Here is a 228,874-nt window from a genome sequence, read left to right on the forward strand (position 1 = left end):
CGGTGAATGGACCGCGTCGCCGAAGGCGATCAGCCGCCGGCCGCCGGCGGTGATGACGTACTCGGCATGCCCTAGCGTGTGCCCGGCGGCGAGGCGGACTTGCACGCCCGGAAACACTTCCTGCCCGTCCTCGACTGTGCGGACCTTCGCGGCCATCGCGTCCGTCTCCTGGGAAGCTTCGCGTTGCGCCCATTCCGGTTCTGGTACGAGGTATTCGGCGGCGAACGCCGACGGATGCGAGGCCCAGCCGACGTGGTCCGAGTGCAAGTGCGTGAACGCCACGGCCTCGATGTCTTCCGGCTTGCGCCCGAGCGCGGCCAGACTGTCGAGCAGCGCGCCGCCGTAGAGCACGCCGTTCGGTGCGCCCGGCTCGGCGGGCAGCGACTTCGGTCCGAACCCGGCGTCGATCAGGAGCGCCCGATCAGCGTGCTCTACGAGGAGTCCGCCGATGCTCGCGACGAGAAAGCCCTCGTCGTCGAGGTATTCGGGGTGCTCGGCCCAGGTTTCGGCGGTGCTGTCGGGGAGCCAGAGGCGCGGATTTCCTTGTACGGCACCGTCCGGCACGAATGAGATCTTCGTGTCGCCCAGGTGCACGGAGTGATCGTCGGGCACGGTTCGTTCCTTCCCTCGGTTGCCCTCGACGATAAGCATCAAGCTAGAAACATTCAAGCTTGAAATATGATGACTTGATGGAGTTGCTAGGATGGCGGCGTGACGGAACCTCAGGCGATCGCCGAGCGGGAACTGTGCGGTCTGGTGAACGGGCTGGCGCAGCAGATCGCCGACCATGTCCGCGAGCGCGCGGTGGCGCTGGGGCTGACTGCCGCGCAGGCGACCGCGCTGCGGGAGCTGACCGGCCCGATGACCATGCGCGAGCTGGCCGAACGGATGAGCTGCGAGCCGTCGAACGCCACCTTCGTCGTCGACAAGCTGGAGAAACAGGGCCTGATCGAGCGGCGCGCGCACCCGACGGATCGGCGCGCGAAGCATCTCGTCCTGACCGGGGACGGCACGGCGCTGCGCGAGCGGCTCCTCGAACTGCTCACCCGCGATTCGCCGCTGGCCGGGCTCGACCAGCGGGAGCAGCGGACCCTGCAGGCGCTGCTGGAGCGGGCGATCGTGCCGGGCGCAGGCCGTCGAGGATGATGCGGAGATTCCGCCGCCACTGGTCGCCGCGCGGGACGAGCCCGATCGTGTGGTCCGGCGGGATCGCGGTGGCGAGCGCGAACGGAACGTCCCGCCAGTCGAGATCGGCGCGGAGCACGCCGGCTTTCTGGGCTCGCTGGACCAGCTGACGCATGGTCCGCTGCAGCCGGTTGATCCGCTGCGCCAAGTCAAGCCGCTCGCCGCGGCCGGAGAGCGCGTCGTGCAGTCCGCAGCTCTGTGCGCGCAGCTGGACGTAGGTCTCGGCGAAGCTGGCGAATCCTTGCCAGGCATCGGGGGAGTCGAGCGCGTGGGCCGCGCGGTCGGTCATCTCGTCGATGGTGTCGGTGAGGATGGCGGCGAGGAGCGCGTCCAGCGACGGCACTCGCCGGTACAGCGTGCCGAGGCCGACGCCCGCCCGCTGGGCGATGTCGCGCGTCGTGACCGCGAGGCCCAGTTCGTCGAGCGCCTGCCGGGTCGCCTCGACGAGCCGTTCGACGTTGCGCTGTGCGTCGGCGCGCGCCTGGTTCTGGGCGAGCAGCGCGGTGACGGCGGAGTCTGGCATTCCCGCAGTCTAACCAACCGGGTCACGTTGTTCCGCTTCTGGTAGCTTGACGGAACCGGAACACATTGACCCGCTTAGTCGGAGGTGGGGGACTTGGCCAAGCCGATCGGCGTCGGAATCCTCGGCGCGAACCCGGAGCGGGGATGGGCCGCGCGGGCGCACATTCCCGCGATCGCCGCGTCGCCCGAGTTCTCGCTGGCGGCGGTCGCGACGACCCGCGCCAGCAGTGCGGAGGAGGCGCGCGTCCGCTTCGGCGCACGGCACGCGTTTACTGACGCGCGAAGTCTTGCGGAGCACCCAGACGTTGACCTCGTGGTGGTCACGGTGAAGGTGCCTGCGCACGTCGAGCTGGTCACCGCTGCGCTCGAAGCGGGCAAGCACGTCTACTGCGAATGGCCGTTGACGACAACTGCCGAGGAGGCGGCCGCGCTGGCTGCGGCGGGGGAGCGGGCCGGGCTGCAGGCGCGGTTCAACCCGGCTGTCGTCCGGGCCCGGGAGCTGCTCGCCGAGGGCCAGATCGGGACTGTGCAGTCCGCGACTGTCTATAGCTCCCGCAGCAAGGGGAACACTCGGGACGTCCCAGGCTGGACCGCGTACACGTACGACCGCAGTGCCGGAGCGGGCTTGGTCGAAGTCCTCGGCGGGCACGCGCTCGACCTGGTGCAGTACCTGCTCGGGCCGATCCGCGAGCTGACCGCCCGGACGGCGATCCGGAACCGCTCGCACCGCGTCGCCGAGACGGGGGAGCGGATCGTGGTCACGGCTCCCGACCATTTTCTGGCCCACGCCGAACTCGACGGCGGCGCTGTCGTGTCCGTCCACCTGCACGACGGGGAAGCGGCCGAGCCCCGGACGCGGATCGAGATCGCGGGCACCGAAGGGAATCTCACGCTGACGTCCGTGCCGGAAGCCGATCCGTGGGCCGCGCAGCTGCAGATCGGCCGGTTCGCTCTCTGCGGACTGCCAGTGGACGGGGTGAGCGAACTGCCCGTTCAAGCAGCGAATGTGGCCCGGGTTTACGAACGACTGGCAGCGGACCTGCGAGAAAACACCCACACCGTGCCCGACTTCCGCACCGCCTGCGACCTCCACCAACTCATCTCAACTGTATAACGACCTATACGGCTGGCGAGCGAAGAAAAACCCGACTTTGCGAGACCAAAGCCAACCTAGCCACTTTTAAAACAACAGCACAGACGCGAAAGCAATGATGGCCGCCCCGGATCCGGGGCGGCCATCATTCAGGGCGAATCTCAGATCAGGCCCAGCTTGCGGACCGCGTCGCGCTCCTCGGCCAGTTCGGCCACGGAGGCGTCGATGCGCGGGCGGGAGAACTCGTCGATCTCCAGGCCCTGCACGATCTCGTACTTGCCGTCCTTCGCGGTGACCGGGAAGGACGAGATGAGGCCCTCCGGGACGCCGTAGGAGCCGTCGGAGACGACGCCGGCCGAGGTCCAGTCGCCTTCGGGGGTGCCGTTGACCCAGGTGTAGACGTGGTCGATGGCGGCCGACGCGGCGGACGCGGCCGAGGAGAGGCCGCGGGCCTCGATGATCGCGGCGCCGCGCTTGGCGACGGTCGGGATGAAGGTGTCGGCGAGCCAGGCCTGGTCGTTGATGGTCTCGGCGACGTTCTTGCCGTTGACCTCGGCGTGCTGCACCGACGGGTACTGCGTGGCGGAGTGGTTGCCCCAGATCGCGACCTTCTTGAGGTCGGTCACGGCCACGCCGAGCTTCTTGGCCAGCTGGGCCAGCGCGCGGTTGTGGTCGAGGCGGGTCATCGCGGTGAAGCGCTCGGCGGGCACGTCGGGGGCGTGCGACTGGGCGATCAGCGCGTTGGTGTTGGCCGGGTTGCCGACCACCAGCACGCGGATGTCGTCGGCCGCGCCGGCGTTGATCGCCTCGCCCTGCGGCTTGAAGATGCCGCCGTTGGCCTCGAGCAGGTCGCCGCGCTCCATGCCCTTGCTGCGCGGGCGGGCGCCGACCAGCAGGCCGATGTTCGCGCCGGAGAAGGCCTGCTTCGGGTCGTCGAAGATGTCGATGCCCGCCAGCAGCGGGAACGCGCCGTCGTCCAGTTCCATCGCGGTGCCCTCAGCCGCCTTGACCGCCTGGGGGATCTCCAGGAGCCGCAGCTTCACCGGGGTGTCGGCGCCGAGCAGCTGACCGGACGCGATGCGGAACAGCAGCGCGTAGCCGATCTGGCCGGCCGCACCGGTGACGGTGACGTTGACAGGGGCTTGGGTCATTGCGCTTCTCCAGCTTGAGACGACTTTGGCTAGTACCGAGGATGCTAGCCCTACCGGCGGGCGCCGTCCGGGTGCGTCCAGTCACGGTTGCCAGGATCACGTTCCCGGGGGTTCGCGGGCGGCCTGGCCGGGAGGCCGCGGGATATCGCGGGAATTGCGGCTCGGTTCGCCGGTGGCGGATGTCGGCGTGTTCGGCGGCAATCCGCGCGGAGATCTGCGTGGTTCCACATCACAATAGAGTTGCGGGCCGGGGGAAGCGGACCCGACTAAAGTCGTATCGGCGGGGTGACTGGTTCGGGGAGTGCCGGCTGCTCGCCGTTTGCGGCGGAAAGCGCGGGCCGGGGCGGGGGCCGCCAGGGCGTGCGAACTGCCCCAATTGCCCTGGTTTTCGGGGGTGTTTTCGCCGGTCGGCCCGGACCAGTGCGGCGGCGTGGTTCGGCTTGGTAGATTTCTGGACCATTTTTGTTGATTCGTCAATTGTCCAAAAGCGCTTTTGTCAACGGCTTGTTAAAACGTTGCTGTGTGCAGCTAAGCAACGACGTTGCTCCATTCAGTGGGCCTGACCGGTCAGTTCCTGCGCTACCCTGTCGAAACCCCCGCCCACATCGGAAGTAATGGGAAGGAAACCCATGCTTACCACGATGGCCGCTGCGCTTCTGGCGCTTTCTTCTACGGTCACACCGCATTCCTGGCCGCAAAACCCGCCGCCGGACAAAATTATCATCGATGTCGCCACGGTGAACGGCACCGGTTGCCCGCCGGACACGGCCGCGGTTTCGGTTTCCACCGACAATACCGCGTTCACGGTCACCTACAGCCAATACACCGCGCAGGTCGGCGTCGGCGCGCAGCCGACGGACTTCCGCAAGAACTGCCAGATCGGCCTCCGCGTCCACGTGCCGCAGGGCTTCACCTACGGGATCGCCGCGGCGGACTACCGCGGATTCGCGCATCTGGAAAACGGCGCGTATGGCGTCGAGCGGGCGAATTACTATTTCCAGGGGAATTCGCCGACGCAGTACGAGAGCCATAAGATCAATGGTTTCTTCGACGGTGACTGGCAGTTCTCTGACCAGACGGACATCGACGCGATCATTTACGAGCCGTGCGGGCAGGAACGCAACCTGCAGATCAACACGGAATTGCGGGCGTATGCCGGCACGTCCGATCCGAAGAAGACGACGAGTTTCGTGACGATGGACTCGACCGACGGCAGTGTCACGACGGTTTACCACTTCGCCTGGAAGACCTGCCCGTAACCGCGGTATCCGGACCCGTGAGTGCCCTTCGGGGTGCTCACGGGTCTGTTTGCGTCACGTTGTCCGCGAGGCGGGTCAGCAGGGCGGCGAGGGTGGCGATCTCGTCGTCGGTGAAACCGCCGCGGATGCGTTTGTCGTGCGCGATGGCGGCGTCGGCGAGGCGATGGAAGGTCCGTTCGCCGTATTCGGTCAGCTCGACCTGGTGCACGCGCCGGTTTTCCGGGTCGCGGCTGCGGGTGAGCAGGCCCGCGGTTTCCATGCCGTTGAGGTGGTGGGTGAGCGTCGCGCCCTGGATGCCGACGGCGTCGGCGAGTTCGCGCTGGCTCGCGTGTTCGCGGGTTTTGAGCGCGATGAGGATCTGCCAGACCGGCTGCGATCCGCCGACCTCGGCGAGCGCGCGGTCGAACGCCTGGCCCGCGGCTTTGGCGGTGCGGGCGAGGAGAACGCCGAGCGGCGGGGTGGCGGGTCGGGGCACGGGAAGACGGTACCGCAGGCGGGTCGAACTCTAAGCCTTTGACATCGAACGATTAGATATCTAACGTTTGTGGTGTCGTACTGACCGGCACTGGAGGGAACCATGGACGCCGCGGAGATCGCTGAACTGGGCAAACGCTGGGCCGCCGCCGAGGTCGCGGGCGATACGGACACCTTGGGCGCCATGGTCGCCGAGGGATTCCGGCTCGTCGGGCCGCTCGGCTTCGTGCTCGACCGGGAGCAGTGGCTGGGCCGCTACCGTTCCGGCGCGCTGGAGACGCTCCGGCTGGACTGGCGCGACGTCGACGTGCGGGTGCACGGCGACACCGCGATCGCGATCGGCGTGCACGACCAGGAGGCGACCCACCAGGGCAACCGGGTGGACGGCACGTTCCGGGCGACGCACGTCCTCGTCCGCGGCGACGACGGCTGGCGGATCGCGGGGATGCACCTCAGCCCGATGGGCGCGCCGCCGTCGTTCGCCCGCTGACCCGCCGGGCCCGACGCGCCCCAATCTGGATGTCCGTGAAGGACTCCTTGGGGGAATCAGATTCCCCCAAGGAGTCCTTCACGGACCTTGGTGGGAGCGGGTGGCCTGGCGGGCGTCGCAGCGGCCGAGAGCCGGTGCTGAGGACCTCTCCGATCGCATGTCCGCGCATCGAAGGCGGCACTGGGGCAGCCAACCCGCCGGTGCGGTCAGGGGGCGTGCCACAGGTGCACGGTGTGATCCACCGTCGCATCGGACGTGGTGGCGACCGTTTTCCGGTCCGGGCTGATCGTGAACGACGAGATGCCGGGCAGGCCGGGGCCGTCCTGTTTGCCGTCGAGGGCGTGGACGGTGAGGGTGCCCGCGGTGAACGCCAGGAGGTGCTGGTCGTCCAGGCCGGGGGCGGCCACGGTGAAGCGGAGGTGGTCGGCTGGTGCGTCGCCGGGCGGTGGGGCCAGTGCGAAGGAGAGGCGGATTTCTTCCTGGGTGGCGGTGTCCCATTGCCGGACCGTCGGCGCCGTGTGGTTCTCGCCGCCGCTGGTGGTGATCAGGGTGCGGCCGTCGGGGGTGAAGGCGAAGGAGGTGAGGCGGTCGCGATCGACCCAGGTGATGGGCTTGCCGATGGGCTTCAGCGAGGTCGCGTCGCGCAGTTCGAGCTGGCTGGGGCGGCTGGAGCGGCCGTCCCATTGGTAGAGGGCGAGGGTGCGTCCGTCCGGGCTGAACTCCGCGTACCGGAAGAGGCCCGGGGTTTCGATGCGGCCGACGCGGGTGTGGTCGGCGATGCGCCACAGTTCGAGTCTGCGCGGAGAGGGCATCGGGACCGTCAGCATGGTGCCGTCGGCGCTGAGGGTGGGCCAGGCGCCGTCGCGGTCGATGTGGTCGATGACGAGCGGTTCGCCGGTCTCGCGGCCGGTTGGCGCGTCCCAGCTTTGGACGGTGAGCTGGCTGTCGCCGTTCAGGCGCGAGGTGACGAGGGTGGTGCCGTGGAAAGCCATGCCGGTGAGCCCGGATCCGGGAATGGGGCCGATGCGCTCGCCGACCGGCTTGCGGGTCGCGACGTCGAGGATGTCGATGGTGGTGTCGGTGCCTGCGGCGGCCAGCAGCTTGCTGTCGGGGCTGAACTTGACGGCCTGCGGGTGTCCCCGGCCGGTGAGGAAGCCGGATTCGACGAGCGGTGGCTGCGGTGCGGGCGGCAGCGCGGCGGGTGGCTCCGGCGGCCACGCGATCCAGGCCGCGAGCCCGGCGATGACCAGGGCGAGCGCGCCGAGCAGGAGTCTCCGGCGTGGGGCGGTGCTTCGCTTCGGCGGCGGTGGCGGGTCGGCGATCTGGTAGATGACCGGGTCGCCGGACGGTAGTTGGTGGTCGTCGAGGAACTGGCCGAGTTCGGCGGTGTAGGCCGCGAGGAGTTGTTCGATCGCGGGCGGCCACGGGGCGGTTGACGGGCCGAGCGCCGCGAGGAGTTCGGCGGCGGTGGGGTTGGCCGCGAGACAGCGGCGGATTGCTTCGGGCGGGTCCGTGGTGCTTGCGGCGAGGATCGAGCCGAGGGCGAGCAGGTCGTCGGCTGGTTCGCGGCCGGCGGCGCGGGCGATCAGCCTTGCCCCGGCGGTGGTGAGCCGGATGGCGGACGGGGTGAGGTTTCCGTGTGCCAGCCCGGCGTGGTGGAGCCGGGCGAGGTCGGCGGCGACTCCGGCGGCGAGCCGGGGGGCCGCCGGTCCGGGCAGGGCGCCGAGGGTGTCGAGCACGTCCTGCAGGGACGGTCCGGGCACGAATTCCGTTGCCAGCCAGGGCGGATCAGCCGCGATCACGCCGGGCAGGACGGCTTCCTCGGCGCGGAATCCGTTGTGGTCGGCGAAAAGCTGGAGGGTGACCAGGCGGTTGTCCGGTCCGCTGCCGAGCAGCGTCCGGCTGGTGTCGCCGCGGGCCAGTTCCGCGAGCACCCGGTACGGGCCGAGCCAGAGCGGATCGTCGAGCGCCGGTCTTCGCATCAGCTGCCTCCCCAGAGAGCTGTTCCGAGGAGGAGGATCTTGCCAGTTCCGGCGCCCGCGGGGGACGAGCGGGCAGAGTTTCCCGTCAGCACGGGCATTCCACCGGCCGGCGGTGATTGAATGCGATCATGGTCGCACTTCGCACTCTTGGCTCATCCGACGTCGCCGTGTCCCCGTTGTGCCTCGGCGGGAACGTGTTCGGCTGGACCGCCGACGAACCGGCGTCGTTCGCGGTGCTGGACGCTTACGTCGAGGCGGGCGGCAACTTCCTCGACACGTCGGATTCGTACATGTACCACTTTCCGGGCAACGAGGCCGGGCAGTCCGAGAAGATCATCGGCAAGTGGCTCGCCGCGCGCGGGAACCGGGCGGACGTGGTCGTCGCGACGAAGGTCGGGGACAGCCCGGAGTTCAAGGGGCTCGCTCCGGCGAACATCAAGGCCGCGGCCGAGGAATCGCTGCGGCGGCTGGGGATCGAGCGGATCGATCTGTACTACACGCATTTCGACGACGAATCCGTCCCGGTCGGGGACATCATCGGCGCGCTCGACGAGCTGGTGAAGGAAGGCAAGGTCCGCGCGATCGGGGCGTCGAACCTCAGCCCGGAACGGCTGGCCGCGTCGCTGGAGTTCTCCGACCGCGAGGGGCTGGCGAAGTACGTCGCGCTGCAGCCGCAGTACAACCTCGTCGCGCGGGACGGGTACGAGAGCGAGCGGCGGGGGATCGTGGAGCGGCACGGGCTGGCCTGCGTTCCGTATTTCGGTCTCGCGTCCGGGTTCCTGACCGGCAAGTACCGGCCGGGCCAGCAGGTGGACAACGTCCGGAACCTGCCCGGTCTCGCGGGCGGCTACGCGGACACCGAGCGCGGCGTGAAGGTGCTGGCGGCGCTGGAGGAGGTCGCGAAGGCGCGCGGCGCGGAGATGGCGACGGTCGCGCTGGCCTGGCTCGCGCAGCAGCCGACGGTGGTCGCGCCGATCGCGTCCGCGCGGACGGTCGAGCAGGTGCCCGCGCTGGTCGCGATGCAGGAGGTGCGGCTGAGCGACGACGAGCTGCGGATCCTGGACGCCGCTTCCGCGTAAGTCAGGCGGCGGGCGCGAAGGCGCTGATCGCGTCGGCGAGTTCGGCCGGGGCTTCCAGCGGGATCAGATGTCCGGTGTTCGGGATGACCGCGAAGTCGGCTTTGGCGAGGTAAGGCATCAGGTTGTCGGCGAGTACGTCGACGGGCTCGACCTGGTCGTTCTCTCCGGCGACGACGAGGGCGGGGACGTCGATCAGGCGGGTGTGCTCGCGGATGTCCTCCGCGATGCCGCGCAGCGGCCACTCCGTGCGGGCGGCGTCGGTGCTGGCCCGCGAGTCGGTCTCGATCTGCGAGCGGAGAGGTTCGGGCAGTTCGGTGGCGGTGAGGATGTGGTCCCGCGCGCCCGCGACGGATTCGTCCGAGTCGTAGGCGTGGGAAAGACTTTCGCGGTACTCGGGCGTGACCGCCGCGGCGGGCTTCGCCGGTGCGGAACCGACGAGGACGATCCCGCGGAGGCCGTCGGGCCGGGTCGCCGCGACGAGCTGCGCGACCTTGCCGCCCATGGAATGCCCGACGAGGACGTAGTCGGCGACGCCCGCGTCGGCGACGACGGCGAGCGTGTCGGCGGCGAGCTGGCGGAGGGTGTAGGGGCCGGCGAGGGCGCGCGAGCGGCTCCAGCCGCGGAAGTCGGCGGTGAGCAGGGCGCGTCCCGCGAGGCGGTCGGCGACGAGGTCCCAGGTGCGGGCGGAGCCGCCCCAGTAGTGCAGGAACGCCAGGGTCGGCCCGGTCCCCGGGCGATAGTCGTAAACGGGCAGCAGCGGCTGGTGCGTCGTGGTCATCGGGGCTCTTTCGCTCAGGTTTTCGTCTGTGTTCATCGAATCTCTTCCTCGGTGCCGGGGCATCGGCAGGACTGGTCGCGTCATGGTGAAAACTGGACACGTGATCCGGCAGATGACCTACCAGCCCGTCGGCGCGGCCGTTGAAACCATGACGTTCGACCGCCTTCGCGAGCTGAACGACGGCGGGACCCAGCGCGGCGACTTCCACGTCCTCGCGATCGTCGACGCCGGGCGCGGATCCGTCACGGTGGACTTCCTCCGGCACCCGCTCCGGGAGCGGTCCGCGGTGTGGGTCGTTCCCGGAGCGGTGCACCGATGGGATGACATCGCCGGTGTGGCCGGGCATGTCGTGCTGTTCGTGCCGACCGCGCCGGTCACCGACGCCACCCGGGAGCTGGTCGCGTCCCCGCTCGCGCACTGGAGCGTTCCCGCCGCCGACTGGCCGTTCGTCGACGCCGCGCGCAACCATCTCGTCCTCGAAACGTCCGCTCGGCCCGCGGATGAGCTGCCCGAGATCCTGCTCTCCGCGCTGATCGCCCGGCTCCGTCCCCGCCGTGCCGACGCGTCGCCGGCCAATCCGGTGTTCCGGCTGTTCCAGTCCAGCGTCGAAACGCATTTCCGGGACCATCACGACGCGGGCTATTATGCCCGGGCGCTGGGATACGCGCCTCGCACTCTCACCCGGGCGGTGCAGCGGGCCACCGGCCGCAGCGCGAAGGCCTACCTCGTCGACCGGATCGTCCTGGAAGCCAAACGGCTCCTCGCGCACGACCGGCTCACTGCGGCCGCCTGCGCCGCGGCGCTCGGTTTCCCCGACGCGTCGAACTTCTCGGTGTTCTTCCGCAAGGCGACCGGCATGCGCCCGGGAGCGTGGCAGGCGAGCCTCAGCTGTGCGGCGGAGGATCCTCCGCGCCGACGCCCAGGACGCGGCCCAGTGCGATGAGGCCCTCGTCGAGGTGGCTCATGCTGGACAGCACGGCGCGGGTCTCGGCCTCGTCGATGCGGTCGGCGACCGGGGTCCCGTCGTCGCGGACGAGTTTGCGCGGCCGCGCGCCGCCCGGGTTGCTGACCGCCTCGTGGACGAGGTCGACGTTCGCGATGATCCGGCCGGCGAACTGGTCCAGCCGTTCCGACACCGGGCCGGCGAGCTGGCCGGGCTGGGCGCGGGCGGCGACGTGCCGGGCGCGGAAGGCGATGCCCTCCAGCGTGGTCAGCACGTGCCAGCCGTAGTCGCGGCGGGCGCTGCGCAGGTTGATCGGGTGGGTGAGCGGTTCGATGGTCAGCCGCACCTGCTCGACCGCCCGGTCGAGGTCGCGGGACATCTCGATGATGTTCACGTTCTCCCGGCCGGACAGCAGCGTCGCGGCGGATTCGACGAACTCGTGCAGCTCGTCGAGCGCGATCGCGATGTCGTCCAGCATCACCGCGCGTGTGCGGACCGGCAGCACCACCACGGCGGCGAGCAGCCCGCACGCGGCGCCGACCGCGGTCTCGGCGACCCGGATCCACAGCACCTCGATGCTGAACGTGCCGAGCAGGCTGTAGAGCAGGCCCAGCATGCTCGTGATGAAGAACGCCATCAGGAACTGCGACACCCGCGCGGTGTAGACCATGCCGAAGACGCAGACCAGCAGCAGCGCGAGGATCGCCGGGGTGTTGCCGCTGACCAGCAGCGCCAGCGCGACGCCGCCGACGATGCCCAGCAGCGTCCCGCCGGTGCGGCGCAGGCCTTTCACGAACCGCGCGCCCGCGCTGGAGGTGCCGATGAACACGACGAACACCGTCAGCACCGCCCAGTACCAGCGCTGCGGCGAGATCAGCTGGCCGGCCAGCACGGCGAGCCCGCCGCCGAGCACGGCCTGGATCGCACCGCGCGTCTGGTTGTCGTAGGCGAACGCTTTGGTGGGCTCGGTTTCTTCGTCGTCCTCGTCGGCCGGGAAGTCCGCGGTGGACTGGCTGGCGATCCGCTGCGCCCGGTCGTCCGCGACGGCGAGTTCGGCGATCGCGCGGCGGACACCGTCGCCGGGGTGCGCGCGTTCGTCGATCCGGCTGCCTTCCACCAGCATCCGGCTGTACTCGCCGGTCTCGCTGATCAGCGGCAGGTCGCGCGGATCGCGTTCCATCAGCGACCGGAACCGGGACAGCCGGGCCACGAGATCGTCGGCGACCCCCTCGGGCAGCGGCTGCGAGCACGTCCGCCGCACGGTGATCACCAGCCACTGCACGGCCAGTTCGACCTCGATCACCCGGCGGCGCAACTGGTCGGCGCGGCGGTCGTCGACCACGTCCGGGGCGTGGTCCTCGATCAGCAGGACCACCTCGTGCAGCCGTTCCACCGAGGTGCGGATCTGCCGTTTGCTGCGCTCGGAACCGCCGGAGGAGATGTAGGCCTCGGTCGCCCGCACCGCCGCGCCGAGCCGCGCCCGGAACGCCTGCCGGTAGCGGATCAGCTCGCTTTCGGCGTTGCGGCGCAAGAGAAGGAACCGCACGACCGCGTTCGCCGCGACGCCGACGGCCAGCGCGATCAGCAGGTGCGGCACCTGCGCGAGGTGCGCCTGCAGGAACATCGGGAAGAAGAACAGGAAGAACGCCATCGACCCGAGCGCGATGCCGCGCGCGCCGAACCGCTGCACGTACACCGCGACGAAGATCAGCAGCACGAACACGATGCTGTCGGCCGGCGCGTACGCGGAGCCGATGCAGGCGGCGGTGATCGACGCGGCCCCGACCACGAGCGCGAGCAGCAGCGTGACGGCCTGGCCGCCGCCGGTGGCGTCGTTGACGGTGAACGCGCTCATCATCGCCGCGATGGCCGCGACGAGCGTGGTGGTGAGCGGGAAGTGCAGCGGCAGCAGCGCGAGCACCGCGATGACGATGCCGAGCACCGCCGACGCGGCGAGCCGAAGCCGGACGAGGCCGGGGTCGGCGGCCGCCAGCCGGTCGAGGAAGGCGTTGCGCAGATCGGTGATCATCGGGCGAGCAGCTCCCACTGGGCGAGGGCGACGCGCCGCCGGGTCGAGGCGCGGACCCGCAGCCGGTAGTGCCGGCACGCGGCGGGATCGGACAGCACGAACGGACGCGTCTGGCGCCGCCAGCGGAACACCTCGCCGGAGCGTTCGTCCAGCGTCCGCCACTGCTGTCCGTCGTCGGAGCCTTCGAGGACCCAGTCGCGCGGATCGCCCGCGCTGGAACCGGAAGTGAGCGTGTAGAGGACGACCTCGCGCGGCTCGCCGTCCGCGGTGAAGGCGATGGTCGGCCTCGGCGTGCGGAAGACGGCCTGGGTGCGGCTGGTGTTGTCCGACAACGCGGGGATCCCGGTGCCGTCGAGATCGCTGAGCGGCGCGGGGACGACCGGGGCGACCGGTTCGGTGCCCCAGCTGCCCGGCGAACTGCGGACGTCGAACTCCAGCACCGCGCCGCGGGCGAGGACCGCGTGCGCGAGGGTGGCGGACGGGTGCGGTTCGCCGTCGACGGTCAGGCCGTGCACGTACGGGGTGTCGGCCTCGTCGTCGGCGGTCGCGGCGCGGGGTGCTCGGATCACCAGGTCCTTTCCGTTGTCGAGATGCACGGTGGCGGAGCGGAACAGCGGCGCGCACGCCGCGTACCGCGGGCTGCCGACGGCCAGCGGGTAGAGACCGAGGGCGGTGAAGACATACCAGGCCGACATCTCGCCGTTGTCCTCGTCCCCGGCGTAGCCCTGGCCCAGCTCGCTGCCGAGGTACAGCCGGCGCAGCACCTCGCGCACGGTCCGCTGCAGCTTCGCCTGCGCCCCGGCGAACGCGTAGACGAACGGGATGTGGTGCGAGGGCTGGTTGGAATGCCCGTACTGGCCCATCCGCACGTCGCGGGCCTCGGTCATCTCGTGGATCCGGCCGCCGTGGCCGGTTTCCGGGGTTTGGAAGAACTCGTCCAGCTTCGCCTCGAGACCTTTCGGGCCGCCGTGGAGCGCGGCGAGGCCGGGACCGTCGTGCGGCACGGAGAACGCGGTGTTCCAGGCGTTGGTCTCGACGAAATCCGGGCCCCACGCCGTCGGGTCGAACCCCGCGGCCGGGCGCCGCCAGCCGCCGTCGAGGGTGCGGCCCTGGAAGAAGCCGGTCCGCGCGTCGAAGTGGTGGACGTAATGCTGGGCGCGCTGGCGGAAGTAGACGGCGTTGTCGGCGAACCGGCGGGCCCGCGCGCCGCTGCTTTCCCGGGCGAGCGCGTCGGACAGGTTGGCGAGGGCGAAGTCGTTCAGGCACCCTTCGAGCGCCCAGGACAGGCCGCCGCGCGTCGAGGTCGGGGTGTAGCCGAGGAATGCGGAGCGGTCGAGGCCCTTGCGGCCGACACCCGCGCGCGGCGGGGCGACGGTGGCGTTCTTCAGCGCGGCGTCGTAGGCGGCTTCGACGTCGAAGTTCGTGACGCCCTTCAGATACGCGTCCGCGAACGCGACATCGGAGCTGGTGCCGGTCATCAGGTCGGCGTAACCGGGGAGGACCACCGGGCGATCCAGCCGCCTTCGCGGTACTGCTGCACGAAACCGTCGATCATCCGGCCGCACTGACGCGGCGCGAGCAGCGCGTACGCGGGCCAGGCGGTGCGGTAGGTGTCCCAGAAGCCGTTGTTGACGTACAGTTCGCCGTCCACGACCTTCGCGCCGGTGCGCCGCCGGGTGCTCGGCCGGAAACTCCGCACCACCGGGCTCGCGTGCCGGATGCCGCGCGGCGTGTTCTCGTGCGCCACGTTCGGGTACAGGAACAGCCGGTAGAGGCTCGAGTAGAACGTGGTCAGCTCGTCCTCGGACGCGCCTTCCAGCTCGACCCGCCCGAGCACCTCCTGCCAGCGTTCCCGGGCCCGCTCCCGGACCTCGTCGAACGTCGTGCCCGCCGGGATCTCCAGCGCCAGGTTCCGTTTCGCCTGCGCGAGGCTGATCAGCGACGTCGCGATCCGCACCGTCACCTCAGGCGACGCGAACTCCAGGCACCCGGTCACCGTCCGCCAGAACGGCCGCCGGATCCGCCCGCCGCCGGACGGCCGCTGGTCCGCTTCGGCGTACACGAACATCCGCCGCGCACCGGCCGACAACCCGCTCCGCACCCACGTGTGCCCGGTGACGACCCCGCGTTCCGCGTCGATCCGCAGCCCGCCGCGGTTGCGCGCGTTGTCGAACAGCACCCAGCCGCTTTCGGCCGGGAACGCGAACCGGAACATCGCGGCGTGCTCGGACGGCGCGACCTCGGCGGTGACTCCGCCGCGGAACCGGACGCGGTAATGGTGCGGCCGGTCGGTCTCGTCGTCGTGGCTGAACGCCAGCGAACGCCGCACGCGGTCCGGCTCGACCTCGCCGGTCCCGGGCATCAGGTGGAAGGTGTGCCGGTCGCCCATCCACGGGCTCGGCTGATGGCTGATCCCGAACGCCTGCAGCCGCGGTTCGTTCCGCTCGTCGTTGTGCCGGTGGTAGGAGTAGAACCAGTTCAGCGCCCGCGCGTCGGTGACCGGGGTCCAGAAGTTGAACCCGTGCGGCACCGCGACGGCCGGGAAGGTGTTGCCGCGCGAGAACTCCCCGCTGGAATGCGTGTCGCGGGTCGTGCGGACCCAGTCGACCGGGTCCCTGCGCTCCGGCGGATGGTCGGCGATCCGGACGTCGTCCAGCCAGCCCGTCGCGTCGCCCGTCAGGTCGGTCGCCAGCAGGATCCGCCGCACCCGCCGCCCCGCGAACGCGCCCAGCGGACGCCGCACCAGATTCCACTGGTCCACGTAGAGCGTTTTCGCGTCGCCCTGCGCGGCGGGGGAGAACCCGGCGCGGCTGCCGTCGTCGAACTCCACGTCGAGCGCCACGTACGTGCTGCGGTAGCTCGAAACCGGGCCGTCCGAGGCCGGGAAGACCACATACGACAGTGCACTGTGGCCGGTGACCGGAATGTCCACCTCGAACAGCGTGACCGTCGGACCGGCTTGGTAGCGAAGGGCTTTCCGCCCGGTGAACCCGACACCGGCCTTCGCGGTCGGCGACCGGCGCGGCCCGCTGTCCACCCGCGCCCCGGGAGCGACCGGCTGCGGATCGCCCGCTTCGAACGAGGAGAAGAACGCAGCCGTGGTCACGCCCCCACGGTAATCGCTCCCGCACCGGCCGTGCCGGATCAGCCCGCGGCGAGCCGGATCAGCCCCGCGTCCGTCGAGACGAACCCGCAGGCGTCGAAGTAGAACGGCTTCAGATGCGGTTCGAAGTCCACGTGCAGCCACTCACAGCCCGCGTCCCGGGCGGCGTCGCGCGCGCGGCGGACGAGTTCGGTGCCGATGCCGCGGTGCTGCCAGCCCGCGTGCACCTTCGGGTCCAGCAGGAACGCGTGGTCCGCGCCGTCCCACGCGAGGTTCGCGAACCCGACGAACTCGTCGCCGTCGTGCGCGCTGACCCAGCCGAGACTGTGCCGCTTCGCCCGGTCCCACCAGCCCGGTTCCGGATTCCCGCCGTGCGCCTCGGTGAGCGCGACGAGTTGCGCGTCGGCCAGCTCCGCCCGCCACCGGTAGTCGATCTTCATCGCCCGACGTTCCCACGCCGCCCGACGCGCGAGCCACCCAATAACGGCAACGCCCGGAACTCTAGGCGGCGCGACGGGTGCCGTTGAGGCTCGTCTGGTCATCCGTGAAGGACTCCTTGAGGGAATCTGATTCCCTCAAGGAGTCCTTCACGGACCGCGAACCCCGCAGCGCCGGCTTGAGTTCCGTGTGGCGCGTGGCATTCGCGGCCGTGCCCGGATCCGCCGTCCGGGCGGCGTCTGCTAGGGATCTCCCCATGAATTCACAAGCCGCCGCACCGGCTGCCGAGGGACTGGCCGCGGGCCTGCGCCAGCGGCACCTCGCCATGCTCGCGATGGGCGGGGTGATCGGCTCGGGGCTGTTCGTCAGCTCCGGCGTCGGGATCAAGCTCGCCGGGCCCGGCATCGTGCTGTCGTTCGTGCTCGCCGGCACGCTCGCGATGCTGGTCATGCGCATGATGGCGGAAATGGCCGCCGCGATCCCGTCCAGCGGGTCCTTCTCCGTGCACGCCGAGCGCGCGTTCGGGCCGTGGGCGGGCTTCGCCATCGGCTGGCTCTACTGGGCGGCGCTGGTCGTCGTGCTCGCCGTCGAATCGACCGCCGCCGCCATCATCGTCAACGGCTGGCTGCCCGGCATCCCGCGCTGGGTCCTCGTGCTGGCGTTCATGGCCGTGCTGACCGCGGTCAATTTCGCGGCGGTGTCCCGGTTCGGCGAGTTCGAGTTCTGGCTGGCGCTGATCAAGGTCGCCGCCATCGTCGGGTTCCTGGTGCTCGGCGTGCTCGCGTTCTTCGGCGTCCTGCCCGGCACGTCCTTCGTCGGCACGACCAACCTCCTCGGCAACGGCGGACTGCTGCCCAACGGCTGGCAAGGCGTCGGGGCCGGGCTGCTCGCGGTCGTGTTCACCTTCGGCGGCCTGGAAGTCGTGACCATCGCGGCCGCCGAATCCGACGACCCCGCGCACGCCGTCGGCAAGGCCGTCCGCCGGGCGGTCGTGCGGATTTCGGTGTTCTACATCGGGTCCATGCTGGTCGTGGTCACCCTCCTGCCGTGGACGAGCGTCCAGGCCGGGGAAAGCCCGTTCGCCGCGGTCCTCGTGCACATCGGGATCCCGGCCACCGGGCAGATCATGAACGTCGTCGTGCTGCTCGCCCTGCTGTCCACCCTGAACACCAACATGTACGCCGCGGCCCGCATGGCCTACTCGCTCGCGCGACGCGGCCACGCGCCCCGCGCACTGACCAAAGTGGACCGCAACGGCGTGCCCTACCTCGCCGTCGCGGCCTCGGTGCTGTTCGGCTTCGTCGCCGTGGCGCTCAACGCGCTCTGGCCGGACACCGTCTTCCAGTACCTGCTCAACGCGGTCGGATCGGTGCTGCTGATCGTGTGGATCCTGGTCGCCTGCACCCAACTGCGCGTCCGCAGGCAGCTCGAACGCACCGCACCGGACAGCCTCACCGTGCGGATGTGGGGATTCCCGTACCTCACCTGGGCGACGCTGGCCGCGATGGTCGCGATCCTGGTCGTGATGACCGGCGACCCCGGCACGCGCGCCCAGCTCGTCAACTCCGCCGTGCTGATCGCCGTCGTCCTCGTCGCCGGACTCTGGTGGCAACGCGCCCACCGACGTCCGTGAGGGGAACCCCCAGGGAATCAGATTCCCTGGGGGTTCCCCTCACGGACAGTCAGGTCAGAGCTTCGCGCACTGCCCGGCGGACGGGCCGCGGACGGTGTTGGCGAGGCTGTGATCGGTCGGCGCGGGGGAGTTGCCCGCGCAGGCCAGCGGCCCGCCCACGGTGCTGCCCGCGATCACCGGCCCCTGGTTGCCGGCGAGGGTGACCGGGCCGGAGATGTCGGTCAGCTCGATCGACACCGGCCCGGTGCTGCCGGTGATCGACACCGGACCGGACACCTTCGTCCGGTTCAGCACCACCTGCGCCGCCCCGGCCGCCGCGACCGGGCCGGTGATCTGCCCGCCGCGCACGATCAGCGAAGCGCCGCGCGCCACGTTCACCGGACCCGACACCGTCGCCCCGTCCAGGCACACCACGCCGCCCGACACGGTCAGCGGACCGTTCTGCACCCCGGTCACCGTCTTCGCGCACGACGCGTCCGGACGGCCCAGCAGCTCGAACTCCGCCAGTGTCGCCGGACCGCCCGTGGTCGCGGTGACCTCCAGCCGGTAGTACGCGTAATGCGCCGGGTTCTTCACCGCGAACGACCGCGTCTGCTGCCGCCACGGGAACGCCTGGTCGGTCTGCTGATCGGCGACCGTCCAGGTCTTCCCGTCATACGACCCCTTCAGCGTCCAGCTCTTGGCGTCGCCCGCGCCGGTGCCGGAGGTGAGCGTGTAGTGCGTGACCGCCTCGTCCGTCGACTTCAGCTGGTACTGCACCGCGCCCGTCACCTTCGCCTGCGTCCGCGAAGTGTTGTCCAGCAACGCCGACGCGTCCGAACCGTCCGAAGTGGACAACGTGCCCCGCCCCGGCCCGGTCTCGTCGTGCAGCGGCGCCGGCACCGCGTCGCCGGTGGTGATCGACTTCGGCGCGTCGTTCGGCCCGGTGCCCCACGCCGACGGGTTCGGGCCCATGTCGAAGTCGAGCGTGGCGCCGTGGGCCAGCACGTCGTGCGGCAGCGACGTCGACGTCCAGGTCTTCCCGTTGACCTTCAGGCCCTGCACGTAGACGTTCTTCGCCGAGTTCTTCGGCGCGTTGACCACCAGGTCCCCGCCGGGCAGGTGCACGGTCGCCTTCGTGAACAGCGGCGACCCGATCGCGTAATCCGGGCTGCCCATCTGCAGCGGATAGAAGCCCAGCGCGCTGAACACGTACCACGCGGACATCTCGCCGTTGTCCTCGTCGCCCGCGTAGCCCTGGCCCAGCTCACTGCCGGTGTACAGCCGCGACACCGCTTCGCGCACCTTCGCCTGCGTCTTCGCCGGCTGGCCCGCGTAGTCGTACATGTAGAGGATGTGGTGCGAAGGCTGGTTGGAGTGGCCGTACTGGCCCATCCGCACGTCCCGCGCCTCCCGCATCTCGTGGATCACGCCGCCGTAGCTGCCCGGGAAGTTCGCGGTCTCCTGATCGGCGAAGAACTGGTCGAGCTTCGCGCCCAGCTTGGCCTTGCCGCCGTAGAGATTCGCCAGCCCCTGCCCGTCCTGCGGCACGGTGAAGGCCATGTTCCAGCCGTCGGTCTCGGTGTAGTCCCCGCCCCACTCGCGCGGATCGTAGGACGCCTTGTCCTTCGTGAACTTCCCGCTCGCGTCCTTGCCCTGGAAGAACCCGGTGCTCGGGTCGAAGAGATTCACGTACTGCTGCGCCCGGCTCGTGAAGTACTGGTAGTTCTCCAGGTACTCCGCCTTGCGCGGATCGTCCGCCTTGGCCTGGTCGTACATCTTCTTCGACAGGTTCGCGACGCCGAAGTCGTTGACGTAGCCCTCGATCGCCCACGAGAAGCCCTCGCCGGTCGAATTCGGCGTGTACCCGAGGAAGATCGACTGGTCCAGACCCTTCCGGCCGACCGCCGAGTTCGGCGGCGTCACCGTCGCGTTCTTCAGCGCCGCGTCATAGGCCGCCTTGACGTCGAAGTTCGTCACGCCCTTCTGGTAGGCGTCGGCGAACGCGACATCCGAGCTGGTGCCGGTCATCAGGTCGGCGTAACCGGGGAGGACCAGCGCGCGATCCAGCCGCCGTCGCGGTACTGCTGCACGAAACCGTCCACCATCTTGCCCGCCATGTCCGGCGTGAGCAGCGAATACGCCGGCCACGTCGTCCGGTAGGTGTCCCAGAACCCGTTGTTGACGTAGATCTGGCCGTCGACGAGCTTCGCGCCCGTCTGCGTCGGAGTGTCCTGGCCCGCCTTCGGCGCGACCGGGCTCGCGTACCGGTACTTCGGCACCTCCTTCGTCCCGACGTTCTCCGCGCCCTCGTTCGGGTACAGGAACAGCCGGTACAGATTGGAGTACAGCGTCTCGACCTGGTCCTTCGACGCGCCCTCCACCTCGATCACACCGAGCTGCTTGTCCCACGCCTGCTGCGCCGCGTCCCGCACCTGGTCGAACCCGGCGTTCGGGGCGATCTCCTGCTCCAGGTTCTTCTTCGCCTGGTCCACGCTGATCAGCGACGTCGCGATCCGCATCGTCACGGTCTTGTCCGCGCCCGCCGCGAACCGCAGATACCCGGTCACGTTGTCCCGGTTCTGCCCGGTCAGCTTCCCGCCGGTCGTGACGGGCTTGTCGAACGTCGCATAGACGAACATCCGCCCGGCGCCCGCGGACAGGCCGCTCTTCGCGTCCGAGTACCCGCTCAACGTGCCGTGCGCCGGGTCGAGCGTGAGCCCGCCGGAGTTGTTGACGTTGTCGAAGATCAGGCTGGAATCGTTGCCCGGGAAGGAGAACCGCATCATCGCCGCGTGGTCCGCGGGCGCGATCTCGGTCTTGATCCCGTTCTGGAACGTGACGCCGTAGTAATGCGCCCGCGCCACCTCGTTGTCGTGCGTGAACGGCAGCGCCCGCTTGTCGCGGTTCGCGTCCGGCACCCCGCTCGCCGCCGACGGCATCACCTGGAAGCTCTGCCGGTCGCCCATCCACGGGCTCGGCTCGTGGCTCACGCTGAACGCCTGCAACTGCGGCAGATTGTCCGCGTTGTTCTGCGAATGGTAGTTGTACAGCCAGCTCGCCGAACCCGCGTCCGTCACCGGAGTCCAGAAGTTGAACCCGTGCGGCACCGCGGTCGCCGGGAAGTTATTGCCCCGCGAGAACGTGCCGTTCGCGAGCGTGCCGCGCGTGGTGAGCACGTTGTCGCTGGGCCGCGCGCTGGCCGGCGGCGTCGGCGTCGCGGAGATCTTCAGATCGTCCAGCCAGCCCGCGAACTGCGCCGGGCCGCTCGGATTGTCGTAGCCCACCACGATCCGGTCGATCGTCTTGCCCGCGGCGACCCGCCCGATCGCCGACCGCACCAGATTCCACTGGTTCGCGTACAGGACCTTGCTCGCGCCCTGCCCCTCCGGCGTCAGCGGGAACCCGTACTGGTCCGTCGCGCCCAGATCGCGCAGATGAGTGCCGTCGGTGAAGTCGAGGTCGACCGCGACGTTCGTGCTCGGGTACTTCAGATCGCCCTCGGCGAACTGCGGCTGCACCTTGTACGACAGCTCGGTCGTCCCGGTCACCGGCAGATCGACGTCGTAGATCTTGTTGTAGGAATAACCGTGCCCGGCCTTGGGCTGGCTGCCGGAATACCGGAACGCCTTCTTCCCGGTGAACCCGACCCGGTTCTTGCTGGTGTAGCCCTGATTCGGACCCGAATCCACGACGCTGCGCATGTTCGGCAACGGCGGCGGAGCCGGATCGTCGTTGGCCAGCAGCAGCTCCGAGAACTGCATGATGTCGTCGCCGTTGTTGCGCGTGACATCCAGCTGGTAGTACCGATACGCGGCGGTCGGCGCGGAGAGCTTGTAGTCGTTCTGCTGGAACCGCTTGCCGAACGACTGGCCCGACTGCTTGTCCAGATCAGTCCACGTCTTGCCGTCGTCCGAACCGCGCAGCGTCCAGTCCCGCGGATCGCGGCCGGGCGCGTCGTTCGCCGAGGAGACCGCGTAGTGCGTGATCTTCGTGGGCTCGGACAGCGTGAACGTGACCGACGCCGTCGGATCCCACGAGAGCCACTTCGTGCCGGTGCTGCCGTCGACCAGATTCGCCGCGACCTCGCCGCCGCCGGTGTTCTCGCTGGTCGCGCTGATGTCGGTGACTTTGCCCCGGATGTCGCCGGGGATCGCGGTCCCGTTCGCGCCGTCGACGCCCGAAGCCCGCGGCTTCCCCGCGGCATCGGTGTCGACCGCGTCCTGGACCGGCTGCGGATCGTTCGGCTCGAACGAAGAAACGAAATCCGGCGGGGCGGCCCCGCCCGGCGCGGCACCGGCCGCGGCGGGCAGGACGACCAGGCCCGCCGCCGCCACCGCCGCGGCGAGCACGGCATGGAGCGGTCTGGCGCTTCGGGGCATCGTTGCTCCCAGTTCGTCAGGGGGATCGGGGCCCGGGAAGCTCAACGCGCGGGTGACATCGATGTCAAGACCGCCCCGCAAACCTGACCGGAAACGGACAACCCGCGGCGGACCCCGCTACGGCAACCGGGTGCCGCCCCGGTCCGGGCCGCCCCAATGCGGCATTGGGTGCATCTGACGCACCGAACGCCACATTGGGTGCGTCCCACGCACCCAATGCCACATTGGGGCGCTTGCCGCAGCGCCCGGCCAGTCGAGCGCACCGCCGCGCACGCCCGGCGGGTATAACGGAGTCCATGCCAGACGACGCCATCGATCCCGACGAGGACGCCCGCCGCCGGGCCGGACTCGCGCTTGCCAGCGGTGACCCCACCGGGTGGTTCGAGCCCCTCTACGCGGCGGCGGAAGCGGGGAGGCCGTCCTGCCGTGGTACCGCGGCGAACCCTCCCCGGAACTCGTCGCGTGGATCGCCGGGCGGCCCGGCAACGGCCGCCGCGCGCTGGTCGTCGGCTGCGGCATGGCCGACGACGCCGAACTCCTCGCCGCGGCCGGATACGAGACGTCCGCCTTCGACGTCTCGCCCAGCGCGATCAAAGCCGTGCTCAACCGCTTCCCGGACACCGTCGTCTCCTACCGCACCGCGGACCTGCTCGCCCCGCCCGCGGAATTCCACTACGCCTTCGACCTGGTCGTGGAGATCATGACCGTCCAGTCGATGCCCAAGGACGTCCACGACCCCGCGATCGCGTCGGTGTCCGGCTTCGTCGCCCCGGGCGGGACCCTCGTTGTCGGCGCGGTCGCCGAGGAAAGCATCGACCTCGACGGCTGGGAAGGCCCGCCGTGGCCGCTCAGCAAAGCCGAGGTCGAGTCCTTCGCTCGCGACGGCGTCACCCTGACCTCCCTGGAACGGGTCCGCGGAGACAGCCTCTGGTGGGCGGAGTTCACCCGCTGATGTCCGAGGACCGTCCCGCGACCAGCCACGAACGCCGCGCCGGCCGTCCGTGGGACGAGTCCTATCAGGACGGACCGGCGCCGTGGGACCTCGGCCGCCCGCAACCGGCGATCGTCGAACTCGCCGCCCAGGACGCGTTCCACGGCACCGTTCTCGACGCCGGATGCGGAACCGGCGAGAACGCACTGCACCTGGCGGCGCACGGACTGTCCATTGTGGGCATCGACGTCGCGGAAACCGCCGTGGCGCAAGCAAACGAGAAAGCCCGGGAACGGGGAATCGCGGCGGAGTTCGCGGTCGGCGACGCGCTCCGGCTGTCCGCTTTGGACCGAACCTTCGACACCGTCCTCGACGTCGGCCTGTTCCACGCCTTCGACGCCGAGGAACGCCTCGCTTATGTCGCCAGCCTCGCGTCCGTCACCGAACCGGGCGCGAGGCTGCACGTCCTGTGTTTCCGCGACACCACCGGAAACTCCGGCCCGCACCCGGTCACCCGCGCCGAACTCGAAGCACCGCTGCGGCCCGAAACCGGCTGGCAGATCGAAACCCTGCGGGACAGCCGGATCGTCGCGCGGTTCGCACCGGACGGGCTCCCGGCCTGGCTGGCGACCGTCCGGCGCGAACCTCAGCAGTCCTGAAGAAACCGCGTCAGCACCCGGGTCCCGAACCGCAGCCCGTCCACTGGCACCCGCTCGTCCACGCCGTGCGCCATCGCCCGGTACGGGAAGCCCTCCGGCAGCGCCAGGGAGCGAAGCCGTAGCACGCCATCCCCAGCTGCGCGAACGCCTTCGCGTCCGTCCCGCCGCCCATGCAGTACGGCACCACGACCGCCTCCGGGTCCTCCGCCCGCAACGCCTGCGCCATCGCGTCGAACCACGGCGAATCGACCGGAGCCTGCACCGGCGGCTGATGCGCCACGAATTCCCGCGTGACACCCTCGCCCAGCAACGAATCCAGCACCGCGAACAGATCGTCCTCGGTCCCCGGCAGCACCCGGACGTCGACCTGCGAGGTCGCGGTCGACGGGATCACGTTCACCTTGTACCCGGCGTCGAGCATCGTCGGCGTGGTGCTGTTGCGCACCGTCGGCACCACCAGCGACCCGGCCGTGCCCAGCCGCGCGACCGTTTCGTCCACCGCGTCGCCCGAGGAAAGATCCACCGGCACACCCAACGCCGCGCCGGTCCGCTCCAGGAACGCCCGCACGGTCGGCGTCAGGGAGACCGGCCAGCGATGGTCCGCGATCCGCTGCAACGCCCCGACCAGCCGCACCACCGCGTTCTCCGAGTTCGGCCGCGACCCGTGCCCGGCCCGGCCGCTCGCGGTGAGCCGCAGGTGGGCGGTGCCGCGCTCGGCCGTGGCCACCGGGTACAGCCGCACTTTCCGGCCGTCGGCGGCGGGCACGTGATAGGTGTACCCGCCGGATTCGCTGATCGCCGCCGCGCAGCCCTCGAACAGGTCCGCGTGCTCCTTCACCAGCCAGTGCGCGCCGTAGTCGCCGCGGTCCTCCTCGTCGGCCACGAACGCCAGCACGAGATCCCGCCGCGGCCGCAGCCCGGACGCGACCGCGGCCAGCACCATCGCGCAGAAATCCTTCATGTCGACCGCGCCCCGGCCCCACACGAACCCGTCGCGCACCTCGCCGGAGAACGGCGGCACCGACCAGTCGTCCGCCCGCGCCGGCACCACGTCCAGATGCCCCTGCACGAGCAGCGCGGGCAGCGACGGATCCGTGCCCGGGATCCGCGCGACGACATTCGACCGCTGGAGCCCGGTCTCCAGAATCCGCGCCGGAACCCCGTGCCGGTCAAGGAATCCGGCGACGTACTCGGCCGCGAGCCGTTCGCCCGCCGCCTCCCCGCCGCCGTAGTTGGTGGTGTCGAACCGGATCAGGTCCGAACACAGCGAAACCACGTCGACCTCAGCCATAAATGCCCTGCACCGCCCCTGCCGCGATGGCCGTGACCACCTTGAACGCCTTCATCGCCTCGGTCATGCTCGGCGCCTCGAACGCGACCCGCCGCGTCCCGATCTGCTCCACCGTCGGGATCACCGCGGTCGCCTGCGCCAGATGGCTCGCGTCGAACTCGACCTCGATCCGGTGCCGCCCCGGCGTCCGCTCGGTCCGCCCGGCCAGCGCCATCGCCTCCCGCGCGCCCGCCTCCAGCAGCCCCGCGGTCCGCGCCGGCGGCAGGCAGATCGCCGCGTACCGGCTCACGCATTCCTTGACCTGCACCAGTTCCGCGTCCGGCGCGTAGTCCCGCGCGTCCTCGCAGGTCTGGTCGTCGCCGCTGACCAGCAGCACCGGCACGCCGTACTCGCCGGCCATCGCCGCGTTCAGCCTGCCCTCGCTCGCCGGCACGTCGTCCAGCCACACGCCGGTGATCTGGTTCTCCAGGTAGGTGTGCGACAGGACGCCGTCGAACCCGGCCCCGGCGTGGTAGCCGAGGAACACCACACCGTCCACACCGGAATCGATGCCCTGCATCATCGACAGCGGCTTGTGCCGCCCGGTCAGCATCCGCGCGCGCTCGTCGAGGTCCTCCAGCAGCAGGTTGCGCTGCGACGAGTGCGCCTCGTTGACGAGCACGTCGGTCGCGCCCGCCGCGTACAGGCCGGCCAGCACCGCGTTGACGTCGCCGGTGAACAGGCCCCGGAACCGCCGCCACTGCGGGCTCCCCGGCACGACGTCGTCGGTCCAGGTGACCCCCGTGGCGCCTTCCATGTCGGCCGAGATCAGGATCCGCATGCCCGGCACTCTAGTGATCCGCGCCGCGACCATAACGATCGGACACGCAGCGGCACCGTCACATATTGCGCGCTTCCCGCCGTATGTGGTTACTTTTCGTCTCTGGGGTCGGGGATTGACGATGGGGTGGTTCTGAAGTGCGGATCAAGCACACACAGCGCGGGTTGCGCCGCGTTTTCGGTGTCCTGATGGCAGGAACGCTGGCGATTCTGCCGTTGGCGGGCACCGCGACTGCGCAACAGCAGGCCCAGCCGAAGGTCCTGCGCGTCGCGCTGACCACTGGTATCGACCATTTGAACCCGTTCACCGCCGGGCTCGCCGCGTCGACCCAGGTCGGCCGGTTCGCCTACGAGTTCCTGACGATCCCGTCGCAGGACAAGGCCGAGCCCGCGCCCGCGCTCGCCGAATCGTGGAGCACCTCGCCGGACAAGCTGACCTGGACCTTCAAGATCCGCAAGGGCGCGAAGTGGTCCGACGGGCAGCCGGTCACCGCGAAGGACGCCGCGTTCACCTTCAACCGGATGCTCACCGACGCCACCGCGCGCACCGCGAACGGCAACTACGTCGCGAGCTTCCAGTCGGTCGCCGCCCCGGACGACACCACGCTGGTGATCAAGACCAAGACCGTCCAGTCGTCCATGGAACTGCTCGACGTCCCGATCGTGCCCGAGCACGTGTGGGCCCCGATCAAGGACCTCAGCGACCCGAAGACCGACACCGTCCCGGTCGTCGGCGTGAACGACGGCCCGTTCCGGATCACCGACTACAAACAGAACGAATACGTCAAGTTCAAGGCCAACAAGGACTACTGGCGCGGCGCGCCCAAGGTCGACGAGCTGCAGCTGCTGGTGTTCAAGGACGTCGAAGCCGCGGTCAACGCCCTCAAACAGGGCGAGGTCGACGTGATCAACCGGCTCACCCCGACCCAGTTCGACGCGCTCAAGGACCAGCCGGACATCGCGCTGAACAAGGCCCCCGGCCGCCGCTACAACGCGCTCAACCTCAACTTCGGCGTCCAGAACTCCGAGAACAAGCCGATCGGCAACGGCAACCCGGTGCTCAAGGACATCCGGGTGCGCCAGGCGATCGCCCAGTCCATCGACGTGAAGACCATTGTGGACAAAGTCGCCGGCGGCTACGCGCAGCCCGGCGGCGGCGTGATCCCGCCGATCTACTCCGCCTACCACTGGGATCCGGCGCCGGGGAGGCGCGCAAGTTCGACCTCGCCGCCGCGAACGCCGCGCTCGACGCGGCCGGCTACCCGAAGGGCCGCGACGGCGTCCGCACCGCGCCCGGCGGCGCGCGCCTCGAACTGCGCCTCACCGGGCACGCGAACCGCGCGCCCGACCAGCGGCTCGCCCAGTACATCACCGGCTGGCTGCACGACATCGGCATCTCGGTCAAACAGGAACTCGTCTCCGACGACGAGCTGAACGACCGCACCAACGCCGGCAACTACGACCTCGCGATCTCCGGCTACGCCAACAACCCCGACCCGGACTACTCGCTGGCCCTGCACACCTGCGCCGCGCGGCCGAACGCCGAGGGCAAGGGCGCCACCACCGACACGTTCTTCTGCGACCCGCAGTACGACGCGCTCTACGCCAAGCAGCTCGCCGAAACCGACCTCGGCGCCCGCGCCGGCTACGTCAAGCAGGCGCAGGCGCGGCTCTACAGCCAGGCCGTGAACGTCGTCTACGACTACGACAATGTGCTCGAGGCCTACCGCTCCGACAAGTTCTCCTCCTTCGGCAAGCAGCCCCAGCCCGAGGGCTCGATCCTCGAGCAGACCGCGTACTGGGGCGTCTACGGCGCGGTCCCGGCCGACGCGTCGGCGGCCTCGTCCGACAGCGGCTCCGGCACGACCGTGTGGATCGTCGTCGGCGCGGTGGTCCTCGTCGTGCTCGTGGGCGGCGGCGTCGCGCTGTCCCGCCGCGGCAAGTCCGCCGACGACCGGGAGTAGGAGAACGTGAGCCAAGCTTTAGCGCCGGACCAGGCCTCGGTGCTCGCCGACCCCGACGAGCACCGAGGCGGGACCGGCACCCTCCGGTTCGTCCTGACGAAGGTCGCCGAGGCGGCCGCCAGCGTGTTCCTGGTGATCGTCCTCGGGTTCTTCCTGTTCCGGCTGCTGCCCGGCGACCCGGTCGCGTTCATGGCCCGCGAACGGCCGACCGACCCGGGCCAGATCGCCGAACTGCGCGACCGGCTCGGCATCGACAAGCCCATCCTCGCGCAGTTCGGGAACTACTTCGCCGGCCTGTTCCAAGGCGACTTCGGCGAGTCCTACATCGAACGCCGCCCGGTGCTGGACATGATCGGCGAACGCCTCTGGCCGACCGTGCTGCTCGTCGGCAGCGCGACCATCCTCGCCGTCGCGCTCGGGCTGTGGCTGGGCATCCGCGCGGCGTGGAAGCGCGACAGCCTCTTCGACCGCACGCAGACCGGGATCGCGCTCACCCTGTGGTCGGTCCCGCAGTTCTGGCTCGGCCTGCTGCTGCTCGTCGCCACCAACGGCCTGTTCCCCAGCCGCGGCATGCACTCGCCCGACGCCGGGCCCGGGTTTTTCGCCCAGGGCCTCGACGTGCTGCACCACCTGATCCTGCCGTGCCTCACGCTGCTCGCGGTGTTCTACGCGCAGTACATGCTGGTGATGCGCTCGTCCCTGCTCGGCGAGATGAACGCCGACTACCTCACCACCGCCCGCGCGAAAGGCCTCCGCGACGACCTCGTCCGGCGGCGGCACGCGGTCCCGAACGCGCTTCTGCCGACCGTGACGCTGGTCTTCATGCAGTTCGGCATGGTCGTCGCCGGTGCGGTCACCGTCGAAGCCGTGTTCAGCTGGCCCGGCCTCGGCCAGCTCACCTACGACGCGCTGCACGGCCCGGACCTGCCGGTGCTGCAAGGGGTTTTCATCGTCCTCGCCAGCGCCGTCGTCCTGATGAACCTGTTCGCGGAGCTGCTCTACCGCGTGCTCGACCCGAGGGTGCGTACCGCATGACAACCCCCGCGGCCACCGCCGCCGAAAGCGCCCGCGCGATCGCCTGGCGCCGCCGCCGCGCCGGCATCGCCCGCACCTGGCACGAGTTCGCCACGCAGAAAGCCGCGCTCGCCGGGCTCGTCCTGCTCGCGCTCACCGTGCTGCTCGCTCTGCTGCTGCCGGTGATCAGCGACCCGAGCGGCCTCGACGTCACCCGCGTCACCGGCACCCCGCTCAGCCCGCCGGACGGCGAATTCTGGCTCGGCACCGACATCGACGGCCGCTCGGTGCTGCTGATGACGTTGTGGGGCACCAGGATCTCGCTGCTCGTCGGATTCTGCGCCACCGTGCTCAGCGTGTTCATCGGCACCCTCATCGGCATCACCGCCGCGCACTTCGGCGGCTGGGTGTCGGCGGTCCTGCTGCGGTTCACCGACTTCTTCCTGGTGCTGCCGTCGCTCGTGCTGGCCATCGCGCTCTCGGCGGTGCTGCCGCGCGGGATCTGGACGATCGTGCTCGCCATCGGCGTCACCGCCTGGCCGAGCACCGCCCGCCTCGTCCGCGCCCAGACGCTCACCATCGAAAGCCGCCCTTACATCGAACGCGCCCGCGCGCTCGGCGGCGGCCACCTGCACGTGATCGCCAAGCACGTGCTGCCCGGCGTCGCGCCGCTCGTGCTCGCCAACACCACCCTCGTCGTCGGCAACGCGGTGATCGCCGACGCGACCCTCTCGTTCCTCGGCGTCGGCGACCCGACCGCGATCTCCTGGGGCGCGATGCTGGAAACGGCGCTCAACAACGGCGCGGTCACCCGCGGCGCGTGGTGGAACCTGCTCCCGCCGGGCGTCGCGATCGTGCTCGTCGTGCTGATGTTCACCCTCGTCGGCCGCGGCCTCGAAACCGTGCTCAACCCGCGGCTCAAAGGACGGCACTCGTGACCGCGCTGCTCGAACTGAAAAACCTCGGCGTCACCTACCGCACCGGCGGCGGCGACGTCCCCGCGGTCCGCGGCGTCGACCTCCGCCTCGACGCGGGCGGCACGCTCGGCGTCGCGGGGGAGTCCGGCTCCGGCAAGTCCACCGTCGCGATGAGCGTGCTCCGGCTCCTGCCGCGCAGCGCGAAGATCACCGGCGAAATCCTGCTCGACGGAGAGAACGTCGGCGACATGCGCTGGGGACGGCTGCGCGCGGTCCGCTGGGCCGAGGCGTCGGTGGTGTTCCAGGGCGCGATGCACGCGCTCAACCCCGTCCGCCGCATCGGCGAGCAGATCGCCGAACCGATCCGGCTGCACGCACCCGAAGGCAAAACCCCGTCCGAGGCACAGGTCCAGGCACGCGTCACCGAACTGCTCGAACAGGTCGACCTCCCGCGCTCGCGGGCCGGCGCGTACCCGCACGAACTGTCCGGCGGCCAGAAACAGCGCGTGATGATCGCGATGGCGCTGGCCTGCGAACCGCGCCTGGTCATCGCCGACGAACCGACCACCGCGCTCGACGTCATCGTGCAGGCCCAGGTCCTGTCCGTGCTGTCGAAACTGGTCGCCGAACGCGGCATCGGGCTCATCATGATCAGCCACGACCTGTCCGTGCTCGCCGCCACCTGCGAACGCATCGCGGTGATGTACGACGGCGAACTCGTCGAAGAACGGCCCAGCGCCGAACTGATGTCCGCGCCGCAGCACGAACACAGCAAGGCGCTCGCCGCGGCGTTCCCGACCGTCGGCGACCCGGCGTCCCGCTTCGCCCCGGCCACCGCGACGCCGCTGCCGCCGGAACCGGAGGAACGCGCCGGCGCGGACGAAGCGCCGCTGCTCGCCGCCGAAGACCTGTACGTCACGTTCCGTGACCGCAAAGGCAAGCGGATCCACGCCGTCAACGGGGTCAACCTCGAGGTCCGGCGGGACGAGATCGTCGCGCTGGTCGGCCAGTCCGGCTCCGGCAAGACCACCCTCGCCCGCACCCTCCTCGGCCTGCAGAAACCCGACTCCGGCACGGTGCGCTACGCGGGCAAGCCGGTGCCCCGCGGCGGAGCCGGGCTGCGCGCGTACCGGAGGGAAGTCCAGCTCGTCCTCCAGGACCCGACGAGCGCGCTCAACCCGGCCCACACGGTGTACGAAGCGGTCGCCGAAGGACCGCGGATCCACGGCCTGCCGGACGAACGCGACATCGTGCTCAAAGCCCTCGAATCCGCCGAACTGCGGCCGCCGGAGAAATTCCTCGACCGGCTCCCGCACGAACTGTCCGGCGGCCAGCGCCAGCGCGTCGTCATCGCCGGAGCGCTCGCCCTCGAACCGTCGCTGCTGCTCGCCGACGAACCAGTGGCCTCCCTCGACGCGTCCGTGCGCGGCGAAATCCTCGCGCTGCTGCTCCGGCTGCGCCGCCGTCTGGGCCTTTCCGCGCTGGTCATCACCCACGACCTCGGCCTCGCCTGGAACATCGCCGACCGGGTCGCGGTGATGTACCGCGGCGAACTCGTCGAGACCGGTACCGTCGAACAGGTCCTGCTCGACCCGCAGCACGAGTACACGAAGTCGCTGCTCGCGGCGCTCCCCGGGGGCACCGCGCAGCGGACCGCGGCCGGCCGCTGACCGCGGGGGCGCCCCGGGCGGCGCACGCCCGAGAGCCCGTGCGGGCCCAGCCGACTGCACCCGGTAATCTCCTGGATCGAAATGGCCACTACTATCGACGACGCGCAGCCGAACTCCGGCACTCTCGACCGGAAGTTCCTGACGCCCGCGCGCTTCCCGTACCGCACGATCGCCATGGGCACCGTCGGAAGCGCCCTCCTCATGCTCGCCGCGCTCGGCGCCGGCGGCATCCTCATCCGCGACCCCGTCATCGGCCACGGCCCCCTGTCCTGGGTCCGCTACGGCCACGGCCGGGCGCTGGCCAACGCGCTGCTCTACACCGGCTTCGCGCTCGTCGTGTGGGCCTGGGTCCGGCTCGGCCGCTACGCGCTCGCCGGCCGCATCGGCAGCAAGCCGATCCTCATCGCCGCGCTGTGCTGGATGGCGCCGCTGCTCGTGTCGCCGCCGCTGTTCACCCGCGACGTCTTCTCCTACCTCGGCCAGGGCGCGCAGCTGCTCTACGGGCTCGACCCGTACGCCAACGGCCCCGCCGAACTGCCCGTGCTGCCGAACGTCGTGCAGAACGTGCACCCGCTGTGGCAGACCACGCCCGCCCCGTACGGGCCGCTGTTCCTGCTGATCTCCAAGGGCATCGTCGCGATCACCCAGGACCACATGATCGCCGGCGTCATCCTCACCCGGCTCGTGCTCCTCGTCGGCCTCGGCATGACCCTGTGGGCGCTGCCCCGGCTCGTCAAGCACCTCGGCGGCAAGCTCCCGGTCGCGCTGTGGGTCGCGGTCGCCAGCCCGATGATGGTCATCCACCTCTTCGGCGGCCCGCACAACGACCTGATGATGCTCGGCTTCCTCACCATCGGGATCCTCGCCGCACTCGAACGCAAGCACGTCATCGCGGTCGTGCTGGTCACCATCGGCATGCTGATCAAGCCGACCGCCGCCGTCGCGCTGCCGTTCATGGTCTGGATGTGGGCCGCGGACATGGCGGGCCCGTCGAAGACGAAGAACTTCTTCAAGGCCGGAGCCGCGTCGGTCGGGCTGTTCCTGCCGGTGTTCGTCGTCGGCACCTGGGTCTCGCTCGGCTCGCTCAACCTCGGCTGGTGGTCCGGCCTCAAAGCCCCGCAGCTCATCACCAACTGGCTGAACTTCCCCAGCGGCATCGGCGAGGCCGTCTACAACCTCGTCCACATCATCGCGCCCGTCCAGCCCTCGCCGTTCGTCACCGTCGCCCGCGCCATCGCGATGGTCGGCCTCGTCGTGTTCGGCATCCGCCAGTGGTGGCTCGCCCGCGGCGGCGGCAAGGAAGCCGTCTACCGCGCCGCGATCACCCTGCTGGCCGTCGCGATCCTCATGCCGCCCACCCTGCCGTGGTACCTCACCTGGGGCTTCGTGCTGATCTCCGCCTTCCCCTGGGAACGCCGGAACCTCTCGGCGATCGTCGCGATCTCGGTGTTCGTGACCCTCGTGTACTACCCGACGGGGGAGCAGGCCCTCTACGACTGGTGGTTCATCGCGATCGTCGTCGTGGTCAGCCTCTACGCCGCCGCCTCGCTGCTGCGCCCCGACCCGCTCGGGCTCGTCGCGGCATGGCGGAAGAAGCCCAAGGACGAGGAGTTCCTGCCGGAGTCGTGAGCGTTGGCAGCACACCTGCTGTGCGCTGCCAACCGTGCCCGGTGTGCATAGGGGCGTAGCCTGCTCAGCCGGTTAGGGGTGCACTCGTCCCGAAGGACTCGATACACACGAAGAATGACCAGTCGTGTACAGAGCGAACCCATCAGCTATCCCTTCGGCTCGGCGGAGGGAGTCGCCCTCGACCCGGCCTACGCGGAGGCGCGCGACGCGCCCGGGATGATCCGGATCAAACTGCCTTACGGCGAACCGGCGTGGCTGGCCACTCGCTACGACGACGTCCGCATGGTGTTCGCCGACCGGCGGTTCAGCCGGGCCATGGCCGCCGAAGCCGACGTGCCGAGGATGACGCCGCACAAGCTGGACGGCGGGATCGTCATGATGGACCCGCCGGAACACAGCCGGCTGCGCAAACTGGTGGCCAAAGCCTTCACCCAGAACAGGGTGCAGCAGTTGCGCGGACGGGTCAGGCAGCTGGCCGAGGACCTCGTGGACGCGATGGCGGCCGGCGGCGGGCCGGCGGACCTCGTGGAGAACTTCTCGTTGCCGCTGCCGGTGTCGGTGATCTGCGAACTGCTCGGCGTGCCCATGGCCGACTGGCCGAAGTTCCGGGTCTGGAGCGACGGGATCCTGTCCACCAGCGGGGCCACCGCCGAGGAGTACGAGGCCAACGAAGCCGAACTCCAGGAGTACATGAGCGGGCTCGTCGCCGCCCGGCGCGCGGAGCCCGCCGACGACCTGATGACCGCGCTGGTCCAGGCCCGCAACGAGCACGACCGGCTCTCCGAGGCGGAGCTGATCGACCTGTGCGACGGGCTTCTCGTGGCCGGCCACGAAACCTCCGCGTCCCTGATCGCCAGCTCCGTCTTCGTCCTCCTCGAACACCCCGAGCGGCTGGCCGAACTGCGGGCCGACCCCAGCCTGATGCCGGCCGCGGCCGAGGAACTCCTGCGGTACATCCCGCTGAGCCACTGGGAGGGCTTTCCTCGCTACGCGACCGAGGACGTCGAGGTGGGCGGTTCGCTGGTGCGCGCGGGGGAGCCCGTGGTGACCGACTTCGCCTCGGCCAACCGGGACCCCCGGCAGTTCGAGAATCCCGACGTGCTGCGCTTCGACCGCAAGGGGAACCCGCAACTGGGTTTCGGGCACGGCGTGCACCACTGCCTCGGCGCGAACCTCGCCAGGGTCGAACTGCAGGAAGGCCTGCGCGCGCTGCTGAGCAAGCTGCCGGGCCTGCGGATCGCCGGGGACATCGAGTGGAAGGTCAGCACACCGGTGCGCGGCCCGCGCCGGATGCCGGTCAGCTGGTGACCGCTGCCCGGTGCCGGTCAGGGCGTGCGGCCGCCCTGACCGGCACCGACGCTCACGGCCGCTACCTGCGGTCCGCCCGGTAATTCCGGAACAGCAGGTACGTGTCGAGCACATCCGACGACGCGCTCTCCACCGAGCGATAGATGCCCCACTTCGGCCGCACGTAGTCGCCCTCGTCCGGCAGCTTCACCCCGGTCTTGCGGCCCTGCGCCGCCACCGGCGCACCCGGACCGGTACCGCCGCGGATCACGCACGCCGCCGCGCCCGCGTCGCCCGGGGTGAGCGTCCACTCGATCGTGATCCACTTGTCCCGCAACGGAGCCAGCTTCGCCGCCGCGATCGACGGCGAACCCGGATTCGCGTACGCGCGCGCGGAAATCATCTCCGTGCCGCCGTCCCGCACGAGATCCAGCGTCACCCACGGGCCGTCGTTCGTCGCCGGGGTCTTGGTCTGGAAGATGTGCGTGAACTTGCTCGTCCCGTGCAGGCTCGCCGGAATGAACATCTCGTAGGACAGCGTCCACGTCTCGCCGTCGCGCATCTTCAGCGCGGAACCGTTCTGCACCATGCCTTTCGTCTCGGTCCGCTGCCGGTCACCGCCGCCGGTGGTGTCCCGGTCGTCGCGCCAGATGTTGAACCGGTAGTGATTCCCCTCGACCACCACGTACTTCCGATCCGGGTGCAGCCCGCCGCGATCGGCCTCGACGCCCTCGAACGCCTTCAGCCCGTCCTTCACCGGATCGGGATGCCACAACGGGCTCGCCGCCGAAGCGAAACCGGCCAGCGGACCCGCCAGCGCCGGGAGGGCGAGCGCCGCACCGGCCATCGTGCGCAGCGCCGTCCGGCGCGGGAACTCAAGGGAATCCGGCATAACAGCGTGTCCTTTCCGAACAGGAACGAAAAAGGCACATCGGCCGGCGGCGCAGTACATCCGATGTCTGGGAGGTCAAAGGTAAGAGTCTTTCCGAACCCGGTCAAGCCCTAGCCGTAAGCGCGCACGACTGTTCCGGTGATGTCGCTTTCGACGCAATTCAGGTAGTGCCGCACCAATTCGTCCATCCGCACCGGGCGCATCCCCGGGAAATGCTCGCCGAACTCGGCCGCGGAATCGCCGACCAGCGTCGGGCTGACCGCGTTCACCCGCATCCCGCGCGGCAGTTCGATCGCCGCCGACAGCACGAAACTGTGCAGCGCCCCGCTGATCACCCCGCCGCCGGTGACGTGCGGCCACGCCTCGTCGGCGAAAATCCCGGACGTCAGCGTGAACGACGCACCGTCCGCGGCGTGGTGCTGTCCCTGAAGAACCAGCTCGGCCTGCCCGTAGAACTTGGCCCGCAGGTTCTCGTGCAGCCGCGCCGACGTCAGCGTCGAGAACTCGTCCAGCGCACCGTGCGCGGCGATGCTCACCACCCCGTCGACCGCCCCGACCTCGCGATACATCGCCGCGATCGTCTCCGGCTCGGCCAGATCGACGCGCACCTCGCCCGAAGCCCGCCCGGCCACGACGACCGCGTGCCCGCGCGAACGCAGCTCCGGCACCAGCCGCCGTCCGATGGTCCCGGCTCCGCCGACAACGACAATCCTCACCGCAGTCCCTCCCGGGCGGTCTGGGCCAGCAAAGCGAGCGCGTCGGCATCCGAGGTGCCGGGAAGCGCGTAGAACAACCCGAGCTGCTGATCGTCGTCGGGCAGCGTCACTGTCTCGTTCGCCAGAGTCAGAGATCCGACCACTGGATGGTCGAGTTCGCGCACGTAGTACGAACAGGTCCGCACCGGCCGCTTCGCCCACATGCGTGCGAACTCCGGGCTCTCCACCGACAGCCGGCCGACGAGCCGTTCCAGCACCGGATCGTCCCGATGCCGCGCGGCCGCCTGATGCAGCGCCGCGACCGTCACCGACGCCTTGTCCGCCCAATCCCGGTACAGCGCGCGATGATGCGGGTCCAGGAACAGCATCCGCGCGATGTTCGGCCGGACCCGCTCGTCCGGCGCGCCGAACGCGACGTGCCCGGCCAGCAGCGCGTGCCCGAGCCGGTTCCAGGCCAGCACGTCGGCCCGGTGATCGACCACCACCGCGGGCATCGACAGCGCCGCGAGCAGATCCCGCACCGCCGGCCGGAGTTTCGTCCGCCGGGACCGCGGCCGAGCGGGCCGCCGGGGCGCGGCCAGGTTCCGCAGGTGCTCGTGCTCGGCCGGATCCAGCCGCAACGCCGTCGCCAGCGCGTCGATCACCGAGTCCGAGGCGCTGCCGCTGGCCCCCTGTTCGAGCCGGGTGTAGTAGCTGGCGCTGACCCCGGCCAGCTCGGCCAGTTCCTCCCGGCGCAGCCCGGGAACCGCGCGCCGGGTCCCGCCCGGCGCGATCCCCGCCGCCTCCGGCGTCACCCGCGCGCGGCGGCTGCGCAGAAAACCGCCGAGTTCGTTGCTTCCGTTGCTCACCAGGCCATCCTGGCGCGCGCCGCAGCCGGTCGCCTGCCCCAGACCGGGATACCCCGGCGTCAGAACATCTTGCTCAGCACGTCGTGCCAGGCGGTGACGGCTTGCGCGAGCTGCGCGCCGCCCTTGGCCGCTTCGGTCACCGCGCTCAGCGCCAGTTTCGCGCGTCCGCGCTTCTGTTTCTCGCCGGGCTCGGCGGCGGCCTCGGCGATGTCCTTGACGTGGTACAGCAATTCCTCGCGCTCGCCGTCCGGCAGCTCGGGATCGTCCCGGACCGCCGCGGAGAGCGCCTCGATCGCCTCGGCGAGCCGGTCGTCCCGGCCGGCGACCGGAGCCAGCACCGTCGTGATGTCCCGGACGGTGCTGTTGAGGATGAAGTTGCTGTGCGTCACGTCGCCGCCGATTTCGATGCGGTGGCCGGACTGCGGCGCGGAATCCCGTTTGTAGTCGGCCATGTTGCCGAGCACCTCCGTCAGATAGTCGAGCGCGATCGTCACGTACGCCAGATAGCCGCGGGCGAAGCTTCCGGCGTCGAGCCGGTCGGTGCTCCACCGGGCCGCGAACTCGAACCCCTCGGTTCCCCTGGCCAGCCGGCGGCGGATCTCCTCGGTCACGAACCCGTCGAGCACCCCGCCGTCCAGCCGCCACTCCGGACCGAACCGCGACGGCCACTCCCCGGTGAGCGCCGCCTCCTTCAGCTTCGCGGTCTCGGCGAGGAAATCCCGCAGATCCTGCTCCATCGCCTCGCCCGACACGTGCTCCTTGAACCTGGCCTCCTTCGGCCGGTGCATGAGCGGCAGCAGCTTGGGCCGGGGGAGCGCGGCCAGCCCGTCCGCGACCTCGGCGAGCGCGCGGTGCAGGTCGCCGAGGAACGCCTCCCACTCTCCGGGCGGGAGCACCGCGATCCCGGCCCCGTCGTCGGCCCGCCCGTAGCGGGTGCTCAGCAGTTCCCGGAACCGCTCCGCCAGCGGACCGGCGACCGGATCCAGCAGGCGCTCCGCGTCCGGATGGATGCCGGAGAACAGAAGCCGCCGAGCGGAAGCCCACAGGAGCAGGTCCTTGATCTGGCCGACCGCCTCGCGCGTCGGGCGGGTGCCTTTGCGCTCCGGACCCCACCAGACGTTGTAGCGGCCGTGGTCTTCCTCCTCCTGAAGGAAACGCCCCGCTTCGCACAGCCGCTCGACCGGCGGCCGGAACACCTCCGCGTGCGCCCGCGCCTCGTCGGCGACGCCGGTCGTGAGCGCGGCGAGCACCTCCCGGATCGTGCGCCGCGCCCGGTCCGCGTCGGACACCGCCTCCCGCACCGAGCCGCTCAACGACAGCTGAACCGGCCCCGGATGCCGCGGCGACGGGAGCTTCGCCTCCCTCGTCTGCCGCTGCCAGCCATACGCCCGGGACGACCGTTCAGCACGCTTCTTGTCCTTCGCGGCGTTCTTGTCCGCCGCGATCTTCGCCTTGTTCTTCTCGTTGGCCTTCGAGGCGAGCCAGAGCACGCCGCCGATCAGCGCGATCCAGATCGCCAGGTTCAACCCGCCGGTCAACGCGGAATCGACGTCCCGGTTGACGGCCGCGGCGAACAGCACCACGACGATCACCACCGCGATCGCACATCCCAAGACGCCTCCCCCCGATCCACAGCATGATGCCACGCCGCCCGGACGCGGGACGATGAACGAAGACAGCCCGAGGGGAGAAGCCGATGCGGGATACGGATCAGCACGAACTCGACGCCTTGCTCGCCACAGCCCGGATCGTCCGCACGTTCAACAGCTACTACCGCGCGGTCGACGAGCAGCAGTTCGACGCACCGCGGTTCCAGCGGATCTTCGCACCGGACGGGAGGATCGTGCGCACCAACGGCGGGGAAACCGCCGGACCGGCGAACATCGCCGAGAGCCACGCCCGCAGCTTCGCTCGCTTCGAAGCGAGCCAGCACCTGCTCACCGGCCACGACGTCGACGTCAACGGAACCACGGCCGTCGTGCGCGCGAACCTCGTCGCCATCCACCTGTGGAAGGACCGGCCGGTCACCGTGCGCATGGAAGACCGCGCGTTCACCGCCGGCGGCGTCGTCACCGCGGAGCTGCGGCAGACCGGGAACGGCTGGCGCATCACCGAAGTCCGCACCAGGATCCTGTGGCGGACCGGCTACTTCGGAGACCTCGCGCAGACCCGCTGAGTCACCGTTTGAGGGCCCGGTACCGGTTGATCAACGCGGTCACCGTCGCGTGGTCCGCGCCGCGATTGAGCGCGGCGACCAGATCGTCCGGACAGAGCTGGTATGCCTCGCCCCACCACCGGCGGGCGCGGTTGTCCCAGATCTGGTAACCGCCGGGCACGCCCCTGGCGACGTAGCGTCGTTTCGCCATGGCCTCAATCCTGGTCGAATACGGCGGCGAAGGCGGGGGCGAGGCGTTTCAGCTCGGCTTGCTGTTCCATCCAGGTCGCGCGCCAGCCCGCGGCCGTGAGTGCGAGGACGCGGTTGCCGTGCGCGAGCACCAGCGCGCAAGCGGCGATCCGGGTCCCCCGGAACTGACCGCAGAACCCGAGCTGCGGGTCGCCGCCCGGGACCGAAAACCGCGTTTTCACCGCGAGTTCCTCGTCTTCCACCACCGCGGTTCCGCAGTCCAGCGCCTTGCCGAGGCCGGAAACCACCTGCTCGCCGGAATACCCCTGGTACTCGGCGAGCAGCTCCCGGATCTGCACCGTGTCCGTCACCGAACCCGCCTGCGCCCCGTTCTTCGCGGCGGAATCCCACGGCTGGTCCGCGCCGCACACCCGCAGGATGCGCAGGGGAGTGGTGGCGCCGACCACGTACGGCAGCGGCTCCCGCTGGCTGCGGACCCCGACCGCGGACAGCTGTGCTTCGTTCGGCAGGTACTTCGTGAGATCTTTCGGGACCGGCACCGCAGAGGACGAAGCTGGCGCCGACGACGGCACCGGGCTCGACGCAACCGGCGCGGCGGGCGTGTCGGCGGGTGCGGCGCAGCCGGAAAGAAACAGGACGAGCCCGGCGGCGATGACGACTTTGCGCATGATCCCCCTCCGCACGCGAGGAAGATCGCCGCCGCCCGGCCCGCCGTTACGACCCCGCCCAGCCCCGCCACACCCGGACCTCCGTCACCACCACCGCGTGCTCCGGCGGCCGCTCCGCGTACTGCGGGTACTTCTCCGCCAGCCACCCGGCGTACGGGTCCCGCTCCTCGGCCACCCGCGCCGTCCCGTCCGCACGGGCCCACCACAGCCGCGACCAGTCCTCGTCGTATTCGTCGGCCAGGAACGACACCGCCGGGTTCTCCGCGATGTTCGCCAGCCGCCGCAACGACGTCGTGCTCTTCGGCTTGTGGTCGACCGCGAAGACGACCGTGTCGCCGCGCACCGCGAACGTCACCGGCACCAGATGCGGGACCCCGCGACCGTCCGCCGTGGCGAGCCGGGCCACCCGCGCGGCCGCGAACCGCGCCCGGGTCTCCACAGTGGACAGTCGCACGGTCAGTCCAGCGCGGGGGAGTCGAGGGTCAGCGTGCCCAGTTCGGTGTCGAGCGAGGCGGACACCCCGAGCGGCAGCGTCGGCGACCCGGGCACGTGCCCGAAGCCGAACCCGCTCAGCACCGGAACCCCCAGCGGCGACAACCGTTCCGCCATCAGCTCGCGGATCTCCGCCTGGTCGCCGCACGCGGCCCACGAGCCCAGCACGATCCCGCGCACACCGTCGAACCAGCCCGACCGCAGCAGCTGCGTCACCATCCGGTCGATCCGGTACGGGCTCTCGGTCACGTCCTCCAGCAGCACGACCCCGCCCCGCGCGGAACCCTGTTCGGCGGTGCCGACACCGGACGCGAGCAGCGTCAGGTTCCCGCCCACCAGCACGCCCAGCGCCCGGCCGGGCACGAGCACGTCCGGCTCCCGCGCCCGCAGCACCCGCGTGTGGTCCGGCTCGAACAACGTCCGCCGCAAGTGTTCCGACGCCGGTTCGTCGAACAGCACGCTCGCGGGCATCGGCGAAAGCAGCGTGGCGAGGTCCAGATGCGTGTGCACGGCCCGGTGCAGCGCGGTCACGTCGCTCGACCCGGCCAGCACCTTCGGCCCGGCGGCTTTCAGCGCGGTCCAGTCCACCAGGTCGATCATCCGCTGCGTGCCGTAGCCGCCGCGCGCCGCGAGCACGCACCGGACCTCCGGATCCAGCCACGCTTCGGCGAACTCCGCCGCCCGCGCCTTGTCCGGCGCGGACAGATACGACTGCCCCGGAGCCCGCACCCCGGCGCCGACCCGCACCTTCACGCCCCAGCCGCGCAGCACCGGCAGCGCGGCGTCCAGCAGGTCCTGCGGCACCGGACCGGACGGCGCGACGAGCGCCACGGTGTCCCCGGCGGAAAGTCTGGCGGGCCTCACCGGCGCAGCTCCAGCCGCGGCACGTCCGGCGTCTCGAAGCCGAACACCTGGCCGTAGAAGGAAAGCTCCGCCTCCAGCGCGGCGACGATCGTCTCCGCCTTCCGGAACCCGTGCTGCTCGCCCTCGAACCGCAGGTACGCGTGCGGGATCCCGCTGCCGTCGATCCCGGCGACGAACCGGTCCGCCTGGTCCGGCGGGCAGATCTCGTCCTCCAGGCCCTGCAGGAACAGCACCGGCCCGGCCAGCGAGCCCACGTGCGTCATCGGCGAGCGCTCCCGGTACCGATCGGCCGCCTCCGGATACGGGCCGACCATGCTGACCAGGTACTGCGACTCGAAATCGTGCGTTTCGCCGCCCTCGCCGGTCCAGCCGGCGAAGTCGAGGATCGGGAACTTCACCGTCGCCGCCGCGTACGTGCGGGTCATCGTGATCGACGCCGCCGAGGTGAACCCGCCCGCGCTGCCGCCCCGGATGCCCAGCCGCGCGCGGTCGGCGGTCCCTTCCGCGACAAGCGCCTCCGCGACCGCCGCGCAGTCGCGGACGTCCACCACGCCCCACTGCTCCCGCAGCCGCTCCCGGAACGCCCGCCCGTAGCCGGTGGAGCCGCCGTAGTTCACCGCGACGACGCCGATGCCGCGGCTGGTGAAGTACGCGAAGTCCAGGTCGAGCGATTCGTCGCTGTGCCCGGTCGGCCCGCCGTGCACGTGGACCACGTACGGCGGCAGTTCGCCTTCCGGCGCAACGAAGTCCGGGTTCGTCGGCGGGAACACGTACGCCGGGATCTCCGCCCCGTCCGCCCCGGTGAACACCCGCTCCTGCGGCACCGGCAGATACTCCGCGGGCGGCAGCGAAGCCGGCTGCGGCGTGAGTTCGCGCCACTTCCCGGTGTCCGGGTCGAGCACCACGACCGCGCTCTCGTGCCGCGGCCCGCACGCGATCCCGGCGATCCCGTCCGCCGTCGCGACCAGTCCGCTCGCCGACCACACGGTCAGCTCGGTGTCGACGCGCGTCACCGAACCGTCGCTCTCGTCGAGAATCGCCAGCTTGCCCGAGTCGAGGACGGCGTGCTTCCCGCCGCCCAGCGGAGCGAACCAGCTGGTGCCGAGCTTCCACATCGGCCCGCCCAGCTCGCGCTCCACCGGCGCGAGATTCACCGCCGACCCGTCGAGCCCGACCCGGTGCAGATTCCACCAGCCGTCCGGATCGGCGAGCACGAGCAGCCGATCCGGCGTCTCCCACGCCACCTGGCACACCGCGACCTCCGGCCCGCCCGCCAGCACCCGCGCGTCCCCGAACGAACCGTCGGCCGCCACCGGCGCGACGAACAGCTCGGTCCCGTCCCACGGCATCGCCGGGTGGTCCCACGCGATCCACGCGGCGTGCGCGCCGTCCGGCGACAGCTGCGGCGCGGTGAAGAACCGGTGCCCTTCGACGAGCACCCGTTCGGCCGAACCGTCCAGCGGGATCGCGACCAGCTCGCGCGAGATGTCCGTGCGCCGCGGCCCGGTGCTGCGCTCCCGGACCGCCCACACCTCGCCCTCGCGGCCGGGCCGCAGGTCGCCGTAGCGGACGCCCTGCGGCGTGGCCGGTTCCGGGGTCAGCGCGGAGACTTCGCCGTCCTTCAGCGCGTACACCCGCTGATCGGCCCAATGCGTGAACACCACGACGCCGCCGACTGCGAGCCACGGCCGCCCGCCGTACTCGTGCACCCGGTTCCGGACGTTCCACGGCGCGGGCAGCACGTCTTCGGAGCCGCCGCCGGGCAGCGCGCGCACGAGCGCGACGCGGCCGCCTTCGGCAGGCCGCGCCTCCGCCCACCAGAGCGCGCCGTCGACCGCGGCGAGCCATTGCGCGCCGCCGCCGGCGGCCGCGGCGTCGGCCGCTGTGACGGGAGAGGTCCAGGTTCCATGAGGAGAGATGCGAGGCACCCGGAAAGCGTAACGAGGATCCGCTGCGTGTCCGGATCCGCACGCACCGCGCAGGAATCGCGCGCGAACTCCCCTGAACCCGGGGCGGCGGATGCCGATCATGCGTCCGTGGCCTAGGGTCGAAGACGCTATGTCACGCGTAATCCACGTCTTCCGCAAGCCCGACCGGTTCGTGGCCGGCACGGTCGGCGAGCCCGGCGACCGCACCTTCTACCTCCAGGCGACGGAGGACGTGCGGACGATCAGCGTCACGATCGAAAAACAGCAGGTCGTCGTCCTCGCCGAGCGGCTCGGCTCGCTCCTGGAGGAGGTCGCCAGCCGGTTCGGGGCCGACGTGCCCGCCGAGGCCCCCGACGACCAGGTCGACGTGGACCCGCTCGCGGTGCCCGTCGAGGAGGAGTTCCGGGTCGGCACGATGGGGCTCGGCTGGGACGCCGACTCCGGCGCGGTCGTCGTGGAACTGCTCGCGATCACCGAGGGCGAAATCGACGAGACCGTCGTGCTCGACGACACCGAGGAGGGCCCGGACGCGGTCCGCGTGTTCCTCACCCCGGTCGCCGCCCGCGCCTTCGCCGAACGCGCCGACCGCGTCGTCAACGCCGGCCGCAAGCCGTGCCCGCTGTGCGGCGAACCGCTCGACCCGGCCGGGCACATCTGCCCCCGGCAGAACGGGTACCGGCGCGACATCGACGTGACCGAGGACTGAGGGCGCCCGTGGCGAGCACCGCGCCAGGGCCGGCCGACCCGGCCGCCCGCGATTTCGTCTCCCGCGGCCGCATCGACGTCGAGGGCAGGCTGGTCGACGCGTCCAACGTGACGCTGTTCTGCGCCATCGAACTCGACGGCGTCACCGGCCGCGTCGTGTACAAGCCGGTGTCGGGGGAGCGGCCGCTGTGGGACTTCCCGGACGGCACCCTCGCCGGCCGCGAGGTCGCCACCGCGATGATCTCCGACGCCTGCGGACTCGGCGCGATCCCGCCCACCGTGCTGCGCGACGGCCCGTTCGGGCCCGGCATGGTGCAGCTGTGGGTCGAAACCGACGAGGACGCCGAAGTCGTCGACGTCTGCGCGCCGGAGGAGGTCCCCGAAGGCTGGCGCACCGTGCTGCACGCGCACGACCGGCTCGGCGAACCGGCGGTCCTGGTCCACGCCGACCATCCGGACCTGCGCGAACTCGCGGTCCTCGACATCGTCGTCAACAACACCGACCGCAAGGGCGGGCACCTGCTCGCCGGCACCGACGGCCACGTCTACGGCGTCGACCACGGCATCTGCCTGCACACCGACCCGAAACTGCGCACCGTGCTGTGGGGCTGGATCGGGGAAGACCTGCCCGCCGACGCCGTCGAGAAACTCCGGAAACTCCGCGCGGACCTCGACGGCCGGCTCGGCGCGGAACTCGGCGAACACCTCACCGCTTTCGAGATCCGGGCGCTTTCGCAGCGCACCGACTATCTGCTCGCCGAGGCGGTGTTCCCCGAGCCCGGCGACGACTGGCGCGCGATCCCCTGGCCGCTGTTCTGATGGCGGACTCGATGGACACCGCCCTGATGGACACCGCCGCCCGCGCCCGCCTCGTCGACCGGTTCGGCCCGGCCGCCGAAGCCTGGTGCGACGCGCTGCCCGCCCTCGTCGACCGGCTCTGCGGCCGATGGGGCCTCACCGTCGCCGAGGCCCGCTCCGGCAACACCGGCCGCACCCTGCTGTGCCGCGACGGCGAAAACCGGCTGAAAGTGCTCAAACTCTGCCCGGACCGCGCCATCGCCACCGCCGAGGCGACCGCGCTCGGCTCGTGGGCCGGACTGTCGCGGGTCGTGCAGATCCTCGACGCCGACCTCGACCACGGCGCGGTGCTGCTCGAAGGACTCGAACCCGGCACCACGCTCACCGGACTCGGCGCCGACGTCCCGTGGGACCAGATCGGCGAACTCCTCGCCGACGTCCACGGCGTCCCCGCCGCCGGCCCGTTCCCGACCCAGCTCGAACGCGTCCGCTTCATGTTCGGCCTCGCCGAGCAACGGCTCGCCGGGTCCCCGGCCGAAGCGCACCTGCCGCTGGAAACGCTGCGCACCGGCCTCGCGCGGTCGGAGAAACTCGCCGCCAGCGGCCCGATCGCCCTCGTGCACGGCGACCTGCACCCCGGCAACGTCCTCGACGCCGGGCCCGAGCGCGGAGCCGTCGCGATCGACCCGCGCCCATGCGTCGGCGACCCGGCCTTCGACGCGGTCGACTGGGCGGTACTGCCGCTGGCCGACGGCGGCGCGCTGGACGACGGGATCGCCCAGCTGCCGCACCTCGACGGCGACCGGGTACGCGCGTGGTGCGTCGCGCTGGCCCCGCTGGTGGCGATGGGCCCGCTCCGCCGCGGCGGCCCGACTCCGTTCACCGACGCGGTCCTGCGGATGGCGAGCTGAGCCGGGCAGTCGCGCGGCTAGCCTCGGGCGACCTCCGCGGTGTGCGCGGAGGTGTAGCGCTCGCCCGTCACCTGGTCGCTCAGCGGGTCCAGCGCGGCAAGCGCCTCGGCGTCGAGCACGAGGTCCAGCGCGGCGGCGTTCTGCTCCAGCCGGGCCGGGCTGCGGGTACCCGGAATGGCCGCCACCGCCACCCCGAGCCGCTCGGCCTGCGCGTACACCCAGGCCAGCGCCACCTGCGCCGGGGCAGCGCCCAGCCGATCGGCCACCTCGCGCACGGTCTGCGCGATCTTCTCGTTGGCGTCGCCCGCCTCGCCGGCGAAACGGGGGTTGGTGCGCCGGAAGTCCTTCTCGCCCAACGCGGAGCGGTCCAGTGCGCCGGTCAGGAACCCCCGTCCCAGCGGCGAGTACGGCACCAGCCCGACCCCCAGCTCGGCCATCACCGGGACGACCGCCTCGACGTCGCGGGTCCACAGCGAGTACTCGCTCTGCACCGCGGCGATCGGGTGCACCGCGTGCGCCCGGCGCAGCAGCCCGCCGTCGACCTCGGATAGGCCGAGATGACGGACCTTGCCCGCCTCGACCAGCTCGGCCATCGCCCCCACGGTTTCCTCGATCTCCACGTCCTGGGGCGGGCGGTGGGCGTAGTACAGGTCGATCACGTCGACGCCCAGCCGCAGCAGCGAGGCGTCGCAGGAGCGCAGCACGTAGTCCCGGGCGCCGCGGATGCGACGGGCCCGGTCGCCGGCGCTGCGGTCGATGCCGAACTTCGTGGCCACCTGCACCTGCTCCCGGCGGCCATGGACAGCCCGGCCCACCAGCACCTCGTTGTGCCCGGAGCCGTAGGCGTCCGCGGTGTCCAGGAACGTGACGCCCAGCTCAAGTGCCCGGTCGATGGTGGCCAGGCCGCCGTCCCAGTCGGCGGCGCCGTAGCTCTCGCTCATTCCCATGCACCCCAGGCCCATCGCACTGACGGAAAGACCGGGCGAGCCGAGCGTGGTTCGGGTGATCATGCGCGGATGCTCCTCCTGCCCGGCGGACCGGGCGGTTGCTCGACAACGGGTGAACGCCGCCGACGCTAGGAGCTGGAGCGCGCTCCACGTCAAGCCGCAGGACCGGCCCCGGCGTGGCGGCGGGACGGCCCCCGCCCCGGGCGATAGCGTGCCCGACCGTGCGCTCCCGTTCCTATGACGACGTGCTGTCCGGCCCGCGCAAGCGGAAGGTGCCGGAGGTCCCCGCCGAACCCGGGCTCGTGGTCGAAGACCCGGCCAGCGGCTACTGCGGCGCGGTGGTGAAGATCGAATACGGCAACGTCGTCCTCGAGGACGCCAAGGGCCGCCACCGCGTGTTCCCGCTCGCGCCCGCCGCGTTCCTGCTGGAAGGCAAACCGGTCACGCTCGTGCCGGTCAAGAAGACCGCCGCCCCCGCGCGGCAGGTGTCGGCGTCCGGCTCGGTCCGCGTGCAGGGCCTGCAGGCGCGGGTCGCGCGCGACTCCCGGATCTGGGTCGAGGGCAAGCACGACGCCGAACTGGTCGAACGCGTCTGGGGACACGACCTGCGCGTCGAGGGCGTCGTCGTGGAACCGCTCGACGGCGTCGACGTGCTGGCCGACCGGATCGCCGAATTCGGCACCGGACCCGGCCGCAGGCTCGGCGTCCTCGTCGACCACCTCGTGCCGGGCAGCAAGGAATCCCGGCTGGTCGGCCAGATCCGCGACGAGCAGGTGCTCGTCACCGGCCACCCGTACATCGACGTCTGGCAGGCGGTGAAACCGGCCTCGGTCGGCATCCGCGCCTGGCCGGAGATCCCGCGCGGCACCGAATGGAAGGCCGGCATCTGCGACGCGCTCGGCTGGGGCGAGCCGTACGAGGGGTGGCAGCGCGTGCTCGCCGGGGTGCGCAGCTTCCGCGACCTCGAAACGCCGCTGATCGGCGCGGTCGAACGGCTCATCGACTTCGTGACCGATCCGGGCGATGACACTCCGTAGTGTCCGTTATGTCGGGAAAATCCAAGGTCACGCGTCGGTCACGTCGGTTAGCTTGCCCGGTGCGAACCGACGCGATCTGAGAGCATGAGGGCATGGCAGCGGCTCTGATCTGGCTGATCATCGGCATCGTCCTGATGATCGCGGAGGTGATCTCCGGCGACTTCGTGCTGATCATGCTCGGGATCGGGGCGCTGCTCGGCGCGGGCTCGGAAGCGCTGACCGGCAACATCTACATCGACGTCGCCGTGTTCGCGGTCAGCTCGGTCGGCCTCCTCGCGCTGGTCCGCCCGACGCTCAAGCGCCGCTTTCTCGCCGGGTCTGCCATCCCCACCGGCATCGACGCGCTCGTCGGAGCCAGGGCCGTCGTGGTGTCCACTGTGGACTACGATGCCGGCCAGGTGAAAATCGGCGGCGAGGTGTGGTCGGCGCGCGCCGTGCACGAATCGCAGCCGCCGATCGCTCCGGGAACCAGCGTCACGGTCGTCGAGATCTCCGGCGCCACGGCCGTGGTCGACATCGTCTCGTGAGGCGCCGTCCGAGGAAAAACGGTACTAGGTAAGGGGAAACGCTCTTGTCGACAATAGCGATCGTCGTGGTCGCGCTGCTGGCCCTGTTCGTCATCATCACAGTGGTCAAGGCGATCATGGTGGTGCCACAGGCCCAGTCGGCGGTGATCGAGCGGCTCGGCCGGTTCCGCACGGTCGCTTCGCCCGGCCTGACCTTCCTCGTCCCGTTCCTGGACAAGGTGCGCGCGCGGATCGACCTGCGCGAGCAGGTCGTCTCGTTCCCGCCGCAGCCGGTGATCACCGAGGACAACCTGACGGTGAACATCGACACCGTCGTGTACTTCCAGGTCACCGACTCGCGCGCGGCGGTCTACGAGATCTCGAACTACATCATCGGCGTCGAGCAGCTCACCACCACCACGCTCCGCAACGTGGTCGGCGGCATGAGCCTGGAAGAGACGCTGACCTCCCGCGATTCGATCAACACCCAGCTGCGCGGCGTCCTCGACGAGGCCACCGGCCGCTGGGGCATCCGCGTCGCCCGCGTCGAGCTGAAGGCGATCGAGCCGCCCGCCTCCATCCAGGACTCGATGGAGAAGCAGATGCGCGCCGACCGGGAGAAGCGCGCGATGATCCTCACCGCCGAAGGCCAGCGGGAATCGTCGATCAAGACGGCCGAAGGCCAGAAGCAGAGCCAGATCCTCGCCGCGGAAGGCCAGAAGCAGGCCGCGATCCTCGCCGCCGAGGCGGAACGGCAGTCGCGGATCCTGCGCGCACAGGGTGAACGAGCCGCCCGCTACCTGCAGGCACAGGGCCAGGCGAAGGCGATCGAGAAGGTGTTCGCGGCGATCAAGGCCGGCCGCCCGACGCCGGAAGTCCTTGCCTACCAGTACCTGCAGACCCTGCCGCAGATGGCGCAGGGCGACGCGAACAAGGTCTGGATGATCCCGAGCGACTACGGCAAGGCCCTCGAAGGCTTCGCCCGCGCGCTCGGCGCCCCCGGCGACGACGGCGTGTTCCGCTACGAGCCGCCGAAGGACGACACTCCGGCCCGCCCGGACCTCGACGACGACGAGGTCGCCGGCTGGTTCGACACGAGCAGCGACCCGAAGGTCGCCGAAGCCGTCGCGGCGGCGGAAGCCGTGGCGCGCAAGGAGGTCGACGGACCGCTGGGCGCGTCGGCGGAACGCCGCGCGATCGGCGGAACCCCGCAGGCCAAGCCCGAGGCCCCCGCGCCCGCTCGGGAAGAGGAGCCGCCCCCGCCGCCGGAGCGGCCGCAGCCCACCACGCCGCCGCCCGCCCAGCAGCTCCCGCAGCCGCAGCCCCCGGCCACGCCGCCGGGCGGCCCGTACCAGGGCCCGCCGCCGCAGCAGTTCGGCGGACCGCAGCAGGGACCGGGCAGCGGGCCGTTCCCGCAGCAGGGCCCGTTCGGCGGACCGCAGGGCGGACCCCCGCCGCAGCGCTGATCACTTCGGGAAGGGGGCTGCCGCACCGGAAATCGGTGCGGCAGCCCCCTTTTTGTGCGATCAGCGGGCGTAGACGCGGACGTCGTCGATGTCGGCCTTAGACCGGTCCGGCAGCGCGATCACGCACAACACGGTCACCACCACCGAGGCCACGATGTAGATCGAGATCGAATACGGCGTCCCGGTGGTGTGCAGCAGCCAGGTCGCCAGCAGCGGAGCCGGACCGCCCGCGAACACCGAAGCCAGCTGGTATCCCAATCCCGCGCCGCCGTACCGCAAATGCGTCGGGAAGCTCTCGCCGATCAGCGCCGCCTGCGGGCCGTACTGCATCGAGTGCGCGACCAGCGACACGATGATCGCGAGGAAGATCATCGCGTGCCCGCTGTGGGTCAGCACCGTGAAGTACGGGAACGCGATCACCCCGGTCAGCACCGCGCCGGTCAGATACACCTGTTTCCGCCCGATCCGGTCGGAGAACTGGGAGAACAGCGGGATCAGCAGCAGTTCCGCGGCCGCGCCCACCAGCACCGCGTTGAGCACGAACGTCTTGCTGAACTCCGGCCGCTGCACCACATACACGAGCACGTAGCTGGTGAACAGGTAGAACGGCATCTGCTCGCTGAACCGCAAACCGGCCGACAGCAGGATTTCCCGCCAGTGGTGCCGGACCACGTCCTTCACCGGAGCCTTCGAGGTGCGCTTCGCGGCGACCGCGGCGGCGAACATCGGCGTCTCCAGGATCCGCAACCGGATCACCAGCCCGATCGCGACCAGCACCAGGCTCAGCAGGAACGGGATCCGCCAGCCCCACGACGAGAACGCCTCCGGCGACAGCGTCGCGGACAGCAGCGTCATCCCGCCGGTGCCGAGCACGAGCCCGACCGGGACGCCGACCTGCGCGAAACTCGCCAGCAGCCCGCGCCGCCGCTGGTTGCCCCATTCCATCGCCAGCAGCACCGACCCGCTCCACTCGCCGCCGATCGCGATGCCCTGCACCAGCCGCAGCAGCACGAGGATCAGCGGGGCCGCGATGCCGATCGTCGCCGCGCCCGGCAGCAGGCCGACGATCGCCGAGGACAGCCCCATCAGCAGCAGCGTCACGATGAGCGTCGCCTTGCGGCCCAGCCGGTCACCCCAATGGCCGAAGATCGCCGCGCCGACCGGACGGGCCGCGAACCCGACCGCGTAGGTGGCGAACGACTGCATCACCCCGGCATAGGAGGACGAGGCGGGGAAGAACAGATGGGGAAAAACCAGCGCCGCGGCCGTGTTGTAGAGAAAGAAGTCGTACCACTCGATGGTGGTTCCGATCGATCCGGCCAGGGCTGCCCGGCGTACCTGCACCCGGCGGGCGCCGGAGGAAGCTTGGACTGACTGGGTGACCTCGTTGTCGCCTAGCGTCATGGTCGTGCACCTCTCGTGACGGTCGTCACACTATAGTGTGGATGACCCGCGATGGTTTGACGATTCCCGCCCTCTGCTCCGGACGGGTTGTTTCCGCCCTTCCGGCACACCGCCCGGACCCGGATCCGGGGGACCGCGCGACTACCATCACAGCCGTGACCGAGGACAAACCGCTGCGCGCGGACGCGCGGCGAAACCGCGCCAAGGTGCTCGAAGCCGCCGAGACGGTGTTCGCGGCGAAGGGCACCGGAGCGCCGACCGAGGAGGTCGCGCGCGAGGCCGGAGTCGGCATCGGCACCGTGTTCCGGCACTTCCCCACGAAAGAAGCGCTGCTGGAGGCCGTGCTCTACGCGCGGCTGCACCGGTTCGTTGACGAGGCGGACGCGGTCGTCGCGCAGAACGCCCCCGACGCCGGAGCCGCGTTCTTCACTTTCCTCACCAGCTGGGTCGAGATGTCCAGCGCCAAAAACGCCTACTTCGAAGCGCTGAGCGCCGCGGGCGTGTGCGTGCCCAGCACGGGATCGGAGATCGGGGAGCGGCTGCGCGAATCCCTCGGCGTGCTGCTGCGGCGCGCGCAGGACAGCGGCGCGGTGCGGCGCGACGTCACCACCACGGAGCTGATCCCGGTGATCATCGGCACCGCGAAGGCGGCGGAGCACGTCGGCGCCGACCGTGAACTGCGCGACCGCACCATCGCGATCCTGTTCGACGGCCTCCGCGCCTGAGTCAGCGAAGCACGGCAGCGAGCAAATCGGTGCCGAGCGAAGACAACTGCGGCAGATCGAGCGAGTAGCGGACGTACCGGCCTTGCCGTTGCGTCGTCAACAGACCCGCCCGCCGCAGGACCGCAAGGTGCCGGGAAACCTCCGGCGCCGACAGATCCCAGCTGTGCGCCAGCTCGCCCGTCGTGTGCGGACTGCGGGCCAGCATCCGCAGCAACCGCAGCCGAACGGGATGGGCCAGCGCGTCGAGCCGCTGCACGACCGTGTCCAGCGGCACCGGCGCGGCCGCCTCGGCGACCGGGTACTGCACCACCGGCCGCCACCCCTCCGCGTGGACCACGACCAGGTGCGGAGTGCCGAAAACGCTGGGAATGAACGTAACTCCGCCATCGTGGGCCGAGGTCGCCTTGTCCTGCAGCTTGTCGATGACGATGCGGGCGCCGTCCTCGGACAGTGCCACCGCGCCGGAAACCGCGTCGAGTGCGGCCCGGATTCCCTTGTGCCGCAGCAGATCCTGCTTGTGCCGCAGGTCCGCAGCGAGCTGCGGCTGGAGACCCGCCCACGCGCTGTCGAAGAACGTTTCGGCGCACTGTTCGAGGGTGTCGCGAACGCGGGCGCGCGTGGCGGAGGGGTTCGTCAGCAGGCTTTCCGCGAATGCTTCCTGCCGAGGACCGCGTGCCTGTGCGAGGTCCAGCGCACGCTCGCGCGAAGCCGGGTCGGCGAGCGGAGACCGTGCGGCGATGCGGGTGCTGCCGCAGGTCGAGACCAGCGCGGCGGTCGCGTACGTCTCGTCGTCGATCAGGTCGACATCGGCTAGCTCTTCGGCGAGCGTCGGACGCGGATGCGCGGGCAACAGGAAGTCGGCCTGGGCCGAACGCCACAGGGAGTCCGCTTCCCGCACGCGTTCGGCCAGCTCGGGCCGCATCCCGGCGCAGACCTCGCGCGCCCACCCGGCGAAGTGCGGATGATGCGCCGGCTCGGCGAGCACGTGCAGCATCGCGGTCAGCTCCGCGAGCGGCGACGCGGCGAACCGCAACTGCTCGGCAGGCAGCCCGGCGATGTCGATCCTCAACGTCACCGCCCCAGCATCGCCGATCGGCCGCCCCGGTTCTTCGCCGGTTGACGGAAATTGCGAATCGGCGTGCTCCGCACCAGGTCAGCGCCGCACTGTCGGCGGCATGACCACCAAGATCCGGCCGACCGCGCTGATCCGCGTCTCCGGCGGACCGCGCTACGCGGCCGCCATGGCCGTCGACGCGATCGGCACCGGCCTGCTGCGCCCGTTCCTCCTGATCTACGGCGTAACCGTGCTCGGCCTGTCCGCACCCGCCACCGGGGCCGCGATGACGGCCGGCGTCCTGGCCGGCCTCGGCTGCATGCCCGCCGTGGGCCGATGGCTGGACCGGGGCGCGCGCAGCACCGTGGTGGCCGCTTCGATGCTCGTACGTGCGCTGGGCGTCGCGATGTTGCTGGCGACCCCGACGGGGCAGCTGTGGCCGTTCGTCGCGGCGGCAGTTCTGTTCTCCGCAGGCAACCAAGCCTGGCCAGCCGCGCACGCAGCCCTCGTCGCGACACTCGCCGTCGGCCGGGAACGCGACGCGGCACTCGCCGCCAGCCGTTCCCTCCGCAACGCAGCGCTCGGCATCGGAGCCTTGCTCGCCACCGCGTGCCTGGCCGGCGGCTCGGACGCGTTGCGCGCCATGGCCGTCGGCACCGGGCTCGCGTATCTGGCCGCCGCCGGTTTGGCGTGGTCGGTCCACCTGCGCGCCCCGGCCACCGTCGCGGCCCCGACGGAGGAGGGCGCGCCGCGGATGGGCGCACTGCTGGCCGCGAACGTCATCTACGCGTTCTGCCTCAACGTGCCGGAGATCGCGCTGCCCTTGGTGCTGACCGCGTATCTGCACGCGTCCCCGGTGTGGTCGGCGGTGGTCTTCGTGGCCAACACGGTGCTCGTGGTCGCCCTGCAAGTGCCGGTCACCGTCGCGCTGGCGCGGGTTTCCCGGCGGATCGCGTTGTCGGCCGGGGGAGTAGTGCTGGCTGTGTCGTATCTCGGCTTCTGCGCGGCGACCTCGCTCGGACCAGGCTGGGCCGCACCCGCGATCGCGGCGGTTTCGGTGGTCTGCACCATCGGCGAGATCATCTACGCAGGCAGCGCCACCGCGCTCGTCATCGCAGTGGCTCCCTCCCGCCTCCTCGGCCGGGCGATCGCGCGCTTCGAACTGTCGACCGGCATCGGGCTCGCCGTGTCCCCGGCGGCGATCACCGCGCTCGCTCCGCTCGGTGCGGGCGCGCTCTGGGGTAGCCTCGCCGGGGCGACGCTGCTGTCCGCGGGCGCCGTGGCCGGACAGGGAAAGCGCGGCCTAGACTGAGGCAATGACCAACCGCTTAGTCTGTATTGGCGATTCGTTCACCGAAGGCGTCGGGGACGACGACCCGTCCGCGCGCAACGGTGTCCGCGGCTGGGCCGACCGGGTCGCCGAGGTGCTGGCGCGCGAGCCCGGGTTCCGGTACGCCAATCTGGCGGTGCGCGGGAAACTCCTGCCGCAGGTGCTGAACGAGCAGGTCGAACCGGCACTGGCGATGAAGCCGGACCTGGTCACCGTCTACGCGGGCGGCAACGACCTGATGCGGCCGCGCGTCGACATCGACAGCCTCGCCGACTCCTACGAACGCGCCGTGGCCCGGTTCCGCGCGGCCGGCGCGCAGGTGCTGCTGTTCACCGGCGTCGACGGCGTGGAAGACGCGCTGTTCCGGCAGATCCGCGGCCGGGTCGCGATCTACAACGAGCACGTGCGCGGCATCGCCGCCCGGCACGAGACGCTGCTGGTGGACATGTGGTCGATGCGCCAGCTGCGCGACCGGCGCATGTGGTCCCCGGACCGGCTGCACCTCAACGCCGCCGGGCACACCGAAATCGCCATCGCCGTGCTCGACGCGCTGGGCGTGCAGCACAGCCTCACGCACGTCGCGCTGGGACCGCGCCCTCGCCTGTCGACGCGGGAACAGCGCGCGGCGAACCTCCGCTGGGGCCGGGAACACGCGCTGCCGTGGATCGGCCGCCGTCTGCGCGGCGAGTCCTCCGGCGACACGATCGCCCCGAAATACCCGGAACTGCAGTCCTTCGACGAGACAGTCGCCGGATAGTTCAGCCCGCGAGCTGCCGCGCGCGATGGTCGGCGACATTGACCCGCGTGCCGCAGCGAGTGGAGCAAAACCGCCGGCGGCCGTTACGCGACGTGTCCACGAACGCGACGCCGCACCCCTCGCGCGCACAAACGCCGAGCCGGTGCGGCTCCTCGCACACGAGATGCGCGAGCCCGCCGGCGGTGTAGGCGTAGAACCTTTCGACCACGCTCGCGCCCTCGCTGGAGTAGTGCAGATGCGGCGCTTTCCCGTCGTGACTGGCGATATTGGGCCGGCACGCGGCGACCGCGAGCAGCCCGTTGACGAGATCGACCCGTTCCGCCGTCGTCTCCGCGACGAACACCCGGTGCAAGCGCCGCCCCCACGCGAGAATCCGCTCCGCCTCGTCCGCGGAGATGCGCGGCAGCACCATCTCGTGCGCTCGCCCGGCGGTCCGCACCTCGGCGGCCGTGACGTCGTCGCGCTGGGAAAGGGTGGCCAGGTCGGCGGCTACTTGCGCGCCCGCGCCGCCGTAAGGGTTGAAGTGCACTCGACCATTACAGCACGATCCGCGCGGCGCGGAAAAGTCCGGCCGGAAAATACGTTTGACCCGCCGCTTGCGGGCAGGCGAAGATGAATGCACGAGAACGGATCAAGGAGCGCTCATGACGGACATGCGAGGCCGGTATCCGGCCGCCGCCCGGTGTTCGTCGGGCGATCAGCGCCGCACCTGCCGAAAAGGCGGCCTCCTCGGACGTGCGGGTTTCCCGTCGTGACGTAGCCATCGTCATGACGAGAGCCGCCCGTCGGGGAAACCGACCCGGGCGGCTTCTCTTTTTCGGACGCAATTGTCTCCCGGCGCGGGAGCGTATTTCCTGCTGCCCATTTCGCGATGGCCAGCGAGGTTCTTTGACAACTGCACAGCGGAGCAAGACTTTTTCCCAGGCTCGTCCCCGTCGCCTCACCCGCGGCCAGGACGAGCGCCGGGTCCGGCAGCCGAGCGCGGCCGGACCCGCACGGTGAAGACGGGCGGCGGCGCCCCACCCGGCGGTAAACCGGACGCCCTTTCGCGGCACTGAGGGTTCGACTCCCTCCTTCACCATCACCCCTGTAGCTCAGCGGGAGAGAGCGCCGCACTACGAATGCGGAGGTGCCAGGTTCGAGTCCTGGCAGGGGTACCGGCCCGGCGCCGGGGGAGCGCCGGAGCCTTTGCTCACGTGGCCCAGCGGCAAGGGCGCCGCACTGTCGATGCGGAGAATCGCGGGTTCGAGTCCCGTCGTGAGCGGGGGTCGTTAGCTCAACAGCGCAGAGCAGCCGGCTTTTACCCGGCGGGTTCAGGGTTCGAGTCCCTGGCGGCCCACTTTCGCCCTCGAGACCGCGGCCGAGCGGCTCAGAACACGACCGCCCGCCGTCGACCTCGCGGACCGTGGTGCCGAGCGGCACAGGACACGTACGTGGCGGGCACGCGGCGCGGCGGCGAGTCAGTACCGTGGCCTCCCATGACCGACACCGAGATCGAGATCACCGCGGACCTGGTCCGGGACCTGCTGCGGGACCAGCATCCGGACCTCGCCGGCCTGGCGGTCCGCGAGGTGCCGGGCGGGTGGGGCAACCAGATGTGGCGGCTCGGGGACGAACTGGTCGTGCGGATGCAGCGGATGGACCGCACGCCGGAATTCCAACTGAAGGAGCGCCGGTGGCTGCCCGTGCTGGCCCCGCGCCTGCCGCTGCCGGTCCCAGCCCCGGTGCGGTCCGGCGAACCGTCGGAGCGGTTCCCCAAGCACTGGACCGTGATGACCTGGGTGCCCGGCGAACCGCTGGACCACAGCACGATCAGCCGAGGCGCCCACGCGGCCGACACCCTCGCGGACTTCCTCCGCGCGCTCCACGTGCCAGCACCCGCCGACGCGCCGATCGCCGCCGACCGCGGTGCCCATCCTCGCGACTGCACCGAGGGCTTCCAGCAGTTCTTCGAAGCGGTTGCCCTGGACGATGTCGCCGCCGAGGTCCGGGCGGTCTGGGACGACGCCGTCGCGGCCGAAGCGTGGGACGGCCCGCCGGTGTGGGTGCACGGCGATCTCCATCCCGCGAACGTCGTCGTCACGGACGGGACGCTCTCGGGCATCGTCGATTTCGGCGACCTGTTCGCCGGAGATCCGGCCTGGGACCTCGCCGCCGCGTGGGTGCTGCTGCCCGCGGGGATGGCCGCGCGGTTCTTCGACACCTACGCGCGGGCGGACGAGGCGACGATCCGGCGCGCCCGCGGGCTGGCCGCACTGAAGAGCCTCTTCCTGCTGCTCATGGGACAGAACGGAGACCGCGGACTTCCCGGCGGCAAGCCGCACTGGGGACCGGCGGGGCGGGCGGCGCTCGATCGCGTTCTGCGCGACGGGCTCGCTGCCTGATCGCGCCGACGCGTTATCGAGGTGTTCCGCCCAAAGCCGCGCTGGCCTCTCGCGGGCAGCGCCGCCGACGGAACAGCTGTCCCCACCATTTTCCGCTGTGGAACCCCCGCAGCGGCACCGCGCGCGGTTCGGCAACCAGCGGAGCCTCATAAGCCCCGCCAACGTGGATCGACACCACGGCGCGCGACTCACCCAAATCCGTAAGGGTTGAACTGCACTGAACCATTACCGCACGATGGCGGGCATGGAAGAAAACCGCTGTCCTCGCTGTGGCTGGCCGCTGGCCGAGCTGCCCGCCTCCGCTGTCGTGCCCGCGTCGGCGGGCAGCCGCGCCGACTATCTCCGCTGTGTGTGCGGCGCCTGGATCGCCCGGCTCGGCGGGGTGGTCGTCGGGTCCACCCGGCCGCGCTGACTACCAGTGCCCGGGCCGGGCCAGCCGCGGCGGCAGCTTGGTCGAGCGGTCGCCGCGGGCGGCGTTGACCTGGGACTGGGTAAGGAAAATGCTGCCGGTGAAGTCGGCTCCGCGGACGTCGGCGTCGCGCAGATCCGCGCCGATCAGGTCCGCGCGACGCAGGTCCGCGCCCCGGAGATTGGCCGCGATCAGGTACGCGCCGCGCAGGTTCGCACCCCGCAGATCCGCCCCGGCGAGCTTCGCGCCCATGAGGTCGGCACCGCGACGGTCCTTCTTCCGGCCAGCACCGGCGCGCACGAGTTCGCTCGTGCGCGCCAGCAACGGGTTCACCTGGGCCCGGCGGGCGTCGACGTCGATCGCCAGCACCGCGTCCGCGTCTCCCGCCGTCGCCTGCTCGAGGTCGGCGATCGCGGCGTCCAGATCCGCGTGGATCTCGCGGGTCACGTCCAGGGAGCGCGCCTCAGTCAGGTACCAGAGCAGCTCGTGCAGGTGCCGCATCACCGGCAGCGCGGCGAACATCCGGTCGCGGGTTTCCGGGGCGTCGCGCCAGCTGCGGCCGCCGAAGGTCACCTGCGACACCTGCTGTCCGGCACCGAAGCAGTCGTACCCGGTGCAGCCCGCGAAACCCTTGGGCCGCAACCGATCGTGGATGCCGCAGCGATAGTCGGCCAGCAGGTTCGGGCACGGGTCGCCAGCGCGCTTGTCGATGGCGAAATCAGCGGATTTGGTGAAGGTGAGCGCGACGCAGCAGAGTGCGAAACAGCTCGTGCAGTCGGCGGTCAGGGTGCGGCGGTCGGGCAAGGTCTCTCCAGCGAAGGCGGACGAACCCGCCAAGGGTAGTCCCCGCTCAACTCCCGGCGACGACCACGACGCGTCGGCGGCGCGCCCGCATCACCAGCAGCGCGAGCACGAACACCTGCAGCTCCGGTTCAACGCCGGGCAAGTCGGCGGCGCGGGCGCTGACGGTGCCGATCGTGTTCCCGGCCTCGTCGATCCGCGCGTGGTCGCGGCGGCCGGTCCGCCGGAAGCGAAGCACCTCGCCGCCGCTCTCGACGCTCCACTCCCGCCGTCCCGGCCGGGTCGCACGAGCGAGCACCGACCCGTCGGCGGCCAGCAGCTGGCGCGTGCCGAGCCGATACCCGGTGCCACCCAGCTGGAACTGCCCGCCGGACCGGGCTTCGACCACGGTGAGCGGCTGTCCGTCGCGGGTGATCTCGTAGCGCTTGCTCGCCAGTCCGGTTTTCTTCGCGTGCAACATGCGGCCACTCCAGCATCGCCCTGCCGGAACCGCCCGTGCCGTTTGTCATGGGTGATCATGCGCGAGGCGGTCGTACCATGATCGACGTGCGCGAAACCGATCCGGACCGCTTCTCGATCCGGCAGTGGCCGGACTGGAGCTTTTGGACGGACCCGCTGCGCGGCGCCTCCGAACTGCACCGGGGCCGCGTCCGGTCCGTGGCGGTCAACGGCCTGATGATGGGCTTCCTGGCCGTCTGGGTCGTCGAGCTGTGGGACGGCCGCAACGGCCCGGTGCGCACGGCGCTCGCCGTCGGCTTCCTCTGCTGCTACGCCCTCGCGTACCTGCTGGTGCTGTGGTTCGGCCCGGTCGCGCTGCGCCGGCAGCGGATCGCGATGGTGGCGGTGATGTTCACGCTCGGCACGCTGCCCGCGCTGATCCTGGGCTCGCCGGTGTACCTGACCTGCCTCACCTACGCCATCGCGATCGGGCTCATGCTGTTGCCGCTGCGGTTTTCCCTGCCGCTCGGCTTCGGCACGGCGGCCGCGCAGATCGCGTGGATGGCGGTCAAGGACGGCCGGGTCGGCTGGGGCGAGGTGCTCACGCTCGTCGCCGTCACCGCGATCCTCGGCATCGTCTACGCGCTGACGTTCACCGTCGGCCACCTCAAACTGGCCCGCGAGCAGGTCCGGCGGCTGGCGGTCGACCAGGAACGGCAGCGCGTCGCCCGGGATCTGCACGACGTCCTCGGCCACAGCCTCTCCACTATGACGCTGAAACTCGGCCTGGCGCGCCGGATCCTGGAGTCCTCGGACAACCCCGCCCCGGCGCTCGCCGAGATCCGCGACCTGGAAGGCCTGTGCCGGGAGGCCCTTTCCGACGTCCGCGCCACCGTCTCCGACTACCGCACGGTGTCGCTCGCGACCGAGGTCGCCGGTGCGAAAGTGGCCCTGCGCGCCGCCGGGGTCCAGGCCGAACTGCCTGCCGCGGCCGATGCGGTCGCTCCCGAACTGCAGGGCGTTTTCGGTTACGTAGTAAGGGAAGCCGTGACCAACGTGCTCCGCCATTCCGACGCCCAGCGCTGCAGCATCCGCGTCGGCCGCGACTGGCTCGAGATCGCCGACGACGGCACCGTGCCGGCCGACGTCGTCCCCGGGCACGGCCTCACCGGCCTGGCCGAGCGGATGGCCGTCGTGTCCGGCTCGCTCGAACACGGCCGCGGCCCGCGAGGCGGGTTCCGGGTGCTCGCCCGCGGGCCGGCGACTGGAGGCGCGGCGTGATCCGGGTCCTGCTGGCCGACGACCAGGCGCTGGTGCGCGGCGCACTGGCCTCCCTGCTGCGGATGGAATCCGACCTCGAAGTGGTCGCCGAGGTCGGCTCCGGCACCGAGGTGGTGCCCGCCGCGCAACGGACGACGCCGGACATCGCGCTCGTCGACGTCCAGATGCCCGGCCGCGACGGGCTCTCCGTGACCGCCGAACTGCGGCACGCGCTGCCGGACTGCCGCGTGCTGATCTGCACTACCTTCAGCCGCCCCGGCTACCTATCACGCGCGATGTCCGCCGGCGCGGCGGGATTCGTGGTGAAGGATTCCCGCCCGGAACAGCTGATCAACGCGATCCGCCGAGTGCATGCCGGGCTGCGGTTCGTCGACCCGGCGCTCGCTGCGGAATCGCTGGCCAGCGGGGCGAGCCCGCTCACCGACCGCGAGGCGGACGTCCTGCGCGCCGCCGCGGAAGGCGGGACGGTCGCGGACCTGGCGACGACCCTCGGCCTGTCGGCGGGGACCGTGCGGAACCACCTGTCGTCAGCGATCGGGAAAACGCAGGCCCGCACCCGCGCGGAGGCGGTCCGGGTCGCCGAGACGAGCGGGTGGCTGTAGCCGCTTACGCGGCCAGGCCGTGAAAGATCAGATCGAGCAACCCGGCCGCCTGCCCACCCGCGTCCGGCTCCGTCTCGGTGACCAGCGCGACGGCGTTGACCAGCTTCAACACCTGCCCGACCGAGACTTCCGAGCGGACCTCGCCAGCGTCCTGCGCCCGCGTCAACAACCCTTGCGCCGCCTCGAATACCGCCGCCCGGCAAGACGAACCGTCCTCGCCCAGCGCCGCCAGCAACGACGCCGCCAGCCCCCGCTTCGCGCTCCCGTGCGCGATGACCTCGCCCAGCCACTCCCGCAACGCGGCGCCCGGAGACGGCGCGGCCCTCAGCTCCTCAGCCCGGCGGCACAACGCGTCGATGTGCTCGCGGAAGACCGCCTCCAGCAACGCCTGACGAGTGGGGAAGTGGCGGTACAGCGTGGCGTTTCCGACTCCCGCGCGCTGCGCGATGTCGTCCAGCGAAGCGTCGGCCCCCTGCTCCGCGAAGGCGTTTCGCGCAGCCGCCACCAGCCGGTCGTAGTTGCGCTGCGCGTCGGCCCGCATCGCCGCCTCCTGGTTGCCTAATCGGGGACTGTCCCCGTATCGTAGCCGACAGGAAACGGGGACAGTCCCCGATTAGGAGGTCCGATGCGCTCCCGCGCGAGGACAACCTGGCCATCGGCCGCGCACACCAGCTGAAAACCCAGCAACAGGAGAAAAAATGACCACCATCCTGGTCACCGGAGCCACCGGCACTCAAGGCGGCGCGACCGCCCGCAGCCTGCTGGCCGCCGGACAGCGAGTCCGCGCCCTCGTCCGCGACCCGGAAACCCCCGCCGCGCAAGCACTCGCCGCCGCCGGTGCCGAACTCGTCCGCGGCGACCTAGGCGACCGCAGCTCGCTCGACGTGGCCGCGAAAGGGGTCGACGGCGTCTTCAGCGTCCAGCCGACCCTCGGCTATCCCGGCACCCCGCCCGATTTCACGCTCGACGACGAACTCCGCTACGGCCGCAATGTCGCCGACGCCGCCGCCGAAGCCGGTGTCCGCACCTTCGTGTACGCCTCCGTCGGTTCCGCGGACGCCCCGCACGGCATCACGCGCTGGCAGACCAAGTCCACTTTGGAGCGTTACGCCCGCGACCTCGGCCTGCCGGTGACCGCGCTGCGTCCGGTCCGGTTCATGGAGAACCAGCTCCACCCGCGGCTGGGCGTCCGGGACGGCGTGCTGACCGACGTTTTCCTCCCGGAAACCCCGGTCCAGCTCGTCGCGGCGGCCGACATCGGCGCGTTCGCCACGCTGGCCTTCACCCGCCCGGCCGAGTACGCCGGACGGACCATCGAACTCGCCGGCGACGAGCTGACCATGCCGCAGATCGCCCAGGCGATGGCGCGGGCGCTGAGCCGCCCGGTCACCTACCGGCAGATCCCGCGCGAAGCGCTGACCGACCCCGACGCCCTGGCCGGCTACGACTTCGCCAACACCGTCGGCTGGCACGCGGACATCCCGGCCCTGCGGAAGGAACACCCGGGCCTGCTGGACTTCGCCGCCTGGCTCGGGTAGCGGGGCCGCCGAACCCCGGCGGCCCCGGCCTCACGCGACGGTCACTCCGCCCTCGGTGGAGTCGGTGGAGAGGGTCAGCTTCTCCCACGCGTCGAAGTCGGCCTGGACGCGCTGGCGTCCGGCGGTGACCAGGCGCAGCGCGTCCGAACCGAGCAGGAGATGCACCGGCGGGTTGTCCACGTCGAGCAGGCTCAGGATCGCGTCGCCCGCGCGGTCGGGGTCCCCGATGCCCTGGCCCGCGAGCTTCTGGCGGCGGGTCCGGATCGGGTCGAACAGCTCGTCGTAGTCGGCGATGCTGCGCGGCGCGCGGACGAGCGACCGGCCCGCCCAGTCGGTTTTGAACGCGCCCGGAGCCACCGCGGTGACCCGCACGCCGAACTGGCCGACCTCCTGGGCGAGCGTGTCGGTGATGCCTTCGAGCGCGTGTTTGCTGCCCTCGTAGAACGCCAGCCCGGGGAAGGTGGTGTGCCCGCCCATCGAGGTGATGACGAAGATCTGGCCGTCGCGCCGCTCCCGCATGCCGGGCAGGACCGCCTTGACGGTCGCGACCGTGCCGAAGACGTTGACCTCGAACTGACGGCGCAGATCGGCCATCGGCGACTCTTCGAAGGTGCCTTCGAGCCCGTAGCCGGCGTTGGCGACGAGCACCTCGACCGGGCCCAGTTCCGCTTCAATCGCCCGCACCGTGGGGTCGATCCGGTCCGCGTCGGTGAGGTCGAGGAGGTAGGCGTGGGCGCGCTCCGGGTCCAGCGCCCGGAAGGCGGCCGCGTGCTCTTCGGTGCGCACGGTGCCCGCGACCCGGTGCCCGGCCGCCAGGGCTCGCCGGGCGATCGCGAGACCGAGGCCGGTGCTGACGCCGGTGATCAGGAAGGTCTTGCTCACTGCGATGGTCCTTTCGTGGAAGAGGCCGCGTGCGCGGGCACGACGGCATGGCCCCGCGACACGACGGGGCCGGTTCGGGCAAGAAGGTCAGGACCGGGCGGGTTCGCTGCCCCAGCTGGCCAGCAGCCGCAGGCGTTCTTCGGACGGCGACCCGGCCTGGGCGGTGTAGACCACGAGCGACTGTCCCGGGTCGGCGACCGAGGTGAAGATCTCGTACTGCAGTTCCAGATCGCCCGCCACCGGATGACGAAGCCGTTTGAGACCGGTGCTGCGTTCCTGGACGCGGTGTTCCGACCACCACGCCGGGAACTCGGGCGAACGCATCATCAGCTCGCCGATCAGGTTGGCGATCCGCTGATTGCGCGGCTGGGCGGCCGCGGCCAGCCGCAACCCGTGCACGTAGTCACGGGCGACGCGCTCCCAGTCGCACCACACCAGACGCGCCCGCGGATCCAGCAGCGTCCAGCGCGCCATGCTGCGTTCCTGGCGCGGCAGCTCGGCCACCCCGGGAAACAGCAACGCCCACAACGCATTCCCGCCGACGACCGTGAGATTCCGGTCGCTGACGAACGCGGACGCCAGCTCCATCGAGTCCAGCACCTGCCGCAGCGCGGGCCGCAGCCGTGCCGAGTGGTCCGTCCGGTCCTGGTGCCCGGCGGTGGCGCCCGCGAGGGCGAACAGATGCCGCCGTTCGATGTCGTCGAACCGCAGCGCGTCGCAGAGGGCGTGCAGCACCTGTTCCGACGGCTGCCGGGCCCGGCCTTGTTCCAGCCGGGTGTAGTACTCGGTGCTCACCCCGGCCAGCTGCGCGACCTCGCCGCGCCGCAGACCGGCGACCCGGCGGCCGCCGCCGAACTCGGCCGGAAGACCGATCTCGTCCGGCGTGAGCCCCGCGCGGCGGGCCCGCAGGAACTCGCCCAAGTCGTTCTTGCCCATGCCTCGAGTCTGCCTTCCGCCCCCAAGATCACCAAGGGCGTAGCTGGCCCTGCCAGTACTACCCTCTTTCTTGAACGCACGATCCAGAAAGAGGTACAGTGCGGTCATGGTCAGGACACGCGAGTTCGACACCGAAGCGGCCGTGAGCCAGGCGATGGAGCTGTTCTGGACGCGCGGCTACGAAGCGACCTCGGTGCGCGAACTGACCCAGCACCTCAGGATCGGCCAGGGTTCCCTGTACGCCGCGTTCGGCGACAAAGACGGCCTCTACCGGGCCGCACTGGAGCACTACCGCACCACGCTCGCGGCAACTGCCGTGGAGGGCTTGAAGAACGGCGCCGACGCCCGCTCGGCGATCCGGACGCTGCTGGTCGAGCGAATCCGGATCGCCGCAGCGGACGACGGCCGGGGCTGCCTGGCGGTCAACGCCGTCTGCGAACGCCTGCCCGGGGACCCGGCGACCCGCCGCACAGTTCAGGACATGCAGGACGCGAGCCGCGACGCACTCGCCGAGGTGCTGCGCGTCGCGGCGGAGCGAGGCGAGATCGCGGCACGGCACGATCCTCAGACGCTGGCCGCCTTCCTGGTCACCTTCCTCAATGGACTGCTGGTCACCGCGAAGATCACCCCGGACGTCCGCGCCCTCGAATCCCTCGCGGAGGTGGCCCTGGCCGTCCTCGGCTGAGTTTTTCTGCCGTCAATCTGGATCGCACGTTCAAGAAAGAAGGATTCCATGCACGACCACGACGGAACGCCAGTGCGCACCGGCCGCGCCACGGTCAACGGAACGAGCCTGCACTACCGGACGGCGGGTTCCGGCCCCGCGGTGGTGCTGCTGCACGGCGTGCCCAAAACCGGTTACCACTGGCGGTACCTCGTCCCGAAGCTGACGCCGCAGTACACCGTCGTCGTCCCGGACCTGCGCGGCCTCGGCGATTCCGCCCGCCCCGCCGGCGGATACGACTCCGCGACGATGAGCGACGACGTCGCCGCCCTGATGACGAGCCTCGGCCACGAGAACTACGCCGTCGTGGGGGAGGACTGGGGCGCGGTGATCGGCTACCAGCTCGCGGCCCGCCACCGCGACCGCGTGACCGCGCTGGTGTTCGCCGAAGCGCTGTTCCCCGGCTTCGGCTTCGAGGACCACACCGCGCTCACCCCCGAAAACGTCGCCAGCGGGATGCACCTGTGGCATCTGGGCTTCTACTTCCAGCCGGACGTCCCCGAAATGCTGATCGCCGGCCATGAACGCGAGCTGATCACGTACATGATCAAGTTCGAACGCAGCCGTCCGGACAGCGCCACGCCCGACGCGATCGAGGAGTACGTCCGCTGCTACTCCATGCCCGGCGGCATCCGCGCGATGCTCGCGATCTACCGGTCGATGCTCGTCGACGCGGAGCAGAACCGGCTAGCCGCGCAACGGAAACTCGACATCCCCGCCCTGGCGCTCGGCGGGTCGGCCTTCATCGGCGAACGCGCGGAAGCGCAGATGCGGATCATGGCCGACGACGTCACCGGACACGTTTTCGACGCCGGGCACGACCTCGCCGAGGAGGTCCCCGACGAGATGGCCGACGCCCTGCTGCCGTTCCTGGCCAAACACCAGTAGCCCGGCGGCGCCGCACGACCCCCAGGGGTTCCGCGCGGCACCGCCGAAGCCCCGGGTCAGGACAGCGGCTGGTCGATCTGCTCGCGCAGGATGTCGCCGTGCCCCGCGTGCCGGGCGAATTCCTGGATCATCGCGAGCAGCGTCCAGCGCATGCTGACGGTGCCCTCGCCGGGGAATTCCTTGGTGTCGTCAAGGCTGAAACGCGCCGCGATCTCCCGCGACCGCTGACTGGCGCGCTCGTACTCGGCGATCACGTCTTCGACGGTCTCCTCGTCCGTGACGGTGAAGGTCCCGACGTCCCGCTTCGAGTACCCGTCGCATTCGGACTCCTCAAGCCCGGCCCAAAACCGCTGGAACCAAATGCGTTCCGCCGCGGCGGCGTGCTTGACCACGGAGATCGGCGTCGACAGCGACGCGACGAGCCGCCGTCGAGCGTCCTCTTCGGACAGACCGCGCAGGGTCTCGACCAGCGCTTCGCGGTTGCGGTCGAGCGTGTTCTCCAGCAGCGCGCGCTCGCTGCCGTCGGTGATGCGTTCGGTGGGCATGGTTCTACTCCGTTTCTTGGGCAGGACGGGGACTCGCGGACAACGCCCGCGTGATTTCGGGGGACGACCTGACGAGGCCGGGATCGTTCGAATGCTCACCAGAGGGAGCGCGCCGATGCGGGCCGGGACAGGCACCGCAGGCGGTTCGGAAGTTATTCAACCACAACCCGGCCGGGCGTGGCGGCCGCTGCACGACCCGCTTGTGTCGTGCAGCGGCACCCAGCTATTCAGCGTCTTCCGCTGGTTCCTCCTGCTTCTCCGCCTCGCGAAGCTGGTGCAGCTCGTCCAACTCCGCCTGTTGCGCCGCGACGCGAGCACGCAGTTCTCCCAGCTCAGCGTGCAACGGCGCGAGCGTCTCGGCGTACCCCTTCGTCGCCTCACTCAACTGCGCCGCGGATTCGGCGACCCGCTGATCAGCCGCCGCCTGGACGCCCCGCACCCGCTCATCCGCCTCGGCCGCCTGCTCGCGCAACCGTCGTTCCTGGTCGCGCATCCGGCTCTCGTGTTCCGCGGTCAGCGACGTCCGGAGTTCCTGCTGCGCTTCCGCCGCGGCGCGGCGAGCCTGTTCCAAGTCCTCCACAGCCGTCGCCCGCAACGCCGAGATCTCGCGCTGCAACGCGGTGACCCGGTCGTGTGCCGCGGCTGCTTGCTCGAGCGCCCGCTGCCGGTTGTTCTCCGCCTCATCGCGCACGGCCAACGCGGCTGCCTGCGCTTTCCTTGCCGCAGCAGCGTCCGCGAGCGCCGCGTCGCGTTCCTTCCGGTCCGCCTCGGACTGCTGGCGCGCCTCAGCCTCAGCTGCACGCGCCTCCTCTGCGGCGTTCACCGCCTGCGCGCGCTCCGCGTTCGCCGCCCGGGCCTGCTCCACCGCCTCGTCACGCGCGGACTCGGCCTCCTCCCGAGCCGCGATGGCCGCCGCGGTCTGGTCGGTGACGTGCGTGCGCAACGCGGACAGCTCAGCGTGCAGCGGATCCAGCGCCGACAGCGCCGAGCCGAGCTGCTCGTCGAGCGCCTGGGTGTCGAGCAGGGTCATCGGCTGGTCCGGGCCGTAGACGGTCACCCAGATCTCGCGCTGCTCGTCGAGCATCGCGCACGTGACGACCTTCGCGCCCCACTTCCCGTACCGCTCCGGATCGGCCGGGCAGTACGGCGTCGGCCGCCCGCCTTGCCGGGGGATGGGCGGCAGCGGACGCCCGCAGTAAGCACACCCCGCCTCGTCCCCGGCGGCCAGCGCGCGCACGGTCGCCTCCCGCCGCTCCTCCCGGCTCCCACGCCGGATCGGCGGCCCCTCGGTCTCCATCAATGCCCCTTTCCGCAGGTGAAAGACACTCTACAGTTAGGGTTTCAATACTCAAACCTGAGGTATCAGATACAAAACACAAACTGATGACTGGACGGAGAGGTGAAGGAGTATATGGATAACTGAGATTATTCATACAGTCATTGCCGAGGGGCGCGGCGGAGCGAGATAGGGCATGCCGGTCGCCGCGAACACGCCGCAAGCCCCCGCGCCGTCCGGGGCGCCGAGGCGAGGGGAGCACGCGCGAAATCGCTCGCGCCCGACTTTCGGGCCTACAAGCCGTCGTAGCGGGGCACCTACCGTGGTGTGGTCTAGACCTCTCGTGAGAGGAACCGCGCGATGAAGTTTTCCCGCTCCGCCGTCAAAGTCGCGATACTGACCGCCGTGCTCGGCACGGCCTCGGCGTTCACCGCCGTCCCCGCCCTCGCGCACGGCTCGATGGGCAACCCGGTCAGCCGGATCATGCAGTGTTTCCAGGAGGGTCCGGAGGACCCGCAGTCCGCCGCGTGCAAGGCCGCCGTCGCGGCGGGCGACAGCTGGCCGATCTACGACTGGGACGAGGTCAACATCGGCGACGCCAGCGGCCACAGCCGCGAGATCATCCCGGACGGCAAGCTGTGCAGCGCCGGCCGGGACAAGTACAAGGGGCTCGACCTCGCCCGCGCCGACTGGCCGGCGACCACGCTGCCGAGCAGCGGCCCGTACACCTTCCAGTACCAGCTGACCGCCGCGCACGAGGGCACCTTCGAGCTGTACGTCACCAAGCCGGGCTACGACCCGACGAAACCGCTCAAGTGGTCCGACCTGGAGGACACCCCGTTCTACAAGCAGGACAACCCGCCGATCGCCGGCAACGCCTACCAGCTCAAGGCGAACATTCCCGGCGGGCGCACCGGAAGGCACCTGATCTACTCGATCTGGCAACGCCACTGGCCCGACTCCGGCGAAGCCTTCTACTCCTGCTCGGACGTGATCTTCCGCTGATCTCCGGCAGGCACAGCCAGGCCACGGCCGAGCTGAATGCTTTCGGGCTGGCGGCGGCCACGCTCACCACGCTGCCTCCGCCTCTGCGTGATCACCGGCTTCGCTGGCCCCGGCAAGTGCTGCCGGGGCCAGCGAAGCCGTTCCTTGTCCAAGCAAGCCGTCACAGCTCCCGGTTGACCACGCTCCCCGTCCGCACGGTCGCGAACCCCAGCCGGTGGTTCACCTCGATCATGTGCGTGTTGCCCGCCCCGGTCGCGGTCCAGACCTGTTCCGCGTCAGGGCGGTCCGCGGTGAACCACCGCAGCATCGCGGACTTCATCGCCAGCCCCAGTCCTCGCCCGCGGTGTGCGGCGAGCACCGCGGTGTCGCCCTGCTGCAGCCGGTGCGGCATCAGCGGCCGCGACTCCATCACCGTCAGGCCCGCGACCTCGCCCTCGGAATCGACCGCCACGACGGCCCGGTGCTCGATGTCCCGCGAGCGGCAAGCGGCTTCGATCCGGCGGATCCGGTCGGCCGACCATTCCTGCGCGGCCAGCCCGGACCCGCCGAGCGGTGCGTCGGCGATCGCGCCGCGGGCTTTCGCGTACTCCTCGACGAGGTCGTCCGGAGCGGAGCCGATCCAGCGCACCAGCCGGTACCCGCCGGGCACGGCGACCTCCCACCGGCGACGGTCGACCTCGCTCAGCTCCATGATCTGCAGGACCGCGGTGTGCACGATCCGGAACCCGAGCCCCTGCGCCCAGCTTTCGCCGGGGCCGCCGAGCGTGAGGTTCCATCCCTCCACGAGGGTCCGGCCGCGTTCCCGCAGCATCGGTTCCAGCGCGTGCAGCAGCTCCGTGCCGATGCCCTGCCGGCGCACGTCCGGGTGCACGTGGATCCGCACGGCGGCGACGTGCTCGGTCCCGCCGTCGGGCAGGTTCACGATCGCCCTGGCGACGAGGCGGCCGTCCCGGTGCGCCGTCCACACGAGCTGCTCGCCGGACTGGACCTGCGGTGCGCGCAGCGTGGAGATCGTCTCCTGGCGGGTGAAGGCCGGGCGTTCCGGGGAATCCGCCTGGTAGGCCGAAAACTGCAGTTGGTGCAGCTCGTCCCATTCCGCGTCGCTCGCCCGGTCGACGTCGAACAGCCGCACGTCCAGCATGTCCGCCAAGTTACCGCCAGCGCGGCGACGCTGTCCGGCGAACTGACACCTGGACCGGCAGCGACGTCAGCCCGCGCAGGGTCGCGGTGTCCTCCCAGACCGGGGCGCCGGCGAGGGTGAGCGTGATTCCGTTGTCCCGCAGGCAGCAGAAGAGCGTGCGCAGTTGCAGGCCGACCAGCGCGGCGCCGAGACACGAGTGGGCGCCACGGCCGAATCCGAGGTGAAGGCCGCGTTGGGGACGCGGATTCACCTCGTCCGGGCAGGGAAACACCGCGGGATCCCGGTTCGCGGCGGCCAGCAGCACGATCACCGTGTCGCCGCGGCGGATGCGCTGGCCGCCCAGTTCCCCGTCGGCGACGCACATCCGGCCGTCGGCCTGGACCGAACCGTCGAGGCGGACCAGCTCGTCGGCGAGTTCTTCGGCACCGTCCACTCCGGACAGCAGATCCAGCAGCCCCGGCCGGCGCGCCAGCCGCAGCAGGACCGCGCCGAGCAGGCGGCTGGACGACTCGTAGCCCGCGTGCAGGACCGCCCGCAGCGAATTCGCCAGCAGGTCTGAGGAAATGCCCGTTCGCGCGCACCGCGCCCGGTTCGCGGCGGCGACGAAACCGGTCTGGTTCTCGTCGGCGAGCCAGCCGGAGACGAGTTCGCTCAGTTCGGCGCGGGCCCGGTTTCCGGCCTCGGCGCGCGACGGGTCGAGGCCGGCGTCCATGCTGCGCACGATGGCGTTGGAGCGAAGCTCGAAATCGGCGCCGTCCGGCGGTTGCACGCCGAGGTAGCGGCTGATCGTGTCGAGTGCGATCGGGCGGGCGAAGCCCCAGACGAGGTCGGCCGGGCGGGAATCGGCCAGCGCGAGCAGCCGGGCGGTCATGGCGGCGCGCAGGTGCTCGGCCATGGCGCGCTGCGGCAGCTGGTGCAGCGCGGAGACCAGCAGGCGGCGGATCCCGGTGTGCTCCGGCGGGTCGAGCCGCTGCAGGCTCGCCGACGCGGCGGGTACCTCGATCCCGGCGCGGCGGAAATCCGAGGCGTAGCGGGAGGAATCGGCGATCACCTGGCGTCCGGCGGCGTGCTCGGTGACCACCCAGGAGCCCAGCATCCCGTGCCAGTACACCGGATGTTCCTCGCGCAGCCTGCGGTAGTACGGATGCGGATCGGCGAGCACGCGCGGGTCGAGCGGCTCGTAGTACGGGTCGTGCTGCGGTGCCAAGTCGTCCTCCGGTTCCGGCGGGTCGGAGCGGGCGCGTCGCGGCCGGCCCCGGTCACGACGCGCCCGCGGATGCGGCCCGGCCGGGTCAGTGGAGGTACAGCATGGGCATTCACCTCCCGATTCCCGTTCGAGGGGGCGGGATTCCGTTCTGGCGCACCGGGCGCGTTCTCGGCGTGGAGCGTCGCTGCCCGGGCCGTCGCCCATCGTGGCCGGGGCGCCTTGTCGAAACCTTGCAGCGACCTTGAAACGACCGCGGCGGGGCTGGTATCCCGGAAGCAACCCAGGGAGGTTCCGTGTGCGCCACCGAGGTGAGGGTTCTCGGCGAGGTCGAAATCCGGGTCGGCGGAAGGACTCTCGCATTGGGCCCGCCGCGCCAGCGCCGGCTCCTCTCGGCGCTTCTGGTCGAGCCGAACGTGCAGATCTCGACCGGCGAGCTGATCAGCCGGGTCTGGAACGGGGCGCCGCCGCCGCGCGTGCACAACGCGCTCTACAGCTACGTTTCCCGGCTCCGCGCGGTGTTCCAGTGCAGCGATCGGCTGATCCTGACGCGCGGGCACCGCGGATACGTGCTGATCGTCGACGATGACGACGTCGACCTGTGCCGGTTCCGCGCCCTGGTGTCGCGCGCCCGGCAGCCCGGCGGCGACCGGCGGCGCGCGAAACTGGCGTACGAAACGGCCTTGTCATTGTGCCGCGGCGCCCCGTTCGTCGATGTCGACGCCGCGTGGCTGGCGGATCTGCGCGGCCGGTTCGCCGCCGAACGGCTCGGCGCGGAGCTGGATCTGTTCGACATCTGCCTGCGGGAAGGGCAGTCCTCGGAGCTGCTCGGGCCGCTGAACCATTACGCCGCCGAGCATCCGCTGGACGAGCGCATCGCGGCGCAGCTGATGACGGTCCTGTGCCGCCACGGCCGCCAGGCGGACGCGCTGCGCCGCTACGCGGGGCTGAGCCGCCGCCTCCGCAACGAACTGGGCGTCGATCCCGGCGCGCGGCTGGCGGAACTGCACGGCCGGATCCTGTCCGGCGCGTGTCCCTAGGACGTCTGCAGCAGCAGGTCCCGGAGCGCGAGCGCGACCTTCGACGGCTTTTCGGGCAGGAGGACGACCTGGTCGGCGGTCGTCGAAGGACCGGCCAGCGGGATGATCCGCAGGCCCGGCGGCTGGTGGTCCAGCGCCGACTCGACGGTGATCCCGATGCCGGTTCCGGCCGCGACGTGGGCGGCGATCGCCTGCACGCTGTCGGCGGTCCGGATGATCCGCAGGTCGGCGCCGCTGATCCGGAAGGCGGACAGCAGCCGGTCGCAGAGGCCGCTGTTGATCTGGTGCGGCCAGGTCAACAGCGCGGTCGAGGACAGCTCGGCCGCGGTCAGTTCGGCATGTGCGGCAAGGGAATGCGCCTCAGGCACGAGCGCGACGAACCGTTCGGCGGACAGCACTCTCGCCCGCACGCCGCTGATCCCGCCGGTCGCCCAGCCGATGCCGAGCCCGACGGTTTCCGCGCGGATAGCGGCCAGCTGAGCGGTGGTCGGCATCGGCTCCGGCACGATCGCGACGTCCGGGAACTGCTCGCGCAGCGGCGGCAGGCAGCGCATCAGCACTTGGTGCGCGGTGTATTCGGCGTGCGCGACGACGAGAGTGGCGTTCGTCCGGTCGCCGGCGGCCAGTGAGCGGCCACGCTGGTGGAAGCGGCGCAGCTGGGCGAGGGTGGCGTGAGCGTCGGGCAGAAGCGCTTCGCCGAGATCGGTCAGCGAAACCCGGCGGCTGGTGCGGAGGAACAGCTTGCCGCCCAACGAGTTCTCGAGGCGGCGGACGGCGTCGCTGACCGTCGGCTGGCCGCGGTGCAGCCGTTCGGCGGCGCGGCCGAAGTGCAGTTCCTCCGCGACCGTGACGAAGGCTTCCAGCTCGATCCGGTCCACCGCACCAGGCTAGCCTGATCGATCGGTCTGCCCGATCGCTGGATGCCGGAGATCGGCGTTGATGGCGCGCCGGGTCCGGGATGAGATGGAGGGCAAGCAGGGGATTTCCCCACGACTGGAAGAAGTTTTCGCATGACAGCCAATGCCGTTGACCGCGTCCCCGAAGCTGCCGTGACGGTGGTCTGCCATTCGGTGCACGGGCACACCCGCCTCCTGGCCGAGCACCTCGCCGACGGAGCGCGGCAGGTGCCGGGCGTGCGGGTGCACCTCGTCGAGATCCGGGCCGAGGACGTCGTCGCGGGCCGCTGGCACGACGCCGAGGTCATGGCGCTGCTCGACCGTTCCGACGCGATCGTGCTCGGCTGCCCGACGCTGATGGGCAGCGTGTCGGCGGTGTTCAAGGCGTTCATGGAGGCCGCGTTCACGCCGTTCACGACGCAGGCGTGGAAGGACAAGCTGGCCGGCGGGTTCACCATGTCCGCGTCGCAGAGCGGCGACAAGCTGGCCGTGCTGGAGCAACTGTCGGTCTTCGCGGCGCAACTGGGCATGCAGTGGATCGGCGTAGGCGACATGCCGGGCAACAACTGGAGCGGCGGCACCCGCGACGACATCAACCGGCTCGGCTCGTGGCTCGGGCTGATGAGCCAGAGCCACGCCGACCTCGGCCCGGAGGACGCCGGATCGAGCGGCGACCGCATCACCGCGCAGCGCTACGGCGAGCGGATCGCCCGGCTGACCCAGCGGTGGGTCAACGGCGTGCCGTACGAGACCGACCGGATGACCGAGCACGAGGCCCGCGCGCTGTCGGCGTCGCTCCGGGAGACGGCAGCCTGACCCGGCGTCCTCTCCCGCAGGTCCGTGAGGGGCACCTTCACAGACCCTGATTCCCTCAGGGTTCCCCTCACGGACCTTTAAAGCGGGCATTGCGGGCCTGCTCGCAATCCAGGACCTTAGGTCCCGGCGACGAAGTCGGCGAGCAGGCCGTGCGGTGCGTCGGGACCGAACATCTGCTGTTGCAGATGAGCGCCCTCGGCCGCGGTTTCCGCACCGCGCGGGAACATCGCCTGCTCGTACTCCGCGAGCGCGGTCTCCACGTCGCCGGGATGCGCGGCGAGCGCGTTGCCGAGTTCGGCGCCGTCGAGCATGGCCAGGTTCGCGCCCTCGCCGTTGGGCGGGGCGAGGTGCGCGGCGTCGCCGATCAGGGTCACGCCGGGCACGCGCTCCCACCGGTGCCCGATCGGCAGGCCGTAGTGCGGCCGGAAGGCCGGCGCGGTGTCGCTTTCGGTGATCAGCGCGGTCAACGCCGTCGACCAGCCGTCGAACTCCGCCGCGATCCGGGCGGTCGTGGCGGCGGCGTCGGAGAAATCGATGCTGTCGAACCATTCCAGCGGCCGGGCCAGCCCGACGTAGGCGTGCAGGATCCCGTCGCGCTCGCGGTGGGCCGTGATGCCGTGGTCCGGCGCGAGCGCCAGCAGCATCCCGCCGCCGACCGCCTCGGCGGTGGCGGGGAACCGGCGGTCGGAGTCGTGGAGGAAGGTCTCGACGGACGCCGTGCCGTGGTACTCCGGCTTGGCCTGCGACAGCAGCGGCCGGACCTTCGACCAGGCTCCGTCCGCGCCGACCAGCAGGTTCGTGGTGACCGTGCTCCCGTCGGCAAAGGCGACCTCGTAGCCCTCGGCCACGGCGCGCACGCCGGCGACCTTGTGTCCCCAGTGGACAGTGCCCTCCGGAAGCGAGTCGATCAGCAGCTGCCGCAGCTCGCCGCGGTGGACTTCGGGACGGCCGCCGGTGCCGTCGTCCGGCTGTTTGAACAGCACTGTCCCGTCCCGGCTCAACAGCCGGATCTCTTGTCTCCCTTCGAGGATCAGCTTCTGGAATTCGGCGGTCAGGCCGGCGGCTTCGACGGCGAGCTGACCGTTGTAGTCGTGGATGTCGAGCAGGCCGCCCTGCGCGCGTGGCGTCGGGGACGGTTCGGCTTCGTAGACCGCCGCCGGGATTCCGTGGACGTGCAGGACGCGGGCGAGGGTGAGACCGCCGAGCCCGGCTCCGACGATCGTGACAGGCGTGTTCATGGCAAGACTCCTTCGCTAGAGAGTTCTGGTACGCCATTCCATAGTGGAACGGCACTCCAGATGTGTCAAGATGGGCGCATGGCAACGCGGACGCGCCGGGCACAGCGGCGCACGGAGGCGCTTTCCCGGGAACGCATCGTCGAGGCGGCGGTGGAACTGCTGGACGCGGCTGGCGAGAGCGGCCTGACGTTCCGGGTGCTCACCGAACGCCTCGCCACCGGGCCGGGCGCGATCTACTGGCACGTCGCGAACAAGGGCGAGCTGCTCGTCGCCGCGACCGACGCGGTGGTGGCGGACGCGCTGGCGGCGGAGCCGGCCGGGTCGCCGCGGGAGGAGGTGCACGCGGTCGCGCTCGGGCTGTTTTCCGCGATCGACGCGCATCCGTGGCTCGCCGCGCAGCTGCTGCTCCAGCTGTCGCGCAGCCCCGGCGGGCCGGTGACGCCGCGGATCCTCGAAAGCCTCGGCCGCCGGGTCCGCGCGCTCGGCGTGCCGGAAGAGCACTGGTTCACCGCGACGTCGGTGCTGATGCACTACGTCCTGGGCGCGGCCGGGCAGAACGCGGCGAACAGCCAGGTGACCGAACCGGACGCGGACCGGGCCGAATTCCTCGCCGCCACGGCGGAGGCGTGGGAGGCGCTGGATCCCGTCGAGTACGAGACGACGCGGGCGATGGCGAGCCAGATGAGCGAGCACGACGACCGCGAGCAGTTCCTCGCCGGGATCGACCTCGTGCTCGCCGGCGTCGCCGCGCTGTATCCGGGCGGGCGCGCATGACCCTCGCGCTCACCGATGCCGGGGAAGCGGGCAAGGACGCGCGGGAGCGGTTCGGGGAGTTCCTGCGCGTCTACGCGTCGCTCAACACCCGCGTCGCGTACGCGACCGATCTCGGCATCCCGCTCGACTGGGTGCCCGGCTACCAGCCGCCGGACCCGGGACGCCGGCGCGGCCGCGCCCGGCGCGCCGATCCGGACGCGCTCGCGTGGCTGCCCTGGTGCCTGCGCAACGGGTTCACGTCGTTCGCCGACGTCCGGGTGGAGCACGTCGAGCAGTGGCTGGACGAGCTGGCGCGGGCCGGATACCGCGATTCGACGCGCGGCCGGATGCTGTCGGCGGTGTCCGCGTTCTACCGCAAGTACCTGCTGCGGGAAGGCCTGGCCGGGCACAATCCCGCCGCGTTGGTGGACCGGCGGGCGCAGCATCTCAACCGTCCGTCCGGCGTCCCGTCGCAGACCGCGCGCTGGTCGTTCGACGCGTGCCGGGCGTTGCTGCTCGCGGCGTGGCTGCTGGTCGAGCACAGCCGCAACGGCCTGCGCGACCGGGCGATGGTCGAGATCCTGATCGGCACCGGCGTGCGCGCGGAGGAACTCGTCGGCGTCGATCTGGGGGACTACCGGCGTCCGACGGCGGGCGGCATCGGCGTGCTTCGCGTGCACGGCAAGGGATCCAAGGACCGCGAGGTCGCGCTCGCCGCTCCGGTGGCGGACGCGCTCGACGCCTATCTGGCGGACCGGGTCACGCCGCAGGTCCCGGCGCTGCGCGGGCAGGTCGGCGCGAACCGGGCGGAGCCGCTGTTCGTCACCGGCACCGGCGCGCGCGTGCACGTTTCGCATGTGACCGCGTTGCTGCGCCGGCTGTGCGCGACGTTCTGCCAGGAACCCAAGACCGCGCGGCTGCGGGAAGTCCTCGACACCGCCGAGGGCAGGTTCGTCGCGACACACCTGCAGCCGTTGTGCGACACCATCCACCCGCATTCGGCGCGCCATTCCTACGCGACGCACGCGATCGAGCGAGGGGTCCCGCCGCGTCAGGTGCAGCGCGACCTCGGGCACTCGGCGCTGTCGACCACGGAGGGCTACCTCCACGACGAGAACGCCATCCGGGACTCGGCCGCGCACGAACTCGCTCCGGCGCTGCATCGCGGCTGGCTCGGGTAACCGCTTCAGCGGTCAGGCCTCGATGAACGGTTCGGCGCACAACGTGCAGGTGATCGGCCCCAGCTCCAGGATCGACCGGGCCGCGCGGATCCGGCGCGGCGGTTCGCACCGGCAGATCGCCGCGACGTAGTTGGGCCCGCCGCGGTGCGCGCCGCGGCCGTCGACCGGGGCGATCACCACCGGCGGCGCGGCCGGTTCGCCCAGCTCGTCCGGTGCTTCGGGGTCGTCCGGATCGCCCGGCGGAGCGGCGACGGCGCGGCGCGCGACCTCCTGTTCGGTGTGCCGCCACACGGTCAGCGCGGCTTCAAGCCGAGCGAGTTCCTCTTGGTACGCCTCGAGAGTCCGGGGGAGCGCGGTGGTGGCGGACCAGCCGATCCGGTCGGCCTGTTCGGCGCGCAGGCCGAGTTCGGCGGCGAGCGCGGCGAACCGTTTGTTGTGGTAGCGGCCGTCGCTGACGTCGACGATGTCGCGCGTGGCGGCGAGCCCGTGCGCGGCCTCGTGCAGCGTGGTGGAGAGGATTTCGGCCGCGCCGCGCCGGAGGCCTTCCGCGCCGAGAAAGAACTCGGCGCGCGGTTCGACGCCTTCGCCGACGTGCCAGCGGGACCGCGCGAAGTGGCCGTGGATTTCGGTGGTGGTGCCCATCGTCCCGGAGGCCAGCACGAGGATCGCTTCGGGAACGTCCGCGTGCCGCCGCCGGATCTCGGCCCAGAGCCGTTCCATCGCGTGCATGACGCGGGTCGTCGGGCCCAGTGCGGCGGTGTCCATGCGCCTATCTTGCCGCTTAAGCGGTAACTAGCCGAGGGAGAGCCCGGAGAGCACCCGGTCGAGGCCGGCGGAGAAGACCGCGTCGGAGTCCGGGTGGACGGCGTCGCGGGCGGTGCGCAGCAGGGTGGGGTAGCGGCCGGTGTCGAACATCCGCTGCAGGTACGGCCCGGCGGCGCGCTGCCAGGTCTTCTCGTCGACGCCGGTGTCGTTGATGAGCCGCCGCTCGCGGATCTCGCTGCGCACGGCGCCGGTCACGTAGGCGTGCACGGTGAACACGGTGATCATGGCGTCCTCGATCGGACCGGGGCCGGCCGTGGCGGCGAGCGATGCCTCCAGGTACGCGAGCGCGTTCGGGCCGAGCCCGGGGCGTCCGCCGATCAGGTCCGCGAACCATTCGTGCCGCTGGACGGCCGCGCGGCAGCCGTGGGCGAGCGCGCGAAGGGCCGCCAGTCCCTCGGTTTCCGGATCCGGCAAGGGAATCTCGCCGTAGACGGCGTCGGTCATCAGGTCGAGCAGTTCCTCTTTGGTGTCGAGGTAGCCGTACAGCCGCATCGGCCCGGCACCGAGCGCGGCCGCGACTTTGCGCAGCGAGACCGCTTCGAGCCCGCCCTCGTCGGCGAGGGCACAGGCGGTCTCAACGATGCGGGCGCGGCTCAGCGGCGTCGGCGTCGCGCGCGCCGGCGGCTCGGGCCGCTCCCACACCAGTTCGTCCATGCTCGCCCCTTTCCCGGGTGACAGTACCGGGACGCTTCCGATACAGTGTATTTCATTAATACAGTGTATCGAGGGGGTGCCATCATGCGAATCGTCATTGCCGGGGGCGGGCTCGGCGGGCTCACTTGCGCGCGGGTGCTGCGGGTGCACGGCATCGACGCCGTGGTCTGCGAACGCGACGCCGGGCCGGGCGCGCGGGTGCAGGGCGGCACGCTGGACCTGGCGGTGGACGAAGGGCAATGGGCGCTGCGCGAGGCCGGTCTGGAAGCCGGTTACTGCGCGATCGCCCGTCCGGAGGGGCAGGACATGGTCCTGTACGACTCCGCGGGAACCTTGCTGCGCCAAGAAATCACGCCGGAAGACGGCGAGGCGCGCTGGGGCCGTCCCGAGGCCGACCGGCCGGCGCTGCGGAAGCTGCTGCTCGACGCGCTGCCCGAGGGCACTGTCCACTGGGGACACGCGGTGACCGGTGCCGAGACGCTCGGCGACGGACGGCATCGTGTCCACCTGTCCGGCGGCGAAACTCTGGAGTGCGATTTCCTGATCGGCGCGGACGGCGCGCGGTCGAGAATCCGTCCCCTGCTCACCGACGCGGAGCCGGAGCACTGCGGCGCGTACGGGATGGAGCTGGTCATCCACGACGCGGACCGGGCGCACCCGGCGGAGTCGGCTCTCGTCGGGCGAGGCAGCTTCTCCTCGATCGGGGACCGGCAGACGCTTTCCGCGCAGCGCAACGGGGACGGCACGATCCGGGTCCACCTGAGCCTGCGCGGCGACGAGAACTGGGTCGAGACGTCGGGGATCCCGTTCGACGACCCGGACCGCGCCCGCGTCGCGCTGAAGGAGCTGTTCGCCGCGTGGCCGGCGGAGTTCCTGGCGTTGCTGGACGCCACGTCCGGGCCGGTGCAGGTGTATCCGCTGACCGCGCTGCCGGTCGGGCTGCGGTGGGACCCGGCACCGGGCGTGACGCTGATCGGCGACGCGGCGCACCTGATGTCGCCGTTCGCCGGGCAGGGCGCGAACCTCGCGATGCGCGACGGCGCCGAACTCGCCCTGAACCTGGCCGAAGGCGGCGACGTGCGGAAGTTCGAGGAGGCGATGTTCGACCGCGCCGAGCCGGCCGCGCGGATGTCTGCGGACAACATGGAGCTGTTCCTGTCCGACGGCGCGGCGGAAAAGGTGCGGCACCTGTTCGCGACGATGTTCGGCGAGGAGGACTGAACTGCCCGGGGTTTGCTTGGGGCGGAAGGGTTCCCGCGCCCGGCTAGGAGATCCGACGCGTGCGGCGTGACTCCGTCCCTGGGCTGCTTCTGGCCGGATTCGGGCGGGCGCTCAGGCGGGTTCGCGCAGGCGGTAGTGCTGCGGGCTGCGCCCGTACTCCCGTTTGAACGCGGCGCTGAGCGTGAAGGGGCTGCGGTAGCCGACCTGCCGGGCGATCGCGGTGAGCGTCGCGTCCGGCTGCTGCCGCAGGAGATCGGCGGCGAGAGCGAGCCGCCAGGCGGAGAGGTAGGTCATCGGCGGCTCTCCGACCGCGTCGGTGAACCGCCGGGCCAGCGCGGCGCGGGACACGCCGGTCGCGCTCGCGAGACCGGCGACGGTCCACGGGTGTTCGGGCTGGTCCTGCAGCAGGCGCAGGGCGTGTCCGGCCACTGGGTCGCTGTGCGCGCGGTACCAGGAGGGCGCAGCCGGGCGGTCGAGCCATTCCCGCAGGACGCGGACGAGCAGCAGGTCCAGCAGCCGGTCGAGGACCGCTTCCTGTCCGGGGGTGTCGCGGTCGATCTCGGCGGCGAGCAGGGCGACCAGCGGGTCGTCCGCGGTCTCGGCGGTGACGACCGGGGGCAGCGCGGCGAGCAGCCGGCGCGAGACCTCGCCGACGGTCGGGTAGGTGCCGGTGAGCAGCACGGTCGGACCGTCGAGGCCGGATCCCCAGGTGCGGACGCCGAGGTCGGTCAGGTCGGCGAGGTGCCCGCCGTCCGGGGTGACGCAGACCTGGCCGGGCTGGATCACCGCCTGCGGCGGGGTGGCCGGGTCGTCGGCGACCAGGTACGGGTCGGGCCCGCGGAGAACGGCGACGTCGCCGGCGCCGAGCCGCACCGGCGCGTCCGCCGCCGGTCCGAGCCAGGCGTCGCCGCGGACGACCGCGAGGACGGTCAGCGGCGCCTCGTCCTCGATCCGCAGCGACCACGGCGGGCGCAGCACTGACCGGAGCAGGAACGCGCCGTGCGCGCGGGGTCCTTCGAGCAACGCGGTGAGCGGGTCCACCAGGCGAGGCTAGCGCCGGCCTCGATGAGACGACAACGCATGCCTTCGAGCGGATAGCCGATGGATCGTCCAGGCCGGAGTGAGTTCACTGAGTTCCGTTCCCGACGGACGGAAGGCAGGACGACGATGGCGGCAGCGAAGGCGGTTCTGGTGGCGGCGGTGGTCGCTGCGGGACTGATCGCGGGCCTGTTCTACGCGTACGCGGTATCGGTGATGCCGGGCCTCGCCCACGCTGACGACCACACCTTCGTGACCGCGATGCGCGAGATCAACGTCGCGATCCTCAACGGCTGGTTCCTCCTGTCGTTCCTGGGCGCGCCGTTGCTCGCGGTGGTTCTCTGCTTCATCAGCCGGGCGCGCGGCGAGCTGCCGTGGCTGATCGCGGGCGCGGTGCTCCTGGTGGCGATGCTGGTGATCACCGGCGCGGTCAACGTGCCGATGAACGACGCGCTCGCCGCGGCGGGAGCCGATTTCGCCGCCCTGCGCGCGCGGTTCGAGCAGCCGTGGGTGCTGTGGAACACGGCGCGAACCGTGCTGTCGGTGGCCGGATTCGGTTGTCTCGTGGGTGCCTTGGTGACCCGGAAGGCATGACTCCGGCTCAGACCGCCAGCATCGCCGCAGCGATCTCCTCGGCCGCGGCGTCCGGAATCGCGCTCGCGGCATCTTCCAGGACGAGCAGCCGCGCGCCGGGGATCTCACGGGCGAGGGCTTCTCCGTTGCCGACCGGGAAGAACACGTCGCGGCGTCCGTGCACCACGACGGCGGGAATCGCGATCTCCGGCAGCCGTTCGCGCCAGCGCGGCGTGCAGTCGAGCTTCGAGAACACCATGCCCAAGTGGTTCGCCATCTGCACTGACGGCTCGGTGCTGGCCGCCCGATCGAAAACACGGGAGGCGACGGCCCGCGCCTGGTCGGGATCATTGCCGAGGATCGCGGCACTGGCGGCGACGTGGTCGGCGACCGCGGCCCGGTCCGACCAGTCCGGCATCGGCCGGGAGAACAGCTTCTGCAGTGAATTCGCGTCGTGGTCGGGAAGATCGGGATCGACCGGGCCCGGCGCGACAGGCCGCGTTCCGTACAGGGTCAGGGCGGAGAACGCGTCCGGATAGTCGAGCGCGGCGACTTGGGCCACCATTCCGCTGACCCCGATTCCGGCCAGGTGCGCGGGCCGGTCGTCGAGTTCGCGGGCGAGCGCGGCGGCGTCGGCGGCGAGGTCGCGCAAGGTGTAGGCCGGGGCGTCCGGATCGACGGTGGTCGAGGTGCCGACGTCGCGGAGGTCGTAGCGGACGACGTGCCGTCCGCCGCGGGCGAGGGCCTCGCACAGCGCGTCCGGCCAGGACAGCATCGTGGTGCCGCCGGCCAGCAGGACGAGCGGCGCGGACGGGTCGCCGAAGTGCTCGGTGCCGAGCGTGACTCCGTGGGGAAGAGCGTGCTGCATGAGGTCTCCTGGTTGAGACGATCGCGCATGGTTCCGAGCGGATAACCGATGGATCGTCTCGCGGTATGCGGGTTGACTGGTCTGTGCTGGGGGACGAAACGGAAGGCAGGACGATGGTGATCGTTTCCGAGGTGGTGCTCGTGGCGGCAGTGGTCGCGGCGGGGTTGATCGCCGGGTTGTTCTACGCGTGGACGGTGTCGGTGATGCCGGGCCTCGCCCGCGCCGACGATCACACGTTCGTGACCGCGATGCGCGGGATGAACGTCGCCATCGTCAACGGCTGGTTCATGCTGTCCTTCCTGGGCGCACCGCTGCTCGCGATCGCGGCGGTCGTCCTGCACGCGACGAGCGGCGCGGAGGGCGGATTGCCGTGGCTCATCGCGGGCGCGGCGCTGCTGGTGGCGACGCTGGTGATCACCGGCGCGGTCAACGTGCCGATGAACAACGCCCTCGACAAGGACACGGCCGACTTCGCCACGCTGCGCGCCCGGTTCGAGAAGCCGTGGGTGCGGTGGAACACGGCGCGAACCGTGCTGTCGGTAGCCGGATTCGGTTGTCTCGTAGGTGCTTTGGTGACCCGGGGCGCGTGACCCCGGACCGCTGACGGTTGCTCGGCGGGCTAGCGCATCGGTGGCCGGGCGGTTCCGGTCGCATGGGATCGCCCGGCGCGTTGATGGCCGCGGTTGATTCCGGCCGCACGTGGATCGGTCGCCGCGCCCGGCCCCCGTCCCGTCGGTCGGTGACCTTGATGCTTTGGCCGTCAGGGCGCGCCTGATCCCTGGCACGGCTGGCGGATCGGCTGCCCTCTGACCGTGGCGGTCCTCAGCCAGGGGCACTTGATCCCGAGCCGCGAGCGGTCGGCGATCCGGGCTGCCATGGCACTCCGGCTCGCCTCGCCCCAGGATCACCGGCGGATCACTCGACGAACCTGGGCCGTTGGTGCCCCACGGCGTGTGGCGCGGAACCACCGGCGGATCCGTCGGCGAGCCTGGTCCGCTGGCGGCCCACGATGTGCGGCCCGGGTCCATCGGCGGATCGGTCGACGAGCCCGAGTCTGTCGGCGGCCCACGAAGCACGGCCACGAACCATCGGCGGACCAATCGGCAAGCCCCGGCCCGTCGTCAGCCCACGGCGGTCCCCGGCCAGTCGGCAGTCCGCGGCGCGTCCCAGGACGACCGCCGGATCCGTCGGCGAGCCCGAGACCGTCGGCGTCCTCCGGCGTGTGGCCCCCGGAACCATCGGCGGATCAGTCAGCGAGTCCTCAAGCCCGTCGTCAGGCCACGGCGCGCCCTCGCTGGCGGGTCAGTCGGCGAGCCGGAAGCAGAGGTCGGTGTCCCAGTTCGCCGGGTCCGGCTCCGCTCGCGGGTCGGTGCGGTAGATCTCGAGCCGGGCGGCCCAGTGTTCTCCGTCGGCCTCGATGGTGCGGTCCCAGCGCACCTCTTCCTTTTCGCCCCAGGCGAGCAGGTCGGCGGTCGCGGCGAAGAGGCCGTCGGGTGAGCCGTGGTGGGTGGCCTGCGCGTATTTCCCGGCGGGGAGTGCGTCGTTGAAGTACTCGTCGCCGAGGTCGACGGGTTCGGCGACGGGCACTCCGGCCTCGACGGTGACGGTCTGCATGTCCGTGCCGAGCACGCGGTAGCGCAGGAACGGCGCGCAGGCGGGCTGGAGGCCGCGTTCGGCGAGCGCGCCGATGATCGCGGCGATCCGGTGTGCGACGTCGGCCATTCCGTCGAAGGCGACCGTCGCGCGGTAGCCGACGTAGCGTTGCTCGTTTCTGTCCACAATGGAGGGCATCGGGTTCCTTTCCGGAATACGGCTCAGCCGAGGAGCGGGCGGACTTCTGATGGTGCCGTACGAGGCGGCCGGGTGGCGGGACGCGTGGTCGACGGCCTCGTCGAGGTCGGCGCATTCGAGCACGGCGTAGCCGCCGATCTGGTCCTTGGTTTCGGCGAACGGCCCGTCGCTGAGCAGGACCTCCCCGTCCCGCACGCGCACCGTGGTGGCGGTCGCGGGCGGGTGCAGGCCTCCGCCGCCGACGAGGATGCCGCGTTCCAGCAGGTCGTCGGACCAGCCGCCGCAGCCGATCGCGAGCTGTTCCTCGGTCGGCTCCTCGGATCCGGCGATCATCAGCAGGTAGCGCATCAGTTCTCCTGGTTCAGGGTTTCGGCGAGGCGGGCGGCGAACGCCTCGGGCTCGGAGGAGAAGCCGCCGTGGTCGCCCGGGAACCGGACGGGCTCGCCGCCGAGTGCGCGGGCCAAGCCGACGCCTGCCTCGTACGCCGGGGTTCCGGCCGCGTCGCCCACCGCCACGACGATCCGGGTGCCGGCGGCGGAGAGCGCTTCGAGGTCGGGTTCCCAGGCTCCGATCGCGGGCATCAGCCTGCCGAAGAACACCTCGAAGTTGCCGCGCATCCGTTGGCCCTGCTCGATTTCCTCGGGGGTGGGGTGCTCCGGGGGCGGCGGGATCTCGAATCCGCTGGCGGCCATGAACGCTCCCATCGCCGCGTCGACACCTTGTTCCCGGTAGATCGCCGGGATGTCCGGGAAGTCGGCCAGCAGCGCGCCGAGATAACGGCTGACCGGCGGTTCGTGCGCGACGAGCGTTCGCACCGCGCCGGGATAGCGGGTGGTGTGTTCGAGCATGGTGATCGCGCCGCCGCTGTTGGCCAGCACCGAAACCGGGCCGCCGCCCAGTTCGGCGAGCAGCTGCTGCACGTCCTCGGCGTGCTGCCCGACCAGGTCGTCCGCGAGTTCGGCCGGCTGGCTGCGCGAGAGGCCGCGTGGGTCGAAGGTGACCACGGTGTAGCGGTCGGCGAGGTACGGACGCAGGGCGGCGAACGCGGTGGCGTCGGCGGGTCCGCCGGGCACGAGGAACAGCAGCGGCCCGGAGCCCGCGACGTCGTATCGGATCTCCGCGCCGGGCACGCGAAGGGTCTTGGTGATCATGGCTGTCCTTCCGGGGTTCGGGCGGGTTTGCCCTCCCGACGAACGGCCGCGACCGAGACAGACACCTCCGGCGAAGAAATTTCCGAAAGTCTTCTGCGGAGGTAGCCGCGTTCGGCTCCGGTGCGGGCCAGCGCGAGCGCTTCGGTGTACGCGACCTGCGCTTCTTCGGTGCGGCCGAGCCTGCGGAGAAAGTCCGCGCGGGTGGCGGGCAGCAGGTGGTACCCGGCCAGTTCGCCGGTGAGCCGGTCGGCCAGGGCGAGCCCGGCTTCGGGGCTGAAGGCCATTCCGACCGCGACCGCGCGGTTCAGCTCGACCACCGGGTCCGGCCGGAAGCGCAGCAGTTCGAGGTAGAGCCCGGCGATCTGCGCCCAGTCGGTGTCCTCGGCGCGCGCGGCGGTGGCGTGGCACGCGGCGATCGCGGCCTGCACTTGGTACGGCCCGGGGCTGCGGCGGCGCAGCGCTCCCTCCAGCAGCGCGGTGCCTTCGGCGATCGCCGCGGCGTCCCACCGGCTCCGGTCTTGTTCGTCGAGCGGGATCAGTTCGCCGCCGGGCGCGTTTCGGGTGCTGCGGCGGGCGTGTTGCAGCAGGAGGAGCGCGAGCAGACCGGTGGCCTCGGGTTCGTCCGGCATCAGCGCGCACAGCAGCCTGGCCAGCCGGATGGCCTCGGCGGCCAGGTCGGGGCGCTGGAGGTCGTCGCCTTCGCTGGCCGAGTAGCCCTCGTTGAACAGCAGGTACAGCACGCCGAGGACGGCGGCGGTGCGTTCGGGCAGCAGGTGCGCGGGCGGCACCCGGTACGGGATCCCGGCGGCGCGGATCTTGCGTTTCACCCGGACGAGACGCTGCGACATCGTGGATTCGGACACCAGGAACGCGCGGGCGATCTCCGCGGTGCTGAGCCCGACGAGCGTGCGCAGCGCGAGCGCGACCTGCGCTTCGAAGGCGAGCGCGGGATGGCAGCAGGTGAAGATGAGCCGGAGCCGGTCGTCCTCCACCCCGCTGGTTCCACTGTGGACAGTGTCCTCCGGGGCGACGAGGCGCGCGGCCTCCCGGAGTTTGTCCGCTCCCGTCGCCGCGCGCCGGAGCCGGTCGACGGCGCGGTTGCGGGCGGCGGTGGTGAGCCACGCGCCGGGGCGGTCGGGAACGCCGTCGCGCGGCCAGGTGCGGACGGCGAGCGCGAACGCGTCCTGGGCGCATTCCTCGGCGAGGTCCCAGTCTCCGGTGACGCGGATGAGCGTGGCCACGACGGAGCCCCACTCGTCGCGGAACGCCTGCGCGACCGCGGCGTCGTGCTCCCCAGCCACTGCGTGCTCCCTCCTCGTTCTTCGGCGGCGAACGGGTTCCGCCGGCACTCTCCGCACGGTAAACCCCGGCACCGACAATTTCCCGCGATCAGGCTCCGGCCAGCTGAGCGATCCCGTCGAGGATGCGGTCGAGCCCGAACCGGAAGTGGTGCTCGGGATCCGAGGACCCGCCGTAGGTCTGCCCCGCGGTGGTGCCGACCCGGCTCGCGCGCGGGAAGTGCACCGGATCGGCTGCGGGGATCTCGGCCAGCACGGGCGCGGACCGGTTCCACCAGACCAGGTCGGTCATCCCGCTGCGGCGTGCGGCGCGGGACGCGTCCACCGAACCGCGCGCGGCTCCGGCGACCAGTCCGTTGACCAGGCTGACGATCGCGTCGAGCTGCACGTCGTCGAGGCTGAGTTCGTCCATCGCGGCCAGTTCGCGCTCGTATTTGGCGAAGGTGTGCGGGCCCAGCGTCGGGCGGCCGACGCGGATCTCCAGCAGCCACGGATGCCGGTGGTAGAGCCGCCACAGGTCTTCGGCGACCGCGGCGAGCCCGGCCCGCCAGCCTTCCGGCAGCTCGCCGGGGAGTTCGCCGTGCGCGTGGTCGAGCATCAGCTCCAGCAGCTCGTCGCGGCCGGGCACGTAGGTGTAGAGCGACATCGTCGCGACGCCCAGCTCGTCGGCGATCCGGCGCATGGTGACCGCGTCCAGCCCGTCCGCGTCGGCGACCCGGATCCCGGCCCGCACGACGTGCTCGACCGAAAGCTTGGGCTTCGGGCCGCGGCGCGGGGGACCGGGCACGCCCCACAGCAGTTCGATGGTGCGCCGCGGATCGCCCGGTTCGTCGGTGTCCATCTCGCTCCTCGTACACAGTACAGAGTTTTCGGGTAGACTATCCCGGAGAGTCCAGCCAGGGGAGGGCGGAACGCTGAATTCAGTCGTGGTGGAACCGGGCCGGGTCGTGTTCTGGAGACCGGACGGCGCGGAGCCGGACGGTCCCGGGGCGCCCGGCACGGTCGAGGTCGTGCTGCCGGACGGGCCGCGCACGGTGCCCGCGCTGCGGTTGCCGACCGCGGAGGCGGTGCCGGTGCTGCGGTCGCTCGCGGATCCGTCGGCGCGGTTCTGGGCGCTGGCGGCCGAGGCCGCGCAACGGCTCGCCGACGCGGGCTGGACCGGGCCGCTCGATCCGGACGAGGAAGCGTGGCTGCGCCGGCTCGCCGACGCGATGCCGCCGCACGCCCACGCGACGCCGATTCCGGGCGACCCGGCAAGGCTGCCGGAGCCGTATCCGCTGCTGATGCGGTTCCTCGGCGACGTCGCCGGAGTGGAGCCCGCGCTGCGCGTGTCGCTGCGGATCGAATCGGACGATCTGGCGGGCGGCCGGTTCCGCGCGGTCGTCCAGGTGCACGGCGGGACCGAGCCGCTGGTCGACGCCGAGGAACTGTGGCGCACCGGCACGCAGGAGGCCCGGCACGAGGTCCTGCTGGCGCTGCGGCACGGGGCGGAGGTGTGGCCGGCGCTGGCTCCGCTGCTGTCGGCGGCGGTTCCGTCGTCGGTCGCGCTGGGAGACCGCGAGATCGCCGAACTGCTCGCGGGCGCGCTCGACGCCGCGGAGCTGGCGGTGCATTGGCCCGCCGAGCTGACCGGGCTGGCCGCGCGAGCGGTGATCCGGCCGGGCGACGCGCCGTCGGACGCGCGCTCGTTCTTCGGCGGCGACCGGGTGCTGCAGTTCGACTGGCAGCTCGCGCTCGGAGACGCCGAGCTGACTGTCACGGAACTCGACGCGCTCGTCGAGGCCCAGCGTCCGGTCGTGCGCCTGCGGGACAGGTGGGTGCTGCTGGACCGCAAGACCGCGGACCGGGCCAGGGACCGCACGCTCAAACCGCTCACCGCGATCGAGGCGCTCGGCGTCGCGCTCACCGGCCGCACCGAGGTCGACGGCGACCAGGTCGAGGTCCGTACCGACGGCTGGCTCGAAGACCTGCGCGCGCGGCTGTCCGCCGATCCCGAACCGGTGCCGCAGCCGGCCGGGCTGGCCGCGACCCTGCGCGATTACCAGCTGCGCGGCCTGCAGTGGCTCGACACCGTCACCGGACTGGGTCTCGGCGGCTGTCTCGCCGACGACATGGGTCTCGGCAAAACCGTCACGCTCATCGCGCTGCACCTGCACCGCGGCACCGGCCCGACGCTGGTCGTGTGCCCGGCTTCGCTGCTGGGCACGTGGGAAACGGAGATCCGCAGGTTCGCGCCCGGCGTGCCGGTGCGGAGGTTCCACGGCACCGCGCGGTCGCTGGACGATCTCGGCGGCGGCTTCGTCCTCACCACCTACGGCACCCTGCGGACCGACCCGGCTCCGCTGGCCGGGGTGAACTGGGACCTGCTGGTCGCCGACGAGGCGCAGCACGTGAAGAACCACCGCTCCGACACGGCGAAAGCGTTGCGGCTGCTGCCTTCCACGGCGAAGGTCGCGCTCACCGGCACGCCGGTGGAGAACACGCTCACCGAACTGTGGGCGATCCTCGACTGGACCACGCCCGGACTGCTGGGCCCGCTCGCCGACTTCCGCGGCCGCTGGGGCAAGCCGGTCGAGTCCGGGACCGACCCGGCGGCCGCCGAGCAGCTGTCCCGGCTGCTGCGGCCGTTCCTGTTGCGCCGCCGCAAATCCGACCCGGGCATCGCGCCCGAGCTGCCCGCCAAGACCGAGACCGACCGTCCGGTGTCGCTCACCGCGGAGCAGGCGTCGCTGTACGAGGCGACCGTGCGCGAGCTGATGGCCGACATCTCCGCGAGCGACGGCATGGCCCGCCGCGGCCGCGTGGTCAAGCTGCTCACCGCGCTGAAGCAGATCTGCAACCATCCCGCGCACTACCTCGGCGAGGCCGGCGACAGCCCGCTCGCCGGCCGGTCCGGGAAGCTCGAGCTGCTCGACGAACTGCTCGACACGATCCTCGCCGAGGACGGCGCGGTGCTCGTGTTCACCCAGTACGTGGCGATGGCGCGGCTGCTCGAACGGCACCTCGCCGCGCGCGGCGTCCCGGCGCAGCTGTTGCACGGCGGCACCCCGGTCGCCCGGCGCGAGGAGCTGGTCCGCGGGTTCCAGAACGGCGACGTGCCGGTGTTCCTGTTGTCGCTGAAGGCGGCGGGCACCGGTCTCACGCTCACCCGTGCCGATCACGTCGTGCACTACGACCGGTGGTGGAACCCGGCGGTCGAGGACCAGGCGACCGACCGGGCCTACCGGATCGGGCAGACGCGGCCGGTGCAGGTGCACCGGCTGGTCGCGGAAGGCACGGTCGAGGACCGGATCGCGGTGATGCTGCGCGAAAAACGGGCGCTGGCCGACGCGGTGCTCGCCTCGGGCGAGGCCGCGCTCACCGAACTCACCGACGCCGAACTGGCCGAACTCGTCACCCTCCGGAGGCAGCGATGACCGACCGGGTCCGCGGATTCCCCGCGTTCCCCGCCCGCACCGGCCGCGGTCCGTTCGCACGCACCTGGTGGGGCCGCGCGTGGCTGCAGGCGATGGAGGACACCGCGCTCGATCTGCGGCAGCTGAAGAAGGGCCGCAGCTACGCCGCGGCGGGCCTGGTCGGGCCGATCACGGTCAGCCCGGGCCGGATCACCGCCACCACCGAGGACGCCGACGACGGCCCGTACCGCACTAACGTGCACCTGGCCGAACTGTCCACATCGGACTGGGAGCTGCTGCTCGACCGCGCCGCCGACCACTCCGGGCACCTCGCCGCGCTGCTCGACCGGCATCTGCCGCCGGAGCTGGCCGAGGTCGTCCCGCTGCTGCCGGGCATCGGCGACCTCGACCCGGACTGCGACTGCCCCGGCTGGGAACTCCCGTGCCGGCACGCCGCCGCGCTGTCGTTCCAGGTCGCGTGGCTGCTCGACGCCGACCCGTTCCTGCTGCTGCTCGCCCGGGGCCGGACTGAGCAGGAAATCCTCGACGAACTCGGCCACCGCACGGCCACGCGGGTCACGACCGGAGTGCTGGCTGCGGACGTGTACGCCAGGGAGGTGCCGCCGCTGCCGGATCTCGCGGAATTCACGCCGCGCGCCCGCTGACCCGCGCACGGTCGGAGGCCCTGCGGCGCCTGGGAAAGACCGGGCGGGACGGCTTCGCCCGACCAGTCACGCGGGCGACGGGTGCGTTGCTGGTCGTCGCCGGGCTCGGGAAAGACGGGGCGGCGTGGTTCGCCGACCGGTCTCACGGCTGGCGGCGCGTTGCTGGCCGTCGCGGGGCTCGGGAGGGACGGCGCGGTGCGGCCTTGCTGACCAACCTTGTGGCTGGCAGTGCGGCACCGGTCGTCGCGGGCCTTGGGAGAGACGGGCCGGTGTGGCTTTTGCTGACCCGTCCCGCGGACGACGGGTGCGTTGTCGCGGGCTCGGGAGGGACGGACCGTTGTTGCCTTGCTGACCGGTCTCGCGACTGGCGGTGCGTTGTCAGTCGTCGCCGGGCTTGGGAGAGTCGGGGGCGGCGGCGCTTCGCCCGACCAAGTCCCACGGGCGACGGATGTGTCGCCGGTCGTCGCAGGGCTCGGGAAAGGCCGGGCGGCGTCGCTTCGCCGACCAGCCTTGTGGGTGACAGCGCGTTGTCCATCCGTGGCGGTGGGCGCGGTGCCTACTTGCCCGACTTCGAGACGGCACCGACCGCCTGCCGTTCGTGCCTGCCACGGCGCTACAGACCGCCGCCCGCCGCACCTGGTGCGGGCGGTCCAGCATCCCCGGGAAGCCGAGCCCGTGGAGGAGGGTGTCGACGATCCGGGCAGGCAGGTCCGGTTCGAGCGGCTCGCGGGTGAGCACGATCCGGAAGTGCAGCGGGGCGACGAGCATCTGCAGCACGAAGCGGGGATCGGTGGCCTCGGGCAGCTCTCCGCGCTCGACCGCCCGCGCGGCGATCTGGCCGGACTGGGCGTAGCGGGCGTCCCAGTACTGGTCGCGCAGCTGCTGGGTGGCCGGGTCGTCGCCGGCCGAGGCCAGTGTTCGCTCGAGGGCGTTGCCGGCGGGGGAGGTCAGGTAGCTCGCGAGCGAGGTGGCGTAGGCGAGCAGGTCCTCGCGCAAAGACCCGCTGTCGGGCACCGGGAGCTGTTCGGCGGCGTCGGCGAGCAGGGCGTCGATGATGAGGTTCTCGCGGGTGCCCCACCGGCGGAAGACCGTCGTCTCGTTCACCTGCGCGCGCTGCGCCACCTCGGACACCTTCAGGCCCGCCAGGCCCTGCTCCTGCAGGACCTGCGTGGTGGCGTCGAGAACAGCCGCGCGCACCCGGGCCGCTCGTCCGCCAGGTCGTCGCCGGACCTCCGCATCGCTCACGGGACGCCACTCTAATACAAGTCCGCTTGCTTTAGCGCGGGACAGCGCCCATACTCCAGACGCCAGTCGACTTGCTTTAACAGCGAAGACTCCAGGAGTACTGAGATGCGCATCGAACGGGACATCGAGGTCCCCACCCGCACCGGCTCGCCGATCCTGGCCGACGTGTTCCTTCCCGACGACCCCGACGACCCCGGCGCGTTTCCGGTGCTGGCGTCGATCAGCCCGTACGGCAAGGACGTGCACTGGCCGGACCGCTATCCGCTCTACGACCTGGTCCCGCACCACGAGCACATGGTCTGGGAGACCCCGGATCCGGAGTGGTGGACGGCGCGGGGCTACGCGGTGCTGCGCGCCGACACCCGGGGCACCGGCAAGTCGCCCGGCCGGATGGACCTGATGAGCCCGGGCGATTCCGAGGATTTCTACGACGTCGTCGAGTGGGCGGCCGAGCAGCCGTGGTCCACCGGAAAGGTGGCCTCCAGCGGCATCTCGTGGCTGGCGATGATGGGCTGGCGGGTGGCGGAGCTTCAGCCGCCGCACCTCGCCGCGATCGTGGCCTGGGAAGGCGCGACCGACTTCTACCGTGACTTCGTCTACCAGGGCGGCCTGTACGCCCACGGGTTCGTCGAGTTCTGGTGGGATCGCCAGATCACGCCCCAGCGCAACAGCGAGGACGGCGACGACTGGCGCGAGGTGCTCCCGCGGCATCCCGTGCTCGACGACTACCACCAAGCGCACCTGGTCGATCTCGACCGGGTCACGGTGCCGGTGCTGTCGGCCGGAAACTGGGGCGCCCTGCACGTCCACCTGCGCGGCAACCTCGAAGGCTGGGCCCGCGCGGCTTCGCGGGAGAAGTGGCTCGTCGTGCACACCGGCACCCACATCGATCCCTACTACGCCGACTGGGCCTTGGACCTGCAGCTGCGCTTCCTCGACCGCTTCCTCAAAGACCAGCCCGACCGGATGGACGGCGTGGCCCCGGTGCGGCTGGCGATCCGGCACGGGCGCGAGGTCGAGTGGCGAGACGCCGCGGACTTCCCGCTCCCGCAGACGCAGTGGCGCGAGCTTCACCTCGGCGACGGCGTCCTCGACTGGGACCCGCCCGCAGACGCCGCGACAGTGGCCTATCCCGCCAGCTTCGACACGGCCCCGGTGTCCGAACCGCTCGAGCTGACCGGTCCGGTCGCGCTGCGCCTGTGGCTCAGCGCCGAGCAGGACGACCTCGACGTCTTCGCGCGGGTGCAGCACATCGGCACCGACGGCGAGCCGATCCCGGCCGTCGGCCCGCAAGGCGGCCCGGTCCCGATGACCATGGGCTGGCTCAGGGCTTCTCACCGCGAGACCGATCCCGAGCGGTCGCTGCCGCACCGGCCGTGGCACCCCCACGACCGCGAGATCCCGCTCGTGCCCGGCGAGCCGACCCTGCTCGAGGTCGAGATCTGGCCCACCAGCATCACCCTCGCCCCGGGCGAGCGGCTGCGCCTCGAACTGGTCACCGGGGACAGCGACCTCGGCTTCATGACCCACGACCACCCCGGTCTCCGCCGCCCGGCGACCTCCGCCGTCGTCCACCTCGGCGGCGACCACGCCTCCCACCTGCTCGTTCCCGTCATCCCCCGATAAAAGGACCAGCATGCGACAGTTCGTGGACATCTCGGTCCCGCTGCGGGACGGGATCGCCTCCGACCCGCCCGGCCACCGGCCCTCGATCACCTACGTAGACCATCAGCAGTCGGTCCCGGACCTGCTCCGCTTCTTCCCCGGCGCGACGGCCGCGGACCTGCCCGACGGCGAAGGCTGGGCGATCGAGCGGATCGAGGCCACCACCCACAACGGCACCCATCTCGACGCGCCCTACCACTATGCGTCCACTATGGACGGTGGCCGCCGGGCCATGACGATCGACGAGGTGCCCCTGCACTGGTGCTTCCAGGAGGGCGTCAAGCTGGACTTCCGGCACCTGCCCGACGGCCACGTCGTCACGCCCGCCGACATCGACGCCGAACTCGACCGGATCGGCCACCGGCTGCGCCCGCTCGACATCGTGGTGGTCAACACCCGGGCCGGCACCCGCTACGGCGAGGACGACTACGTCAGCTCCGGCTGCGGAGTCGGCCGCGCCGCCACCCTGCACCTGCTCGAACAAGGGGTGCGGGTGACCGGCACCGACGCCTGGAGCTGGGACGCCCCGTTCCTGTTCACCGCCGAGCGCTACGCCCGCGACCACGACGCCTCGATCATCTGGGAGGGCCACCGGGCCGGCCGCGAGATCGGCTACTGCCACCTCGAGAAGCTGCACAACCTGGAGCACCTCCCGGCCACCGGATTCCAGATCGCCTGCTTCCCGGTCAAGATCCACGCGGCGTCGGCCGGATGGACCCGTGCGGTGGCGATCTTCGACGAGGAGGCGGCATGAGAATCGGTTCCCTGCTCGTCGACGGGGTGCCGCGCTACGGCGTCGTCGACGGCGACCGCATCGATCTGCTCCCCGAGACCGCGGACGTCTTCGAGGTGCTCGCCGCCGGCGACGCCGCCACGACGGGCCAGCAGGCGGCCTGGGACGAAACCGCGCCGATCGCCGTCCCGGCGCCGGTCGCCAGCATCCGCGACTTCATCACCTTCGAGCAGCACACGGCAGGCTCGCTCCGCGCGATCACCGGGAGCAGCGAGGTCCCGGACGCCTGGTACGAAGCGCCCGCCTTCTACTTCACCAATCCGCACGCCGCGATCGGCTCCGGAGTCCCGGTCCCGATGCCGCCCGGGTGCGAAGTCCTGGACTTCGAACTCGAAGTCGCGGTCGTGATCGGCAAAGCGGGCTTCAACCTGTCCCCGGCCGAGGCCGTGGACCACATCGCCGGGTTCACCATCCTCAACGACTGGTCGGCCCGCGACCTGCAGAGCCGCGAGATGCGCGTCGGGCTCGGACCGGCCAAGGGCAAGGACACCGCCACCACCCTCGGTCCGGTGCTGGTCACCCCGGACGAACTGGCCGGCTTCGAGAGCGGCGGCCGGTACGACCTCGCCATGGAGGTCTTCGTCAACGACACCCGCATCGGCGGCGACACGCTCGCGAACATGGCCTGGACCTTCGCCGAGCTGATCGCCTACGCCAGCCGCGGCACCTGGGTCCGTCCCGGCGACGTCCTCGGCTCCGGAACCTGCGGCAGCGGCTGCCTCGCCGAACTGTGGGGATGGCACGGCGACCGGCAACCGCCGCCGCTGCGCATCGGCGACACCGTCCGCATGAGCGTGCAGGGGATCGGCACCATCCAGAACACCGTGGTCGGCGGTCCGCCCCTGCACGACATTCCCGCTGCTCGCCGCGCTTGACCGCCGCGCCGGTCACCCGATCCGGTGGACTCGGAGCGGGCGCTCATGCCGCCCGACCAGCGGCATCAGCGCCCGCCGCAGTCCGGCGGCGATCATGCTTTCAGCAGGATTTCATTGCTTCTCCGTAGCTTTCCGAACGCGTTCAGTAAACGTGCTGACCATTCGACGCGGAGGGGATCCCATTGTGAAGAAAGTCAGGAGGCTCGCGCTGATCGGCGCGGCCGTCGCCACGCTCGGCGCCGGATTCGCCAGCGCGACACCGGCGTTCGCCGACGACGCGCACTACTACATCCTGATCGGCGGCACCTGCGACGGGAAGGCGTCGGTCTACCGTCCGGAGTGGCTGCAGGGCGGCATCGCGCGGGTCGTGGACTATCCCGCCGGAGCCGCCGGCGCGCCCGACTGCGACCAGACCCCGATGGACCAGAGCGTCGCGATCGGACACGACCGGGGCCGCCAGGTCGTCCAGGACGCCTACCGCGAGAACCCGAACGCCGAGTTCACCGTCGTCGGCTACTCCCAGGGCGCGATCGTGGCGAACATGGTGCTGAACGACATCGCCGACGACCAGCTCGGCGTGGACAAGGCGAAGTTCAGCGCGAAACTCTTCGCCGACCCGATGCAGCCGCCCGGCCCGGCCGGAACCGGGATCAGCGCGACGCTTCCGCCGGGCACCGGCCTGCCGTCGCCGTTCGGCGGGTACGTCTCGTTCGGCGCGGGCCGCCCGGACTTCGCCGGGGTCCGCTCCATCCGCTACTGCATCCAGACCGACGGCATCTGCGATTTCGACCCGATCCAGGCGGCGGGCGGCTACTTCGCCCAGCACTGGTGCTACCAGTGGCCGCGCCCGGCCGACCAGCGGTCGATCATGGGGGACACGATCGCCGACGGCGTGTACACCAACACGTCCGTGCGGCTCGGCAAACAGGACTGCTGGGGCGGTCCGGTGCATCCCTGACCGCGGGCGGGTTTCCCGGCACCCCCAGCCAAGCCGGGAAACCCGCCCCACCCGTTACGTCCGCGCAGCGCCGAACCAGCGCGCCAGGTGCTCGTCCAGTTCCCGCTGGTCCTCGCCGGCCCAGACCACGTGCCCGTCCGGCCGCAGCAACGCCGCCGGGACGTCGAGGTCCTCGCTCACGTCCACGACATGGTCGACCCGGTCCGCCCAGCCTTCCGCCGACAGCCGCCCGTTCTGGTCCACCAGCAGCCCGCGGCCCTGGTGCATCAGCTCGTACAGCCGCCCGCCCTTGAGCGCCACGTCCCGCATCCGCCGCCCGAGCAGCGGATGCCCGTCGCCGAAGTCGTACCGGATGTCGAGCGCCAGCACCTTCTCCAGCAGCAGCTTGTTGACCTCCTCGAACGCCATCAGCTCGGTCAGCAGCCGCCGCATCGCGCGCCCGTCCGGATCGGGCGACATCACCACGGCCTGCGCGCGCACGTTGTCCAGCACGGCGTCCGCGACCGGATGCCGTTCGGCCTCGTAGGTGTCCAGCAACCCTTCCGGAGCCCAGCCGTTGACCTCGGCGGCGAGCTTCCAGCCGAGGTTGAACGCGTCCTGGATCCCGAGGTTGAGCCCCTGCCCGCCCAGCGGCGGATGGACGTGCGCCGCGTCGCCGGCCAGCAGCACCCGGCCGACGCGGTAGTGCTCGGCCTGCCGGGTCGCGTCCCCGAACCGCGAGAGCCAGACAGGGGAGTGGACCCCGAAATCCGTCCCGGCGTACTCGCGCAGCTGGTGCTTGACCTCCTCCAGCGTCGGCGTCCGCGCCTCCCGGTCCTCGACGACGCCGGCGGCCGGCACGACGACGCGGAACCTCCCGTTCCCGGCCGGCCCGACCCCGAACCACAGCTGCGTCTTGCGGATTTCCATGACCAGAGCGGCGATTTCGGCGGGATCCGCCGTCGCTTCCATCTCGCCCAGCAGCACCTCGCGCCGCGCGGGCTCTCCCGGGAACGCGACGCCGAGCGCCTTGCGCACCGTGCTCCGTCCGCCGTCGCAGCCGACCAGATACCGCGCCCGCAGCTCCCCGCCGTCGGCGAGCGAGACGGTCACCCCTTCGTCGTCCTGGCTCAGCCCGACGACCTCGCACCCGCGCCGGATCTCCGCGCCCGCCTGCACCGCGTGCTCGGCCAGCAGCCGGTCCGTGATCGGCTGCGGCAGCCCCAGCACGTACGGATGCGAGGTGTCCAGCCGCTCCGGCGCGGGCCGCGCGATCCCCGCGAAGAAACCCCCGACCGGATGCGTCGACCCCTCGGCGAGGAACGGCTCCAGCATTCCCCGCTGGTCCAGCACCTCCATGGTGCGCGAGTGCATCCCCAGCGCCCGCACGAACTTCGGCGGCTCCGCCTCCTTCTCCAGCACGACCACACGCACCCCGTGCAGCCGCAGCTCCGCGGCCAGCATGACGCCCGCCGGCCCGGCCCCCACCACGATCACGTCCACCATGTACTTCTCGTCCCCGGTCCCGGAGCCGGTCCCGCCCGCGGTCTTTCCGCAGGCAGCGGCTCCGGCGGACGATTGTGGAGCACCACCCGGGCCTTGCCGCAAGCCCCGGGGTGCGCTATATGTTGAAGGGGACAGGGAGAAGTCCCCGTCCCCTTCTGTCCCCAGTGGACGTTCCTCACTCCTTCTTGCGGGCCATCAAGTACGCCTGCTGCGTCGCCTCGTAGCTGGGCCCGGGTTCGCGCACCACGCGCGCGTCCACCACGAATCCGGCGTCGGCGAGCAGCTGCGCCATGAAGTCCGGGTCCAGCCGGTACGCGTCGGCCCCGATGTCGTGACCGTAGGCGTTTTCGATGCGCTTGCGCTGGTTCTCGCCGACCTGGAACGCGGTCAGCAGCCAGCCGCCCGGCCGCAGCACCCGGCAGAGTTCCTTCGCCAGCACCGGAAGCTCCTCCGGCGGCGTGTGGATGAGCGAGTACCAGGCGAGCGCGCCCGCGAGGGAATCGCCGTCGAGGTCGAGCGCGGCCAGCGTGCCCACGTCGAACCGGAGATCCGGATGCGTCCGGCGGGCGACCGCGACCATCTCCGGGGACAGGTCGACCCCGAACACGTCCAGCCCGAGCGACTTCAGATACCCGGTCAGCCGTCCTGGGCCGCAGCCCAGGTCGCCGACCGGCCCTTCGCCGACGAGTTCGGCGAAGGCGGCGAGCACCGCGCGGTCCCAGGTGGCGTCCTGAAGGAAGTCCTTCAGCATCTCGGCGTAATTCTCGGCAACGGTGTCGTACGCGGTCCGCGTTTCGGTCACATAAACAGGTTCGGTCACGGGCAGGGACAGTAGCCCGCCCCGCCGCACCCTGTCCGGGGAAACACGCGGACTAGACGCGAGCGCGGGCGATGATCGCGGAAGTGTCGGTTCCAGCGGGCAAAGTGCCGAAAGCCAGGCCCCAGTCGCCGCCGAACCGCGTGCCGCAGAACGCGTCCGCGACCGCGCGCGGCGCGTGCCGCACGAGCAGCGAACCCTGCAGCACCAACGCCATCGACTCGACCACCCGGCGCGCCCTGAACTCCAGATCGTCCACATCGGACAGATCCTTCTTGAGCCGGTCGACCGCGTCGTCGAGGCGCGCGTCCCCGCCCGCCGCCTGCTCCACCTCGGCGAAAAACGCCGCCACGGACTCCGGCTGCCGCCCCATCGCGCGCAACGCGTCGAGCGCCGCGACGTTGCCCGACCCCTCCCAGATCGACATCAGCGGCGCTTCCCGGTACAGCCGCGGCATGCCCGACTCCTCGACATACCCGTTGCCGCCAAAGCATTCCAGCGCCTCGGCCGCGTGCATCGGAGCGCGCTTGCACACCCAGTACTTGGTCACGGCGAGCCCGAGACGGCGGAACGCCTGCTCCTGCTCGTCGTCGCGCCGGTCGCCCGCCGCGGCGAGCCGCATCGACGCCGCCACCGCCGCTTCCGCCTCGATCACCAGGTCCGCCAGCACATTCGCCATCAGCGGCTGGTCCACCAGCGCCTTGCCGAACGCGTACCGGTGCGTCGCGTGATGCACCGCGCGCACCGCGCCCAGCCGCATCCCCGACGAACTCCCGAGCGCGCAGTCGAGCCGGGTGTTGTTGACCATCTCGATGATCGTGCGGACGCCCCGCCCCTCCTCGCCGACGAGCCAGCCCACCGCGTCGTCGTACTCGATCTCCGATGACGCGTTCGACCGGTTGCCGAGCTTGTCCTTCAAGCGCTGCAACCGGATGGGGTTCCGGCTGCCGTCCGGGAGCACGCGGGGGAGCAGGAAACAGGACAGCCCGCCGGGAGCCTGCGCAAGCGTGAGGAACATGTCCGACATCGGAGCGCTGGTGAACCACTTGTGCCCGACCAGCCGGTAAGTCCCGTCGCCGGCGGGCCGCGCGGCAGTGGTGTTGGCGCGGACGTCCGACCCGCCCTGCTTCTCGGTCATCGACATGCCCGCGATCAAGCCCCGCTTCGTGCCCGGCTCGCGCAACCCGAAGTCGTACTCGGTCGAGGCCAGCAGCGGTTCGTACTTCTCGGCCAGCTCCGGATTCGCGCGCAACGCCGGAACCGCCGCGTACGTCATGGAAATCGGGCAGGTGTGCCCGGCCTCGGACTGGCTCCAGACGTAGAACTTCGCCGCCCGCGCCGCGTGCGCGCCCGGCCGCTCGTCACGCCACGGCGCGGCCTGCAACCCGTGCGACACCGCGACATTCATCAGATCGTGCCAATGCGGATGGAACTCGACCTCGTCGATCCGATGCCCGTAACGGTCGTGCGTGCGCAGCACCGGCTCGTTCTCGTTGACCAGCCGGCTCCACTCCTGCACCCGCTCGCTGCCGGCCAGCCTGCCCAGCTCGTGCAGCTCGTCGACGACCCACGACGCGTCCGTCCGCCCGACCGCCTCCGCCAACCCCGGATCGGCGGCCACATCGTGCTCCAGCGGCGGAACCTGATTGACGACCTCATGCGTTGCGGGCATCCGAACCTCCCAGTGACCGCACGACGAACGTGCTCAACTCGCTGACCTCCGCCGACCCGCCGCTGGTCAGCGGGCCGATCAACACCTCCGCCGCGGCACCGACCAGCGCCGCCGCGCTCACCGCCGCGTCCTGCGCGGGCAACCGGCCCGTGCGCACCCCTTCGGCGACATGCTCGGCCACGACGTCCCGGAACACCCGCCGGAACTCCAGCCGCTCCGCGTCGATCACCGCGTCCACCGGCTCGGCCAGCAGCGCGTACGCCAGCCGCGGCGCCTTCAACGCCCGTACCGCGAACGTCTCGAACACCGCCACCACCCGCGCCACCGGATCAGCCGGCCCGGCCGCCGCCGACCGCACCGCCTCCACCTCGCGCGACACGACCTGCCGGAACACGCGCACGACCAGATCGGCCTTGGTGGGGAAGTGCCGGTACACCGTGCCCACCGCGACGCCCGCCCGCTCGGCGACCGCGGCTACCGAGCAGCCGGAGTACCCGTGTTCGGCCAGCTGACGCACGGTGGCGTCGAGGATCGTGTCCCGGAGCGCGTCAAGCCGCTCCTGGACCTTCGGCGTTCTGCGGTAGGCCACGGCAAGAAGTGAACCACTGATTCACAACTTGCGTCAACGGATGGCGGCAGATCCGGTCACAGGTCCCCGGCAGGCGGGAGACCTGCGGGATCACGACCTGGCCGGGCCGATTGTCCAGCTCGGACCACGACGCCATGTCGGGACTTCGGCCAGTTCCACTCGCAGGAAGTGCACCAGCGTCCTCTTACAGTGCGAGACACTCAACTCCCGCCTCGCGCGGGTCGCAGGAAGCATCGCGGAGGATGACCAGAAACCTGCTGAATGCGCGAACAAGCCGCGGCAATCAGGGAACCGTTCGTCTCCCACCACATGAGGTCTCGGCTTAGCACGCACAGCGCCGCTCTCTCGCCAAAGACTGTCTGCCGCACCAACCTGTTCACAACCCACCGCACCCCCCTTAAATAGCTTGCCGCACCACACCTTCCGCCGGGACCATGCCCGTCATGCGCTTCTCGATCAACATCCCGAACTTCGGCGACTTCGCCGACGCCAGGACCGTGGCGAGAGTGGCGGCAGCGGCCGAACAAGACGGCTGGGACGCGCTGTTCGTCTGGGACCACGTGGTCCACGACAAAGACATCCGCCGAAACCAGCCATTCGGCGACCCCTGGATCCTGCTCACCGCAGCCGCGCTCGCGACCTCCAGGCTCAAACTCGGCACCCTGGTCACCGCCGTGCCCCGCCGCCGCCCTGAACACCTCGCCCGCCAGGTCGCCACCCTCGACGCCCTCAGCGGCGGACGCGTCATCTTCGGCGCCGGACTCGGCGGCCCGATCCAGGACGAATTCGGCAGCTTCGGCGAACCCACCGACCCGGTCGTCCTCGCCGAACACCTCGACGAAAGCCTCGGCCTGCTCGACCGATACTGGTCCGGAAACCCCGTCGACCACAACGGCAAGCACTACCAGGTCCGCGACGTCACCCTCCGGCCCGCCACCGTCCAGCAACCGCGCCCGCCCGTCTGGCTCGCCGCCGTCTGGCCCAACCGCAAGCCAGTCCGCCGCGCCGCCCGCTGGGACGGCGTGGCCCCGCTGTTCAAAAACGCCACCCACGGCGTCGTCCCGGCCGCCGAAGACGTCCGCGACGTCGTCTCCTACGCCCGAAAACACGGCGCGGGGGAGAAGTTCGAGTTCGTCGTCGGCGGCCGCACCCCCGGCGACCCGGCCCGCGCCCACGACCTGATCGCCCCGCTCGCCGAGGCCGGCGCGACCTGGTGGGACGAACGACAGCTCATCACCACCGACGACATCGACCGCCTCGAACCCACCCTGCGCCGCATCAGCCAAGGCCCGCCAAGGGGAGTGGGCTAGACCTCGACCACCAGTACTCCGCTGAGCCTCGCCGCCAAAGGCCGCAGCGACTCAGCGGACACCTCGCCACGCAGTCCGGCGGTTGGAAGGAACCGGACCGTCGTCCCGGTAGACCAGTCCGACGGCACCGCGACCAACTCGTCGGCCGGGACGCCGTGGCGATACCGCTGTGTCCACGCGGCCTCGGCACGGCGATTGGTGTGCACCAGCCATTCGCTCAACGCCGCGACCACCGACATCCCGTACCGCGGATGCCCGTCGGGGAGGGGAGTGGCGGGCGGAGAATCGAAGTACCGCAAGTCCTTCGTCGCCATCACCGGCTTCCGCACCGGCCGGCCGGCCGTCCTCGCCGACCGCCATCTGCGTCCCGCGACCGTCGTCCGAAACGGAAACCGAACCATCCGGGTGAAATTCGACCACCGCGCGGCCGGAACCTAGATCCTCCGCCTCGTCCGCGGCGTAGGCGAGCACCTCGAGAATCAGGTGACACAGTCCAGTGGGGGCGTAGCGGCTCCGGATGCTCCCGGATCAACCGCAGATGCTCCGGATCGTGATCACGGGACCAGTCGTGCGTCGACGGCGCAGGCAACGGCATCCACCCATCCTGCCACCGGCATTTGACCTGGTCCGCGCTCCAGCACTTAGCGTCGCGGACATGACCACAACACTCATTACCGGTGCCACCAAAGGCCTCGGCTACGAAACCGCCCGTCGCCTCGTCGCCGCCGGGCACACCGTGTACATCGGTGCCCGGGACGCCACCCGAGGCCAGCGAGCCGCGGAAGAACTCGGCGCACGAACCGTCCAGCTTGACGTCACCGACGAGGCATCAGTGCGCGCCGCGGCGAAAACCGTCGAGGCCGACGGGGGACTGGACGTCCTCGTCAACAACGCGGGCATCGCCGTCGAACTGCAAAGCGATGGGGAATCGGTCGGCGCAGCGGAAACCACCGCGGATCTGATGCAGGAAACGTTCGAGACCAACGTCTTCGGCGTCGTGCGAGTGCTGCACGCGTTTCTGCCGCTCCTCGAGCGCTCGTCCGCGCCAGTGGTGGTGAACGTCAGCAGCGCGCTGGGATCGCTGGGCAGGATGGCGGACCCGGCGACACATCAGCACGCGTATCCCGGCGTGGCTTACCCGGCATCGAAGGCCGCGGTGAACATGGTGACGGTCCAGTACGCGAAGGCATTCCCGGGCATCCGCATCAACGCGGTCGAGCCCGGATACACGCGCACGGACATCAACGGACAACGCGGCGGGCAGCCAGTCGAACAGGGCGCGGAGATCATCGTCCGGATGGCGCAGATCGGCACGGACGGACCGACTGGCACTTATTCGGACATCGACGGCCCGCTGGTGTGGTGAGATCGCGCGGTGCTGGACGATTACCAAGCCATCGCGGATCGGGCCCGCCAAGCGTGGGCGGCAACGACTGAGGCATTGCCGCCCGGGAAGTCGATCACTGGCGTAGTGATCGGGCGGCAGCCGTTCGGAGTATTCGTGCGGATCGACGGCGCACCCGACGCGCTCGGACTGGTCGAGGTGACGACCTTGCCGGGCGACGCGTGGCTGCCAGCAGTCGGAGACACGGTTGCCGGTGAGGTGATCGGGCATGCCGACCACAACCACCAGATCAGGATCCGGCTGTCCCGGGCGAGCGGCCGCCAACCGCTTACTTGACATAATGTACATTATCGGCGTTTTGCTGACCTGCTGATCAGCAGTCCGAGGAGGGGTTCTCCAGGGGTTTCGAACGGTGTCGTGCGGACTGTCTCTGCTCATGCAGAACGCTCTGACGACACGCGGCTTCGTGTGGCGTCACACGAAGCCGCGTCGTGCGCCGATCTGAGGCCAAGCTTCCGGCTGGGTCCTGAGGTGCGGCCGGGATCCCCGACGGGAACCCGCAGTGCAGTCGTGCTTAATTCGTCACCGTGACGAATTAAGCACGACTGGCTGGACGTTGAGGTTGGAGCACAACAACTTTCTCTCTCGCACCGAAGCCGACTCAGCCGGTCCGAAGACCCACCCGACCAGTTGAACCCGCCGCGGATCCAGCCCGGCCCGCTGTGCCGAAGCGGGCCGGGACACGGATTTTCACGCCGCACAGGGAGTTTCAGGACCCTGGCGGAATGATCGAAAAGTGCTGTCCCCCAAGGGGATCCAGCCCCTTCCGGAGCCATGTTTCATGCATAATCGCTATTATGCATCATATATCAGACAACGGGTAGCGTCGAAATTGTCGGTGCTGTGCGGTACAAGATCACTATGCTCGTTTCCGAGGCACAGCAAGCGTTCTTCGCGGCACGGCGGCCGCGCAAGGACTCGCCGCACACCACTGCCGCCTATCGGCGCGATCTCGCCGGGATCACCGCTCTCCTGCTGGCGGAGCTGGGTCGTGACGACGTGGACGTCGAAGAGCTGACCGCGCCGGTGCTGCGGGCCGCTTTCGGCGCGTTTGCCGACAACCACGCGAAAAGCTCGGTGTTGCGGGCATGGTCTACGTGGAACCAGTTCCTCACCTTCTGCGTGTCCGACGGACTGCTGGCGGGCAATCCGATGGGAGCGGTCGCCCGGCCCAAGACTCCCCCGCTGACGCCGAAACCCTTGCGGGGCGAGGAAACTCCCGAGCAACTGCTCACCGCGGCGGCCGACGGTGCCCGGCGTGCGCGCGATCCGTGGCCGGAGCGGGATGTGCTGGTGCTGGCACTCGGGCTGGTCGCAGGCTTGCGGGCGGCGGAAATGCGCGCGCTCACGCCGCGTTCGGTGGTCGGGCGCGACGGTGAGCTGCGGTTGCACGTCCACGGCAAGGGCAGCCGGGACCGGTCGATTCCGGTGCAGCCGGCGATGGCGAAGCTGATCGAGGACTATCAAGCTTCGTGCCGTCGGCGGTTCCCCCGGCAGCGCTTCCCGCCGAGCGAACCGCTGCTGCGGGACCGGGCGGGCAATCCGATCGGACGCGGTGCGCTGGAGTACCTGGTGAAGTCGTGTTACCGGTGGGCGGGTCTGCACGATCGCGTGCCGACCGGGGCGAATCTCCATGCGTTGCGGCATACCTTCGCCACGCGGCTGGCCGAGGACGGTGCCACGGCGTCGGAGATCATGTCTCTGCTGGGGCACGCGAGCCTGGCGACGAGCCAGAACTACATCGAGGCGACCGGCCGGGAGCAGCGGGCGGCCGCGGCGAGCAACCGGACTTATCGCGCGCTCAACGGGTTGGCTCGAACGGATACTCCACGGGAGGCCGATGTGATTGCATGAGCGGGTGACTGACGAACCCTCGCGCGTCCTGCGCGCCAGCCGTGAGATCGAGGCCCCCGCGGAGCGGATTTTCGAGCTGATCGCGGATCCGTCGAAGCAGCCGAGCTGGGACGGCAACAACAACATCGCCGAGTCCGAGCCGGGCCATCGGGTGCACGCGGTCGGCGACGCCTTCGTGACGATCCTGATCAACGGCAAGGTCCGGGAGAACCGGGTCGTGGAGTTCGAGGAAGGGCGCCGGATCGCGTGGCTTCCGGCGGAGGTAGGCAAGGAGGCGCCGGGGCATTTGTGGCGCTGGGAGCTGAAGCCGCTCGGCGCGACGCGTACGGAGGTGACGCACACCTACGACTGGTCCGACCTGAGCCTCGACGACACGAGGCGAGTCACCCGCGCGCGGTCCACAACGGAGGACAGTTTGCGGGCGTCGCTGGACAATCTGGCCAAGGAGGCGGAACTTCCGCAGCCGTAAGCAGGTTCTGGGCGAGCGCGAAGTCGAGGCGAGGGATCGCCGTGCTCGGACGCGGTAGCCGGATGGGTGCCTGCTGAGAACGCACGCTTGCGGTCTCCCGGAGACGACGCCGCGCGCTGAGATCGACTGCCGCGCTGGTCAGCCCGGGCGGCAGAACGGCGCTCGCCGCGGCCCGGCCGTCGATGCGCGCCGGGACGCGCTGTTGTGGCCTGACAGCGTGAGCAGGAGTCAGCGTGTCTCGATGCGATCAGCGTGGCGGTCATTGGCCGAGCGCCACGCCTTCACCATGAGTTCGCCGCCGTGGCCTTCGCTCTCTTCGATGATCAGTTCGCTGCCGGGCCAGGCGCGGTGCAGCAGCCAGGGGAAGAGCGCCGGGCCGCTGACGTCGCGCCGGCCGTGGATGAGGGTGGCCGGGATGTCGTGCAGGCGATCCATTCGCCGCAGGATCGGCGGATTCAGGAACGCGTCGTTGGCCCAGTAGTGCGTCACGAGCGTGGCGAAAACCTGCCGGAAATCGTCGCTCCGGCCGGTACTCGGCTGGACCTGGCCCGAGCCGATCGAGATGTGGTGGTCTTCCCAGTCCATCCACGCGAGGGAGGCGGCGTCGCGAACCTTGGGGTCGGGGTCGGTCATCAACCGGGCGTATGCCTCGATGAGGCGGCCCTCGTGCCGGCGATAACCGATGCCTGCCTGCTCGGCGTGCGTCGCGAGGCGGTCCCACGCTTCGGGGTACACAGCGCCGACTGTCTCGGTGATCCAGTCCACCTGGGACCGGTCGGTCGTGGTGACCGCCACGAGAACCATGCCTAGCACCCTCGCCGGATGGTCCTGGGCGTAGGCAAGGGCGAGCGTCGAGCCCCACGACACGCCGTTGAGCAGCCATTCGCCGACGTGCAGGTGCTCCCTGACCCGTTCGAGGTCAGCAATGAGCGCGGGCGTGGTGTTGTCTTCCAGCCGGTAGCCCGGTGCCGTGGCGAGCGGCGTTGACCGTCCGCAGCCTCGCTGGTCCAGACCGATGATGCGGAATCGCTGCGGATCGAGTTTGTTCCGGTATTTGCCGCTGCCGAGCCCGCCGCCCGGTCCCCCGTGCACATACACCGCGGGGATTCCGTCGGGGTTCCCCGACTCCTCCCAGTAGATCTCGTGCCCGCCGCCGACCGGAAGAAGCCCGGAGGACCGCACCTCCACGTTATCGATCACGAGCAACGACAGTAGCCGAACCGAGGCGTCAGCGAAGCTGTTCGAGGTCCTTGGCCGCGGCCGCGATCTCCTCGGCGAGCTGCCGCAACTCCCCGTCGACGCACCGTCCTGCGCGGCGGTCACGATGTCTTCCGCGGCGCAGCGGAGCTGGAAGAGCCGGTCCTGCAGGGCGGCGATCTCGGTGTCCGACAGGACGACCGCGTCCTCGGGCAGGCCGCTGCGCTGCAGGGCGGTGCGGCGTTCGTAGGCGCGCTGGCGGCAGGATTGCCCGCAGTAGCGGCGGCGGCGTCCGACGTTGCCCGCTTCGGGCAGGCGGCGGCCGCACCAGCCGCAGTGTTTCGGGGCGTTGGTGCGACGCGGCACGACGCGTTCGTCGCCGGTCAGAGCGTGTTCGGCCAGTTCCCTCACCCGCCGGACTCTAGCTGTCCATCACGTTCTCACGACGGGGCCACACCGATGGCGCAGACTGGAGACATGCGTCCACCGTTTCCGTACCTCGCCGACTCGCTCCCCCGAGCCTTCGCCCACCGCGGCTGGCATCTCGGCGATCTGGAAGGGCTGGAGAATTCGCTGCCGGCGTTCCAGCGCGCGGCCGCCGAGGGGTACCGCTATCTCGAAACCGACGTGCACGCCACGTCGGACGGGGTGGTCGTGGTGCATCACGACGCGACGCTCGACCGGACCACGGACGGGCGCGGGGCGATCGCGACCCAGACGTGGGAGCAGCTGAAGAACGTCAAGATCGACGGGCGGGTGCCGTTGTCCCGGCTGGAGGATCTGCTCGAGGAGCTGCCGGACGCGTTTTTCAACATCGACGTGAAGGCCGACAGCGCGGTGGTGCCGTTCGTGCGGGCGCTGCGGCGGACCGGTGCGGTGGAGCGGGTCGCGGCGGCGTCCTTTTCGGACTCGCGGCTGGCGCGGCTGCGGAAGCTGGCGGGGCCGAAGCTGCTGACCGCGATGGGGCCGCGGTCGGCGTTCCTGGTGTGGGCGAACGGCTGGGCTCCGCTGCTGCCGGTGAGCCGGTTCGCGTCGGGCTGGCTCGCGCAGGTTCCGGTGCGGCAGGGGCCGCTGACCGTGGTGGACCGTTCGTTCGTGAAGTCGGCGGTGCGGCGCGGGTTCGAGGTGCACACGTGGACGATCGACGACGCCGACCAGATGCGGACGCTGCTGGACCTCGGGGTGCACGGGATCGTCACCGATCGGCCGGATCTGCTGCGTGAGGTGCTGCGGGAGCGGGGTGCGTGGGCGGTAGCGGACTGAACCTGACCGCTACTCAAGGCAGGATCGACGGCGTGCCGAAGACTTCCGCGCGGTTGTTGTCGCTGCTTTCGCTGCTGCAGGCTCGCCGGGATTGGCCGGGGGCGTTGCTGGCCGAGCGGCTTGGCGTCAGTCCGCGCACGGTGCGCCGCGACGTGGATCGGCTGCGGGAACTCGGCTATCCGATTGTCACCACGAAGGGTCCGGACGGCGGTTATCGGCTCGATGCCGGTGCGCAGCTTCCTCCCCTGTTGTTCGACGACGACCAGGCCGTCGCGCTGGCCATCGCGTTGCAGGCCGCGACCGGGGCCGGGATCGAAGAGGCGGCGAAGCGGGCGTTGCAGACCGTGCGGCAGGTGATGCCCGCGCGGCTGCGACATCGGGTGGACGCGTTGAGCTTCACCGCCGTCGAACGCCCGGCGCCCAGTGCGGATCCGCAGACTCTGGTCGCGTTGAGCGCCGCGGTGCGGGCTCGCGAGGTGCTTCGGTTCGATTACGCCCCGGCGGACACGCCGCCTCGGCGCGTGGAGCCGCACCATCTCGTGACCTGGGGCCAGCGGTGGTATCTGGTCGCCTGGGATCTCGATCGCGACGACTGGCGCATCTTCCGGGCGGACCGGATCTCGCCGCGCACGCCGACCGGGCCACGGTTCGCCGAGCGCGAGCTGTCCGACGTCGCCGCGTTCGTGGCCGCGCGGTTCCGCGGGACGGATCTGTCCGGGGAATGGCCGTGCCGGGGCGAGGTGATCCTGCGTCTGCCGGCCAGCGAGGCAGCGAGCTACCTGGCCGACGGGGTGATCGAAGCGCTCGGGCCGGACCGGTGCCGGGTGAGCCTCGGCGCTTGGTCGTGGCGTGGGCTGGCCGCCTCGTTCGGCCGGGTCGACGCCGACATCGAGGTCGTCGGCCCGGCCGAACTGGAGGAAGCGTTCCGGCAGCTCGCCCGCCGCTACGCCGAGGCGGCGCGGGTCAGCGCGGAGCCTTGCCTTCCCACGCGGCCTTCCACGTCTTCGGACCCAGCCGGCCCGAATCGTTGATGCCGTTGGCGCGCTGCAGGTCCAGGACCGCCGTGCGGGTCTTGTCGTAGTAGCAGCCGGTGCCGCTGAAGCCGTAGCCGAAGGCGTTCATCCGCAGCTGGAAGGTGCGCAGCGCGGGCGCGCAGTCGCCGTAGGCGTAGACGAGGCCGGGCCACGCGGGCGTCGCGCCGGGCGGTCCGGGCGGCGGAGTGGGCTTCGGTTTCGGCGCGGGCGGGGCCGGGAGTCCCCCGCCGCCGATGTAGGCGGCCTCTTCCCAGGACGGGACGCGCTTGCTGCGGGCGTCGCCGTCGTTGGAGAGGCCGAGCATGCCGCCGCATTCCCACGGCTGCCAGCCGCGCATCCGGTACAGGTACAGCGCGCGGTAGTCCTGTTCGCGGGGGCTGGCCTGGTCGGGGCGGCCCTGGCCGCCGACGCTGCGCCAGGTGGGGAGGTCGAACTGATAGGCGCCGTAGTAGCCGTTGCCGGAGTTCATCGTGTAGCGGCCGCTCGCCTCGCACATGCGGAGCTTGGCCCAGGTGCCGGAGTGCGGGTCCGCGGAGGCGGCGCCGGTGACGACGAGTTCCATGCCGAGTACGGCGACCACGAGCAGCAAGGCTCGAGCAGCGGCCCGTCTGGCAGTGCGAACGCGAGAGGTCATGCCACGCACACTAAGCACGTGACTCATGGACCACAAGAGTCACACCACGCTCAGCAGTCTCACATGACACGCCCGGAGATCCCGGCAGCGACACGCCCGGCGCGGCGTGTCGCGCAATCCGCCGCACGGCGTGGCGGAAACCGGAAGCGACGAACCGGACACGGTTTGCCCCCTTCGGCGGTACCGGCCGGCCTCGCGGCAGTAATGTCCGGCGCGACCTGGAGATTCGCGACCGAACGAGGAGCCGTGGATGACGCTGGCCGAGACCCGGGACAGCAAGCGGGAACGGTGGGGCTGGTACTTCTACGACTGGGCCAACTCGCCGTTCTACTCGTCGGTCACGACGGTGTTCGGGGCGCTCTATATGAGCACCGTCGCGGCGGCGGACGCGAAGCAGAACATCACCCTTAACGGGGACAGGGCTTGTCTCAACGCGTCCGGAGTGGACGACAAGCTCAACCACTGCGACGTGTCGCTGTTCGGCCTCCACTTCCCCGCCGGTTCGCTGTGGGGCTACCTGCTGTCGGTGGCGACCGTGGTGCAGGTTCTGGTGCTGCCGATCGCGGGCGCGGTGGCCGACCGCAGCCGCAACAAGCGCAAGATCCTCGGCGGGTTCGCCGCTCTCGGCGCGGCGGCGTCGGCGCTGATGTTCTTCATGGCCGGTTCGGACTGGCAGCTGGGCGCGGCGCTGTTCATCCTCGCGAACATCGGGTACGGCGGTTCGCTGGTCGTCTACTACTCGTTCCTGGTGGACATCGCGACGCCGGACGAGCGCGACGACGTCTCGGCGAAGGGCTGGGCGTTCGGCTATCTCGGCGGCGGGCTCGCGCTCGCGCTGCAGCTCGCCTTCTATCTGAGCCGCGAGTCCCTCGGCGTCGACACCGGTCTGGCGGTGCGGATCTGCTTCCTCACCTCGGGCATCTGGTGGGCGCTCTTCACGATCCCGACCCTGCGCCGGCTCCCCCGCGTCCACGTGCCGACCGCGACCGACCGCGGCGTTTCGGTGCTGCGGTCGGGGTTCCGCGAACTGCGCCAGACGCTCGGCGAGGCGAAGGCTTATCCGCTGACGCTCGCCTTCCTCGGCAGCTACCTGCTTTTCGCAGACGGGATCAACACCGTCGTCACGGTCTCGGCGCAGTACGGGAAGGACGAACTTCGCTTCACCGACGAAGTGTTGATCATCACGGTGCTGGTGATCCAGTTCCTCGCCTACGCGGGCGGCGTCCTGCACGGCCTGCTCGCGCGGCGGCTCGGCGCGAAGCGGACGATCCTGGTCAGCCTCGTGCTGTGGGTGGTCGTGCTCGGCGGGGCGTACTTCGTGCAGCCGAAGCAGCCGTTGCAGTTCTTCGCGGTGGCGGTCGGCATCGGGCTGGTGCTGGGCGGGACGAACGCGCTGGCCAGGTCGTTGTTCAGCCAGATGATCCCGGCCGGGAAGGACGCGCAGTACTACTCGCTCTACGTCGTGGGCGAGAAGGGCACGTCGTGGCTCGGGCCGCTGGTGTTCGCCGGCGTCGGGCAGGCGACCGGGTCGTTCCGGCTGGCGATCGTCGCGCTCGTGGCGTTCTTCGTGCTCGGGTTCGTGTTCGTCGCGCTCGTGCCGGTGCGGCGCGCGATCGCCGCCGCCGGGAACCGTCCGCCGGAGGTGCTGTGAGGCCCAGATAGGGTCGGGCGTCGTGACCGCTGCAGACGACGTTGTTCTCGACGACCCCACCGACGCGCTTTCCGCGGCCCCGCCGGCCGGGGCCCGGCGCAACGGTCCCGCCCGGGGACGGCTGAAGTTCTGCTACGGCCCGATGGACTGCGGGAAATCGACGCTCGCGCTGCAGATCGACCACAACCACGCGCGCCAAGGCCGCCGCGGTCTCGTGCTGGTCCGGCACGACCGGTCCGGCGCGCCGCAGATCACCAGCCGGATCGGCATCGCCCGGCGCGCGACCGAGGTCGCGACCGGCACCGACATCCGCGACCTGGTGCGCGAGCAGTGGGCGCGCGGGCAGCACGTGGACTACGTGATCGTGGACGAGGCCCAGTTCCTCTCCCCCGCGCAGGTCGACCAGCTCGCCGAACTCGCCGACGAGGCCGGCATCGACGTGTACTGCTTCGGCATCGCGACCGACTTCCGCAGCCGGCTGTTCCCCGGGGCCGCGCGGCTGTTCGAACTCGCCGACGAACTCCAGCCGGTCCAGGTCGAGGTGCTGTGCTGGTGCGGGCTGCCCGGCCGGTTCAACGCGCGGGTCCGCGGCGACGTGATTCTCCGTGACGGAGACACCGTTGTGGTGGCAGATACCGAACACTCCGTAGTTGAACCTTCAGCATTAGCACGGTCTGATGCCGAAATGGTCACGGTCCGTTATCAGGTACTGTGCCGTCGGCACTTCCGCTCGGGGGATCTCGGACCGGCTGCCGCCCAGCACGGTCAGTTACGGTTGTCCTAGAGCTAACCTAACTAGCCCGACTGGGGGATATCCGCACTAAGAAGGCGGTATCCGCGTCACGTCAGAGGGCGAAACGACTCCCTCTGGAGGAAGCTGAAGACCACGGGTGACGCAGCTCATCGTGAGCAGCGACATGGCGTGCCGGGAATCCCTCGGATGCCTCGTTCGTTGCATAGGGTGAGCATCACCCTGGCTCCACCCGGAGCTGACTGAAAGGAATCCCACTATGGCCGACCGTGTTCTCCGTGGAAGCCGGCTGGGAGCGGTCAGCTACGAGACCGACCGCAATCACGACCTCGCTCCTCGCCGTACCGTGCGCTATTCCTGCCCCAAGAACCACGAGTTCGAGGTGCCGTTCTCCGACGACGCCGAGATCCCGACGGTGTGGGAGTGCCGCCTGCACGGCAGCGAGTCCGAGATCGTCGACGGCGGGCAGCCCGAGCAAAAAAGGTCAAGCCCCCCAGGACCCACTGGGACATGCTGCTGGAGCGCCGCTCCATCCCCGAGCTCGAGGACCTGCTGAACGAACGTCTCGCCGAGCTTAAAGGACGCCGGACCAGCCGGTCCGCTTGAGCCTCGGCCAGTAGCTGGCTCCCACCCGAACAGGAACGGCCCCCGCGACCTCCCCCGCGGGGGCCGTTCCGCGTCTTCGGCACGTCGCCGACCTCCGCGAGCGTCGGGCCGCTGAGCAGGTGCGGTGCCCGCAGTTGTTCGCCGAACCTGTGGGGATCAGGCGGTCGTGCCGCCGGACCGGCGGCGGGTGACCTCGGCGATGGCGGCCCAGTCGAGGTCCGCGCCGATCTGTTCGACCGCGGTGGTGAACACGTCGTGCAGGACCGGTCCGGTGGGCAGGTCGACGCCGAGGGTGCCCGCGGTGCGCAGCGCGAGGTCCAGGTCCTTCAAGCCGAGCGTCGTGGTGAATCCCGGCGGGGTGTAGGAGCGGGCGGCGATGGAGTCGCCGTAGCCGCGGTACACCGGGCCGGGGAACACCGAATCGGTGATCATCTCGACGAACCGCCCGGCGTCCAGGCCGGCGTGCTGCAGCAGGGTGATCGACTCGGACAGTGCCTGCAGCGCGTGGATGATCAGGTAGTTGACCGAGATTTTCGCCGTCGGGGCGGCGTCCGCGGCGTCGCCGAAGTCCCAGACCCGCCTGCCGATCGCGGCGAGCATCGGCTCCGCCTCGGCGCGGACGGCCGCGTCGCCGGAGACCAGCACGGCGAGGTTCCCGGCCGTCACGGCTTCCGGGCGGCCGATCACCGGGGCGCTGAGGTAGCGCCCGCCGAGCGCGGCGAATTCGCGGGCGGCCTCCGGGCTGATGGTCGCGTGGTTGACGTGGAGGAAGCCTTCCGGCGCGGAGCGGATCCGCTCGGCGGTGAACACCTGGCGCACCGCGTCTTCGTTGCTGAGCATGGAAAAGACGGTTCCGGTGGCGATCGCGTCCTCGGGTGTCTCGCCTACGGTCGCGCCTCGGGCGGCCAGGTCGTCCGCCTTGCCCGCGCTGCGGCTCCACACCGTGACGTCGTAGCCCGCGTCGAGCAGGCGGCCGGCCATGGCGGTGCCCATCCTCCCGAGCCCGATGAAGCCGATCCGGCGTGAGGTTGCTGGCATGGTTGGTTCTCCGTTTCTCGGTCAGCCGAGTGCTTCGGCCATCTCTTGGTCGATCGTGCGCAGCAGTGCGCGGTTCGGGCGCAGCGTGCGGTCGAGGTCGCGCAGCTGCCCGTTCTCGTCCACGTCCTGGTCGGTGATGACGGCTTCGACGTGGGTGTCGAGCACGCGCATGTGCAGCCCGTGCAGGACGCCGATGAACTGTTCGGCGGCCTTGCCGCCGCCGCGGGTGCCGTAGGTGAGCAGGCTCGCCGGGCGATCGCGCCATTCCCGGTAGAGGTAGTCCAGCGCGTTCTTGAGCACCCCCGGGTAGCCCCAGTTGTACTGCGGGAACACGAAAACGAAGCCGTCATAGCCCTGCACGAGCTTGCTCCACGCCCGCGTGTGCTCGTGCTCGTACTGCTGCAGCGCGGCTTTGACGGGTTCGTCGAGGAACGGCAGCGCGAGGTCGGCGAGATCGACCAGGTCGTAGGCGAGGTCGCTGCCTTCTCCCAGCGCGTCGCGCGCCCAGGCGGCGATCCCGCCGCAGATGCGGGCGGGGCGGGTGCTGCCGATGACGACGGCGACGCGTTTACGGTCCGCCATGCGCCCCTCCAGGTTCGTTTCAAGTACTGTTCGTGTCACGAACTAAAATAGTTGGTGCCGCGAACTCGGTCAAGCTAACCTGACCGCCGTGACCGATTCCTCCCGCGAAGACGCCCCGGCCCCGGACCTGGTCGACGGGCTCATGCAGCTGTCGTTCATCGTGCAGGCGATCCTGGGCCGACTCGCCGGAGAGCACGGGCTGTCGGTCACCCAGCTGCGGATGCTCGCCGTGCTCGACGACCGCGAGATCGGCATGCGGCAGCTGGCCGGGATCCTGGAACTGGAGAAGTCCAGCGTCACCGGGCTCGTCGACCGCGCCGAGCGGCGCGGGCTGGTGCGGCGGAACGCGGTCCCCGGCAACCGGCGCGCCGTCCACGTCACCGACACCGAGGAGGGCCGCGCGGTCGTGCGGCTGGTGCGCGAGGCGATCCGGACCGAGATCGGCCAGCTGGCCGGCACCCTCAGCGACAGCAGGCAGGATTCGTTCCGCCGCTCGATGGCAGCGCTGATCCGGCACTACGTCGCCGAGCACGACATTCCGCTGTGAACCACACCGCGAACGCACACCCGGCGAACGCCGCGCCCAGGATGCTGGAGCCGATCCAGCCGCCCGCCGCGAACGCCGTGGTCGTCGCAGCCGCACCCAGGGCGGAACCGAGCGAGTAGAAGATCATGTAGCCGCCGATGACGCTGCTGGTGCGGTTCGGATGCGCGGCGGTCAGCAGGTGCTGATTGCTGACGTGCACCGCTTGCACGGCGAAGTCGAGCACCAGAATTCCCAGGGCCAGCAGCCACAACGACGGCTGCCCGACCGCCAGCCACGACACCGCCAGCAAGACCAGCGCGCCGCCGGTGACGAGGCTCGCGTGTCCCCGGTCGGCCCAGCGTCCGGCTCGGGCTGCGCCCAGCGCGCCTGCCAGGCCGACCAGCCCGAACAGGCCGATCTGCGCTGTGCTCAGGTGCCACGGAGCGGCGGCCAGCGGCAGCGAAAGACCGCTCCACAGCGCGCCGAACGACGCGAACAGGAAGAAGGCGATCAGCCCGCGCGAGAGGAACAGCGGTTCACGGAACAGGCCGCCGAGCGAGGTCAGGACTTGCCCGTACGTGGCGCGGTCGGTGCGCGGGTCCGGCGGCATTGTCTTCAGGACGAGACCGGCGAGCACCACCAGCAGCACCGCGAGCGCGAGGTAGACGCTGCGCCAGCCCCACAGTTCGGCCAGCGCGCCAGCCGCGACTCGTGCGCCGAGGATGCCGATGACGACGCCGGACGTCACCGCGCCGAGGGTGCGGCCGCGTTCCTCCGGAGTGGACAGAGCGGCGGCGTAGGCGACCGTCGTCTGCACGACCACCGCGAACAGGCCTGCGAGCACCAACCCGGCCAGCAGCAGCCAGGTTTCGGTGGCGGCCGCTGCCAGCGCGGCGCCGACGGCGGTCAGGAGCAGGTGCGCGGCGATGAGCTTCCGCCGGTCGACGAGGTCGCCGAGCGGGACCAGCGCGGCGAGCCCGGCCAGGTAGCCGAGCTGGCCGGCGGCGACGATCCAGCCCAGCCCGGCGTCCGGCACGCGCAGGTCCTCGCCGATCCGGGCGAGAACGGGCTGAGCAGCGTAAATGCTCGCGACGGCGACCGCGCACACCGCGGCGAACACCGTCCGGCGGCCCGTGGTGAGGCCCATGGATCCCCCAATCAGTAGCGAATTGCAACTGATCGCACCGTACGGCAGAATGGTTTCAAAGAGCAACTCATCGAGGAGGCATCCGTGGGCGAAACCCCGGCCTGGACCGATCCGACATGCCCGGTGGCCCGCACCCTTGACCTCGTCGGCGACCGGTGGAGCCTGCTGATCGTGCGCGACGCGATGGACGGCGCGCGGGCGTTCACCGACTTCCAGCAGCGCACCGGCATCGCCCGCAACATCCTCACCGACCGCCTGCGCCGCCTGGTCGAGCGCGGCGTCCTCGACCGGCGGACCGCGGAGTCCGGCAAACGGCAGGTCTACACGCTCACGCCGGCCGGACGCGACCTGTTCGCCGTCGTCGTCGCCCTCCGGCAGTGGGGCGAACGGCACGCCTTCTCCCCCGGCGAAGACCACTCCGTGCTCGTGGACGAGGCCGGGCAGCCGATCCCGCCGCTTCGGCCGGTATCGGCCAGCGGTGCGGTGGCCGACGTCGACACGACCTCGGTGCGCAAGGTCCGCTGAGGTCCGCCCCTTGCCTCCGGGGACGCGTCGGGCTTATTGTCAACGGACTGCTTGATAAAGAGATCGGTTGATAAAGATGCCCGTTGACAATCGCGACGACCGGCTGGACCGGGCGTTCACCGCGCTCGGCGACCCGATCCGGCGCGCCCTGATCGCCCGGCTGTCGCGCGGCGAAGCGACAGTGAACGAACTCGCCGAGCCGTTCCCGGTCACCAAGCAGGCGGTGTCGCGGCACGTCCAGGTGCTGGAGGCGGCCGGGCTCATCACCCGCAGCCGCGACGGCCAGCGCCGCCCGTGCCACCTCAACGCGGCCGCGCTCGAAGAACTGACGAGCTGGATCGACACCTACCGGCTCAACCGCGAACGCGAGTACCGCCGCCTTGACGCCGTCCTCGAAGAGACCAAGGAGCAGGACCGATGAACCCCACCGCCATCACCGCCCAGCCCGGCAGCCCGTTCATCGAGATCGTCCGCGATTTCGACGCGACGCCGGCGCAGTTGTTCCGCGCCTACACCGACCCCGACCTCATCGTCCGCTGGCTCGGCCCGCGCGACGTCGAGATGCGCGTCGTCGAGTTCGACCCGCATCCCGGCGGGACGTATCGCTACGTGCACCTCGACCCCGACGGCGGCGAGCATGTGTTCCACGGCGTCTACCACGCGGTCGACAGCGGCGAGCGGATCGTCCAGACCTTCGAGTACGAGGGCGCGCCGGGCAACGTCAGCCTGGAAACCCTGGCCTTCGAGGATCTCGGCGGCCAGACGCGAGTGCGGACCCGGTCGGTCTTCCCGAGTGTCGAGGCGCGCGACGCCATGATCGCGAGCGGGATGGAGCACGGCATCCGCGATTCGATGGACCGGCTCGACGAGCTGGTCAGCGAAGCGGACCGGCCGGAGGCGAGCAGGGTGATCGTGGACATCTCGATGTCGCTGGACGGCTACGTCACCGGACCGGGCGCCGATCCCGAACACGGGCTGGGGATCGGCGGCGAACCGCTGCACTCCTGGGTGGCCGATCAGCGCACGCCGCGCGACGCGGAGATCCTGCACCGTTCGTTCACCGAAACCGGCGCGGTGGTCATGGGCCGCAACACCTTCGACGTCGTGGACGGCCCGCAGGGCTGGGACGACGAAATCGGCTACGGCTACGACGAGGACCAGACCGCCGCCCCGCCGGTGTTCGTCGTCACCCACACGCGGCCCGCCACCGTGCGGCTCGGCGAGCGGTTCCGGTTCGTCCACGACGTCGCAACCGCTGTCGAACAGGCCCGCGCGGCCTCGGGCGGCAAGGACGTCGTCGTGATGGGCGGCGGGTCGATCGCCTCGCAGGTCCTCTACGCCGGGCTGGCGGACGTGCTGCGGATCCACCTCGCGCCGATCGTCCTCGGCGACGGGACCCCGTTGTTCCCCCAGGGAAATCCCGAGCCGATCCGGCTGGAGCCGCTCGGTGCGGTGTCGGCGCCGGGCGCCGAACACCTCACCTACCGCGTCCTCGCCTGACCGGTCAGCCCCGGCCCAGCAGCTTCTTCACCTGCGCCAGCCTGCGCTGCACGCCCCACTCCGCGACCCGGAAGAACGCCTCGGACATGATGCCGCCGCTCATCTTCGACACGCCGATCTCCCGGTCGGTGAAGGTGATCGGCACCTCGACGATGTCGAACCCGGCGTCCGCGGTGCGGCGCGTGAGGTCGATCTGGAAGCAGTAGCCGTGCGAGGCGACCTCGTTCAGCGCCAGCTTCTCCAGTACCGGACGGCGGTACGCGCGGAACCCGGCGGTCATGTCCGCCACCTTGATCCCCAGCGCGATCCGCGAGTACAGGTTCGCCCCGCGCGAGAGCAGCGTCCGGCGCAGCGGCCAGTTCACCGTGCTGCCGCCCGGCACGTACCGCGACCCGATGGACAGGTCCGCGTCGCCGACCGCGTCCAGCAGCCGCGGCAGGTCCTCCGGCGCGTGCGAGCCGTCGGCGTCCATCTCCACGAACGTCGCGTAGCCGCGCTCCATCCCCCAATGGAACCCGGCGATGTAGGCCTTGCCGAGGCCCTCCTTCGCGGTGCGGTGCAGCACGTGCACCCGCTTGTCCGCGGCCGCGCGCTCGTCGGCCAGCTCGCCGGTGCCGTCCGGGCTCCCGTCGTCGACGACGAGCACGTCGACGTCCGGGAGTGCCTTGTGGAGCCGGTCCAGCACCGGGCCGAGGTTGTCCCGCTCGTTGTAGGTCGGGATCACCACCAGCACCGGCTCGATCGTTTCGGCCCCCCGCGGCGCCTGCGCCATCCGTCTCCTCCGCATCCGGCGGGTCAGCCCGCCGCTTCCCCTGCTGTGGTCCCCTTCGGCGCGGCGTTCCCTGCGGTGCCGCGCCGGGTGCGAAAACGGAGCACGAACCCGCCGGCGACACCCGCGATCGCCAACGCCAGCAGTCCGTACTCCGTCCACGCACCGATTCGATCCGACAGCGTAGTCTGCGTGCGCAGCGGCACTCGCCCGACCAGGGCATCCGCCGTGAAAAGCCCGGTGGAGCTGGTGATCGTCCCGTCCGGGGCGACGAACGCGCTCACCCCGGACACCGCCGACACCACCACCGCGCGGCCGTGCTCGACCGCCCGCAGCCGCGCCATCGCCAGCTGCTGGTAGCTCATCTCCCCCGGCCCGTACCACGCGTTGTTGGTCGGCACGACGAGCAGTTCGCCGCCCGCGTTCGTCGCGTCCCGGGCCGGGGCGTCGAAGGCCGACTCGTAGCAGATGAACACGCCGATCTTGGTGCCGGCGACCGACAGGGCGGCGTTGGAGCCGTCGCCGGGGCGCATGTCGCGGGTGTCGTCGATGAACGGCGTCACCAGCCGCGCCACGGCGCGGGCGGGCACGTATTCGCCGAAGGGCACCAGGTCCTGCTTCGCGTAGCGCTGTCCCGGGCCGGTGCGCGGATCCCAGACGACGGCGGAGTTTTCCGCGGCCCCGTCCGGCGTCCGCACGAGGGCGCCGATGATCGCCGGGACCCCGTAGGCCGCCACCATCTGGTCGACTCCTGGGTCGTCGCCGTCCAAGGGGGTCGAGGTTTCCGGCCACAGCAGCAGATCCGGCTTCGGCAGCTGTCCTGATTGGACCTTCTGCAGCAGGCGGGCGCTCTCGGCGAGGGCGTTGGCGCGCAGCACCCCGCGCTGCCCCTGCAAGGCGAGGCCGATGTCCGGCGCGTTGCCCTGCACGGAGCCAACGGTGAGCGAACCGTTCTGCGCCTCGGTGCCGATCGTCGGCCACACCGCGAGCCCGGCCGCGGCGGGAAGCACGGTGAACACGGCCGGCCACACCAGCGCGCGGTCCCAGGCCTTGCGCGTCCGCCAGAGCCGGGCGAGGAGCGCGGCGAGGCCGAAACCGGTGAGCACGACGGCGAAACCGACCAGCGGCGCGCCGCCGACCGACGCCAGCGACAGGAACGCGCCCTCGGGCTGGCTGAACGCGACGCGGCCCCACGGGAACCCGCCGAACGGGAACCACGTGCGCGGCGTTTCCAGCGCGATGAACACCAGCGCGCCCCAGAACGGCGCCAGCGGCAGCCGCGCCACGACCCGGATCAGCCATCCGGCGAGTCCAAAATAGAGCGACAGCGCGAACGACAGCGCCAGCCACGGCAGCGGGCCGAAGTCGCGGCCGAGGAAGTCCTGCAGCCACACCAGCAGCGGCACGAAGAACGCCATGCCGAACACGAAGCCGTACCCGAACGCGCCGCGGAACGACCGTCCACGAAGGATCAGCGCGAACGCCGCGAACGCCAGCGGGGCCAGCCACCACAGCGGGCGCGGCGCGAAGCTGAGGTAGTAGCCGTAGCCCGTCGCGGCCGTCACCAGGACGCGCGCGAGCCAGGGCTTCCACGCCCGCTTTCGCTTGGTCTTGTGCGGAACGCCCGAATCGGCGTCCGCCACGCTCACTGCCACACCCGGAACTCTAAGCGGCCGGTGTGAACTCGTCGTAGATGACCGTGCCGCCGCGGACGGTGCGCAGGCAGCGCGGCAGCGGCGCGCCCGGCTCCAGCCTCGGCAGCGGCGGCACGCCCGAACGCGGATCGGTGGACCAGCGCTGCACGCGGCTGTCGGCCGTGGCGACGACGAGGTCGGACGCGTCCCAGATCGCGTAGTGCGCGGGCGCGCCGGGGACGAGGCTGCCGGTGACGCCGTCGTTGACGCCGGCCGCGCGATGTCCGGCCCGCGTGTGCGCGGTGAACGCGGCGCGGGCGGAAAGCCGCGCTTCGGGAGTGTGGTGGTGCACGGCCGCGCGGACGGCTGCCCACGGGTCGACCGCACACACCGGGGCGTCGCTGCCGAAGGCGAGCACGACCCCCTCGGCGGCGAGCTGCGCGAAGGGGTTCAACGCTGCCACCCGGTCGCCGAGGCGCTCGGAGTACATCCCGGAATCGCCGCCCCAGGCTTCGTCGAACAGCGGCTGCACGGACGCGACGACGCCCCATCCGGCGAGAGCGCGCGCCTGGTCTTGAGTGACCATCTCCAGGTGCTCCAGCCGGTGGTGGCGCGCGGCGAGGGCGCGCTGGCCGACCTGTTTCTCGGCGAGCCGGAACCCTTCGACCACTTCGCCGACCGCGGCGTCGCCGATGACGTGGAAGCCCGCCTGCGGGCCCGCTTCGGTGCAGGCGACGAGATGGTCGGCGATCACGGCGGCGTCAGCGTAGAGCGAGCCGGACGTGCCGGGGTCGTCGGAGTACGGCGCGGTGAGCGCGGCGGTGCGGGAGCCGAGGGCGCCGTCCACGAACAGGTCGCCGGCGACGCCGTGCGCACCGAGGCGGCGTGCGGTCTCGATGCCGTTCAGCTCGCCCCAGTAGCCGACGATCTCAGGCAGCTTCGGGTCGGCGAGCGCCATGAGGTCGGCGAAGTCTTCCTCGCCGGAGATGTCCGGACCTGCGCATTCGTGCACCGACACGATCCCGCGCGCGGCGGCCGTGGCGAGGAACGCCCGCTGGGCCGCTTGGCGCTGCGGCCGCGTGACCGCGTCGCGGGCGGCTCCACGGACACGGTGGTGAGCGTCGCGGGTGAGCGGTCCGTCGTCCGACCATCCGGCGGCCGACTCGACGCCGGGGGCGAGTTTCGCGAGCGCGCTCGAGACCAGAGCGGAGTGGACGTCGACCCGGCTCAGGTAGACCGGCGTGTCCCCGGCGGCTGCGTCCAGCTCGGCGCGGCTCGGCAGCCGCTGGTCGGTCCAGGACGACTCGTCCCAGCCGTGCGCGAGCAGCACCTGCCCAGGCACGACGGCCCCGCGCACGGCGGCGAGCAGCTCGGCCGCACTGCGGACGGCAGTCAGGTCGAGACCGGTCAGGTGCAGGCCGGTGGAGGTGGCGTGCACGTGCGCGTCCACGAAGGCCGGCGCGACGAACGCCCCGCCGAGGTCGACCACCTCGGCGTCCGGGTGCAGCGCGCGGGCCGGAGCGTCCTGGCCGACCCACACCACGGTGCCGCCGGAAACCGCCATCGCCGTCGCGTCGGGCGAGGACGGGGTGTAGATCCGGCCGCCGAGCAGGAGCGTCGTGCTGTCGTTCACTCCCCGAGTCTCCCGCCTGGCCCTCCGAGCAGGGCCGACCGGGTCAGCGTGCAGAAAGATTTGCGGTCGACTAACGTTATGGCAGGATATTTTTACGCGTTCCCGACGACTAGGAGTACAGATGACTGCGACCCAGGAACCTGTGCCGACTGCCGCCGCCTTCGACCAGCCGTACGAGTACGTCCGCGCCGAGTTGGCAGAACCCGACTGGCGGCGCTTCCCCGGCTGGCACGACGTGACCGAAGCAGAGTGGCGGGACGCCCAGTGGCAGCGCGTGCACTGCGTGCGCAACGTCAAGCAGCTGCGGGCCCTGATGGGCGATCTGCTGGAGGACCGGTTCTACGAGGACCTGATCGCCGACCAGCGCGAGATGGCCACGATGTCGATGCTGCTGCCGCCGCAGATGATCAACACGATGGCCCCGCACGCGGGCACCGACCCGGCGAAGGTCACCGAGGCGTTCTACGCCGACCCGATCCGCCGGTACATGCTCCCGGTGCGCAGCGACCGGCACCCGGTGTGGCCCAGCCACCCGCACGCCGAACGCGATTCGCTGCACGAGGCCGAGATGTGGGTGGTCGAGGGGCTCACTCACCGCTATCCGACGAAGGTGCTGGCCGAGATGATCTCGACCTGCCCCCAGTACTGCGGGCACTGCACCCGGATGGACCTCGTCGGCAACTCGACCGAACAGGTGGAAAAGCACAAGCTCGCGCTCAAGCCGGTCGACCGCCAGGACGCGATGATCGACTACCTGAAGCGCACCCCCGGCGTCCGCGACGTAGTGGTCTCCGGCGGCGACGTGGCGAACGTGCCGTGGCCGCAACTGGAGTCGTTCCTGATGCGGCTGATGGACATCGAGACGGTGCGCGACATCCGCCTCGCCACGAAGGCCCTCGCGGCGCTGCCCCAGCACTGGCTCCAGCCGAAGGTGACTGAGGGTCTGCAGCGAGTCGCGCTGACGGCCCAGGCGCGCGGGGTGAACCTGGCCATCCACACGCACGTGAACCACGCGCAGTCGGTGACCCCGCTGGTAGCGGAAGCGGCGCGGACGGCATTGCAGGTGGGCGTGCGGGACGTGCGGAATCAAGGCGTGCTGATGCGCGGGGTGAATGCGACTCCGGCAGCTTTGCTCGATTTGTGTTTCGCTTTGCAGGGCGAGGCTAATATCCTGCCTTATTACTTTTACATGTGCGACATGATTCCGAATGCGGAGCATTGGCGGGTCGCCGTTTGGGAAGCGCAGGAATTGCAGCATTCGATCATGGGGTACTTGCCTGGGTATGCGACGCCGCGGATCGTGTGCGATGTTCCTTATGTGGGGAAGCGGTGGGTGCACCAGCTTGCCGAGTATGACCGGGAGCTGGGGATTTCGTACTGGACGAAGAACTACCGGACCGGGATCGAGCACGAGGATCCGGAGGCGTTGCAGCGGAAGTACCCGTATTACGACCCGATCCAGACTTTGCCGGAGGCCGGGCAGACGTGGTGGGCTGACCAGAATACCCGCTGATCCCGAGCCGGCCGCTGCGGGACGGGGCCGTCCGAGCCCCTCCCGCGGCATTTCACGTTTCTCTCGGTGCTGCCTGACTTTCCACGGCTCAGACCCTGACTGACCCCGGATGAAACCGATCCCCACCCGGACCAAGGGCGCAGTGATCGCGGCCCGCGTCTCCTGCACGACAGCCAATTGCTCGCGATCCTCAGGTGTCCCCGGATCGCGCAGCCCCGCAACCCACATCGCCCTCCGATGGGCACCCAACGCCGCTGCAAGCTCGCTGACCGCATTCAGCAGTTCTTTGCTTCGCCCTCCAGTACCACCTCGCGCCGCTGAACCCGGCCCACCCGCGCCTCCAGCAGATTGGTGGTCAGCGCACCAGCAAGCGTGCCCGCTACCGCCATAAGACTCGCCCACCAACTCGTCATCCCGCGATCCTTCCACTCGCCGATTCAGCTTCAGCGATCGCTGGGAAACCGCCTGAACTGTTATCTCGCTCGGTTTCGGGGTCCTGCCCAGCCGCAGCTGAACTTAGTCCGGGCCCAGCACGAAGGGCGACCGAGCCGTCGATGCCCGTCTGGATCAGCGTGTGCAAACTGGCCTCCGGCATCCCGGCGAAGCTGGCAAAGGCGCGCCTTCTGCGCCATCCAACTGTTCGTTGAAGACGACGCGGTGGATCACCACACCGTGCCATCACGTGGGACCGCACGGTTCCGCGCCACCGGACATCAAGTCACGCGAGCAGCGGGTCTGCATGCTCGCTTGGAAGACGCCTGATCAAGAGAAGGTTACCGTTCGGCACAATCGGCAGTCGCTTGTAACGGCGGGCGGCTTCTCCGCGACGGATGACGTAATCCTTCGGAGTCGAGCTGTTGTCGCGACTCACGATTTTAAGTCGTGATTCGCGTTCGGCACCGCTTATTTAGTTAACAGGTAACCGAGGCGTCTGCCAGTGAGAAAGAGGATGCCAGTGCCGAGCGGGACGATTACGGGAACAGCGGCAGAAGCTCATGCGACAGCCCGAATCAGCAAGATGCGCCGCGGCGACTACGCGGCGTACGTCCGCTGCGAGTCAGGTGACTTTTGGTTGCCCGAGGCAGAGGCGCAGGCATCCGCGTGGCTCCGAAGCCGGAAAGATTACGACGTTCCGCTGAACGTCTCCGCAGACTACGCACAGCACAATTCGACTCTCTCAGTCCGTCGTCTCGCGGACAATGGCCGCCACGACCTTCGCGTCCGCCTGGTCGAAGACCAGGGAGCGAGCGGCACGTGGACGACTGACCTCATCGCGCACGACGAGCCCGGCGACCGCGACTGGATCAGCCTGACTGTCCGCAACGACCAGGGACGTTTCGTCAATGTACCCGGGCTGGCCAAGTTCTTGGTCGAGGCGCTGCCTCTCCGGGACGGCAGCATCGAATTCTCTGGGAGACCCGAGGTATTTCGCGAACAAGACATCGACCGACTCGTGTCGTTGCTCGCCGACGAACGTCGGCACGGCCTGGTGCTCGTCGCGGGGAGCGAGTCCGCCGACGGACTGCCATTCGACCCATACGTCCGGAAAGTCGGTGAATGGTCGCAAGAAGTCTGCGGGCTTGCCGAGGTGGCGGTCCTCGATCCCGCTGCGACGAGAGCTTTCGCTCTCATGGCCGGAGACCGGTACCGTGTACCGGCCTGGACAATCCGAACCTATCGGCCGGGCGTGGTCTTCGAGGACGAGAAAGATCATCGGCGGCACCGCATTCTCGGAACACAGCGACTTGCCCAACACCCCGACTCCTCGATCCGTCGGCTGCTCGGCGAAATCGTCCGAGAGCAAGCCGCGGCCCGACCAGCCAACCCCGAGGTACTGCGAGTGCAGCGCCGGTTCGACCGGCACGAGAACCGCCGACTGGTCGAGGCAGTGGAAACTGCCGAGTTCGCCCCTGCGGTTGGCAGCTCGGCGCCAACCAAAGCTTCCGCCGCCATCGACGTCCGGCCGGCCGTCGAACCGTCGTCCGCGGAGATGTCTTCGGAGTCCGCGCTCAAGGCTGAGATTGCCGAGCGCAGAGAGCAGCTAGCGCTCGTGAGGCGCGTACTCGGCATAGCTTCCGTCACCGAGCACGAACTGGCTGAAGCGATGACTCGGATCACGGTCCGCCATGCGGATCGTGAGGCCATCCGAGCACTGGAGCTGCGCGTCGACAACATCATGCTCGCCAACTTCGGACTCGAGGACCAGAACGAAAAGCTGCGCAACGCACTCGACGAGGCCCAGACCGAAACCGAGATCGTTCAGCTGGAGCTGGACGATAGCAAGGCACGGATTCAGTGGCTCGAAACCCGGCTCAAAGAACGCGGAGATTACGAGTCCCCTTATGTCGACGTGCCGGAAGATTTCGGCGAATCCGTCCCGGAGGACTTCGAAGACCTACTGCAACGACTGGAGCAGATCCACTGCGTAGTATTCACCGGAGACCCGGCGGAAGTCGCCAAGCTCAACCAGATCGACACTAATAACGCCGCCCTGCGGACCGCATGGGAATCCGTGCTATGCCTCAAAGATTACGTCGCCGCGCGGAAATGCGGCGACTGGAACGGCGGGCTTGACCAGTACCTCACGAACCCGCCTTCCGGCTACCGCTCGGTCGGCAAGAAAAAGTGGGGCCGTTCGGAAAACAGGTCCACTATGAACGCATGGGGCGAGGAACGGGTCTTCCCGGTGCCAGAGGACGTCGATCCGTCCAGGCGCATGGCGATGACCTCGCATTTTAAGCTCGCGAAGATCGGCATGCGCAGCCCCAGAATGTACGTCTACGACGCTCACCCAAGGACGCCGTGTGTCTACATCGGTTACATCGGTGTGCACCTGACCAACACGCAGACCAACTGACGAGGCCGTGCCCAGCCACCACGAGCCACCAGGTCGACGACCCCCCACTACCCTCAGGCAGAGGCATCAACACCCCGCTCGTTCGCAGCGGGGGCGAGCAGGTGAACCTCGTGGCAGGTCTCTACTGCGCCCGTCAACCATCCGAAGCGCTCTGAGTCGCTCCGATCCGGGCGGCCGGACACGATCCCAACTAGAAACACAAGTCCGGCCTTATCCGTCTCGCCCGACGGCGCTCCTCTACGCCATTTCCGCGGCGTTCGCGCACGGCACAGCGCTCCTCATCTGCATCAGAATCCGGCAACATTTCGCTGCTGGCATTGCTGGGCGAACAGTAGCTTCTGATCAATTGCCTGAAGAATTCAACGTGTCTTGGACGACATGCTGGACAATTCTCCAAGGAATGCACTCTTGCCCGACCAAAGACCAGTGTAATACTTCTAGTCTAGCCCTAAGGAATTGGTGCAGCTCTCGCTCGACGGCGGCCAAAACCGCGCCAGCGGAATTACGGCGCGGCCCGGAGGTGAGGACAGAAGGAACGAGACGAGCGCCCACTTTCGATGGCAAGTCCGAACAGCTCGCAGGTCGGATTGTCAAAGTTCGCGACGGAGAACGGCAGGAGCAGGGTTTCGCGGCGGCATCGCATTCACCAGTGGCCTGCGCCCGCGCGCAGGCGACGACACCGGGACCTCGACCGCACCGAGGCGGGCGTTCTTGCGCAGGATCTCCTCCTGCGCGTGGTGCGCATCAACCGGCACAGCGTAGTCAGTGACGAGCTTTGTCACCGCGATCGGCACGATCATCGCCGACATCAGGCCGGCGCTCCGTGTCTCGTGAAGATGGCAAGATCGCCGCTGAGCGGCTTTCCTTGCATTGGATCGATCGTCGATCGCGCGTACATTACGCACCAGCATGAGGCGATCGCGCTGCAGTGGCAACTCGATCGTGGCACCACCCAATCATTACGCTGATGCCGACACTGGTGGCCGATAGGGAAAGCGAGCAGAATGGGTATGACCGGGCTAGAGTCACAGGTTGCGAAGATTCTCGGCCGGGCAACCGTTAAGCTCTACGGAAAATCCCGCGAACGGAGCACTTTGCTGCGAATTCGGGACACCGTCCGCGCTGCGACACCCATTCGGGTGGCGGAGGAGTTCTTTCCCGAACTGCGGGATGCCGAAGCCGCAGGGCTGAGGGCGTACCTCGCCTCACCTGAATTCGAGGAGATCGCACTCCAGCTGATCCTCGGTGTGGCGCTGAAGGACGAAGAGCGGGACAGGTTGCAGGTCGACCTCCGCGAAGAAATCCGCCAGGGCATACGCCATACCGCGAGTCTGCGATCCGAACTTCTCACCACCGCAGCAGATCTCGTGTTCGATGCGCTCACCACCACTGTGAAGGTGGAACTGCATGGCCCGCTGACCCCGCACGACACCACCCGTCTAGTGGCAGCAGGGCATCTCGCCGCTACTGCCGCGCAGAACAGTCGGCTGCTGGCCGGGCTCTCAGCGACGACAGCAATCCACGAATTCGCCGACCAGTTGCGGCGGCAGGTAGGGGTGATCCACGCGGAGATGCGCCTGCCGCACCTGGGCACCAGGCGGTCCGCCACGTACGAGCAGCTTTATGTTCCACCGGTCGTGCGCTTCTCCGACAATGACGACGGTGCCCAACCGAGCGAGCTTGCGCTGCCCGCGCACCGGACGGTAATACTCGGAAACCCCGGGGCAGGGAAGTCGACGCTGGCAGCGAAACTCGCCCACGACGTAGCCCGAGACCTCGTCCCGGGAGCAGAGGGGAGAGTGCCGTTCTTGCTCACTCTGCGTAATTTCGGCGAATCTTTCGCTGGCGGCGGGCTCAGGTTGGCGCACTACCTCGAACGGGCGTGCGAGGCACCGTACAACGTGCGTCCGCCAGAGCAAGCTGTCGAGTACCTGCTCGGCAACGGCCGAGCTGTGGTGATCCTCGACGGTTTGGACGAACTGGTCGAACCAGGGCTCCGCCGCCAGGTCGTCCAACTAGTGGAGGGTTTCGCACACTGCCATCCGCTTGTTCCCATGCTGATCACCGCGCGGAAGATCGGCTACGGCGACGCGCCGCTCGATCCTGTGTTGTTCCGGACTGGCATCCTCACCGATTTGAGAGACCACCAGGTGGTCGAGTATGCGAGGCGCTGGTTCGCCCTGGATGAAGGAACGCCCTCCGCTGAACGGGAGCAGATCACACAACAGTTCCTGGCGGACGGGAAGTCGGTCCACGAGCTGCGACGAAATCCTTTGCTGCTCTCTCTCCTGTGCGCGATGTATGCCGGCGAACGCTATATTCCACGAAACCTCAGCCAAGTTTACGAGCGATGCGCGATCATGATGTTCGAGCGCTGGGACCGGATGCGCGGCATCACCGTGTCCTTGCCGTTCCAAGGAAGATTGCGCGGAGCTGTGCAGCACCTCGCGTGGCACCAGCTCACTGCCGCAGAATCCGGTCAGCCCCAACCACGCACGAGCATCGTACTGGTGCTTTCCCGGTATCTGGCAGGAAAGGGATTCGACGGGGACGAGGCACTGGCCACAGCCGAGCAGTTCATGGACTTCTGCGCTGGCCGCGCGTGGATCCTCACTGACATGGGATCGACCGAGTTCGAATCGCTCTATGGCTTCACCCATCGGACCTTTCTGGAATACTTCGCCGCAGAACACCTTGTACGCACCCATTCGACACCGGAAGCGCTATGGCAGGCTCTTCAGCACCGGATCGGCCAGTGGGACGTCGTGGTTCAGCTGGCTCTTCAGCACCGGATCGGCCAGTGGGACGTCGTGGTTCAGCTGGCTCTTCAGCTTTTGGACCGCAATACCGAAGGCGGCGCCGACGACTTCCTCCGCATCGCGCTCACCGAATCCCCGAGCCACGACGTCACCAGCATGGCGGCGAGGTCACTCGCCTACGTCCATCCGGGCACCGATGTCATCCGGCGGGTGGTCGAGGCAACCCTCGACCTGGGCTTGCAAGCTCCCCTCCACACCCGGATCAACTTTGACACGAGGGGCGAGTTCCGAGCCGATGCCATGGCTGCGGACTCGATTATGGTCGCGCTGATCCACCAGTCCTCCCCGAGCAATGCCTCGATCATCCGTCGTAGTCTCGGGGAGTCAATCGTGAAAGCACTCAACGACTACAGCGACGAGGTGTACTTCGTCGCCCACGGCCTCGGCGAACTGTTCCTGCTCCCCGAAGACGTACGGAATGAGATCTTCGTCCGAACCGGTGACTGGGCGTACGCGTCGCTGTACACGTCTGCCCTGCGAGGGATTGGTGACACTGTCAATCGCTGTGGTCCGGTCGTGCTCTACGCCCGAAGGATGTTCCTCCGCGAGATCCGCAATCCAATAGCCTTCTGATCTGCTGCGAGGCAAGCGGTACACGGTCGACGGTGGCGATCAGGTACGACTCGTCTCGTCTCTGATGAACGCGTCGCAGCCGTGGATCGACAAGGACCAGTGGAGGCTAACGCCGCTAGCCCAGCGCTTCACCCCTATCACTTGGCGCGATTCCCCGTATAGCCGGCAGAATTCCATTCCGGTCAGCCAATACGCTGGACTATCCCTGAATCTTATCTGCCTGCTCGCCCTTCCGTACCTCGAGTCCAATGGGGTGCATGGGATAGTCGTTGACGTCGGCTACGATCTAGCCTGGTTACGAGTCGTGTCGGATGCACGACAGGGCAACGTCGCCCAGGAATACGCTCAAGCTGCACTGTTTGAGTCGGAGATCACGTCGGAAGTCCGCAACTTCCTCGGCCAGTGGATGGCCCGAGAGTTCTCGACCATCGGCCAGGATTCCGACTGCGGAGCATTGGCAGGTTTCCGTGCATGAGGCGCAGGAGCGGAAGCTCCGGTGAACCCGCCGCCGCTGCAGCTGCGCTCAAGGAGCTGGTCGCCGACTAGCAGCGAATTCTCCGCACCGACCACCCTCGCCGCCGCGTGCTCGTCGCCGCCCGAGATTGCGCCGCCGGTGATCGGCGGATCGTTGGTCGTGGCCGGCAAGGACAAGGCCGGGCAGGCCGCGGTTTGGCAGGTGACCGAAGGCGCCGCGACGCCGTTGCTGAGCGGGAATACGGCACCGACGCTGCCCGCTGTGGCGCTGTCGCCGGACGGTCGGACGCTCGCCTACGTCAACGGCGCCGGGCGGATCGTGCTGCATGATGTCGCCGCCGGCACCGAGATCGTCGCCCAAGCCACGGTGACCGATCCGCTGTGCGCGACCTGGGCACCCGACAGCGCGCACGTCGCGATCACCTCCGAACAAGGGGTCACCACAGCAGACCGCAAGGGCGCTGTGGCCGGACTCGTCACCCGGCCCAGCGGCGCTTACCACGAGACCGGGCCTGGCTCCTCGGGCGAGTCTCGGGACGTCGTGTCCGGGATGACGTGCGCCCGCTGGGTCGACCCGGACACGGTGATCCTCAGCCGCTACAACGGCGATCTGCCCTCGACGATCCCGGCCAGCGGCGCGCTCGCGCCGAACACGACAGTCGTCGGCCACGTCGCCGCGGGCACTGTCCAGGACCTGCCCGAGAAGGAAGACCTCCTGCACGCTTGCCAGGGACACGCGCTGCTGCACCGGGCACCCGATCCGGCCGTGACCGGACCGACGCTCCTCGCCGACGCCTCCGATCTGTCGCGCACTACCGAAGTGGCGCTGGGTGCCGGTGACACCGCGTGGTTCTTCCAGCCCGGAACCTGCGCGCTTGTGGTCGTTTCGCACACCGGCGACGAGGACAGCTACGACTACACCGTCAAGCTGTTCGACCCGGCCACCGGACAGCAGCGCAGCTCCCGGACCCTGCCGATCGCGCTGGGCGGCGACAGCGGCATCCGCGAACCCGTCGGCAGCACCACGTTCGTCCCGTCACCGGCGCCAGGTGCGCTCGCCGCGGCGTACGCGGACGCCAACACCCACCAGCTGATCGTGGCGGACCTGACCACCGGCGGCACCCGCCGCCTGGACGGGCCGTGGAACGAGGCCACGCAGGTGCTCGGCTGGACCGCGAGCACGAGGTAGGACCCGGCGACCGGCAGCCGTTTCCACTGCGACCGCAGCCTGCCGTGCGGGAAGACGAGCACGAGGTGTGCGCCTACCGGGAGTGAATTCAGCTGGGTGTTCGATCAACCGCGTCGAGCATTTTCGAGGCGGTTGCGATAGCAGTCGCCTCGACAGACCGGAGGCCATCGCGGCGGGACCGAGCTATCGAAGCCGCGACAGCACGCTCCGCGTGGACAGTCCTGACCCGCACCGGATTCACCATCACCGCGAAGATGGACGCCATGCCCTGCCCGGCCTCGACCCCGACAGCGGGCTCCGATCAGCGTGGAACACCAGGCACCCGGGACTGCGCCAGATGCAGTCAGCCGTCCGTTCCGCCGCCAGTAGCATGATCGATGATGAACGTCATGGATCTGGTGTGGTCCGACGCGACCGAACTGGCACGTCTGATCGCTTCCGGCGAAGTCACCGCAGCCGAGGTCGTGCAGGCTCATCTGGACCGTATCGAGGCGATAGCCAGCCGGGTCAACGCGTTCGTCACCGTGCTCGGCGAGCAGGCCCTCGCCGCGGCCGCGCGGCCGCGTACCGGACCGCTGGCCGGCGTGCCGTTCACGATCAAGGATTCGTTCGACACCGAGGGCGTGCGAACCACCCGGGGATCGTCGCTGTTCGCCGGCCACGTGCCGGCCGCCGACGCCACCGCGGTCGCCCGGTTGCGGGCCGCCGGCGGGATTCCGCTCGCGAAGACCAATCTGCCGGAGATGTCGTACTGGACCGAGACCGACAATCTGGTCGTCGGCCGGTCGCTCAACCCCTACGACCGCGACCGCACGCCGGGCGGGTCCAGCGGCGGCGAGTCCGCGGCGATCGCGGCGGGGCTCTCGCCACTCGGCCTGGGCAGCGACGTCGCGATCTCCGTACGCGGGCCGGCGCACGACACTGGCATCGCCTCGATCAAACCCACCCACGGACGGGTGCCGTCCACCGGGCATTTCCCCCACGCGCTGCGCCGATGGTGGCACACCGGCCCGATGGCGCGCAGCGTGCGCGACCTGCGCCTGGCGCTGTCACTGCTGGAAGGACCCGACGGACTGGACCCCTACGCGGTCGCCATCCCCGCCACCGCCCGGCCCGGCGCGCCCGCCCGGATCGGCTGGACCGCCGAAGCGTTCGGCCCGATCGACCCCGAGGTGGCCGACACGGTGGCAGCGGCGGCGACGGCACTGGCCGACCTCGGCTTCCCGGTCGAGCAGGTCGACCTGCCATGGCTTGCCGAACGCGATTGCACCCAGATTTCGGCGACGCTGTTCACCGCCGAGATGTTGCCGCACCTGCGCGACATCACGGCCGGCCGGGAGACCCAGCTGCACCCGGTGATCGCGCGGACGCTCCAAGCTCCCGACGTCGCGCTCGCCGACTACCTCGCCGCTGAGAACGAGGTGGAACAGCTGAGGTCCGGGTTCGCGCACTGGTTCCGGTCCTACGACATGCTCATCTGCCCGGTCGTGACGATCCCGGCACCGCCCCACGCCCGGTCCAGCTACGTCGTCGACGGGCAGAAAGTCCCCGCCCGCGCCGTCATGCGGGCCACGGTGCCCTTCAATCTCACCGGCCTGCCCGCCGTCTCGCTGCCGTTCGGCACGACCGCCGGCGGCCTGCCGATCGGTGTCCAGCTCGTCGGAAACTGGTGGGCTGACAACGACCTTCTCGCGCTGGCCGAACGGCTCGAGTCGGTCAGCCCGGTCCGCGGCCGTCGCCCTCCGCTAGAGCCGTAGCGCTGGCTACCGCAGCGCTGCCGTCCGCGTCGCGCGGGGAAGGCCGGGCACGCACCTGGCTGCGCGCGCGGGACCGGTCCCGGGCACCGGACCTACGCTCTCGGACGCCCCGGATTCGAGCGAGGAGACGTGGTAGCCGTGCGATGGTTCTCCCAGCAGAAACGCTGCGCTTCGTGCGGCGGGAAACCGGACCGGGAGAACCCGGTCCTGATCTGTCCCGGCTGTGCCGCGCCGTCGGCCATCATCTCGACCTCGGTCGCCTGGGGAGCCCTGCGCAAGGGGACGCAGCACAGAGCATGCGCAGCCTGCGAACAGGTCACGATCGTCGTCGAGCCGGAGATGGCCTGCGAGGACTGCGAACAACTGCGTCCGGACATCAACGAGCAGCTGCGGGCACGGTACCGCCGGCTCGGCCCGGGCGACCCGGCGGACGCGCCGTGCGTCGGCTGCGGTCACACGCCGCAGGGACCGCCGCCGTCTCCGTGGATTCACCACGTTTTCGGCTGCCCGCATTGCGGGACGGAGATCAGCATTCCCGAGGAAAGCTTCGTCCGCGGGCAAGCCATGCACATCAGGTGCGGTCGCTGCGCCAAACATATCGAGATTCCCCGCACGATCTGGTGCCCCAAATGCGGTCAGCGCATTCGCAAGGAAGGAATCGACGCGCACCTGCGGGAGATTTCCAGGAGAAGCTGAGCCGGTCTAGCGGTGTTCCTGCCAAAACCACCAGAGGATGCGAACTGCGGCGAGGAGGACCTGGGCCACCCGCCAGGGGTCCGGGGCCTGGGGAGTGCGATGCGGCTTTCGTCGGTCCGGATGGTTGGTCATGGGAGAGCACCTCGTATTCCTGCGTTCGAAAGCCCGCTCGGCGGGCCCGGATGACGGTGCGCCCAACCTTAAAAAGCTGCGGATACCGAGTGCTTGACCTGGGGTTTCTGCTTGCCGCAAGCCGGTGACCAGCGCCGGAAGACAGTCCGGCCTGATGCAGGAGCCATTGCCGAAGACGAGGTCCGACACTCGCGCCGCTGCACCAGCGGCTGAGCTGCGCATTTCCTATCGAGGGAAGGCTCAGGCCGCCGGAAACGGCATATCGCCGGTGACCATCTGCATCACCGTGGCGAACGGTGCCCAACGGACCTGACAGAATCCGACCATGACCAACCTGCCAGCCGATGTCGACGAGCGTTACCGGCTCCTGGCAGCCCGCCGAGGATGGCCCGCTGAGACCGAGACCGCGTTCCGGGCCGCCGTCACCTGGTATCGGACGCTGGACGAGGCACCCGGCCCGCGGTCCTACTTCGAGTATGTCGACGACGGGCTCGTCGATGAGGGCGCCCGCTGGCTCTGGGAAACCGTCGACGTCGACGAAGAAACAGTCGCCGTCAAACAGATCGACATCAGCTCCACCGGCATCGCCCACCGCCACTGGTGGCAGAACCTCGACGACGACTACGGCTCGCTCACCGACCAGCCCCTCGACCTCGACCAGCCCGGCCTCGCCAGCATCACCGACTCCGCCTTCTTCGCGCTCTGGCACGCCATCCGCGACCCGAAGGAATAACGCCCGGGGAAACGCGCCGTGGCCGGTTGGTACGAGGGCCCGGGCGGGATGGTCAGGGCAGGGTCGGCACGACGTCGCGCCACCGCGCGAGTTCTCCGCGCAGCTCTTCGTCCTCGACCTGCTCCGCCAGCTCCAGCGCGGGGACGACCAGGATGCGGACCCGGCGCAGCTTCCGCATCACCGGGACGTCCTCGGCCCGCAACGACCAGGGCGTCGCGGCGACCTCGGCGGGGAAACCCCGACCAGATCCAGACAGCGACGGGCGGCCCGGTCCGGCAGCAGGGTCTGCGGCCGGTCGCCGGGGGCCAGGGCGAGACACAGCCTCGCCTCCCGGGTCGCCACCTCACGGTCGTCCAGGCCGCCGGTCTCGAGCGCGGTCTCCAAGGCGGCCACGGCCAGCTCCGCCCACGCCCGCCGCTCCGTCTCGGGCGTTCCGGGGCCGGTCGCGCCCAGCGTGACGTGCTGGACCACGCCGAGCCACCAGTTCGTCCCGCCGTTCGGAGGCCGCAGGGCCAGCAATCCGGCACGCTGGTCCGCCGGATCCGCGAACCTCAGCGCGTCGAGTTCGTCAGCCTCCACCGACCGGGCTCCTCTCCCAGGTGTCCGGGACACCGTAGCGGCCGAACGCGTCGACGCCCTCCTGGATCACCGCGTCCCCGTCGTGCGCCACCCCGTGGAAGTAGTGGCCGCTGTGGTTGTCGATCTCGAGACCGAAGTAGCCGGCGTCCGAGCCGCCCGCGACGTTCGCCTGACCGGCCGCTCGGACGCGGCTGCCGTCCGCGATGGCGGCGTGGCTGATTTCGTCGCCGTTCACGGTGTGCGGCGCGACGCGCAGTTCTCCGCTCTCGGTGACCACCCACTTCAGCTGCCCGTCCCCCGAGTTGATCATCGCGTCGAATTCGGGCGTGCCGGGGGTCGTCGGCGTGACCCCGTTGCGGCGCATCACTTCCCGCTCGGCGTCGAGGCTTTCCGGCTGCTGGTTCTCAAAAGTGCAGCCCTCCAGGCCGAACGGGTCGATCCAGCCGGTGGGGTTGGCGACGTAGCCCTGGGTGTTCGGGGACGGCGCGAGCCCGAGGGGATCGTGCGACACGTACTGCCCGGCCGCCGGGTCGTAGTAGCGGTGGTAGTTGTAGTGCAGGCCGGTCTCGGCGTCGAAGTACTGGCCGGGGAAACGCAGCGGCGTGCTCGCCCGGTCGGTCCGGTTCCCGAGCACCTCGCCCCACAGCGAGTCCCGCCGGCGCCAGGCCACGTTTCCCTGCTCGTCGACGAGTTCGGCCGCGGTGCCGACGAGGTCGGTGACGAGCGAGTAGAACTGCCGGTCGACCCACCCCTGCCCGCGGTCGCGCTGGGTCTGGCTCACCGGCTGCCGTCCGCCGGGAGCCCAGTCCCAGGTGGTCGCGGCGGAACCGTTGTGCACTTGCTCCGCGAGCGTGCTGCCGTCCCAGACGAAATCGACCTGCTCGGCCACCTGGACGCCGTCCGGGCCGAGCCGCTGCTTGGCGATGCGGCGGCCGAGCGGGTCGTACCGGTAGCGCCACCGGGTCCCGTCCGGAGTGGTCACGCCGACCAGGCGGTCCTCGCTGTCCCAGCGGTAGTGCCAGGTCGCGGGTTTGGCGGACAGCCGCTTGCGCTGCCGCAGGACGACCCGGCCCTGTGCGTCGTGCCGGTACCGCAGGCCGCCCGACGAGCGCAGCAGGGTGCCCTCGAACTCCCGCGGCGCGAGCGTCTCCCCGGCAGCGCCGACGCGGCAAGGACGCCCGTCGGCGCGTACGCGTACTGCTCCACGCCGTCCGCTGCCGCTACGCCGGTGACCCGTCCCGCCTGGTCGAGTTCGAACCGGGTGGGCCCGGCAAGTTCGTCGTCGATCCCGGTGAGCAAGCCGTCGGGCCGGTAGTGGTAGGCCCGCCGCTGCACCAGGCGCGACTGCGCCGAGCCGCCGGCCGCGGCGGACACGGTCTGGGAAAGGAGCCGGTGATCGGCGTCCCACGCCTGCGCCAGTACGGTGCCGGTGTCGAGCAGCCGTTCGATCTCGTGGCCCGCTTGGTCGTAGCCGAAGCTCATCACGTGCCCGCCGGTGCGCAGGGCCGTCGGCCGGTGGCTCGCGTCGTACTCCCAGACACTGCGCTGCCCGGTCGGCGTAGTGCGGGCGATCCGCTGACCGGCGACGTCGAATTCCGACCGCAGCGTGCGGCCGTTGACCGTCTCGGCCAGCACCCGGCCGAGTGCGTCCCGTTCGAAGACCACCTCCGCGTCGCCGTTGACCGCCCGGCTCAGCCGTCCCATCTCGTCGTAGCCGAATGTCGTGACGGCATCGGCCGACCTGCGCTCCACCACCGCGCCGAGTGCGTCGCGGACGAAGACCGTGGATTCGCCGGCACCGTTCGTGCGTCGTTCCACGCGCCCGGCGCCGTCCCGCTCGTAGCGGAGCACCCGGCCGTTGAAGTCCGTCTCGCTGACCAGCCGCCCGGCAGCGTCGTACTCGTAGCGCCAGGTCAGGCCGAGCGCGTTGCGGACCGCGACGATGCGCAGCTCAGTGTCGTACTGGTATTCGAGCCAGGACCCGTCCGCCTCGGTCCGGACCTTCGGCAGCCCGAAATGGGTCAGCTCGACGCGGGTGCGGTTGCCCAGTGCGTCCACCCGCTCGGTCTGGCCGCCTTCCGCGTCGTAGCGCCAGCGCTCGCAGGCACCGCCCGGCAACGTCCGCGACAGCAGCCTGCCCTCCACCGTCCAGGTCAGCCGCGTGGTGTTCCCGGCCGCGTCGGTGAAGCTCGCGATCCGGCCGAACTGGTCCCGGGTGCACGTGCTCAGCTCGCCGCGAGGTCCGGTCACCCGCATCGGCAGCCCCGCCGCATTGGTCTCGATCCGCTTGCGGCTGCCGGCCGGATCGGTGATGGCGGCGAGGAAACCCCTCGCGTCGTAGGAATACCGGGTCGTCGCGCCCGCCGGATCGGTCACGCTGGCGAGGTCGCCGGCGGCGGTGTAGGTCCGCCGCCAGACCCCGCCGTCCGGCTGCACCACCGTCACCGGCTGCCGGAACTCGTTGTACTCGGCCAGGCTCTGGCTGCCGTCCGGGCGCGTGACGGCGACGAGATTGCCGTCGTCGTCGTAGGTGCGCCGCGTCGTGCGGCCGGTCGGGTCGGTGCGGGAAGCCAGTCTGCGGAGCCCGTCCCACTCGTACCTGGTCTCGTTGCCGAGCGGGTCCACCTCTCGCGTCAACTGGTGCAGTTCGTCGAAGTGGTAGGTGCTGACATTGCCGAGCGAGTCGGTCTCGCGGGTGATCCGGTTCGCGGTGTCGTACTCGAAGGCGCCGGTCAGCATGTCGCCCGCGCCGTCGGTCCGCACGCACCGGCCTTCGTGGTCGTAGGTGTAGGCGTACCACTCGCCGATCCGGTCGTCCCAGCGGACGACGCGCCCGGCGTGGTCGTAGCTGAACCGCATTGCCTGGCCGGACGAGTTCGTGATCGAAGTCAGCCGAGCGCCGGTGTACTCGAACCCGGTCAGCGCGATCTCGTCGCCGGGCCCGCTCACGAGACGGAGCCCGGTCACCCGGCCGTGCTCGCTGTCCACGGCGATGCGGTAGCCGCCCGAGTGGCGCACGGCGGTGGGCACGCCGTCGGCGTCGCGGTCGAATTCGATCCGGTTGCCGCGGCGATCGGCGACGACCGCGAGCGGGGCCACGCCGCCCTCCGGCGGCGGAAAGTGCAGCGTCCGTCCGGTTTCCGGCTGGCTGAGCACGTACCCGCCGTCCGCGGACCGCCCCAACGGCCACCGCGAGCCCACGACGGGCAGCACCGCGGCACCGGCCGCCGGAGGGAGCGGATAGACCAGGATCACCCCGTCGGGCCCGGCGAAACACACGCCCCGCTCGTCGAACTCCAGCCGCTGGTCCAAAGTGGACGACCAGGACGGGCCGAACAGCCTCCCCGAACGGTAGGAGGACACGTGCGTCCGGCGCAGCACCAGCGGCAGGACGCCCGGCAGTTCGACATCGGTCTGCACCAGGAACATTTCGCCGGTGGCCGCGTCGACGGGTTCCTTCCGCCCGCAGCGGCCTGCGGGTTCCTGCGCCCGGTCCGCGGGGTTGGCCGCGTCGTCGCGCAAAGAGCTGGGGCCTGTGTCCGCACTGCCCTCCGGCCCGGTGGCGTGCGTGCCTTCGGCAGAGGACGGGTGGGGGCCCTCGGCGGAGGACGCGTGCGTGCCCTCGCCGCCGAGGTGCGGCTCTTCGCCGCCCGCGCGGCCGTGCAGAGCGGCCATCGCTTTCTTGACCGCCGCGAAGATCTCCTCGAGCTTGCTCATCAGCGGCCGCAGCTTTTCGACCGAGTTGATCAGCTTCTTGATGGCCGCGCCGATCTTTTCGATCCACGCCGACACCTGTTCGACGACCTGTGCGACCACCACGGGAGTGCCGAGGCCGAGCGAGCAGACCTCCTCCAGCGCGTCCTGGATGAAGTCCCCGACCGCCTGGGTGACCATGTCGCGGACGAGCATCCGCACCGCGCCGGTGATCACCCCGACGATCTCGACCACCGTGCCGATCGCCGCCGCACACGTCGACGCGGCACCGAGGTGGTCGGTCTTCTCCTTGAGGTTCGCGCGGTAGGCGTCCGCGCCGGCGCCGGTCCAGTGCGCGGTCTCCTTCGCGACGCTCGCGGCCAGGTCCTTCGCGGCCTTGTCGACGGCGGTGGCGACGTTCTTCCAGGTCTGCGCGTACACCGCGATCTGGTCCGCGTCCCCGGCGAGCTGGTTGAGCGCGTCCTGCAACGGCTTGACGTGCTCGATCAGCCAGTTCAGCCCGTAGGAGATCAAGGTCCCCACCGGGTTCATCGCCATCGTCAGGACGTCGAGGCCCGCGCCGAGCGCGCCGATCCCGCCCTCGATCCACGAACCCGAGGAGATCCCTTCGTACGCGCTCGCCGCGTCGTCGATGACGTTGATCCCGGAATGCCACGTCGTCGAGTCCTGTTTGGCGGCGACCAGCGGGTTGCTCATGCCGCCGGCCCCGGCCCGGACTTGCCGGACTCCAGCTGGCTCATCAGCGGTTTGAGCGTCGTTACGTGCGCGTCCTCCGTCCGCCGGTAAGTGTCGGCGACCTTCGAGACGGTGTCCGACACCGACGTCATCGCGTCCTGCGCCATCTTCAGCGTGATCAGTCCCGGCGCGGAGACCGCGAGCACCATCGGGACGAACAGCGGCCCGCAGATCATGCCGTACGCCTGCACCCCCATCGTGACTTGTTCGGCCGCCGCCAGCGCCTGCCCCAGCTCAGCTCCGACCCGCTGCACGGTCTTCGAGTGCGTCGCCAACTGCTCCGGGTCGACGGTGTATCCGCCGTCCGCTTCACCCACTTCGATCCCCCGTTCGTCAGCCTCGCCTCAGGAACGACCGATCCTCGAAACCCTCGTCTCCGTCGTCGCCGCGGCTGTCCTCCTTCGGACGGCTCGGCGGCTTGGACTTCGGCGGCTTCGGTGCTGAAGGGGCGGGCGGCGGCTCCTCCTCCAGTTGCCCGAGGGACCGCTGCGCGCCCGGGTCCGCCGGTGCCTCGGGCTCTTCGGGCTCGGGGAACTTCTCCCGGTACCGGCCCACTACGGTGTCGATCGTGTCCTGGTCGTCCCCGATGGTCTCGGCCATCACCTCGCCGAGCCGCTCCGGCAGCCGGGCCTGCGCACGCCGCAGCGTGGTCAGCACCGCGGCCGCCACCTGCTCGCCCGACAACTCCCGGACCTTGTCGGTGATCCGCAGGTCGGTCGCGTTCCCGGCGGAATCCACGGTCACGGTCACCAGCCCGTCCCGGGACGACTCGGTGACCGATACCCGGCCGACCGCCGACTGCATCTCCTGGTAGCGCTGAGCCTTCTCCTTCGCCCGCGCCACCCACTGGTCCACCTGTGCGGCTCGGTCCCCGTTCGACAACGGATCGCTCATCTCCACCGCCTCCGCGCATCGGACCCGCGACCACCCCGAGGAAACCATCGGACGTCCGGCCGCCGGTCCAGCGCGGCGCAAATTACCCGAATGGACCAGGCTATTTGCCGGAGTTTTGCCGAATATCCGTTTAGCGAGGCTGTCCGCAGCGGCATCCCGCGCGCCGGGCCGGAGCCGCTCGCTGATGTGTCCTCTGTGGACAGTTGAGTGGTCAGCAGATAGTCCACAGTGGACGTTCGGCGGGGCGGGCCGTCTTCCGGGGGACGGTGGTTCAGTGCGGTCCGACGTCCCGTGCGCCGACGGTGGCCCTGACCGGAATGTCAGCGCGAACGCACGTGTCCTTCGCCGGTCAGCGAGTCGGTGGTGCCGACCAGATGCCGCAGCATCTCGTCCGCGGCCTTCGCCGGTTCGCGGTTCTTGATCGCGTCGAGGATCGACTGGTGGTCGGCAAGGGACACCGCGGGCTGACCGGCGCGGGTCAGCGACGTCTCCGAGGTCCGGTCGAGCGCGGTGCGCATGCTTTCCAGCAGCCGGATGAGGATGGGGTTGTGCGAGGCGGCCGCGACGCCGGTGTGGAACCGGCGGTCGCCGTCGAGGCCGGGTTCGCCCGCCTTGACCTCGCGTGTCATCTCTTCGACCGCTGCCGTCAGTTCGGCGAGGTCGTGCTCGGTGGCGCGCAGCGCGGCGAGGCGGGCGCACTGGGTTTCCAGCGCCTGCCGGGTTTCCCAGATCGCGGGGTGGTCGAGATGGGTTTCGATCAGCTCCGCGGCCAGGGTCGGGATCAGCTCCTCCGGCCGCTGGAGCAGGTAGATGCCCTCGCCGTGGCGGACCTCGACCATCCCGCGGGCCCGCAGCGCCGTGATCGCCTCGCGGATGGAGGACCGGCCGACCGACAGCTGCTGCGCCAGCTCCCGCTCGCTCATCAGCCGGTCGCCCGGCTGCAGGTGGTTGACGTCGATGAACTCGCGCAGCCGGTCGCTGACCTGCTCGTACAGCGGTTTGCGGTCGACCGGCCGGATCGGCGCGATCCGCTGCTCTGCCATCTGGGCCACCCCCGGGTAAACCATCACTGTCCTGATGGTCTGACCATACCGAAGAACGCGTCGTACAGACCGGCGGCAGCCTCCCCGGCCCGCGCGTCGCACGCTTCGGTGGCCAGCAGGAGATCCTCGGGCTCGCCACCCGCCTCGCGCAGCTGCCGTCGCCGGCGGTCGTTCGCCATCCACGCCCGGATCTGGTCCGCGGTGATCTCGGGATGGAACTGCACGCCGAGATGCGGACCGTGGACGAACGCCTGGACGCAGCGGTCCGCGCTGAGCACCGCGGCGCCCGGCGGCGCGGCGATTTCGTCGCCGTGCCATTCGAACCAGCGGCCCTCGATCGCGTCCGTCAGCGCGCCGCCCGCGCTCGTTTTGACCTCCGCCCAGCCGCGTTCGGGCGCCTCCGCCGGGCGCACCTCGCCGCCGAGAACCTCGGCCAGCAACTGGGCGCCGAAGCAGATCCCGAAGACCGGGGTGCCCAGTGCGAGCTGCTCGCGGACGAACGCCCGCTCGTCCGGGACCCAGGGCACCGCCGGGTCGTAGACGGACTCGCGGCTGCCGAGCACCACGAGCGCGCGGCACGGCCGCGGCGCGGGCAGCCCGTCCGCGACGTCGACGAGCCGCCAGGGAATCCGGCGCGCGTCGAGCCAGGTCGCGAGGTTGCCGGGGCCGGCGTCCTCCTGGTGCCGCAGGACGAGCACGGTTTCCTTGTCAGTCATGGGAAAACTCCTCCGGCGAGTCGGTGAAGACGCCGGCGCGGCGGCGACGGCGGTCGATGGTCACCGCGAAGACGTCCGGGCGGCTGTAGTGCCCGGTCGGGTCGAAGGTGAGGCGTTCGCGGGCGACGTGCCGCAGATCGAGATCGGCGACGATCAGCCCCTCGGCGCCGCGGACCGGGGGCACCAGCCAGGTCCCGTCGGGAGCGGCGATGCCGGATCCGCCGTCGAACGGCAGGTCGTCCGATCCCGCCCGGACCTCGGCCGCCAGCGGGAAGTCGTCGGCGACGTCGCCCGGACGCAGGATGCCCGACACCGCCATCGCGAACACCCTGCCTTCCTGCGCGGTGAACCGCGTGATGTCCGCGACGATCCCGCTGGCGCCGGGCCACGAACTCAGGTGCACCTGCTCGCCGTCGAGGTAGAGCGCGTGCCGCGCCTGCGGCATCCAGTTCTCCCAGCAGTTCAGCGCGCCGACCCGCGCGGGACCCGCCGCGTGCGTCCGGAGCCCCGCACCGTCGCCGTGGGCCCAGACGAGCCGCTCGTCGTAGGTGGGCACGAGTTTCCGGTGGTGTCCCACCAATCCGTCGCCCGGGTCGAAGGTGAGCGTCGTGCAGAACGTCGACCCGCTGGCCGCCCGCCCTCCGCGTTCCGTGACGCCGACGAAGAGAGTGAGCGCGAGGTCCGACGACAGTTGTTCCAGTTCGCGCTGCTCGGGGCCGCCTATCTCGACAGCGCTGTCGAGATAGGCGGCGTAGCAGGCTTTCTGGCCGGCGTCGTCGAACCGCGCGCCGTGCGTGCGGGTGAGCCAGAACGGATAGCCGGACAGGTACGTCTCGGGGAACGCGAGGACGTGCGCGCCCTGCGACGCGGCGAGTTCGGCGGCTTCGACCAGCCGTTTCATCCGCGCGCCGAGATCGAGCCACGGTCCGCCGAGCTGGGCGCCGGCCACGGTCAGCGTCGTGCGGGGATCGGGGTCTTCGGCGCGGGCGGCCGCCAGCACCGTCAGTCCGCCCGGGTCAGTAGATTTCGAAGTACTCACGCTGCTCCCAGTCGGTGACCGCCGCGTTGAACCGGGTGACCTCGTGCTGTTTGACCAGCGCGAGATAGTCGACGAACGGATCGCCGAATTCCTTGCGCAGCAACGCGCTTTCGCGGAACGCCTCGACGGCGCGTTCGAGGCTCGCCGGCAGGCGCGGCGCTTCGGCGAGGTACGGCTCGTCGGCCGACGGACCGGGGTCGAGCTTGTTCGCCATGCCGTCGCGGCCGCTGACGATCTGGGACGCCAAGTACAGGTAGGGATTCGCGGCGGGCTCGCCGACGCGGTTCTCCAGATGGGTGTTCGCGTCGCCGCGGCCGCCCGCGACGCGGACGAGTGCGCCGCGGTTCTCCTCGGCCCAGGTCACCCGGTCCGGCGCGAAGGAATCGGGACGGTAGCGCTTGTACCCGTTGATCGTCGGCGTCGTGAGGACCGAGCAGGCGCGGGCGTGTTCGAGCAGGCCGGCCATGAACCGGGTGCCGACCTCGGACAGCGCGTCGGTTTCATCCCCGGCGAAGGCGTTCGCACCGTCCGAAGCAGACAATGACTGATGCAGGTGCCAGCCGCTGGAGAACGCGTTGGGCAGCGCGGGACGGGACATGAACGTCGCGTGGTAGCCGTGCCTGCGGCTCAGCTGCTTGATCAGGCTGCGCAGCAGGACCACGGTGTCGGCCGCCCGCAGCCCCGGCATCGGGTCGAAGGTGACCTCGCACTGGCCGGGTCCCCATTCGTCCTCCACCGTGGCGAGCGGCATCCCCAGCGCGACGATGGCGTCCCGCAGCACGTCCAGGATCGCGCCAATCTCGTCGCCGCGGTTTTCGGTCAGGTACTGGAACCCGTGGGAGACGGCGCTGACCTTCGGCGGGGTCGGCGGATGCCCGGAGTCCGCGAACGACAGGCAGGGGTCCTCGAGGCGGGTCAGGTAGAACTCCAGCTCCACCCCCGCGACGTAGGAGAAGCCGTCGCCGGCGAGCCTGCCGAGCTGCTCGCGCAGGATGCCGCGGGTGTCGAACGGGACGATCTCGCTGGAGCGGTAGTGCAGATCGGCGAGGATCCAGCCGGTGCGGTTCAGCCAGGGCAGCACCTTGAACGTCGTCGGGTCCGGCACCAGGACGCCGTCGGGCAGCCCGGTCATCCTCGGGTCGCCGAGCGCGTTGGCCCCGAACGGCGGGACGACCGGGTTGTTCGTGGTGTCGAAGATCAGGGTCGCGGTCTGGAAGTCCTTGCCGCCCCGCAGCACCGACCGGAAATGGTTCGCCTCCAGCGTCTTGCCGCGCAGGATGCCGTGCTGGTCGGCCCAGCTGATCCGGATCTGGCGCAGGTCCTGCTCGGCGACCTGTGCGGCGACGCGCTCGGCCGCGTCGTGCTGTTCGGCCGTCCACAGCGCGTGGCGGTCGATGAAAGATGGGCTCATGGGTGCTCCTCGAAGCATCGGTCTGGTGGTCTGACCACTGAAGGGAAAAGTCTCAGGAGGCGGCGGGTTCGATGCCCGCGCCACGGGCGGTGGCGCGGACGAGAGCGTCGGCCGACCATTCGGACGCGAGCCCGAGGACGACGCCGATGACCAGCACCGCGACGGTGGCCGGTACGTCGACGCCGGTGCCGAACAGCGTTGCGGCGCCGAGGAATGTTCCGGGAATGAAGGACAGCGCACGCCAGAGAGCCTGCGCGCACATCGCGAACGCCGCCACGCCGACGGCGACCGCTAGCGCGCCGGACCAGCCGGTCAGCGCGCCGGCCGCCAGCGCTGCCAGCCAGCCCCAGAGCACGCCGGACAAGGCCGCGGGAAGCGTCTTCGCCAGACCGGCGCGTTTGCCGCCCGCCGCGAAGAAAGCCGCCCAGGACACGACGGCGCCCCAGGCGGGGAGCCCGAACCGCTGACTGGCCCAGATCCACAGGCCGGCGAGAACGCCGACGGTGATGCCGACGGCGATCGTGGAACGCACGTCATCAACTCCTCTGCTCGTCGCGCACGGCGTTGTGCGCACAGGAAGGGGGTGAGGCAGATCAGGTTTACCGGTGACCTGGTGGTCAGACCAGTGTGGGTGACCTGCGAGGACGTGTCAACCCGGAATCGAATCAGCTCTTGGTGGCCTGCGGGAACCGGTCGGCGGCCGAGTCGCTCGATCAGGAAGGCGATTGCGAGGTGCGTAGGCGGCCTGCACTCGGCGGGGCGGGGGCGTGCCGCTCCCCCGCCCCGCGTCTGAACGGCGGCAGCTCTGGCTCCGAGTGCACCACCGATGCCTGCATGGCCGAGTCTGCAAGTCTCTGGCGAGACCTCACCGCCTCGCCAGGTCCAGGTTCTTCGTTTCCCGGAAGGCGAATCCGACGACCAGGGACGACACCACCGCGATCGCCATCAAATAGACCCCGGGCGCCAATGAGTTGCCGGTGAGCGAGACGAGACCGGTGGCGACGAACGGCGCGGTCCCGCCGAAGAGCACATACGCCGCCGTGTAGCCGATCGCCGAGCCGCTGGCGCGGACTGGGCCCGGGAACATCTCCACCATCGCGGGCACGTTCGACGTGCCGATGACCGCGACCAGCACGGCGAGCACCGCGGTGCCGACGAGTGCCCCGGCGAATCCGGCGTGCATGAGCGCGAACGCGGGCAGCGTGCACACGACGAACCCGACGCACGACACCAGCAGCATCCGCTTGCGCCCGTACCGGTCGCTCGCCGACGCCATGAACGGGCAGGCCGCGCTGTAGCACAGCATCGACACCACGCTCGCGATCAGCGACTGGGTGCGCGAATAGCCCAGCTCGTCGGCCATGTACGTGATCATGTAGCTGCTCATCAGGTAATACGCGATCGCGTTGGTGATGCTGTAGCCGAAGAGCGTGAAAATCTGTCGTTTGTGCGAGCGGAGCGCGTCGCGCAGCGGCTTGCGCTGCACGGAGTCCTCGTTTTGCAGCTGCCGGAACACCGGGCTGTCCTCCACCCGGCGGCGCAGATAGAGCCCGATCAGCCCGAGCGGGCCGGCCAGCAGGAACGGCACCCGCCAGCCCCAGGTGTGCAGCGCGCCCGAGGACAAGGTGGAGGTCAGGAGCACCCCGACCGCCGATCCGGCCACGCTGGCCAAACCGACGGTGGCGGGCACCGCGCTGGCGAAGCGGGCGCGCCGTCCGTCCGGCGCGTGCTCCATGATGAACGCCGAAGCGCCGGTGTACTCGCCGCCGGTGGAGAAACCCTGCAGGGTCCGCAGGACGAAGAGCAGAATCGGCGCGGCCACGCCGATCGCGGTGTACGTCGGCAGCACGCCCATCAGGAACGTGGCCCCGCTCATCAGCAGCACGCTCAGCGCGAGCGTCCGGTTGCGGCCGATCCGGTCCCCGAAGTGCCCGAAGAACGCCGCGCCCAGCGGCCGTGCGACGAACCCGCCGGCGAAGATCGCCCACGTGGCCAGCAGCGCCGCGGACGGGTCGTTCTTGGGGAAGAACTCGGCGGCGATCGTGGAAGACATCGTCGCGTGGGCGGCGGAGTCGAACCATTCGGTGAAGTTGCCGATGCCCGAGGCGAGCGCGATCTTCCGCCTGCCGCGGGAAACGCGCGCGGGGTGTTCCGTCCGGACGGTCATTGGCCGGCTCCTTCTCAGTGCTTGTCAGTGAGTGCCGGGAGCGCGATCGCGGTCCCGGAGATCGGCCCGCCGGATCTTTCCGGTGGCGGAGCGGGGAAGCGCCGACACGAACTCGATGTGCCGCGGGTAGGCGAAGCGCGAATAGGTCTCCTTGGCGAACGCGCGCAGCTCTTCGGCGAGCGCGTCGCCGCCGTCGTAGCCGGGCGCGGTCTGCACCCAGGCTTTGACCGCCTGGCCGCGCACCGGATCCGGCACGCCGACCACCCCGGCGTCGGCCACCGCCGGATGGGCCCGCAGGGCGTGTTCCACCTCGAACGGGCTGACCCGGTATCCGGACGTCTTGATCACGTCGTCGGTGCGGCCGAGGAACCAGAAGTAGCCGTCCTCGTCGGCGAAAGCCTGGTCCTTCGTGTGGTACCAGCCGCCGCCGAACACCGCCGCGGACTCCTCCGGCCGGTTCCAGTAGCCCAGCGGGTACTGCGGGTTCGACCGGGCGCGCAGGCAGATCTCGCCCGGTTCGCCCTGGGGCACCGGCCGCTCGTGCGCGTCCAGCAACGCGACGTCCCAGCCCGGCAGCGGACGGCCCATCGAGCCCGGTTTCACCGGCACGCCAGGGAAATTGCCGACCAGCGGGTAGGACTCGGTCGAGCCGTAGTAGTCCAGCAACGGCACGCCGAACTGCTCGGTGAACCAGTCGATGAGGTCCGCGGACAACGGTTCGTTCGAGGAGCACACCACCCGCAGCTTGTGCGGGAAACGCAGGCCCGCGTCCGGCACGTCGGCGGCCATCTTGCGCAGGAACGTCGGGTTCACCAGCGCGGTGGTGACCGCGTTGCGGGACAGGGAATCCAGCAGCCCTTCGGGGTCGAACCCGCCCGCCGGACGGTAGACCAGCTGCGTCGCGCCGGCGCGCAGCGGGCCCATCAGCTTCGCCATCGACCACGCCCAGTCCCCGGCACCGTAGAAGACGTCGCCGGGACGGAGGTCGTGGCAATAGCGGAACTCGTTGTGCCCCAACAGTGTCCGGTGCGCGTGCACGATGCCCTTGGCCTTGCCGGTGGTGCCCGACGTGTAGAAGATCAGCGCTGGATCGTCCGCCGCGGTGTCCACGGTCGAGAAACGCGGCGGCAGTTCGCCGATCGCCGGGTCGTCGACGTCGACGAGGTGCCCGGCGAAGCCGCTGACCCGGTCCAGCGCGTCGGATTCGGTCACCAGCACCGTGGCACCGGAGTCGGCCAGCCGGTATTGGATCGGCTCGTCGGCCCACAACAGGGACATGGTCACCAGGATCGCGCCGGTGCGCAGCACGCCGAGGTAGACGGCCGGGGTGTCGGGCCGCTGCGGAAGGAGCACCGCCACCCGGTCGCCCGGCCGCACGCCCAGATTCCACAGGTGCGCGGCCACCTGGCAAGAGCGGTCCTGCACCTCGCCCCACGCGATCTCGCGGTGCGTGCCGAGATGGTCCTCGAAGATCAGCGCGATGGCGGCCCGGTCGTGGCGGTCGGCCACGTCCGCGGCCATGTTGTAGCGCTCCGGGACCTCCCAGTCGTGTCCGGCGCGCAGTTCGTCGTAATCCACCCGATGCCCCTTCAGTTCTGCTTGCCGGCCAGGAAGCGGGCCATCTCCCGCTGCGGCTCCCCGGTGGCGTACGCGGCGGCGTGGATCTTCTTGGCCGCGGTCACCGCCTGCGCCAGCGCCTCGTCGTCCAGTTCGCGGAGCCGGGTCTTGGTGAGCGCGACGGCTCCCGGCGGCAGCGCGGCGACCGCGCGAGCCTGTTCGATGGCCGCGTCGAGCACTTCGTCTTCGCGGACCAGCCGCGTGAGCAGGCCGAGCCGCTGCGCCTCGACGCCGTCGACGAGCTGAGCGGTGAGGGCGAACTCGGCGGTCTTGGCGCGGCCGAGGATGTCCCACATCGCCCAGATCCCGGTGATGCTGGGGATGCCGGAGGCCACCTCGGGCTGGCCCATGGCGACCCCGGCGTGCCCGATCCGCAGGTCGGCGAGGAGCGCGTACTGGAACCCGGAACCGGCGACGACACCGTTGACCGCGGCGACGGTCGGCTTCCGCATCTCGCGGACGGCGCGGTACAGGCGGTCGAAGTCGTCGATCCAAGCCTCCGCGGCGGCGTGGTCGTCCGGGCGGATCGCGGCCGTCTCCGCCAGGTCCTGCCCGGCGCAGAACGCCCGCCCGGCTCCGGTCAGCACCACGCCGCGGCAGGTCGGATCCTCGTCGAGTGCGCGCAGGTGCTCGATCAGCCGCTCCCGCATCGCGTGGGTCCACGCGTTGAGCTTCTCCGGCCGGTTCAACGTCAGCACGGCGATCTCGTCCCGGCGGTCGAGCAGCACTGTTTCGCTCATGGAGGTCGTTCCTTCGTTCGTCGTTCGCGTCGCGGACAAGAAAAACAGCGGAAGTCCGCCGCTGGCCAACACCAAGTTCGACCTCCCGCGATATCGAGTTGGTATGGTCCCGGCGATGGAGCTGCGGCATCTGCGGTACTTCGTCGTCCTGAGCGAGGAGCTGCACTTCGGCCGGGCGGCGAAACGGCTGCACATGGCGCAGCCGCCGCTCTCGCAGCGGATCCGGGACCTGGAGCGCGAACTCGGCGTCGACCTGTTCCACCGCGGCCGGGGCGGCGTGCGGCTCACCGAGGCGGGCGCGCTGCTGCTCGAACACACGCGTCCGGTGCTCGAAGGCGTGGACAGCGCACGGGAAGCGATGCGCCGGATCCTGCCCGGCACGTCGGGAACGCTGCGCGCGGGAATTCCACCGGACACGACTCCCGCCGTACTGCGCACGATCGCCGCCGAGTTCGCCGCGGCGGTGCCGGACGTGCTGCTGGAACTGCACGAGGTGAGCACGGACGAACAGATCGCCCGCCTGCGGGAAGGCAAGCTCGACGTCGGAATCGTGCGCCACCCGTCCGACACCGTCGGCCTGGAGTCAGGACCGGTGCTGTCCCGGCCGCTCGGAGTCGTGCTGCCCGCGACGCACCGGCTCGCGGACTCGGCCGTCGTGCGGCTGCGCGACCTCAACGGCTCCCCGCTGATCGTCTTCCAGCGCGAGATGGCGCCGCGGCTGTACGACCACATCCTCGCCATCTGCCGCGACAACGGCTTCCTGCCGGGAGCGATCCGGCACGCCCGCAACCCGAACTTCACCCACGGGCTCGTGCTGGCCGGAATGGGCGTGCACTTCAACGAGGAACACCCGTTGCCCGACGGCCTGACGTGGCGCCCGCTCGACGAAAGCAGGCTGCGGTGGTCGAGTTCGGTCGTGTGGGTGCCGACGCGCGCCAACGACGTCATCGCCGGATTCGCCGCGGTGGCCGAGGACGCGCTTCGCGCCGCCGGACACGGAATGTCCGCTGGGGACTGACCCGAACGCCCTTACCGGGCGAGCAACGCGTACGCGGCGGAAGCTGCCTGCTTCAGCAGCCGCGCGTCGGCTCGGGCGCGGGCCAGCACGTAGCCGCCTTGGACTACCGAGATCACCATGGCCGCCAGTTCCGCCGCGGAAAGGTCCGCGCGGACGGCATCGGCCCGCTGGGCGTCCCGGATCGCGGACTCGAGCAGTTCGGCGATCCGCTCGAACGCGTCGCTGATCGGCTGGAGCAGGCTCGGGTCGTCGAGGACGGCACGGTCGTAGGCGAGCCCGCCGATCTTGCAGCCGGCCAGCGCGTCCCGCTCGCCCAGCAGGTAGCGGCGCAGCCGGACGAGGCCGGGTTCCGTCCCGGCGAGCACCGCCTCCGCACCGGCGACGATGGCCTCGGCGTTCGCGGCGATAGCTGCCGCACCGAGGGCGGTCTTCGTGGGAAAGTGGTGGTAGAAGCTGCCCTGGCCGACCTCGCTGGCAGCCATCACCTGGCGAGGGCTCGTCGCCGTGTAGCCGAACTGCCAGATCAGGTCCGCGCCCGTCTCGATCAGCTTCGCGCGGTTGTCGCTCATGGCGTCACCATACCTAGAGGTAGGTATGGTGGCCTCATGAGCGATGACCTCGACGCCGCGATCGGCTCGGAGCGGCACCGTTTCGCGATCGGCACTCTCGGCGGGCCGACCGCGGTGCTCGACTACGGCGGCCTGCGGTTCGTGACCGACCCGACGTTCGACCCGCCCGGCGACTACGGCGCCTACCGCAAAACCGAGGGCCCGGCCGTCTCGCCCGGCACGCTCGGGGCCGTCGACGCGGTCCTGCTCAGCCACGACCTCCACTGGGACAACTTCGACCGGGCCGGCCGGGTTTTCGCCCAGCAGTGCCCGCTGATCGTCACGGGCAGGCGAGGCGCGGGCCGGCTTGGTCCTCCGGCGATCGGTCTCGACGACTTCGACGTCCATCGGATGGGCCAGGTGCGCGTGCACGCGGTTCCGGCGCAGCACGGACCCCTCGACGGCGACCGCGACGACGCTGGCGACATCAACACCGAAGTCCACGGGTTCGTCCTGGAAGCCCACGGCCTGCCCACCGTGTATGTCAGCGGGGACAACGCAGGCATCGGGCCGGTCAAGGCGATCGCCCGCGCGTTCCCTCACATCGACGTCGCCGTTCTGCATTGCGGCGCCGCGCGGGTGGCGAGCAAGAACGGGGGCCGGCCGCTCACTCTCACTTCCGCGCGGGCCGCCGACGTGGCCGCGCTGCTCGAGGTCAGCCACGTGGTCGCCGTCCATCACGAGGGCTGGTCGATCTACAGCGAGAACTTCGGCGATCTGGACCGCGAGTTCGCCGAGGCAGGCCTCCGATCTCGGCTGATCGACACCGAACCCGGCCAATGGGCGCTCCGGCAACCGGATCCGCTCTGACTGAGCCACCGCGGACCGTGTCATCTCGGCGCGCCAAGTGCTAAACAGGACCTCCCTGGTTTCACCGCCTCCGGGTGCGCCGCCGAGAAAGGGTTGCCATGCCGCTGAAGCGCATCTTCACCTCCACGATGGCCACCGGGCTCGCCGCCGTCTGCGTGCTGGCTTCGGCACCCGCGGCCGCGGCGAGGCCCGCGCCGCCGCGGACGCCCGTCGCGGAGGGCTCCGGAGGCGCGGTCGTCTCCGACACCGTCGAGTCCACCCAGGCGGGGATCGACGTGCTGCGCCGTGGCGGCACCGCCGCCGACGCTGCGGTCGCTGTCGCCGCGACGCTCGGCGTGACCGACCCGTACGTCGCCGGACTCGGCGGCGGCGGGTATTTCGTCTACTACGACGCCCGCACCAAGACCGTCTCCACCATCGACGGACGCGAAACCACCCCGGCCGGCGACTCGTCCACGATGTTCGTCGACCCCGCCACCGGCAAGCCGTACGACTTCGAGACCGCCGTCGAGAGCGGCCGGTCCGTCGGCGTGCCGGGGATGCTCGCCACCTGGCAGCGGGCGTTGCAGCGCTGGGGCAAGTTCAGCCTCGCGGACAACCTCAAACCCGCCGAGAAGGTCGCGCGGCACGGGTTCATCGTCACGCCCGAGTTCGAGCGGCAGACCCAGTCGGTGGCCGCGAAACTGGGCCGCTTCTCCCCCAGCGCCGAACTGTTCCTCCCGGGCGGTGCCGCTCCGAAGGCCGGTTCCGTCCTGCGCAACCCCGATCTCGCCGCGACCTACCGGCAGATCCAACGCGAGGGCGTCGGCGCGTTCTACGGCGGCCCGGTCGGCCGCGACCTCGTGCGGGCGGTGCAGAAGCCGCCGGTCGTACCCAGCGCCGCGACCCCGCTGACCGGCCCGATGCAGCTGTCCGACCTCCGCGCGTACCGCGCGCTCGACGGCGCCCCGACGCACATCAACTACCGCGGCTACGACGTCTACGGCATGGCTCCGTCCTCCAGCGGCGGGATCACCGTCGGCGAAGCGCTGAACATTCTCGGCAATTTCCCGCTGTCCACAATGGACCAGACCCAGGCGCTGCACCACTACCTGGAGGCGAGCCGGCTCGCTTTCGCCGACCGCAACCGCTACATCGGCGACGCGCGCTACGTGAACGTGCCGCAGCAGCAGTTGCTCTCGAAGCGTTTCGCGGCGTCCCGGGCGTGCCTGATCGACCCGCACCAGGCCGGGTCGAGCCCCGTCGCGCCGGGCGACCCGTACTCGCCCGCCCCCTGCGCCACCGCTCCCGCCGCGTCCTCGGACAGCAATGAACAGCACACGAACCACTTCGTCGTCGCCGACAAGCAGGGCAACATCGTGTCCTACACCAACACGATCGAACAGCTGGCCGGAAGCGGCATCACCGTGCCAGGCCGCGGTTTCCTGCTGAACAACGAGCTGACCGACTTCAACTTCGCCCCGACGCAGGGTTCGGCGCCCGACCCGAACCTGCCCGCTCCCGGCAAGCGGCCGCGTTCGAGCATGTCGCCGACGATCGTCCTGCACGACGGCAAACCGCTGCTCGCGGTCGGTTCGCCGGGCGGCGCGACGATCATCACGACCGTCCTGCAGATCCTGCTCAACCGGTTCGACCTCGGCATGACCCTGCCGGACGCGATCGCCGCCCCGCGCGCGTCTCAGCGGAACTCGGCGACCACCGACGCCGAAAAGGGATTCCTCGCCTTGCCCGCGGCGAAGGGCCTGGAAGCGCTGGGACAGAAGTTCAAGAGCGGCAGCGACATCGGCGTGGCAGCGGGGATCGAATTCCTGCCGCACGGACGGCTGCTGGCCGCCGGGGAACCTTCTCGGCGCGGCGGCACTTCGGCGGCGGTGGTGAACGGAAGGAACTGACGCCGGGAGCGGCCCGCCGCCTGTTCGCGGGAATAACGGACCGGCGGAAGCGTTGCGCAGCGGCATGATCAACGTGCTCTGCTACGGCGATTCCAACACCTACGGCCAGCGTTCCGAGGACGTCGCCCGCGGGCGGTGGCCGGCGGGCATCCGGTGGACCAGCCGGCTGGCGGGCCTGCTCGGCGGCGGATTCCACGTGATCGAAGAGGGGCTCGGCGGCCGCACCACCGACCTCGACTACCCGGACTCGATGAACCGGCCGGGCCGCAACGGACGCACCTACCTGCTGCCCGCTTTGCTGAGCCACAACCCGCTCGATGTCGTCGTGCTGATGCTCGGCACCAACGACCTGAAGATCCAGTTCGGGCGAACGGCCGCGGAGGTCACCGCCGCGATCGCCCGGCTGCTGGACGACGTGACCGCACACGGGAGGACGGAGGGCGGGCACCCGCCGAAGGTCGTGCTGGTCGCACCGGCGCGCATCGACGTGACCGCACCGGACTTCGCGGAGGTCAACGGAGCCTTCTACGACCGGACATCGGCCGAGAAGGCAGCGCGGCTGGCCGGGCTGCTGGCGGAACTCGCTGCGGCACGTGGCGCGACGTTCGTCGACGCGGCTGCGGTGGTCGAGCCGGGGGCCGACGGGATCCACTTCAGTCTGGCTTCGCACGAACGCTTCGCGGGCGTGCTTGCCGGTCGGTTGCTAAGAAGTGATCACTTAGGCTTTTCGGCGAGCACGTCGGTCGCGCGAGAGTCGTAGTACTCCTCGAGCCGCGCCACGAGCCCGTCGGAGTCGACCTCCACCCGCATCATCACCGGCAGCCGCAACTGGCGCCCGGAACGGAGCATCGCAGTCAGCGTGTGCTGCCGGAACAGCTGCGAGCCAACGGCAGTGACGCGCTGGTCCTCGAACGTCCGAACGGTCGAGAGTGCACAGAGGCGGCCCAGGATCGCGATCACCCTGTCGACGGTCAGGTCTTTCTCGTTGTAGTTCTGCCACGCGCGCGCACCCGGTGCGAAACAGGTGCGCAGCTCGTCCATGTCGCCTTTCTCGATCGCCCCGAACATCCTGTCCACGACGCTGAAATCCGTCGCGGTGAGCGCATCTGCCATCGCGGCCTCCTGTTCCCGTTGCTTCACCACGGCATGTCGTATACCTGGATCCGGTCGTTGGTCGGGATGGCGACGAGAATCCGCTTTCCGTCGTCGTCGATGGCGACGCAGCCGGCCGTTTGGCCCTCGACGGTGTGCACCTGTTGCAGCTTCCCGTTGGGATCGAAGATCTGCACCCGGTCGTTCCCGGGATCGGTCACGACGATGTGCTGGCCGCTGCGGTCCGCGGCCACCGCCTGCGGCGCCCGGAAGTTTCCTTCTTCGGTTCCCTCGGTGCCGATCCGGAACTCGAACTGTCCGCTGGAGTCGAAGACCTGGACGTGATGGTGCCTGCCGTCGACGGCCGCGATCCGGTCGTCGGCCAGCACGGCGACGCTGATCTGGAAGCCGTTGAACTGGCCGTCCCCGTCGCCGGTTTCCCCGAACTGGAACAGGAACCGCCCGGCCGGGTCGAAGACCTGGATCAGGCTGCTTCCGCCGTCGCCCACGATGATGCGGCCCTGGGAGTCGACCGCGATCCCCGACGGGGTGCTGAACTTGCCCTCGCCCGAACCGAGACCGCCGAACCCGAACAGGTACTCCCCCTCGCGGGAGAACACCTGCACCCGCCGGTTTCCCTGGTCGACGGCGTAGATCGCGTCGTTCGGGCCGACCGCCACCTCGTACGGGAAGTGGAACTGGCCCGGCCCGGTGCCCAGCGAACCGATGGCACGGACCAGGACGCCGTCGGCGTCGAGGACCACGATGCGGCTGCTGCGGGTGTCGGACACGACGATGTTCCGCTGTGAATCGACATCGATGCCCATCGGGAAGTTGAGCGGACTCTCCCCGAGCGCGCGCACGGACGGCCGCCGCGTGCGCCCGAAGCCGGCGATGAACCGTCCGTCAGGGCTGAACATCTGCACGCGATCGTTGCCCGAGTCGGCGACCACGATGTTGTCGTTGACGTCCACCGCCACATGGAACGGCTGGTTCAGGTCGCCGTCTCCCACGCCCAGTCCGCCGAACTGGCGCAGGTACCGGCCAGCCGAGTCGAAAACCTGCACCCGGTTGTTCCCGCAGTCGGCGACGATGATCTCGTCGCGGCTGTTGACCGCTATGCCGAACACGAAGTTCAGCTCACCGTCGCCGGAGCCGAGCTGCCCGAAATCGAAGATGTGCTCGCCGGCGGAGCTGAAGACCGCGATCCGGTGGTTTGCTTGGTCGGCGACGACGATGCGGCCCTTGCTATCGGACGCCACGCCCAGAGGGGAACTCAACTCTCCCGGACCCGACCCCAGAGGGCCGAACCCGAACAGGAACGCGCCGGTCGAGTCGTAGATCTTCACCTGGTTGCGGGGAACCCGGGTGTCCAGATGCGGATTGGCGCTGGCGTTGTCGGTGATGATGACGCGGTTCTGGTTGTCGACCGTGATGCCGCATTCGCTGATGAGGTCTTCCTCGGCCCAGCCCACCCCGCCGAACAGGCCCAGATAACGTCCGTCGATGTCGTAGATCTTGACCCGGTGGGCGTCGAGGACCACGACCCGGCCGTCGCGGTCGATCGCGGAATCCAGGGGGAAAAGCCAGTCCTCGTCCGCCCCGCCGCCGCGGAACTCGCCTTCCGGCAGCTGCTGGCGGACATCGGTGCCCTGCTGGGGATCCGCCCCGGGGGTGCCGAGGAAGTTCCGGAACAGGAACGGCTCCTCCGCGGCCTCCGCCGGGTCGCCGTTCGGACGGAACACCTGGACGTCCGGGGGCCGGGCGCCGCCGTCGATCACGACGATGTTGCCCTCGCGGTCGACCGAGACTCCCTGTGGATTGAGGAATTCGCCTGGTAGAACGCGTCTGCGCATCTCGGTCCCCTCGAACGTCGTAGCCCGGAGCAGCCTCAGCTCCCTGAGACTACTTAATTAATAGATAGTGTCAACGTCGGCGAGATCGAGTTGGTTCACCCTCCGGCTTGATGCCGATGAAGAGGCCCCGCGGCGTCTCCGGCGCCGGCACGTACTCCGTCCCCAGCCCCGCGGCCGCGAGCGCGTCGGCGTATTGATCCTTGCGAAACAGCGACAACACGTCCGAGGCGGCGAACTCCCGGATCCCCGTGGAGTCGCCGACCAGGTACTTCGCCGTGATGCACATCGACGACTCGCTCGTCCGCACGGAGTGCGACATCCGGGCGACGGAACGGCTGTCGTCCCGCGCCGCCTCGGCCATGACGTAGCCGTCGACGAAGGTCTCGGGGAACCACCACGGGTCCAGCACGAGCACGCCTCCCGGCATCAGGTGCTCCGCCATGCGGCGGACCGCACCCCGAAGCTGCGCCTCGTCAGTCATGTAGCCGATCGGGCCGTGCATGCAGCACACGGCGTCGAACGAGCGGCCGAGCCGGAACTCGCGCATGTCGGCGGCGTGGATGGGCACGGACGGGAGCTTCCGCTGGGCCACCCGGCGCATCGCCGGGGCCGGCTCGACTCCCTCGACGCGGTCGAAAGCCGCACAGAGCCTCTCGAGATGCGTGCCGGTCCCGCATCCCACGTCCAGCAGCGACCTCGCCCCAGGGAACCTCGCCCTGACCTGCCGCACCACTTCGGCCGCCTCGCCGTCGTAGTTCTTCCTCCCGCAGTTGAAGACCAGGTCGTAGATGTCGGCGAGTTCGTCGCTGTACGACGTCACAAGGCCTCCTACCTCTGACACTTGCTACCAAAGTATATAGCGTCTAGCGTGGATCGCGGATGATCAGCGCTGTTCGCTACCGGAGTATTGGTGGGCCAACCATGACCATCGTCGATCCGAAGAACGCATGGCGGACGGCCACGCCCGGCCACGCCGGGTGGGAGCGAACGGCCGCCCCGGACGACCCGGACAAGTACTTCATCGTCTCGACCGACACTCACCACACCGAGCCGCCCGGGTTCCTCGACGCCATCGAACCGGAGTTCGCGCACCGATGCCCGCGCATCGAGACCGACGAGCACGGCGCGGAGTTTCTGATCAGCGAGGGCAGCAAACCGTACTTGGTGAAGCCCGGACGCCGGGCGCCCGGCCGCCAGAACCGGATGGGCGAAGACGACCGGCTCCGGTTCGACCGGTACCAGTCCGGAATCTCCGTCGAGCAGCGGCTCGCCGACGCCGCACTCGACGGGATCAGTGCCGAGATCATCTTCCCCAACTACGGGCTCCTGTGCTGGGCAACCCCGGATTCGACGTTCCAGATGGCCATGTGCCGCGCCTACAACCGCTGGTCCTTCGACTACTTCGGACCGCACTTCGGAAGGCTCAACCCGGCCGCGTTGCTCGGCGGCGCCGCCGTGGAGGAGTCCGTCGCCGAAGCGACGTGGGCGGCCGAGCGCGGCTACCGCAGCGTCGCGATGCCCGCCCAGCCGATCTTCGGGCTCGCGAACGCGGACCGGCTGAGCTACAACGATCCGAGCTACGAGCCGCTGTGGGCCGCGCTCGCGGAACTCGGCCTGCCGATCGTGTTCCACGTCGCCACCGGACGCGACGCCCAGGCCGTGCGCGGCAACGGCGGAGCGGTGATCAACTACGTCTGCCACGCGATGCCGACGACACTCGAACCGATCGTCACCCTGATCGCGTCGGGCGTGTTCGAACGCCACCCCGACCTCCGGTGCGGCACCGTCGAAGCCGGCGTGGGATGGGTGCCCTGGGTGCTCGAGACCATGGACTACGCGGCTGCGGCACACCACTTCTGGGTGAGGCCGACCCTCGCCGAACGGCCGAGCGAGTACTACCGGAGGAACTGCTTCTCGACCTTTGTGGAAGACCACATTGGACTCCGGCTCGTGGAGGAGCTGGATCTCGCCGACAACTTCATGTGGTCGAACGACTATCCGCACCACGAGGGAACCTGGCCCCACTCGGCCGAGGCCATCGAACGCGGAATGGCGTCCCTCAGCGAGACGACCCGGGCGAAGGTGCTCGGGCTGAACGCCGCACGGATCTTCAAGCTCGAGGTTCCCGAGCCGATCCGCCTCGCGGAAACTGTCAGAGAGTAAATGACCAGATCCCGATGGCCGAGCCTCCTGGAGACTCCATCGGCCGACAACCGGTTGCGGCGTAAGCAGATCCCTTGGGCACCCAAGGGATCTGCTTACGCTTCAGCGCGAAAGTCGTTGGTAGGCGCGCGCCGACAGCGGAACGAAGATCGCCAGCAGCACCGCGGGCCACAGGAGCGCGAGCAGCAGCGGGTAGTCCGCGAGCGGGCCGGACGTGATGCCGGTCGGGTTCCCGAACAGATCGCGGCAAGCGGCCGCCGTCGCCGACACCGGGTTCCACTGTGCGAGGAACCCCAGCCAGCTGGGCATCGACTCGGGCGAGACGAACACCCCGGACAGGAACCCGATGGGCCAGACCAGGATCTGCACGGACATCAACGCTCCCTCGCCGCGGAGCGTCAGGCCCAGAAAGATTCCCAGCCAGAGCATCGCGAACCGCAGCCACAGCAGCAAAGCCGCGGCGACCAGCACAGCGCCGAACGATCCGCTGACCCGCCAGCCGATCAGCAGCCCGCCGCCCATGAGCACCGCCAGCTCGACGGCCGACTTGAGCAGGTCGGCCGCTGATCGTCCGAGCGGAACGGCGACGCCGGACATCGGCAGCGACCGGAAGCGGTCCGTGATCCCCTTCTTGGTCTCGTTCGTGATCGCGCCCATCGTCGCCTCGACCCCGAAGAGCATCGAGAGCGCGAGCATCCCGGGCAGCAGGTACGCCAGGTAACCGCCACCGCCGGGAAGGCCGATCGCGCCGCCGAGCAGGAACCCGAACATCAGCAGCAGCATGATCGAGAACAGGATGCCCACGATCAGCGGCGACGGGTCGCGCTGCCAGAGCTTCAGCTCGCGGAGGGTGATTATCCAGCCGTGCCTCAATACGGTCATCACCGGATGGCTCCTTCGAGGACTGCGGGCGTGCGAAGAGCTGGCGCAAAGGGGCGGCACCGGGTGCCGCGACCGGCGGTCATCGCTTCGCCCCAGCCGACTCCGCCGACTCCGCCGATGATTCCGCCGACGGTTCGGTGAGGTGGAGGAACACCTCGTCGAGCGTCGGGCGGCGCACGAGGATGTCGTCGACCTCGATGCCGGCCGCGTCCAGCTCGCGCACCGCGGAGATCAGATCCGCGGCGCGGTCCGCCGTCCCGCCTTCGACGACGAGCTGGAGCTGCTCGGAATCCGCTTGCCCGCCAAGGACTTCCGCCATCCGGGCAAGGTCCGCGGGCGTCCGCGCGGTGACGATCACCCGGTCGCCGCCGATGGTGCCCTTGAGCTGAGCGGACGTCCCCTCGGCGATCACCCGGCCCGCGCCGAGGATGGTGATGCGGTCGGCGAGCTGGTCGGCCTCGTCGAGGTACTGCGTGGTGAGCAGCACGGTCGTGCCCGCGGCGGCAGCCCGGCGCACCATCTCCCACACCTCGTTGCGCCCGCGCGGATCGAGGCCGGTCGTCGGTTCGTCGAGGAACAGCAGGCTCGGCCGGGTCATGAGGCTCGCCGCGATGTCGAGACGCCGGCGCATCCCGCCCGAGTACGTCGACACCTTGCGGTCGGCGGCATCGGCCAGCCCGAACGCGTCGAGCTGCTCGCCGGCGCGCTGCTGGGCGGCCGACTTCGAGAGGCCGTGCAACCTCCCGAACAGCACGAGGTTCTCGCGGCCGAAAAGCTTCTCGTCGACCGCCGTCGCCTGCCCGACGAGGCCGATCGCCGCCCGGACCCGCCGCGGCGACCGGCGGACGTCGTGGCCCGCGACCGTGACCTCTCCCTCGTCGTGGCGCGTGAGCGTCGCGAAGACGTTCACCGCCGTGGTTTTGCCCGCGCCGTTCGGGCCGAGCAGGGCGTGGATGGCGCCGGGCGCGATCTCGAGGTCGAGTCCGTCAAGGGCTTGGGTATCGCCGTATCGCTTGCGGACTCCGCGAGCGACGAGTGTTGGCGCCGTCATCCCACTCCGATCCGGTACCGGCTGTTCGTTGATCACGATCGGACCCTTGCGTCGATACTTTAAACGAAGATAGCAACTCGCGATTCAGCGTTGTCGCGAGGGAAGCGGTCCTCAGCTGCCCGTCGGTGCCTGCACGACCGAAAACGCGCCGCCCCAAGGGTCCTCGAGCACCGCGAGGCTCCCGACATGGGTGTCCCACCGGCCCGTCGTCACCTTGCCGCCGGCTGCCTCGGCCTTGGCGACGGTGTCCTCGACGGATTCCACCGCGAAGCAGACGAGCCATCCCCGGGGCAGGCCGGACTCGCGCGCGCCCACGCCGCCGGCCGGGCTGCCGTCGACGGCGAAGGTCGCGTGGGCTTCGGCGTCGAGAGCCTTGTCGAAGGTGTACCCGAAGACCGCCGAGTAGAACTTCTGCGCGGCCGCGGGGTCGTCGAGGATCGCCTCGTTCCAGACCAGCGTGCCGGGCTCGTTGTAGACCCGGACACCGGTGCGCTCCCCTGCCTGCCACACGCCGAGGCCGCTGCCGTCGGAGTCCAGGGCGATCAGCATCTTGCCGATCGGGCCGAGGTCCATGGGCTCCACCACCACCGAGCCGCCGGCCTGCCGGATCCGTTCGGCCACGGCCTCGACGTCGTCCGTGGCCAGATAAGTCGTCCACGCCGGCGAGTCCTCCGGGGTCGACAGCGGGGCGAAACCGCACACCTGCTCGCCGTTCTTCGCCGCCAGGTGGTACGTGGCGAACTCGGCTCCGCTGTCTTCGAACTCCCAGCCGAACAATCGCCCGTAGAAGTCCTCGGCAGCGGCGACGTCGGAAGCGCCGTAGTCGATCCAGCACGGGGTGCCGTTCGGCCACGGGGTGCTTCGTGTGGGCATCGTTCCTCCTTTTTGTGCGCCATGCGCCGGGCACGCAGTGCCCAGCCACCTTAGGGAGGGGCTACCCATTCTGGCAACTTGAGAAATATCTAGAATATTCTCGGCGCGGGACGCGGATGCCGCCGGATCCGAACTGCCCGGAAGGAGCACCGAGGGACGCCTCGAATCCCGGGATCGACGTCGGCGCGACCACGGTGAAAAGCGTTCACTGAGCGCGCCCTCGGTCCGGCACTGCAAGGAGGAACGCGGTGGACGAAATGGTCTCGATTCCGGCCGGAAGTTTCCGCCAGGGCAGCCCGCCGTGGGTCCTGCGCTGGCTGGACGAGTCCGATCAGCCGCTGCCGCCGGAGTGGTTCGGCGACGAGACGCCGCAGGTCTCCCGCCGCCTTCCGGCTTACCGGATCGACCGCCATCCGGTCACGGTCGCCGAATTCGCCGAGTTCGTCCGTGCCACCGGATACCGCACGGATGCCGAGTCCCGCGGGTACGGCATGCTGTACGACCGCGGCTGGGCGGAACGCGAGGGGGTCAGCTGGCGCGCGCCTGCCGGTCCCGGATCCGGAACGGACGGGCGCGAGAACCACCCAGTGGTGAACGTTTCCTGGAACGACGCTTCAGCGTACGCGGCGTGGACGGGCAAACGGCTGCCCACGGAGCCGGAATGGGAGTACGCGGCGCGCGGTGCCGTGTTCCGGATCTGGCCGTGGGGGAACCGCTGGAATCCCAGTCTGGCCAACACAGCCGAGTACTACGGCGAGAAGATGACCACGTTGGACGAGTGGCGGAAGTGGTGGGCGACGGTCGGCAAGGGCCAAGCCGACCTGCCGCTGACGACTCCGGTCGGAGCTTTCTCGCCTGCCGGCGACAGCGTGTTCGGGTGCGCCGACATGGCCGGCAACGTGTACGAGTGGACGGCCACGGTGTCGCAGCCGTACGCCGACACGGCCCGTTTCGATCCGGCTATCCGCCCTGCGATGGGAAATTACCGCGTTATCCGCGGTGGTTCCTGGATGAACTTCCGTTATCAGGTGCGTTGTTGCGAACGACTGCACGGCGATCCGCTCGGATGGTCGAACTTCGCGCTCGGTTTTCGGTGCGCGCACAGCGCCTGAAAGCACCCGCTGGAAATGCCGGGGAACGGGCGCGTGGCCCGCTCCCCGACGCCCTCACACGCCGAAGTCTTTCCGGGACGCCTGGGCAAGCCGTCCGACGAGATCGTCCGGAATGGGCCGGCGCACCGAGAAGGTGACGCCGTTCTTGGTCGCCTTGAGGCCGGCGGCGGCGATGTCGTCGGCGAGCGCCGCGATGGCACCGGGTGCCACGTAGAGGCCGCACTGTTTGCTGAACGCCCCGTATCCCGCGACGATGGAGCCGCCCACCTCGAACCCGGGCATGTTGTACTTCATGACTTCCTGCGCATCCGGAAGGGTTTTCGCAAGCTGCGCGCGCACCTGCTCCAGAAGCGGGCGGAGGTCTTCTGGAGACTTGGCGATGTACGCGTCATGATCTGCCATCGTGCACGATTCCTCTCGGGCGACAGGTCGGCCAACAGCGCCGGCCGACAGTGCTATTTCAGTGCCATTTTCGCGAATTTCAGCAAGGCGAGTGCCCTCCACTCTGGCGTGAACCCGCGTGTCGCACAAGCCAGCGGGGCCGTCAGCGCCGGTGTCCTACCCGACCGTGGCTCCCGGAGCACCCTCGCCTTTACAAGATCATCCTGAAGTCACTTAATAATCATATGGTATTCTCGTCGTCGTCTTGCGGCTGGCGGCCGGGCGGGCCGCGCCGGGGTCAGCCGCGTCGAACCGCTCAACAGGATCCTGTGGTGACGAGCTTGAAACGGTCTCAGGTCGGCAGTTCCCAGCTGCCCGGCAGCGGTGCGCACGCTGACCGGCCGGAGTTCGGCGATTCCTCGGCGATCCGTAAGGTCGCCTGCGAGAGCTTGCTCATCCTCGGCTGCGGACGCGCCACCATCCTGCAGAACGCCCACCCCGGGATCGCGCAGGGCACCGCGGCGCACAGCGGTTTCGCCAGGAACCCGCTCCGCCGCCTCCACCACACGATGATCTACCTCTACGGCGTGGTCTTCGGCACCCGCGAGGAGGCGGCCGGCGTAAGCCGCACCGTGGTCGCCCTGCACCGGAAAGTCGCCGGTCCGGGCTACTCGGCCGACGACCCGGCCTTGCAGGTCTGGGTCGCCGCGACCATGTACGACACTGCCATCACGCTCTACGAAGGCGCTTTCGGTCCTCTCCCGCCCGCCGAGGCCGACGAGTGCTACCAGCAGTACAGCGTGCTCGCCACGGCAATCGGCTGCCCACGCGAGGCTTGGCCGGCGTCGCGGCGGGATTTCGCCTCGTACTGGCAGAGCATGATCGCCACCATGCGCATCGACGACACCTCCCGCGAGATCGCCGAGGCACTGCTCTGCCCCTCCCGTTTGCCGGTCGCCTGGCGGATCGCCCTCCCCTGCACCGTTTCGTCACCATCGGGCTGCTGCCGGAACCGATCAGGGACGGCCTCGGCTATTCGTGGACGCCAAGAAAGGCCAGGATCCTCCGGTACGGGCTCCGGCTCGTCGCGGTGTGCTACCCGCGGCTGCCCCGGACGCTCCGGCACGCGCCGATGAAGGTCTACGTCGGCATCATCCGCCGCCGCGTCGGCGATCGCCGGAAACTTCGAGCATGAGCGACGGCGGGGCCCGTTGCGCGAGTTCGGCGAGCCGCGACCCGCCCGTCTGGAGGCGAGGCGATTCTCGTTGTCCGGCAGGCGGTTTCGCGCCGGATCAGCTCATCATGCCGGTCAGCCGCGCCGCGACGGTCGCCGGTGTCGGGAGGGCGGCCACCTCCGCCTGTACCTCGGCCGTCGCCTGCTTGAAGGTGTCGTCGGTCAGCAGGCGGTTCAGCTGCTCCGCGGTGACCTCCGCCGGAGTCGTCGAGATCCCGAGGCCCCGGTCCTGCACGGCATCGCCCATGATCTTGCCGCCAGGGTCGCCTTCGCTGCGGACGACCATCTGCGGGACGCCGGCGTCGATCGCGGTCATGATCGAGCCGCCGCCGCCGTGGTGCACGACCGCGGCGCAGGTGCGGAACAGTTCGGTGTACGGGAACCACCGGTCCAGCGAGCGCACGTTGGGCGGAACCGAGCCCAGCCGGTCGGTGACGTCCACGCCCAGTGCGATCAGGAAGTCGGCGTCGACCTCCGCCGCCGCTTCGATGACCGGCTCGAGCGCGCCCAGTCCATAGAACTCGGCCGAGAACCCCGATCCGAGCGTGACCGCCACCTGCGCCCGCGCGGGTTTGCCGGGCAGTTCGCTGCCCAGCACCCCGCCGCCGTTGTACGGTCGCCCGCCCAGGCACCATCCCTCGGCCGGCACGCTCAGCATGCTCGGCGGGATCACCTCGAGCGTCATCAGCGGCGGGCGCAGCTCCGGGATCTCGTACTTGTCGCACAGGTCGCCGAGCAGTGCCGCGGTGGCCGGATGCGTGTCACCTGTACTCAGGATCGCTATGTTTTGCTGTACCGAAGGAATGCCGAGCCGGGCGGCGACCATCGGCCCCACCGTGGCGGTCTGCTCGTAGACCACGAGATCGGGGCGCCACCGGTCGGCCAGTTCGACCGTGCCGGGAACCAGCGGGCGGTTGATCGCGGCGAACATCGGGGCGCGCGGCGCGATCGTCATCCCGGGGGTGACCGTGACGTTCCAGACGTTCGCGTGGAACGCGGGATCGTCCCGCAGGACCCCGCTGGTGACGGCGACCGAGTCGTAGCCAGGAGCCACGTCGACCACCGGAAACCCCGCGGTCGCGGCGACCTGGCCGTGCTCGGCCAGCGCGACGAGCACCTCGTGGCCCGCCGCCCGGAACGCTTGGGCGAGCGGCACGACGGGCAGGAAATGGCCGATAGCGGGGACGGAAGTGACCAGGATCCGCATGCGGCCAACCTAGCTCATCACTTGACTAACGTATAGTGTGCGGCTAACTTTTTGCGAATGACTGGGGCGACGACGTGATGCGGCCTGACCTCTCGGACCGGCCGTTCGAGGCTACTGTCGTCCATGACACCGACGCCTCGCCCGAGGTCGTCTTCCGCGCCTGGGCCCACCGGTTCGACGAGTGGTTCGCCGAACCGGGCGCTATCTGGATGAAGCCCGAACCAGGCGTCCCGTACTTCTTCGAGACCTTCCACATGGGAACGCGGCACCCGCACTACGGGCGGATCCTCGCGTACGAGGCGGACCAGCTGCTTGAGATGACCTGGCTCAACGAGGCCGGCACGCGCGGGGTGGAGACCGTGCTGCGGGTCGAGATCGAACCCCGCGGCGACGGTTCCCGCCTGCGCCTGACCCACGCCGGTTTCCGTGACGAGAAGACGAGTGCCGAGCACGGCGAGGCATGGGAGTTCCTGCTCCGCGACCGGCTCGACCCGTTGCTGGCCCGATCCCCCAAGGGAGAGACGATGACCACCTCGGTACGGCAGCAAGAGTACGAGATGCTCTTCGACGCCTTCGATGTCGACCACGACGGGCAGATCGGGCAGCTCGACCTCGACGTTCTCGTCCAGCGCTGGTGCGTGGCCCTGCAGGTGCCGCCCGGCCACCCGGCGTGGAACCAGATCACGCACAAGGCGAACCGGCTGTGGCAGGACCTCATCGGCCACTTCGACGAGGACGGCGACAAGCGGGTCAGCAAACAGGAATGGGTGGATTCGCACGAGCAGCCCGGCTTCGTCGAAAAGGCAGCCGCGCCATGGGCGATCGGCGTGTTCGACATCGGCGACCCGGACGGCGAAGGCCGCGTCTCGCTGCAGCGGTGGATGACCTGCCAGACGGTGACCGGCTGGGACCAGGCGGAAAGCCTCAAGATGTTCCAGCAGCTCGACGACGACCAGGACGGCTACGTGCAGCGCGACAAGTTCGTCGCGTACATCGAGGAGTTCTACAGCACCACCGAGAACCGGTGGTGGTCACAGCAGCAGGCCTGATGAACTCCGCCGATCAGTCCGCGCTGTTCCTCGTCTCCGAGGCGATGAGCTACACCTACGCGGCCGCCCTGCGCGCCGCCGCGGCTCTCGGAGTCGCCGACCACATGGCGGACGAGGCTTGCGACGTGGCCACCCTCGCCAAGGCGACCGAGAGCGATGCCGCCGGGCTGCGCCGCGTCCTGCGCTTGCTCGCGGCCCGGGGCATCGTCTCGACGGAGGGCCCGGACCGCTTCCGGCTCACCGCCGCGGGCTCCGCGCTGCGCAGCGACGCCCCGAAGTCGGTCCGGGAGGCGATCCTGATGCTCACCGACGACATGTTCTGGCGGACGAGCCACGTCGTAGGCGACACGCTCCGGACGCAGTCGCCGTCGTTCGCGGCGATCTTCGGCAGCACCATCGACGACTACTTCGGCTCCGACCCCGCGAAGGCGGATCTGTTCTACGCCGGGATGGAAGCCGTCTCCGCCGCCGAGAACCAGCTGACCGCCCGCGCCTGCGAACTGCCCGGCTCCGGCACTGTCGCGGACATCGGCGGCCGATACGGCGGATTTCTGCATGCCGTGCTGGAGGCCAATCCTTCGCTGCGGGGCATCCTGTTCGACCGGCCGGACGAGGTGGTCAAACACCAGCCGGCGGTCGAGGGGCTTGCGGGGCGGGTGGAGGTCGTCGCGGGTGACTTCTTCGAGTCGGTTCCGCCGGCCGACGCGTACCTGTTGAAGCGGATCATCCACAACTGGGACGACGACCAGAGCGTGCAGATCCTGTCCAACTGCCGTCGGTCCCTCCGGCCGGGCGGGCGGGTGCTCGTCATCGACGCGTTCGTGCCGCCGGGCGACGAGCCGCACGACAGCAAGGCGATGGACTTCATGATGCTAGGCGCGCTCTCCGGGCGGGAGCGCACCGCGGGCGAACTCGAACCGCTGATCACCCGGGCGGGACTGCGGCTGTGCCGCGTGGTGCCCACTGGGACGCCGCTGTCCGTCGCGGTGGCCGAGGCGGCCGAGCGTCCTATGCGGAACTAGCCTCCGGCCATCGGCGCGAGCAGGATGACGGTGCTGCCCGCAGGCACGACGGTCGCGGCACGCTGCTTTCGGGGCACCAGGTGGTCGTTCACCGACACGTTGACGAACAGCAAAGGCTGACCGTCCGGCCCCAGCACGCGCTCCCGGCAGTCGGGGCGTTGCGCGACAAATCGCTGCAGGACCTCGAACAGCGAGCCCTCCTCGACCTCGAACTGCGAGCGCCGATCCGCCGTCCACACCGACGGAACCACTATCGTCACCACTGTGGACCTCCTCAGCCGACCCCGCACAATACTATAATTTTCCTTAGTGACTTGCACGGACGTCCCGCGCGCCTGGACCTCGTCGGCAGCTGTCGCGGCGTGCGGCGGTTCGCCAACGGAGTTAGGGTGTCTCCAGAAGAGGAGCGAACTTCGATTCCGTCGGCAAGTCACTACGCATTGATTGGGTGGAGCCTTCTGCACCGCTATTCGGGACAGCAGTCGCCCGGTTGGTCGGCGTCCCCGAAATCAGGCGGCTTTCCTGCTGTTCAGAAGTTGCGGCGACTACCGGTTAAACTAGTGGTCGCAGGTGGCCTGAGTGCGGTTATAGGTAGCGGAGGTGCGGCGTGACGAGCCGGCGGAGTTATCACCAGTACTGCGGCCTCGCATCCGGGCTTGACGTCATCGGCGAGCGCTGGACCCTGCTCATCGTCCGCGAACTGCTCATGGGGCCGGCGCGCTACAGCGACATCCTGGCCAACCTGCCGGGGATCGGCACGAACCTGCTGGCGGAACGCTTGAAGTTCCTGGTCGCCAAGGGCGTCGCCCGCCAGGTCGACGTGCGCGGCACCGGCGCGCAGCTGGCCTACGGGCTGACCGAGGCCGGAGAGGAACTCCGGCCGCTGATTCTGGGGCTGGCGCGATGGGGCATGGAGTTCGTCGGCGATCTCAGCCCCGAGGACACGGTGCGGCCGCACTGGGGTTTCCTCGCGGTCGAGGCCATGCTCGACCAGGAGCGGGTGGCTCCGGACCTCGCGGAAAGCTACGAGTTCCAGGTCGACGACCAGGTGTTTCACATCGAGACGGCGGAGGGTCAGGCGCGTGCGGTGAAGGGCGAAGCGACCGAGCCTGCCATGCATGCCAAGACTGACGCCGCCACCTTCGTGGAGATCGGCGCGAGCCGGCTGACACCGCTCATGGCGATGGTGACCGGTCGGCTGACCTTGGAAGGCGACATGGACGCGGTCGTCCGATGCTGCGATCTGCTGGGTCTGGACGCCGGGACAGACGCCGCTGGCATCGCGGGAGCCCGATAGCGGTCTCGTCCCGCGCTGCCGCCGAGATATTCGACGTCGCAGCGCGGTTTCAGCATCTGCACCGCGCCGGAACCGCGCTTTCCGCCGTTTTCTCTCTGCCTGTCGATGGAATGATCCGCGACCCTGCCGTAATTTGCGCGGGGACCATTCGACGCCAACCAAGGCTGAGTCCTCGCGCTACAGCTGTGCCGCTGACGAGCATGAAGAGCTTTGCGGCAGATTAAGAAACAGTTCCCGCGGCAGCGCGATCGCGAGGCGAATAATACCAACGGCGAGCGTAACGGAATTAGCACGAAGCCTCGGTCACCGAAATTGGCGAGGTTCGGATTAATGGTTCCTTTCCGATCAGTGGATAGCCCGCTCCTGCCTTTCCCAGTACGGTCGGCGCAACTCGCGTTTGAGCACTTTGCCCGCCGCCGAGAGCGGGAGCGTGTCGACGACGTCCAGCGAGCGGGGCGCCTTGTACGCGGCGATCCGCCGAGCGCAGAAGGCACGCAGATCCTCCAGTGATACGGCGGCGCCGTCGACCGGGACGACGACCGCGTGCACTCGCTCGCCCCACGTGTCGTCCGGCACCCCGATGACCGCGCACGTCGCCACGCCCGGGTGCGCGGCGAGGCAGTTCTCCACCTCGACGGAGTACACGTTCTCGCCGCCGGAGATGATCAAGTCCTTGAGGCGGTCGGTGAGAAAGAGGTAGCCCTCGTCGTCCATCCAGCCGACGTCGCCAGTGTGCATCCAGCCGTTGCGCAGCGCCTCGGCGGTCTCGTCGGAACGGTTCCAGTAGCCGAGCATGAGGTTGCCGCCGCGCACGACGATCTCGCCCACCTTGCCCCGCGGCAGCTCGGCGTCGGCCGCATCGACGATCCGCACCTCGCAGTGCGGCGCGGCGCGGCCCACGGACTTGCGGCGCGCCGAGTCCTCGTGATCGGCGGGCCGCAGGATGGTGGCCGCGGGGGCCAGCTCGGTCATGCCGTACCCCTGGATGAACCGGGCGTTCGGCAGCGCCGTCATCGCGCGGGCGATCAGGGCGTCCGACATCGGCGAGGCGCCGTACATGACCCGGCGCACGCTGCTCAGGTCGTACTCCCCGATCCTCGGGTGGTCGACGATCATCTGGATCATCGTGGTCACCAGCGTCAGATCGGTCACTTCATATTCCTGTACGGCCGTCGCCACGGTCAGCGGGTCGTACGTCGCGGTCATCACCTGCGTCCAGCCGAGCACGCCGCTGAAGACCCAGGTGGTGAACGCGGCGAGGTGGAACATCGGCGAGGCGTACAGCAGGACCCCGCCGGGCTCGAAGCCGTCGGTGGCCAGCCAGCCCATGGCCGAGGTCAGCAGGTTGTCGTGGCTCAGCATGACGCCCTTGGACCGGCCGGTCGTGCCGCCGGTGTAGAAAACGCCCGCGAGCTGGTCGCCGCCGCGGCGGGCGTCCTCGATCGGTTCGTGGCCCGCGACGAGTTCCTCGAAGGCGTGCAGGCCCTCGGGCGTGGGACCGTCGCCGGAGTGGACGACGTGCGCGAGCCGGCCGTGCCCAGCCCGGATCTCCTCGGCGAGCCCGGCGAAGGCGTCGTCGGCCACCAGGATCCGGGCGTCGACCTCGGCCAGCGAATCGGCGATCTCCGCGACGCTCCACCGGTAGTTGACCGGGACGACGACCCCGCCCGCCCGCAGCGTCGCGGCGGCGGACTCGTGGAAGCGGTCGGAGTTGACGGACAGAATCGCGGCCCGGTCGCCGTCGCGGAGACCGAGCCCGCGGAAGGCGGCGGCGAGGCGGGCGACCCGGTCGGCGGACTCGGCGTGCGTGCGCACGCGACCGGCGCACACGGTGCCGATCCCGGCCGGCCGCTGCTGGACGACGCGGTGCAGACCCTGGGTGAGATACATGGCGCCTCTCCGATCCGTCGGCACGTGCCGGACTCGAGGGTCACGATGTCTGTACTGCCATCCTGATCGGAAAAACGCTATCATAATCTTTAGTTACCGTCGGTCGGCGAAGGGCGCGGATGAGCCGGATAGTGGTGTGCGGCGGCAGTGTGATCGGGCTGGCGACCGCCATGATGCTGGCGGCCGACGGGCACGAGGTGACCGTGCTGGAGGCCGACTCCGAGAGCACCCCGCCCGAGGGGCCGGGGACGTGGGAGACGTGGCGGCGGCGCGGAGTCGCCCAGTTCCGCCAGCCGCACAGCCTGCTGAGCCGGTTTCGCTTGGTGTGCGACGAGGAGCTGCCCGGGCTGACCGATCGGCTGCGGGCCGCCGGATGCCTCCCCGTCGACTACGTGCGCCACGCGCCGCCGTCGATCGCCGACCGTGGTCCGCGCCCGGGAGACGAGCGCCTGATGGCGGTCACCGGGCGGAGGCCGGTCGTGGAATCCGTGGTGGCCGCCGCCGCGGCCGAGCATCGAGGCGTCGAGGTCCGCCGCGGCGTGCGGGTGGCGGAACTGTGTCTCGGCACCGACGTCGTGCCCGGCGTGCCCCATCTCACCGGAGTGCGCACAGTGGACGGTGCGGAATTCCCGGCCGATCTGGTCGTCGACGCGATGGGCCGGCGCACCCCGTCGGCCCGTTGGCTGTCCGCGGCCGGCGCCCCGAATCCCCCTGTCGCGGAAGGGGATCGCGGATTCGTCTACTACACGCGCTATTTCACCGCGGCGCAGCGCCCGGAACGCCGCGGCCCTCCCCTGCAGCCGATGGGCAGCGTCTCGTTGCTCACGATCGACAGCGACAACGACACCTGGTCGGTCACGGTGTTCGGGCTCAGCGACGACGCGCCGCTGAAGAGCCTCCGGGATCCGGACGTCTTCACCAGGGTCGCGTCGCTCAACCCCAAGATCGCGCCTTTCCTGGACGGCAAGCCGATTTCCGACGTGGTGGCGATGGCCGGGATCATGGACCGGCACCGGCGCTTCGCGGTCGACGGCCTGCCGGTGGCCACCGGGTTCGCCGCCGTCGGCGACGCGTGGGCGTGCACCAACCCTTCCGCGGGCAGGGGGCTGGCGGTGGGGCTGCTGCACGCGCAGACGTTGCGTCGCGTCGTTCGCGACCACTTGGACGATCCGGCAACGTTCGCGCTCGAGTGGGACGCTCGCACCGAGCAAGACGTCGCGCCGTTCGTGCACGACCAGTTCGAAGTGGACGCGGTGCGGGTCGCCGAGATGGACGCCATCCGCCATGGAAAGCCGCCGCTGCGCGTGGATTCGCCGACCGCGAGGCTGGCCACCGTCGCCCGCTCCGACCCGGAGGCATTCCGCGGTCTGCTCGAGATCTTCCTGTGCACAGCCCTGCCCGCGGAGGTGTTCGCCCGTCCCGGAATCGCCGAACTCCTCGAGAAGGCCGACGCGGAGGCAAGGCCGCACCGAGCGGCCGGGCCGGAGGACCGGGCGCGGCTCCTGGCCGCGCTGGAGCCCTGACCTCCGGGCCCGGCCTCGGGTCAGCTTTCCGTCACGTTCATATTGAAGACCTGGATGCGGTCGTTGGCCGGAATCGCCACCAGGATCCGTGCCGCCTGCGCGTCGAGCAGGAGGTCGCCGCAGGTCTGGCCGGTGACCGCCATCGTGCCCTCCAGGTCTCCGCTGGCCGCGTTGAAGACCTGCACCCGGTCGTTGCCGGGATCCGTCACCGCGAAGCTGGTGCCGGCCCGATCGGCGCTCACCGATCCCGGCATCCGGAAGTTGCCCTCCTCGACGCCCTCGGTGCCGATGCTGCGCTCGAAGACGCCCCGCGAGTCGAAGATCTGGACGCGGTGGTTCCTGCCGTCGACAGCGGCGATGCGGTCGCCCTCTAGCGCGGCGACGCTGATCTGGAAGCCGTTGAACTGGCCCTCGCCGTCGCCGTTCTCGCCGAACTGGAACTGGAACTTGCCTGCGGAGTCGAAGACCTGCACCACGCTGTTCCCGCCGTCGCCGACGAAGATCCGGCCCGCGGAGTCCACGGCGATGCCGGACGGGGTGTTGAAGGTGCCCTCGCCCCGGCCAAGGCCGCCGAACTCGAGCTGGAACTCTCCGTCGGGCGAGAACACCTGTACCCGCTGGTTCCCGGGATCCACGACGTGAATGCGGTCCTGTGCGTCGACTGCCAGCGAGGTGGGAATCGTGAGGAAGTGGAACTGGCCGCGGCCCGAACCCAGCTCCCCGAACGAACGGACGAGATCGCCGTCGGGGGTGAGGACCAGGATGCGGTGGTTCCGCGTGTCGGAGACGATGATGTTGCCCTTCGAGTCCTGGCCAAGACCGATCGGGAAGTTGAAATCGCTCTCGCCGAAGGCGTGCACCGTGCGCTTCCGGACGACCCCGAACTTCGCCGTGTACTGCCCGTCCGGCCGGAACACCTGCACCCGGTCGTTGCCCGAGTCCGCGACCACGACGTTGTTCTCGCGGTCCACCGCGACGTGGAACGGGTAGTTCATCTCGCCGTCGCCGAGACCGAGCGAGCCGAACTGGCGCAGATACCGGCCCGAGGAGTCGAAGACCTGCACGCGGTTGTTCCCGGCGTCGGCCACGATGATCTCGTCGTCGGCGTTGACCGCCACTCCGAAGGGCCAGTTCAGCTCGCCGTCGCCGGTGCCGAGCGTCCCGAAGTGGGCGACGTGCGCGCCGGAGGAGTCGAAGATCTGGACGCGGTTGTTCCCCTGGTCGGCGACGATGATGCGGTCCTGGCTGTCGGTGGCCACGCCGATCGGCGACTTCAGCTGCCCGGCGTCCGCGCCCAAGGGGCCGAAGCTGAACTGGAACTTTCCGTTCTTGTCGAAGACTTTGACCTGTCCGCGCGGGCGCTCCTGCTTCACGTGCGGGTTGGCGCCGGCGTTGTCCGTGACGATGATGCGGTTCCGGCGGTCGGCCGCGATGCCGCACGGGCTGATGAAGTCCTGCTCTTCCCAGCCCGAGCCGCCGAACGTGGACAGGTGGTGGCCGTCGATGCCGAAAATCTTGACCACGTGCCCGTCGAGGATGAGCACCCGGCCGTCGGCGTCGATGGCGGAGTCGATGGGATAACGCCACTCCGTATCGCCGTGGCCGTCGCCCCGGAAGCGGCCGCCCTCGGTCCGCTGGCGGGTGTCGAGCCACAGCGGCGCCTGCGTCGGGCCGGGGTTGGCGATGTTGTTGCGGAACGTGTACGGCGCCGCCTGCGACAACGCCGCGCCGCTCGGTTTGAACACCTGGACGTGGGGCGGTCGGGTGCACCCCACGATCACCACGAGATTGCCGGCTTGATCGATCGAAAGTCCTTGCGGGTTGCGGAACTCTCCCGGAGCGCTGCGCCTTCTGCATCTCGATCCCCTGACTTTCGTAGTCGGGGCCATGCCGGGCGGGGTTGCCACGGCTGGCTTCCCGCCTGGGTATCTTACTTAAGTTTCCTATGGCGTCAAGGCTGGTCACCGCTTCGGCGGACCGAGGTCCTCGGCTGCCTCAGCACCCCGTGAATATCACTTGACTGATGTATAGTGACCCGGGTGGCTGAAGCGGTGTGCCGGATGTGCAGCGGGCCGGTCGAGGAGTTTCTCGACCTGGGGCTCCAGCCGATCTCGCAGCAGTACCGGGCCCCGGACGACACCTCCGGCGAGTTCCGCTTCCGGCTCGCGGCCGGGCAGTGCGGCACGTGCACGCTGGTGCAGCAGCTCGACGCGGTTCCGGCGGAGCTGATGTTCCGGGAGGACTATCCGTTTCTCTCGTCGAGTTCGAGCCGGATGAGCCGGCATTTCCTCGGCGTGGCCGACGACCTGATCCGCACCGCGCTCGCCGGGCCCGACCCGTTCCTCGTCGAGATCGGCAGCAACGACGGCATCATCCTGCGGGCGGCACAGCGGGCCGGGGTGCGGCACCTGGGCTTCGAACCGTCCGGCGACGTGGCGGAAATCGCCGCCGCACACGGCGTACGGGTCAGGAAGGAGTTTTTCGGCGAGGAGTCCGCCCGGGAGGTCGCGGCCGTCGACGGGACGGCCGACGTCATCTTCGCTGCGAACACGATGAGCCACATCCCGGACCTCGGCGAGGTCCTGCGCGGGGTGCACGCGCTGCTCGCTCCGGACGGCGTGTTCGTTTTCGAGGACCCGTACGTGGGAGACGTCCTGGAGAAGACGGCCTTCGACCAGATTTACGACGAGCACTTCTACCTGTTCTCGGCGCGGTCGGTGCGGGAAGTAGCGCGGCGGTTCGGTTTTGAATTGGTCGACGTGCGGCGGGTGCCCGTGCACGGTGGCGAGGTTCGGTACACCCTGGCTCGGCGCGGTCGCCGGCAGCCCTCGCCGGCGGTCGGCGCGCTTCTCGCCGACGAGGAGGCACGGAAGCTGACGGCGCCCGCGACGCTGGCCGGTTTCGCCGAGAGAGTTTCGGGGGTGCGGGAAAGACTTGGCGGGGAACTGTTGGCGCTGCGGCAATCCGGCGCTCGGGTAGTCGGCTACGGCGCGACAGCGAAGAGCGCCACTCTGCTCAACTACTGCGGGATCGGCCCGGAGCTGCTGCCGTTCATCTGCGACTCGACGGCGAGCAAACAGGGTTTGGTGACGCCGGGGACGCACATCCCGGTGCGGCCGCCCGAGGAGTTCGCCCGGCCCTATCCGGACTACGCCCTGCTGCTCGCTTGGAACCACGCGGAGGAAATAGTGGCGAAGGAGCCGGGATTCCGGGAGAGCGGCGGCCGGTGGCTGGTCCATGTTCCCGAGGTGCACCTCCTATGACCGGGCCGTTGGTCGTGGTGCTCGGGGCGACGGGCACGATCGGTTCCGTGGTGGCCGCATCGCTTGCGGAACGACCGGTGCGGGTGCGCGCGGTGAGCCGCCGGTCCGGGGACCTCCGAAAGCCGGAAGAGCTTCGCAAGGCCGTGGACGGCGCAGATGCCGTCGTCTATCTCCTCGCCGACCGTCGTGCGCCGTCGCTCGATTCCGGGGTGATGACCGAACTTCTCGACGCCAAGCCGCCGGTCGTGATCTACGCGGGTACGGTCACGCAGGTCGGTGTGCCGCCGCGGAGTCTTCTCGACGGCACCGAGGAGGACAGGCCGGCCACCGCGTTCGAAAAGGACAAACACGCGGCCGAGCGCGCCCTCCTGCAGGCGACCGCGGAAGGCACCGTGCGCGGAGTATCGATCAGGCTTCCGACGGTTTACGGGCTCAGCGCCGCGAACGGCCGGTTCGACAGCGGAGCGCTCACCTTCGTGCTCCGCCGGGCGATCGCGGGCGAGCCAGTGACCATGTGGCACGACGGAACCGTGCGGCGCGATCTGCTCCACGTGCGGGATGCCGCGACGGCGGTGCTGGCGGCGCTGGACCATGCCGACGAACTCGCCGGCCGGCACTGGCTCGCCGGCACCTGCGTGGGAACCCCGCTCGGCGACGCGTTCCGGATGATCGCCGAGATCGTCGCCCGCCGGACGGGCACCGCGCCGGTTCCGGTGGTCACCGCGCCGCCGCCGCGGCCGTTGAGCGCCACCGATCTGGCGAGCATGGTCGTCGATCCCTCGGCGTTCCAGGAGCGGACCGGATGGGCGGCGCGGGTGTCCGTCCGAACCGGCCTGGAGGACACCGTCGCGGCGGCACTGGCGTGAGCGAGTCAGAGCAACGAGGAGGGCCTGTGCTGCAACGAGTCTGGGGGTACCTGAACGAGTACGCCGCCGAACGGGACGACCTTCTCGACGCGGTGGACACGGTTTTCCGTTCGGGGCAGCTCGTGCTGGGCGAAAGTGTCCGGGGATTCGAGCGGGAGTTCGCGGAGTATCACGGGGTCCGGCATTGCGTCGGCGTCGACAACGGGACGAACGCGATCGCACTCGCGCTGCGGGCCTGCGACGTCGGTCCGGGCGACGAGGTCATCACGGTGTCCAATACGGCCGCGCCGACAGTGGTCGCGATCGACGCGACCGGCGCGACTCCGGTGCTGGTGGACATCCGTGCCGACGGCACCTATCTGATGGACACCGACCAGGTCGAGGCGTCAGTTACGCCGCGGACCCGGGCCATTGTCGTGGTGCACCTCTACGGGCAGTGCGCCGATCTGACGGCCCTGCGCGGGATCGCGGACCGGCACGGGCTGTGGCTGATCGAGGACTGCGCGCAGGCCCACGGCGCGCGCCGGGACGGGGTCACGGCGGGCACCGTCGGCGATCTCGCGGCGTTTTCCTTCTACCCCACCAAAGTGCTCGGTGCCTACGGAGACGGCGGCGCGGTCCTCACCGACGCCGACGATCTGGCGGGCGCGCTGCGCAGGCTGCGCTACTACGGGATGGCCGATACCTATCACGTGGTGCAGACACCGGGGTTCAACTCGCGACTCGACGAGGTCCAAGCGGAGATCCTGCGCCGCAAGCTGCGCAGGCTCGACGGCTACCTCGCCGCCCGGCGCGCGGTCGCCGAGCGCTACGACGCGGCGCTGGCCGGGGTCGAGGCGGTCCGCACGCCGGTCGTCGCGCCGGGCAACACGCACGTGTACTACCTGTACGTGGTCCGGCATCCCGAACGGGACCGGATCATCGAGCGGATGCGCGCCGAGGGAATCGCCTTGACCGTCAGCTATCCCTGGCCAGTGCACCGGCAGACCGGGTTTCTCCGGCTGGGGTACAAGAAGGGCGATCTGCCGGTGACCGAGCAGGCGGCGGAGGAGATCTTCTCGCTGCCGATGTACCCGTCGCTGCCGCCGGCCGACCAGGACCGCGTGCTCGACGCCCTGCTGCGCGCGATCGGCTGACCGGACATGACGAGCGGAACGAGGGCGCTCGCGGCGCCGCATCCGGACGACGTCGTCGATTCGCTGCCCGCCTTCCGCGCGTGGTGGGCAGGGCGGTGCGCGGCGAACCGGATCGACGTCGCCGAAGCGGCGCTCGATGACCTGGACGGCTGGGAGTTCCAGCCGGACACCGGGAACCTCTCGCACGTCAGCGGCCAGTTCTTCTCCGTCGCCGGGCTGGAAGGCGTCCGCGGCGGCCAGGTCGTCACCCGGCAGCCGGTCATCTGCCAGCCCGAGATCGGCATACTGGGCATCCTGGTCGCCGAGCACCGCGGTGTCACCTACTGTCTCCTGCAGGCCAAGGCGGAACCGGGCAACTGCAACGGGGTGCAGCTCTCCCCTACCGTGCAGGCCACCCGCAGCAACTACACCCGGGTCCACGGCGGGCGCAGGCCACCGTATCTGGAGCACTTCGCCGGGGTGGCGACGCGGCGCGTCCGCACCGACGTGATCCAATCCGAACAAGGCTGCTGGTTCTGGCACAAGAGCAACCGGAACATGATCGTGCGCGCCGAGGAACCGGTCGCCGTCGAACCGAATTTCGCCTGGCTGCCGCTGCGCCTCGTGTGGGATCTGCTGACCGTGCCGAATCTGGTCAACATGGACACTCGCACGGTGCTGTCCGGCATGCCCGCCGACGTCCCCGAGATCCGCGCCGAGACGGCCGCCGATCCCTTCCGCGCCGCACTGCTGCGGTCCTGGCGCGGCACGCGGGCGCTGCACCCCGAACGGGCCGTGCTGAGCTGGTTCGCCTCGGCGAAGGCGGAATGCGACGAGCAGGCCCGGACGATCCCGCTGAACGAGGTCGACGGGTGGCTGTGCGGCAGGCACGAAATCGTCGACCGGGACCGGTCGCGGTTCCGCGTCGTCGGGGTGCGCGTGCGGGCCGCCGACCGGGAAGTCGCCCGGTGGACCCAGCCGCTGCTGGAACCGTTCGGGACTGGGGTGGCCACCCTTTTCGTCCGCGTGCTCGACGGGGTGGCGCACCTGCTGTTCCAGGCGAAGCCGGAGTTCGGGCTGCTCGACCGGGTCGAGCTGGCGCCGACCGTCCAGGCGCTGGCGACCGAGCCGATCCCGGACGCCGAACGGTCATGGTGGCCCGGCCGCGGCACGGTCCGGTTCGACACCGTGCTGTCCGAGGAGGGCGGCCGGTTCCGCAACGCGCTGACCCGGTACCGGATCGTCGAGGTCGGCCCGGAGGTGTCGCTGACGCCGTCGCCGCGGCATCGCTGGCTGACCATGCACCAGGTGAGCGAGCTGATCCGGCACGGGCACTACTTCAACGTCGAGGCGCGCACGCTGGTGTCGTGCCTCGGCACGCTGCTCGGCCAGGGCAGGCCCGTTGCGGGCGGGGGTGGCGGCTTCAGCCGCGGCTGACCGCGAGGTAGCCGTGATCGACGATTTTCCTCGCCTGGTTCGCATACGCGGCCGGATCAGGCGGTGCGAACGTCGCAAGGCCGTCGACGTAGCGGTTGAACATGCAGAAGGCCGCGGCGATCAGCACCGTGTCGTGGATCTCCAGGTCTGTCGCACCGGCGGTCTTCGCGGCGAGGACGGCAGCCTCGTCGGCCGAGCGACCGTCCTCTCGCACCAGCAACGCGATCTTGAGCAACGCCTTCAGCTTCTCCGAGATCGGCGCCTGATCGGCGTCCCGCGCCGCCGACTCGACCGCTTCCGCACCGCCCGCGAGCTGCGCGGCGGCCACCGCACCGTGCGCCGAGGCGCAGAAGAAGCACTCGTTGCCCCGCGAAACCACGGTGGCGATCAGCTCGCGCTCGCCGCGGCTCAGCGTGCTCGGCCCGCGCAGCAGCACCTCGGCGAGTTCGGAGAGCGGCTTGGCCGTCTCCGGACGGAAGGCGAACAGTCCCAGTATTCCGGGCTGTCCTGGCTCGAGTTCGATGTGCGCCATCCGCCCCTCCGGTCGCTTGGATTGACGAATACGCCAACGTCACTTCTATAATCAATAGTGACCGGCGACGGTGGAGTCAAGGCCGAAGGGTGCCCGGCGATGATCGATCAGGAGGACCCGTTGTTGTTCCTGTTCTCCCCCGAACACCCGGCCGAAGCGGTGCGGCCCGGCGACGCCCGCTACCTCGGCGACCCCGTGCCGCACAGCGCCGAGCACGCCTGGTGGGCGGAATCCGACGCACCGTTCGTCCCGGACCGCGCCCGTTGACGTCCGCGGGGATCGACGAAGCCTTTCTCGCGCTGCCGCTTTCCGGACTCGCCGACGCCGCGTTGAGCCGGGCTCGGGAACTCGGCGCGGCACAGTCGTCGTTCCGGTTCGAACGCGTCCGGAAGGCGCATTCCGTCGTGCATGACCGAGCGGTGCGCGGCAGTGTCGATGAGACCGTGACTGGCTTGTCGGTGCGCGTGCGGAGACGCGACGTCACCGGGTTCTGCGCCATCGCCGAAGCCACGCCCGACGCGGCGGCGCGAGCTTCCGAAGAAGCTGTCGCGGTGGCCGAGGCCGCTTCCGCGCTCGGCGAACGGACCGCCGAGCCGGTGCAAGAACCCGTGTACCGCAACAAAACCTGGGTCTCCCCCGTGGCCGTCGACCCGTTCTCGGCACCGGAGGCGGAGCGCACCGGCACCCTGCTCGACTGGAGCGCCCGGCTGCTGGCAGGGAACCCGGTCAAACAGGTCGTCGCCCACCTGTTCGCCGTCAAAGAGAACAAGTTCTACGCGGACTCCGCGGGCACTGTCACCACCCAGCAACGCATCCGGCTGCATCCGCTGGTGTTCGTCACCGGGGCCGCGGCCGCGCTGCGCACACTGGGCCCGCCCACATGCCGGGGACTCGAATACCTCGACGGCGACGGCTGGGACTGGGACGCCGAACTCGCTGCCCTGCCCGGGCACCTGGCGGAGAAAGAGCGCGCGACGCCGGTCGAACCGGGAGTGCACGACCTCGTCCTCGACCCGTCGAACCTGTGGCTGACCCTGCACGAATCGGTCGGTCACGCGACCGAACTGGATCGCGTGCTCGGGCACGAAGCGTCCTATGCCGGCACGAGCTTCGCCGCGCCGGACAGCCTCGGCTCGCTCCGCTTCGGCTCGTCGCTGATGAATGTGACCGCGGATCGCACGGCCGCGCATGGTCTGGCCACCATCGGGTTCGACGACGAGGGCGTTGCCGCGCAATCGTGGCCGCTCGTGGAAAACGGCGTGCTGACCGGATTCCAGTCCGACCGGGGCACCGCGCGGGCGATCGGGGCCGAGCGCTCCACCGGATGCTCTTTCGCCGAATCGGCCCGGCATGTTCCGCTGCCGCGGATGCCCAACGTGTCGCTGCGGCCCGCCTCGGGCGGCCCCGGCCTGGAAGACCTTATTTCCGGCGTTGGCGAAGGCATTTACCTCGCCGGCTCGGACAGTTTTTCCATCGACACCCGTCGCGAGCACTTCCAGTTCTCGGCGCAGCGTGCCTACCGCATCCGCGACGGGAGGCTGGCCGGGCAACTGTCCGGAGTCGCCTACCAGGCCCGGACCACCGCGTTCTGGCGCGCGCTCGCCGCGCTCGGCGGGCCGTCGAGCTACCAGGTGTTCGGCGCCGACATGTGCGGCAAAGGCCAGCCGATGCAGACCTCCGCGACGAGCCACGGCTGTCCCGCCGCGGTGTTCGCCGGAATCCGGGTAGTCAGGGCCGGGTGAGCGGGCCGTGCAGTGGGCGGCGGAACGCGCCGTGGCGGCGAGCCGGGACTGCGATTCGTGCCTCGCCATCGCCGAGGAGACTTCTGGTCGCGCACCTCCGCTGGTCGCGGAACTCCTTGACTACCAACGGCTTCACGCAAGCCCAGCGGCTCACGGTCGTCGCGGTGGCCGGGGACCGCGCTGGCGTGGTCGCGCGAGAAGGGGACCTCACTCCCGAGGCGATCACCGGAATGGTCCGGGCCGCGGAGCGCACCGCGCGCCGGGCCGAGCCCGCGCCGGACGCCCAGCCGCTGCCCTCCGGCGAGTCGCCGGACTGGGCGGAGCCGCCGGTGCGGACGTCCTTCGGCGACTTCGGCGGGTTGATCCCCGCACTCGCGGACGTGTTCGAGCGCGATGCCCGCTTCTCCGGCTACGCCGAGCGCCAGGTGCGCACGACTTATGCCGCGTCGTCCACCGGGTTGCGGCGGCGCCATGTCCAGCCTTCCGCGATCCTCGACCTCACGGCGGAGAACCGGTGGTCGTCCAGCTGGGCCGGGGCGAGCGCGGCGGATTTCGCGGCCATCGACGCGGCGGCGATGGCGGACCAGGCGACGACGAGGCTGTACCGGACGCCGCGGCGGATCCCGCTTCCCGCGGGCGACTACGAGGTGCTGCTGGCACCGTCGGCCGCCGCCGACTTCATGCTCCGCTTCCACCAGTCGGCGAACGCGCTGGAGGCGCTCGGCGGCGGTTCGGCGTTCAGCGCGCCCGACGGCGGGACCCGCGTCGGCGAGCGGCTGACCGGCGTTCCGGTGACGCTCTACAGCGATCCCGCCGAGCCGGGCCTGGAGTGCGCGCCGTTCGTCCTCGCGCTCGCGTCCACCGCGGCGGAGTCGGTCTTCGACAACGGAATGCCACTGGCGCGCACGGACTGGATCGACGGCGGGGTGCTCAGCGCAATGACCCAGACCCGGTACTCCGCGCGGGAAAGCGGCCTCCGGTACACGCCGAAGATCGACAACCTGGTGCTGGACGGGGGCAGCGGCACGCTGGCGGACCTGATCGCGAACACCCGCCGCGGCCTGCTGGTCTCGTCCGTCTGGTATCTGCGCGAAGTGGATCCGCGGTCGTTGCTGCTCGCCGGGCACACCCGCGACGGCGTCCAGCTCGTCGAGAACGGCGAGATCGCCGGCCCGGTGCGCGACTTCCGGTTCAACGAAAGCCCGCTGTCCCTGCTCGAACGGCTCGCCGAAGCCGGCCGGACCGAACGGACCCTGCCGCGGGAGTGGCACGGCTACTGCACCCGGACCGCCATGCCTCCGCTGCGCGTCTCGGACTTCGGCGTCTGCCCATGACCCCGGACGAATTCGTGGCCGCGCTGCCGAAAGCCGAACTGCACGTCCACCTCCTGGGCTCGGCGAGCCCCAGCACCGTCGCGGAGCTGGCCCGCCGCCATCCCGGACGCGGTGTGCCCACCGAATCCGCCGAAGTCGCGAAGTACTGCGAGTTCACCGATTTCGCCCATTTCCTCGCGGTCTACACCGCCGTCAACCGGCTGGTCACGACCGGAGCCGACATCGAAGCACTGGTCGCCGGGCTCGCCGCCGACCTGGCCCGCGACAACGTGCGCTACGCCGAAGTGACCGTCACTCCGCTCTCCCACCGCAAATCGGGGATCGCGCCGCGCGAACTCGCCGAGGCGCTCGACTCCGGCCGCCGGATCGCGGGCGGTCTCGGGGTCGAGCTGAGCTGGGTGTTCGACGTCTCCGGCGACGACGGCCTGCCGGGCGCCGAGGCGACACTGGAGTGGGTGCTGCGCGAAAGCCCTTCCGGCACCGTGGGATTCGGGCTCGGCGGGCCGGAAGCCGGTGTCCCGCGGCGGCTGTTCCGCGACGTGTTCGCCCGGGCGAAGGCAGCCGGGCTGCACAGCGTGCCGCACGCGGGCGAAACCACCGGACCGGACGAGGTCTGGTCCGCGATCCGGGACCTCGGCGCCGAGCGCGTCGGGCACGGAATCGCCAGCGCACGGGATCCCCGGCTGCTGCGGCACCTCGCCGACCACGGCATCACCCTCGAGATCTGCCCGACCTCCAACCTCCGCACCCGTGCCGTCCCTTCGCTCGCCGAACACCCGCTGCGGCGGATACTGGATGCGGGTGTCCCGGTCGCGCTCGGCACCGACGACCCAGGGCTGTTCGGCACGTCGCCGAACGCGGAATTCCGGACGTGCCGCGACCGGCTCGGCCTTTCCGAGGCCGAACTCGCCACGCTCGTCCGGCACAGTGTCGCCGCCGCGTTCTGCACCCCGGCGGTCGCCGCCGGGCTGCTCAGCGACCTGGATCGGCTAAGCCTTGCTCGGTCAGTTTAATTTCTTATACACTTTTTGAGTGACCGGGCTGATCACCGAAAGCAGCTGGCAGGCGGTGCGCGATTCGCTCGTCCGAACCACGGAAAGATTCGCCCGGCTCGTCGAGACGGCGGCTCCGGAGGCCACGGCGATCGGCCGCTGGACGGTGGCCGAGACAGCCGCGCACGTCGCGACCGTGGCGGAGCTTTACGGCACGGTGCTGCCGGGCGCGTTGCCGCCCCACCCGATCCCTGGGGTGGTGGCGCGAGTCGAAGCTACCGCGCTGGACGAACTCGGCGACCTCAACGCCCTCACCCTCGGACAGCTGACCGAACGCGCTCCCGCGGCGCTGGCCGAGCGGATCGTCGAGGACGTCGACCGGCTCCTCGACGCGGCCCGGACCGCCGAACCGGACCAGCTGGTGAGCTGGCTGGGCGGCGCGCGCCTGCCGCTGGCCGGCTGCTATGCCCACCTGCTCAACGAACTGCACCTGCACGGCCGCGACATCGCATCGGCCGTCGGCGCACGATGGCCGATCCCGCAACCCGACGCCGCGATGGCTTTCGAACTCTTCCTCGTGCAACTGCTGTCCCGCGACACCGGACGGTTGCTGGCCCACGAACCGTTCTCCGACCGGCCGGTGTCGGTGCGGTTTCGCTCCCGCTACACCGCCCCCGTCGTGCTCGAGGCGCGGCGCGACCGGATCGCGGTCCTGCCGGGCGACCACCCCGCTGACGCACAGCTGCACTTCCAGCCTGCGGCGCTGATGCAGGTGCTGTTCGGCCGGTTGAGCGTGGTGCGTGCGGCGTGTACCGGGAAGGCGTTCGTCTGGGGTCGGAAACCTTGGTCGCTGGCCAGATTCCTCGGTGCGGTGCGGTTTCCGTAGCTCGGTCAGTCGACCAGCTGCGGTGCGGCCAGCACCTCCCGCGCAGCCGCGATATGCGCGGGCGTCGTCCCGCAACACCCGCCGAAAATGTCCAGACCGTAGTCGGCACGCCAGCGAGCCAGCAGTTCGGCGAACTGCTCCGGCTCCAGTGTCGAGGGCAGGGCGCGGTCGACGTGCTCGCCCGCAGCCAGGCCAGTCCGGTCCTCGAGATTCGGACACGCTCCGATCAGCCCGTACCGGCCCCGGCACAGCGCGCGGAGGGCGACCTCCGTGGCCTCCGGACCGGTGCAGTTGACCAGCACCGCTTCCGCGCCGTCCCGCTGCACCGCGTGCACCGCCCCGGTTACCGGCTCCCCCGACAGCAGAGTCCCGTCGTCGTTGCAGGCGAAGGAAACCCACGCACGTCCGCCGACGGCGAGCACCTCGCGTACGGCGATACGGGCCTCGCGGATCGTGTTCATGGTCTCGATCAGGAACAGGTCCGCCCCGGCCCGGGACAGCTGGAGTGCAAGCCAGCCGTGTTCGGCGCGCAGTTCGTCGTCCGAGGGCACCAGGTCCGGGCGGTAGCAGTCCTCGACCGGGCCGATCGAGCCGGCGATGAGGGCGTCCGGCACTCGCGCCGCGTTCCGCGCGGCGGCCGCCACCCCGACCGCCGCGTGCACCATCCACGCCTGACCCGCGCCGTCCAGCGTCGTCTTCCTCAGTGCGCGCAGGTTGGTGCGGAAGGTATTCGCCGTGATCACCCGCGCTCCGGCCGCCAGGTACGCCTCGTGCACCGACTGGAGCAGCCGGCGGTTCTGGTCGGTGAGCAGCGCCCGCGTGGTCCACCACGGGTCGCGCACGGACAGGCCGCCGCGCTGGAGTTCGGTCGCGACACCGCCGTCGAGCAGGATGGGATCCGTCATTGTCGTCCTTCCAGCGCGTGGTGCAGGTCCTCCAGAAGATCGGCGGCGTCCTCGATCCCCGCCGACAGCCGGATCAGGTCGTCGGTGATCCCGGCGGCCAGCCGGACCGGGCGGGGAACCGGCCGGTGCGTCATCAGCGCCGGGCATTCGATCAGCGACCGGACGCCGCCGAGACTCACCGCGCAGGCGAACAACCGCGTGCTCGCGAGCAGCTTCTCCGGGTCGCCGCGGTACCGGAAGCTGATCACCGACCCGGGCCCGGACATCTGCGCGGCGGCGAGCGCGTGCCCAGGATGCGATTCCAGGCCGGGGTACCGCACGTCCGCCGCCATCGGCGAGGCGACGAGCGCTGCGGCCAGTGCCCGTGCGTTCTCGACCTGCCGCGCCACTCGCAGGGACAGCGTCTTGACGCCCCGGTGGACGAGATAACAGTCCAGGCCGCCCGGTGCCGCGCCGGTCACCGTGCGATGGGTCGCGAATCGGCGGTGCAGCTCCTCTTCGCGGCAGATCAGGGCCCCGCCGAGCACGTCGGCGTGGCCCGCGACGAACTTCGTCGTGCTGTGCAGGCTCACGTCGGCGCCGAGGTCGAGCGGCTGCTGGAGGGCCGGACCGGCGAAAGTGTTGTCCACGACCACTTTCGCACCGCAGTCGTGGGCCTGTGCGGCGACGCCGGCCAGATCCGTGATCTTCAGCAGCGGGTTGCTCGGGCTCTCCACCCACACCAGAGCCGCGCCCGGCACCGCCCGGCGGACCTCGGCCGGGTCGGCGAGGTCCGCGTACTCCACGCGGATCCCGTACCGCTCCGTCTCGGCGAACAACGAGTAGGTGCCGCCGTACACGTCGTCCGAGGACACCAGCCGATCCCCTGGCGACAGCAGCGAAAGCGCCGCGGCGGCCGCCGCCTGCCCAGAGGAGAACACGGTGCAAAACGGCGCGTCCTCCAGCGAGGCGAGGCATTCTTCCAGGGCTTCCCGCGTCGGGTTCTCGCCCCGTCCGTAGAACCATCGCGGCGGATCCTGCGAGAACCGGTCATAGGTCGTCGCGACGTGGATCGGCGGCACGAGGTCGCCGGTGCCCGGCTCCGGTCGCTGGCCGCTGTGCACCAGCTTGGTGTCGAAGCGCATCAGGCCGCCGGTGAGACGGCTCGCGCCAGCAACGTCTTGCTGGGCAAGAAAACCCGGCCGTCGCCCCGGCGGAACGCGGCCGCGGCGTCCGCGACTTCGGCCCACGTGTCCGGGTCGTCCTCGCTGCCGAACCGCTCGCGCAGCAGCGCCTTGAGCCCCGGCGGGGTCACCGCTTTGGCGTACTCCGCATAGCGCTCCGGCGAGCTGAGCACGAAAGGCGCCTCGAACGAACTGACCTCGATCTGCCCGAACCCGGCCTCTGCCAGCTCCTCGCCGAGCACGTCCGGATCGCCCATGCTGAACGGGCTCGGCGCGCCCTCCCGCGGCGGGGGCAGCTCCAGCCGCCTGGCGAGCACTCCGAAGCCGAGCGAGGTCATCGGAGCCAGCGACCCCGGCGCCGCCCACGTCGCCGCGGCCAGCACCCCGCCCGGCACCAGCATCCGCGCGAGCGACCGCAGCGTCGCCACGCGGTCCACCACGAACATCAGGCCCCACCGGCTCAGCACGACGTCGAACGACGCGGCCGGGCGGTCCAGCGATTCCGCGTCGCCGACCTCGAATCCGACGCTGTCGCCCGGCCGGACCCTGGCGCGGGCGCGTTCGATCATGTCCGGCGCGAGGTCGATGCCGGTCACCCGGCCCCGCGGCCCCACCGCCGAAGCGGCCGCCAGCGCGGGATCGCCGGTGCCGGTCCCGACGTCGAGCACCCGGTGCCCCGGCCGCACGCCGCCGAGTTCGAGCAGGAGCGCGGACACCGAGGCGCCGCCGGTCTCGAACTCCTCGCGACAGACCTCCCAGCCCTCGCTGACCGCGTTCCAGTTCTCCCGCTGGTCCCGCTTGTAGCCGGCGGCGTCGAACCCGGTGGCTGTCACTCGCCCGCCTCCAGGAACCGTTCTTCCGGATGCTCGGTGGTCCAGAACCCGGGTTCGACCGTCGCCACCGCGCGCCGCACGAGGTCGATCTCGGCTTCGGTGTTGTACACCGCGAACGAGAGCCGGACCGTGCCCACGACGCCGAAGCTGTCGACGAAGACGTTCGCGCAGTGCACCCCGCTGCGCACCGCGACGCCGTGCCGGTCGAGGTGCCCGCCCACGTCGTACGGATGGATCCCGTCGACCGCGAAGGACACGATCCCGCTCGGCTCCGCCGTCGGGTCTCCGATGATCCGGACCCGGGACAGGCTGCCCAGCATCTCGGCCGCGGTGCGCACCAGCGTCTCGTCGTGCCGCCGGACCTCGTCCCAGCCCAGTTCGTCCACATAGGACAGCGCGGCGGCCAGCCCGACCGCGCCGGCGACGTTCGGCGTTCCCGCCTCAAGCCGCGCGGGGGCGGGCACGTACGCGACCGGTTCCTCGAAGGTCACGCCTTTCACCGTGCCGCCGCCGACCTGGTAAGGCTCCAGGCGCGAAAGCAGTTCTCGTTTCCCGTACAGCACCCCGGTGCCCATCGGGCCGTAGACCTTGTGCGCGGAGAAGCAGTAGAAGTCCGCGTCGAGGTCCTGCACGTCGACCCGCCGGTGCGGGACCGCCTGCGCACCGTCTACCAGCACCGGGATCCGCAGGCGATGCGCGTCGGCGATCATCCGCCGGACCGGGTTCACCGTGCCGACCACATTGGACACGTGCGCGACGGCCGCGATGCGCACGCGCGGGCCCAGCGCCTCGGCGAACCGCGCCGGGTCCACCCGTCCGGTGCCCTCCGCGGGCACTACGACCAGCTCCGCGCCGGTCGTCTCGCAGAGCCTGCGCCACGGCAGCAGGTTTGAATTGTGCTCCATGCCGGTGACGACCACCTGATCGCCCTCGTGCACCGTCGCTCGGCCGAACGTGTCGACGACCAGGTTGACCGACGCGGTCGTGCCCGCGGTGAAGACGATCTCGTCCGGATGTGCCGCGTTCAGCGCCCGCTGCACGGCCGCGCGCGCCCCTTCGTACACGTCGGTGGCCGCCATGCTCAGCTGGTAGTAGCCGCGCCCCACGTTGCTGTTCGCCTCGGTGTAGTAGCCCAGGATCGCGTCGAGCACCGGCCGCGGTTTCTGCGAGGTCGCGGCGTTGTCGAGGTAAACCAGCGGATCGGGGCCGAATCGCCTGGCCAGAATGGGAAAATCGGCGTGGACGGCCGCCCCGAGCCGCCTGGCGTCCATAAGCTCGGTCACCGGGTGAGCATATCTTCTTTAAGTAACTTTTTCCAGGGTGAACAAAGCCCGGAACTCCTCGACGTAGGCCTCCGGGAAGGCGAACACCTTTTGCTCCGGGTACCTGCGCCGCGCGGCGTGCGGCCCGTAGAAATACCAGCAGATCTGGGCGATCTGCTCGGTGAACAAGACCGGATGCACCGGCTCGGAGTACATGCTCAAGTGGCAGAACGACGCCCGGAACTCGCCGCGCGGCGAAAACCCGGAGCCGGACAGCACATGTCCGAACACGTCGTGCACCGCACGGAAAATATCGTTGTGGCACAGCCGCACCCCGTCCGCGACGACCCCGGACGGCTCGGCCATCGGATGCCCCGCGCGGCCCGTTCCCGGACCGTGTGCCGCGCTGGTCAGGTACACATACAGCACGCCGGTGGTGCGGACGGCGGCTCGCAACTCGGCCGAAGTGCGGTACGGCTGCCCCGGCCCTCGCCACGGCCGCACCTCGATGCCCGCCTCGGCAACGAGCTGAAAGTGCTCCCACGTCTCCCGCTGAAACCGGCGGTACCGGTCCGCGAGGGCCGCGTCGAGGTCGAACAGCGGACCCTGGTCGTAGTACGCGGCCACCCGGCGGCAGTACGCGTCGTCCCACTTCAGCGGCGCCGCGGCCGCGTCCGCGACTCGCGGGCCGGCGCGCGAGTGTCCGTCCACATGCGCCTGCGCGAGATCCGCCAGCGCGGAATCCATTCCAGTACCCCCTTGCCTAGCAATATATTATTATAGTGACATCGCGGAGCGGCGGAAGGACAGCACATGGCGACCACGGAATCGGCGTCAGCCGCGCCGATCGTGCGGACACTGCCCGCTCCCGGCTCCTATTTGTGCGGACTCACCTGGGACGGCACGCTGCTGTGGCATTCGGACCAGGAGGCCGGGACCGTCTTCGCCATCGACCCCGCCGACGGTTCCGTGCGGCGCGAACTGGCCTGTCCGCGCGCCCGGGCCGACCTCGCCTACGACGGCGTCTCCCTGCTCCAGGTTGGCGGGCGGCCAAAGCGGATCCTGCAGCTCGACCCGGACACCGGTCAGGTGCGCGGCGAGAAAGAGGTGCTGCCCGCCAGCGGCAGGCTGACCGGCATCGAGTTCGGAACGGACGGCTTGTGGATGTGCCTGCGCGGCCCAACGGTCGTTCAGCGTCGAAACTACGAGACCATGCTGGTCGAACGCGAGTTCCCGGTGGCGGGCGATTCGCCGTCCGGGCTGACCCTCCTGCCGGGCATGGTGTGCTACGGCGACTTCGAAGACGCCCTCGTCCGCGCGATCGACCCGGAGTCCGGCGAGCCGCTCGGCGCGCTGCGGGCTCCCGGCAGGCCGACCGGAATGACCTGGGACGGCCAGCACCTGTGGTACTGCGACTTCCCGGCCCGCGCGCTGGCCGCGCTCGACGTCAGCGCGCTGCTCCCCGGCCGGTCCCGAACAGACCGCGCATGAGCTGCGGCCGGGCCGCCTCCTGGAAGTCGAGATCCGGATCGAGCGCCCGGATGGTGCCCTCGATGACGAGCAGGGACAGCAAGGGAAAGATCAGCTCGGTCGCCGCGTGAATGCCGAAGCGGCGCTGCAGGTCGAACATCTCGGCGGCGAACGCGATCAGACTGAACTCCTTGGCGGGCAGGCCGTGGCTGCGCTCGACGAGGTCGGCCATCCGCTCGGTGAACCCCTGCACGTCGGCGTTTTCGCTGATCCCGGCGGCGCTTTCCAGCACGATCTTGGCCGCCTGCTCGCCGCGGCCGATCGCCATGTTCAGGAAGAACTCGGCGAACAGCCGCCGCAGCCGGTCGCTCAACTGCACGCTGAACCCGGCGTCGAGCACCACCACCTGGGAGCCGCGGGTGAAGTAGAGATTGCCCGGATGCATGTCGCAGTGCACGAATCCGTCCACGAACAGCATTTGGTACATCGCGGCCATGCCCGACGCCGCGAACCGCCTGCGCGCGGCGGCGCCGCACCCGTCCGCGGCATCCAGCACGAGCCCGGGGATGAACTCCATGACGATGCAGCGCGGACGGCACGCCTCCGGGTAGACCTTCGGCACCCACACCCGCGGCACCTCCGACAGGTTCTTGCGCAGCCGCCGCAGGCTGTCGGCCTCCCGCTCGAAATCGAGCTGGCCCAGCACCGCGTCAGCCAGGCTGCCGACCACCTCGCGCACCGGAACATTCCGGAAAACCGGGAGCCGCGCCACGATCGCCGCACCGCGCCGGATCAGCGTGAGGTCGTCGGTCATCACGCGCTCGATGCCGGGACGGCGGAGCTTGACCGCCACGTCCTGCCCGGTTCGCAGCCGCGCCCGGTAGACCGAAGCCACGCTGCCGCTCGCGACCGGCCGCGGGTCCAGTTCCGCGAAGACCTCGTCGGCCTCGCTCCCATACGCCTCCGTTAACGCGCGCGCGGTCTCGGCCTCGTCCAGCGGCGCGACCGAATCCTGCAGGACCGACAGCGCGTCGCACAGCGCGACGGGCACCACGTCCCTGCGCGTGCCGAGCACCTGGCCGGCTTTGACGAACGTTGGCCCCAGCTTGGTCAGCAACACCGTGACGCGGGCGCAGAAGTATTCGAGCGCCGCTTCCCGTCCGCGCACCGCGGCCCGGAACAGCGTCTGCACCGCCGCCGGACCGAGTACGACGGCGGTCGTCCCGAGCACCCGCACCGCACGCACCACGAGGCCAGCCCGCACCGCCATCTCAGCTCACCCCGCCAACTCAGTAGTTTCCCGGCCGCCCCTCAGTCCGGCGGATCGAGCCAGAGGTTCGCCGCGTCGAGCCAGCGGTCGATCTGCGGCATGGGCAGCGCGTTGCGCACGCGCGCGCTCGTCATGTGCGGGATCGTCGGCTCGCACGCCATCACCGGGACGATCGCGACGTCCTCCAGCACCTGGCGGTCCACCTCGTGCCACAGGCTTTCCGCGCGCGCCGGATCCGGTTCCGACAGCGCCTCCTCGATCAGCCGGTCGACCGCCGGGTTGCGGTAGTCGCCGTAGTTCGTGGTGCCCGCGGCGAAATTCGACTGGAACATCGGCTGCACGTAGGCGCGGCCGTTGTTGCCGAACCAGTCCGGGGTCCACGCCGCCGCGGCGAGGTCCCACTCCCCCGCTTCGGCCTTGGCCGGGTCCTGGAGGATCCGGTAGAAGTCGTCCGACTGGCCCACCAGCACCAGGTCCACCGTGATGCCCGCGGCCGCCAGGTCCTCCGCGTAGGACTCGGCGATCTCGGCGTGCACGGCGTCGTCGCGGTACACGGCTCTGAGCCGGAGGCCGTCCGGATAACCGGCTTCGGCGAGCAAGCGACGACTCCGCTCGGGGTCGCCCCGGTCGCCCGGCGTGGGATAGCGGTTGTAGGGGCGGTACCCGGTGTTCCCGCGCGGAATGGCCGTGTGCGCGGGCTCGGTGACGGTGCCGACGTTCATCTCGTCGAAGAACTTCACCTTGGCGGCCTTGTCGACCGCGTAGGCGATCGCCCGCCGCACGCCCAGCTTCCGCACCGCACCACCGGAGTTGGGGCTGCGCAGATTGAACACCAGGTACGGGTTCAGCGCGTAGCCGAGGTGCCGGTCCGCGTCCAGCACCCGCCGGTCCTTGCTGATCACCGGGGAACCCCACGACAGGTCGACCTCGCCCGCCTCGATCCGCCGGCGCACCTCGCGGTCGTCGACCTGCGCCATCTCGACCTCGATGCGGTCCACGTACTGGTGGCGCAACGAGTCGGTTTCCTGGCTCCAGGCGGGATTGCGGGCCATCGACAGGCACCGGCCCGGCTCGTACGCCGTGACCCGGTACGGTCCGTTCGAGCGCAGCGCGCCGGCCAGCTCCGGGCTGCCGGGCACGAACCGGTCGTACTCCGCCGGCGCGGCCGAGGCGAACATCATCGACAGGATGTTCAGCATGTCGTTGGCCGGGCGGATCAATTCGATCCGCAGGACCCGCGGGCCTTCCGCGGTGAGCCCGGAGATCTCGTGGGAGTTCTGGTACTCGGCCAGCTGCGCCGCGGCGGGGCGAGGGACGTCCGCGAACGCCGCGCGGTAGCCCTCGGCGAACTCGGCCATTCCCTTGATCGTGCTGGTGTAGTACGCGACCGCGCCGGCCCCCGCGACCGGATTGCACATCCGCTTGAACCCGCGCACGAAATCGGCGGCGGTGACCTCGCGCACCGGATCGGTGTCCCAGCACACGCCGGGGCGCAGCCGGATCACGTACGTGCGCCCGTCCTCGCTCACGCCGCCGTTGGCGGTCGTCGGCATCTCCGCCGCGACGTCCGGCACCGGCCGCAGCGCCGTCTCGTCGAGCGTGGTGGGATAGCTGAACAATTGACGGGCGAACAGCCGGATGATCTGGTGGTCGAAAGCGTAGTAGGCGCACGCCGGATCGATGTGGTCCATTCCGCCGGACCCGAAGTACCGCAGCGTGCCGCCGCGGACCGGCCTCGCGCTCTCCATACCGGACTCCCGTCAGCCGTCGACCCGACCTCTTACATTACCATCTCTTTTTAAAGTATTATTGGCGTCTCCGCATCCGACCGAGGGAGTACTCGTGAGCCAGCTCCTGGAATCCGGCCACCCGGTCACGGCGGCCCAGCTCCCGCCGCTGCGGACCGCTTCCTGGGAGGACATCCGGAAGCTCTTCGCGCTCGATCCCGCCACCATCCACCTCAACACCGGCACGGTGGGCGCGATGCCCTACGAGGTGCTCGACACCGTCGACCGGGTCACCCGGGAATGGACCGGCGGGCTGGCGGACGTCTACAAGCCCTCCGGCTACTTCGAGCACCGCGCCGCCATCGCCCGCGCGTTCGGCGTGGACATGGACGAGATGGTCATCTGCCACAACGCGACCGAGGGCGTCGCGCGCATCATCCAGGGTCTCGACCTGCGCGAGGGCGACGAGGTCGTCACCACCAGCCACGAGTGCTATTCCGTGCTGTCCAACTTCAACCTGCTCCGCAACCGCTTCGGCGTGCGGGTCAAGGTGATCACCCCGCCGACCGGGTACGACGTGCGCGCCGAAGAGATCGTCGAGCTGTTCGCGGACGCGATCACGCCGAGGACGAAGGTGCTGTCGTTCGCGGCGATCACCCTGTTCACCGGAACCCTGATGCCGATGCGCGCGCTGTGCGAACTCGCGCAGCAGCACGGATTGACCACCGTGGTCGACGGCGCGTTGCTGCCGGGCATGCTCGACTGCAACCTGCGCGAACTCGGCGTCGACTTCATGGCCTGCTCCGGTTCGAAATTCCAGTGCGGCCCGCTCGGCACCGGCCTGCTGTACCTGCGCAACAAGGTCTTCCCGGAGTACAACCCGCTCCCGCTGCCGACGTTCTGGCCGGTGATCTCGACCTGGTACCCCATCGTCGGCAGCCCTCCGCCGCGCACCACGACCTCGGTCGCCAGCGACGACACGGCGCTCTACGTCCAGGCCGCGGGCAGCGCGAGCATCGCCAGGGGCGCGGCGCTCGCCAAGGCGTGCGAGCTGTTCGACGACATCGGCCGGGCCCGGATCGAACGCCACATCATGGATCTCGCCGACTACGCACGCGGCCGGCTCGCGGAGACGTTCGGCCAGGACGCCCTGTACTCGCCGGGAGCGGACGAGCGCCTGCGGTCGCCGCTGATCGCCTTCCACCCCTTCCGCGACCGCGAATCCGCTTGGAACATCAAGAAGTTCGCGGCTTTCACCGACCGGCTGGAACAGGAGCACCGGATCTGGACCCGGTGGACCGAGTTCGACGTGCCCGGTTCCCCGCACCAGCATTACGCCGCCCGGATCACGACCCATCTGTTCAACACCCGCGCCGAGATCGACCGGGCGATCGCGGTGATGGCCCGGCTCGCGGACGAACTCTCGTGACCGGCCCCGCGACGTTGCGCCTCGTCGGACCGTCCGTTGTGGACGACCTCGATCCGGCGACCGCCCACCACGACAGCACCCGCCAGCTCACCCGGCTGTTCGCCCGCTGCCTGTTCGGCTACCGCGCCGAACCGAACCTCCGGAACTGGCAGGCGATCGCGCCGCTGCCGGACCTGGCCGTGGACATCCCGTCCACGTACAACACCGGGATGGGGGCGCGGCACGTCAACAACGTCGTCCACCTGCGTCCCGGAGTCTTCTGGGACACCACGCCGCCCCGCCCGGTCACCGCGCACGACGTGGTCCGCGGGCTGAAGAGACTCGGCAACCCCGTGCACCGGCCGGCCGCGCTGCCCTGCTTCACGAGCACGATCCGCGGTATGGCGGAGTTCTGCGCCGGGTACCGCGACGCGTTCGGCTCGGGCGAACCCACCGCGCGGGATCTCGCCGACTATCAGAACAGCCACGAGATCCCCGGCGTGTTCGTGCTGGACGACGAGAGCCTCGTGATCGAGCTGACCAGACCGGCGCTCGACTTCGCGCACATAATGGCGCTGCCGTGTGCCGCACCGGCTCCCGTGGAGTACGACGCTTACGTCCCGGGCAGCCCCGAACTGCAACGCCACCTCCGCTCCAACGGCCCGTACCGGCCGGTGGAGTTCCGGCCTGGCGAGCGCATCCGCCTCGGCCGGAATGCCTGCTGGGACCCGGAAACCGACCCGATCCGCGGCCAGGGCGTCGACACGATCGAGGTCGTGTCCGAGCCCGCCGCCCCAGCCGAGATCGAGGCCAGCATCCGGTCCGGGACCGCGGATCTGGCGTGGGACGGCGCGGCCGCCGACCCGTCGAGGACGATCGACGCCGAGCCGGGCTACGCGCTGGACCCGTACCTGGTTTTCAACCTGCGCAGCCCAAACTCCGGCGGCGCGATCCGCGAGCTGGGCGTGCGGTCCGCCATCGCGTGCGCCATCGACAAGACCGCTGTGCTGGCGATTCACGACGAGTACAGCCCCGGCACCACCGCGCTCATCGCGGACCGGGTCCTGCCTCCTGCCGAGGGCGCTCACCAGGACACGCCGGGGATGCCAGGTGCCGACGCCGAAAAGGGCCGCGCCGAGCGCCTGACCCTGCGCGGCGTCCACTCCGACGATCCGCTGTCGAAGGCGATCGCCCGCTCTTGCGCACACGATCTCGCCACCGTGGGCATCACCGTCGAGTGGGCTGCCTTGCCGAACCACGATTATCACCGCCTGCTCGGCGACCCGGAGCAGGCCCGCGCCGGCCGCTGGGACCTCGCGCTCGCGTCTCGCGCTCCCGCGTGGCCCGGTGCCGACGGTCGCGTCTTCTTGCAGACCATGTTCGAGACCAACGACTCGCCCGGCACCGGGAACCACGGTCTGTACAGCCAACCCGCCTTCGACCGCCTTGTGGACCAGGCGCTCAGCGCGGTCGCGGAACCGGCGCGCGCACGGGAGTACTGGGAGGCCGCCGAGCGCCGGGTGCTCGCGGACGTCGCGGTCGTCCCGCTGCTGTTCCGGAAGCCGCGTTCGCCGCAACTGCACGCGGCCAGGGTGCAGCCGGACGGCGTCCTGCCCGCCGCCGGCTACACCCTCGACCTTTCGCTGGTACGCCTCGCACCTTCCCAGTGACCCGAGGGATCACGACTGCTGGGCGGTTTCCGGTGCTTCCTCGACGGTCTTCGGCGCTGTCGGCCGACCCGGCAGCCCGAGGCTGCACACCGCACCGACCGCGGCGAGGCCGCACATCCACCAGAACGCGGTGCCGAACGTGTCCGAGACGCCCGTCTCGCTGCCCGTCACCTTCCCGTGCTGCACCACCAACGCCACGACCGCGACCGTCAGCGAGGCGCCGATCTGGTTGATCACGAACAGCGAGCCGGTCGCGCTCGACACCGATTTCGGCGGCACCGAACGGAAAATCGAGGCCACCGTGGGCGCCCCGACCAGACCGAACCCGATCCCGAAGACGAACAGGCACGCGGCCAGCCACGCCTCGTTCGTCGTCGTTCCCGCCTGGGTGTAGACGGCGATGCAGGCGACCACCAGCACCCCGCCGAGCGGGACCAGCCTGTTCGCGCCCACCTTTTCGGACAGTTTCGCCGCGACCGGCATGCACAGCAGCGTGCCCAGCCCGAGCGGGACCAGCAGCAGCCCGGTCTCGACCAGACCGTGCTGGCGCACCTGCTGGTAGTACAGCGGGATCAGGAACAACGCGCCGAACAACGCGCCGCCGGCCAGGAAGATCACCACGACGCTGGCGGCGAACCCGCGGCTGGCGAACAGCCGGACGTCGATCAACGGATTCTCGGCGCGCAGCGCATGCACCACGTACCCGCCGATGAGCAGAACGCCGAGGACCAGACCGACCACGACCGGCGCCGCGCCGAACCCGCCGCCCGCGGCTTGCGCCAGGCCGTACTCGACCGCCGCGAACCCCGGGCACAGCAACGCGATGCCCACGACGTCGACCGGACGCCGGTCCGCCTCCGGATGCCCGGCCGGCACCAGCGGCAGCGCCAGCAGGAACGCGGCGAGCCCGAGCGGCAGGTTGACCAGGAACAGCCACTGCCAGCTGAGATACTGCAGGAGCAGGCCGCCGACGATCGGCCCGAGCACCGGACCCAGGTTCATCACCAGCGCGAGCAGCCCGACCAGCTTGCCCGCCCGCTGCTGTCCCGCCTCCCGGCCGAGCACCGTCATCATGACCGGCTCCAGCATCCCGCCGCCGAACCCTTGCAGCACCCGGAAACCGATCAGGGCACCGGGCGACCACGCGAACGCGCACAGCGCGGATCCGCCCAGGAACAGCCCGAGCGCCAGCAGCCACACCGCCTTCCCGCCGAAGCGGTCCACGGCCCAGCCCGCGACCGGCGCCGCCACCGACACGGCGAGCAGATAGCCGGTGGTGACCCATTCGATCGTGGTGAGCGCGACCTCGAAGTGACCGGCGAGGCTGTTCATGCCGACGTTGACGATGGTCGCGTCGACCATCGGCATGAACCCGCCGAGCAGCATGACCAGGGCGAGCCGGATCAGCGGGCCGCCGAGGCGCGTACCGTCCGCCTCCGTCCGCGCCACGCCTGTCCCGTCGCTCACGCGACCGGGTGCTCCGCGCGCTCGCGCAGCGCGTTGAGCTGGTAGTTCCACCCTTCGATGTTGCCCTGCAGCGACTCGAGGCGGCGGGCCTCCTCGCTGTCCAGCGTGGCGAACCCGCTCTCCACGACGCGAACGCGGGTGTGCTCGCGTTCGGGCAGCACGGTGAACTCGATCAGCGTGGAGTTCCCGTCGCGCGGCTCCTCGCCGGGAAAGGTGCTGGCCCACCGGTACGAGACCTCGGTTTCCGGCTGTACGCGCTCGACGCGCACGGGGAACGGCCCCCGCTCCTCGTGCTTCGGCACGGCCAGTGCGCCCGGTTTCAGCTCGAACTCCGCGTCCGGCAGGTCCGCAACCCAGAAACCCGGCCGCGCCACCAGCGACCAGACCCGCTCCGGCGGAGCCTCGACCACGATTTCGCGTTCGATCCGGTTGTTGTCCATTGTGGATGCCTTCCGTGTGTCGGGACTCCAGCGTGGCACACGTCCGGCAATTCACGCAACCTCCAGGTTGCCTATTCCCTGATGACTGCGTCTTGCCTGCGGGCGGTCATCTCCCTATATTTATTTGAAGCCTTTCGTCGGCATGCTTCACCGGGATGGGGGACCCTGTGTTCACACCAGGTCGACGTTTTCGTCCTTTCGCGGCGGCCGTTTGCGCCATCGCCACCACCGCTGCCTTCCTGACCGGCCCCGGCACTTCGGACGCGGGTGCGGTCACCGTTTCCTCGTCGAGCGTCAAGGCGAGCGACGGCCGGGTCTTCAGCGTCACGAACCACCGACGAACCACCGCGGCGGGCCATCGCCGCCACGAGTACCTGCTGGCGTGGGCGGGAGACGAGGCATCGCAGGCCGGGCCCGCCGATCCGGATTTCGTCGCGGTCATCGACGTCACCGCGGGTACGCCGTCCTACGGCAAGGTCGTGAACACCGCGACCTTCAGTCCGCAGAGCGCGAACGAGCCGCACCACATGCAGTACCTCTGGCACAAAGGACAGCGCGTGTACGCCGGGGGCCTGGTGTCGGACACCGTCTTCGTGCTCGACGTGAGCCGCCTTCCCGAACTGAGGCTCACCGGGGTGGCACTGCCCTCGGACACCCCGTGCGGGTCGGCACCGGACGCGTTCGCCGTCCTCGCCGACGGCACCGCGTACGGCTCCTTCCTCGGCGGCCCCAACACGGCCGGGCCGTGCACCTACACCGACGGCGAAGTCCGGTACGGCAACGGTTTTGCCGGCTCGCCGGGAGAAATCGCCCGCATCTCCCCCGACGGCGCGGTGCTGGCTGAGGCCCCGTCGGCGACCGCGACTGCCGAGGATCCGCAGGTGTGCCACAACGTTCCGGCCTTGCCGCAGCCCACCTGCGCCAACCCGCACGGCATCGGCGTCCGGCAGGATCTCGGGACCTTGGTGAGCAGCGACTTCGTCGAGGTCCGGAACATCATCCTGCCCGCGAACACCGCCGATCCCTACGTCACCCGCGACACCGTGCGCACCTACGACATCCGCGATCCGCAGCGGCCGAAGCTCAAAACGGTTTCTCATCTGCCTGCCGGACCGCGCGGCGATCAACCGCCCTACGACGAGCCGCGCGGCGTGATGGAAGCGGCGGTCACGAACGAGCCGGCGCACCGGGGAGCGTTCGCCTCGACGCTCAACGGCGGCGTCTACTACACCCCCGACATCACAGCAGCGAACCCGGTGTGGCGCTTGGTCTTCGACGACGAAACCGCGTTCAAAACCATTTACCCCACCGCGACGCCGACGAGCACATTCGACGCGGGCGGCTGGCTCGCGACCAGCCCGGACGACCGCTATCTGTTCCACACCGTCATGTTCGGCGGGGTCAACTCCCCCGCCGCCACCGCGAAGTCCGGCATGCTCTACGTACTGGACATTCGCCGTTTGGTGGAAGGCAGGCATCCGGGCTGCTCGGTCGACACCCTGGCCGAGATCTCCGCGGGCGGGGCCGAGCCGGACTGCCCGGCAGTGGCCGGGGCGATGCCGATCGTGGACGACACCAGCGGCGGCCCGCATTGGGGGACGCTGGACCACTTCGCGCCGGGGCGCGACGGGTGGTATCGGGAGACCCCGCGGATCAGCAGGGTCGCCACCTCGAACTACTTCGTGGCGGCGACCGGTTTCGACGGGAACCACCGGGTGTGCCTGGCGAACGTGGCTCCGTCCGGCGCCGTGTCGCCGGACAGTTCGTTCCGCGACGAGGTCACGCACCAGCCGTGCGTCGACTTCAACCGTGCGGTCTGGCCGCACGGCGCGACCGGTGCGGCCAGACCGCACGGGGTGCTGTTCGCGATCGCGGACGCGGACCTCCGCTGAGACCGGGCTGAGCTTGCTCCCTTTCGCCGCACAGGCCCATGACCACCCCGGGGTTCCCGCGTCCGCCGGAGCGGCACCGGTGGCGGCCGGAGTCCTGCTCTTCGTCTGCGCCCCCGCCCTGATCGGCTTCGCACTGCTGAGGCCGTTCCTGCCGATGTCCGAGCGCTGGGTTGGCCCGGGCCTCGCCGCCGCGGCGCTCGGCGTTGCGGCGGGCGAGTTCTGGATCCAGCCGCCGGACCCGCTCCTGCTCGCTGCCGACGTCGTGCTCGCTGCCACGGCACTGGTGGCCGGGCACCGGGCAGCCGCGAGGCGCGCGGCGGCGCCGGTGACCGTGGCCGCCGCGATCGTTGCCGCGGGTTTGCTGTTCACCGCACTGGTTTCCGGCGCGGCTTTCCCGCTCGGTGCCGGACTCGCGACCGGCGCGGTTTCTCTCGCCTGGTTCGCGCGCTGGCACCCAACGCGCCCGCGTGCCAGTTGGGTCTTGCAGGCCCAAGCGGTGCTGCTGGCGCTTGTCATGCTCGCCGGGCTCGCGCGGGCAGTCATCGGGCCAGCCGGTCCTACACCCGGCGTCCCGGCCGTCATCGCCTCCGGGACAGAGCGCGTTCTAGTAGTCCCGCAACGACCTGGCTGGAATCTGGTCCAGGCCACCGACGGCGTCGCCATGATCGGAGCCGACCCGCGTTCGCTGCGCCCCGCCGAACCGCGGCCGGGCACCGGTGGCGTCTGGGCCGAGATCCAGCTGCCTGCTGGAGCGAGCACCCTGTGGCTGCAGCGCGACGGGCGGCTGGTCGCGATGCCGGTCGACACCGGCCGAGCTGTCTCGGATCCCCCGCCCGAGGGGCTCGCCGGACCGGACGGGCCCGAATGCGCGCTCGGCATCGCCGGTGCCGTCCTGGCCGGCCGGTCGAGCTGGCCGTGTCCCTCGGTTTCGCTCGCCGGTCCGGACGCCGCGGCGCTGCGCGCGACCATCGCGTTCGTGGCCAGGCGCGGCGACAAACAGCTCCTGCTCGACTCGGACGACTCGCCACGTTCGGCCGCGGCGGCCCGGGTGGTACGGGAAAGCGCCGCCGCAGCGGGCATCGCCGTCTCCGTCGCCGCGGATGCGGGCTCCGCGCGGTTGCCCGTCGCCGCGGTCGGAGGCTGGGCCGGTTCGCGGACTCTTCTCGAGAAAGTCGCGCGCGGCCGGGTCCCCGCACAGGGCGTCTATCTCGCGCCCTGGCTGGTTTCCCGGCCCTTGCTGGCGATTCCGGCCGGTCAGTTGTTCGTGCTCCCCTACGACCCCGGTGGCGCCGAGCCGCGCCGCTACGCCGCCGCGGTGGCCGACGCCATGCCCTCGGCCACGCCGTGCGCCACCGGGTACGCGGCATGGCTCGGCCGCCAGCCCAGCGCATCCGCGTTCCGGGTGTATGCCGCGTCGACTGTCGACCTGGCGGCGGCCAGCGGCTGGGCGCACACCCATGCCGACGCCGGCGGCTGGTTCCCCGGCGGCGCCGTCGTCGCCATTTCCTCGGCACCCGGGTGACTTCATTAAAGTATGGTGTACTCCGCTCCTCGACCCGAAGGGAACGCGTCATGGCCGCACCGGGGTTCGACATCGTGAAGTTCAAAAACGCTCAGCGATCGCTCTGGGACACGGTCACGGACAAGTGGAGCGCGCTGCCGCCCGAATTCGCCAAGGGCGCGGAGGAGCTGAGCGACAAGCTGTTCGGATTCGGCGACGTCCGGGCCGGGCACCGGGTGCTCGATCTCGCGTGCGGGGCCGGGGATCTCGCGCTGGCCGCCGCCGACCGCGCCGGGCCGGACGGGCGGGTGCTCGGCATCGACCTCGCTCCCGGCATGGTCGCCGCCGCGCGGAAGCGGGCAGGCGATCGCACCGGGATCGAGTTCGCCGAGGCCGACCTCGACGCACTCGACCTGCCGCCAGCCTCGTTCGACGTGGCCTTGAGCCGCTGGGGTCTGATGTTCTCGGCGGAACCGGAGAAGCTGTTTCGTTCGCTGCACGAACTCCTCTCCCCTGGCGGTGTGCTGGCCGCCGCGGTCTGGGGGCCGGAGGAGTCCGCGCCGATGATGGCGCTCGGCGCCGCCGTGTTCACCACGAAGCTCGGCCTGGTCGCCCCGCCGCCCGGCGCGCCGGGTCCGTTCGCGATGTCGGATGCCGGCCAGGTGCGCGAGCAGCTCGCCGCGGCCGGGTTCGGCTCCGTTTCCGTGTCCGAAATCGTCGTGCGATTCCAGCTCTCCTCAGCACGCCGTTACGCCGAGTTCACCCGCGACATCACGCCGCCGCCGATGCTCGGCATGATTCGCGAGACGTTCGGCGACGAGAACGCGCCGGAGATCTGGGACGCCGTGGCCGAAGCCGCGGAGCCTTACGCGGACGCGGACGGCACCGTCACCATGCCGAGCACCAACCTGCTCATCCGCGCCACGCGATAAGACCGCCGCACGCCCTCACCCCTCGCGCACCGCGGCCTCGATCGTCCGGCTGTCGGCGGGCAGCGACAGCGTGTCGCCGGTCTCCAGCAGGGTCTTGAGGTTCGAGACGATCTCCGGCCAGCCCTTGCTGACCCCTTCGTACATCGCGGTCCGGCCTTCGAAGCCGTCGTGCGTCACGGTCAGCCGCACGGCGGAGCCGACCGGTTCGAGGTCGAAGGTGACCTGCGTGATCGCTTCGCGCCGCCGTTCCGCGAGCGTCGCTTCGGACCAGCCGAACGCTTCGGCCGACTCCGGCGGATAGTTGTGCCAGGTGTAGGCGAGCCTGCGGCACGGCTCGGCCACGAGCACCCGCTGCCCGAGGTCCACCGGCTCCCCGCCCGGCGCGGTCCGCCACCGCACCGGCGCGCCCTCGGTCCACGACGATTCGGGACCGCCCTGGAAGTACCGGGCGATGAAGGCGGGAGTCGTCAACGCCTGCCACAGCTGTTCCGGAGTGGTCTCGATGTAGGTGACGTAGACGAACGGGTCCTGCGGCATGCGGTTTCCTTCCAGCGCGCGTTTGAGGTCGGACAGCAGACCGGCCCGCTCCCGGTCGTACCGGTCGATCCAGCGCTCGGCGATGTCGTTGATCGGGGCGACGTTGAGGTAGTGCAGCTTCTCGCGGCCCCGGCGCGCGGTCGTCACGAGGTTCGTTTCCTGCAGCACCAGCAGGTGCTTGGTGACCGCCTGCCTGCTCATCCCGAGGCCGTCGCACAGTTCGCGGAGGTTCTGCCCGTTCCGGTGGTTCAGGCGGTCGAGCAGGCGCCGCCTGCTCGGATCCGCGAGCGCCCTGAAGACGTCGTCCATCTCGTTACCCGCCGGGCAAGGGTGCAGTCACGCATCCGACATTAGGCAGCCCGCAGGGTGCCAGTCAAGGCGGCGCGGCCGGGCACCCGCTTGACACTCCCCCTGATCACTATATGATTTTTAAGTCTTATTCCTGTGGTCGAGCCTCCGGGGGTGAGCCAACTGTGGCGGACGGCGGTCTCCTCTCCGTCCAGATCGTGCAGCAAGGGATCTGGGACCTGCCGCTGGAATCCATGCCGCTGGCGGCGGGGTACCTGAAAGCCGCGGCGCTGGCCGACCCCCGCGTCCGCGAGCACGCCGAGATCCGGATCCGGAACTTCCGCGGCGGGGACAACCTGATCAGGATGGCCGAGGAGCTGTTCTCCGGGCAGCCGCCGGACGTTCTCGCGTTTTCGGTGCTGGGCTGGAACTTCCGCGAGTTCGGCGCGCTCGCCGAAACCTTCAAGCAGGTCAACCCGGAGGGCTGGGTCGTTTTCGGCGGCACGCACGTCGCCAACCAGGCCGCGCGGGTCTTCCGCCGGTGTCCCGAGGTCGACGTCGTGGTCAATGGCGAGGGCGAGTTCGTGTTCCGCGATCTGGTGAACGCCGTGCTCGACGGGGCCTCCCGGCACGACCTCGCCGGCATCCCCGGGATCAGCTACGTCCGGCCCGACGGAACGCACCACACCACCGAGCCCCGGGACCGCATCGACGACCTCGACGTCATCCCTTCCCCCGTCCTCACCGGGGCGATCGACCTGCTGGACGCGGACGGCAAGTTCCGCTACGACGTCGCGCTGATGGAGACCAACCGCGGCTGCCCCTACAAATGCTCGTTCTGCTACTGGGGCGGCGCCGTCGGCCAGCGCGTCCGCGCGTTCTCCCGCGAGCGGCTCCGGGCCGAACTCGAGGTCTTCGCCCGGCACCAGGTGCACACGATCGTCCTGTGCGACGCCAACTTCGGCATGCTCCCGATCGACCGTGAGTTCGTCGACGACGTCATCGACGTCCGCAACCGGTACGGCTATCCGCAGGCGCTCGACACGTCGTGGGCGAAGAACAAGTCCGCGGTGTTCTACGACATCGTGCGGAAGATGAAGGCGGCCGGGCTGCGCAGCTCGTTCACCCTCGCGCTGCAGAGCCTCAACGACGACGCGCTGCGCACCATGGAGCGGCGCAACATGAAGGTCAACGACTGGGAGGACTTGACCGTCTGGCTGGACCAGGAAGGACTCGACTGTTACGCCGAGCTGATCTGGGGCGCGCCGGGCGAGACCGTCCAGTCCTTCATGGAGGGTTACGACCGGCTCTCCCGGCACGTCTCGCGGATCGCGGTCTACCCGCTGCACCTGCTGCCGAACACCGGCTATCTGGAGAAGAAGAGCGAGTACGGGATCGTCACGATCCGCGGCGACCACGACGACTTCGAGTACATCCTGTCGCACCAGACCATGACGCTGGAGGAGAACCGGACGGTCAAACGGTTCCTCTTCTGGACCCGGGTGATGGCCGAGAACGCGGTGTTCCGGCAGGTGTGGGTCGGGCTGCGGGAACTCACGTCGCTCACCCAGTCCCAGGTCCTGCGCCGGCTCGACTCGTGGATCGCCGAGACCGACGACCCCGCCGCCGCGCCGCTGCGCGCGTGCGTCGACAAGGCCTCGACCGACGACACCGGCTACGGCGACGCGACCGGCTACCTGTGCGGGGACAACGCGGCCGCGCGGCTGCTCGTCCGGTGGTGGCGGGAGTCGATCGAACCGCTGCTGCCCGCCGACCGCGCACACCTGCTGAGCGAGATCCTCCGCTACGACCTGGCGACCCTGCCGTTCTACCGGCACCCGGGCGCGCTGGAGGAGCCGGAGCGGCTGCCTCGCAGGAGCTTGCCCAGCGGCGAGTACTACGTGCGCGAGCACGTCGCGTTCGACTACGACATCCCGGCGCTCGTCGCGGGGCTGCGCGCCGGCGAGCCCGTGGACACCCGGCCGCGCCCCGCCGTCTTCGACCTCTGCTACCGGGCCGGAGCGGAGAATTTCGTCGGTTCGACGAACCACGAGCAGTTCCTGTACTTCGTCGGCGTGCCGGAAAGCGAGATCGTCCAGGCCGTGCCCTTGTCCGGTGACGGCGCGGCTACCACGTGACCGGCAGCTCGTAGACTCCGAACAGCGTCGAATCGTGTTTCAACGGCAGCTCCGCCAGCGGTTTCGCGAGTTTCAGCGACGGCATCCGGCGCAGCAGCGTGCCCAGCGCGATCTCCAGCTCGGCTCTCGCCAGCCCTTGCCCGATGCACTGGTGCGTCCCGTAGCCGAAGGCGAGGTGGCTGGGCTTGGTCCGTTCGATGTCCAGTTTCGCCGGGCAGTCGAACGCGTCCGGATCGTGGTTGGCGGCCTGGCACAATCCGATCACACCCTCCCCCGCCGGGATGCGGACGCCGCCGATCTCGACGTCCGCGGTCGTGGCGCGGATGGTCGCCAGCTCGGCGACGGTGAACAGGCGCAGCAGTTCTTCGATCGCCCCGGGCAGGAGCCTCGGGTCGCGGCGGAGCTTCTCCAGTTCCGCCGGGTGCTCCAGAAGCGCGGCGGTGCCGAGCGCGATCATGTTCGCGGTGGTCTCGAACCCGCCGAGCAGCAGCACGAACGCCAGCGAGACCAGCCCGTCGTGGTCGGCCTCCCCCTCCGCGCGCTGTCGCAGCACCTGCCTGCCGAGCAGATCGTTGCCGGGCTCCCGTTCCTTCGCCGCGACCAGATCGTCCAAATAGGACCGAAGCGCGTCGAAGACGGCCTGGCGGTCCGGGCCCGGAGTGAGCCGTCCGGTCCACTTCGCCGAATGCGACTGGAAGAATTCATGGTCGCGGTAGGGCACGCCGAGCACCTCGCAGATCACCAGCGACGGCACCGGAAGGGCGAACCCGCGGACCAGATCCGCCGGTCGCGGGCCTTCGGCCAGCGCGTCGAGGCAGGTGTCGGCGAACTCCTGGATCTTCGGCCGCAGCCGCCGCACCCGCCCGGTGGAAAACTCCCCCAGCACCGCCCGGCGGGCCCGGCTGTGCGCGGCGCCCTCCATGCCCACCAGCGAGGGGTTGAGGTTGATGGTCAGCCCGGAATAGTCGACCAGCACCGGGAATCCCGGCGTGGCGGGGTCGGAGCTGAAGCGCGCGTCGCCCAGCATGGCGCGGACGTCCTGATAGCGGGTGAGCACCCAGGCGGAAGCGCCCGACCACAGCTCGACCCGGGAAACCGGGGCACGCTCGCGCAGCCCGGCGTACTCGGGCGGCGGCGCGAACGGGTCCGGCCGCCGCATCGGGAACGCGGGAAGCCGGTCCGCGCTCATCGGGCCACCCCCTCGGCGATCGACATCACCGAAGCGGTCGGCACGACCCGGTTCAGCCGCAGCCCCGCGGCGTCGAACAGGGCCGCCAGTTCGGCCGCGGTCCGTTCGCCGCCGACCCGGTTGGCCAGCATCATGAAGTCCATCGCCTTGCTCAGGTGGGGCTCGTTTCCTTCCGGGATGATCGCGTCGATCACCAGCACCCGGCCTTCCGGCCGCAGCGAACGCCGGCACGTGCTGAGCAGCCGGACGCTGTCCTCGTCGCCCAGGGCGTGCAGATTCCGTTTGACCACGTACACGTCGGCGGCGGGCACCTCGACGAAGAAGTCTCCGGACACCGTCTCCCAGCGGCCCGCGACGTCCGCTTCGTCCAGCCGATGCCTCGCCAGCATGTCGTCCCGGTCGAAAAGCACCCCGCGCACTCCGGGATGCGCGCGCAGCACCGCGAGCAGGAAGCCGCCGAACCGGCCGCCGACGTCGACCACGACCGCGTCCGGCGGGAACTCGTAACTCCGCGCCACCACGGGATTCTCCGCGTCGGAGACCGCTTCGATGCCGTCGTAGAACAGCGCTTCGGTCGCCGGGTGGGCAGCGAAGTACTCGTCGAGCCCGATGCCGAAGATCTGGTCGAACGACGTCCGCGGATCCCGCACCGCGGCACCCACTCCATGCGTCACTTTCCAGAACATCGGATCGGTGAACATCAGGATTCCGGCCGTGGCCGGGAATTCCGCGTCCGAGCGCAGGGCCTCGCCCAGTTCGGTCAGTGCGAACTGGCGCTCGCCCGCTTCGCGGACGACACCGCGGCCGGCCAGCAGCCGCAGCACCCGGTACAGGCCGCCGGGATCGGTTCCGGTCTCCTTCGCCAATTCGCCGACCGGGCGCGGGCCCGTCCCCATCCGGTCGGCCACGCCGACCGACGCGACCACCCGGAGCGCGGCGGCGTAGGTGAAGCTCATCGCTTCTTCGAAGAGCGGGATTGCGGATCGTTCAGCGCTCATCGGCACTCCAGTGCGAAAACCTCGGCCCGAGCCCGTCCATTTCGGACGGAATACCAGCACTAAATGCTATAGTATCATATAGTGAGTTTACACCGTTTCGGACGCGAAGGGATCGCCGTGCCCGCACCGTACGTTCCCGCCAAAGAGGAAGTCGCGCAGTTCTACGACCAGGCCATCCCGATGATCACCCGGCTGGTCGGGGTCAACGTCCACGTCGGCTACTGGGATTCGCCCGAGGACACCAGTTCGGTGCAGGAGGCCACCGACCGGCTCACCGACCTGATGACGGCACGGCTGCGGCTCTCGCCCGGCCAGCGCGTGCTGGACGTCGGCTGCGGGCTGGGCGCTCCCGCGCTCCGGCTCGCAGCCGCGACCGGCGCGCACGTCGTCGGCATCGCCACCAGCCCGAACCTGGTCAAAGCGGCCACCGCGGCCGCCGAGGACGCCGGGCTCGACGGCCAGGTGCGCTTCGAGGTCGCGGACGCGGCGGAACTGCCTTACCCGCCTTCGGCGTTCGACGCGGTGCTGGCGATCGAATCGCTGGTGCACATGAGCGACCGGCCCAAGGTGTTCTCCGAGATCGCGCGAGTCCTGCGGCCTGGCGGGCGGCTCTCGCTGACCGATTGCGTCGAGAAGGTCGCCCCGACCGAAAGCGAGCGGGCGATCGTCGAGTCCTACCGCAGGTTCGCGCTCAACAGCCCGCTTCTGCGGCTCGGCGAGTATCTCGACCTGCTGAGCGAATCCGGCCTGTTGCCGTTGGAATACCTCGACATCACCGCCGAGACGGCCCGGCATCAAGTGCACATGATGGCGCAGGTAGAACGGCAGAGCGCGGAGCTGACCGAGCTGTACGGCCCGGAGATGGTGGCGGCCTACAAAGCGGTGTTCGAGGGAGTGCTCGAGGCCGGTGTGCCGGTCTACATGCTGGTCACCGCCGAGCGGGCGAAGGACTGACCGGAGCGCGCTCGGCCGCTTCCGCGGTCAGCCGGGACGGCGGCACCGCCTCGTCGAGCAGGACCTGGAACCGTTCGGCCAGCGTGACTTCCGGCGGCCGGGCGGCCAGCCACGCCGCGACCAGCCGCGCGCCCTCCGGGTACGTGACGGAGTAGGCGCGCCAGAGCGGATCCGCCACGAACCGGGCCAGCCGCGCCGCACGATCCGCGGGCAGCAGCAGCCAGCGTTCGAGATAGCCGGTCACCTGGTCCGGATCGGCGCCGCGGTCGTGCAGCAGGACGGCGGCGTCCTGGCGCACTGGCATCAACTGCCGGACCAGGTCCACCACCGCCTCGACGAGCGCGCCGTCGGTCGTGATCCGTTCCGCCGCGAGGAGTTCCGCGGTCCACTCTCCCCATCCGGTCCCGAGCAGCACGCGCGCTCCGAGTTCGGCGGTTCCTTCCGCCACCAGGCACTGCGGAGTGTTCACCACCGCGACGGTGTGTTCGTCGTGGCCGAGCTGGTCCACCAGCACCGCTTCCTTGCGGCAGTGTTCGGTGTGGTGCCCTGGATACGACTCGTGCGCGGGAATCAGCGGCAGCGCCGCGATCGTGCCGCCCGCTTCGGCGTCGAGCGCGACCGTGGACCGGAAGCCGCCCAGGTACCGGTTGAACGCGTTCCACGGCTTGTCGTGGACGATCTCGTACTCGACCCGTTCCCCGGCGGGCAGGCCGAACATCGGCGCCGCCCGCGCGCGAAGCTGGTCCGAAACCGCTCGCACGGCGCGGCCGAACCGGTCCGGCGGCACGAGATTGCGCGCGTAGAACTCCTCGATCCGCTGGCGGAGTCCGCCGGAGCCGGGCAGCAGCCGCGAAATCGCCCGGTGCACGTCGGCGTACCGGTCCGGGTCGCCGGGTTCCGGGTCCACCCCGAAACAGGTCCGCACCTCGTCCCGGAACGGGATCGGCTCGCCGGCCAGCCGCCGCGCCGTGCACGCCATCGCCGCGAGTTGCGCGTCGAGAAAGCCTTGCCGGGACTGCGGAAGGTCGGTGTCCGGCAGCCTTGACCGCAGCCGGTCCGCCCGCGCGGCGAGGTCGGCCGGATTCACCGGGCCCTCCGCTGTTGCCTGGTCGGACAGGCGCGGATCGCCGTACCAGCAATCGACGAACCCGTCGGCCAGTTCGCCGAGGCTCAGCGCGATGAGCAGGTATTCGCGGACGGCCTCGTGGTACTGCGCGGCTTCACGCATTGCTGATGCCCGGCAGTTCGATCGCCCGCAGCTGCAGCGTCGTGTGGTCGCAGTACCAGATCCGGCTGCCGTCCCAGGTCAGTCCGGTCGGGTTGCCCGGCGCGTCGTACCGGCCGACCTCGCGGCGGGTGGCGAGATCTACCAGGTTGATGGTGCCGCCCCGGTAGTCGGCGTAGGCGAGGAAGTCGTCCGTCACGGTGACGCCGGCCGGCGGGTGGCGGACCGGGATGGTGTCGATCAGCGACAGATCCTCCGCGTTGCGCAGATCGATGATCCGGCGGTCCTCGTAGCCGAACCAGACTCCGTGCTGGGTCGCTTCCAGCCCGCACAGCAGGCCGCCCGGACGCGGGTTCCGCAGCTCGGTCACCACCGAGCCGTCGGCAGGGTCGAGCACCCGCAGCGCCCGCGCTTCCCCGGCCACCTGGACCAGGTGGCCGGACATGGTGGTCAGGTCGGTGCGCACGCCGGGACAGGCGAGGTGCTGCCCGGCCTCGCCGGTGACCGGGTCCACCGAGGTGATCCGGTTCAGCACGCCTTCGGAGAACCAGAGCACCTCGCCGGACCAGGTGAGCCCGCACAGTTTCAGCGCCCGCACCGGAAGGTCGCGGACCGTGCCGACGGCGAACGGCATCTCACTCCCCCTTTCCGCGGGAAATCGCGCAGTCCAGCCGCCATTCCGTGGCCAGCCGCGCGTGCGCGCGGCCGGCCGGGCGGCACACCCGCACGCGGACCGCATCGCCCGCGGCGACCGGCGAATGGCGCAGCGGCCAGATCCAAACCGCCCAGTTGCAGCCGGGGTAGGACGGGAAGTTCGACAGGGAAACGCCTTCGGCGAGGTCCGCGGTGAAACAGCCGAGCACCGCGTGCAGTTCGCCGGGCCGGACGATGTCGAGGCGCAGTTCGTCCGCGATCGGGACGGCTTCGGACAGCAGCCGCGGTTCCCGCTGGAAGAAATGCAGCTGCGCGCGCTGCTCGGCGAACTCGCGGACGGAGTCGAGGCGGTAACCGTGGAATCCGGAATTCCAGATCCCCCAGCCCTCGTCGTCGAATTCGAGCGCGGCGAGCGTGGTGGTGAGGCGGCGCGGAACGATTTTCCCGCCGGGGCGCAGGTTTTTCCGTGCGAAGACCTCGAGCACCCGGCTCATGTCTTCTTCCGGCCCGAGGTTGCCCATCATCTCCGAGACGACGACGTCGGCCTTCCTCGGCAGTTTCACGACCCGGGCGTCGCCCTGGATCAGCGTGACCTTTTCCTTGAGGTCGTTGTCGGCGACGATCCGTTCGGCGAGCGCGGCCGTTTCCGGATCGGCCTCGACGGCGTACACGTGCCCCGCCCCGTGTTCCAAGGCCAGCAGCGACAACGCCAGGGTGCCCGCACCGACGTCGGCCACCACCGCGCCGGGTTCGACGGTCTGTGCCAGCGCCCGCTCGTACGCGCGCATCCGCGGCCGATCGGCCAGCATCGCCTGGTGCATGAGCAGCAATCGCTGATCCACAGCCGCCTCCCGGCACCGGTGCCCGTCCCGTTCTCCGGAGAAAGGGACGAGCACCGATCACTATCGATATCACAAGTTACCTCACCCGGGCGGGCGGCGGCGAGCTTCACCCGCCCGGGGAAGTGCGCGTTCAGACGTTGACGGCCGCGTGCTCGCCGACGAACGCGTCCCGCATGACCAGCTTGAGGCCGGTCAGCCTCGCCCTGGCCTCGTCGGCCACGGTGACCAGCGCCGCGTCGGTGCCGTTCATCTGCAGTTCGGTGCCGGTCGCCTCCATCGTGGCCATCTTGCCGAACACGTGCACCGGGTTCGACGCGTACAGCGCGCCGTCCGCGGTGACCAGTTCGAACTCGGTGTCGACGTGCAGTTCGCTCGGGTAGCGCACCCGGCTCAGGCTGTCCTCGCTGCCTTCGCCGAGCGTGCCGCCGGACGGCTTCGGCCAGCTCACCCGCAGCATCACGCGGCCGCCGAGTTCGGCGCAGTGGCCGGTCACCGCGATGCGGGAGATCTGCGCCAGCACGCCGGCGCCCTGGTCGTGCTTTTCCGGCCCGAACAGCAGGATCTCGCTGCCCGCCGCCTTCTTGTAGTCGCCGGCCAGGTCGATCTTGACCTCCTTGCCGCCGACCTCGAGCGTGGCCTGGCCCTCGAGCGAGACCTGCATGATCATCGAGGGGTCGACCAGCATCGACATGCACGGTCCCGCGCTGGGCAGGAAGAACATGCTCGGCGTGTCGCCGACCGGCTCGTTCTCGTCGTTGGCCGGGTACCAGGCCTCAGGCAGCGTGGTGCCGCGCGCGACGTTCGGCGAGGGCACGACGTCGAACGGGCCGTCGCCGCGCGGCGTGCCGAGGTACGGGCTCTGCAGCGGCTTGATGAACGGCGGCACGCGGTCCACGACGCCGTGGATGTCGATCACGTCGCGGTGCGCCAGGCGCAGCGTGCTCGACTCCAGGATGCCGAAGCGCCGGATGTAGAACTCCGCGGGGAAGTTCTTGCCGGGAACGATCTGCCGCACGTGCCCGGTGTTGGGCAGGAACGGGTTGGACAGCACCTGGATCCGGTCGTCCAGCTCGTAGCTGAACCCCTTGATGCCGACCTCGGGGGCGGAGATCAGCTCGGTCTCGAACTCGGCGTAGCCCTTCTCGTCCACGCGGTGCTCGAAGCCGGGCATCGGCCACTTGTTCAACTGGACGAAGCCGGAAAGGTTGATCGTTTCCTTGCGCCCGTTGTAGTAGTCGTCCCCGAACGCCACGGTCGCGGCGGCGAGGATGTGCGGGCGGATGGGCTTCGGCTCCAGGTTCAGCGACTCGTAGTTCTCCTTGAGAGCACTCAATCCAGACACCTCCAGCGTCTGTGCGGTAGTTGAGTCGACGACCTCACTATATATTTCTAAAGCATTGAGTCAATGGGTTTCGGCGCGTTTCCTCGGGCGGTGGAAGAAGCGCGAATTCCGCCGGGCACGACAATTCCGCGCGACCCGCCCCGGCGTCGCGCGGAATGCGTTCTCCCGCTGTTTCAGGTCAGCGAGACGACCCGGCCGCCCGCCCGGAAGACCAGGTTCGCCTCGTCGTCGCGGTCCTCGGGGTTGCCGCTCCAGCCTTCGACGTCGACCACGATGATCTGGCCGGCTTCGACCTCGCCGAACAGGATCTTCTCCGAGAGCTGGTCCTCGATCTCGCGCTGGATCGTGCGGCGCAGCGGCCGGGCGCCGAGGACCGGGTCGAAGCCGCGCTTGGCCAGCAGCGCCTTCGCCTTCTCGGTCAGCTCGATCTCCATGTCCTTGGCCTTGAGCTGCGTCTCGACCCGGCCGATCATCAAATCCACCATCTCGATGATCTGTTCCTGGTTGAGCTGGTGGAACACGATGATGTCGTCGATCCGGTTCAGGAACTCCGGGCGGAAATGCTTCTTCATTTCCTCGTTGACCTTCTGCTTCATCTTCTCGTAGCGGTTCGTCGAATCCGCCCCCGACGAGAAGCCCAGGCTGACGGACTTCGAGATGTCCGACGTCCCCAGGTTCGAGGTGAAGATCAGCACGGTGTTCTTGAAATCGACCGTCCGGCCCTGCCCGTCGGTCAGCCGCCCGTCCTCCAGCACCTGCAGGAGGGTGTTGTAGATCTCCTGGTGCGCCTTCTCGATCTCGTCGAACAGCACCACCGAGAACGGCTTGCGCCGCACCTTCTCGGTCAGCTGCCCGCCCTCCTCGTAGCCGACATAGCCCGGAGGCGCCCCGAACAGCCGCGAGGCGGTGTAGCGGTCGTGGAACTCGCCCATGTCGATCTGGATCAGCGCGTCGTCCTCGCCGAACAGGAACGACGCCAGCGCCTTCGACAGCTCCGTCTTACCCACACCCGAGGGGCCGGCGAAGATGAACGACCCGGACGGGCGCTTCGGGTCCTTCAACCCCGCCCGCGTGCGGCGGATCGCCTGCGAGACCGCCTTGACCGCGTCCTCCTGGCCGATGATCCGCTTGTGGAGTTCCTCCTCCATGCGCAGCAGCCGGGTGGTCTCCTCCTCGGTCAGCTTGAACACCGGGATGCCGGTCCAGTTCGCCAGCACCTCCGCGATCTGCTCGTCGTCGACCTCGGCGACCACGTCCAGGTCGCCGTCCTTCCACTGCTTCTCCCGCTCGCCCTTCTGCCCCAGCAGCTGCTTCTCCTCGTCGCGCAGCCGCGCGGCCCGCTCGAAGTCCTGCGCGTCGATCGCGGACTCCTTGTCCCGGCGCACGTCGGCGATCTTCTCGTCGAACTCCCGCAGGTCCGGCGGCGCGGTCATCCGCCGGATCCGCATCCGCGCCCCGGCCTCGTCGATCAAATCGATCGCCTTGTCCGGCAGGAACCGGTCGTTGATGTAGCGATCCGCCAGCGTCGCGGCCGCGACCAGCGCCGAATCGGTGATCGAGACCCGGTGGTGCGCCTCGTACCGGTCGCGCAGGCCCTTCAGGATCTCGATCGTGTGCTCCAGCGACGGCTCGCCCACCTGGATCGGCTGGAACCGCCGCTCCAAAGCCGCGTCCTTCTCGATGTACTTGCGGTACTCCTCCAGCGTGGTCGCGCCGATCGTCTGCAGCTCCCCGCGCGCCAGCATCGGCTTCAGGATCGACGCCGCGTCGATCGCGCCCTCCGCCGCGCCCGCCCCGACCAGCGTGTGCAGCTCGTCGATGAACAGGATGATGTCCCCGCGGGTCTTGATCTCCTTGAGCACCTTCTTCAAACGCTCTTCGAAATCGCCGCGGTAACGCGAACCGGCGACCAGCGAACCCAGGTCGAGGGTGTAGAGCTGCTTGTCCTTGAGCGTCTCGGGCACCTCGCCCTTCACGATGCTCTGCGCCAGCCCCTCCACCACCGCGGTCTTGCCGACGCCCGGCTCGCCGATCAGCACCGGGTTGTTCTTCGTCCGGCGCGACAGCACCTGCATGACCCGCTCGATCTCCTTGCCGCGCCCGATCACCGGGTCCAGCTTGCCCTCCCGGGCGAGCACGGTCATGTTGCGGCCGAACTGGTCCAGCACCAGCGACGACGACGGCGTGCCCTCGCCCCGGCCCGACCCGCTCTCGGTCGACTTCTCGCCCGTCTGATACCCCGACAGCAGCTGCAGCACCTGCTGGCGCACCCGGTTCAGGTCCGCGCCCAGCTTCACCAGCACCTGCGCGGCGACGCCCTCGCCCTCGCGGATCAGGCCCAGCAGGATGTGCTCCGTGCCGATGTAGTTGTGGCCCAGCTGCAGCGCCTCCCGCAGCGACAGCTCCAGCACCTTCTTCGCCCGCGGCGTGAACGGGATGTGCCCGCTCGGAGCCTGCTGCCCCTGGCCGATGATCTCCTCGACCTGCTGGCGCACGCCCTCGAGGGCGATGCCCAGCGACTCCAGCGCCTTGGCGGCGACACCCTCACCCTCATGGATCAACCCCAAAAGGATGTGCTCGGTGCCGATGTAGTTGTGGTTGAGCATCCGGGCCTCTTCCTGGGCCAGGACGACCACCCGCCTCGCGCGGTCGGTGAACCTCTCAAACATGCGCACTCCCCTCCGCGCAGGCTAGTCGCTTTAATTTCCAATAGTAATGCTCCGCGGAGGAGAAACAAGCCTCCGCGCGCCTTGAGCTGCCCGGCCGAGCGGTCCTACGGTGGTCCGGTTCGCCCGACCGATCCGGAGGGAGACCGGAACCCATGAGCGAGGCCGAACCGAAGACTGTCGAACCGATGTGGCCCACGGGCGCGAGCGAGGAGTACGTCGCCGCCCGCCTGGAGCTGGCAGAAGGCGGAGCGGGCGCTGCGAGACCGGATCGAGGAGGTCGCGGCCGCGCGGCGGCGGATGCCCCGGGGACTCCTGCTCGGCCAGTACACCTTCGCCGAAGGCCCGGCGGATCTCGGCCGCGCGGAGCCGGTGCGGGAAACCGCCCTGCGCGAGCTGTTCGGCGAGCACCGCACGCTCGTCGTCTACCACCTGATGTTCCACCCGGACGACGACGAGGCGTGCCCCATGTGCTCGATGTGGGTGGACGGGTTCCGAGGCGTGGCGCACCACCTCGCGCAGCACACCGGTTTCGCGGTGATCGGCAAGGCGCCGCTGCCCAAACTCCGGGCGTGGGCGGCTCGCCGCGGCTGGTCAGGGCTGCGGATCCTGTCCAGTCACAACACTTCGTTCAACGCTGATCTCAACGCCGAACGTCCGGACGGCGACCAGCGGCCGATGATCAGCGTCTTCACCGCCGAAGGCGACGCCGTGCGGCATTTCTACTCGCTGCCGGCGAACTTCCTCGACGACAGCCAGCGCGGCATCGATCTGCTCTCGCCGGTCTGGAACGTGCTCGATCTGCTCCCCGGCGGCCGTGGCGAGTGGTACGCCGGAAACGACTACGCCTGACCGGAGGCCAGTTGCAGGGCGCCGGCCGCCAGCGCGGTTCCGCGCACTCGCGCGGCGATCTTGCCGAACGCGATGTCGCGGGAGGTCGACGCGTCGTCGGCGAACGGAGCGAACCCGCAATCGTCGCAGGTGCCGAGATACTCGACCGGAAGGTACTCGGCCGCTTCGAGCACCCGGTCGCACACCTCCCCCGCGGTCTCGACGCGCGGGTCGAGCGGATCCGTCACCCCGACGAACACGCGCTGCCCGTCCTGGCGGTGCCGCGCGATCTCCGCCAGCACCTCCCGGCGCTCCGGCTCGGCGGCGAGCGCGAGATAGAACTTCCCGGCGTGCAGGCTGAACAATGCCGGGAGGAGCGCGGCGTACCCGACATCAAGACTGTGGGTGGAATCGAGGTCTCCGCCGGGGCAGCTGTGCACTCCGATCCGCTCCCGTTCTCCGGGCGAAAACCGGTCCAGCACCCGGTTGTTGAGGTCGACGAACGAGCGCAGCAGACCGCCGGACGGGTCGAGTTTGAGCGAAAGCCTGCCCTCGGTGAAATCGAGTTGCACCGTCTCCGCGCCGGCGTCGAGGCACCGCCGGATGTCGGCCTCGCTCCCGTAGGCGAGATCGTCGAGGAAGTCTACCCGGGAGTAGCCCGCGATCCCCGTCTCGGGATAGAGCAGGCTCAGCGCCGACGGGGCGATCACCGCTTGTTTCACCGGCTGCCGGGTGCGTTCCCGGGCCGCTCGCAGGTATTCGTCGGCGTACACCTGGTAGGCGAACGGACCGGCGGTCAGCCGCGGCAGCTGCCGCGTGTGCCCGTCCGCGAACGGGATGACCGCTCCGTCCGGGGCGAGGGCGTGCAGTCCGGCCAGCGGATACGTCACGAAGCTTGGCTTGGCCTGCTCGCCGTCGGTGACCACGGGGGATCCGGTGGCCTCGAACCGTTTCAGGGTGTCGGCGAGCGCGGTCTCCTGAAGCTCCTCCAGCCGCCGCTGCCCGATCTGGCCTTCCGCGAACTCGCGCAAGCCGCGCACCAGGTAGTCCGGCCGCGGAATGCTGCCGATCGGCTCGGTCGGGATCTGCTGTGTCATCGGGCGCGCGCCTCTCCGTCCAGCTGAACCGTTTCTCGGACCGCGATCCGCTGCCGTCTGCCGATCCAGCACGCGGCGACGGCCGAACACAGCGCGAGCGCCGCCACCGCGACGAGGACGTCCGACGCCGAGTAGACGAACGTCGCGATCAGCAACGGCCCGCAAAGCCCGCCCAGCCGGTTGCACAGGGACACCGCACCAGTGGTCCGGCCCCGGCCGGCGGGATCGGCGAGATCCGCGGCGATCGGCAGGAACACCGCGGCCATCGTGTTGACCGAGAACAAGGCCGCGACGAGCGCGCCGGCGCACACCCACGCGACCGACGACACCGCGCCGCTCCCGGTCAGCACGAGCAGCAGCACGGCCGTGGCGGCGGCCAGCCCCGCGCTCAGCCGGACCGGGCCGAACCTCCGGTGGCACCAGGTCAGCAGCAGCGCGCAGGGCACCATCACCACCGCGGCCACGCTCAACCACAGATTCGCCGTGGACACCGTGAGCCCGCCGGACCGCGCGAGGCTCGGCACCCACGTCGTGAGCCCGAAGGTGAGCACTCCGATCAGGAACGCATAGCCCCGTTGCAGACCGGAGCCCAGCGCGCGGACGTGCACTGCTTCGGCGGTCCCGGCGTCGGCCCGCGGCGCGATCCGGTCCGGCACCCACGGCGTGAGCGCCGCCAACGCCAGCCCGGTCGGCGCGCCGATCAGCCACAGCACCCGCCATCCGAAGACCGGTTCGAGCCACAGCGCCGAACCGGCCGCGACGAGATAGCCGACCGCGCTGGCCAGCACGGAAAGCGCGATCACCGCGGAGCTTCGCGAGCTGCTGCGCAACGCGTCGGTCAGCATCACGATCAGCAGCGGCGCCAGTCCCCCGACTGAGGTGCCCATGAGCGCGCACATCACGATATTGCCGCCGAACGTCGGCATCGAGCCGCACATGCTCGTCGCCGCGAAAGCCAGTGTCGCGACGAGGTAGCTGCCGCGGCGGCCCCAGCGGTCAGCGAGGACGCCGAAGACGACCGCCCCGATCGCAGTGCCGGTCAGCCCGGCGACCGCAAGGAACGACGCGGATTTCGCGTCCAGTCCGTACTCGGCGCGCAGGCCGGGGATCACGAACCCCAGCGTCGAGGTCTTGCTGACGTCGATGGTGAGCGCGGCTGTCCCGATCACGGCGACGAAGAGGCGTCGCTTGCCGTCCGGTGGCGGCTGCGGTCTGCGTCCGGTCCGCAGCGCCGTGCCCACGATCACCAGCAGCAAGCCCACGGCGGCCGCGAACATCTCCGGCATCTCCGACAAAGGCATGCCCTGCAACGGCATTCGCGCATCGGGTTGCGGCATCGGCATGTCAGGGTCCATGGCGGGGTCCATGGCGAACGCCCGCACGACGCCGATCACGGAGCAGACGAGCACCACTGCCGTTCCCCCGGCGACCGCCCACCTCCAGTCTGGTTTGGACACTCTGGTCTCCCTCAGCCGTAGGGTCGCAGGGCGGCGGCTAGTTCCGGGGGAATCTCGACCGGCGTCACGCCGGAGCCGGTCCGTTTCATGCAGGCGACCGACTGGGCGCCCCGGGCGGCGAGCTGCCCCGCGCGCCGGAACTCGAAGTCCATCGCGATCCGGTTCCCGTTCTGGGCGCGCAGGGTCATCGCGATGTCGATCTCGTCGAGCGCGAAGCATTCCGCGTAGTAGTCCATCGAGCACGACACCGTCACCATCGCCAGTTCTCCTGCCTGGAGCGCTTTCAGCACCCCCGGCGAGCGCGCGGCGAGGAAGTGCTCCCGGCAGTGGCCTTGCCAGTGCACGTAGTGCGCGAAGTACACGTTGCCGACCAGGTTCGTCTCGTCCAGTGTGACGACGTGGCGATGGTGGAAAGCGCGCATCACCGGCCCCCGGCGGCGATCGTCAGCTTGACCGGCTCCGGGGCCCCGAGCACTCGCGTCGTGGCGGTGATCACCGGAGGCCCGCCGGAGTCGTCCACCGTCAGTTCCCGGTCGGCCGCCGTCCCGGCCGACACTGTCACCGTGCCGGACGAGACCTCGGCCACGAGCTTCCGCCCGGTGCCCGTAGTGACGATCTCGAGGTCGTCGGCGAGCCCGGTTTCGATCAGCCGCCGCGACAGCCAAGGCCCGACGAGACGCGCGGGCAGCCCGTCCGGCCACGAAAGCTCTCCAGTCGCTCGCAACCGCAGCCCCTGCCACTGCGCGATCGCGGTGCCGTCCGGCCGCGTCAGCGCGGCGTCGAACTCGTACTCGTCCGCGGTATGCCCGGTTTCCCGTGCGTGCACGACGAGCGGCCCGGACGGCTCCTCCCACACGCTGAACCGCGCCACGCCGACCGGCAGCGCGCGCCGATGCGGCACGCAGGCCAGCAGTGCGTGGATGGTCGCGTCGTGCGCGGCCGGATCGCCCAGCACCAGGCTGCCGCTGTGGAACGGCGAGAACCACGGCACTGGCTTGCCGGGGTTGATCAGCGCCCGCACCCGGAACGCCGACAGGTCCACATAGTCCGACACTCGCCGGAACCGGCCCTCATGGAAGAAAAGACTTCCGTACCAAGGGTTTTCCCCTCCGTCGGCGACCGGCGACGCCAGCTGGTCCGGCGGACGGCCGCCCGCCGCCCGCACCTTCGCGGTGAACCGCTCGGCGTTGTCGGACAGCACCACGTCCACTCTGTCCTCTTCGGACAGTGCGCTGACGCGGACGGTGCGCTCGCCGGTGACCGGTGCGCGGAACTCGACGTCCTGCACCGACAGCGGCAGCGCCGGGCCGCCCGCGAGCGAGGCCGCCTGCGCCATCGCCTCCATCCCGACCACTGCGGGGAGCACCGGGATCCCTTCGATGCGGTGCTCGTCCAGATACGGGTCGGAGCCGAGTGCCAGATCGGCTTCGAGCACGGCCTCGACGCCGGGCACGTGCACCGGAATCCGTTCGGCGAACCGGGCCATGGGCGCGGGCTCGCCGACGCTGAGGGTGGGGCTGGCCGGGAAACGCGAGGCGAGCAGCACCGTGCACGGCGCCCCCGGATCGGCCAGCACCTCGAACAGCGCACGGACGCCCAGTTCGGGTTCGATCGGTTCGACGCCGCGGTGGCGCAAGGTGTCCAGCACGTCCATCCGGGCGCCCATGCCGAGTTTCGCCCACAACGACCATTCGAGGACGTGCGTGCGGCACGACGGATGCTCGGCCGCCCACCGTTCCAGTTCGACGCGCAGCCAGTCGTTGGCGACGCAGTACTCCGACTGCCCGGCCAGCCCCTGCCGTCCGATGATCGAACCGAACCCGAGCACCAGCCGCAGGCCGGGCAGCTTGTCGAGCAGCGCGCGCAGCCCGGAAACCTTCGGACGCAGGGTCGCCGCCAGCGACGCTCCGGTAACGTCGCGCAGCAGTCTCGGTTCGTTGACTCCCGCGCCGTGGATCAGCGCCCGCACCGGGCCGAATCCGCTGGCGGCCGCCACCAGTCCGGCGGTGTCGGTGACGTCGGCGCACACGTAGTGCGCGGCCACCGGCAACGCGGCAAGAGCTTCCGCCACCTGCGGATCTCCGGCCGGGGTCCGGCCGGCCAGCACGAGGACGCAGCCGGTCCGCTCGGCGAGCGCTGCGGCGACGTACGCACTGATGCCGCGGGCTCCTCCGGTCACCAGGCAGACCTCGTCCTTCGCCAGCGGAAGCGGCGCGCCGGCGGAGCGTGTCGAAGGCACCATGACCGCTCGTCGCAGCGACCCGTCCGGCTCGCACCGGAGTTCGAGGTATCCGCTGTGCCCGGCCAGCGCGGCCGGGTCGACTCGCTGGTTCTCGTCCGGCGTCTCGACGACTGTCACCGAGCACGAATCGGCTTCGGCCGAAACGCTTCTGGCCAGTCCCACCGCTGCTGGGTGTCCAGTGTGGACAAGGAAAAGGTGCCGGGGACGCCGTGCGTCGATCTCGTGAAGCAGGGCCGCCACCGTGCCCGGCCCGGCCCCGGTCCGCAACGCCACGGCGAGCCCGGAAGGCTCTCCCCCGGCCGCCGATTCGTGCAGCCAGTGCCCGGCTCCCGCCCGCACCTCCCAGCGCACCGGCGCGGGTTCGCCCGCTTCGAACGGCACCCATCGCGGCTCGAACGACCGCACCCACGGGCGGATCGGCTCGACGGTTCCGGTCCGGCTCCCGGCTCCGGAGAGCCCGGCCAGCACCCGCGCCGCGTCGCCGACCGTGGCGTCGGCCAGCGACAGCGGCGTGTCCGGCGGCTGCCGGTCCAGCGCGTCCGCCACGCTGCTGACCAGCTGGACCACCTGCAGCGAGTTCAGGTGCAGATCGCCGAGCAGCGTGGCGTCCGGGGTGATCGCGCTGGGCGGGAGTTCCAGCGCGGCGGCGAGGTGCCCGGTCAGCACCGTCAGCGGGTCGGTTTCGCCGCGGCTGGGCTCGGTGCGGGCGGGCGCGGCCTGCTCGCGCGGCCCGGCCGGAAGCTCGGCCGCGCTCGTCCATCCTTTCCGCATCTCGCACGGGTTCGCGACGAAGGAGGGCCGGGCGTCCAGCGGCAGCGTCCGGAACGCGCGCCCGGCGAACCACGGGTCCAGGTCCGCCGCCCCGGCGGCCGCGAGCACCGCGGTGGCGAACGCGTGCCGCCGGTCGTCGCCGCCGCAGTCCATGCTCACCGCGCGGATTCCGCAGGCCGCGGCGAGACCGGTCAGCATCGTGCCGGGACCGGCTTCGACCATCAGCTCGCAGCGGCGGGACAGTTCGGCGATCGCGTCGGCGAACAGCACCGGCCGGGTGAGCTGGTCGACCAGCAGTTCGCGGATTCCGCCCGTGGTCGCGGAAATCTCCTTTCCGGTCACGGTCGACACCACCGGGCGAACCGGCTGGCCGATGCCGCCGAGCGCGGCGCGCAGCGGACCCTCCGCGGCGCGCATCGCGGGACTGTGGAAACCGTGCGACACGGCCAGCTCGGCGGCTCGCACCCCGCGGCCGCGGCCCGGTCCAGCACGGCCCGGATCCCTTCCCTCGGGCCGGACACCACGATCTGTTCGGGCGCGTTGTACCCGGCGATCACCACGTCGGTGCCGGACAGCAGCGGGCGCGCGTCGTCGCCCGCGACGGCCAGCCCGGCCATGGTGGTCCCCTTGATGCCGTACTCGGCCATGATCCGGCCGCGCGCCGCCGCCAGCTCCAGCACCTCCGCCGCCGAACACGCGCCTGCCCAGTGCAAAGCCGTCAGCTCGCCGAGACTGTGCCCGCAGGCCGCGTCGACCACGGTGCCGAGTTCCCGCAGCCAGGCCAGCGCCGCGAGCGACTGCCAGACGATCACCGGTTGCGCGACGGCAGTGTCGGTCGAGGCCGTGAACTCGCCCGGCAGCGGCGGGAACGTCACCCGCTCCGCCCACCGCGCCCGAGTGGGCCGCACGGGTGCGGCCTGTCCCGGAAACAGCAGTCCCACGCGAGGCGCCGGCCCGGCACCAAGCGCATAGCCTTCGTGCTCGGCGAAGCGGAGACCGCCGTCCCAGCCCGCCGCCGCTCTTGCGGCGGCCTGTGCCGCCGAGGCGAGTTCGTCGGGCGTACGCGCCACGAGCGCCGCTCGTACTCCTTCGCCACCGCCGCTCGTCCGCCAGGCTGTCGCAGCCAGGTCGCCGACTTCCGCGGCGGAGAGCTGCCCCGCTGTGCCGGCGAGCGCGTCGAGCCGCTGCACGAGCCCCGCACTGTCGCCAGCGCCGAGATACACGATCTCGGCCGCTCCGATGCGCGCGGACCACCGGCGCACGCCCGCGGAAAGCACCGGAGGAGCTTCCGCCCGCGTCCCTTCGAGCACGACGTGGGCGTTGATGCCGCCGAACCCCATCGAAGACACGCCTGCGATCGGCAGCGGATCGGTCCACGGCTCGGGCTCGTCGAGGACCCGCAGCCGCGCCCTCCGCAGCAGTTCGTTCGGCCGCACGCAGCCGGTAATCGGCGGCAGCACGCGGTGGGCCACCGCCAGCACCGCTTTGATTAGCCCGGCCACCCCGGCGGCGGCCTTGGTGTGTCCGATGTTCGCTTTGACCGTGCCGAGCGCCGCGGGCGCGCCGGTGCCGAGAACCTCTTTCAGCGTCTGGAGTTCGACGTGGTCGCCGACCGCCGTACCGGTGCCGTGGCCCTCGATCAGCCCGGCCCGGCGCGGATCGATCCCGGCCTTGCGGTACGCGCGGGTCAGCGCGAGCGCCTGCCCTCGGCGTTCCGGCCGGGACAACCCGCCCGCTCCGTCCGAAGAGGACCCCCAGCCGACTATCTGGGCGTAGCTGCGCCGTCCCGCGCGTTCGGCGTCCTCCGCGCGCATCAGCGCGACCACGCCGCACCCTTCGCCGGGGAGGAAGCCGGTCGGGTCGGCGTCGTACACCCGCATCTCGTCCTTCGCGAGCGCGTCGAGCCGGGAAAACCCGACCAGCTCGAACGGATCCAGGGACATGTCCACGCCGCCGGCGAGCATGAAGTCGCACTCTCGCCCGGCAAGCGCGCGGCAGGCCGTCATCACCGCGAGCAGGCTGGACGAACAGGCCCCGTCGACGGTGTAGCCGGTGCCGTGGAAGTCGAACTGGTTGCAGACCCGCCCGGCGATCGTGTTCGCGAGCGCACCGGCGAGCGTTTCGTCGCCCGGAACCGGGAACGGCTGTTTGACCAGTTCTTCCAGGCGGTGCAGCACTTCGGCGGCCGTGTCGTCGCCGATCCCCGCCGCCCGCAGCGAGGTCGCCGCCGCGTCGGCGAGAAAGGGCCAGCGCAGCCGCAGTGTCCCGGCGCGGGTGAACTCGCCGGTGAGCGAATTGCCGAAGATCACCCCCGCGGTGTCCCGGTCGAGCCCCTCGCCGAGCGGGCAGCCCGCGTCGGCGAGCGCCTCGGCCGCGGTTTCCAGCGCGAGCCAATGGGTTTGGTCGGCCGCCCGGTACAACGGCCCGGGAATGGCGAACCGCTGCCGGTCGAACTCCCAGTCGCGCAGCACCGCCGCGTGCGAGACGGCGGCGAGGTCCACGTCCCCCGGCCCGCCCCGGTAGCCCGCGCCCAGCCGGACCTCGGGCAGCCGCCGGAAAGCACGCCTGCGCCCGAGCACGTTCTGCCACAACTGTTCCGGGCTCGTCGCGTCCGGATACCGGCACGCCAGCCCGACGACCGCGATCCGATCGCCGGTCACAGCGTGCTCCCGACGGGGCTGCTCGCCGGTTTCTCTCGCGTGGCCTCCTCGACAGCGGCGCGCTTCCTGCGTTGCTCGACCGCGAACAGCACCGCCCCGCGGAGCACGCACGTGATCACGAGGGCGAAGAAGTACCCGAAGACCACGCCGCAGACCACCAGCACGCCGTAGACGACAGCATTGACGAAGCCGAAAACAGCCTGGTTGCGCGGTTTCGTCGGCGAGGTGGCCGGGTCGGTGATCATGTAGTTGGTGTAGATCACGAAGGCCAGTCCGGTCATCGGCACGAGCGCGCCCAGCAGCGCGTGGTCGAACAGCAGCCAGCGCACCACTGCCTGGAACAGGTAGCCGCCTGCCCAGCCGAGGATCAACGGGATCTTCTTGGTGAGCATCGCGTTGAGCATGGTGCCCGCCATCAGGATGGCCAGCGGCAGCAGCCAGTCCCAGGCCCCGGTGATGTAGTTCGTGAAGTGGTACGGCGGGGCGATGCCGACCCAGGAAAAGGCCAGCAGGGTCACCACGATCCCGGCGTTCGACGGGTTGAGCACGTGCCGGAGCTTGCCCTTGATCCGCAGCCGGAACGCATACTTCGTCGCGTGCGCGACCACGACCGCGAACAGGTAGGGCCAGATCGAGGCATTGCCGTACAGCAGCATCGAACAGGCCAGCGCGGTGATGTGCGGCGGCAGCAGGAAGACGAACAGCGCGCGCGGGCCGCCGGCGAACTGCGGGCGGCGCTGATGCGCCCAGGCGTCCAGCCACTCCAGCAGCAATGCCACCGCGTAGCTGGTCGCCAGCGCGGCGAGCGGCGTCACCGGCGACTGCTCGAACCCCAGCACCAAGTAGCCGAGGAGGTTGAAGCCGGTCAGCGACATCGCGAACCGCTGCAACGCCTTGACCCGCACGTCCACCGCCGGTCGTCCGCCCGGCTTGCCGGACGTTCCGTCGCCCGCCGCGACCGGTTCGGCCGTTCGCTGCGCGGCCTTCACTGGGCCGCCGCCGTTCCGTCGGGCCGCAGCAGCACGGTGCGGTGACCGGGCGCGACGGTGATTTCGGCGCTGTGCACAGTCGTGCCGGAACGCCAGGTGACTGTCGCATTGGCGGGTGCCCCGTCCGGCAGCGCCAGGTGCACGAGGCTCCCCGACACCCCGGCATGCCCGTTTGCCGGGTACAGCTGGGTCTTCTGCGGGTGCGCGCCGTGCACAGTCACAGTCGCTCCGATCGCCGTTCTGGTCCCGCCCGCGGCGGCGGGCTGGACCAGGTTCAAGTCCGCGCCCGCACCGGTGCTGCGCGAGGTGTTGCGCAGCAGGACCGAGTCCTCCCACTGGTTCGCGACCAGCACGTCCAGCTTCCCGTCCCCGTCGACGTCGCCGAAGGCGAGGCCGCGCGTGTTCCAGGGGTCGGCGATGCCGAGCGGGCCGGCGAGATCGGCGTACCGCCCGCTTTCCGAGCGTACGAAGAACGGGTTGCTCTGATGGCCGGAAAGGTCGTCGCCGAGCCGGAAGTGCGGCCACGCCTGCGGATAGCGCAGCACCTGGTCGTTGCCGAGCGCGAGTTCCTGCAGGAGCGCCCAGCGGTCGGTGTCCCCCTTGAGGAACCCGGTCGCCTGCATCAGCTGGTCGGTGCCGGAGTTGTCGAAGTCGCCCGCCTTGATGTCCCATGCCCAGCCCGAGCGGGCCAGCCCGAGGTCCTCGCTGCGCTCGTCGTAGGGGAACCCGCCGCTCAGCAGCTGCCGCCCGGCCCCGGCCGGGACGAACGCGAAATTGCTCTCCTGCAAGGCATACGGCGTGGTGATGTTGCTGACCGCGATCATCGGCAGCTCCTGGTCCCCCTGGTAGCTGAAGGTCACGCCCATGCCCTTGAACGAGTCGTGGCCGAGCACCTCGGACCTCGGCGTCACCAGGTCCCGGGAACCGTTCGCCTCGGTGAACCGCACGTGGCCCGGCGAGGACGTGTTGACCAGCAGCTGGTCCGGGCCGAAGTCATTGGCGACGTACACGTCCGGCAGCCCGTTTCCGGTCAGGTCCTGCAGGCCGAGCGCCAGGGTCCAGGAGTTCGCCGAATCGGCGGGAAACGCCGTGCTGGCATCGGACACCGCCGGAGCCGCGCCCGGCGCCCCGGTCGGGCGGAGCAGCAGCAGGCGGTTCGTGCCCGCGTTGCGCGCCTTGTTCATCCCGTCCTGCATCTGCATCCGGGTGTCGTCCGCGGCGGCGGGGTCGAGCACCCGCGCCCCGTCCGGGAAATAGTTGCCCACGAGCACGTCCACGTGCCCGTCCCCGTCCACGTCGCCGACGTTGACGACACTGGAGTTCCACACCTGCATCGGCGAGATCAGCTCGCTCGGCCGGAACTGCGCGGCCGCCGGGAGCTGCCCGGGCGCGGCCTGGTTGAGGAACAGCACCGGCGAGCGGCCCCAGTAGTACACCAGGAAGTCCAGCCTGCCGTCCTCGTTCAGATCGGCGGGTACGCAGCCCATCGGGGCCATCGTCGCGTCGTAGGGCAGTCCGCTCGGGGTCAGCTGGAACCGGGCGTACTGCGGCCCGCCAGCGCCGGGCACCGGCAAGATGGTCACCGAATCGTCTCTCGGGTCCACCAGGCACGCGTCCGCCGTGCGGCCGAGCCCGCGCAGATCGGCCTGCGCCACCGCGGCGCCCACCGCGGAGATCCACGCGCGGATGCCTTCCAGCGAAGGCTCGACCGTCCGCTGGGCGCGGGCCTGTGCGGGCGCCGAGTTCAGCGGGACCTTTTCGAAGCCGAACCGCCCGGCCTGCGCCGAGGTCTCGTCCGCGCCGAGACTGGGCCGGGCGGTGAAGAAGCCGGCCACGACGACGAACACCAACCCGACGAGGATCGGCACGGGCCTGCGCCATACAGTGCGCACACTCATCCCCCATCACTAGCTCGGTATGTGTTTTCGAGGCCGCCGCGGACCTCGCGATCACGCCGGACGGCAGGCCAGCTTCCGCAGCCGGGATTTCCACTCCAGATACGCCTCGGGGTCAGAACGCTCGTTCAGTCCGTCGGCGGCGGTCTCCGTCCATTCCGCCGCTTCGCCCGGCTCCACGGCGAACAGCCGCTGGCACGCCAGCCTCGTGTGCTCAGGCAGGATTCCGGAGCGAAAACGCGCCGCGATTGCGAATAACGCACCCTGCCGCAGATACGGCTCAGCTTTTCCGCTGGCTTTCGCTACCTGATCGATTCTCGTTTCGCCCGCGTTTCCCGCGTAACACGCCGCCAGCCCGACCCCGGCCCACAGATGCGGCTGGGCCGCCGCCGGGAGCGTCGCGATCGCACGGGCGATTCCGTCCGGATCGGCGGACTCGACGAACCACAGCGCGCGCCCGCACCCGGCGAGCCGCGCGTCTCCTTTCACCGTGCCCGCCGAACGGGACCGCCGTTTCGCCGCGGCAATTCCGCCGAAATAGACCTCGGCGAATCCCGCGCCGTCGAGCGCGAGCCAGCGCAGCAACGGCGTGCGCGGCAGCACGACCGGCACCGGCAGCCGGGAGGGCACCAGCCCCCAGCCGTAGCCGACGTGCACGAGGTGGACGTAGCCGGAACCGGGGCCGGCCAGCAGCTTGGCGAGCGCGCCCGCGGATCCCATGGTCGCGAGGTCGGTCAGCGCCGCGCGCATGCCGGCCCCTTCGTAGGCGAAACCCCTTTCCTCGTCCGGAATCCGTGCCAGCGCACCGTGTGGATCACGCCATCCGGCCACGGCGTTGAAGCCGTCGACGAAACCGCGTGCGCAGTTCTCCAGGACCGACCGGTCCGCGGGCCGGTCGAGGCGGAAACCCCGGCGGGCGAAGTCCGCCATCCCGGCGGGCAGGCGCAGTCTTCCGGCAAACGGTGTAGGACCGTCATTTTTCACCGGACGCACCCCCTCAATGCGGCAGGAACTCGCAGTCGCATCACGTCCGCTCCGATCGGGGAGGAACGACGGCCAATGCTGCTCAGAACTTGCGAGCCTCTTTGTGGTACCAGTGCCCGACGAGCCAGGTCAAGGCTGTGAACAGGACAATCGCCGCACGGTCGGCCACCCCCGGAAAGGCCGTTAACTCGACCGGACGATTGCCACGAGGGATAGACTCCGCGCGCGCGAAATGCGATTCCATAACTGTTCGCAGAATGAATTCGGCCGAAATTGACAATGGTCCGCGGAGTCAATTTCTCGCCCGGCTCCGGGCGGGTGAACCCGCCGCCCGCCGGAGCGCGCGCGACCCGCGCGCTCTCCGGAAAGCCGCCCCGCCCGCGATGCGGCGAACTCATGCCGCGTCGCGGGCGGGAACATAAGAAAGGCTTTAACTACGTAAAACTATAGTT

General features: G+C 70.3%; 203 protein-coding genes, 3 tRNA genes and 6 pseudogenes (1 of these 212 cut by a window edge). 100 read left to right on the forward strand and 112 right to left on the reverse strand.

All coding sequences use genetic code 11. The annotated features are described in order from the left end of the window. Positions 1–612, reverse strand: the 5' portion of a protein-coding gene (locus tag RPX00_RS36270) for an MBL fold metallo-hydrolase (protein WP_406632197.1). The gene continues 183 nt to the left of window position 1, outside the view; the window shows 612 of its 795 coding nt (coding positions 1–612); its start codon is at positions 610–612; its stop codon lies beyond the left edge, outside the window. Positions 613–711: 99 nt separating this feature from the next. Between RPX00_RS36270 and RPX00_RS36275 the strand changes: the two genes are divergently transcribed. Beyond that, positions 712–1,146 carry a MarR family winged helix-turn-helix transcriptional regulator gene (locus RPX00_RS36275; protein WP_406632199.1) on the forward strand — a complete coding sequence of 145 codons (435 nt, stop codon included), beginning with the start codon at positions 712–714 and terminating at the stop codon, positions 1,144–1,146. Here RPX00_RS36275 and RPX00_RS36280 read toward each other — a convergent pair. After that, positions 1,043–1,708, reverse strand: a complete 666-nt coding sequence (locus tag RPX00_RS36280) for a TetR/AcrR family transcriptional regulator (protein WP_406632201.1) — start codon at positions 1,706–1,708, stop codon at positions 1,043–1,045. The genes RPX00_RS36275 and RPX00_RS36280 overlap by 104 nt on opposite strands. An 84-nt stretch (positions 1,709–1,792) precedes the next feature. Between RPX00_RS36280 and RPX00_RS36285 the strand changes: the two genes are divergently transcribed. Next, the gene (locus RPX00_RS36285; RefSeq protein ID WP_406632203.1) at positions 1,793–2,821 is read left to right on the forward strand and encodes a Gfo/Idh/MocA family protein; all 1,029 of its coding nucleotides are present in this window, start codon (positions 1,793–1,795) and stop codon (positions 2,819–2,821) included. A 140-nt stretch (positions 2,822–2,961) separates the two neighbouring features. On the opposite strand, the gene RPX00_RS36290 is transcribed toward RPX00_RS36285, so the two are convergent. Further along, a complete protein-coding gene (locus RPX00_RS36290; RefSeq protein ID WP_406632205.1) occupies positions 2,962–3,951 on the reverse strand; it encodes a malate dehydrogenase in 990 nt (329 codons plus the stop codon). A 629-nt stretch (positions 3,952–4,580) separates the two neighbouring features. Here RPX00_RS36290 and RPX00_RS36295 point away from each other — a divergent pair. Continuing rightward, on the forward strand, positions 4,581–5,210 hold the full coding sequence (locus RPX00_RS36295; RefSeq protein ID WP_406632207.1) for a DUF4360 domain-containing protein: 630 nt from the start codon (positions 4,581–4,583) through the stop codon (positions 5,208–5,210). Positions 5,211–5,247: 37 nt separating this feature from the next. Here RPX00_RS36295 and RPX00_RS36300 read toward each other — a convergent pair whose 3' ends face one another. Further along, a complete protein-coding gene (locus tag RPX00_RS36300) occupies positions 5,248–5,685 on the reverse strand; it encodes a MarR family winged helix-turn-helix transcriptional regulator (RefSeq protein ID WP_406632209.1) in 438 nt (145 codons plus the stop codon). Between the two features lie 102 nt (positions 5,686–5,787). Here RPX00_RS36300 and RPX00_RS36305 point away from each other — a divergent pair, with 102 nt between their 5' ends. After that, positions 5,788–6,174, forward strand: coding sequence for a nuclear transport factor 2 family protein (locus RPX00_RS36305; protein ID WP_406632211.1), 387 nt, complete (start codon positions 5,788–5,790; stop codon positions 6,172–6,174). Between the two features lie 206 nt (positions 6,175–6,380). Here RPX00_RS36305 and RPX00_RS36310 read toward each other — a convergent pair whose 3' ends face one another. Further along, the gene (locus tag RPX00_RS36310; protein WP_406632213.1) at positions 6,381–8,156 is read right to left on the reverse strand and encodes a protein kinase family protein; all 1,776 of its coding nucleotides are present in this window, start codon (positions 8,154–8,156) and stop codon (positions 6,381–6,383) included. 128 nt (positions 8,157–8,284) lie between these two features. Between RPX00_RS36310 and RPX00_RS36315 the strand changes: the two genes are divergently transcribed. Next, positions 8,285–9,235 carry an aldo/keto reductase gene (locus RPX00_RS36315; protein WP_406632215.1) on the forward strand — a complete coding sequence of 317 codons (951 nt, stop codon included), beginning with the start codon at positions 8,285–8,287 and terminating at the stop codon, positions 9,233–9,235. Between the two features lies 1 nt (position 9,236). Here the strand turns inward: RPX00_RS36315 and RPX00_RS36320 are convergent, their stop codons facing one another. After that, complete coding sequence (locus tag RPX00_RS36320) at positions 9,237–10,013, reverse strand: alpha/beta fold hydrolase (RefSeq protein ID WP_406632217.1); 777 nt, start codon at positions 10,011–10,013, stop codon at positions 9,237–9,239. Positions 10,014–10,095: 82 nt separating this feature from the next. Between RPX00_RS36320 and RPX00_RS36325 the strand changes: the two genes are divergently transcribed. Then, positions 10,096–10,956, forward strand: a complete 861-nt coding sequence (locus tag RPX00_RS36325; protein ID WP_406632219.1) for a helix-turn-helix domain-containing protein — start codon at positions 10,096–10,098, stop codon at positions 10,954–10,956. Here RPX00_RS36325 and RPX00_RS36330 read toward each other — a convergent pair. The 3 genes and pseudogenes from RPX00_RS36330 to RPX00_RS36340 form a co-directional block, all read right to left on the reverse strand. After that, complete coding sequence (locus RPX00_RS36330) at positions 10,898–12,985, reverse strand: FUSC family protein (protein WP_406632220.1); 2,088 nt, start codon at positions 12,983–12,985, stop codon at positions 10,898–10,900. The two genes, RPX00_RS36325 and RPX00_RS36330, sit on opposite strands and share 59 nt — an antisense overlap. Beyond that, positions 12,982–16,091, reverse strand: a pseudogene (locus tag RPX00_RS36335) (GH92 family glycosyl hydrolase). Before RPX00_RS36335 ends, RPX00_RS36330 begins: the two are co-directional and overlap by 4 nt. 38 nt (positions 16,092–16,129) lie before the next feature. Then, positions 16,130–16,528 (reverse strand): GNAT family N-acetyltransferase, encoded by a 399-nt coding sequence (locus RPX00_RS36340; protein ID WP_406632222.1) that lies wholly within the window; start codon positions 16,526–16,528, stop codon positions 16,130–16,132. Positions 16,529–16,782: 254 nt separating this feature from the next. On the opposite strand from RPX00_RS36340, the gene RPX00_RS36345 reads away from it, so the two are divergent. Next, complete coding sequence (locus RPX00_RS36345; protein WP_406632224.1) at positions 16,783–18,159, forward strand: amino acid permease; 1,377 nt, start codon at positions 16,783–16,785, stop codon at positions 18,157–18,159. Positions 18,160–18,213: 54 nt separating this feature from the next. On the opposite strand, the pseudogene RPX00_RS36350 reads toward RPX00_RS36345, so the two are convergent. Further along, positions 18,214–22,520, reverse strand: a pseudogene (locus RPX00_RS36350) (GH92 family glycosyl hydrolase). 376 nt (positions 22,521–22,896) lie between these two features. Between RPX00_RS36350 and RPX00_RS36355 the strand changes: the two are divergent. Continuing rightward, a complete protein-coding gene (locus tag RPX00_RS36355; protein WP_406632226.1) occupies positions 22,897–23,472 on the forward strand; it encodes a class I SAM-dependent methyltransferase in 576 nt (191 codons plus the stop codon). After that, the gene (locus tag RPX00_RS36360; protein ID WP_406632228.1) at positions 23,472–24,110 is read left to right on the forward strand and encodes a class I SAM-dependent methyltransferase; all 639 of its coding nucleotides are present in this window, start codon (positions 23,472–23,474) and stop codon (positions 24,108–24,110) included. The genes RPX00_RS36355 and RPX00_RS36360 overlap by 1 nt, the downstream gene beginning before the upstream one ends. On the opposite strand, the pseudogene RPX00_RS36365 reads toward RPX00_RS36360, so the two are convergent. Next, positions 24,098–25,401, reverse strand: a pseudogene (locus tag RPX00_RS36365) (M20/M25/M40 family metallo-hydrolase). The gene RPX00_RS36360 and the pseudogene RPX00_RS36365 overlap by 13 nt on opposite strands. Beyond that, positions 25,394–26,221 (reverse strand): M55 family metallopeptidase, encoded by an 828-nt coding sequence (locus RPX00_RS36370; protein WP_406632230.1) that lies wholly within the window; start codon positions 26,219–26,221, stop codon positions 25,394–25,396. The pseudogene RPX00_RS36365 and the gene RPX00_RS36370 overlap by 8 nt, the downstream one beginning before the upstream one ends. A gap of 121 nt (positions 26,222–26,342) precedes the next feature. Between RPX00_RS36370 and RPX00_RS36375 the strand changes: the two are divergent. From RPX00_RS36375 to RPX00_RS36400, 6 genes and pseudogenes are all read left to right on the forward strand, one after another. Beyond that, positions 26,343–28,184: pseudogene (locus RPX00_RS36375) on the forward strand (ABC transporter substrate-binding protein). Positions 28,185–28,190: 6 nt separating this feature from the next. Next, complete coding sequence (locus tag RPX00_RS36380; protein WP_406632232.1) at positions 28,191–29,219, forward strand: ABC transporter permease; 1,029 nt, start codon at positions 28,191–28,193, stop codon at positions 29,217–29,219. Continuing rightward, entirely contained in the window at positions 29,216–30,136 is a 921-nt protein-coding gene (locus RPX00_RS36385; RefSeq protein WP_406632234.1) for an ABC transporter permease, read from the forward strand. Before RPX00_RS36380 ends, RPX00_RS36385 begins: the two co-directional genes overlap by 4 nt. Next, positions 30,133–31,785 (forward strand): nickel ABC transporter ATP-binding protein NikE, encoded by a 1,653-nt coding sequence (gene nikE, locus RPX00_RS36390; RefSeq protein ID WP_406632236.1) that lies wholly within the window; start codon positions 30,133–30,135, stop codon positions 31,783–31,785. Before RPX00_RS36385 ends, nikE begins: the two co-directional genes overlap by 4 nt. An 81-nt stretch (positions 31,786–31,866) precedes the next feature. Then, positions 31,867–33,414, forward strand: coding sequence for a polyprenol phosphomannose-dependent alpha 1,6 mannosyltransferase MptB (mptB, locus tag RPX00_RS36395; protein WP_406632237.1), 1,548 nt, complete (start codon positions 31,867–31,869; stop codon positions 33,412–33,414). A 114-nt stretch (positions 33,415–33,528) separates the two neighbouring features. Continuing rightward, complete coding sequence (locus tag RPX00_RS36400) at positions 33,529–34,722, forward strand: cytochrome P450 (protein WP_406632239.1); 1,194 nt, start codon at positions 33,529–33,531, stop codon at positions 34,720–34,722. A gap of 61 nt (positions 34,723–34,783) precedes the next feature. Here RPX00_RS36400 and RPX00_RS36405 read toward each other — a convergent pair whose 3' ends face one another. The 4 genes from RPX00_RS36405 to RPX00_RS36420 all read right to left on the reverse strand — a co-directional run bounded on the left by RPX00_RS36405 (position 34,784) and on the right by RPX00_RS36420 (position 38,770). Next, complete coding sequence (locus tag RPX00_RS36405; protein WP_406632241.1) at positions 34,784–35,593, reverse strand: hypothetical protein; 810 nt, start codon at positions 35,591–35,593, stop codon at positions 34,784–34,786. Positions 35,594–35,703: 110 nt separating this feature from the next. Next, a complete protein-coding gene (locus tag RPX00_RS36410; RefSeq protein WP_406632243.1) occupies positions 35,704–36,309 on the reverse strand; it encodes a short chain dehydrogenase in 606 nt (201 codons plus the stop codon). Then, positions 36,306–37,157, reverse strand: a complete 852-nt coding sequence (locus tag RPX00_RS36415; protein WP_406632245.1) for a helix-turn-helix transcriptional regulator — start codon at positions 37,155–37,157, stop codon at positions 36,306–36,308. Before RPX00_RS36415 ends, RPX00_RS36410 begins: the two co-directional genes overlap by 4 nt. A gap of 59 nt (positions 37,158–37,216) precedes the next feature. After that, positions 37,217–38,770, reverse strand: coding sequence for a hypothetical protein (locus RPX00_RS36420; protein WP_406632247.1), 1,554 nt, complete (start codon positions 38,768–38,770; stop codon positions 37,217–37,219). A gap of 83 nt (positions 38,771–38,853) precedes the next feature. On the opposite strand from RPX00_RS36420, the gene RPX00_RS36425 reads away from it, so the two are divergent. Beyond that, a complete protein-coding gene (locus RPX00_RS36425; protein WP_406632248.1) occupies positions 38,854–39,333 on the forward strand; it encodes a nuclear transport factor 2 family protein in 480 nt (159 codons plus the stop codon). 1 nt (position 39,334) lies between these two features. Here the strand turns inward: RPX00_RS36425 and RPX00_RS36430 are convergent, their stop codons facing one another. The 5 genes from RPX00_RS36430 to RPX00_RS36450 are packed head-to-tail and all read right to left on the reverse strand — an operon-like array spanning position 39,335 to position 43,474. After that, positions 39,335–39,523 carry a hypothetical protein gene (locus RPX00_RS36430; protein ID WP_406632250.1) on the reverse strand — a complete coding sequence of 63 codons (189 nt, stop codon included), beginning with the start codon at positions 39,521–39,523 and terminating at the stop codon, positions 39,335–39,337. A gap of 4 nt (positions 39,524–39,527) precedes the next feature. Next, positions 39,528–40,190, reverse strand: a complete 663-nt coding sequence (locus RPX00_RS36435) for a hypothetical protein (RefSeq protein ID WP_406632252.1) — start codon at positions 40,188–40,190, stop codon at positions 39,528–39,530. A 46-nt stretch (positions 40,191–40,236) separates the two neighbouring features. Next, on the reverse strand, positions 40,237–40,644 hold the full coding sequence (locus RPX00_RS36440) for a TIGR03668 family PPOX class F420-dependent oxidoreductase (protein WP_406632254.1): 408 nt from the start codon (positions 40,642–40,644) through the stop codon (positions 40,237–40,239). 2 nt (positions 40,645–40,646) lie between these two features. Next, the gene (locus tag RPX00_RS36445; RefSeq protein WP_406632256.1) at positions 40,647–41,546 is read right to left on the reverse strand and encodes an LD-carboxypeptidase; all 900 of its coding nucleotides are present in this window, start codon (positions 41,544–41,546) and stop codon (positions 40,647–40,649) included. Next, on the reverse strand, positions 41,543–43,474 hold the full coding sequence (locus tag RPX00_RS36450) for a prolyl oligopeptidase family serine peptidase (RefSeq protein ID WP_406632257.1): 1,932 nt from the start codon (positions 43,472–43,474) through the stop codon (positions 41,543–41,545). Before RPX00_RS36450 ends, RPX00_RS36445 begins: the two co-directional genes overlap by 4 nt. Before the next feature lie 130 nt (positions 43,475–43,604). Between RPX00_RS36450 and RPX00_RS36455 the strand changes: the two genes are divergently transcribed. From RPX00_RS36455 to RPX00_RS36465, 3 genes are read left to right on the forward strand one after another with little or no spacing between them, the layout of a single operon-like run. Next, positions 43,605–44,180 carry a DUF3090 domain-containing protein gene (locus tag RPX00_RS36455; RefSeq protein WP_406632259.1) on the forward strand — a complete coding sequence of 192 codons (576 nt, stop codon included), beginning with the start codon at positions 43,605–43,607 and terminating at the stop codon, positions 44,178–44,180. A gap of 8 nt (positions 44,181–44,188) precedes the next feature. Next, positions 44,189–44,998, forward strand: a complete 810-nt coding sequence (locus tag RPX00_RS36460) for an SCO1664 family protein (RefSeq protein ID WP_406632261.1) — start codon at positions 44,189–44,191, stop codon at positions 44,996–44,998. An 11-nt stretch (positions 44,999–45,009) separates the two neighbouring features. Next, positions 45,010–45,888 carry a phosphotransferase gene (locus RPX00_RS36465; protein WP_406632263.1) on the forward strand — a complete coding sequence of 293 codons (879 nt, stop codon included), beginning with the start codon at positions 45,010–45,012 and terminating at the stop codon, positions 45,886–45,888. 17 nt (positions 45,889–45,905) lie between these two features. Here RPX00_RS36465 and RPX00_RS36470 read toward each other — a convergent pair whose 3' ends face one another. Continuing rightward, positions 45,906–46,898 (reverse strand): aldo/keto reductase, encoded by a 993-nt coding sequence (locus RPX00_RS36470; RefSeq protein ID WP_406632265.1) that lies wholly within the window; start codon positions 46,896–46,898, stop codon positions 45,906–45,908. A gap of 158 nt (positions 46,899–47,056) precedes the next feature. On the opposite strand from RPX00_RS36470, the gene RPX00_RS36475 reads away from it, so the two are divergent. The 3 genes from RPX00_RS36475 (at position 47,057) to RPX00_RS36485 (ending at position 49,844) form a co-directional block, all read left to right on the forward strand. Then, positions 47,057–47,872: a DUF3097 domain-containing protein gene (locus tag RPX00_RS36475; protein ID WP_406632267.1), complete on the forward strand. Its 816-nt coding sequence runs from the start codon at positions 47,057–47,059 to the stop codon at positions 47,870–47,872. A 92-nt stretch (positions 47,873–47,964) separates the two neighbouring features. After that, entirely contained in the window at positions 47,965–48,399 is a 435-nt protein-coding gene (locus RPX00_RS36480; protein WP_406632269.1) for an NfeD family protein, read from the forward strand. A 116-nt stretch (positions 48,400–48,515) separates the two neighbouring features. Next, positions 48,516–49,844 carry an SPFH domain-containing protein gene (locus RPX00_RS36485; protein ID WP_406643217.1) on the forward strand — a complete coding sequence of 443 codons (1,329 nt, stop codon included), beginning with the start codon at positions 48,516–48,518 and terminating at the stop codon, positions 49,842–49,844. Positions 49,845–49,904: 60 nt separating this feature from the next. Here the strand turns inward: RPX00_RS36485 and RPX00_RS36490 are convergent, their stop codons facing one another. Then, positions 49,905–51,248, reverse strand: a complete 1,344-nt coding sequence (locus RPX00_RS36490) for an MFS transporter (RefSeq protein WP_406632271.1) — start codon at positions 51,246–51,248, stop codon at positions 49,905–49,907. 155 nt (positions 51,249–51,403) lie between these two features. On the opposite strand from RPX00_RS36490, the gene RPX00_RS36495 reads away from it, so the two are divergent. Further along, positions 51,404–51,973 carry a TetR/AcrR family transcriptional regulator gene (locus RPX00_RS36495; protein ID WP_406632273.1) on the forward strand — a complete coding sequence of 190 codons (570 nt, stop codon included), beginning with the start codon at positions 51,404–51,406 and terminating at the stop codon, positions 51,971–51,973. 1 nt (position 51,974) lies between these two features. Here RPX00_RS36495 and RPX00_RS36500 read toward each other — a convergent pair whose 3' ends face one another. Beyond that, a complete protein-coding gene (locus tag RPX00_RS36500; protein ID WP_406632275.1) occupies positions 51,975–53,048 on the reverse strand; it encodes a DUF5937 family protein in 1,074 nt (357 codons plus the stop codon). A gap of 100 nt (positions 53,049–53,148) precedes the next feature. Here RPX00_RS36500 and RPX00_RS36505 point away from each other — a divergent pair, with 100 nt between their 5' ends. Together RPX00_RS36505 and RPX00_RS36510 are read left to right on the forward strand one after the other, a co-directional pair. Continuing rightward, a complete protein-coding gene (locus RPX00_RS36505) occupies positions 53,149–54,339 on the forward strand; it encodes an MFS transporter (protein WP_406632277.1) in 1,191 nt (396 codons plus the stop codon). Between the two features lie 4 nt (positions 54,340–54,343). Then, the gene (locus tag RPX00_RS36510; RefSeq protein ID WP_406632279.1) at positions 54,344–55,114 is read left to right on the forward strand and encodes an SGNH/GDSL hydrolase family protein; all 771 of its coding nucleotides are present in this window, start codon (positions 54,344–54,346) and stop codon (positions 55,112–55,114) included. 1 nt (position 55,115) lies between these two features. On the opposite strand, the gene RPX00_RS36515 is transcribed toward RPX00_RS36510, so the two are convergent. Further along, on the reverse strand, positions 55,116–55,643 hold the full coding sequence (locus tag RPX00_RS36515; RefSeq protein WP_406632281.1) for a CGNR zinc finger domain-containing protein: 528 nt from the start codon (positions 55,641–55,643) through the stop codon (positions 55,116–55,118). A gap of 554 nt (positions 55,644–56,197) precedes the next feature. On the opposite strand from RPX00_RS36515, the gene RPX00_RS36520 reads away from it, so the two are divergent. The 5 genes from RPX00_RS36520 to RPX00_RS36540 all read left to right on the forward strand — a co-directional run bounded on the left by RPX00_RS36520 (position 56,198) and on the right by RPX00_RS36540 (position 57,910). Continuing rightward, a tRNA-Arg gene (locus RPX00_RS36520) sits at positions 56,198–56,271 on the forward strand. A gap of 33 nt (positions 56,272–56,304) precedes the next feature. Beyond that, positions 56,305–56,378: transfer RNA gene (locus tag RPX00_RS36525), tRNA-Asp, on the forward strand. A gap of 1 nt (position 56,379) precedes the next feature. Beyond that, positions 56,380–56,453: transfer RNA gene (locus RPX00_RS36530), tRNA-Lys, on the forward strand. Positions 56,454–56,592: 139 nt separating this feature from the next. Then, the gene (locus RPX00_RS36535; protein ID WP_406632283.1) at positions 56,593–57,498 is read left to right on the forward strand and encodes an aminoglycoside phosphotransferase family protein; all 906 of its coding nucleotides are present in this window, start codon (positions 56,593–56,595) and stop codon (positions 57,496–57,498) included. Between the two features lie 244 nt (positions 57,499–57,742). Beyond that, entirely contained in the window at positions 57,743–57,910 is a 168-nt protein-coding gene (locus RPX00_RS36540; RefSeq protein WP_406632285.1) for a hypothetical protein, read from the forward strand. Here RPX00_RS36540 and RPX00_RS36545 read toward each other — a convergent pair whose 3' ends face one another. After that, complete coding sequence (locus RPX00_RS36545) at positions 57,911–58,711, reverse strand: pentapeptide repeat-containing protein (RefSeq protein ID WP_406632286.1); 801 nt, start codon at positions 58,709–58,711, stop codon at positions 57,911–57,913. 46 nt (positions 58,712–58,757) lie between these two features. Beyond that, on the reverse strand, positions 58,758–59,168 hold the full coding sequence (locus RPX00_RS36550; protein ID WP_406632288.1) for a hypothetical protein: 411 nt from the start codon (positions 59,166–59,168) through the stop codon (positions 58,758–58,760). A gap of 86 nt (positions 59,169–59,254) precedes the next feature. On the opposite strand from RPX00_RS36550, the gene RPX00_RS36555 reads away from it, so the two are divergent. Together RPX00_RS36555 and RPX00_RS36560 are read left to right on the forward strand one after the other, a co-directional pair. Then, a complete protein-coding gene (locus RPX00_RS36555; protein WP_406632290.1) occupies positions 59,255–60,427 on the forward strand; it encodes a sensor histidine kinase in 1,173 nt (390 codons plus the stop codon). Beyond that, positions 60,424–61,029, forward strand: coding sequence for a response regulator transcription factor (locus RPX00_RS36560; protein WP_406632292.1), 606 nt, complete (start codon positions 60,424–60,426; stop codon positions 61,027–61,029). Before RPX00_RS36555 ends, RPX00_RS36560 begins: the two co-directional genes overlap by 4 nt. Before the next feature lie 4 nt (positions 61,030–61,033). On the opposite strand, the gene RPX00_RS36565 is transcribed toward RPX00_RS36560, so the two are convergent. Next, a complete protein-coding gene (locus RPX00_RS36565) occupies positions 61,034–61,570 on the reverse strand; it encodes a TetR/AcrR family transcriptional regulator (RefSeq protein WP_406632295.1) in 537 nt (178 codons plus the stop codon). Positions 61,571–61,727: 157 nt separating this feature from the next. Here RPX00_RS36565 and RPX00_RS36570 point away from each other — a divergent pair, with 157 nt between their 5' ends. After that, positions 61,728–62,567 (forward strand): NmrA/HSCARG family protein, encoded by an 840-nt coding sequence (locus RPX00_RS36570; RefSeq protein WP_406632297.1) that lies wholly within the window; start codon positions 61,728–61,730, stop codon positions 62,565–62,567. A gap of 30 nt (positions 62,568–62,597) precedes the next feature. Here RPX00_RS36570 and RPX00_RS36575 read toward each other — a convergent pair whose 3' ends face one another. Together RPX00_RS36575 and RPX00_RS36580 are read right to left on the reverse strand one after the other, a co-directional pair. Then, positions 62,598–63,449 (reverse strand): oxidoreductase, encoded by an 852-nt coding sequence (locus RPX00_RS36575; RefSeq protein ID WP_406632298.1) that lies wholly within the window; start codon positions 63,447–63,449, stop codon positions 62,598–62,600. A gap of 87 nt (positions 63,450–63,536) precedes the next feature. Then, positions 63,537–64,385, reverse strand: a complete 849-nt coding sequence (locus RPX00_RS36580; RefSeq protein WP_406632300.1) for a helix-turn-helix transcriptional regulator — start codon at positions 64,383–64,385, stop codon at positions 63,537–63,539. A 106-nt stretch (positions 64,386–64,491) separates the two neighbouring features. Here RPX00_RS36580 and RPX00_RS36585 point away from each other — a divergent pair, with 106 nt between their 5' ends. Both RPX00_RS36585 and RPX00_RS36590 read left to right on the forward strand, forming a co-directional pair. Then, positions 64,492–65,070 carry a TetR/AcrR family transcriptional regulator gene (locus RPX00_RS36585; RefSeq protein WP_406632302.1) on the forward strand — a complete coding sequence of 193 codons (579 nt, stop codon included), beginning with the start codon at positions 64,492–64,494 and terminating at the stop codon, positions 65,068–65,070. A gap of 48 nt (positions 65,071–65,118) precedes the next feature. After that, entirely contained in the window at positions 65,119–65,997 is an 879-nt protein-coding gene (locus RPX00_RS36590) for an alpha/beta fold hydrolase (protein WP_406632304.1), read from the forward strand. A 56-nt stretch (positions 65,998–66,053) separates the two neighbouring features. Here the strand turns inward: RPX00_RS36590 and RPX00_RS36595 are convergent, their stop codons facing one another. Together RPX00_RS36595 and RPX00_RS36600 are read right to left on the reverse strand one after the other, a co-directional pair. Beyond that, positions 66,054–66,542, reverse strand: a complete 489-nt coding sequence (locus RPX00_RS36595; protein WP_406632306.1) for a DinB family protein — start codon at positions 66,540–66,542, stop codon at positions 66,054–66,056. 223 nt (positions 66,543–66,765) lie between these two features. Beyond that, on the reverse strand, positions 66,766–67,839 hold the full coding sequence (locus RPX00_RS36600; protein WP_406632307.1) for a hypothetical protein: 1,074 nt from the start codon (positions 67,837–67,839) through the stop codon (positions 66,766–66,768). Positions 67,840–68,178: 339 nt separating this feature from the next. On the opposite strand from RPX00_RS36600, the gene RPX00_RS36605 reads away from it, so the two are divergent. Continuing rightward, positions 68,179–68,823: a lytic polysaccharide monooxygenase gene (locus RPX00_RS36605; RefSeq protein ID WP_406632309.1), complete on the forward strand. Its 645-nt coding sequence runs from the start codon at positions 68,179–68,181 to the stop codon at positions 68,821–68,823. 160 nt (positions 68,824–68,983) lie between these two features. Here RPX00_RS36605 and RPX00_RS36610 read toward each other — a convergent pair whose 3' ends face one another. Together RPX00_RS36610 and RPX00_RS36615 are read right to left on the reverse strand one after the other, a co-directional pair. Then, entirely contained in the window at positions 68,984–69,964 is a 981-nt protein-coding gene (locus RPX00_RS36610) for a GNAT family N-acetyltransferase (protein ID WP_406632311.1), read from the reverse strand. 10 nt (positions 69,965–69,974) lie between these two features. After that, positions 69,975–71,171 (reverse strand): cytochrome P450, encoded by a 1,197-nt coding sequence (locus tag RPX00_RS36615; RefSeq protein WP_406632312.1) that lies wholly within the window; start codon positions 71,169–71,171, stop codon positions 69,975–69,977. Between the two features lie 293 nt (positions 71,172–71,464). On the opposite strand from RPX00_RS36615, the gene RPX00_RS36620 reads away from it, so the two are divergent. Further along, complete coding sequence (locus RPX00_RS36620) at positions 71,465–72,208, forward strand: BTAD domain-containing putative transcriptional regulator (protein WP_406632314.1); 744 nt, start codon at positions 71,465–71,467, stop codon at positions 72,206–72,208. On the opposite strand, the gene RPX00_RS36625 is transcribed toward RPX00_RS36620, so the two are convergent. Beyond that, positions 72,205–73,086, reverse strand: coding sequence for a LysR family transcriptional regulator (locus tag RPX00_RS36625; protein ID WP_406632316.1), 882 nt, complete (start codon positions 73,084–73,086; stop codon positions 72,205–72,207). The genes RPX00_RS36620 and RPX00_RS36625 overlap by 4 nt on opposite strands. A 132-nt stretch (positions 73,087–73,218) precedes the next feature. On the opposite strand from RPX00_RS36625, the gene RPX00_RS36630 reads away from it, so the two are divergent. Further along, positions 73,219–73,920, forward strand: a complete 702-nt coding sequence (locus RPX00_RS36630) for a flavodoxin family protein (protein WP_406632318.1) — start codon at positions 73,219–73,221, stop codon at positions 73,918–73,920. A gap of 116 nt (positions 73,921–74,036) precedes the next feature. On the opposite strand, the gene RPX00_RS36635 is transcribed toward RPX00_RS36630, so the two are convergent. After that, the gene (locus tag RPX00_RS36635) at positions 74,037–75,158 is read right to left on the reverse strand and encodes an FAD-dependent oxidoreductase (RefSeq protein WP_406632320.1); all 1,122 of its coding nucleotides are present in this window, start codon (positions 75,156–75,158) and stop codon (positions 74,037–74,039) included. A gap of 78 nt (positions 75,159–75,236) precedes the next feature. On the opposite strand from RPX00_RS36635, the gene RPX00_RS36640 reads away from it, so the two are divergent. After that, positions 75,237–75,932 (forward strand): TetR/AcrR family transcriptional regulator, encoded by a 696-nt coding sequence (locus RPX00_RS36640; RefSeq protein WP_406632322.1) that lies wholly within the window; start codon positions 75,237–75,239, stop codon positions 75,930–75,932. Next, positions 75,929–77,092, forward strand: a complete 1,164-nt coding sequence (locus RPX00_RS36645) for a tyrosine-type recombinase/integrase (protein ID WP_406632324.1) — start codon at positions 75,929–75,931, stop codon at positions 77,090–77,092. The genes RPX00_RS36640 and RPX00_RS36645 overlap by 4 nt, the downstream gene beginning before the upstream one ends. Before the next feature lie 12 nt (positions 77,093–77,104). Here the strand turns inward: RPX00_RS36645 and RPX00_RS36650 are convergent, their stop codons facing one another. Beyond that, positions 77,105–77,857 (reverse strand): hypothetical protein, encoded by a 753-nt coding sequence (locus RPX00_RS36650; protein ID WP_406632326.1) that lies wholly within the window; start codon positions 77,855–77,857, stop codon positions 77,105–77,107. A 27-nt stretch (positions 77,858–77,884) separates the two neighbouring features. Then, complete coding sequence (locus RPX00_RS36655) at positions 77,885–78,571, reverse strand: TetR/AcrR family transcriptional regulator (protein ID WP_406632328.1); 687 nt, start codon at positions 78,569–78,571, stop codon at positions 77,885–77,887. 84 nt (positions 78,572–78,655) lie between these two features. Between RPX00_RS36655 and RPX00_RS36660 the strand changes: the two genes are divergently transcribed. Beyond that, positions 78,656–79,792 carry an FAD-dependent oxidoreductase gene (locus RPX00_RS36660; RefSeq protein WP_406632329.1) on the forward strand — a complete coding sequence of 379 codons (1,137 nt, stop codon included), beginning with the start codon at positions 78,656–78,658 and terminating at the stop codon, positions 79,790–79,792. Between the two features lie 111 nt (positions 79,793–79,903). Here RPX00_RS36660 and RPX00_RS36665 read toward each other — a convergent pair whose 3' ends face one another. Next, on the reverse strand, positions 79,904–80,833 hold the full coding sequence (locus tag RPX00_RS36665) for an AraC family transcriptional regulator (RefSeq protein WP_406632330.1): 930 nt from the start codon (positions 80,831–80,833) through the stop codon (positions 79,904–79,906). 126 nt (positions 80,834–80,959) lie between these two features. Between RPX00_RS36665 and RPX00_RS36670 the strand changes: the two genes are divergently transcribed. Continuing rightward, positions 80,960–81,424, forward strand: a complete 465-nt coding sequence (locus RPX00_RS36670) for a DUF1772 domain-containing protein (RefSeq protein ID WP_406632331.1) — start codon at positions 80,960–80,962, stop codon at positions 81,422–81,424. A 7-nt stretch (positions 81,425–81,431) separates the two neighbouring features. On the opposite strand, the gene RPX00_RS36675 is transcribed toward RPX00_RS36670, so the two are convergent. Next, positions 81,432–82,271, reverse strand: a complete 840-nt coding sequence (locus tag RPX00_RS36675) for an alpha/beta fold hydrolase (protein WP_406632332.1) — start codon at positions 82,269–82,271, stop codon at positions 81,432–81,434. Positions 82,272–82,384: 113 nt separating this feature from the next. Between RPX00_RS36675 and RPX00_RS36680 the strand changes: the two genes are divergently transcribed. Then, complete coding sequence (locus RPX00_RS36680) at positions 82,385–82,861, forward strand: DUF1772 domain-containing protein (RefSeq protein WP_406632333.1); 477 nt, start codon at positions 82,385–82,387, stop codon at positions 82,859–82,861. Positions 82,862–83,573: 712 nt separating this feature from the next. On the opposite strand, the gene RPX00_RS36685 is transcribed toward RPX00_RS36680, so the two are convergent. The 4 genes from RPX00_RS36685 to RPX00_RS36700 all read right to left on the reverse strand — a co-directional run bounded on the left by RPX00_RS36685 (position 83,574) and on the right by RPX00_RS36700 (position 87,352). Then, positions 83,574–84,410 (reverse strand): GyrI-like domain-containing protein, encoded by an 837-nt coding sequence (locus RPX00_RS36685; RefSeq protein WP_406632334.1) that lies wholly within the window; start codon positions 84,408–84,410, stop codon positions 83,574–83,576. After that, a complete protein-coding gene (locus tag RPX00_RS36690) occupies positions 84,410–85,213 on the reverse strand; it encodes an alpha/beta fold hydrolase (protein ID WP_406632335.1) in 804 nt (267 codons plus the stop codon). The genes RPX00_RS36685 and RPX00_RS36690 overlap by 1 nt, the downstream gene beginning before the upstream one ends. Then, a complete protein-coding gene (locus tag RPX00_RS36695; protein WP_406632336.1) occupies positions 85,210–86,514 on the reverse strand; it encodes an RNA polymerase sigma factor in 1,305 nt (434 codons plus the stop codon). The genes RPX00_RS36690 and RPX00_RS36695 overlap by 4 nt, the downstream gene beginning before the upstream one ends. An 88-nt stretch (positions 86,515–86,602) precedes the next feature. Continuing rightward, the gene (locus tag RPX00_RS36700; RefSeq protein WP_406632337.1) at positions 86,603–87,352 is read right to left on the reverse strand and encodes a TetR/AcrR family transcriptional regulator; all 750 of its coding nucleotides are present in this window, start codon (positions 87,350–87,352) and stop codon (positions 86,603–86,605) included. Positions 87,353–87,437: 85 nt separating this feature from the next. On the opposite strand from RPX00_RS36700, the gene RPX00_RS36705 reads away from it, so the two are divergent. Further along, positions 87,438–89,927 carry a DEAD/DEAH box helicase gene (locus tag RPX00_RS36705; protein WP_406632338.1) on the forward strand — a complete coding sequence of 830 codons (2,490 nt, stop codon included), beginning with the start codon at positions 87,438–87,440 and terminating at the stop codon, positions 89,925–89,927. Beyond that, the gene (locus RPX00_RS36710; protein WP_406632339.1) at positions 89,924–90,571 is read left to right on the forward strand and encodes an SWIM zinc finger family protein; all 648 of its coding nucleotides are present in this window, start codon (positions 89,924–89,926) and stop codon (positions 90,569–90,571) included. Before RPX00_RS36705 ends, RPX00_RS36710 begins: the two co-directional genes overlap by 4 nt. Before the next feature lie 378 nt (positions 90,572–90,949). Here the strand turns inward: RPX00_RS36710 and RPX00_RS36715 are convergent, their stop codons facing one another. Continuing rightward, positions 90,950–91,816, reverse strand: a complete 867-nt coding sequence (locus RPX00_RS36715) for a TetR/AcrR family transcriptional regulator (protein WP_406632340.1) — start codon at positions 91,814–91,816, stop codon at positions 90,950–90,952. Between the two features lie 105 nt (positions 91,817–91,921). Here RPX00_RS36715 and RPX00_RS36720 point away from each other — a divergent pair, with 105 nt between their 5' ends. From RPX00_RS36720 to RPX00_RS36735, 4 genes are all read left to right on the forward strand, one after another. Further along, positions 91,922–93,442 (forward strand): CocE/NonD family hydrolase, encoded by a 1,521-nt coding sequence (locus RPX00_RS36720; protein ID WP_406632341.1) that lies wholly within the window; start codon positions 91,922–91,924, stop codon positions 93,440–93,442. A gap of 10 nt (positions 93,443–93,452) precedes the next feature. Beyond that, the gene (locus RPX00_RS36725; protein WP_406632342.1) at positions 93,453–94,235 is read left to right on the forward strand and encodes a cyclase family protein; all 783 of its coding nucleotides are present in this window, start codon (positions 93,453–93,455) and stop codon (positions 94,233–94,235) included. Beyond that, positions 94,232–95,149, forward strand: a complete 918-nt coding sequence (locus RPX00_RS36730) for a fumarylacetoacetate hydrolase family protein (RefSeq protein WP_406632343.1) — start codon at positions 94,232–94,234, stop codon at positions 95,147–95,149. Before RPX00_RS36725 ends, RPX00_RS36730 begins: the two co-directional genes overlap by 4 nt. A 184-nt stretch (positions 95,150–95,333) precedes the next feature. After that, positions 95,334–96,107: a PE-PPE domain-containing protein gene (locus tag RPX00_RS36735; protein ID WP_406632344.1), complete on the forward strand. Its 774-nt coding sequence runs from the start codon at positions 95,334–95,336 to the stop codon at positions 96,105–96,107. 54 nt (positions 96,108–96,161) lie between these two features. On the opposite strand, the gene rox is transcribed toward RPX00_RS36735, so the two are convergent. The 4 genes from rox to RPX00_RS36755 all read right to left on the reverse strand — a co-directional run bounded on the left by rox (position 96,162) and on the right by RPX00_RS36755 (position 100,670). Continuing rightward, a complete protein-coding gene (rox, locus tag RPX00_RS36740) occupies positions 96,162–97,592 on the reverse strand; it encodes a rifampin monooxygenase (RefSeq protein WP_406632345.1) in 1,431 nt (476 codons plus the stop codon). A 175-nt stretch (positions 97,593–97,767) separates the two neighbouring features. Then, positions 97,768–98,412, reverse strand: coding sequence for a class I SAM-dependent DNA methyltransferase (locus RPX00_RS36745; protein ID WP_406632346.1), 645 nt, complete (start codon positions 98,410–98,412; stop codon positions 97,768–97,770). A 52-nt stretch (positions 98,413–98,464) separates the two neighbouring features. Beyond that, positions 98,465–100,081, reverse strand: coding sequence for an acyl-CoA dehydrogenase family protein (locus RPX00_RS36750; protein ID WP_406632347.1), 1,617 nt, complete (start codon positions 100,079–100,081; stop codon positions 98,465–98,467). Further along, positions 100,065–100,670, reverse strand: coding sequence for a TetR/AcrR family transcriptional regulator (locus RPX00_RS36755; RefSeq protein ID WP_406632348.1), 606 nt, complete (start codon positions 100,668–100,670; stop codon positions 100,065–100,067). Before RPX00_RS36755 ends, RPX00_RS36750 begins: the two co-directional genes overlap by 17 nt. Before the next feature lie 443 nt (positions 100,671–101,113). Here RPX00_RS36755 and RPX00_RS36760 point away from each other — a divergent pair, with 443 nt between their 5' ends. Next, on the forward strand, positions 101,114–101,980 hold the full coding sequence (locus RPX00_RS36760) for an LLM class flavin-dependent oxidoreductase (protein WP_406632349.1): 867 nt from the start codon (positions 101,114–101,116) through the stop codon (positions 101,978–101,980). On the opposite strand, the gene RPX00_RS36765 is transcribed toward RPX00_RS36760, so the two are convergent. Beyond that, positions 101,977–102,294, reverse strand: a complete 318-nt coding sequence (locus RPX00_RS36765; RefSeq protein ID WP_406632350.1) for a hypothetical protein — start codon at positions 102,292–102,294, stop codon at positions 101,977–101,979. The two genes, RPX00_RS36760 and RPX00_RS36765, sit on opposite strands and share 4 nt — an antisense overlap. A gap of 341 nt (positions 102,295–102,635) precedes the next feature. Between RPX00_RS36765 and RPX00_RS36770 the strand changes: the two genes are divergently transcribed. The 4 genes from RPX00_RS36770 (at position 102,636) to RPX00_RS36785 (ending at position 105,708) form a co-directional block, all read left to right on the forward strand. Then, positions 102,636–103,346, forward strand: a complete 711-nt coding sequence (locus RPX00_RS36770) for an SDR family NAD(P)-dependent oxidoreductase (RefSeq protein WP_406632351.1) — start codon at positions 102,636–102,638, stop codon at positions 103,344–103,346. Between the two features lie 9 nt (positions 103,347–103,355). After that, positions 103,356–103,661 (forward strand): hypothetical protein, encoded by a 306-nt coding sequence (locus RPX00_RS36775; RefSeq protein WP_406632352.1) that lies wholly within the window; start codon positions 103,356–103,358, stop codon positions 103,659–103,661. 567 nt (positions 103,662–104,228) lie between these two features. Then, positions 104,229–105,239 carry a tyrosine-type recombinase/integrase gene (locus RPX00_RS36780; protein WP_406632353.1) on the forward strand — a complete coding sequence of 337 codons (1,011 nt, stop codon included), beginning with the start codon at positions 104,229–104,231 and terminating at the stop codon, positions 105,237–105,239. Positions 105,240–105,243: 4 nt separating this feature from the next. Continuing rightward, positions 105,244–105,708 carry an SRPBCC family protein gene (locus tag RPX00_RS36785; protein WP_406632354.1) on the forward strand — a complete coding sequence of 155 codons (465 nt, stop codon included), beginning with the start codon at positions 105,244–105,246 and terminating at the stop codon, positions 105,706–105,708. 228 nt (positions 105,709–105,936) lie between these two features. Here RPX00_RS36785 and RPX00_RS36790 read toward each other — a convergent pair whose 3' ends face one another. Next, positions 105,937–107,316: an alpha/beta fold hydrolase gene (locus RPX00_RS36790; protein ID WP_406632355.1), complete on the reverse strand. Its 1,380-nt coding sequence runs from the start codon at positions 107,314–107,316 to the stop codon at positions 105,937–105,939. Positions 107,317–107,382: 66 nt separating this feature from the next. Here RPX00_RS36790 and RPX00_RS36795 point away from each other — a divergent pair, with 66 nt between their 5' ends. Both RPX00_RS36795 and RPX00_RS36800 read left to right on the forward strand, forming a co-directional pair. After that, positions 107,383–108,168, forward strand: coding sequence for a glycerophosphodiester phosphodiesterase (locus RPX00_RS36795; protein ID WP_406632356.1), 786 nt, complete (start codon positions 107,383–107,385; stop codon positions 108,166–108,168). Between the two features lie 32 nt (positions 108,169–108,200). Beyond that, on the forward strand, positions 108,201–109,199 hold the full coding sequence (locus tag RPX00_RS36800) for a helix-turn-helix transcriptional regulator (protein WP_406632357.1): 999 nt from the start codon (positions 108,201–108,203) through the stop codon (positions 109,197–109,199). Here RPX00_RS36800 and RPX00_RS36805 read toward each other — a convergent pair. Continuing rightward, positions 109,132–109,836: a transglycosylase family protein gene (locus tag RPX00_RS36805; RefSeq protein ID WP_406632358.1), complete on the reverse strand. Its 705-nt coding sequence runs from the start codon at positions 109,834–109,836 to the stop codon at positions 109,132–109,134. The genes RPX00_RS36800 and RPX00_RS36805 overlap by 68 nt on opposite strands. A 250-nt stretch (positions 109,837–110,086) precedes the next feature. On the opposite strand from RPX00_RS36805, the gene RPX00_RS36810 reads away from it, so the two are divergent. From RPX00_RS36810 to RPX00_RS36820, 3 genes and pseudogenes are all read left to right on the forward strand, one after another. Further along, positions 110,087–111,487 carry an MFS transporter gene (locus tag RPX00_RS36810; protein ID WP_406632359.1) on the forward strand — a complete coding sequence of 467 codons (1,401 nt, stop codon included), beginning with the start codon at positions 110,087–110,089 and terminating at the stop codon, positions 111,485–111,487. Positions 111,488–111,509: 22 nt separating this feature from the next. After that, positions 111,510–112,271, forward strand: coding sequence for a thymidine kinase (locus RPX00_RS36815; RefSeq protein ID WP_406632360.1), 762 nt, complete (start codon positions 111,510–111,512; stop codon positions 112,269–112,271). Positions 112,272–112,497: 226 nt separating this feature from the next. After that, positions 112,498–112,805, forward strand: a pseudogene (locus RPX00_RS36820) (RNA polymerase-binding protein RbpA); the annotation flags it as partial. A 195-nt stretch (positions 112,806–113,000) separates the two neighbouring features. Here RPX00_RS36820 and RPX00_RS36825 read toward each other — a convergent pair. Continuing rightward, the gene (locus RPX00_RS36825; RefSeq protein WP_406632361.1) at positions 113,001–113,882 is read right to left on the reverse strand and encodes an NAD(P)-dependent oxidoreductase; all 882 of its coding nucleotides are present in this window, start codon (positions 113,880–113,882) and stop codon (positions 113,001–113,003) included. A gap of 21 nt (positions 113,883–113,903) precedes the next feature. Beyond that, entirely contained in the window at positions 113,904–114,464 is a 561-nt protein-coding gene (locus RPX00_RS36830) for an NADPH-dependent FMN reductase (protein WP_406632362.1), read from the reverse strand. Between the two features lie 88 nt (positions 114,465–114,552). Here RPX00_RS36830 and RPX00_RS36835 point away from each other — a divergent pair, with 88 nt between their 5' ends. After that, positions 114,553–115,011 (forward strand): MarR family winged helix-turn-helix transcriptional regulator, encoded by a 459-nt coding sequence (locus RPX00_RS36835; RefSeq protein ID WP_406632363.1) that lies wholly within the window; start codon positions 114,553–114,555, stop codon positions 115,009–115,011. On the opposite strand, the gene RPX00_RS36840 is transcribed toward RPX00_RS36835, so the two are convergent. After that, complete coding sequence (locus tag RPX00_RS36840) at positions 114,926–116,137, reverse strand: MFS transporter (protein WP_406632364.1); 1,212 nt, start codon at positions 116,135–116,137, stop codon at positions 114,926–114,928. The two genes, RPX00_RS36835 and RPX00_RS36840, sit on opposite strands and share 86 nt — an antisense overlap. 84 nt (positions 116,138–116,221) lie before the next feature. On the opposite strand from RPX00_RS36840, the gene RPX00_RS36845 reads away from it, so the two are divergent. The 3 genes from RPX00_RS36845 to RPX00_RS36855 all read left to right on the forward strand — a co-directional run bounded on the left by RPX00_RS36845 (position 116,222) and on the right by RPX00_RS36855 (position 118,162). Beyond that, entirely contained in the window at positions 116,222–116,662 is a 441-nt protein-coding gene (locus RPX00_RS36845; protein ID WP_406632365.1) for a winged helix-turn-helix transcriptional regulator, read from the forward strand. 76 nt (positions 116,663–116,738) lie between these two features. Then, positions 116,739–117,083: an ArsR/SmtB family transcription factor gene (locus RPX00_RS36850; RefSeq protein WP_406632366.1), complete on the forward strand. Its 345-nt coding sequence runs from the start codon at positions 116,739–116,741 to the stop codon at positions 117,081–117,083. Further along, positions 117,080–118,162: an SRPBCC domain-containing protein gene (locus RPX00_RS36855; protein WP_406632367.1), complete on the forward strand. Its 1,083-nt coding sequence runs from the start codon at positions 117,080–117,082 to the stop codon at positions 118,160–118,162. The genes RPX00_RS36850 and RPX00_RS36855 overlap by 4 nt, the downstream gene beginning before the upstream one ends. Before the next feature lie 4 nt (positions 118,163–118,166). Here RPX00_RS36855 and RPX00_RS36860 read toward each other — a convergent pair whose 3' ends face one another. Genes RPX00_RS36860 through RPX00_RS36870 form a run of 3 tightly spaced genes read right to left on the reverse strand, consistent with a single transcriptional unit; the run spans position 118,167 to position 122,198 of the window. Continuing rightward, on the reverse strand, positions 118,167–118,934 hold the full coding sequence (locus tag RPX00_RS36860; RefSeq protein ID WP_406632368.1) for a polyprenol monophosphomannose synthase: 768 nt from the start codon (positions 118,932–118,934) through the stop codon (positions 118,167–118,169). A gap of 23 nt (positions 118,935–118,957) precedes the next feature. Further along, complete coding sequence (gene lnt, locus RPX00_RS36865; protein WP_406632369.1) at positions 118,958–120,586, reverse strand: apolipoprotein N-acyltransferase; 1,629 nt, start codon at positions 120,584–120,586, stop codon at positions 118,958–118,960. A 10-nt stretch (positions 120,587–120,596) separates the two neighbouring features. Further along, entirely contained in the window at positions 120,597–122,198 is a 1,602-nt protein-coding gene (locus RPX00_RS36870; protein WP_406632370.1) for an amidohydrolase, read from the reverse strand. A gap of 121 nt (positions 122,199–122,319) precedes the next feature. On the opposite strand from RPX00_RS36870, the gene RPX00_RS36875 reads away from it, so the two are divergent. After that, on the forward strand, positions 122,320–123,711 hold the full coding sequence (locus RPX00_RS36875) for a KamA family radical SAM protein (protein WP_406632371.1): 1,392 nt from the start codon (positions 122,320–122,322) through the stop codon (positions 123,709–123,711). 275 nt (positions 123,712–123,986) lie between these two features. Here RPX00_RS36875 and RPX00_RS36880 read toward each other — a convergent pair whose 3' ends face one another. Beyond that, positions 123,987–124,124 (reverse strand): hypothetical protein, encoded by a 138-nt coding sequence (locus RPX00_RS36880; protein WP_406632372.1) that lies wholly within the window; start codon positions 124,122–124,124, stop codon positions 123,987–123,989. A gap of 659 nt (positions 124,125–124,783) precedes the next feature. Between RPX00_RS36880 and RPX00_RS36885 the strand changes: the two genes are divergently transcribed. Continuing rightward, positions 124,784–126,568: a hypothetical protein gene (locus tag RPX00_RS36885; protein ID WP_406632373.1), complete on the forward strand. Its 1,785-nt coding sequence runs from the start codon at positions 124,784–124,786 to the stop codon at positions 126,566–126,568. Between the two features lie 590 nt (positions 126,569–127,158). On the opposite strand, the gene RPX00_RS36890 is transcribed toward RPX00_RS36885, so the two are convergent. Next, positions 127,159–127,377 carry a hypothetical protein gene (locus RPX00_RS36890; protein ID WP_406632374.1) on the reverse strand — a complete coding sequence of 73 codons (219 nt, stop codon included), beginning with the start codon at positions 127,375–127,377 and terminating at the stop codon, positions 127,159–127,161. A gap of 201 nt (positions 127,378–127,578) precedes the next feature. Here RPX00_RS36890 and RPX00_RS36895 point away from each other — a divergent pair, with 201 nt between their 5' ends. From RPX00_RS36895 to RPX00_RS36920, 6 genes are all read left to right on the forward strand, one after another. After that, positions 127,579–129,960 carry an NACHT domain-containing protein gene (locus tag RPX00_RS36895; RefSeq protein ID WP_406632375.1) on the forward strand — a complete coding sequence of 794 codons (2,382 nt, stop codon included), beginning with the start codon at positions 127,579–127,581 and terminating at the stop codon, positions 129,958–129,960. 64 nt (positions 129,961–130,024) lie between these two features. Further along, complete coding sequence (locus RPX00_RS36900) at positions 130,025–130,435, forward strand: hypothetical protein (protein WP_406632376.1); 411 nt, start codon at positions 130,025–130,027, stop codon at positions 130,433–130,435. 21 nt (positions 130,436–130,456) lie between these two features. Further along, on the forward strand, positions 130,457–131,623 hold the full coding sequence (locus tag RPX00_RS36905) for a TolB family protein (protein ID WP_406632377.1): 1,167 nt from the start codon (positions 130,457–130,459) through the stop codon (positions 131,621–131,623). Between the two features lie 380 nt (positions 131,624–132,003). Then, positions 132,004–133,380, forward strand: coding sequence for an amidase (locus RPX00_RS36910; protein ID WP_406632378.1), 1,377 nt, complete (start codon positions 132,004–132,006; stop codon positions 133,378–133,380). A 129-nt stretch (positions 133,381–133,509) separates the two neighbouring features. Further along, complete coding sequence (locus RPX00_RS36915) at positions 133,510–134,076, forward strand: MJ0042-type zinc finger domain-containing protein (RefSeq protein ID WP_406632379.1); 567 nt, start codon at positions 133,510–133,512, stop codon at positions 134,074–134,076. 457 nt (positions 134,077–134,533) lie between these two features. Continuing rightward, on the forward strand, positions 134,534–134,941 hold the full coding sequence (locus tag RPX00_RS36920; RefSeq protein ID WP_406632380.1) for a hypothetical protein: 408 nt from the start codon (positions 134,534–134,536) through the stop codon (positions 134,939–134,941). A gap of 52 nt (positions 134,942–134,993) precedes the next feature. On the opposite strand, the gene RPX00_RS36925 is transcribed toward RPX00_RS36920, so the two are convergent. The 14 genes from RPX00_RS36925 to RPX00_RS36990 all read right to left on the reverse strand — a co-directional run bounded on the left by RPX00_RS36925 (position 134,994) and on the right by RPX00_RS36990 (position 149,596). Next, a complete protein-coding gene (locus RPX00_RS36925; RefSeq protein ID WP_406632381.1) occupies positions 134,994–135,122 on the reverse strand; it encodes a hypothetical protein in 129 nt (42 codons plus the stop codon). Then, entirely contained in the window at positions 135,119–135,520 is a 402-nt protein-coding gene (locus tag RPX00_RS36930) for a hypothetical protein (protein WP_406632382.1), read from the reverse strand. Before RPX00_RS36930 ends, RPX00_RS36925 begins: the two co-directional genes overlap by 4 nt. After that, positions 135,510–136,502 carry an RHS repeat-associated core domain-containing protein gene (locus tag RPX00_RS36935; RefSeq protein ID WP_406632383.1) on the reverse strand — a complete coding sequence of 331 codons (993 nt, stop codon included), beginning with the start codon at positions 136,500–136,502 and terminating at the stop codon, positions 135,510–135,512. Before RPX00_RS36935 ends, RPX00_RS36930 begins: the two co-directional genes overlap by 11 nt. Then, positions 136,499–139,930, reverse strand: coding sequence for a DUF6531 domain-containing protein (locus RPX00_RS36940; RefSeq protein ID WP_406632384.1), 3,432 nt, complete (start codon positions 139,928–139,930; stop codon positions 136,499–136,501). The genes RPX00_RS36935 and RPX00_RS36940 overlap by 4 nt, the downstream gene beginning before the upstream one ends. Further along, on the reverse strand, positions 139,927–140,286 hold the full coding sequence (locus RPX00_RS36945; protein ID WP_406632385.1) for a type VII secretion target: 360 nt from the start codon (positions 140,284–140,286) through the stop codon (positions 139,927–139,929). The genes RPX00_RS36940 and RPX00_RS36945 overlap by 4 nt, the downstream gene beginning before the upstream one ends. Positions 140,287–140,302: 16 nt before the next feature. Continuing rightward, positions 140,303–140,863 carry a YbaB/EbfC family nucleoid-associated protein gene (locus RPX00_RS36950; RefSeq protein WP_406632386.1) on the reverse strand — a complete coding sequence of 187 codons (561 nt, stop codon included), beginning with the start codon at positions 140,861–140,863 and terminating at the stop codon, positions 140,303–140,305. A gap of 320 nt (positions 140,864–141,183) precedes the next feature. Next, positions 141,184–141,906, reverse strand: a complete 723-nt coding sequence (locus tag RPX00_RS36955; RefSeq protein ID WP_406632387.1) for a FadR/GntR family transcriptional regulator — start codon at positions 141,904–141,906, stop codon at positions 141,184–141,186. A gap of 23 nt (positions 141,907–141,929) precedes the next feature. Further along, complete coding sequence (locus RPX00_RS36960; RefSeq protein ID WP_406632389.1) at positions 141,930–142,622, reverse strand: type 1 glutamine amidotransferase; 693 nt, start codon at positions 142,620–142,622, stop codon at positions 141,930–141,932. Next, positions 142,615–143,661 carry a carbon-nitrogen hydrolase family protein gene (locus tag RPX00_RS36965; RefSeq protein WP_406632391.1) on the reverse strand — a complete coding sequence of 349 codons (1,047 nt, stop codon included), beginning with the start codon at positions 143,659–143,661 and terminating at the stop codon, positions 142,615–142,617. Before RPX00_RS36965 ends, RPX00_RS36960 begins: the two co-directional genes overlap by 8 nt. Further along, the gene (locus RPX00_RS36970; RefSeq protein WP_406632393.1) at positions 143,639–145,072 is read right to left on the reverse strand and encodes a glutamine synthetase family protein; all 1,434 of its coding nucleotides are present in this window, start codon (positions 145,070–145,072) and stop codon (positions 143,639–143,641) included. The genes RPX00_RS36965 and RPX00_RS36970 overlap by 23 nt, the downstream gene beginning before the upstream one ends. A 52-nt stretch (positions 145,073–145,124) precedes the next feature. Then, positions 145,125–145,604 carry a DUF1097 domain-containing protein gene (locus RPX00_RS36975; protein ID WP_406632395.1) on the reverse strand — a complete coding sequence of 160 codons (480 nt, stop codon included), beginning with the start codon at positions 145,602–145,604 and terminating at the stop codon, positions 145,125–145,127. A 333-nt stretch (positions 145,605–145,937) separates the two neighbouring features. Beyond that, on the reverse strand, positions 145,938–147,239 hold the full coding sequence (locus RPX00_RS36980; RefSeq protein WP_406632397.1) for an MFS transporter: 1,302 nt from the start codon (positions 147,237–147,239) through the stop codon (positions 145,938–145,940). A 24-nt stretch (positions 147,240–147,263) separates the two neighbouring features. Next, positions 147,264–148,817: an acyl-CoA synthetase gene (locus RPX00_RS36985; RefSeq protein WP_406632399.1), complete on the reverse strand. Its 1,554-nt coding sequence runs from the start codon at positions 148,815–148,817 to the stop codon at positions 147,264–147,266. Between the two features lie 11 nt (positions 148,818–148,828). Further along, positions 148,829–149,596 carry an enoyl-CoA hydratase/isomerase family protein gene (locus tag RPX00_RS36990; protein WP_406632401.1) on the reverse strand — a complete coding sequence of 256 codons (768 nt, stop codon included), beginning with the start codon at positions 149,594–149,596 and terminating at the stop codon, positions 148,829–148,831. Between RPX00_RS36990 and RPX00_RS36995 the strand changes: the two genes are divergently transcribed. Beyond that, positions 149,595–150,614 (forward strand): LysR family transcriptional regulator, encoded by a 1,020-nt coding sequence (locus RPX00_RS36995; protein ID WP_406632403.1) that lies wholly within the window; start codon positions 149,595–149,597, stop codon positions 150,612–150,614. The two genes, RPX00_RS36990 and RPX00_RS36995, sit on opposite strands and share 2 nt — an antisense overlap. An 11-nt stretch (positions 150,615–150,625) precedes the next feature. Here RPX00_RS36995 and RPX00_RS37000 read toward each other — a convergent pair whose 3' ends face one another. Beyond that, positions 150,626–151,183: a TetR/AcrR family transcriptional regulator gene (locus tag RPX00_RS37000; protein ID WP_406632405.1), complete on the reverse strand. Its 558-nt coding sequence runs from the start codon at positions 151,181–151,183 to the stop codon at positions 150,626–150,628. Between the two features lie 36 nt (positions 151,184–151,219). Here RPX00_RS37000 and RPX00_RS37005 point away from each other — a divergent pair, with 36 nt between their 5' ends. From RPX00_RS37005 to RPX00_RS37015, 3 genes are all read left to right on the forward strand, one after another. Next, entirely contained in the window at positions 151,220–152,032 is an 813-nt protein-coding gene (locus RPX00_RS37005) for an MBL fold metallo-hydrolase (protein WP_406632407.1), read from the forward strand. Between the two features lie 98 nt (positions 152,033–152,130). Then, entirely contained in the window at positions 152,131–153,924 is a 1,794-nt protein-coding gene (gene ggt, locus RPX00_RS37010; protein WP_406632409.1) for a gamma-glutamyltransferase, read from the forward strand. Positions 153,925–153,988: 64 nt separating this feature from the next. Then, entirely contained in the window at positions 153,989–154,684 is a 696-nt protein-coding gene (locus RPX00_RS37015; RefSeq protein WP_406632411.1) for a GDSL-type esterase/lipase family protein, read from the forward strand. On the opposite strand, the gene RPX00_RS37020 is transcribed toward RPX00_RS37015, so the two are convergent. The 3 genes from RPX00_RS37020 to RPX00_RS37030 all read right to left on the reverse strand — a co-directional run bounded on the left by RPX00_RS37020 (position 154,639) and on the right by RPX00_RS37030 (position 157,692). Further along, entirely contained in the window at positions 154,639–155,037 is a 399-nt protein-coding gene (locus RPX00_RS37020; RefSeq protein WP_406632412.1) for a nuclear transport factor 2 family protein, read from the reverse strand. The genes RPX00_RS37015 and RPX00_RS37020 overlap by 46 nt on opposite strands. 23 nt (positions 155,038–155,060) lie before the next feature. After that, a complete protein-coding gene (locus RPX00_RS37025; protein ID WP_406632414.1) occupies positions 155,061–156,872 on the reverse strand; it encodes a 6-bladed beta-propeller in 1,812 nt (603 codons plus the stop codon). Positions 156,873–156,942: 70 nt separating this feature from the next. After that, entirely contained in the window at positions 156,943–157,692 is a 750-nt protein-coding gene (locus RPX00_RS37030) for a class I SAM-dependent methyltransferase (RefSeq protein ID WP_406632416.1), read from the reverse strand. A gap of 101 nt (positions 157,693–157,793) precedes the next feature. Here RPX00_RS37030 and RPX00_RS37035 point away from each other — a divergent pair, with 101 nt between their 5' ends. Further along, the gene (locus RPX00_RS37035) at positions 157,794–159,035 is read left to right on the forward strand and encodes an amidohydrolase family protein (RefSeq protein WP_406632418.1); all 1,242 of its coding nucleotides are present in this window, start codon (positions 157,794–157,796) and stop codon (positions 159,033–159,035) included. Positions 159,036–159,137: 102 nt separating this feature from the next. Here the strand turns inward: RPX00_RS37035 and RPX00_RS37040 are convergent, their stop codons facing one another. The 3 genes from RPX00_RS37040 to RPX00_RS37050 all read right to left on the reverse strand — a co-directional run bounded on the left by RPX00_RS37040 (position 159,138) and on the right by RPX00_RS37050 (position 161,841). Continuing rightward, on the reverse strand, positions 159,138–159,917 hold the full coding sequence (locus RPX00_RS37040; RefSeq protein WP_406632420.1) for an ABC transporter permease: 780 nt from the start codon (positions 159,915–159,917) through the stop codon (positions 159,138–159,140). Between the two features lie 79 nt (positions 159,918–159,996). Next, positions 159,997–160,968: an ATP-binding cassette domain-containing protein gene (locus RPX00_RS37045; RefSeq protein WP_406632422.1), complete on the reverse strand. Its 972-nt coding sequence runs from the start codon at positions 160,966–160,968 to the stop codon at positions 159,997–159,999. A 111-nt stretch (positions 160,969–161,079) separates the two neighbouring features. After that, positions 161,080–161,841, reverse strand: a complete 762-nt coding sequence (locus RPX00_RS37050; protein WP_406632424.1) for a VOC family protein — start codon at positions 161,839–161,841, stop codon at positions 161,080–161,082. Positions 161,842–162,098: 257 nt separating this feature from the next. Here RPX00_RS37050 and RPX00_RS37055 point away from each other — a divergent pair, with 257 nt between their 5' ends. Continuing rightward, on the forward strand, positions 162,099–162,953 hold the full coding sequence (locus RPX00_RS37055; protein WP_406643219.1) for a formylglycine-generating enzyme family protein: 855 nt from the start codon (positions 162,099–162,101) through the stop codon (positions 162,951–162,953). A 54-nt stretch (positions 162,954–163,007) separates the two neighbouring features. On the opposite strand, the gene RPX00_RS37060 is transcribed toward RPX00_RS37055, so the two are convergent. Then, positions 163,008–163,355 carry an iron chaperone gene (locus RPX00_RS37060; RefSeq protein WP_406632426.1) on the reverse strand — a complete coding sequence of 116 codons (348 nt, stop codon included), beginning with the start codon at positions 163,353–163,355 and terminating at the stop codon, positions 163,008–163,010. A gap of 224 nt (positions 163,356–163,579) precedes the next feature. Here RPX00_RS37060 and RPX00_RS37065 point away from each other — a divergent pair. Next, positions 163,580–164,529, forward strand: a pseudogene (locus RPX00_RS37065) (oxygenase MpaB family protein). A gap of 97 nt (positions 164,530–164,626) precedes the next feature. Here RPX00_RS37065 and RPX00_RS37070 read toward each other — a convergent pair. Further along, positions 164,627–165,775 carry a glycosyltransferase gene (locus RPX00_RS37070; protein WP_406632428.1) on the reverse strand — a complete coding sequence of 383 codons (1,149 nt, stop codon included), beginning with the start codon at positions 165,773–165,775 and terminating at the stop codon, positions 164,627–164,629. Positions 165,776–165,852: 77 nt separating this feature from the next. Between RPX00_RS37070 and RPX00_RS37075 the strand changes: the two genes are divergently transcribed. Continuing rightward, positions 165,853–166,824 carry an SRPBCC domain-containing protein gene (locus RPX00_RS37075; RefSeq protein WP_406632430.1) on the forward strand — a complete coding sequence of 324 codons (972 nt, stop codon included), beginning with the start codon at positions 165,853–165,855 and terminating at the stop codon, positions 166,822–166,824. Further along, positions 166,824–167,846 carry a methyltransferase gene (locus tag RPX00_RS37080; RefSeq protein ID WP_406632432.1) on the forward strand — a complete coding sequence of 341 codons (1,023 nt, stop codon included), beginning with the start codon at positions 166,824–166,826 and terminating at the stop codon, positions 167,844–167,846. Before RPX00_RS37075 ends, RPX00_RS37080 begins: the two co-directional genes overlap by 1 nt. Here the strand turns inward: RPX00_RS37080 and RPX00_RS37085 are convergent. After that, positions 167,843–168,109, reverse strand: a complete 267-nt coding sequence (locus RPX00_RS37085) for a MoaD/ThiS family protein (RefSeq protein WP_406632434.1) — start codon at positions 168,107–168,109, stop codon at positions 167,843–167,845. The genes RPX00_RS37080 and RPX00_RS37085 overlap by 4 nt on opposite strands. A gap of 344 nt (positions 168,110–168,453) precedes the next feature. On the opposite strand from RPX00_RS37085, the gene RPX00_RS37090 reads away from it, so the two are divergent. Continuing rightward, entirely contained in the window at positions 168,454–169,143 is a 690-nt protein-coding gene (locus tag RPX00_RS37090; RefSeq protein ID WP_406632436.1) for a winged helix-turn-helix transcriptional regulator, read from the forward strand. A 345-nt stretch (positions 169,144–169,488) separates the two neighbouring features. On the opposite strand, the gene RPX00_RS37095 is transcribed toward RPX00_RS37090, so the two are convergent. Further along, on the reverse strand, positions 169,489–171,033 hold the full coding sequence (locus RPX00_RS37095) for a long-chain-fatty-acid--CoA ligase (protein WP_406632438.1): 1,545 nt from the start codon (positions 171,031–171,033) through the stop codon (positions 169,489–169,491). A gap of 119 nt (positions 171,034–171,152) precedes the next feature. Between RPX00_RS37095 and RPX00_RS37100 the strand changes: the two genes are divergently transcribed. Continuing rightward, on the forward strand, positions 171,153–172,556 hold the full coding sequence (locus tag RPX00_RS37100) for an FAD-dependent oxidoreductase (RefSeq protein ID WP_406632440.1): 1,404 nt from the start codon (positions 171,153–171,155) through the stop codon (positions 172,554–172,556). A gap of 20 nt (positions 172,557–172,576) precedes the next feature. On the opposite strand, the gene RPX00_RS37105 is transcribed toward RPX00_RS37100, so the two are convergent. Continuing rightward, positions 172,577–174,331, reverse strand: coding sequence for a 6-bladed beta-propeller (locus RPX00_RS37105; protein WP_406632442.1), 1,755 nt, complete (start codon positions 174,329–174,331; stop codon positions 172,577–172,579). Between the two features lie 285 nt (positions 174,332–174,616). Between RPX00_RS37105 and RPX00_RS37110 the strand changes: the two genes are divergently transcribed. Genes RPX00_RS37110 through RPX00_RS37125 form a run of 4 tightly spaced genes read left to right on the forward strand, consistent with a single transcriptional unit; the run spans position 174,617 to position 179,237 of the window. After that, the gene (locus RPX00_RS37110) at positions 174,617–175,819 is read left to right on the forward strand and encodes a methyltransferase domain-containing protein (RefSeq protein WP_406643221.1); all 1,203 of its coding nucleotides are present in this window, start codon (positions 174,617–174,619) and stop codon (positions 175,817–175,819) included. Then, positions 175,816–176,685 (forward strand): NAD-dependent epimerase/dehydratase family protein, encoded by an 870-nt coding sequence (locus tag RPX00_RS37115; RefSeq protein WP_406632444.1) that lies wholly within the window; start codon positions 175,816–175,818, stop codon positions 176,683–176,685. Before RPX00_RS37110 ends, RPX00_RS37115 begins: the two co-directional genes overlap by 4 nt. Before the next feature lie 26 nt (positions 176,686–176,711). Further along, positions 176,712–177,821, forward strand: a complete 1,110-nt coding sequence (locus tag RPX00_RS37120) for a DegT/DnrJ/EryC1/StrS family aminotransferase (protein WP_406632446.1) — start codon at positions 176,712–176,714, stop codon at positions 177,819–177,821. Between the two features lie 6 nt (positions 177,822–177,827). Beyond that, positions 177,828–179,237 (forward strand): NDP-hexose 2,3-dehydratase family protein, encoded by a 1,410-nt coding sequence (locus tag RPX00_RS37125; protein WP_406632448.1) that lies wholly within the window; start codon positions 177,828–177,830, stop codon positions 179,235–179,237. Here the strand turns inward: RPX00_RS37125 and RPX00_RS37130 are convergent. Then, entirely contained in the window at positions 179,224–179,769 is a 546-nt protein-coding gene (locus RPX00_RS37130; RefSeq protein ID WP_406632450.1) for a carboxymuconolactone decarboxylase family protein, read from the reverse strand. The genes RPX00_RS37125 and RPX00_RS37130 overlap by 14 nt on opposite strands. A gap of 99 nt (positions 179,770–179,868) precedes the next feature. On the opposite strand from RPX00_RS37130, the gene RPX00_RS37135 reads away from it, so the two are divergent. The 5 genes from RPX00_RS37135 to RPX00_RS37155 all read left to right on the forward strand — a co-directional run bounded on the left by RPX00_RS37135 (position 179,869) and on the right by RPX00_RS37155 (position 184,723). Further along, positions 179,869–180,036 carry a hypothetical protein gene (locus RPX00_RS37135; RefSeq protein ID WP_406632452.1) on the forward strand — a complete coding sequence of 56 codons (168 nt, stop codon included), beginning with the start codon at positions 179,869–179,871 and terminating at the stop codon, positions 180,034–180,036. Then, positions 180,033–181,511: a TldD/PmbA family protein gene (locus tag RPX00_RS37140; protein ID WP_406632454.1), complete on the forward strand. Its 1,479-nt coding sequence runs from the start codon at positions 180,033–180,035 to the stop codon at positions 181,509–181,511. Before RPX00_RS37135 ends, RPX00_RS37140 begins: the two co-directional genes overlap by 4 nt. Positions 181,512–181,627: 116 nt before the next feature. Then, positions 181,628–182,845, forward strand: coding sequence for a metallopeptidase TldD-related protein (locus RPX00_RS37145; RefSeq protein ID WP_406632456.1), 1,218 nt, complete (start codon positions 181,628–181,630; stop codon positions 182,843–182,845). Beyond that, a complete protein-coding gene (add, locus tag RPX00_RS37150; RefSeq protein WP_406632458.1) occupies positions 182,842–183,858 on the forward strand; it encodes an adenosine deaminase in 1,017 nt (338 codons plus the stop codon). Before RPX00_RS37145 ends, add begins: the two co-directional genes overlap by 4 nt. A 19-nt stretch (positions 183,859–183,877) precedes the next feature. Next, positions 183,878–184,723, forward strand: a complete 846-nt coding sequence (locus tag RPX00_RS37155; protein ID WP_406632460.1) for a maleylpyruvate isomerase N-terminal domain-containing protein — start codon at positions 183,878–183,880, stop codon at positions 184,721–184,723. 5 nt (positions 184,724–184,728) lie between these two features. Here the strand turns inward: RPX00_RS37155 and RPX00_RS37160 are convergent, their stop codons facing one another. From RPX00_RS37160 to RPX00_RS37180, 5 genes are read right to left on the reverse strand one after another with little or no spacing between them, the layout of a single operon-like run. Further along, positions 184,729–185,628, reverse strand: coding sequence for a homocysteine S-methyltransferase family protein (locus tag RPX00_RS37160; protein WP_406632462.1), 900 nt, complete (start codon positions 185,626–185,628; stop codon positions 184,729–184,731). Beyond that, positions 185,625–186,752, reverse strand: coding sequence for a trans-sulfuration enzyme family protein (locus RPX00_RS37165; RefSeq protein ID WP_406632464.1), 1,128 nt, complete (start codon positions 186,750–186,752; stop codon positions 185,625–185,627). The genes RPX00_RS37160 and RPX00_RS37165 overlap by 4 nt, the downstream gene beginning before the upstream one ends. Then, on the reverse strand, positions 186,752–187,624 hold the full coding sequence (locus RPX00_RS37170) for a class I SAM-dependent methyltransferase (protein WP_406632466.1): 873 nt from the start codon (positions 187,622–187,624) through the stop codon (positions 186,752–186,754). The genes RPX00_RS37165 and RPX00_RS37170 overlap by 1 nt, the downstream gene beginning before the upstream one ends. Next, on the reverse strand, positions 187,621–188,907 hold the full coding sequence (locus tag RPX00_RS37175; protein ID WP_406632468.1) for an aminotransferase class V-fold PLP-dependent enzyme: 1,287 nt from the start codon (positions 188,905–188,907) through the stop codon (positions 187,621–187,623). Before RPX00_RS37175 ends, RPX00_RS37170 begins: the two co-directional genes overlap by 4 nt. A gap of 18 nt (positions 188,908–188,925) precedes the next feature. Continuing rightward, positions 188,926–189,633, reverse strand: a complete 708-nt coding sequence (locus RPX00_RS37180) for a crotonobetainyl-CoA--carnitine CoA-transferase (protein ID WP_406632470.1) — start codon at positions 189,631–189,633, stop codon at positions 188,926–188,928. Positions 189,634–189,699: 66 nt separating this feature from the next. Between RPX00_RS37180 and RPX00_RS37185 the strand changes: the two genes are divergently transcribed. Then, a complete protein-coding gene (locus RPX00_RS37185; protein WP_406632472.1) occupies positions 189,700–190,377 on the forward strand; it encodes a hypothetical protein in 678 nt (225 codons plus the stop codon). On the opposite strand, the gene RPX00_RS37190 is transcribed toward RPX00_RS37185, so the two are convergent. Then, positions 190,334–191,626 carry an ABC1 kinase family protein gene (locus RPX00_RS37190; RefSeq protein ID WP_406632474.1) on the reverse strand — a complete coding sequence of 431 codons (1,293 nt, stop codon included), beginning with the start codon at positions 191,624–191,626 and terminating at the stop codon, positions 190,334–190,336. The two genes, RPX00_RS37185 and RPX00_RS37190, sit on opposite strands and share 44 nt — an antisense overlap. 41 nt (positions 191,627–191,667) lie before the next feature. Next, entirely contained in the window at positions 191,668–193,374 is a 1,707-nt protein-coding gene (locus tag RPX00_RS37195; RefSeq protein ID WP_406632476.1) for an ABC transporter substrate-binding protein, read from the reverse strand. Positions 193,375–193,468: 94 nt separating this feature from the next. On the opposite strand from RPX00_RS37195, the gene RPX00_RS37200 reads away from it, so the two are divergent. Both RPX00_RS37200 and RPX00_RS37205 read left to right on the forward strand, forming a co-directional pair. Next, a complete protein-coding gene (locus tag RPX00_RS37200; protein WP_406632478.1) occupies positions 193,469–194,782 on the forward strand; it encodes an aminotransferase class V-fold PLP-dependent enzyme in 1,314 nt (437 codons plus the stop codon). Next, positions 194,779–196,431, forward strand: a complete 1,653-nt coding sequence (locus RPX00_RS37205) for an ABC transporter substrate-binding protein (RefSeq protein WP_406632480.1) — start codon at positions 194,779–194,781, stop codon at positions 196,429–196,431. Before RPX00_RS37200 ends, RPX00_RS37205 begins: the two co-directional genes overlap by 4 nt. 9 nt (positions 196,432–196,440) lie before the next feature. On the opposite strand, the gene RPX00_RS37210 is transcribed toward RPX00_RS37205, so the two are convergent. Beyond that, a complete protein-coding gene (locus RPX00_RS37210; RefSeq protein WP_406632482.1) occupies positions 196,441–197,898 on the reverse strand; it encodes a DHA2 family efflux MFS transporter permease subunit in 1,458 nt (485 codons plus the stop codon). Continuing rightward, complete coding sequence (locus tag RPX00_RS37215) at positions 197,895–198,338, reverse strand: SRPBCC domain-containing protein (protein WP_406632484.1); 444 nt, start codon at positions 198,336–198,338, stop codon at positions 197,895–197,897. Before RPX00_RS37215 ends, RPX00_RS37210 begins: the two co-directional genes overlap by 4 nt. A 155-nt stretch (positions 198,339–198,493) precedes the next feature. On the opposite strand from RPX00_RS37215, the gene RPX00_RS37220 reads away from it, so the two are divergent. Genes RPX00_RS37220 through RPX00_RS37230 form a run of 3 tightly spaced genes read left to right on the forward strand, consistent with a single transcriptional unit; the run spans position 198,494 to position 202,663 of the window. Then, entirely contained in the window at positions 198,494–200,230 is a 1,737-nt protein-coding gene (locus RPX00_RS37220; RefSeq protein WP_406632486.1) for a hypothetical protein, read from the forward strand. Further along, positions 200,175–201,752, forward strand: a complete 1,578-nt coding sequence (locus RPX00_RS37225) for a DUF6239 family natural product biosynthesis protein (RefSeq protein ID WP_406632488.1) — start codon at positions 200,175–200,177, stop codon at positions 201,750–201,752. Before RPX00_RS37220 ends, RPX00_RS37225 begins: the two co-directional genes overlap by 56 nt. A gap of 50 nt (positions 201,753–201,802) precedes the next feature. Next, complete coding sequence (locus tag RPX00_RS37230; RefSeq protein ID WP_406632490.1) at positions 201,803–202,663, forward strand: class I SAM-dependent methyltransferase; 861 nt, start codon at positions 201,803–201,805, stop codon at positions 202,661–202,663. 15 nt (positions 202,664–202,678) lie between these two features. On the opposite strand, the gene RPX00_RS37235 is transcribed toward RPX00_RS37230, so the two are convergent. Beyond that, a complete protein-coding gene (locus tag RPX00_RS37235) occupies positions 202,679–203,509 on the reverse strand; it encodes an ArsR/SmtB family transcription factor (protein WP_406632492.1) in 831 nt (276 codons plus the stop codon). A 164-nt stretch (positions 203,510–203,673) separates the two neighbouring features. Here RPX00_RS37235 and RPX00_RS37240 point away from each other — a divergent pair, with 164 nt between their 5' ends. Next, on the forward strand, positions 203,674–205,626 hold the full coding sequence (locus RPX00_RS37240) for a KedN5 family methylcobalamin-dependent radical SAM C-methyltransferase (protein WP_406632494.1): 1,953 nt from the start codon (positions 203,674–203,676) through the stop codon (positions 205,624–205,626). On the opposite strand, the gene RPX00_RS37245 is transcribed toward RPX00_RS37240, so the two are convergent. Together RPX00_RS37245 and RPX00_RS37250 are read right to left on the reverse strand one after the other, a co-directional pair. Continuing rightward, positions 205,616–206,815 (reverse strand): cytochrome P450, encoded by a 1,200-nt coding sequence (locus tag RPX00_RS37245; protein WP_406632497.1) that lies wholly within the window; start codon positions 206,813–206,815, stop codon positions 205,616–205,618. The two genes, RPX00_RS37240 and RPX00_RS37245, sit on opposite strands and share 11 nt — an antisense overlap. Further along, positions 206,812–207,813 carry a methyltransferase gene (locus RPX00_RS37250; protein WP_406632499.1) on the reverse strand — a complete coding sequence of 334 codons (1,002 nt, stop codon included), beginning with the start codon at positions 207,811–207,813 and terminating at the stop codon, positions 206,812–206,814. Before RPX00_RS37250 ends, RPX00_RS37245 begins: the two co-directional genes overlap by 4 nt. Before the next feature lie 117 nt (positions 207,814–207,930). Between RPX00_RS37250 and RPX00_RS37255 the strand changes: the two genes are divergently transcribed. Then, entirely contained in the window at positions 207,931–208,767 is an 837-nt protein-coding gene (locus tag RPX00_RS37255; protein ID WP_406632501.1) for a methyltransferase domain-containing protein, read from the forward strand. Here the strand turns inward: RPX00_RS37255 and RPX00_RS37260 are convergent. The 5 genes from RPX00_RS37260 to RPX00_RS37280 form a co-directional block, all read right to left on the reverse strand. Continuing rightward, a complete protein-coding gene (locus tag RPX00_RS37260) occupies positions 208,742–209,995 on the reverse strand; it encodes a DUF885 domain-containing protein (protein ID WP_406632503.1) in 1,254 nt (417 codons plus the stop codon). The two genes, RPX00_RS37255 and RPX00_RS37260, sit on opposite strands and share 26 nt — an antisense overlap. After that, positions 209,988–210,626 carry a hypothetical protein gene (locus RPX00_RS37265; protein WP_406632505.1) on the reverse strand — a complete coding sequence of 213 codons (639 nt, stop codon included), beginning with the start codon at positions 210,624–210,626 and terminating at the stop codon, positions 209,988–209,990. Before RPX00_RS37265 ends, RPX00_RS37260 begins: the two co-directional genes overlap by 8 nt. A 1-nt stretch (position 210,627) precedes the next feature. Beyond that, on the reverse strand, positions 210,628–211,488 hold the full coding sequence (locus tag RPX00_RS37270; RefSeq protein ID WP_406632507.1) for a methyltransferase domain-containing protein: 861 nt from the start codon (positions 211,486–211,488) through the stop codon (positions 210,628–210,630). A 130-nt stretch (positions 211,489–211,618) separates the two neighbouring features. Next, positions 211,619–212,821 carry a DUF6004 family protein gene (locus RPX00_RS37275; RefSeq protein WP_406632509.1) on the reverse strand — a complete coding sequence of 401 codons (1,203 nt, stop codon included), beginning with the start codon at positions 212,819–212,821 and terminating at the stop codon, positions 211,619–211,621. 182 nt (positions 212,822–213,003) lie between these two features. Then, complete coding sequence (locus RPX00_RS37280) at positions 213,004–215,499, reverse strand: ATP-dependent Clp protease ATP-binding subunit (RefSeq protein ID WP_406632511.1); 2,496 nt, start codon at positions 215,497–215,499, stop codon at positions 213,004–213,006. Positions 215,500–215,796: 297 nt separating this feature from the next. Here RPX00_RS37280 and RPX00_RS37285 point away from each other — a divergent pair, with 297 nt between their 5' ends. Next, entirely contained in the window at positions 215,797–216,348 is a 552-nt protein-coding gene (locus RPX00_RS37285) for a DUF899 family protein (RefSeq protein WP_406632513.1), read from the forward strand. On the opposite strand, the gene RPX00_RS37290 is transcribed toward RPX00_RS37285, so the two are convergent. From RPX00_RS37290 to RPX00_RS37325, 8 genes are read right to left on the reverse strand one after another with little or no spacing between them, the layout of a single operon-like run. Next, a complete protein-coding gene (locus tag RPX00_RS37290) occupies positions 216,339–217,424 on the reverse strand; it encodes a cobalamin-independent methionine synthase II family protein (RefSeq protein ID WP_406632515.1) in 1,086 nt (361 codons plus the stop codon). The genes RPX00_RS37285 and RPX00_RS37290 overlap by 10 nt on opposite strands. Beyond that, positions 217,421–218,881 (reverse strand): MFS transporter, encoded by a 1,461-nt coding sequence (locus RPX00_RS37295; RefSeq protein ID WP_406632517.1) that lies wholly within the window; start codon positions 218,879–218,881, stop codon positions 217,421–217,423. Before RPX00_RS37295 ends, RPX00_RS37290 begins: the two co-directional genes overlap by 4 nt. Positions 218,882–218,892: 11 nt before the next feature. Beyond that, positions 218,893–219,303 (reverse strand): acyl-CoA thioesterase, encoded by a 411-nt coding sequence (locus tag RPX00_RS37300; protein WP_406632519.1) that lies wholly within the window; start codon positions 219,301–219,303, stop codon positions 218,893–218,895. After that, positions 219,303–222,311 carry an SDR family NAD(P)-dependent oxidoreductase gene (locus tag RPX00_RS37305; protein WP_406632521.1) on the reverse strand — a complete coding sequence of 1,003 codons (3,009 nt, stop codon included), beginning with the start codon at positions 222,309–222,311 and terminating at the stop codon, positions 219,303–219,305. Before RPX00_RS37305 ends, RPX00_RS37300 begins: the two co-directional genes overlap by 1 nt. Further along, positions 222,233–224,554, reverse strand: a complete 2,322-nt coding sequence (locus RPX00_RS37310; protein WP_406632523.1) for a beta-ketoacyl synthase N-terminal-like domain-containing protein — start codon at positions 224,552–224,554, stop codon at positions 222,233–222,235. The genes RPX00_RS37305 and RPX00_RS37310 overlap by 79 nt, the downstream gene beginning before the upstream one ends. Then, positions 224,551–225,543 (reverse strand): enediyne biosynthesis protein UnbU, encoded by a 993-nt coding sequence (locus RPX00_RS37315; RefSeq protein WP_406632525.1) that lies wholly within the window; start codon positions 225,541–225,543, stop codon positions 224,551–224,553. Before RPX00_RS37315 ends, RPX00_RS37310 begins: the two co-directional genes overlap by 4 nt. Then, positions 225,540–227,441 (reverse strand): FG-GAP repeat domain-containing protein, encoded by a 1,902-nt coding sequence (locus RPX00_RS37320; RefSeq protein ID WP_406632527.1) that lies wholly within the window; start codon positions 227,439–227,441, stop codon positions 225,540–225,542. The genes RPX00_RS37315 and RPX00_RS37320 overlap by 4 nt, the downstream gene beginning before the upstream one ends. Before the next feature lie 51 nt (positions 227,442–227,492). Then, entirely contained in the window at positions 227,493–228,422 is a 930-nt protein-coding gene (locus tag RPX00_RS37325) for a DUF1702 family protein (RefSeq protein WP_406632529.1), read from the reverse strand. Positions 228,423–228,874 lie beyond the last annotated feature (452 nt).

The organism is Amycolatopsis sp. WGS_07 (assembly GCF_045278895.1).
Lineage (GTDB): Bacteria > Actinomycetota > Actinomycetes > Mycobacteriales > Pseudonocardiaceae > Amycolatopsis.

Excerpts from the sequence above, each read along its gene's own strand:
- RPX00_RS36280 (WP_406632201.1), bottom strand. The coding sequence starts at position 1,708 with ATGCCAGACTCCGCCGTCACCGCGCTGCTCGCCCAGAACCAGGCGCGC.
- RPX00_RS36290 (WP_406632205.1), bottom strand. The coding sequence starts at position 3,951 with ATGACCCAAGCCCCTGTCAACGTCACCGTCACCGGTGCGGCCGGCCAG.
- RPX00_RS36295 (WP_406632207.1), top strand. The coding sequence starts at position 4,581 with ATGCTTACCACGATGGCCGCTGCGCTTCTGGCGCTTTCTTCTACGGTC.
- RPX00_RS36305 (WP_406632211.1), top strand. The coding sequence starts at position 5,788 with ATGGACGCCGCGGAGATCGCTGAACTGGGCAAACGCTGGGCCGCCGCC.
- RPX00_RS36310 (WP_406632213.1), bottom strand. The coding sequence starts at position 8,156 with ATGCGAAGACCGGCGCTCGACGATCCGCTCTGGCTCGGCCCGTACCGG.
- RPX00_RS36315 (WP_406632215.1), top strand. The coding sequence starts at position 8,285 with ATGGTCGCACTTCGCACTCTTGGCTCATCCGACGTCGCCGTGTCCCCG.
- RPX00_RS36320 (WP_406632217.1), bottom strand. The coding sequence starts at position 10,013 with ATGACCACGACGCACCAGCCGCTGCTGCCCGTTTACGACTATCGCCCG.
- RPX00_RS36325 (WP_406632219.1), top strand. The coding sequence starts at position 10,096 with ATGGTGAAAACTGGACACGTGATCCGGCAGATGACCTACCAGCCCGTC.
- RPX00_RS36330 (WP_406632220.1), bottom strand. The coding sequence starts at position 12,985 with ATGATCACCGATCTGCGCAACGCCTTCCTCGACCGGCTGGCGGCCGCC.
- RPX00_RS36340 (WP_406632222.1), bottom strand. The coding sequence starts at position 16,528 with ATGAAGATCGACTACCGGTGGCGGGCGGAGCTGGCCGACGCGCAACTC.
- RPX00_RS36345 (WP_406632224.1), top strand. The coding sequence starts at position 16,783 with ATGAATTCACAAGCCGCCGCACCGGCTGCCGAGGGACTGGCCGCGGGC.
- RPX00_RS36360 (WP_406632228.1), top strand. The coding sequence starts at position 23,472 with ATGTCCGAGGACCGTCCCGCGACCAGCCACGAACGCCGCGCCGGCCGT.
- RPX00_RS36370 (WP_406632230.1), bottom strand. The coding sequence starts at position 26,221 with ATGCGGATCCTGATCTCGGCCGACATGGAAGGCGCCACGGGGGTCACC.
- RPX00_RS36385 (WP_406632234.1), top strand. The coding sequence starts at position 29,216 with ATGACAACCCCCGCGGCCACCGCCGCCGAAAGCGCCCGCGCGATCGCC.
- mptB (WP_406632237.1), top strand. The coding sequence starts at position 31,867 with ATGGCCACTACTATCGACGACGCGCAGCCGAACTCCGGCACTCTCGAC.
- RPX00_RS36400 (WP_406632239.1), top strand. The coding sequence starts at position 33,529 with ATGACCAGTCGTGTACAGAGCGAACCCATCAGCTATCCCTTCGGCTCG.
- RPX00_RS36405 (WP_406632241.1), bottom strand. The coding sequence starts at position 35,593 with ATGCCGGATTCCCTTGAGTTCCCGCGCCGGACGGCGCTGCGCACGATG.
- RPX00_RS36425 (WP_406632248.1), top strand. The coding sequence starts at position 38,854 with ATGCGGGATACGGATCAGCACGAACTCGACGCCTTGCTCGCCACAGCC.
- RPX00_RS36430 (WP_406632250.1), bottom strand. The coding sequence starts at position 39,523 with ATGGCGAAACGACGCTACGTCGCCAGGGGCGTGCCCGGCGGTTACCAG.
- RPX00_RS36435 (WP_406632252.1), bottom strand. The coding sequence starts at position 40,190 with ATGCGCAAAGTCGTCATCGCCGCCGGGCTCGTCCTGTTTCTTTCCGGC.
- RPX00_RS36455 (WP_406632259.1), top strand. The coding sequence starts at position 43,605 with ATGTCACGCGTAATCCACGTCTTCCGCAAGCCCGACCGGTTCGTGGCC.
- RPX00_RS36465 (WP_406632263.1), top strand. The coding sequence starts at position 45,010 with ATGGACACCGCCCTGATGGACACCGCCGCCCGCGCCCGCCTCGTCGAC.
- RPX00_RS36470 (WP_406632265.1), bottom strand. The coding sequence starts at position 46,898 with ATGATCACCCGAACCACGCTCGGCTCGCCCGGTCTTTCCGTCAGTGCG.
- RPX00_RS36480 (WP_406632269.1), top strand. The coding sequence starts at position 47,965 with ATGGCAGCGGCTCTGATCTGGCTGATCATCGGCATCGTCCTGATGATC.
- RPX00_RS36485 (WP_406643217.1), top strand. The coding sequence starts at position 48,516 with ATGGTGGTGCCACAGGCCCAGTCGGCGGTGATCGAGCGGCTCGGCCGG.
- RPX00_RS36490 (WP_406632271.1), bottom strand. The coding sequence starts at position 51,248 with ATGACGCTAGGCGACAACGAGGTCACCCAGTCAGTCCAAGCTTCCTCC.
- RPX00_RS36505 (WP_406632277.1), top strand. The coding sequence starts at position 53,149 with ATGACCACCAAGATCCGGCCGACCGCGCTGATCCGCGTCTCCGGCGGA.
- RPX00_RS36510 (WP_406632279.1), top strand. The coding sequence starts at position 54,344 with ATGACCAACCGCTTAGTCTGTATTGGCGATTCGTTCACCGAAGGCGTC.
- RPX00_RS36535 (WP_406632283.1), top strand. The coding sequence starts at position 56,593 with ATGACCGACACCGAGATCGAGATCACCGCGGACCTGGTCCGGGACCTG.
- RPX00_RS36540 (WP_406632285.1), top strand. The coding sequence starts at position 57,743 with ATGGAAGAAAACCGCTGTCCTCGCTGTGGCTGGCCGCTGGCCGAGCTG.
- RPX00_RS36550 (WP_406632288.1), bottom strand. The coding sequence starts at position 59,168 with ATGTTGCACGCGAAGAAAACCGGACTGGCGAGCAAGCGCTACGAGATC.
- RPX00_RS36565 (WP_406632295.1), bottom strand. The coding sequence starts at position 61,570 with ATGCGGGCCGACGCGCAGCGCAACTACGACCGGCTGGTGGCGGCTGCG.
- RPX00_RS36570 (WP_406632297.1), top strand. The coding sequence starts at position 61,728 with ATGACCACCATCCTGGTCACCGGAGCCACCGGCACTCAAGGCGGCGCG.
- RPX00_RS36580 (WP_406632300.1), bottom strand. The coding sequence starts at position 64,385 with ATGGGCAAGAACGACTTGGGCGAGTTCCTGCGGGCCCGCCGCGCGGGG.
- RPX00_RS36585 (WP_406632302.1), top strand. The coding sequence starts at position 64,492 with ATGGTCAGGACACGCGAGTTCGACACCGAAGCGGCCGTGAGCCAGGCG.
- RPX00_RS36590 (WP_406632304.1), top strand. The coding sequence starts at position 65,119 with ATGCACGACCACGACGGAACGCCAGTGCGCACCGGCCGCGCCACGGTC.
- RPX00_RS36595 (WP_406632306.1), bottom strand. The coding sequence starts at position 66,542 with ATGCCCACCGAACGCATCACCGACGGCAGCGAGCGCGCGCTGCTGGAG.
- RPX00_RS36600 (WP_406632307.1), bottom strand. The coding sequence starts at position 67,839 with ATGGAGACCGAGGGGCCGCCGATCCGGCGTGGGAGCCGGGAGGAGCGG.
- RPX00_RS36605 (WP_406632309.1), top strand. The coding sequence starts at position 68,179 with ATGAAGTTTTCCCGCTCCGCCGTCAAAGTCGCGATACTGACCGCCGTG.
- RPX00_RS36610 (WP_406632311.1), bottom strand. The coding sequence starts at position 69,964 with ATGCTGGACGTGCGGCTGTTCGACGTCGACCGGGCGAGCGACGCGGAA.
- RPX00_RS36630 (WP_406632318.1), top strand. The coding sequence starts at position 73,219 with ATGACAGCCAATGCCGTTGACCGCGTCCCCGAAGCTGCCGTGACGGTG.
- RPX00_RS36635 (WP_406632320.1), bottom strand. The coding sequence starts at position 75,158 with ATGAACACGCCTGTCACGATCGTCGGAGCCGGGCTCGGCGGTCTCACC.
- RPX00_RS36640 (WP_406632322.1), top strand. The coding sequence starts at position 75,237 with ATGGCAACGCGGACGCGCCGGGCACAGCGGCGCACGGAGGCGCTTTCC.
- RPX00_RS36645 (WP_406632324.1), top strand. The coding sequence starts at position 75,929 with ATGACCCTCGCGCTCACCGATGCCGGGGAAGCGGGCAAGGACGCGCGG.
- RPX00_RS36650 (WP_406632326.1), bottom strand. The coding sequence starts at position 77,857 with ATGGACACCGCCGCACTGGGCCCGACGACCCGCGTCATGCACGCGATG.
- RPX00_RS36655 (WP_406632328.1), bottom strand. The coding sequence starts at position 78,571 with ATGGACGAACTGGTGTGGGAGCGGCCCGAGCCGCCGGCGCGCGCGACG.
- RPX00_RS36660 (WP_406632329.1), top strand. The coding sequence starts at position 78,656 with ATGCGAATCGTCATTGCCGGGGGCGGGCTCGGCGGGCTCACTTGCGCG.
- RPX00_RS36670 (WP_406632331.1), top strand. The coding sequence starts at position 80,960 with ATGGCGGCAGCGAAGGCGGTTCTGGTGGCGGCGGTGGTCGCTGCGGGA.
- RPX00_RS36675 (WP_406632332.1), bottom strand. The coding sequence starts at position 82,271 with ATGCAGCACGCTCTTCCCCACGGAGTCACGCTCGGCACCGAGCACTTC.
- RPX00_RS36680 (WP_406632333.1), top strand. The coding sequence starts at position 82,385 with ATGGTGATCGTTTCCGAGGTGGTGCTCGTGGCGGCAGTGGTCGCGGCG.
- RPX00_RS36685 (WP_406632334.1), bottom strand. The coding sequence starts at position 84,410 with ATGCGCTACCTGCTGATGATCGCCGGATCCGAGGAGCCGACCGAGGAA.
- RPX00_RS36690 (WP_406632335.1), bottom strand. The coding sequence starts at position 85,213 with ATGATCACCAAGACCCTTCGCGTGCCCGGCGCGGAGATCCGATACGAC.
- RPX00_RS36700 (WP_406632337.1), bottom strand. The coding sequence starts at position 87,352 with ATGGACACCGACGAACCGGGCGATCCGCGGCGCACCATCGAACTGCTG.
- RPX00_RS36710 (WP_406632339.1), top strand. The coding sequence starts at position 89,924 with ATGACCGACCGGGTCCGCGGATTCCCCGCGTTCCCCGCCCGCACCGGC.
- RPX00_RS36720 (WP_406632341.1), top strand. The coding sequence starts at position 91,922 with ATGCGCATCGAACGGGACATCGAGGTCCCCACCCGCACCGGCTCGCCG.
- RPX00_RS36725 (WP_406632342.1), top strand. The coding sequence starts at position 93,453 with ATGCGACAGTTCGTGGACATCTCGGTCCCGCTGCGGGACGGGATCGCC.
- RPX00_RS36730 (WP_406632343.1), top strand. The coding sequence starts at position 94,232 with ATGAGAATCGGTTCCCTGCTCGTCGACGGGGTGCCGCGCTACGGCGTC.
- rox (WP_406632345.1), bottom strand. The coding sequence starts at position 97,592 with ATGGTGGACGTGATCGTGGTGGGGGCCGGGCCGGCGGGCGTCATGCTG.
- RPX00_RS36750 (WP_406632347.1), bottom strand. The coding sequence starts at position 100,081 with ATGCCCGCAACGCATGAGGTCGTCAATCAGGTTCCGCCGCTGGAGCAC.
- RPX00_RS36760 (WP_406632349.1), top strand. The coding sequence starts at position 101,114 with ATGCGCTTCTCGATCAACATCCCGAACTTCGGCGACTTCGCCGACGCC.
- RPX00_RS36765 (WP_406632350.1), bottom strand. The coding sequence starts at position 102,294 with ATGGCGACGAAGGACTTGCGGTACTTCGATTCTCCGCCCGCCACTCCC.
- RPX00_RS36770 (WP_406632351.1), top strand. The coding sequence starts at position 102,636 with ATGACCACAACACTCATTACCGGTGCCACCAAAGGCCTCGGCTACGAA.
- RPX00_RS36795 (WP_406632356.1), top strand. The coding sequence starts at position 107,383 with ATGCGTCCACCGTTTCCGTACCTCGCCGACTCGCTCCCCCGAGCCTTC.
- RPX00_RS36805 (WP_406632358.1), bottom strand. The coding sequence starts at position 109,836 with ATGACCTCTCGCGTTCGCACTGCCAGACGGGCCGCTGCTCGAGCCTTG.
- RPX00_RS36810 (WP_406632359.1), top strand. The coding sequence starts at position 110,087 with ATGACGCTGGCCGAGACCCGGGACAGCAAGCGGGAACGGTGGGGCTGG.
- RPX00_RS36825 (WP_406632361.1), bottom strand. The coding sequence starts at position 113,882 with ATGCCAGCAACCTCACGCCGGATCGGCTTCATCGGGCTCGGGAGGATG.
- RPX00_RS36830 (WP_406632362.1), bottom strand. The coding sequence starts at position 114,464 with ATGGCGGACCGTAAACGCGTCGCCGTCGTCATCGGCAGCACCCGCCCC.
- RPX00_RS36840 (WP_406632364.1), bottom strand. The coding sequence starts at position 116,137 with ATGGGCCTCACCACGGGCCGCCGGACGGTGTTCGCCGCGGTGTGCGCG.
- RPX00_RS36850 (WP_406632366.1), top strand. The coding sequence starts at position 116,739 with ATGCCCGTTGACAATCGCGACGACCGGCTGGACCGGGCGTTCACCGCG.
- RPX00_RS36855 (WP_406632367.1), top strand. The coding sequence starts at position 117,080 with ATGAACCCCACCGCCATCACCGCCCAGCCCGGCAGCCCGTTCATCGAG.
- RPX00_RS36860 (WP_406632368.1), bottom strand. The coding sequence starts at position 118,934 with ATGGCGCAGGCGCCGCGGGGGGCCGAAACGATCGAGCCGGTGCTGGTG.
- RPX00_RS36875 (WP_406632371.1), top strand. The coding sequence starts at position 122,320 with ATGACTGCGACCCAGGAACCTGTGCCGACTGCCGCCGCCTTCGACCAG.
- RPX00_RS36880 (WP_406632372.1), bottom strand. The coding sequence starts at position 124,124 with ATGACGAGTTGGTGGGCGAGTCTTATGGCGGTAGCGGGCACGCTTGCT.
- RPX00_RS36890 (WP_406632374.1), bottom strand. The coding sequence starts at position 127,377 with ATGTCGGCGATGATCGTGCCGATCGCGGTGACAAAGCTCGTCACTGAC.
- RPX00_RS36895 (WP_406632375.1), top strand. The coding sequence starts at position 127,579 with ATGACCGGGCTAGAGTCACAGGTTGCGAAGATTCTCGGCCGGGCAACC.
- RPX00_RS36900 (WP_406632376.1), top strand. The coding sequence starts at position 130,025 with ATGAACGCGTCGCAGCCGTGGATCGACAAGGACCAGTGGAGGCTAACG.
- RPX00_RS36910 (WP_406632378.1), top strand. The coding sequence starts at position 132,004 with ATGAACGTCATGGATCTGGTGTGGTCCGACGCGACCGAACTGGCACGT.
- RPX00_RS36920 (WP_406632380.1), top strand. The coding sequence starts at position 134,534 with ATGACCAACCTGCCAGCCGATGTCGACGAGCGTTACCGGCTCCTGGCA.
- RPX00_RS36940 (WP_406632384.1), bottom strand. The coding sequence starts at position 139,930 with ATGAGCAACCCGCTGGTCGCCGCCAAACAGGACTCGACGACGTGGCAT.
- RPX00_RS36950 (WP_406632386.1), bottom strand. The coding sequence starts at position 140,863 with ATGAGCGATCCGTTGTCGAACGGGGACCGAGCCGCACAGGTGGACCAG.
- RPX00_RS36955 (WP_406632387.1), bottom strand. The coding sequence starts at position 141,906 with ATGGCAGAGCAGCGGATCGCGCCGATCCGGCCGGTCGACCGCAAACCG.
- RPX00_RS36960 (WP_406632389.1), bottom strand. The coding sequence starts at position 142,622 with ATGACTGACAAGGAAACCGTGCTCGTCCTGCGGCACCAGGAGGACGCC.
- RPX00_RS36970 (WP_406632393.1), bottom strand. The coding sequence starts at position 145,072 with ATGAGCCCATCTTTCATCGACCGCCACGCGCTGTGGACGGCCGAACAG.
- RPX00_RS36980 (WP_406632397.1), bottom strand. The coding sequence starts at position 147,239 with ATGACCGTCCGGACGGAACACCCCGCGCGCGTTTCCCGCGGCAGGCGG.
- RPX00_RS36995 (WP_406632403.1), top strand. The coding sequence starts at position 149,595 with ATGGAGGTCGTTCCTTCGTTCGTCGTTCGCGTCGCGGACAAGAAAAAC.
- RPX00_RS36990 (WP_406632401.1), bottom strand. The coding sequence starts at position 149,596 with ATGAGCGAAACAGTGCTGCTCGACCGCCGGGACGAGATCGCCGTGCTG.
- RPX00_RS37000 (WP_406632405.1), bottom strand. The coding sequence starts at position 151,183 with ATGAGCGACAACCGCGCGAAGCTGATCGAGACGGGCGCGGACCTGATC.
- RPX00_RS37005 (WP_406632407.1), top strand. The coding sequence starts at position 151,220 with ATGAGCGATGACCTCGACGCCGCGATCGGCTCGGAGCGGCACCGTTTC.
- ggt (WP_406632409.1), top strand. The coding sequence starts at position 152,131 with ATGCCGCTGAAGCGCATCTTCACCTCCACGATGGCCACCGGGCTCGCC.
- RPX00_RS37015 (WP_406632411.1), top strand. The coding sequence starts at position 153,989 with ATGATCAACGTGCTCTGCTACGGCGATTCCAACACCTACGGCCAGCGT.
- RPX00_RS37020 (WP_406632412.1), bottom strand. The coding sequence starts at position 155,037 with ATGGCAGATGCGCTCACCGCGACGGATTTCAGCGTCGTGGACAGGATG.
- RPX00_RS37025 (WP_406632414.1), bottom strand. The coding sequence starts at position 156,872 with ATGCGCAGACGCGTTCTACCAGGCGAATTCCTCAATCCACAGGGAGTC.
- RPX00_RS37035 (WP_406632418.1), top strand. The coding sequence starts at position 157,794 with ATGACCATCGTCGATCCGAAGAACGCATGGCGGACGGCCACGCCCGGC.
- RPX00_RS37040 (WP_406632420.1), bottom strand. The coding sequence starts at position 159,917 with ATGACCGTATTGAGGCACGGCTGGATAATCACCCTCCGCGAGCTGAAG.
- RPX00_RS37045 (WP_406632422.1), bottom strand. The coding sequence starts at position 160,968 with ATGACGGCGCCAACACTCGTCGCTCGCGGAGTCCGCAAGCGATACGGC.
- RPX00_RS37050 (WP_406632424.1), bottom strand. The coding sequence starts at position 161,841 with ATGCCCACACGAAGCACCCCGTGGCCGAACGGCACCCCGTGCTGGATC.
- RPX00_RS37055 (WP_406643219.1), top strand. The coding sequence starts at position 162,099 with ATGGTCTCGATTCCGGCCGGAAGTTTCCGCCAGGGCAGCCCGCCGTGG.
- RPX00_RS37060 (WP_406632426.1), bottom strand. The coding sequence starts at position 163,355 with ATGGCAGATCATGACGCGTACATCGCCAAGTCTCCAGAAGACCTCCGC.
- RPX00_RS37070 (WP_406632428.1), bottom strand. The coding sequence starts at position 165,775 with ATGCGGATCCTGGTCACTTCCGTCCCCGCTATCGGCCATTTCCTGCCC.
- RPX00_RS37075 (WP_406632430.1), top strand. The coding sequence starts at position 165,853 with ATGCGGCCTGACCTCTCGGACCGGCCGTTCGAGGCTACTGTCGTCCAT.
- RPX00_RS37080 (WP_406632432.1), top strand. The coding sequence starts at position 166,824 with ATGAACTCCGCCGATCAGTCCGCGCTGTTCCTCGTCTCCGAGGCGATG.
- RPX00_RS37095 (WP_406632438.1), bottom strand. The coding sequence starts at position 171,033 with ATGTATCTCACCCAGGGTCTGCACCGCGTCGTCCAGCAGCGGCCGGCC.
- RPX00_RS37100 (WP_406632440.1), top strand. The coding sequence starts at position 171,153 with ATGAGCCGGATAGTGGTGTGCGGCGGCAGTGTGATCGGGCTGGCGACC.
- RPX00_RS37110 (WP_406643221.1), top strand. The coding sequence starts at position 174,617 with ATGTGCAGCGGGCCGGTCGAGGAGTTTCTCGACCTGGGGCTCCAGCCG.
- RPX00_RS37115 (WP_406632444.1), top strand. The coding sequence starts at position 175,816 with ATGACCGGGCCGTTGGTCGTGGTGCTCGGGGCGACGGGCACGATCGGT.
- RPX00_RS37125 (WP_406632448.1), top strand. The coding sequence starts at position 177,828 with ATGACGAGCGGAACGAGGGCGCTCGCGGCGCCGCATCCGGACGACGTC.
- RPX00_RS37130 (WP_406632450.1), bottom strand. The coding sequence starts at position 179,769 with ATGGCGCACATCGAACTCGAGCCAGGACAGCCCGGAATACTGGGACTG.
- RPX00_RS37135 (WP_406632452.1), top strand. The coding sequence starts at position 179,869 with ATGATCGATCAGGAGGACCCGTTGTTGTTCCTGTTCTCCCCCGAACAC.
- add (WP_406632458.1), top strand. The coding sequence starts at position 182,842 with ATGACCCCGGACGAATTCGTGGCCGCGCTGCCGAAAGCCGAACTGCAC.
- RPX00_RS37160 (WP_406632462.1), bottom strand. The coding sequence starts at position 185,628 with ATGACGGATCCCATCCTGCTCGACGGCGGTGTCGCGACCGAACTCCAG.
- RPX00_RS37165 (WP_406632464.1), bottom strand. The coding sequence starts at position 186,752 with ATGCGCTTCGACACCAAGCTGGTGCACAGCGGCCAGCGACCGGAGCCG.
- RPX00_RS37180 (WP_406632470.1), bottom strand. The coding sequence starts at position 189,633 with ATGGATTCCGCGCTGGCGGATCTCGCGCAGGCGCATGTGGACGGACAC.
- RPX00_RS37185 (WP_406632472.1), top strand. The coding sequence starts at position 189,700 with ATGGCGACCACGGAATCGGCGTCAGCCGCGCCGATCGTGCGGACACTG.
- RPX00_RS37190 (WP_406632474.1), bottom strand. The coding sequence starts at position 191,626 with ATGGCGGTGCGGGCTGGCCTCGTGGTGCGTGCGGTGCGGGTGCTCGGG.
- RPX00_RS37195 (WP_406632476.1), bottom strand. The coding sequence starts at position 193,374 with ATGGAGAGCGCGAGGCCGGTCCGCGGCGGCACGCTGCGGTACTTCGGG.
- RPX00_RS37215 (WP_406632484.1), bottom strand. The coding sequence starts at position 198,338 with ATGGACAACAACCGGATCGAACGCGAAATCGTGGTCGAGGCTCCGCCG.
- RPX00_RS37220 (WP_406632486.1), top strand. The coding sequence starts at position 198,494 with ATGGGGGACCCTGTGTTCACACCAGGTCGACGTTTTCGTCCTTTCGCG.
- RPX00_RS37230 (WP_406632490.1), top strand. The coding sequence starts at position 201,803 with ATGGCCGCACCGGGGTTCGACATCGTGAAGTTCAAAAACGCTCAGCGA.
- RPX00_RS37235 (WP_406632492.1), bottom strand. The coding sequence starts at position 203,509 with ATGGACGACGTCTTCAGGGCGCTCGCGGATCCGAGCAGGCGGCGCCTG.
- RPX00_RS37245 (WP_406632497.1), bottom strand. The coding sequence starts at position 206,815 with ATGAGCGCGGACCGGCTTCCCGCGTTCCCGATGCGGCGGCCGGACCCG.
- RPX00_RS37250 (WP_406632499.1), bottom strand. The coding sequence starts at position 207,813 with ATGAGCGCTGAACGATCCGCAATCCCGCTCTTCGAAGAAGCGATGAGC.
- RPX00_RS37260 (WP_406632503.1), bottom strand. The coding sequence starts at position 209,995 with ATGCGTGAAGCCGCGCAGTACCACGAGGCCGTCCGCGAATACCTGCTC.
- RPX00_RS37265 (WP_406632505.1), bottom strand. The coding sequence starts at position 210,626 with ATGCCGTTCGCCGTCGGCACGGTCCGCGACCTTCCGGTGCGGGCGCTG.
- RPX00_RS37280 (WP_406632511.1), bottom strand. The coding sequence starts at position 215,499 with ATGTTTGAGAGGTTCACCGACCGCGCGAGGCGGGTGGTCGTCCTGGCC.
- RPX00_RS37285 (WP_406632513.1), top strand. The coding sequence starts at position 215,797 with ATGCCCCGGGGACTCCTGCTCGGCCAGTACACCTTCGCCGAAGGCCCG.
- RPX00_RS37290 (WP_406632515.1), bottom strand. The coding sequence starts at position 217,424 with ATGACACAGCAGATCCCGACCGAGCCGATCGGCAGCATTCCGCGGCCG.
- RPX00_RS37300 (WP_406632519.1), bottom strand. The coding sequence starts at position 219,303 with ATGCGCGCTTTCCACCATCGCCACGTCGTCACACTGGACGAGACGAAC.
- RPX00_RS37305 (WP_406632521.1), bottom strand. The coding sequence starts at position 222,311 with ATGCGCGCCGCGGAGGGTCCGCTGCGCGCCGCGCTCGGCGGCATCGGC.
- RPX00_RS37320 (WP_406632527.1), bottom strand. The coding sequence starts at position 227,441 with ATGAGTGTGCGCACTGTATGGCGCAGGCCCGTGCCGATCCTCGTCGGG.